At 40.7% G+C, this 230,686-nt stretch carries 191 protein-coding genes, 10 tRNA genes, 4 rRNA genes and 8 pseudogenes (2 of these 213 cut by a window edge); 98 read left to right on the top strand and 115 right to left on the bottom strand.

Annotated elements, in window-relative coordinates:
* Both A6B41_RS01155 and A6B41_RS01150 read right to left on the bottom strand, forming a co-directional pair.
* Positions 1 to 729, bottom strand: partial view of a sugar ABC transporter substrate-binding protein gene (locus A6B41_RS01155; protein WP_027073385.1) — the 5' portion only. It extends 210 nt beyond the left edge of the window; 729 of the gene's 939 nt are visible here — the first part of the coding sequence; the start codon lies at positions 727 to 729; its stop codon lies beyond the left edge, outside the window.
* Positions 730 to 1,103: 374 nt separating this feature from the next.
* Entirely contained in the window at positions 1,104 to 2,615 is a 1,512-nt protein-coding gene (locus A6B41_RS01150) for a CoA-acylating methylmalonate-semialdehyde dehydrogenase (protein WP_027073386.1), read from the bottom strand.
* 208 nt (positions 2,616 to 2,823) lie between these two features.
* Between A6B41_RS01150 and iolB the strand changes: the two genes are divergently transcribed.
* A complete protein-coding gene (iolB, locus tag A6B41_RS01145; protein ID WP_027073387.1) occupies positions 2,824 to 3,645 on the top strand; it encodes a 5-deoxy-glucuronate isomerase in 822 nt (273 codons plus the stop codon).
* Positions 3,646 to 3,709: 64 nt separating this feature from the next.
* On the opposite strand, the pseudogene A6B41_RS01140 reads toward iolB, so the two are convergent.
* Together A6B41_RS01140 and cuyB are read right to left on the bottom strand one after the other, a co-directional pair.
* Positions 3,710 to 4,618: pseudogene (locus tag A6B41_RS01140) on the bottom strand (aldehyde dehydrogenase family protein); the annotation flags it as partial.
* 101 nt (positions 4,619 to 4,719) lie between these two features.
* The gene (gene cuyB, locus A6B41_RS01135; protein ID WP_027073388.1) at positions 4,720 to 5,415 is read right to left on the bottom strand and encodes a cysteate racemase; all 696 of its coding nucleotides are present in this window, start codon (positions 5,413 to 5,415) and stop codon (positions 4,720 to 4,722) included.
* A gap of 212 nt (positions 5,416 to 5,627) precedes the next feature.
* Between cuyB and hypT the strand changes: the two genes are divergently transcribed.
* On the top strand, positions 5,628 to 6,524 hold the full coding sequence (hypT, locus tag A6B41_RS01130) for a hypochlorite stress DNA-binding transcriptional regulator HypT (RefSeq protein ID WP_027073389.1): 897 nt from the start codon (positions 5,628 to 5,630) through the stop codon (positions 6,522 to 6,524).
* Positions 6,525 to 6,611: 87 nt separating this feature from the next.
* On the opposite strand, the gene A6B41_RS01125 is transcribed toward hypT, so the two are convergent.
* A complete protein-coding gene (locus A6B41_RS01125; RefSeq protein WP_027073390.1) occupies positions 6,612 to 7,961 on the bottom strand; it encodes a GntP family permease in 1,350 nt (449 codons plus the stop codon).
* Between the two features lie 187 nt (positions 7,962 to 8,148).
* On the opposite strand from A6B41_RS01125, the gene A6B41_RS01120 reads away from it, so the two are divergent.
* Positions 8,149 to 8,664, top strand: a complete 516-nt coding sequence (locus A6B41_RS01120) for a gluconokinase (protein ID WP_027073391.1) — start codon at positions 8,149 to 8,151, stop codon at positions 8,662 to 8,664.
* Between the two features lie 116 nt (positions 8,665 to 8,780).
* Here A6B41_RS01120 and A6B41_RS01115 read toward each other — a convergent pair whose 3' ends face one another.
* The 8 genes and pseudogenes from A6B41_RS01115 to xylF all read right to left on the bottom strand — a co-directional run bounded on the left by A6B41_RS01115 (position 8,781) and on the right by xylF (position 20,822).
* Entirely contained in the window at positions 8,781 to 11,576 is a 2,796-nt protein-coding gene (locus A6B41_RS01115) for a lactoferrin/transferrin family TonB-dependent receptor (protein WP_027073392.1), read from the bottom strand.
* A 75-nt stretch (positions 11,577 to 11,651) separates the two neighbouring features.
* Entirely contained in the window at positions 11,652 to 13,460 is a 1,809-nt protein-coding gene (locus A6B41_RS01110; RefSeq protein WP_027073393.1) for a transferrin-binding protein-like solute binding protein, read from the bottom strand.
* A gap of 153 nt (positions 13,461 to 13,613) precedes the next feature.
* Positions 13,614 to 14,612, bottom strand: coding sequence for a gluconate operon transcriptional repressor GntR (gntR, locus tag A6B41_RS01105; RefSeq protein ID WP_027073394.1), 999 nt, complete (start codon positions 14,610 to 14,612; stop codon positions 13,614 to 13,616).
* A gap of 94 nt (positions 14,613 to 14,706) precedes the next feature.
* A complete protein-coding gene (locus A6B41_RS01100) occupies positions 14,707 to 15,867 on the bottom strand; it encodes a XylR family transcriptional regulator (RefSeq protein ID WP_027073395.1) in 1,161 nt (386 codons plus the stop codon).
* Positions 15,868 to 15,996: 129 nt separating this feature from the next.
* Positions 15,997 to 16,977, bottom strand: coding sequence for an aldo/keto reductase (locus A6B41_RS01095; RefSeq protein ID WP_027073396.1), 981 nt, complete (start codon positions 16,975 to 16,977; stop codon positions 15,997 to 15,999).
* A gap of 142 nt (positions 16,978 to 17,119) precedes the next feature.
* Positions 17,120 to 18,247, bottom strand: coding sequence for a sugar ABC transporter permease (locus A6B41_RS01090; RefSeq protein WP_027073397.1), 1,128 nt, complete (start codon positions 18,245 to 18,247; stop codon positions 17,120 to 17,122).
* Positions 18,248 to 18,250: 3 nt separating this feature from the next.
* Positions 18,251 to 19,765 carry a D-xylose ABC transporter ATP-binding protein gene (gene xylG / locus A6B41_RS01085; protein WP_027073398.1) on the bottom strand — a complete coding sequence of 505 codons (1,515 nt, stop codon included), beginning with the start codon at positions 19,763 to 19,765 and terminating at the stop codon, positions 18,251 to 18,253.
* Positions 19,766 to 19,827: 62 nt separating this feature from the next.
* Positions 19,828 to 20,822: pseudogene (gene xylF, locus A6B41_RS01080) on the bottom strand (D-xylose ABC transporter substrate-binding protein).
* 244 nt (positions 20,823 to 21,066) lie between these two features.
* On the opposite strand from xylF, the gene xylA reads away from it, so the two are divergent.
* From xylA to A6B41_RS01050, 6 genes and pseudogenes are all read left to right on the top strand, one after another.
* On the top strand, positions 21,067 to 22,386 hold the full coding sequence (gene xylA / locus A6B41_RS01075) for a xylose isomerase (protein ID WP_027073399.1): 1,320 nt from the start codon (positions 21,067 to 21,069) through the stop codon (positions 22,384 to 22,386).
* A 299-nt stretch (positions 22,387 to 22,685) separates the two neighbouring features.
* Positions 22,686 to 24,131, top strand: a pseudogene (gene xylB, locus A6B41_RS01070) (xylulokinase).
* 459 nt (positions 24,132 to 24,590) lie between these two features.
* Positions 24,591 to 25,079 carry a toxin-activating lysine-acyltransferase gene (locus A6B41_RS01065; protein WP_027073400.1) on the top strand — a complete coding sequence of 163 codons (489 nt, stop codon included), beginning with the start codon at positions 24,591 to 24,593 and terminating at the stop codon, positions 25,077 to 25,079.
* A 30-nt stretch (positions 25,080 to 25,109) separates the two neighbouring features.
* Positions 25,110 to 27,974 carry an RTX family hemolysin gene (locus A6B41_RS01060; protein ID WP_027073401.1) on the top strand — a complete coding sequence of 955 codons (2,865 nt, stop codon included), beginning with the start codon at positions 25,110 to 25,112 and terminating at the stop codon, positions 27,972 to 27,974.
* A 75-nt stretch (positions 27,975 to 28,049) separates the two neighbouring features.
* Positions 28,050 to 30,176, top strand: a complete 2,127-nt coding sequence (locus A6B41_RS01055; protein ID WP_027073402.1) for a type I secretion system permease/ATPase — start codon at positions 28,050 to 28,052, stop codon at positions 30,174 to 30,176.
* Between the two features lie 12 nt (positions 30,177 to 30,188).
* Positions 30,189 to 31,625 (top strand): HlyD family type I secretion periplasmic adaptor subunit, encoded by a 1,437-nt coding sequence (locus tag A6B41_RS01050; RefSeq protein ID WP_027073403.1) that lies wholly within the window; start codon positions 30,189 to 30,191, stop codon positions 31,623 to 31,625.
* 92 nt (positions 31,626 to 31,717) lie between these two features.
* On the opposite strand, the gene A6B41_RS01045 is transcribed toward A6B41_RS01050, so the two are convergent.
* Together A6B41_RS01045 and A6B41_RS01040 are read right to left on the bottom strand one after the other, a co-directional pair.
* A complete protein-coding gene (locus A6B41_RS01045; protein ID WP_027073404.1) occupies positions 31,718 to 32,041 on the bottom strand; it encodes a DMT family transporter in 324 nt (107 codons plus the stop codon).
* Positions 32,041 to 32,415 carry a winged helix-turn-helix transcriptional regulator gene (locus tag A6B41_RS01040; protein ID WP_027073405.1) on the bottom strand — a complete coding sequence of 125 codons (375 nt, stop codon included), beginning with the start codon at positions 32,413 to 32,415 and terminating at the stop codon, positions 32,041 to 32,043. The genes A6B41_RS01045 and A6B41_RS01040 overlap by 1 nt, the downstream gene beginning before the upstream one ends.
* A gap of 135 nt (positions 32,416 to 32,550) precedes the next feature.
* Between A6B41_RS01040 and A6B41_RS01035 the strand changes: the two genes are divergently transcribed.
* A complete protein-coding gene (locus tag A6B41_RS01035) occupies positions 32,551 to 33,390 on the top strand; it encodes an SDR family oxidoreductase (protein WP_032847095.1) in 840 nt (279 codons plus the stop codon).
* Positions 33,391 to 33,521: 131 nt separating this feature from the next.
* Positions 33,522 to 34,067 carry an RBBP9/YdeN family alpha/beta hydrolase gene (locus A6B41_RS01030; RefSeq protein ID WP_027073407.1) on the top strand — a complete coding sequence of 182 codons (546 nt, stop codon included), beginning with the start codon at positions 33,522 to 33,524 and terminating at the stop codon, positions 34,065 to 34,067.
* Between the two features lie 39 nt (positions 34,068 to 34,106).
* Here A6B41_RS01030 and dapF read toward each other — a convergent pair whose 3' ends face one another.
* The gene (dapF, locus tag A6B41_RS01025; RefSeq protein ID WP_027073408.1) at positions 34,107 to 34,931 is read right to left on the bottom strand and encodes a diaminopimelate epimerase; all 825 of its coding nucleotides are present in this window, start codon (positions 34,929 to 34,931) and stop codon (positions 34,107 to 34,109) included.
* A 147-nt stretch (positions 34,932 to 35,078) separates the two neighbouring features.
* On the opposite strand from dapF, the gene A6B41_RS01020 reads away from it, so the two are divergent.
* Positions 35,079 to 36,401 (top strand): anaerobic C4-dicarboxylate transporter, encoded by a 1,323-nt coding sequence (locus A6B41_RS01020; RefSeq protein WP_027073409.1) that lies wholly within the window; start codon positions 35,079 to 35,081, stop codon positions 36,399 to 36,401.
* 97 nt (positions 36,402 to 36,498) lie between these two features.
* On the opposite strand, the gene A6B41_RS01015 is transcribed toward A6B41_RS01020, so the two are convergent.
* The 10 genes and pseudogenes from A6B41_RS01015 to ltnD form a co-directional block, all read right to left on the bottom strand.
* Positions 36,499 to 37,338 (bottom strand): cysteine ABC transporter substrate-binding protein, encoded by an 840-nt coding sequence (locus tag A6B41_RS01015; RefSeq protein WP_027073410.1) that lies wholly within the window; start codon positions 37,336 to 37,338, stop codon positions 36,499 to 36,501.
* Between the two features lie 20 nt (positions 37,339 to 37,358).
* The gene (locus A6B41_RS01010) at positions 37,359 to 38,090 is read right to left on the bottom strand and encodes an amino acid ABC transporter ATP-binding protein (protein WP_027073411.1); all 732 of its coding nucleotides are present in this window, start codon (positions 38,088 to 38,090) and stop codon (positions 37,359 to 37,361) included.
* A gap of 249 nt (positions 38,091 to 38,339) precedes the next feature.
* Positions 38,340 to 39,025, bottom strand: a pseudogene (locus tag A6B41_RS01005) (cyclase family protein).
* Positions 39,026 to 39,036: 11 nt separating this feature from the next.
* Positions 39,037 to 40,383 (bottom strand): annotated as a pseudogene (locus tag A6B41_RS01000) (alpha/beta hydrolase-fold protein).
* Between the two features lie 66 nt (positions 40,384 to 40,449).
* Positions 40,450 to 41,922: a GntT/GntP/DsdX family permease gene (locus A6B41_RS00995; RefSeq protein ID WP_027073412.1), complete on the bottom strand. Its 1,473-nt coding sequence runs from the start codon at positions 41,920 to 41,922 to the stop codon at positions 40,450 to 40,452.
* A 15-nt stretch (positions 41,923 to 41,937) separates the two neighbouring features.
* A complete protein-coding gene (gene denD / locus A6B41_RS00990) occupies positions 41,938 to 42,885 on the bottom strand; it encodes a D-erythronate dehydrogenase (protein WP_027073413.1) in 948 nt (315 codons plus the stop codon).
* Positions 42,886 to 42,896: 11 nt separating this feature from the next.
* Positions 42,897 to 43,673, bottom strand: a complete 777-nt coding sequence (gene otnI, locus A6B41_RS00985) for a 2-oxo-tetronate isomerase (RefSeq protein WP_027073414.1) — start codon at positions 43,671 to 43,673, stop codon at positions 42,897 to 42,899.
* Between the two features lie 2 nt (positions 43,674 to 43,675).
* On the bottom strand, positions 43,676 to 44,308 hold the full coding sequence (gene otnC / locus A6B41_RS00980; RefSeq protein WP_027073415.1) for a 3-oxo-tetronate 4-phosphate decarboxylase: 633 nt from the start codon (positions 44,306 to 44,308) through the stop codon (positions 43,676 to 43,678).
* Positions 44,305 to 45,546, bottom strand: a complete 1,242-nt coding sequence (gene otnK / locus A6B41_RS00975; protein ID WP_027073416.1) for a 3-oxo-tetronate kinase — start codon at positions 45,544 to 45,546, stop codon at positions 44,305 to 44,307. The genes otnC and otnK overlap by 4 nt, the downstream gene beginning before the upstream one ends.
* Before the next feature lies 1 nt (position 45,547).
* The gene (gene ltnD / locus A6B41_RS00970; protein ID WP_027073417.1) at positions 45,548 to 46,453 is read right to left on the bottom strand and encodes an L-threonate dehydrogenase; all 906 of its coding nucleotides are present in this window, start codon (positions 46,451 to 46,453) and stop codon (positions 45,548 to 45,550) included.
* A gap of 172 nt (positions 46,454 to 46,625) precedes the next feature.
* On the opposite strand from ltnD, the gene A6B41_RS00965 reads away from it, so the two are divergent.
* A complete protein-coding gene (locus A6B41_RS00965; RefSeq protein ID WP_027073418.1) occupies positions 46,626 to 47,384 on the top strand; it encodes a DeoR/GlpR family DNA-binding transcription regulator in 759 nt (252 codons plus the stop codon).
* A gap of 72 nt (positions 47,385 to 47,456) precedes the next feature.
* On the opposite strand, the gene A6B41_RS00960 is transcribed toward A6B41_RS00965, so the two are convergent.
* From A6B41_RS00960 to ulaG, 6 genes are all read right to left on the bottom strand, one after another.
* Positions 47,457 to 48,125, bottom strand: a complete 669-nt coding sequence (locus A6B41_RS00960; protein WP_027073419.1) for an amino acid ABC transporter permease — start codon at positions 48,123 to 48,125, stop codon at positions 47,457 to 47,459.
* Positions 48,115 to 48,774, bottom strand: a complete 660-nt coding sequence (locus A6B41_RS00955; RefSeq protein ID WP_027073420.1) for an amino acid ABC transporter permease — start codon at positions 48,772 to 48,774, stop codon at positions 48,115 to 48,117. Before A6B41_RS00955 ends, A6B41_RS00960 begins: the two co-directional genes overlap by 11 nt.
* Before the next feature lie 141 nt (positions 48,775 to 48,915).
* Positions 48,916 to 49,635, bottom strand: coding sequence for an L-ribulose-5-phosphate 4-epimerase (gene araD, locus A6B41_RS00950; RefSeq protein WP_027073421.1), 720 nt, complete (start codon positions 49,633 to 49,635; stop codon positions 48,916 to 48,918).
* Positions 49,632 to 50,492, bottom strand: coding sequence for an L-ribulose-5-phosphate 3-epimerase (locus A6B41_RS00945; protein ID WP_027073422.1), 861 nt, complete (start codon positions 50,490 to 50,492; stop codon positions 49,632 to 49,634). Before A6B41_RS00945 ends, araD begins: the two co-directional genes overlap by 4 nt.
* Before the next feature lie 95 nt (positions 50,493 to 50,587).
* Entirely contained in the window at positions 50,588 to 51,334 is a 747-nt protein-coding gene (ulaR, locus tag A6B41_RS00940) for an HTH-type transcriptional regulator UlaR (RefSeq protein ID WP_027073423.1), read from the bottom strand.
* 90 nt (positions 51,335 to 51,424) lie between these two features.
* Positions 51,425 to 52,516 carry an L-ascorbate 6-phosphate lactonase gene (gene ulaG / locus A6B41_RS00935; RefSeq protein WP_027073424.1) on the bottom strand — a complete coding sequence of 364 codons (1,092 nt, stop codon included), beginning with the start codon at positions 52,514 to 52,516 and terminating at the stop codon, positions 51,425 to 51,427.
* 371 nt (positions 52,517 to 52,887) lie between these two features.
* Between ulaG and A6B41_RS00930 the strand changes: the two genes are divergently transcribed.
* From A6B41_RS00930 to A6B41_RS00915, 4 genes are all read left to right on the top strand, one after another.
* Entirely contained in the window at positions 52,888 to 54,675 is a 1,788-nt protein-coding gene (locus A6B41_RS00930) for a PTS ascorbate-specific subunit IIBC (RefSeq protein WP_027073425.1), read from the top strand.
* 59 nt (positions 54,676 to 54,734) lie between these two features.
* On the top strand, positions 54,735 to 55,454 hold the full coding sequence (aphA, locus tag A6B41_RS00925; protein ID WP_027073426.1) for an acid phosphatase AphA: 720 nt from the start codon (positions 54,735 to 54,737) through the stop codon (positions 55,452 to 55,454).
* A 66-nt stretch (positions 55,455 to 55,520) separates the two neighbouring features.
* A complete protein-coding gene (locus A6B41_RS00920) occupies positions 55,521 to 55,988 on the top strand; it encodes a PTS sugar transporter subunit IIA (RefSeq protein ID WP_027073427.1) in 468 nt (155 codons plus the stop codon).
* Positions 55,989 to 56,074: 86 nt separating this feature from the next.
* Entirely contained in the window at positions 56,075 to 56,755 is a 681-nt protein-coding gene (locus A6B41_RS00915; RefSeq protein ID WP_027073428.1) for a 3-keto-L-gulonate-6-phosphate decarboxylase UlaD, read from the top strand.
* Positions 56,756 to 56,825: 70 nt separating this feature from the next.
* Here the strand turns inward: A6B41_RS00915 and A6B41_RS00910 are convergent, their stop codons facing one another.
* The 6 genes from A6B41_RS00910 to fkpA all read right to left on the bottom strand — a co-directional run bounded on the left by A6B41_RS00910 (position 56,826) and on the right by fkpA (position 60,399).
* Positions 56,826 to 57,770 carry a hypothetical protein gene (locus A6B41_RS00910; RefSeq protein ID WP_027073429.1) on the bottom strand — a complete coding sequence of 315 codons (945 nt, stop codon included), beginning with the start codon at positions 57,768 to 57,770 and terminating at the stop codon, positions 56,826 to 56,828.
* Positions 57,771 to 57,841: 71 nt separating this feature from the next.
* Positions 57,842 to 58,117: a sulfurtransferase complex subunit TusB gene (gene tusB, locus A6B41_RS00905; RefSeq protein WP_027073430.1), complete on the bottom strand. Its 276-nt coding sequence runs from the start codon at positions 58,115 to 58,117 to the stop codon at positions 57,842 to 57,844.
* Between the two features lie 9 nt (positions 58,118 to 58,126).
* Positions 58,127 to 58,498 (bottom strand): sulfurtransferase complex subunit TusC, encoded by a 372-nt coding sequence (gene tusC, locus A6B41_RS00900; RefSeq protein WP_027073431.1) that lies wholly within the window; start codon positions 58,496 to 58,498, stop codon positions 58,127 to 58,129.
* Position 58,499: 1 nt separating this feature from the next.
* Positions 58,500 to 58,877 (bottom strand): sulfurtransferase complex subunit TusD, encoded by a 378-nt coding sequence (gene tusD, locus A6B41_RS00895; protein WP_027073432.1) that lies wholly within the window; start codon positions 58,875 to 58,877, stop codon positions 58,500 to 58,502.
* Positions 58,877 to 59,533, bottom strand: a complete 657-nt coding sequence (locus tag A6B41_RS00890) for a helix-turn-helix transcriptional regulator (RefSeq protein WP_027073433.1) — start codon at positions 59,531 to 59,533, stop codon at positions 58,877 to 58,879. The genes tusD and A6B41_RS00890 overlap by 1 nt, the downstream gene beginning before the upstream one ends.
* Before the next feature lie 140 nt (positions 59,534 to 59,673).
* Positions 59,674 to 60,399, bottom strand: a complete 726-nt coding sequence (fkpA, locus tag A6B41_RS00885; RefSeq protein ID WP_027073434.1) for an FKBP-type peptidyl-prolyl cis-trans isomerase — start codon at positions 60,397 to 60,399, stop codon at positions 59,674 to 59,676.
* An 86-nt stretch (positions 60,400 to 60,485) separates the two neighbouring features.
* On the opposite strand from fkpA, the gene A6B41_RS00880 reads away from it, so the two are divergent.
* The 4 genes from A6B41_RS00880 to A6B41_RS00865 all read left to right on the top strand — a co-directional run bounded on the left by A6B41_RS00880 (position 60,486) and on the right by A6B41_RS00865 (position 64,941).
* Entirely contained in the window at positions 60,486 to 60,707 is a 222-nt protein-coding gene (locus A6B41_RS00880; RefSeq protein ID WP_027073435.1) for a SlyX family protein, read from the top strand.
* Between the two features lie 45 nt (positions 60,708 to 60,752).
* Complete coding sequence (gene mtnN / locus A6B41_RS00875; RefSeq protein WP_027073436.1) at positions 60,753 to 61,445, top strand: 5'-methylthioadenosine/S-adenosylhomocysteine nucleosidase; 693 nt, start codon at positions 60,753 to 60,755, stop codon at positions 61,443 to 61,445.
* A 154-nt stretch (positions 61,446 to 61,599) separates the two neighbouring features.
* Positions 61,600 to 62,934: a 30S ribosomal protein S12 methylthiotransferase RimO gene (gene rimO / locus A6B41_RS00870; RefSeq protein WP_027073437.1), complete on the top strand. Its 1,335-nt coding sequence runs from the start codon at positions 61,600 to 61,602 to the stop codon at positions 62,932 to 62,934.
* Positions 62,935 to 62,943: 9 nt separating this feature from the next.
* On the top strand, positions 62,944 to 64,941 hold the full coding sequence (locus A6B41_RS00865; RefSeq protein WP_027073438.1) for a UDP-glucose:protein N-beta-glucosyltransferase: 1,998 nt from the start codon (positions 62,944 to 62,946) through the stop codon (positions 64,939 to 64,941).
* A 107-nt stretch (positions 64,942 to 65,048) separates the two neighbouring features.
* Here the strand turns inward: A6B41_RS00865 and A6B41_RS00860 are convergent, their stop codons facing one another.
* Positions 65,049 to 65,837, bottom strand: coding sequence for a 4Fe-4S cluster-binding domain-containing protein (locus tag A6B41_RS00860; protein ID WP_027073439.1), 789 nt, complete (start codon positions 65,835 to 65,837; stop codon positions 65,049 to 65,051).
* A gap of 2 nt (positions 65,838 to 65,839) precedes the next feature.
* Positions 65,840 to 67,381 carry a YjjI family glycine radical enzyme gene (locus tag A6B41_RS00855; protein WP_027073440.1) on the bottom strand — a complete coding sequence of 514 codons (1,542 nt, stop codon included), beginning with the start codon at positions 67,379 to 67,381 and terminating at the stop codon, positions 65,840 to 65,842.
* A gap of 248 nt (positions 67,382 to 67,629) precedes the next feature.
* Between A6B41_RS00855 and A6B41_RS00850 the strand changes: the two genes are divergently transcribed.
* The gene (locus A6B41_RS00850) at positions 67,630 to 68,463 is read left to right on the top strand and encodes an alpha/beta hydrolase (protein ID WP_027073441.1); all 834 of its coding nucleotides are present in this window, start codon (positions 67,630 to 67,632) and stop codon (positions 68,461 to 68,463) included.
* A gap of 46 nt (positions 68,464 to 68,509) precedes the next feature.
* On the opposite strand, the gene A6B41_RS11215 is transcribed toward A6B41_RS00850, so the two are convergent.
* Together A6B41_RS11215 and A6B41_RS11210 are read right to left on the bottom strand one after the other, a co-directional pair.
* The gene (locus A6B41_RS11215) at positions 68,510 to 71,551 is read right to left on the bottom strand and encodes an autotransporter domain-containing protein (RefSeq protein WP_245188785.1); all 3,042 of its coding nucleotides are present in this window, start codon (positions 71,549 to 71,551) and stop codon (positions 68,510 to 68,512) included.
* Positions 71,552 to 71,561: 10 nt separating this feature from the next.
* A complete protein-coding gene (locus tag A6B41_RS11210; RefSeq protein WP_245188786.1) occupies positions 71,562 to 73,025 on the bottom strand; it encodes a S6 family peptidase in 1,464 nt (487 codons plus the stop codon).
* A gap of 151 nt (positions 73,026 to 73,176) precedes the next feature.
* On the opposite strand from A6B41_RS11210, the gene A6B41_RS00840 reads away from it, so the two are divergent.
* From A6B41_RS00840 to A6B41_RS00830, 3 genes are all read left to right on the top strand, one after another.
* Entirely contained in the window at positions 73,177 to 74,280 is a 1,104-nt protein-coding gene (locus A6B41_RS00840) for a CdaR family transcriptional regulator (protein ID WP_027073442.1), read from the top strand.
* Positions 74,281 to 74,394: 114 nt separating this feature from the next.
* Positions 74,395 to 75,774, top strand: coding sequence for a GntP family permease (locus A6B41_RS00835; RefSeq protein WP_027073443.1), 1,380 nt, complete (start codon positions 74,395 to 74,397; stop codon positions 75,772 to 75,774).
* A gap of 10 nt (positions 75,775 to 75,784) precedes the next feature.
* Positions 75,785 to 76,924 (top strand): glycerate kinase, encoded by a 1,140-nt coding sequence (locus A6B41_RS00830; RefSeq protein ID WP_027073444.1) that lies wholly within the window; start codon positions 75,785 to 75,787, stop codon positions 76,922 to 76,924.
* Positions 76,925 to 77,090: 166 nt separating this feature from the next.
* Here A6B41_RS00830 and A6B41_RS00825 read toward each other — a convergent pair whose 3' ends face one another.
* The gene (locus A6B41_RS00825) at positions 77,091 to 77,843 is read right to left on the bottom strand and encodes an esterase family protein (RefSeq protein ID WP_027073445.1); all 753 of its coding nucleotides are present in this window, start codon (positions 77,841 to 77,843) and stop codon (positions 77,091 to 77,093) included.
* A gap of 10 nt (positions 77,844 to 77,853) precedes the next feature.
* Positions 77,854 to 79,035, bottom strand: coding sequence for an ATP-grasp domain-containing protein (locus A6B41_RS00820; protein ID WP_027073446.1), 1,182 nt, complete (start codon positions 79,033 to 79,035; stop codon positions 77,854 to 77,856).
* 278 nt (positions 79,036 to 79,313) lie between these two features.
* On the opposite strand from A6B41_RS00820, the gene A6B41_RS00815 reads away from it, so the two are divergent.
* On the top strand, positions 79,314 to 79,742 hold the full coding sequence (locus A6B41_RS00815; protein WP_027073447.1) for a PAS domain-containing protein: 429 nt from the start codon (positions 79,314 to 79,316) through the stop codon (positions 79,740 to 79,742).
* Between the two features lie 78 nt (positions 79,743 to 79,820).
* Entirely contained in the window at positions 79,821 to 81,377 is a 1,557-nt protein-coding gene (locus A6B41_RS00810) for a diflavin oxidoreductase (protein WP_027073448.1), read from the top strand.
* Between the two features lie 74 nt (positions 81,378 to 81,451).
* Here A6B41_RS00810 and ffh read toward each other — a convergent pair whose 3' ends face one another.
* From ffh to mutY, 8 genes are all read right to left on the bottom strand, one after another.
* Positions 81,452 to 82,843, bottom strand: a complete 1,392-nt coding sequence (gene ffh / locus A6B41_RS00805; RefSeq protein ID WP_027073449.1) for a signal recognition particle protein — start codon at positions 82,841 to 82,843, stop codon at positions 81,452 to 81,454.
* A 412-nt stretch (positions 82,844 to 83,255) separates the two neighbouring features.
* Positions 83,256 to 83,331: transfer RNA gene (locus tag A6B41_RS00800), tRNA-Asn, on the bottom strand.
* A gap of 5 nt (positions 83,332 to 83,336) precedes the next feature.
* Positions 83,337 to 83,412, bottom strand: a tRNA-Phe gene (locus A6B41_RS00795).
* 172 nt (positions 83,413 to 83,584) lie between these two features.
* A tRNA-Asn gene (locus tag A6B41_RS00790) sits at positions 83,585 to 83,660 on the bottom strand.
* Positions 83,661 to 83,665: 5 nt separating this feature from the next.
* Positions 83,666 to 83,741, bottom strand: a tRNA-Phe gene (locus A6B41_RS00785).
* 130 nt (positions 83,742 to 83,871) lie between these two features.
* Positions 83,872 to 84,966 (bottom strand): membrane-bound lytic murein transglycosylase MltC, encoded by a 1,095-nt coding sequence (mltC, locus tag A6B41_RS00780; RefSeq protein ID WP_027073450.1) that lies wholly within the window; start codon positions 84,964 to 84,966, stop codon positions 83,872 to 83,874.
* A gap of 15 nt (positions 84,967 to 84,981) precedes the next feature.
* Entirely contained in the window at positions 84,982 to 85,251 is a 270-nt protein-coding gene (locus tag A6B41_RS00775; protein ID WP_027073451.1) for an oxidative damage protection protein, read from the bottom strand.
* A gap of 11 nt (positions 85,252 to 85,262) precedes the next feature.
* Complete coding sequence (mutY, locus tag A6B41_RS00770) at positions 85,263 to 86,405, bottom strand: A/G-specific adenine glycosylase (RefSeq protein WP_027073452.1); 1,143 nt, start codon at positions 86,403 to 86,405, stop codon at positions 85,263 to 85,265.
* Positions 86,406 to 86,486: 81 nt separating this feature from the next.
* Between mutY and gloA2 the strand changes: the two genes are divergently transcribed.
* From gloA2 to fbpC, 11 genes are all read left to right on the top strand, one after another.
* The gene (gloA2, locus tag A6B41_RS00765; RefSeq protein WP_027073453.1) at positions 86,487 to 86,882 is read left to right on the top strand and encodes an SMU1112c/YaeR family gloxylase I-like metalloprotein; all 396 of its coding nucleotides are present in this window, start codon (positions 86,487 to 86,489) and stop codon (positions 86,880 to 86,882) included.
* On the top strand, positions 86,883 to 87,752 hold the full coding sequence (locus A6B41_RS00760) for a DMT family transporter (protein WP_027073454.1): 870 nt from the start codon (positions 86,883 to 86,885) through the stop codon (positions 87,750 to 87,752).
* A 15-nt stretch (positions 87,753 to 87,767) separates the two neighbouring features.
* Positions 87,768 to 88,481 carry a DNA/RNA nuclease SfsA gene (sfsA, locus tag A6B41_RS00755; RefSeq protein ID WP_027073455.1) on the top strand — a complete coding sequence of 238 codons (714 nt, stop codon included), beginning with the start codon at positions 87,768 to 87,770 and terminating at the stop codon, positions 88,479 to 88,481.
* Between the two features lie 73 nt (positions 88,482 to 88,554).
* On the top strand, positions 88,555 to 89,061 hold the full coding sequence (locus A6B41_RS00750) for a cytochrome b (RefSeq protein WP_027073456.1): 507 nt from the start codon (positions 88,555 to 88,557) through the stop codon (positions 89,059 to 89,061).
* Between the two features lie 134 nt (positions 89,062 to 89,195).
* Entirely contained in the window at positions 89,196 to 89,717 is a 522-nt protein-coding gene (gene hslV / locus A6B41_RS00745) for an ATP-dependent protease subunit HslV (RefSeq protein WP_027073457.1), read from the top strand.
* A 49-nt stretch (positions 89,718 to 89,766) separates the two neighbouring features.
* Positions 89,767 to 91,089: an HslU--HslV peptidase ATPase subunit gene (gene hslU / locus A6B41_RS00740; RefSeq protein ID WP_027073458.1), complete on the top strand. Its 1,323-nt coding sequence runs from the start codon at positions 89,767 to 89,769 to the stop codon at positions 91,087 to 91,089.
* Between the two features lie 162 nt (positions 91,090 to 91,251).
* Positions 91,252 to 92,115 carry a VirK/YbjX family protein gene (locus A6B41_RS00735; protein ID WP_027073459.1) on the top strand — a complete coding sequence of 288 codons (864 nt, stop codon included), beginning with the start codon at positions 91,252 to 91,254 and terminating at the stop codon, positions 92,113 to 92,115.
* A gap of 133 nt (positions 92,116 to 92,248) precedes the next feature.
* The gene (locus A6B41_RS00730; RefSeq protein ID WP_027073460.1) at positions 92,249 to 93,283 is read left to right on the top strand and encodes an ABC transporter substrate-binding protein; all 1,035 of its coding nucleotides are present in this window, start codon (positions 92,249 to 92,251) and stop codon (positions 93,281 to 93,283) included.
* Positions 93,284 to 93,315: 32 nt separating this feature from the next.
* Positions 93,316 to 94,350, top strand: coding sequence for an ABC transporter substrate-binding protein (locus tag A6B41_RS00725; protein WP_027073461.1), 1,035 nt, complete (start codon positions 93,316 to 93,318; stop codon positions 94,348 to 94,350).
* 21 nt (positions 94,351 to 94,371) lie between these two features.
* Positions 94,372 to 96,429, top strand: coding sequence for an ABC transporter permease (locus A6B41_RS00720; protein WP_027073462.1), 2,058 nt, complete (start codon positions 94,372 to 94,374; stop codon positions 96,427 to 96,429).
* A 61-nt stretch (positions 96,430 to 96,490) separates the two neighbouring features.
* The gene (gene fbpC, locus A6B41_RS00715; protein WP_027073463.1) at positions 96,491 to 97,537 is read left to right on the top strand and encodes a ferric ABC transporter ATP-binding protein; all 1,047 of its coding nucleotides are present in this window, start codon (positions 96,491 to 96,493) and stop codon (positions 97,535 to 97,537) included.
* Positions 97,538 to 97,634: 97 nt separating this feature from the next.
* Here the strand turns inward: fbpC and pgtP are convergent, their stop codons facing one another.
* The gene (gene pgtP / locus A6B41_RS00710; RefSeq protein ID WP_176673417.1) at positions 97,635 to 98,975 is read right to left on the bottom strand and encodes a phosphoglycerate transporter protein PgtP; all 1,341 of its coding nucleotides are present in this window, start codon (positions 98,973 to 98,975) and stop codon (positions 97,635 to 97,637) included.
* A gap of 743 nt (positions 98,976 to 99,718) precedes the next feature.
* Here pgtP and A6B41_RS11085 point away from each other — a divergent pair.
* On the top strand, positions 99,719 to 99,958 hold the full coding sequence (locus tag A6B41_RS11085; protein ID WP_237052482.1) for a hypothetical protein: 240 nt from the start codon (positions 99,719 to 99,721) through the stop codon (positions 99,956 to 99,958).
* A 233-nt stretch (positions 99,959 to 100,191) separates the two neighbouring features.
* On the opposite strand, the gene A6B41_RS00700 is transcribed toward A6B41_RS11085, so the two are convergent.
* Entirely contained in the window at positions 100,192 to 101,142 is a 951-nt protein-coding gene (locus A6B41_RS00700) for an NAD(P)H-dependent flavin oxidoreductase (protein WP_027073466.1), read from the bottom strand.
* A gap of 150 nt (positions 101,143 to 101,292) precedes the next feature.
* Here A6B41_RS00700 and A6B41_RS00695 point away from each other — a divergent pair, with 150 nt between their 5' ends.
* Positions 101,293 to 102,162 carry a LysR family transcriptional regulator gene (locus A6B41_RS00695; protein WP_027073467.1) on the top strand — a complete coding sequence of 290 codons (870 nt, stop codon included), beginning with the start codon at positions 101,293 to 101,295 and terminating at the stop codon, positions 102,160 to 102,162.
* 61 nt (positions 102,163 to 102,223) lie between these two features.
* Here the strand turns inward: A6B41_RS00695 and A6B41_RS00690 are convergent, their stop codons facing one another.
* The 3 genes from A6B41_RS00690 to A6B41_RS00680 form a co-directional block, all read right to left on the bottom strand.
* A complete protein-coding gene (locus A6B41_RS00690) occupies positions 102,224 to 103,540 on the bottom strand; it encodes an NtaA/DmoA family FMN-dependent monooxygenase (protein ID WP_027073468.1) in 1,317 nt (438 codons plus the stop codon).
* Positions 103,541 to 103,647: 107 nt separating this feature from the next.
* Positions 103,648 to 104,571 carry an alpha/beta hydrolase gene (locus A6B41_RS00685; RefSeq protein WP_027073469.1) on the bottom strand — a complete coding sequence of 308 codons (924 nt, stop codon included), beginning with the start codon at positions 104,569 to 104,571 and terminating at the stop codon, positions 103,648 to 103,650.
* Between the two features lie 164 nt (positions 104,572 to 104,735).
* Positions 104,736 to 105,578 carry an N-acyl homoserine lactonase family protein gene (locus A6B41_RS00680; RefSeq protein WP_027073470.1) on the bottom strand — a complete coding sequence of 281 codons (843 nt, stop codon included), beginning with the start codon at positions 105,576 to 105,578 and terminating at the stop codon, positions 104,736 to 104,738.
* Between the two features lie 131 nt (positions 105,579 to 105,709).
* Between A6B41_RS00680 and A6B41_RS00675 the strand changes: the two genes are divergently transcribed.
* Entirely contained in the window at positions 105,710 to 106,255 is a 546-nt protein-coding gene (locus tag A6B41_RS00675; protein ID WP_027073471.1) for a TetR/AcrR family transcriptional regulator, read from the top strand.
* Positions 106,256 to 106,328: 73 nt separating this feature from the next.
* Here A6B41_RS00675 and glpQ read toward each other — a convergent pair whose 3' ends face one another.
* Positions 106,329 to 107,402, bottom strand: coding sequence for a glycerophosphodiester phosphodiesterase (glpQ, locus tag A6B41_RS00670; RefSeq protein ID WP_027073472.1), 1,074 nt, complete (start codon positions 107,400 to 107,402; stop codon positions 106,329 to 106,331).
* Between the two features lie 68 nt (positions 107,403 to 107,470).
* Positions 107,471 to 108,916 carry a glycerol-3-phosphate transporter gene (gene glpT, locus A6B41_RS00665; protein ID WP_027073473.1) on the bottom strand — a complete coding sequence of 482 codons (1,446 nt, stop codon included), beginning with the start codon at positions 108,914 to 108,916 and terminating at the stop codon, positions 107,471 to 107,473.
* A 368-nt stretch (positions 108,917 to 109,284) separates the two neighbouring features.
* On the opposite strand from glpT, the gene A6B41_RS00660 reads away from it, so the two are divergent.
* Entirely contained in the window at positions 109,285 to 110,874 is a 1,590-nt protein-coding gene (locus A6B41_RS00660) for a glycerol-3-phosphate dehydrogenase/oxidase (protein ID WP_027073474.1), read from the top strand.
* Between the two features lie 72 nt (positions 110,875 to 110,946).
* Here the strand turns inward: A6B41_RS00660 and A6B41_RS00655 are convergent, their stop codons facing one another.
* From A6B41_RS00655 to selA, 22 genes and pseudogenes are all read right to left on the bottom strand, one after another.
* Positions 110,947 to 111,228, bottom strand: a complete 282-nt coding sequence (locus A6B41_RS00655) for a hypothetical protein (RefSeq protein WP_237052481.1) — start codon at positions 111,226 to 111,228, stop codon at positions 110,947 to 110,949.
* A 1-nt stretch (position 111,229) separates the two neighbouring features.
* Positions 111,230 to 111,625: a phage holin family protein gene (locus A6B41_RS00650; RefSeq protein ID WP_027073476.1), complete on the bottom strand. Its 396-nt coding sequence runs from the start codon at positions 111,623 to 111,625 to the stop codon at positions 111,230 to 111,232.
* Between the two features lie 81 nt (positions 111,626 to 111,706).
* Positions 111,707 to 112,018 (bottom strand): ElaB/YgaM/YqjD family protein, encoded by a 312-nt coding sequence (locus A6B41_RS00645; protein WP_027073477.1) that lies wholly within the window; start codon positions 112,016 to 112,018, stop codon positions 111,707 to 111,709.
* A gap of 217 nt (positions 112,019 to 112,235) precedes the next feature.
* Entirely contained in the window at positions 112,236 to 113,693 is a 1,458-nt protein-coding gene (locus A6B41_RS00640; protein WP_027073478.1) for an FGGY-family carbohydrate kinase, read from the bottom strand.
* Between the two features lie 14 nt (positions 113,694 to 113,707).
* Positions 113,708 to 113,773, bottom strand: a pseudogene (locus A6B41_RS11285) (SMP-30/gluconolactonase/LRE family protein); the annotation flags it as partial.
* Positions 113,774 to 113,796: 23 nt separating this feature from the next.
* Positions 113,797 to 114,690, bottom strand: coding sequence for an SMP-30/gluconolactonase/LRE family protein (locus A6B41_RS00635; protein WP_027073479.1), 894 nt, complete (start codon positions 114,688 to 114,690; stop codon positions 113,797 to 113,799).
* A 113-nt stretch (positions 114,691 to 114,803) separates the two neighbouring features.
* Positions 114,804 to 115,913, bottom strand: coding sequence for an ABC transporter substrate-binding protein (locus A6B41_RS00630; protein WP_027073480.1), 1,110 nt, complete (start codon positions 115,911 to 115,913; stop codon positions 114,804 to 114,806).
* A 17-nt stretch (positions 115,914 to 115,930) separates the two neighbouring features.
* A complete protein-coding gene (locus A6B41_RS00625; protein WP_027073481.1) occupies positions 115,931 to 116,977 on the bottom strand; it encodes an ABC transporter permease in 1,047 nt (348 codons plus the stop codon).
* Positions 116,978 to 117,170: 193 nt separating this feature from the next.
* Positions 117,171 to 118,655 carry a sugar ABC transporter ATP-binding protein gene (locus A6B41_RS00620; protein ID WP_209321705.1) on the bottom strand — a complete coding sequence of 495 codons (1,485 nt, stop codon included), beginning with the start codon at positions 118,653 to 118,655 and terminating at the stop codon, positions 117,171 to 117,173.
* A 183-nt stretch (positions 118,656 to 118,838) separates the two neighbouring features.
* Positions 118,839 to 119,822, bottom strand: a complete 984-nt coding sequence (locus A6B41_RS00615) for a TRAP transporter substrate-binding protein (protein ID WP_027073483.1) — start codon at positions 119,820 to 119,822, stop codon at positions 118,839 to 118,841.
* 80 nt (positions 119,823 to 119,902) lie between these two features.
* The gene (locus A6B41_RS00610) at positions 119,903 to 120,889 is read right to left on the bottom strand and encodes a TRAP transporter substrate-binding protein (protein WP_027073484.1); all 987 of its coding nucleotides are present in this window, start codon (positions 120,887 to 120,889) and stop codon (positions 119,903 to 119,905) included.
* 94 nt (positions 120,890 to 120,983) lie between these two features.
* Positions 120,984 to 122,261: a TRAP transporter large permease subunit gene (locus tag A6B41_RS00605; protein WP_027073485.1), complete on the bottom strand. Its 1,278-nt coding sequence runs from the start codon at positions 122,259 to 122,261 to the stop codon at positions 120,984 to 120,986.
* Positions 122,258 to 122,740: a TRAP transporter small permease gene (locus tag A6B41_RS00600; protein ID WP_027073486.1), complete on the bottom strand. Its 483-nt coding sequence runs from the start codon at positions 122,738 to 122,740 to the stop codon at positions 122,258 to 122,260. The genes A6B41_RS00605 and A6B41_RS00600 overlap by 4 nt, the downstream gene beginning before the upstream one ends.
* An 8-nt stretch (positions 122,741 to 122,748) precedes the next feature.
* Positions 122,749 to 123,210, bottom strand: a complete 462-nt coding sequence (locus tag A6B41_RS00595; protein WP_027073487.1) for a NanQ anomerase/TabA/YiaL family protein — start codon at positions 123,208 to 123,210, stop codon at positions 122,749 to 122,751.
* Between the two features lie 82 nt (positions 123,211 to 123,292).
* Positions 123,293 to 124,291: a 3-dehydro-L-gulonate 2-dehydrogenase gene (gene yiaK / locus A6B41_RS00590; RefSeq protein WP_027073488.1), complete on the bottom strand. Its 999-nt coding sequence runs from the start codon at positions 124,289 to 124,291 to the stop codon at positions 123,293 to 123,295.
* A gap of 276 nt (positions 124,292 to 124,567) precedes the next feature.
* Positions 124,568 to 125,944 (bottom strand): Trk system potassium transporter TrkA, encoded by a 1,377-nt coding sequence (gene trkA, locus A6B41_RS00585; protein WP_027073489.1) that lies wholly within the window; start codon positions 125,942 to 125,944, stop codon positions 124,568 to 124,570.
* Positions 125,945 to 127,273 (bottom strand): 16S rRNA (cytosine(967)-C(5))-methyltransferase RsmB, encoded by a 1,329-nt coding sequence (gene rsmB / locus A6B41_RS00580; RefSeq protein ID WP_032847116.1) that lies wholly within the window; start codon positions 127,271 to 127,273, stop codon positions 125,945 to 125,947.
* A 59-nt stretch (positions 127,274 to 127,332) separates the two neighbouring features.
* Entirely contained in the window at positions 127,333 to 127,758 is a 426-nt protein-coding gene (locus A6B41_RS00575) for a universal stress protein (RefSeq protein WP_027073491.1), read from the bottom strand.
* A gap of 47 nt (positions 127,759 to 127,805) precedes the next feature.
* On the bottom strand, positions 127,806 to 130,445 hold the full coding sequence (locus A6B41_RS00570; protein WP_027073492.1) for a TRAP transporter permease: 2,640 nt from the start codon (positions 130,443 to 130,445) through the stop codon (positions 127,806 to 127,808).
* A 206-nt stretch (positions 130,446 to 130,651) separates the two neighbouring features.
* Entirely contained in the window at positions 130,652 to 131,614 is a 963-nt protein-coding gene (locus A6B41_RS00565) for a TAXI family TRAP transporter solute-binding subunit (RefSeq protein ID WP_027073493.1), read from the bottom strand.
* 170 nt (positions 131,615 to 131,784) lie between these two features.
* Entirely contained in the window at positions 131,785 to 133,632 is a 1,848-nt protein-coding gene (gene selB, locus A6B41_RS00560) for a selenocysteine-specific translation elongation factor (protein ID WP_027073494.1), read from the bottom strand.
* The gene (gene selA, locus A6B41_RS00555) at positions 133,629 to 135,014 is read right to left on the bottom strand and encodes an L-seryl-tRNA(Sec) selenium transferase (protein WP_027073495.1); all 1,386 of its coding nucleotides are present in this window, start codon (positions 135,012 to 135,014) and stop codon (positions 133,629 to 133,631) included. The genes selB and selA overlap by 4 nt, the downstream gene beginning before the upstream one ends.
* A gap of 67 nt (positions 135,015 to 135,081) precedes the next feature.
* Here selA and A6B41_RS00550 point away from each other — a divergent pair.
* From A6B41_RS00550 to A6B41_RS00525, 6 genes are all read left to right on the top strand, one after another.
* Positions 135,082 to 135,176: transfer RNA gene (locus tag A6B41_RS00550), tRNA-Sec, on the top strand.
* A gap of 206 nt (positions 135,177 to 135,382) precedes the next feature.
* Complete coding sequence (locus A6B41_RS00545; protein WP_027073496.1) at positions 135,383 to 136,072, top strand: N-acetylmannosamine-6-phosphate 2-epimerase; 690 nt, start codon at positions 135,383 to 135,385, stop codon at positions 136,070 to 136,072.
* Positions 136,073 to 136,082: 10 nt separating this feature from the next.
* Positions 136,083 to 136,985, top strand: a complete 903-nt coding sequence (locus tag A6B41_RS00540) for an N-acetylmannosamine kinase (RefSeq protein ID WP_027073497.1) — start codon at positions 136,083 to 136,085, stop codon at positions 136,983 to 136,985.
* 25 nt (positions 136,986 to 137,010) lie between these two features.
* Entirely contained in the window at positions 137,011 to 137,889 is an 879-nt protein-coding gene (nanA, locus tag A6B41_RS00535) for an N-acetylneuraminate lyase (RefSeq protein WP_027073498.1), read from the top strand.
* A gap of 840 nt (positions 137,890 to 138,729) precedes the next feature.
* The gene (mioC, locus tag A6B41_RS00530; RefSeq protein ID WP_027073499.1) at positions 138,730 to 139,170 is read left to right on the top strand and encodes an FMN-binding protein MioC; all 441 of its coding nucleotides are present in this window, start codon (positions 138,730 to 138,732) and stop codon (positions 139,168 to 139,170) included.
* Between the two features lie 9 nt (positions 139,171 to 139,179).
* A complete protein-coding gene (locus tag A6B41_RS00525; RefSeq protein WP_080686571.1) occupies positions 139,180 to 139,347 on the top strand; it encodes a DUF1232 domain-containing protein in 168 nt (55 codons plus the stop codon).
* Between the two features lie 73 nt (positions 139,348 to 139,420).
* Here A6B41_RS00525 and proS read toward each other — a convergent pair whose 3' ends face one another.
* Positions 139,421 to 141,136 carry a proline--tRNA ligase gene (proS, locus tag A6B41_RS00520; protein WP_027073500.1) on the bottom strand — a complete coding sequence of 572 codons (1,716 nt, stop codon included), beginning with the start codon at positions 141,134 to 141,136 and terminating at the stop codon, positions 139,421 to 139,423.
* A gap of 305 nt (positions 141,137 to 141,441) precedes the next feature.
* On the opposite strand from proS, the gene A6B41_RS00515 reads away from it, so the two are divergent.
* Complete coding sequence (locus A6B41_RS00515) at positions 141,442 to 142,044, top strand: hypothetical protein (protein ID WP_027073501.1); 603 nt, start codon at positions 141,442 to 141,444, stop codon at positions 142,042 to 142,044.
* A 68-nt stretch (positions 142,045 to 142,112) separates the two neighbouring features.
* Here the strand turns inward: A6B41_RS00515 and htpG are convergent, their stop codons facing one another.
* On the bottom strand, positions 142,113 to 143,996 hold the full coding sequence (gene htpG, locus A6B41_RS00510) for a molecular chaperone HtpG (RefSeq protein ID WP_027073502.1): 1,884 nt from the start codon (positions 143,994 to 143,996) through the stop codon (positions 142,113 to 142,115).
* A gap of 147 nt (positions 143,997 to 144,143) precedes the next feature.
* Between htpG and recG the strand changes: the two genes are divergently transcribed.
* Positions 144,144 to 146,237, top strand: a complete 2,094-nt coding sequence (gene recG, locus A6B41_RS00505) for an ATP-dependent DNA helicase RecG (protein WP_027073503.1) — start codon at positions 144,144 to 144,146, stop codon at positions 146,235 to 146,237.
* 6 nt (positions 146,238 to 146,243) lie between these two features.
* Here recG and uriH read toward each other — a convergent pair whose 3' ends face one another.
* The 6 genes from uriH to A6B41_RS00475 all read right to left on the bottom strand — a co-directional run bounded on the left by uriH (position 146,244) and on the right by A6B41_RS00475 (position 152,451).
* Complete coding sequence (gene uriH, locus A6B41_RS00500) at positions 146,244 to 147,176, bottom strand: uridine-preferring nucleoside hydrolase UriH (protein ID WP_027073504.1); 933 nt, start codon at positions 147,174 to 147,176, stop codon at positions 146,244 to 146,246.
* Between the two features lie 46 nt (positions 147,177 to 147,222).
* Positions 147,223 to 148,140, bottom strand: a complete 918-nt coding sequence (locus A6B41_RS00495; RefSeq protein ID WP_027073505.1) for a pseudouridine-5'-phosphate glycosidase — start codon at positions 148,138 to 148,140, stop codon at positions 147,223 to 147,225.
* The gene (locus A6B41_RS00490; RefSeq protein ID WP_027073506.1) at positions 148,133 to 149,236 is read right to left on the bottom strand and encodes a carbohydrate kinase; all 1,104 of its coding nucleotides are present in this window, start codon (positions 149,234 to 149,236) and stop codon (positions 148,133 to 148,135) included. The genes A6B41_RS00495 and A6B41_RS00490 overlap by 8 nt, the downstream gene beginning before the upstream one ends.
* 149 nt (positions 149,237 to 149,385) lie before the next feature.
* On the bottom strand, positions 149,386 to 151,038 hold the full coding sequence (locus tag A6B41_RS00485; protein WP_027073507.1) for a phospho-sugar mutase: 1,653 nt from the start codon (positions 151,036 to 151,038) through the stop codon (positions 149,386 to 149,388).
* 236 nt (positions 151,039 to 151,274) lie between these two features.
* Positions 151,275 to 151,904, bottom strand: a complete 630-nt coding sequence (locus A6B41_RS00480) for a tellurite resistance TerB family protein (protein WP_027073508.1) — start codon at positions 151,902 to 151,904, stop codon at positions 151,275 to 151,277.
* 73 nt (positions 151,905 to 151,977) lie between these two features.
* Entirely contained in the window at positions 151,978 to 152,451 is a 474-nt protein-coding gene (locus A6B41_RS00475) for a YchJ family protein (RefSeq protein ID WP_027073509.1), read from the bottom strand.
* A gap of 450 nt (positions 152,452 to 152,901) precedes the next feature.
* Here A6B41_RS00475 and mnmG point away from each other — a divergent pair, with 450 nt between their 5' ends.
* The 4 genes from mnmG (at position 152,902) to A6B41_RS00455 (ending at position 157,810) form a co-directional block, all read left to right on the top strand.
* Positions 152,902 to 154,794 (top strand): tRNA uridine-5-carboxymethylaminomethyl(34) synthesis enzyme MnmG, encoded by a 1,893-nt coding sequence (gene mnmG, locus A6B41_RS00470; protein WP_027073510.1) that lies wholly within the window; start codon positions 152,902 to 152,904, stop codon positions 154,792 to 154,794.
* A gap of 195 nt (positions 154,795 to 154,989) precedes the next feature.
* On the top strand, positions 154,990 to 156,138 hold the full coding sequence (locus A6B41_RS00465; RefSeq protein ID WP_027073511.1) for a Fic family protein: 1,149 nt from the start codon (positions 154,990 to 154,992) through the stop codon (positions 156,136 to 156,138).
* A gap of 125 nt (positions 156,139 to 156,263) precedes the next feature.
* Positions 156,264 to 156,875, top strand: coding sequence for a 16S rRNA (guanine(527)-N(7))-methyltransferase RsmG (rsmG, locus tag A6B41_RS00460; protein ID WP_027073512.1), 612 nt, complete (start codon positions 156,264 to 156,266; stop codon positions 156,873 to 156,875).
* A 287-nt stretch (positions 156,876 to 157,162) separates the two neighbouring features.
* Positions 157,163 to 157,810, top strand: a complete 648-nt coding sequence (locus A6B41_RS00455) for a YagU family protein (RefSeq protein ID WP_027073513.1) — start codon at positions 157,163 to 157,165, stop codon at positions 157,808 to 157,810.
* Positions 157,811 to 157,951: 141 nt separating this feature from the next.
* Here A6B41_RS00455 and A6B41_RS00450 read toward each other — a convergent pair.
* A pseudogene (locus A6B41_RS00450) lies at positions 157,952 to 161,398 on the bottom strand (acyl-[ACP]--phospholipid O-acyltransferase).
* A gap of 141 nt (positions 161,399 to 161,539) precedes the next feature.
* Positions 161,540 to 162,178 carry a MerR family transcriptional regulator gene (locus A6B41_RS00445; RefSeq protein WP_027073514.1) on the bottom strand — a complete coding sequence of 213 codons (639 nt, stop codon included), beginning with the start codon at positions 162,176 to 162,178 and terminating at the stop codon, positions 161,540 to 161,542.
* A 296-nt stretch (positions 162,179 to 162,474) separates the two neighbouring features.
* Here A6B41_RS00445 and A6B41_RS00440 point away from each other — a divergent pair, with 296 nt between their 5' ends.
* The 9 genes from A6B41_RS00440 to A6B41_RS00400 all read left to right on the top strand — a co-directional run bounded on the left by A6B41_RS00440 (position 162,475) and on the right by A6B41_RS00400 (position 169,409).
* Complete coding sequence (locus tag A6B41_RS00440; protein WP_027073515.1) at positions 162,475 to 162,861, top strand: ATP synthase subunit I; 387 nt, start codon at positions 162,475 to 162,477, stop codon at positions 162,859 to 162,861.
* 23 nt (positions 162,862 to 162,884) lie between these two features.
* Entirely contained in the window at positions 162,885 to 163,673 is a 789-nt protein-coding gene (atpB, locus tag A6B41_RS00435; RefSeq protein WP_027073516.1) for a F0F1 ATP synthase subunit A, read from the top strand.
* Positions 163,674 to 163,791: 118 nt separating this feature from the next.
* The gene (gene atpE / locus A6B41_RS00430; RefSeq protein ID WP_005599073.1) at positions 163,792 to 164,046 is read left to right on the top strand and encodes a F0F1 ATP synthase subunit C; all 255 of its coding nucleotides are present in this window, start codon (positions 163,792 to 163,794) and stop codon (positions 164,044 to 164,046) included.
* Between the two features lie 60 nt (positions 164,047 to 164,106).
* Entirely contained in the window at positions 164,107 to 164,577 is a 471-nt protein-coding gene (atpF, locus tag A6B41_RS00425; RefSeq protein ID WP_027073517.1) for a F0F1 ATP synthase subunit B, read from the top strand.
* Positions 164,578 to 164,590: 13 nt separating this feature from the next.
* Positions 164,591 to 165,124, top strand: coding sequence for a F0F1 ATP synthase subunit delta (gene atpH, locus A6B41_RS00420; RefSeq protein WP_027073518.1), 534 nt, complete (start codon positions 164,591 to 164,593; stop codon positions 165,122 to 165,124).
* A 12-nt stretch (positions 165,125 to 165,136) separates the two neighbouring features.
* The gene (gene atpA, locus A6B41_RS00415) at positions 165,137 to 166,678 is read left to right on the top strand and encodes a F0F1 ATP synthase subunit alpha (protein ID WP_027073519.1); all 1,542 of its coding nucleotides are present in this window, start codon (positions 165,137 to 165,139) and stop codon (positions 166,676 to 166,678) included.
* A 25-nt stretch (positions 166,679 to 166,703) separates the two neighbouring features.
* Positions 166,704 to 167,570 (top strand): F0F1 ATP synthase subunit gamma, encoded by an 867-nt coding sequence (gene atpG, locus A6B41_RS00410; RefSeq protein WP_027073520.1) that lies wholly within the window; start codon positions 166,704 to 166,706, stop codon positions 167,568 to 167,570.
* Between the two features lie 20 nt (positions 167,571 to 167,590).
* The gene (gene atpD, locus A6B41_RS00405) at positions 167,591 to 168,964 is read left to right on the top strand and encodes a F0F1 ATP synthase subunit beta (RefSeq protein ID WP_027073521.1); all 1,374 of its coding nucleotides are present in this window, start codon (positions 167,591 to 167,593) and stop codon (positions 168,962 to 168,964) included.
* A 25-nt stretch (positions 168,965 to 168,989) separates the two neighbouring features.
* Complete coding sequence (locus A6B41_RS00400; protein WP_027073522.1) at positions 168,990 to 169,409, top strand: F0F1 ATP synthase subunit epsilon; 420 nt, start codon at positions 168,990 to 168,992, stop codon at positions 169,407 to 169,409.
* A 124-nt stretch (positions 169,410 to 169,533) separates the two neighbouring features.
* Here A6B41_RS00400 and asnA read toward each other — a convergent pair whose 3' ends face one another.
* Entirely contained in the window at positions 169,534 to 170,526 is a 993-nt protein-coding gene (asnA, locus tag A6B41_RS00395) for an aspartate--ammonia ligase (RefSeq protein WP_027073523.1), read from the bottom strand.
* Between the two features lie 192 nt (positions 170,527 to 170,718).
* Between asnA and asnC the strand changes: the two genes are divergently transcribed.
* From asnC to A6B41_RS00375, 4 genes are all read left to right on the top strand, one after another.
* Entirely contained in the window at positions 170,719 to 171,192 is a 474-nt protein-coding gene (gene asnC, locus A6B41_RS00390) for a transcriptional regulator AsnC (RefSeq protein ID WP_027073524.1), read from the top strand.
* Between the two features lie 81 nt (positions 171,193 to 171,273).
* Complete coding sequence (locus tag A6B41_RS00385) at positions 171,274 to 172,119, top strand: glycosyltransferase family 2 protein (protein ID WP_032847119.1); 846 nt, start codon at positions 171,274 to 171,276, stop codon at positions 172,117 to 172,119.
* 149 nt (positions 172,120 to 172,268) lie between these two features.
* Entirely contained in the window at positions 172,269 to 173,030 is a 762-nt protein-coding gene (gene udp, locus A6B41_RS00380; protein WP_027073526.1) for a uridine phosphorylase, read from the top strand.
* Between the two features lie 108 nt (positions 173,031 to 173,138).
* Positions 173,139 to 173,630, top strand: coding sequence for a chorismate--pyruvate lyase family protein (locus A6B41_RS00375; RefSeq protein WP_027073527.1), 492 nt, complete (start codon positions 173,139 to 173,141; stop codon positions 173,628 to 173,630).
* A 38-nt stretch (positions 173,631 to 173,668) separates the two neighbouring features.
* Here A6B41_RS00375 and A6B41_RS00370 read toward each other — a convergent pair whose 3' ends face one another.
* A complete protein-coding gene (locus A6B41_RS00370; protein ID WP_027073528.1) occupies positions 173,669 to 174,538 on the bottom strand; it encodes an NAD(P)-dependent oxidoreductase in 870 nt (289 codons plus the stop codon).
* 191 nt (positions 174,539 to 174,729) lie between these two features.
* Between A6B41_RS00370 and murI the strand changes: the two genes are divergently transcribed.
* From murI to xerD, 11 genes are all read left to right on the top strand, one after another.
* Positions 174,730 to 175,530, top strand: coding sequence for a glutamate racemase (gene murI, locus A6B41_RS00365; RefSeq protein WP_027073529.1), 801 nt, complete (start codon positions 174,730 to 174,732; stop codon positions 175,528 to 175,530).
* A gap of 344 nt (positions 175,531 to 175,874) precedes the next feature.
* Positions 175,875 to 177,414: ribosomal RNA gene (locus tag A6B41_RS00360) — 16S ribosomal RNA — on the top strand.
* Positions 177,415 to 177,528: 114 nt separating this feature from the next.
* Positions 177,529 to 177,605 (top strand) — tRNA-Ile (locus A6B41_RS00355).
* A 57-nt stretch (positions 177,606 to 177,662) separates the two neighbouring features.
* Positions 177,663 to 177,738, top strand: a tRNA-Ala gene (locus A6B41_RS00350).
* A gap of 254 nt (positions 177,739 to 177,992) precedes the next feature.
* A 23S ribosomal RNA gene (locus A6B41_RS00345) occupies positions 177,993 to 180,894 on the top strand.
* Positions 180,895 to 181,075: 181 nt separating this feature from the next.
* Positions 181,076 to 181,191 (top strand): 5S ribosomal RNA (rrf, locus tag A6B41_RS00340).
* A gap of 54 nt (positions 181,192 to 181,245) precedes the next feature.
* A 5S ribosomal RNA gene (gene rrf / locus A6B41_RS00335) occupies positions 181,246 to 181,361 on the top strand.
* Together the 16S, 23S and 5S rRNA genes with 5 tRNA genes alongside form the textbook arrangement of a ribosomal RNA operon.
* Before the next feature lie 10 nt (positions 181,362 to 181,371).
* A tRNA-Asp gene (locus tag A6B41_RS00330) sits at positions 181,372 to 181,448 on the top strand.
* Between the two features lie 57 nt (positions 181,449 to 181,505).
* A tRNA-Trp gene (locus tag A6B41_RS00325) sits at positions 181,506 to 181,581 on the top strand.
* Positions 181,582 to 181,608: 27 nt separating this feature from the next.
* Positions 181,609 to 181,685, top strand: a tRNA-Asp gene (locus A6B41_RS00320).
* Positions 181,686 to 181,793: 108 nt separating this feature from the next.
* Positions 181,794 to 182,687, top strand: coding sequence for a site-specific tyrosine recombinase XerD (gene xerD / locus A6B41_RS00315; protein WP_027073963.1), 894 nt, complete (start codon positions 181,794 to 181,796; stop codon positions 182,685 to 182,687).
* Here the strand turns inward: xerD and tilS are convergent.
* Positions 182,684 to 183,943 (bottom strand): tRNA lysidine(34) synthetase TilS, encoded by a 1,260-nt coding sequence (tilS, locus tag A6B41_RS00310; RefSeq protein WP_027073962.1) that lies wholly within the window; start codon positions 183,941 to 183,943, stop codon positions 182,684 to 182,686. The genes xerD and tilS overlap by 4 nt on opposite strands.
* Before the next feature lies 1 nt (position 183,944).
* Positions 183,945 to 185,303: a tRNA uridine-5-carboxymethylaminomethyl(34) synthesis GTPase MnmE gene (gene mnmE / locus A6B41_RS00305; protein ID WP_027073961.1), complete on the bottom strand. Its 1,359-nt coding sequence runs from the start codon at positions 185,301 to 185,303 to the stop codon at positions 183,945 to 183,947.
* 186 nt (positions 185,304 to 185,489) lie between these two features.
* On the opposite strand from mnmE, the gene A6B41_RS00300 reads away from it, so the two are divergent.
* Positions 185,490 to 186,554 (top strand): MFS transporter, encoded by a 1,065-nt coding sequence (locus A6B41_RS00300; RefSeq protein ID WP_027073960.1) that lies wholly within the window; start codon positions 185,490 to 185,492, stop codon positions 186,552 to 186,554.
* 74 nt (positions 186,555 to 186,628) lie between these two features.
* On the opposite strand, the gene A6B41_RS00295 is transcribed toward A6B41_RS00300, so the two are convergent.
* The 4 genes from A6B41_RS00295 to A6B41_RS00280 all read right to left on the bottom strand — a co-directional run bounded on the left by A6B41_RS00295 (position 186,629) and on the right by A6B41_RS00280 (position 189,480).
* A complete protein-coding gene (locus tag A6B41_RS00295) occupies positions 186,629 to 187,147 on the bottom strand; it encodes a protein disulfide oxidoreductase (RefSeq protein ID WP_027073959.1) in 519 nt (172 codons plus the stop codon).
* A gap of 73 nt (positions 187,148 to 187,220) precedes the next feature.
* On the bottom strand, positions 187,221 to 187,850 hold the full coding sequence (locus tag A6B41_RS00290; RefSeq protein WP_027073958.1) for an FKBP-type peptidyl-prolyl cis-trans isomerase: 630 nt from the start codon (positions 187,848 to 187,850) through the stop codon (positions 187,221 to 187,223).
* 238 nt (positions 187,851 to 188,088) lie between these two features.
* The gene (locus A6B41_RS00285; RefSeq protein ID WP_027073957.1) at positions 188,089 to 188,754 is read right to left on the bottom strand and encodes a helix-hairpin-helix domain-containing protein; all 666 of its coding nucleotides are present in this window, start codon (positions 188,752 to 188,754) and stop codon (positions 188,089 to 188,091) included.
* A 159-nt stretch (positions 188,755 to 188,913) separates the two neighbouring features.
* The gene (locus A6B41_RS00280) at positions 188,914 to 189,480 is read right to left on the bottom strand and encodes a DUF5358 domain-containing protein (protein ID WP_027073956.1); all 567 of its coding nucleotides are present in this window, start codon (positions 189,478 to 189,480) and stop codon (positions 188,914 to 188,916) included.
* Positions 189,481 to 189,640: 160 nt separating this feature from the next.
* Here A6B41_RS00280 and mutS point away from each other — a divergent pair, with 160 nt between their 5' ends.
* Positions 189,641 to 192,241, top strand: coding sequence for a DNA mismatch repair protein MutS (gene mutS, locus A6B41_RS00275; RefSeq protein WP_027073955.1), 2,601 nt, complete (start codon positions 189,641 to 189,643; stop codon positions 192,239 to 192,241).
* A gap of 44 nt (positions 192,242 to 192,285) precedes the next feature.
* On the opposite strand, the gene A6B41_RS00270 is transcribed toward mutS, so the two are convergent.
* The 6 genes from A6B41_RS00270 to A6B41_RS00245 form a co-directional block, all read right to left on the bottom strand.
* Positions 192,286 to 193,734 (bottom strand): surface lipoprotein assembly modifier, encoded by a 1,449-nt coding sequence (locus tag A6B41_RS00270; protein ID WP_027073954.1) that lies wholly within the window; start codon positions 193,732 to 193,734, stop codon positions 192,286 to 192,288.
* A gap of 75 nt (positions 193,735 to 193,809) precedes the next feature.
* Positions 193,810 to 194,601, bottom strand: a complete 792-nt coding sequence (locus tag A6B41_RS00265) for a Slam-dependent surface lipoprotein (protein ID WP_027073953.1) — start codon at positions 194,599 to 194,601, stop codon at positions 193,810 to 193,812.
* A gap of 163 nt (positions 194,602 to 194,764) precedes the next feature.
* Entirely contained in the window at positions 194,765 to 196,630 is a 1,866-nt protein-coding gene (locus tag A6B41_RS00260; RefSeq protein ID WP_027073952.1) for an SLC13 family permease, read from the bottom strand.
* A 95-nt stretch (positions 196,631 to 196,725) separates the two neighbouring features.
* Positions 196,726 to 197,241, bottom strand: coding sequence for an MltR family transcriptional regulator (locus A6B41_RS00255; protein WP_027073951.1), 516 nt, complete (start codon positions 197,239 to 197,241; stop codon positions 196,726 to 196,728).
* Positions 197,242 to 197,254: 13 nt separating this feature from the next.
* Positions 197,255 to 198,394, bottom strand: a complete 1,140-nt coding sequence (locus A6B41_RS00250) for a mannitol-1-phosphate 5-dehydrogenase (protein WP_027073950.1) — start codon at positions 198,392 to 198,394, stop codon at positions 197,255 to 197,257.
* Positions 198,395 to 198,634: 240 nt separating this feature from the next.
* Positions 198,635 to 200,509: a PTS mannitol transporter subunit IICBA gene (locus tag A6B41_RS00245; RefSeq protein WP_027073949.1), complete on the bottom strand. Its 1,875-nt coding sequence runs from the start codon at positions 200,507 to 200,509 to the stop codon at positions 198,635 to 198,637.
* Positions 200,510 to 200,794: 285 nt separating this feature from the next.
* On the opposite strand from A6B41_RS00245, the gene rsfS reads away from it, so the two are divergent.
* From rsfS to lipA, 9 genes and pseudogenes are all read left to right on the top strand, one after another.
* Positions 200,795 to 201,109, top strand: coding sequence for a ribosome silencing factor (gene rsfS / locus A6B41_RS00240; protein WP_027073948.1), 315 nt, complete (start codon positions 200,795 to 200,797; stop codon positions 201,107 to 201,109).
* Between the two features lie 153 nt (positions 201,110 to 201,262).
* Positions 201,263 to 201,730 carry a 23S rRNA (pseudouridine(1915)-N(3))-methyltransferase RlmH gene (gene rlmH / locus A6B41_RS00235; protein ID WP_027073947.1) on the top strand — a complete coding sequence of 156 codons (468 nt, stop codon included), beginning with the start codon at positions 201,263 to 201,265 and terminating at the stop codon, positions 201,728 to 201,730.
* A 26-nt stretch (positions 201,731 to 201,756) separates the two neighbouring features.
* Positions 201,757 to 203,705 (top strand): annotated as a pseudogene (gene mrdA / locus A6B41_RS00230) (penicillin-binding protein 2).
* Positions 203,698 to 204,825 carry a rod shape-determining protein RodA gene (rodA, locus tag A6B41_RS00225; protein WP_027073945.1) on the top strand — a complete coding sequence of 376 codons (1,128 nt, stop codon included), beginning with the start codon at positions 203,698 to 203,700 and terminating at the stop codon, positions 204,823 to 204,825. The pseudogene mrdA and the gene rodA overlap by 8 nt, the downstream one beginning before the upstream one ends.
* A gap of 121 nt (positions 204,826 to 204,946) precedes the next feature.
* Positions 204,947 to 205,528, top strand: a complete 582-nt coding sequence (locus A6B41_RS00220; protein ID WP_027073944.1) for a septal ring lytic transglycosylase RlpA family protein — start codon at positions 204,947 to 204,949, stop codon at positions 205,526 to 205,528.
* Between the two features lie 23 nt (positions 205,529 to 205,551).
* Positions 205,552 to 206,730, top strand: coding sequence for a serine hydrolase (locus tag A6B41_RS00215; RefSeq protein ID WP_027073943.1), 1,179 nt, complete (start codon positions 205,552 to 205,554; stop codon positions 206,728 to 206,730).
* Positions 206,731 to 206,842: 112 nt separating this feature from the next.
* Complete coding sequence (ybeD, locus tag A6B41_RS00210) at positions 206,843 to 207,139, top strand: DUF493 family protein YbeD (RefSeq protein ID WP_027073942.1); 297 nt, start codon at positions 206,843 to 206,845, stop codon at positions 207,137 to 207,139.
* Positions 207,140 to 207,193: 54 nt separating this feature from the next.
* Positions 207,194 to 207,847, top strand: a complete 654-nt coding sequence (lipB, locus tag A6B41_RS00205) for a lipoyl(octanoyl) transferase LipB (RefSeq protein WP_027073941.1) — start codon at positions 207,194 to 207,196, stop codon at positions 207,845 to 207,847.
* A 14-nt stretch (positions 207,848 to 207,861) separates the two neighbouring features.
* Positions 207,862 to 208,857: a lipoyl synthase gene (gene lipA / locus A6B41_RS00200; RefSeq protein ID WP_027073940.1), complete on the top strand. Its 996-nt coding sequence runs from the start codon at positions 207,862 to 207,864 to the stop codon at positions 208,855 to 208,857.
* Positions 208,858 to 208,927: 70 nt separating this feature from the next.
* Here lipA and A6B41_RS00195 read toward each other — a convergent pair whose 3' ends face one another.
* The 6 genes from A6B41_RS00195 to fmt form a co-directional block, all read right to left on the bottom strand.
* Entirely contained in the window at positions 208,928 to 210,577 is a 1,650-nt protein-coding gene (locus A6B41_RS00195; protein WP_050436774.1) for an HAL/PAL/TAL family ammonia-lyase, read from the bottom strand.
* A gap of 24 nt (positions 210,578 to 210,601) precedes the next feature.
* Positions 210,602 to 211,888 (bottom strand): MFS transporter, encoded by a 1,287-nt coding sequence (locus tag A6B41_RS00190; protein ID WP_027073938.1) that lies wholly within the window; start codon positions 211,886 to 211,888, stop codon positions 210,602 to 210,604.
* 77 nt (positions 211,889 to 211,965) lie between these two features.
* A complete protein-coding gene (locus A6B41_RS00185) occupies positions 211,966 to 213,615 on the bottom strand; it encodes a urocanate hydratase (RefSeq protein WP_050436773.1) in 1,650 nt (549 codons plus the stop codon).
* A 1-nt stretch (position 213,616) separates the two neighbouring features.
* Complete coding sequence (locus A6B41_RS00180; RefSeq protein ID WP_027073936.1) at positions 213,617 to 214,711, bottom strand: DUF917 domain-containing protein; 1,095 nt, start codon at positions 214,709 to 214,711, stop codon at positions 213,617 to 213,619.
* Between the two features lie 189 nt (positions 214,712 to 214,900).
* On the bottom strand, positions 214,901 to 216,379 hold the full coding sequence (gene modF, locus A6B41_RS00175) for a molybdate ABC transporter ATP-binding protein ModF (RefSeq protein ID WP_027073935.1): 1,479 nt from the start codon (positions 216,377 to 216,379) through the stop codon (positions 214,901 to 214,903).
* Positions 216,380 to 216,405: 26 nt separating this feature from the next.
* On the bottom strand, positions 216,406 to 217,356 hold the full coding sequence (fmt, locus tag A6B41_RS00170; RefSeq protein WP_027073934.1) for a methionyl-tRNA formyltransferase: 951 nt from the start codon (positions 217,354 to 217,356) through the stop codon (positions 216,406 to 216,408).
* A gap of 116 nt (positions 217,357 to 217,472) precedes the next feature.
* On the opposite strand from fmt, the gene A6B41_RS00165 reads away from it, so the two are divergent.
* The 4 genes from A6B41_RS00165 to mscL all read left to right on the top strand — a co-directional run bounded on the left by A6B41_RS00165 (position 217,473) and on the right by mscL (position 220,638).
* Positions 217,473 to 218,084, top strand: a complete 612-nt coding sequence (locus A6B41_RS00165; protein WP_027073933.1) for a YigZ family protein — start codon at positions 217,473 to 217,475, stop codon at positions 218,082 to 218,084.
* 8 nt (positions 218,085 to 218,092) lie between these two features.
* The gene (locus tag A6B41_RS00160) at positions 218,093 to 219,577 is read left to right on the top strand and encodes a TrkH family potassium uptake protein (RefSeq protein ID WP_027073932.1); all 1,485 of its coding nucleotides are present in this window, start codon (positions 218,093 to 218,095) and stop codon (positions 219,575 to 219,577) included.
* Position 219,578: 1 nt separating this feature from the next.
* On the top strand, positions 219,579 to 220,106 hold the full coding sequence (gene hemG / locus A6B41_RS00155) for a menaquinone-dependent protoporphyrinogen IX dehydrogenase (protein WP_027073931.1): 528 nt from the start codon (positions 219,579 to 219,581) through the stop codon (positions 220,104 to 220,106).
* 136 nt (positions 220,107 to 220,242) lie between these two features.
* Positions 220,243 to 220,638, top strand: coding sequence for a large-conductance mechanosensitive channel protein MscL (mscL, locus tag A6B41_RS00150; protein WP_027073930.1), 396 nt, complete (start codon positions 220,243 to 220,245; stop codon positions 220,636 to 220,638).
* Positions 220,639 to 220,748: 110 nt separating this feature from the next.
* Here mscL and rpsT read toward each other — a convergent pair whose 3' ends face one another.
* The gene (gene rpsT / locus A6B41_RS00145; protein WP_025216373.1) at positions 220,749 to 221,012 is read right to left on the bottom strand and encodes a 30S ribosomal protein S20; all 264 of its coding nucleotides are present in this window, start codon (positions 221,010 to 221,012) and stop codon (positions 220,749 to 220,751) included.
* A 391-nt stretch (positions 221,013 to 221,403) separates the two neighbouring features.
* Here rpsT and murJ point away from each other — a divergent pair, with 391 nt between their 5' ends.
* The gene (gene murJ, locus A6B41_RS00140; RefSeq protein ID WP_027073929.1) at positions 221,404 to 222,978 is read left to right on the top strand and encodes a murein biosynthesis integral membrane protein MurJ; all 1,575 of its coding nucleotides are present in this window, start codon (positions 221,404 to 221,406) and stop codon (positions 222,976 to 222,978) included.
* Between the two features lie 2 nt (positions 222,979 to 222,980).
* Positions 222,981 to 223,448, top strand: coding sequence for a methyltransferase family protein (locus tag A6B41_RS00135; RefSeq protein WP_027073928.1), 468 nt, complete (start codon positions 222,981 to 222,983; stop codon positions 223,446 to 223,448).
* 84 nt (positions 223,449 to 223,532) lie between these two features.
* On the opposite strand, the gene A6B41_RS00130 is transcribed toward A6B41_RS00135, so the two are convergent.
* From A6B41_RS00130 to epmA, 3 genes are all read right to left on the bottom strand, one after another.
* Entirely contained in the window at positions 223,533 to 225,542 is a 2,010-nt protein-coding gene (locus A6B41_RS00130) for a BCCT family transporter (RefSeq protein WP_027073927.1), read from the bottom strand.
* 119 nt (positions 225,543 to 225,661) lie between these two features.
* Positions 225,662 to 226,546 (bottom strand): EamA family transporter RarD, encoded by an 885-nt coding sequence (gene rarD / locus A6B41_RS00125; protein WP_027073926.1) that lies wholly within the window; start codon positions 226,544 to 226,546, stop codon positions 225,662 to 225,664.
* Between the two features lie 51 nt (positions 226,547 to 226,597).
* On the bottom strand, positions 226,598 to 227,581 hold the full coding sequence (epmA, locus tag A6B41_RS00120) for an elongation factor P--(R)-beta-lysine ligase (protein WP_027073925.1): 984 nt from the start codon (positions 227,579 to 227,581) through the stop codon (positions 226,598 to 226,600).
* Between the two features lie 325 nt (positions 227,582 to 227,906).
* Here epmA and frdA point away from each other — a divergent pair, with 325 nt between their 5' ends.
* The 3 genes in view from frdA to frdC are tightly spaced (at most 15 nt apart) and all read left to right on the top strand, a layout consistent with a single transcriptional unit that may run on beyond the window.
* The gene (gene frdA / locus A6B41_RS00115; protein ID WP_027073924.1) at positions 227,907 to 229,709 is read left to right on the top strand and encodes a fumarate reductase (quinol) flavoprotein subunit; all 1,803 of its coding nucleotides are present in this window, start codon (positions 227,907 to 227,909) and stop codon (positions 229,707 to 229,709) included.
* 15 nt (positions 229,710 to 229,724) lie between these two features.
* The gene (locus A6B41_RS00110; RefSeq protein ID WP_027073923.1) at positions 229,725 to 230,456 is read left to right on the top strand and encodes a succinate dehydrogenase/fumarate reductase iron-sulfur subunit; all 732 of its coding nucleotides are present in this window, start codon (positions 229,725 to 229,727) and stop codon (positions 230,454 to 230,456) included.
* A 9-nt stretch (positions 230,457 to 230,465) separates the two neighbouring features.
* A protein-coding gene (gene frdC, locus A6B41_RS00105; protein WP_027073922.1) for a fumarate reductase subunit FrdC crosses the window boundary here: on the top strand, positions 230,466 to 230,686 show its 5' portion. The gene runs 172 nt beyond the window's last position; the window shows 221 of its 393 coding nt (coding positions 1-221); its start codon is at positions 230,466 to 230,468; its stop codon lies off the right edge, out of view.

Raw genomic sequence — 230,686 nt, 5'->3', positions numbered from 1 at the left:
GTCAAAGCCTGTCACTAAAATGTCGCCCGCTTTTAAACCTTGGCTACGTAGTGCTTCGATTGCACCGAGTGCCATATCGTCGTTTGCAGAGATGATCACTTCCGGTTTCTCTTTTAACGTTGGCAACACGCTTTCAATAATACGTAAGCCTTCGGAACGTAACCAGTTACCGGTTTGATCCACGATAATTTTATATTTATCGCCACCTGCGACTAACTCATCACGAATCCCTTTGGTACGCTCAATGTTAGAGGTTGAGCCCGGCTGACCGGTTAAGAGAATCACTTTCGCACCGTTTGGGTATTTCGCTTTTACTGCTTTTGCTACTTCTTGACCACCTGTGTAGTTGTTTGCCCCAAAGTGTGGAACCGGTTTGCTGCTCTCGACTTTACGGTCAAGCGTTGCAGCGGGGATTTTTTCTTGAATAATTTCTTCCACTGCACCTGAAATCGCATTGACATCATTCGGTGAAATGATAATGCCTTTTGCACCACGCGTAATCGCATTCTCTAGATCAGAAGCTTGCTTAGTAGAAGAGCTTTGTCCGTCTAACACCTGTAATTTCACTTCCAATTTTTTGCTGGTTTCTACCGCAACCTTTTGAAGTTGTACTTCAAACGGGCTAGACAAGTTTGGAAGGCTAAATACTACTAGCTCATCTTTCGCAAAACTGTTTATAGCTAAACCTAGGGTTAATGCACTTAACGCAAATTTAAAACGCATTTTCATAAGAAATCCTCTTGATAGATGGAAATTGACGGCAATAAATTGCCAATGTTACTTCAAACTGCGAAGAAAAAATTAAGTTTTATTTCATTTAGAAAATTTTATGAAATAAATTTTTCAAAAAGGAATATAACATTCTAAATTTCACCGACCAACAGCTTTGTTTCAAATTTGTTAAACAGATCACATTTTTTCGGAAAAAAGTGTAAGAGGGGAGAAAGTAAGCGGTATGCTTTGCTCTGTTTTTTGCAAAAAATGAGGGAAACGAGTCCGCTTGTTAGACGTATATAGGCAACAGTTACTTCCGTCATATAAAAACAAAAAAGCGGCGATGGCTCGCCGCTAAACACTCAAAAAAGGAAATGTACTCAGTGTTATTATAATGTTGGGAAATTAAACGCCGCTTGGCTACGAACAGAGCTGTCCGGCCAACGGGTTGTGATGGTTTTCATACGGGTGTAGAAACGCACACCATCTGTTCCATACACATTTAGTGGCCCGAAGATAGAGGCTTTCCAACCACCGAAACAGTGGAACGCCATTGGTACTGGAATTGGAATATTCACCCCCACCATACCCGCTTGAACATCTTGGGTAAATTGACGAGCTGAGTCACCGTCTGCGGTGAAAATCGCACTACCGTTGCCGTATTGGTGGCTGTTGATCAGCGCAATACCTTCAGCGTAATCTTTCACTCGCACGACAGAGAGTACCGGCCCGAAGATCTCATCTTGCCAGATCGTCATATCAGGCATCACTTTATCAAACAAGGTGCCACCGACGAAATAGCCGTTCTCATTGCCTGCCACTTTGTAACCACGACCATCCACGCAGAGTTTCGCACCTTGCGCTACGCCTTGGTCGATATAGTTTTCAATTTTCGCTTTATGCTCTTTCGAAATCACCGGCCCCATATCGTTTTCAGGTGTGCCTTCCGGCAGTATACCGGCACCGATTTTCAGTGCTTTCACCTTTGGAATCAGCTCTTCGACGATTTTATCGGCAAACTCATCGCCGACCACGACCGCGACAGACAGAGCCATACAGCGCTCGCCTGCCGCACCAAATGCCGCACCGAGTAAAGCATTCACCGTGCCTTGAACATCGGCATCCGGCATAATCAATGCGTGGTTTTTCGCACCACCTAAGGCTTGAACGCGTTTGCCGTTTGCTGAGCCTTTCTCATAAATATATTGAGCGATTGGTGTTGAACCAACAAAACTCACGGCTTGAATACGTGGATCGGTTAAAAGAATATCCACAGCTTCTTTATCGCCTTGGACTACGTTGAACACACCGTCCGGTAAGCCCGCTTCTTTTAATAATTGGGCTAAGCGGATAGATACACTTGGGTCTTTTTCAGACGGTTTCAACACGAAAGTGTTACCGCAAACAATCGCCACTGGGAACATCCACATCGGCACCATTGCTGGGAAGTTGAATGGCGTAATACCGGCTACCACGCCTAATGGCTGTTGGATGGAGTGAATATCGATACCACGACCGGCATTTGCTGAAAATTCCCCTTTTTGTAAGTGTGGAATGCCAGTGGCAAATTCCACCACTTCTAAACCACGGGTTAATTCCCCAATCGCATCGGAGTAAATTTTACCGTGCTCAGAGCTGATAAGACGTGCCAACTCATCAAAGTTTGCTTCCAATAACTCTTTGAATTTAAATAATACTCTCGCACGGCGTAATGGAGATTGTTGCGACCAGCTTTTGAATGCTGCATCGGCAGCTGCAATCGCAGAATCCACTTCAGCAGCTGTGCTGAGTTTAACTTTTTTAGTCTCTTCACCTGTAGCAGGGTTAAATACTGAACTTACACGTTGGCTTTGACTTTCAACCACTGCACCGTTAATAAAATTTTTCACAAATTGGCTCATTTAAAGCTCCTTATTGAGGTTCATAGAGAAAAAGGACAAGTAATAAACTACCGCTAAAAATGAAAAACTTCAATAAAAACAGAATAAAAATGAAAAATTTATTTCATTTTTGTGATCTTGGTAACAAGTTTGAAGATTGCTGATACCCAAAAAAAGATCATTTCGGTATAGTAAGCTTATCATTTCACCACTATGGAGAAGAAATACGATGAGCTTTTTACTTTCAAAACCCAATAGAGTCCCTGAAAACGGGCAAATTCAAGACATTACCCCACAAAACGCCAACTGGGAATACGTTGGCTTTTCTGCCTATGAGCTAAACAATCAATCCCTTACCTTAGAGAGTGGTGAAAACGAACTCTGCTTAGTATTCGTAGCCGGCAAAGGCTCGGTGTTTGTCGATGAACATGCGTTTGAAAACATAGGCAACCGATCCAGCCCATTTGAAAAAATTCCACCGTATGCGGTCTATATTCCGCCACACAAGCAGGTAAAAGTGATTACAAGCGGTCAATTAGAGCTTGCGGTTTGCAAAGCACCGGGCGCAGGTAACCACCCTGTGCGTTTGATTACGCCAAACGATATCGGTGTAGAAAAACGTGGTTCTGGTAATAACCAACGCTTAGTCCACAACATTCTGCCAGAAACCGAACCGGCAGACAGTTTATTAGTGGTCGAGGTGTTCACAGATGAAGGTAACACCAGCTCCTACCCAAGCCATAAACATGATGAGAAAGATTCGCCAAACGAAACTTATCTGGAAGAGAGCTACTACCACCGCTTCGACCCACCACAGGGCTTTGCGATGCAACGGGTTTACACCGATGACTGCAGCCTTGATGAGTGTATGGCGGTGTATGACAAAGATGTAGTGAAAGTACCACGTGGCTACCATCCGGTGGCAACTATTGCCGGCTACAACAACTATTACCTAAATGTGATGGCAGGGCCGGTACGCCAGTGGAAATTCACTTGGGAGAAAGACCATTTATGGGTCAATAATGAGGAATACAAGACAAAATTTGAGTAAGACAAGCGGTTATTTTTCTTCTATTTTTTGCAAAAAATCGGGACGCTACCAGCGTCCCGAACAGTTAAATTTTCATACAGAGATATTTCATCTCTAAAAACTCTTCAATCCCATATTTCGAGCCCTCTCGCCCAATACCGGATTCTTTCATCCCTCCGAAAGGCGCAATTTCGTTGCTGATAATGCCTTCATTAATACCAACAATACCATATTCCAGCTGTTCAGAAACCCGCCAGATACGAGAGTTATTCTCACTAAACAAATAAGCTGCCAACCCAAATTCCGTGTCATTTGCCCACTCGATAACCTGTTCCTCTGTTTCAAATTTGAAAATAGGTGCAAGGGGTGCAAAGGTTTCCTCTTTAGCAACCTGCATTGCTTGAGTCACATTTTTTAAGATGGTAGGCTGGAAGAAAGTGCCGCCGAGAGCGTGACGTTTTCCGCCTACCACAACTTCTGCACCAAGTGAGATGGCATTTTGAATATGGCTTTCTACTTTTTCTACTGCTTTTTCGCTGATGAGCGCCCCCATCGTTACGCCTTCTTCAAATGGTGAGCCAAGTTTGATGGTTTTGATTTTCTGTTGAAATTTTGCAAGAAATTGCTCATAAATACCCGCTTGTACATAAATGCGGTTAGCACACACGCAGGTTTGCCCTGCATTGCGGAATTTGGAGGCAAACACGCCTTCGACTGCGGTGTCAAGATCAGCATCGTCAAACACAATCGCCGGCGCATTACCGCCCAGCTCCAATGCTAATTTTTTCACTGTGCCGGCTGCTTGTTGCATCAAAATTTTGCCGACACGGGTCGAGCCTGTAAAAGTGAGTTTACGCACGATAGGATTGGTACTCAGCTCTCGTCCAACTGCCTCGGTATCACTACTGGTAACCACATTAAACACACCTTTTGGAATACCTGCTTGCTCTGCCAACTTAGCCAATGCCAATGCAGAAAGTGGTGTTTCAGCCGCCGTATAAACCAATGCCTAATCCGCCGGAGCGTAGCCCTAAAAAAATAGCGGCAAGCACCACAAAAATTTCTGCATAAATCATAATTCACTTCCTTTATAGATTAATGTGTTTGATACCAATGAATAGCGGCACGCACGAGAGCCAAGGTGGAATCCACATATAAATGCGGTGCTTTTTCGATCTCTTTTGCCAAAATAATCGGCACTTCGGTGCAACCCAAAATAATGCTCTCCGCGCCCAGACGGATTAACTCATCACGCTGCTTCAGCATTAATGCAACAGATTTCTCCACCTCGCCGGATTTCAATAAATAGATGCTCTCCATCACTGCTTTCTGCCCCTCCTCAGTCGGGCGAATGAAGGTCAGACCTTGTGCCTCAAGCCGATTTTTATAGAGTTCGGTGGCGAGAGTGGCATCAGTTGCCAATAACCCAATCCGCTGCTTGCCGCTTTGAACCACTTCATTCACCGTTGCCTCAATCATACTGAGCATCTCTACCTTGCTTTTGGTTTTCAAATCTTCAAACCAATAGTGTGCGGTATTACACGCAATCACAATGCAGCTTGCCCCAGCCTCTTCGAGCTGCTTAACATACTGCTCCATCACCGGTGCAGGGCTTTCTCCGCCGCCAAGAATGCAACGGGTTCTATCCGGAATATCGGGAATGGAAGAAATTAACAGGGGGATATGCTCTTGATCGCAATGTGCCGGTGTCAGTTGGATAAATTTTCTAAACATATCCGCCGTTGCCGCAGGCCCCATTCCGCCTAAGATGCCGATAACATTTTTTGCCATATCTTTCTCTCTAAAATGTTGTTGAATGGAAATGACTTATACAAACAAGTTATGCAAAAAAGAAATGCAATAAATCGAAAGGTTATGCAAATAATGCAACAGGCATACTTAGCAATAGAACAAATGCTTTAAAATCAATAAAATAGAATGAGTAGGAAGATAAACTTAATGCACATCACAAGAAGTGAATGCAAAAATTGCATAGGTACAAGATGAAAAATATCGAAACAAAATGGTTAGAAGATTTTTTAATATTAGAAGAATGCCGTCATTTCTCCCAAGCGGCAGAAAAACGGAATTTATCGCAATCGGCATTTAGCCGCAGAATTTTGGCGTTAGAAGAGGTGCTCGGCGTAAAATTATTTGATCGCTCCGCCATACCGTTGCAATTAACCGAACAAGGCAAACTATTTCACTCTCAAACCCGCAATCTATTACAACAATTAAGCAATAATCTGGACGAATTATTAGGGCATAACTGCAACTCCCCCAATATTAAGTTTGCTGCTGCTCATTCACTTTCGCTCTCGATTATGCCTAAGCTCATTCGGCAATTATCGCAAACTGCGGAAAATTTTATTTATTCGGTTGAGTCTATCGATGTGGATCAAACCGTCAAAACACTTATTGAGGGGAAGAGCGATTTTATTTTCTCTTTTTACGATGAAAAATTAATGCAGCCGCCCTTTATCGCTTTGGAAATATTACAATCCAAGCTTTACCCGATTTCGCCGACCGATATAACAGGCGAACCGTTATTTCACTTGGCGGATAAAAATATCCCCTTATTAAATTACACGCCCAATTCCTATATGGGGCGGTTAGTTAATCGGAAATTAGTCCAATACGATCAATTAAATACCAAAACCAAATTTATTTCATCGATGTCGGAATTACTGAAAAATATGGTATTAAATCAACAAGGGATTGCTTGGCTGCCTGAATATTCGATTATTGATGAATTACAGACCAGAAAAGTAGTGATATTAGATCACGATGATTTAGTCATTCCGATTAAAGGCTATATTTATCGAATGGATACCCGATTAAATAATGCAGCAGAGAGATTTTGGGAACATCTAAAACAGATTCAATCTTTAATGTTTTAAGGTGGGAGAAATACAACAAGCGGTCGGTTTTCTGCGAAATTTTGCAAAATCGCAGCAAAATTTGACCGCTTGTCGAGGCTTATCATATTACAGCAGAATACTGCCAATCAACGCAACCACAAAGCCGGTAACGCCGATGGAAGTTTCCAGCATCGTCCAGGTTTTCAGCGTGGTTTTCTCGTCCATTTCAAGGAAGCGGCTCATGAGCCAAAAGCCGGAGTCATTGACGTGGGAAAGCACAGTTGCACCAGAAGCAATCGAGATCACGATAAAGCAGAGATCGAACTGGCTTAAATCGGTTGCCGCAGCCACTGTTGGAGCAATTAACGCTGCGGTGGTGGTCAATGCAACGGTTGCAGAACCTTGGGCGACACGGAAAACAGTCGCAATAATAAATGCCGCAACCACAATCGGCATACCTGTGTCTGCCATCATTCCCGATAAGACATCGCCGATACCGCTGGCACGCAACACACCACCGAACATACCGCCAGCACCGGTCACTAATACGATTGAGCAGATCGGGCCTAGTGCGTTGTTACAGATTTTTTCGATTTGGTCGAGGCTGCGGGTGTCTCTCAACAATACAATCGCCACAATCAAGGTAATCAATAAGGCAATCGGGGTTTTACCGATTAAACGCAGGCTTTGCACCCAAAGGGCGTTGCCGTCAATCACTTTGGCAACCGCAAGGGTATTCAAACCAGTATCAAATAAAATTAAGATGATAGGCAGTAATAATACGGTTAAAACTTTACCGAAACTTGGTGGGTGTTGTACCGCCATTTCGTTTGCCGATAAGCCGTTTAAGAACGCTTTTGGCAGATCAACGTGAATGCGTTTGCTGATAAATTGGCTGAACATATAGGTGCCGACATACCAGGTTGGAATGGCACACACCAAGCCGACCAACACCAGTAAGCCCATATTCACACCGAGTAAATCGCCCGAAGCCACCGGGCCGGGGTGCGGCGGCAGGAAAGCGTGCATCACCGCAAACGCACCGGCAGACGGGAACGCATAACGCAGCACCGAGCCGCCAAACTGTTTCGCCACGCTGAAAATAATCGGCAGCATTACCACTAAGCCCGCATCAAAGAAAATCGGGAAACCGAACAGCAGCGAAGCCACGCCCAATGCAAACGGCGCTTTCTCTTTGCCGAATTTGTTGATGAGCGTATCCGCCAATACTTTTGCCCCGCCAGTGATTTCCAGCAAGCGACCGATCATCACCCCTAAACCGACTAATAACGCCACCGATGCCAGCGTGCTACCAAAACCACCAAGTAGCGTTGGCAGAATTTTATCGACAGGAATACCTGCCGCCAACGCTGTGAGCAAACTCACAATAATCAACGCCACAAACGCGTGAATTTTGAACTTCATAATCAGCACCAACAGTAAAATGATGGCGGCAAACATAATGAACAGTAACATAGGATCTCCTAAGGTTAAATTGTTATCGGTAACATAATAATAAAACGCACTCTTGTAAATAATCAGTTAATTTTTATTTCAATTTTGTGATCTTCTTCAAATTTTTTGGCTTTTTGTGATGCTTTTTTTGTATAAGATTGGTAAATTTCATCATCACAAACAGTTACCGATAACAAAAGGAGCAAATATGTCTCAAGGAAAGGCTTTTATTTTAATGGGCGTATCCAGTACGGGAAAAACAACTATTGGCACAGCTGTTGCACAAAAATTAGGTATGAAATTAATTGATGGCGATGATCTTCATCCTCGTGCCAATATTATTAAAATGGGAAGTGGTATCCCCTTAAATGATGATGATCGTAAACCGTGGTTAGAAAGAATTAACGATGCCGCATTCAGCCTTGAACAGAAAAGTGAAAAAGGCATTATTGTGTGTTCGGCCTTAAAGAAAAAATACCGTGATCAAATCCGTCAAGGCAACGCTAATGTCTCCTTTATTTTTTTACACGGCTCATTTGAGCTGGTGTTAGAACGAATGAAACAACGACAAGGGCATTTTATGAAAGCCGAAATGCTGCAAAGCCAATTTAATACGTTAGAAATCCCCGAAGCAGGCGAGCCTGATGTGATTTTTATTGATATTGACGGCAGTTTTGACGAAGTTGTAGAACGCTGTATACAGGCAGTAGAGCTATTTATTTAAGGCAGCAGACGACTCGAATTCTTGCAAAGTTTCACAAAAAGTCTATTATTCTGTGTGCTCAAGTTGGAAAATAGCAGGCTAAATTTAGCCTGCTATTTTCCAACTTATTTTTTAGATTAGAATTTCATTTCAAATGCTAAACTGAAATTCCGCCCAGGGGCTGCAAAACGAGTGTAATTGCTACCATGGTCTTGGTTGACGGCATTCACACCAGATTGACGCACCGATTCCCAAGCGGAATATTTGCGATTAGTCACATTATAAATACCGCCACGTAAGGTGTAGTGTTTATAATTCAAATAACCAGTAATATCGTGCGTATACCAAGAGTTGGTGAGTTTGCCACCTAAATCAACTCGATAGATACCATGATGACGGGTGCCTGCTACCTCACTAGCTTTTTTCGCTTTGGAATAGGTGGTAGTAATGCCAATTCCCCATTTTTCTTCTGGATGTTCGTAGCCCAATGCGAGGACATAACGAGCCGGTTGAATCGCATCTAATATCGGATCATTTACGCTGGTCAATCTTGGCTCGGTCAGTCTCTGATCTTTAACTTTGACACGGTTATACGCCACAGAGGAATAAAACCCATCAGGAATTAGTGATAGGATACCATGTAGATCGAATTTAGCGATTAAATTCACCCCATTTAAAACTACATCTTGAATATTATGGTAGTTATAGAAACATTCAGATTTCTTATGCATGAGCTTTTTACAAGCCGTTGCGATCATATTGCGATAATTATTGCGGAAATAGCTTACATCAATATAACCAAATTGCCCTTTAAAACTTACCCCCATTTCATGATTCATGGATTTTTCCGGCTCTAAGCTATGACTGCGTTGCTCACGTCGTACATATTCATTATCAATCAAGCCAACATGAGTTCGTTTACCATAAAGTTCATAGAACGCTGGTACTCTAAATCCATTGGAGATACGGTATGAAAGTGAGATAAAGTCACTTGGTTTGAGCGTGATGCCGCCATTCCAAGACCAATTTCGATAGGTTCTACTTAAGGTCCAAGGATCATCTGATTTGAATCTATGCTGATCAAAACGAATACCGAGTCCAAGATCAAGATATTCACTGGTTATCAGATCACGGAAGCTGAGAAAGCGGTTATCACCTTTAATACTACGTGGTTCACAATTTAAAATACCACCATGAGCATTATTACAGAATGGGACGGTTTCTATACTTCGCGGAAGGCGTCGATAGATATAAGGATCGTCTAATCTTCCTCTACCGCGAATGTTGATATACCCCCCTTTGGTATATTGAGCATACATATCACCGTGGTTCATAAGAGAATTAAAACGATCAAAGCCAAGCCCCAAATTCAGTTTATGGGTCTGCTTAAATATCCCTTGCCCGGCAGTGAGCGCTTTATCAAATTCTAAGCGAACTAAGCGGTGCTTTTCTTGATAATTATTGCGTTCAGTTTGATACATAGACCAAGATTTATCCAAGGTCGGACGGCAGTTTTTGTCGACGACTGGGTAATCACTGCAATGCAAACGGTGCATACGGCTATATAATTCAATATCTTGTTTATCGGCACTGAACTTAATACTATCCAACCAACGATTATTTTCCGGTTGATATTTATAGTTAAAGCCTAAACGATGTTTGTGGTGACGCTCATCAAAGAATTTCACATGGCTATAGCGAAGACCATAGGGAATGGTTCGATTAAAAACCAAACCATCTAAAATATTATTGCCTTCATAAACGGGGTTTTTACTTTCCAGATTGTCGATCCTAATATCAATATCGTCTTTAGTATAATAAGCAGGTGTTTGCATATCGCGTATATCATAGCGTTGCTTAGTTTCCTCTAACACCATGCCAAGATAATGAGAGGAGGTAAAGTGGTAGCCTAATTTTACAAAAACAGAATTGCTTTTGTAATCTAACGGATTTGGAGCGATACGCTCTTTACCGGTATACTCCTTGGCAGAGAGTCGCGTGGTGCGATAAGGAATTTGTTCGAGTTGTTTACGTTCTTCGGGAGTATATTCCGGCGATTTTCTAAGGGGGAAATTATCACGATTCAGTTTAACGCTTGCTCGTGGAGTACAATCTAGTGTTGGGCAAGCATCTTCTACGATAAAAAATAATCCTCCGGGGGCATTTTGAACGGAACCGGGATAAAGATCATAGCGATTTTCAAAACCGGTGATGCGTTTAATATTATGATGTAGTTTGTTGGCTTCGGAGTGAATTTTAGTCTCTTTACCGTGACGATGGGTGGCTATCACAACAGCTTCGAAGCCGTTAGCTTCCCCGGCGACGGCGATAGATTGTAAAAAATGACTATTTTTGCTAGTATAGGCTGTTTTAGTGTCTAATCCCCACTGTTGTCCATCTTTAATTACATCCTGTGCATCTTTGCTGCGAAAACCAATTGCACCACCGAGGGCACCGGAGCCATATTCGGCAGAGCTTGCCCCTTTACTTAATTCAATTGAGCGAATATTCTCATATTCGATTTCATTTATCGCCCCACCATTAGCACTTGAGCCGAGAGTATTATAATGCTGTGCTTGCGGGATACCATCTACCAGCATTCCAATACGGTTTTTATCCACCCCTCGAATGGCATAACCACTACTGGCGCCACGACCTTGTTCCACCACTGAAATACCGGGATCGTAGCGAGTCAAATCACGGATGCCCAAAATTTGATTTTTATTCATCTCACTATAGTTTTTTACTACTTTGCCCAAACCAGTTACTTCGTTTTGGCGTTCATGAGTGTAACGGCTTTCGGTAACGACTACTTCATCCAACACAGTAATATCGTTATTTTCTGCCTTCTCTGCTGCAATGCTATATTGGTCGGTAAGTGTAAACAGAATCGCTAATGCAACAGGTGAATAGCGAAAATGATGCTCTTTCATTAGGTATGATCTCCTTCATTTGCTTTTGTAAATTTTTATTAAAAATGCACCGCTTGTAAGCAAACGGGCTCCTTATTATTGTTCTACTTGGCGTTTGCCTCCAAAGGTAATGCTGACTTTATCCTGATTAGCTTCAGCACTATGTACCACCCCGCCCAGTTCTGCCGCATTTTTACCGTAAAAACCGCCAGAGAATGGCGCATTTAAGTGAACAACTGTCCCTCCTGCTGTGCTGCCCGGGTCAATATTAAAGCCCTCTGTGCCGGTTTTTGCCGTACCTGTAAAGCCGTTACCTTGAATTTTGCCGTCTAAACTAAGCATCGGGCGATCATCTACGCCATTGTTAGCAATCAGTTTACCTTTGATCGATTTATCACCGAAATCGACATCAAACAAAGCACGGGTGCCACCATCTTTATTACTTGGTGATTCAGCACTACGTTTACCGTTTTTACTGTCAATGACACCATTCCAAGTACCACGATAGTGTGCTTTGCCGGAAGGAAGATCTTTTACTGCAGTACGTTCTCCAACCAAGTATTGATAACCATCACTGCTTCCTTCTTCTTCGTAAGTTCCGAATTTCACATAGTCTAAGTTGTTACAGCAGACAGAAATTTTGTATGTTTTATCGCCAATTTTGCGGGTAATTGCATCATCAAAAGCCATTTCAGAGAATGAACTTTTACCGTCAGCCAATAACGGAACCTGTCTACCACCAATCACCAAATGAGTAGCCCGCCCGAAGGTATCTAAATCGGTTTTGCTTAAATCGGATAAACGGACTTTCACTGCATCAAAGGCTTGCTCAGCATCACCCTCTTTACTATCACGTTTACCGGCAAAAACCACAAAAATAGATTTATCATCAGCTAAGAATTTTCCGGCCAGTTCTTGTGCATTAGGACCAAAAAAACCGCCTTCGAGAGTGTTGGAATCTGCACCGAAATAGGCACTGTTTTTATCTGACGATATCGCTTTTCCCGTAAAACGGTTACCATTAAGTTTGGCTTCAATAGTATAACGCTCTTTAATTTCCTGAGGTTGATTTTTAACCACAACCCCATTACTGCTTAATTTGCCAGTGAGCGTTTTATCACTAAAATTCACGTTAATTTCAGTACTGTGTCCAATTTTTCCATTTGGATCTTCATTATTGATATTTTCCAGTGATAAATTAGTAGCACCATAATGACTACCTGCATTGCCTTTATCTTGTTTAATGAGTGGATCAGTATCATTACTCTTACCAGCGAAACGTTCGGTATTATGCTGCGCATTAGTAACATAAGCCCAATGTCCACGATAAGTTGCTGTTCTTTCTGGTAATGCTGTAGCAGGTTTTTCACCTAGATAATAGAGATAACCATGGTGATACTCATAATGGATTTTTTCTGAATGGTTAAGCCGTGTGCTGATAGGTTCTTGATGAGCAACAAAACCAGCACGCACAAAATTATAGTTACTTTGGCGATCAAGCTTTTCTTTGTCTGCAGAATGAACAATACGGTTATCTTCATTCAGCTTATCTCGTAATTCAGCTTCATGTGGTAACGTTGAGAGTGAGCCATTAATCTGTACAATGTCTTTCTCATTAATATAAACAGCTGGTGCAGGAGTTGGATTTAATCGATTGACGGGATAACCATTACGATACGGAATTTTTGTTTCAAAACCTAAACCCGGTTGAGTCAAGGCATTAGCTTCAGCGTCAGTAACTTTACGACGAGGTGCGGAGTCATCATCAGCATATTTAGGTTTGTATTCAGCTTTTTTTTCTGTATTTTGCTTAACTGAATCAACATCAAAGCTTCCACCATTGCTGGAGCAGGCGGCAAGAAAAGCAAGATTAATTAGAATAAAACTTTGCTTTAATTTAAACATTTTCAAAATCTCCTTTAAAAAAATGAAAATCATTCTCATGATAATGCAAATTTAATTTAAAGAAAATTAAATAATGTAAATTATTATAATTTTTTTATGGCTATTAGGGGTGATTGGCAATACAAGTGAGTAAATTGCGCAAAAAGCTGTTTATTACACACTCTCGCCTAAATATATTTGATATCCCAAATTGATAATTGTGCTCTGCTGTGGCACGCCATTTAAACGTTTCAATAATTCGGTTGCTGCTACTCGACCAATTTCTAAACGAGGGGTGATGACACTCGCCAGCTGCGGTGTGAGCGATTGCCCGACATCGTGCCCATGAAAACCGGCAATTTTAATCTGCTTCGGTACGGAAATATCTAACCGCTGGCACTCAAACAAGGCACCAATGGCTAAGTCGTCATTAGTGCAGAAAATTCCATCGATTCCCGGAAACTGTACCAATGCTTGCTGTAACTGCTTCGCCCCCAATGTAAACGAGGAATGTTCTTCTGTTGTAATGCTATTTGGCACTAAACCATTCTTTTGCATCGCATAAGCATATCCCTGCATTTTAAGCTGAGAGCGTTTATCCATTCTCGCCCCAAAATAGACAATATGCCTGCTACCGCGAGCAATCATAGCCTCCACCATTGCCTGTGCTGCAGAAAAATTATCAAAACCGACCGCTTGCTGAATACCTATTTCGCTACTATCCATAATTTCTATCACCGGAATATGCGCCACTTCCAACATTTTTAATGTACGAGGGGAATGATGATTTTCCGATAAAATAATGCCATCGATATGATAAGAAAGCAGAGATTCGATCCGCTGTTCTTCTTTTTTCTCACTATAGCCATAGTGAGCCAACATAGTTTGATAGCCAGCCTCATCGGTGATTTGTTCAATTCCTTTAATCACATCTGCAAAAACTTGATTGGTTAAAGACGGCACTAACACACCAATTGCCCGGCTCTTTGCATTTGAAAGGATATCCGGTGTACGATTAGGAATATAACCAAACTGTTCGATAGCTTCGGCAATTTTTGCACCGGTATCTCTGGCAACTGTATTAGGATCACGTAAATAACGGCTCACTGTCATTTTAGTAATGCCGAGATGAATCGCGATATCTTGTAGTGTCGGACGTTTAGGTTTGGTCATTTGCTTGGATAAGTTTACAAAATTGAAGTTAACCGATTATAACTGAAGTTTAAAAAGCAAACGTAAATTTTTCCAAAAAAATGACCGCTTGTTGTTATTCATCCCTAAATTCTTTTGGTGTTTTACCGAACTCTTTTTTGAACACCGCATAAAAATATTGTAATGACGGATAACCACAAACATGAGCTATTTCTTGGGTTGGAATATCAGTAAATTTCAACATATATTTTGCTCTGGATAGTTTTTCTTCGTGAATAACTTGATGAACTGTTTTATTCATTTCATCTTTAAAACGCTGTTCTAGATTTGAACGAGACATTCTTAAATGATCCAAAACCTGCTCTACTTTAATTCCCTGACAAGCTCGATGGCGAATAAAATGCATAGCTTGAATCACAGCTGGGTCTTGTAAAGATCGGTAATCTGTTGAACGGCGTTCTTCTACTTTAAGTGGTGGGATCAGAATTGGTTTTTGTGAAACAGGGAAATTATTTAATTGACGATGTAGCAGCTTAGCAGCATGATAGCCGATTTGTGAAGTACCTTGTGTGACGGAAGAAAGCGACACTCGGGAAAGATATTGAATTAGCTCTTCGTTATCAATGCCAATCACACAAAGCTGCTCCGGCACCGTAATTTTTAGGTGCTCACAAGTTTGAAGCAAATGTCTGGCACGCGCATCGGTTACTGCAATAATGCCTGTGTGGGATGGTAAAGTTTGTAACCATTCTCCTAATTTGGTTTGTAATTCAGTCCAATTATCTGAATGTGCCTGTTCGCCAATATAAAAATTTATCTGATGCTCATATTTTTCCATTAACTGAATAAAAGCATTTTGGCGTTCAATTGCCCAGTGTTTTTCTGTTTCGGCAGGGTAACCATAAAAAGCAAATTGATTAATACCTTTTTGCTTAAGGTGCAAAAAGGCCATCTCGACCAAAGCGTAATTATCTGTCGCAACATAAGGGAAATTAGGATAATAATCCGGATTGTGGTATGAGCCACCAACAGCAACTATCGGAACATCTATGTCTTTTAACAGCTCAACGGTTTCCGGATCGTCAAAGTCAGCAATAATTCCATCAATAGAGAGGCTTTCAATCGTGTTTTTATGATAGACAAAATCATCTTCTACGAAAATATCCCAAGAACATTGCGAGGCTTGAATAAATTGCCCTATTCCTTGCATAACACCGCGGTCATAAATTTTATTCGCATTAAAAAGCAGGGCGATTTTATAACGTTGCTCTATCATTTAGCCTCCCAACTATTGCTTTAGTGGTTAACTATAAAAGAAAATGATTGCTTAATCAAAGAGGATAAAAAAAGAAAAGCAGATTAGACAATTTATCTCGTCCGCTTTTCATACTTTAGTTATTAAAATTTACCACAAATGATATACACTTGGGCGAATTAATCGGTTATAAATCTCTTCCACTTTTTGCATTTCGCTTTCACTTAATGATGAGAAGTTATCCGCCTCTGCATTAGTAATCACTTGTGAAACTTTACTTGCCCCAGGAATCACTGTACTTACCGCATTATTCATCAATACCCAACGTAATGCATAAGGAATTAAATCTTCCGTGCCGAATAAGGCTTTCAGTTCTTCCACGGCTTGTAAGCCAAGTTGATAGTCCACGCCGGAGAAAGTTTCACCTTTATCAAAGGCTTCACCTTGTCGGTTAAATGTGCGGTGATCGTCTTTTCCAAATTTCGTATTGGCATTATATCTACCGGTTAATAAACCACTTGCTAAAGGCACTCGGGCAATAATGCCAACATCTTTTTGTTGTGCTGTCGGGAATAGCTGTTCGAGCGGTTTTAGACGGAACATATTGAAGATCACTTCCATTGCCGCAATATCGTAATCCATTGCCAACAAACCTTTTTCGACAGTTTCGATACTCACACCGTAGTCGATTAATTTTCCGCTAGTTTTAAGCTGTTCTAATTTAGAAAAGATCTCATCATTGCAATACACAGAAGTTGGTGGGCAATGAAGCAAAATCATATCCAACTTTTCTGTACCTAAACGGCTTAAACTACCATCAACAAATTTTTCGATTGCCTGTGGCGTGTACATTTCAGCGGTATGTGGATTTAACGCCCGCCCACACTTGGTAACCACATAGAAAAAGTCAGGGTATTTTTTTAAAATCTCACCAATGGCTTTCTCACTTTGCCCGTTGTTATACACATCAGCGGTATCAATAAAATTGATGCCTTGCTCATAAGCAGTTTCTAAAATTGCCATTGCCTCTCGGTGATTAAACGGATCACCCCATTTCGTCCCAAGCTGCCAAGTACCTAAACCAATTTCTGACACCATTTTGTTGGTTTTACCAAATCTGCGTTGTTTCATAAGTATCTCCGTTGAGTGAAAGTGATGTTTCTGTTTCAAAACAATTTAGGGCTATTAAAGATTTACATTTATATCATTCTAGACAAGCGGTCGTTTTTTGCAATTTTTTTACAAAAAACGACCGCTTGTATCAGGAGATCAATTAGGCTTTTTTCTTGCTTATTGTATCCACCCAAACCGCAAGCAGTAAAATCGCCCCTTTTACGATATATTGCCAGAAGGTTGGCACATCAAGCATACTCATTCCGTTATCCAGTAAAGCAATGATAAATGCTCCGATAACAACACCGTAAATTGTACCGATACCACCCGCTAAACTTGCCCCACCAATGACACAGGCAGCAATGGCATCAAGCTCAGCATTTTGCCCTGCTGATGGTGCACCTGCACCAAGTCGAGAGCTTAAAATCAAACCGGCAACGGCCACTAATAAACCGTTAAGAGCAAAAATGGTTAACTTAACTTTTTCCACTGCAATGCCCGATAAACGAGCCGCCTCAATATTGCCACCAATCGCGTAAATATGACGACCAAATGCCGTTTTTCTCGCAATAAATGTACCAGCAACCGCTAATAAGCAGAGAATTAATACAGGAATTGGCATACCACGATAATCGTTAAGTAGATAGATTGCACCTAGCACGAGAATTGCTACAAGACCGTATTTCACGGTTTCTTTTGGCATTGGAGAAACGGTCAAATTCAGATTCTGTCTAGCTTTACGTTGATAACTCCCCCAAGCGATAAAGCAAAAGACCGCAACAGTGCCTAAAATCATCCCTACCATATCAGGCAAGTAGCCTTGACCGATAGTGGTCATCTCTTCGCTGATAGGCGAAACCGTTGTACCATTAGTAATACCTACTAAGATTCCACGAAACGCCAGCATACCCGCAAGGGTTACAATAAAAGATGGGACTTTTTGATAGGCAACCCACCAGCCGTTCCACGATCCAATCACTAAGCCTAAGAGAAGCGTAACAAGGATAGTTAAAGGTAACGGCCAGCCCCACCAAACATTACTGATTGCCGCAAAACCACCGAGTAGCCCCATTAGTGAGCCAACCGATAAGTCAATTTCTGCCGAGATAATCACAAACACCATACCAATGGCAAGGATACCGGTGATGGAAGTTTGGCGTAACAGGTTAGAGATATTTCTTGCACTTAAATAGGCGCCATCTGTTGCGATTGAGAAAAAACTCATAATCACTACAATGGCAATCAGCATAATATAGACTTGTAAATTAATGGATTTTAACTTATTCATAGATTACTCCTTAAGTGCCGCTTCCATCACTTTTTCTTGGGTTAAATTCTGGTTGATGAGATTTGCTTTGATTTTGCCCTCGTGCATTACTAACACACGGTCGCTAATGCCTAATACTTCTGGTAATTCGGAAGAGATCACAATAATCGCCATTCCTTCTTGGGCTAATTGATTGATAAGTTTATAAATTTCATATTTTGCCCCTACATCAATACCGCGTGTCGGCTCGTCTAAAATTAAGATTTTCGGATTGAGCAGCAAACATTTTGCTAAAATCGCTTTTTGTTGATTACCGCCACTTAACCGCCCAATGGCTAATTCAGGCGAGGAAGTTTTTACTTTTAGTTTGGCAATAGATTGGTTGATAATGGTTTCTTCAAGCGGTTCATTTATCACTTTTTTTCCAAAACAAAATTGTGGCAGTGCAGAGAGAGTAATATTTTTGCCTACCCCCATAATCGGCACAATGCCGTGTTTTTTGCGATCTTCCGGCACCATTACAATGTGATTTTCAATGGCTTGAGCACAATTTTTAATTTTTATTTTTTGATTGTTGAGATAAATATCTGCCTGATATTTTCCTTGATAAGAGCCGAAAATACATTGTGCCATTTCAGTTCGCCCTGAACCGACCAAACCTGCCACACCTAAAATTTCACCTTTGTGTAGCACAAAATTGGCATTATCTACCCGCTTGATATGCGTATTAGTTGGGTGCCAAGCGGTAATGTTTTCAACACGCAAAATTTCTTCGCCAATCTCGTGCGGTTCGTGTGGGTAAAGCGAGGTAATTTCACGCCCGACCATCATCGTGATAATATCATCTTCACTCATCCCCATTGCCGAACGCGTACCGATATGCTCACCATCACGAATTACACAGATTTTGTCGGAAATGGCTTTGACTTCGTTCAATTTGTGAGAAATATAAACGCAAGCAATGTTATGAGCTTTTAAGTCTTTAATTAAATTAAGCAGAATATCGGTTTCTTTTTCAGTAAGAGAGGCTGTTGGTTCGTCCAAAATTAATAAACGCACCTGTTTGTTCAATGCTTTGGCAATTTCAACCAATTGTTGCTGCCCTAAGCCTAACTCCCCAACTTTGGTGTTTGGGTCAATATCCAGTTGCACTTGCTCTAGCAAGGTTTTACAACGCAGATACATTTCGTTATCACAGGTCAATCCAGATTGGGTAATTTCATTCCCTAAAAACATATTCTCCAAAATCGACATATTTTTTACTAAGGTCAATTCTTGGTGAATAATGGAAATGCCTTTTTCTTCGGTATCTTTAATATTTTTGGCAATCAGTTTCTCGCCGGAAAAATAGATTTCCCCTTCATACTCACCGGCAGGATAAATGCCACACAATACTTTCATTAAGGTTGATTTGCCTGAACCATTTTCACCACACAAAGAAAGTATTTCACCGGTTTCAAGGGAAATTGAAATATTATTTAATGCTACAACTTCACCAAATTTTTTAGTGATGTTATTCATTTCTAATAATTTCGCCATACTTAGCCCCTTATTTTCAAAAATGGCGAGGAAGCCTCGCCATATAGAAAAATTAAAGTGATTTATTTATATACTGCATCTTTGGTGTGGAAGCCGTCTTTAATCACGGTGTCATCAATATTGTCTTTGGTTACTACCACAGGCTCTAATAAGTAAGATTCAACCTCTTTGTTGCCGTTATTTAATTTCGCATTGCTTTCAACTTTTTCTTCTTTACCCAGTGCTACTGCAATTTCAGCTGCTTTATCTGCAAGATTCGTAATTGGCTTATAAACAGTCATTGTTTGTGTACCCGCAATAATGCGTTTGATTGCCGCTAAGTCTGCATCTTGACCAGAAATCGCCACTTTGCTAAGCCCTGAGCACTTAACGCTTGGATTGCACCGCCTGCGGTGGCATCGTTTGAAGCCACTACCGCATCAATATTGTTTTTATTGGCGGTTAAAGCATTTTCCATAATTTGTAAGGCTTTTTCCGCTAACCAAGAATCAACCCATTGATCGCCTACTACTTTGATTTTTCCGCTGTTAATATGTGGTTGTAACACTTTCATTTGACCTTTACGGAATAATTTCGCATTGTTATCAACAGGTGATCCCCCCATTAAGAAATAATTCCCTTCCGGTTTTTGCTCGATAATGCTTTGTGCTTGTAACTCACCCACTTTTTCATTATCGAACGAAACATAGAAATCAATATCGGCATTATTGATTAAGCGGTCATAAGCTAAAACTTTAACACCTTCTTTTTTCGCTTCCGCAATCACGTTTGATAACACTTCACCGTTAAACGGAATAATCACTAATACATCAATATCTTTATTTAGCATATTCTCAATTTGGGAAATTTGAGCGGTTGCATCGCCGTTTGCAGATTGAACAAACACCTTTGCCCCTAAGGCTTCCGCTTTATTTACAAAAATATCTCGGTCTTTTTGCCATCTTTCCAAACGTAGATCATCAATCGACATACCGATTTTAAGATCCTTGGCAATTGCCGAGTGGCTAAATGCCATTAAGGTGGCAGCAACAGCTAATAATTTGGACTTGAGTTTCATAGTTCACCTCATTAGTTATAAAAATAATGTTCGAGCCTGTTCTCGCTCGCTCAAAGTCTGGGCTGATTTCAAATCAAGTTCAATTATCATATTTCTTAATACGATTACGTTTTTTTACTTTTGTGATCTACGCCACATTAACCAATAATCGAAATAAAAAAACGAAATATCGTAATTGAATGGTTTTGATAATTCTCCGATGATGTTGCCGAAAGATTATTTTCCAATTCAGAGGAGCATTAGTATGTCTAACTATTTTGACAAAATCTCGAAAGTCCAATTTGAAGGAGCAAACTCAACCAATCCTTTTGCGTTTAAACACTATAATCCAAATGAAGTGATTTTAGGAAAAACAATGGCTGAGCATCTGCGTTTAGCGGTCTGTTATTGGCACACATTCTGCTGGACAGGTAATGATATGTTTGGTGTCGGTTCATTGGATCGTAGCTGGCAAAAAACTGGCGATTTATTGCAAGGTGCGAAACAAAAAGCGGAAATTGCCTTTGAGTTTTTCCAAAAATTAGGTGTGCCTTACTACTGTTTCCACGATGTAGATATCGCCCCTGAAGGCAATAATTTCAAAGAATATCTCCATAACTTCAACACCATTGTAGATATTTTAGAGAAAAAACAAGCAGAAACCGGCGTAAAATTATTGTGGGGGACGGCAAACTGCTTTACTAATCCTCGCTATATGTCAGGTGCTTCGACCAACCCAAATCCGGAAGTCTTTGCTTGGGCGGCGGCACAAGTCTTTACCGCAATGAACGCTACCCAACGCTTAGGCGGTGAAAACTATGTGTTATGGGGCGGACGTGAAGGTTATAAAACCTTACTCAATACCGATCTCAAACGTGAGCGTGAACAAATCGGTCGCTTTATGCAATTAGTGGTAGAACATAAACATAAAATCGTCTTTAAAGGCATACTATTAATTGAGCCAAAACCACAAGAGCCAACCAAACACCAATACGATTACGATGTAGCAACCGTTTACGGTTTCTTAAAACAGTTCGGTTTAGAAAATGAAATCAAAATGAACATTGAAGCCAACCACGCGACGCTTGCAGGACATACCTTCCAACACGAAATTGCGACTGCAACGGCATTAGGCATCTTTGGTTCTATCGACGCTAACCGTGGCGACCCACAATTAGGCTGGGATACCGACCAATTCCCAAACAGCGTGGAAGAAAACACCCTTGTAATGTACGAAATCTTAAAAGCAGGCGGTTTCACTACAGGCGGTTTCAACTTTGATGCGAAAATCCGCCGCCAAAGCACCGACCCGTATGATTTATTCCATGCTCATATCGGTGCAATGGATGTGTTAGCATTATCACTAAAACAAGCGGCGAAAATGTTTGAAGACCAAACGTTACAAAAAGTGGTCGATAACCGCTACGCAGGCTGGAATCAAGATCTTGGTCAGCAAATCTTAACAGGCAAAGCCAGCCTTGAAGCTCTCGCTAAAATCGTAGAAACCCAAGGCTTAGATCCAAAACCAGTTTCCGGTCAGCAAGAATATTTAGAAAATTTAGTGAATAGCTATATTTATCGTTAATTGTGATAAGCGGTTGTTTTTTATCAATTATTTGCAAATTTATATTCGATCTGATCCCCCTCTTTAGCAAAGAGGGGCTAGGGGAGATTTGGCAGGAGTGATTAGCGAAGTGAGAGAAAGATAACTCCTCTAATTTTTAAATTTAGTTTGATACTTTTTATCTTATTTTCTCCGTTTATTTCTTCTGCCAAATCTCCCCCTCCCCTCTTTGCTAAAGAGGGGAGATAGATCTCCAAAATTTAAAATTGCAAATTTCCTGAATAAAATGACCGCTTGTTTTTTTATATTAAGGAGTATTTATGTATATTGGAATTGATCTTGGTACTTCTGGGGTTAAAGTTGTTCTACTTGATGAAACCCAACACATTGTTGCGATCACCCAAAAGTATCTCCCTATTTCCCGCCCACAACCGTTATGGTCTGAGCAAAATCCTCAAGATTGGTGGAATGCCACCAATGAGGCAATGCTTGAATTAGCTAACCAACAAGACTTAAGCAAGGTAAAAGCTATCGGGCTAACCGGGCAAATGCACGGTGCGACTTTATTAGACAAATCAGATAATATCCTTTCCCCGGCCATTTTATGGAATGATGGACGCAGTGTTGCCGAATGTGAGGAACTGGAAAATTTAGTGCCAAACAGCCGTGATATTACCGGCAACTTAATGATGCCTGGATTTACGGCACCTAAATTAAAATGGGTCAATAAACATTTACCAAATATCGCTGAACAAGTCAGTAAAGTACTGCTACCAAAAGATTATTTAAGACTATTAATGACAGGCGAATATGCTTCAGATATGTCTGATGCTTCAGGCACAATGTGGCTGGATGTAGGCAAACGGGATTGGAACCAAACACTACTAAATGCCTGTGGGCTCGATCTAGACAATATGCCAAAACTGTTTGAAGGCAACCAAATCACAGGTTATTTACGCAAAGAGATTGCTCAACAATGGAAAATCAAAGAAGTACCGGTAGTAGCCGGTGGTGGCGATAACGCAGCAGGAGCGATCGGTATCGGTCTTCACCAAGCAGGGCAGGCAATGTTGTCGTTGGGTACTTCGGGGGTTTATTTTGTGGTGGGTGATAAATTCTATGCTAATCCCAAAAAAAGCGGTACATAGTTTCTGTCACGCCTTACCTGATCGATGGCACTTGATGTCAGTGATTTTAAGTGCGGCTTCCGCGGTGGATTGGGCTGCGAAATCTTTGGGCTTTAAAGATGTACCGACCTTATTTCAACAGGTTGAAGAAAATCAAACGGAAACAGAAGTTATATTCCTACCTTATTTATCAGGTGAACGCACACCACATAATGATCCCTACGCCAAAGGCATATTTTGGGGATTAAGCCATAACGAGGACCGAGTCACAATGGCAAAAGCGGTGATTGAAGGAGTCAGTTTTGCAATGGCGGAAAGTATTGATGTATTGCACGAAACAGGGGTAACCGCAAATAATATCACCCTTATTGGTGGTGGTGCGAAAAGTGCCTACTGGCGACAATTACTCGCCGATATTAGTGGTAAAACTGTTGAATACCGTACGGGGGGGATGTCGGCCCGGCTTTAGGGGCAGCAAAATTGGCTCAAATTGCATTAAATCCAAATCGGGATATTGCTGAATTCTGCCAACCGTTACCATTAGAACAGGTTTATCAACCAAACCCGGCTCGCCATGCGGAATATCAAACTAAACGCCAGAAATTTGCTGAGCTTTATCAGCGATTAAAAGGCTTATAACTATTTAAACAAGCGGTTGTTTTTTACTCGCTACGCTCGCTCCTTTGGAGCCGTTGGCAAAGCCAACGTTCAAACGCAAGCGTTTGTCGCAAAATTTTGCAGAAAAATGACCACTTGTATCACTCCGTTGAAAATCAATCGCCACCAAAATAGTGAAAAAACAATCAAATTACATCCTCTCTCTATCAAATTAATCTCTGATCGAATTTCTCTCCCCACTATAACCACATAAATTTTAATGATAAATATATGTTACATTAATTTTAGTATGTTACCATTTTGTTTATTACTAAAACACTTTGTACAAAAAGAAAACATTTTATTTTCCAAATAGTTCATTTAAAAATCGAAAATCCAAAAATATGCCAAACAGCAGCAAAAAAACTGGATCTTTACATAAAAAAGATTATATTATTCTGTGCTTTCAACTCAATTCAGAATGATTATCAAGTAAAAACTATGAACGAAACTAACTTTAATCTATTAGGAAAAATCACTTGGCTATGGATGAACTCTCCTTTACATAAAGAATGGAGCAATTCTTTGCTAGCCAGAAATGTCATCCCTGCCATTGAAAATGAACAATATATGCTACTTGTTGATAATGGAATACCCATTGCTTATTGTAGCTGGGCTGATTTAAACCTTGAAACAGAGGTGAAATATATTAGGGATATTGCTTCACTCTCACCTGATGAGTGGCAGTCGGGGGATAGACGTTGGATCATTGATTGGGTAGCACCATTTGGGCATTCGCAATTACTTTATGAAAAAATGTGTAATAAATTTCCCGATACTATCGTCAGATCTATACGTTTTTATCCAAAACAGAAAGAACTGGGCAAAATAGCCTACTTCAAAGGAGGTAAATTAGATAGAAAAATAGCGAAAAAACGCTTTGATTCATATCAAAATGAACTCGCAGAAGCATTAAAAAATAAATTTTGATTTTACTAAATATAAAAGGAGACATCCCTTATGGGTACTAGACTTAATACGATTAAGACTAATCTTAAAAGCACACTAGGTGCGACCAAAAACGGATTCAACAGAACACTTGCAGCAACTAAAAGTGGATTGAATAAAACCGGTCAATCGTTAAAAACAGGAGCAAAAAAACTGATTTTAGCTGTGCCTAAAGATTACGATTCAAATCAAGGTAATGGTCTTCAAGACTTAGTGAAGGCTGCTGAAGAATTAGGTATTGAGGTACAAAGAGAAGAACGTAATGACATTGCTACGGCCCAAACAAGCTTAGGTACAATTCAAAATGTGCTTGGCTTTAGCGAACGCGGTATTGTTCTTTCTGCAGAACAACTCAATAAGCAACTACAAAAAACCAAATTGGGACAGTCCTTAGGCTCAGCTCAAGCAATCGCTCAAAATGTCGGTAGAGCAAAAACAGTATTATCCGGTATTCAATCCATTTTAGGCTCTGTAATGGCCGGTATGGATTTAGACGAAATTCTGAAAAAAAACGGGAGTGAACTTGATTTAGCAAAAGCCGGTTTAGAGTTAACTAACTCTTTAATTGAAAACATTGCGAATTCTGTTCAAACAATTGATAGTTTTGCAGATCAAATTAGCCAATTAGGCACCAAATTACAAAATGTAAAAGGTTTAGGTGCTTTAAGTGAAAAACTGAAAAATCTTGAAGGCTTAGGTAAAGCAAGTCTTGGTTTAGAAGTGATTTCTGGTTTACTTTCCGGTGCAACTGCAGCACTTGTTTTGGCAGATAAAAATGCATCTACAGGTAGAAAAGTCGGTGCAGGTGTTGAGCTTGTTAATCAAGTCGTCGGTAATATCACCAAAGCAGTTTCTTCTTATATTTTAGCACAACGTGTTGCAGCAGGTTTATCTACTACAGGTCCAGTGGCAGCATTAATTGCCTCTACAGTAGCACTCGCTATCAGTCCACTTGCCTTTGCGGGAATCGCAGATAAATTTAAGCATGCTAAAGCATTAGAAAGTTATGCAGAAAGATTTAAAAAACTAGGTTATGACGGAGATAGTTTACTCGCTGAATACCAACGAGGAACAGGTACTATAGATGCTTCCGTAACCGCAATTAATACTGCATTAGCTGCAATTTCAGGTGGTGTTTCAGCCGCTGCAGCCGGTTCTTTAGTCGGTGCACCAATTGCCTTACTTGTTTCTGGTATCACCGGAATTATCTCAACCATTCTACAATATTCTAAACAAGCTATGTTTGAGCATGTGGCGAATAAAATTCACGATAAGATTGTGGATTGGGAGAAAAAACATAACGGCAAAAATTACTTCGAAAATGGCTACGACTCTCGCCATTTAGCCGATCTGCAAGACAATATGCGTAAATTACTCAATCTTAATAAAGAGTTGCAAGCAGAGCGCGTTATCGCAATTACGCAACGACAATGGGATAGTAATATTGGTGATCTCGCCGGTATCAGCCGTTTAGGTGAAAAAGTAATGAGTGGAAAAGCCTATGTGGATGCATTTGAAGAAGGCAAACACTTAAAAGCAGATAAATTCGTGCAATTAAATTCTGCTACAGGCGTCATTGATGTCAGCAATTCAGGCAATGCGAAAACTCAGCATATTTTATTTAGAACACCGCTTCTCACTCCAGGTGTAGAAAATCGTCAGCGTGTACAAACCGGTAAATATGAATATATTACTAAGTTAAATATTAACCGTGTAGATAGCTGGAAAATTACTGATGGTGCGGCAAGTTCTACTTTTGATCTAACTAATGTCGTTCAACGTATTGGCGTTGAATTAGATCATGCAGATAATGTAATCAAGACGAAAGAAACCAAAATTGTCGCAAATCTTGGTGATGGTGATGACAACGTATTTGTTGGTTCAGGTACCACAGAAATTGATGGTGGTAACGGTCATGACCGCGTGCATTATAGCCGAGGCGATTACGGTGCATTAACCATTGATGCAACAAATGAAACAGTTAAAGGTAGCTATACAGTTAAACGTTTTGTTGAAACAGGTAAAGCTCTACACGAAGTCACTGCAACTCACTCTACTCTGGTTGGTAGCCGTGAAGAGAAAATTGAATATCGTCACGGTAACAATAGACAGCATGCCGGTTACTATACAACAGATACCTTAAAATCGATCGAAGAGATTATCGGTACTTCACACAACGATACCTTTAAAGGTAGTAAATTTGATGATGCCTTCCACGGTGGTGATGGCGTTGATACGATTGACGGTAATGCCGGCAATGACCGTTTATTCGGTGGTAAAGGCGCTGATGCTATCGATGGTGGTGACGGTGATGACTTTATCGATGGTGGTAAAGGTGATGATACCTTACTCGGCGGTAAAGGCAATGATATTTTCGTACACCGTCAAGGAGATGGCAATGATTTAATTAGCGACTCCGGCGGTAATGATAAATTATCTTTCGCGGACTCAAATCTTAAAGATTTAACCTTCGAAAAAGTGAACCATCACCTTGTAATTACAAATAAAAGACAAGAGAAAGTGACAATTCAAAACTGGTTCCGTGAAGCAGATTTCGCTAAAACTGTGCCCAATTATAAAGCAACAGCAGACGAAAAAATTGAAGAAATCATTGGCCGACAAGGTGAGCGTATTACCTCTAAGCAAATTGATGAACTGATCGAAAAAGGTAACGGTAAAATTGCCCAAGATGAATTGGCGAAAATTGCTGAAAGCAGTGCTTTACTCAAAGAAAGTAGATTTGCTTCAAATAGCTTAAATAAACTTGTTTCATCTGCAGGCGCATTTGCCTCTTCAAACGATAGTAGAATGGGGCTTGGCGTTCCTACATCATTGTATGAACATACCCAATCTGTACAATTTGTAAGAGCAGCTTAATATTTTAAATGTTTAGCAACTCTATATTGTTTACGCATTATGGAGTTGCTATTTTATTTTTTAAAAGGAGATTTCATGGAAGTTAATCATCAAAGCAATGATCTTGGATTAGTTGCTCTGAAAATGCTTGCCCAATATCATAATATTCCCCTCAATCCAGAAGAAATAAAACATAAATTTGATATCGAAGGAAAAGGTCTCACCTTAACTTCTTGGCTATTGGCTGCAAAATCATTAGAACTTAAAGCCAAACATATTAAAAAAGAAATTTCCCGCTTGCACTTAGTTAATTTGCCTGCACTGGTATGGCAAGACAACGGTAAGCACTTTTTATTGGTAAAAATCGATACCGATAAAAAACGTTACTTAACTTATGATTTAGAGCAAGATGCCCCCAAGATTCTCTCTCAGGAAGAGTTTGAAAGTTGTTACCAAGGGAAAATTATCCTAGTCACTTCAAGGGCTTCTATTGTCGGTCAGTTGGCTAAATTTGACTTTACATGGTTTATTCCTGCTGTTATTAAATACAGGAAAATCTTTTTAGAAACCTTGCTTGTTTCCATCTTTTTGCAAATTTTTGCCTTAATTACACCGCTATTCTTCCAAGTTGTGATGGATAAAGTATTGGTACATCGAGGCTTCTCAACCTTAAATATCATCACCGTAGCATTGGCAATTGTCATTATATTTGAAATTGTCTTAAGCGGTTTGCGAACTTACGTATTCTCCCATAGTACCAGTCGCATTGATGTGGAATTAGGGGCAAGATTATTTCGCCATTTATTGGCATTGCCGATTTCCTACTTTGAAAATCGGCGGGTTGGCGATACCGTTGCCAGAGTCAGAGAATTAGATCAAATTCGTAATTTTCTCACCGGCCAAGCGCTCACTTCAGTGTTGGATTTACTTTTCTCATTTATCTTTTTTGCAGTGATGTGGTACTACAGCCCTAAGCTCACGCTGGTTATTCTTGGCTCTTTACCATGCTATATCTTATGGTCAATATTTATCAGCCCGATTTTAAGGCGCCGCCTAGACGATAAATTTGCCAGAGGTGCGGATAACCAAGCATTTTTGGTGGAATCGGTTACAGCTATTAATATGATCAAAGCAATGGCTGTATCACCACAAATGACCGACACTTGGGATAAACAATTAGCAAGCTATGTTTCATCCAGTTTTCGTGTAACTGTGCTGGCTACAATTGGGCAGCAAGGCGTACAACTTATCCAAAAAACCGTTATGGTGATTAACTTATGGTTAGGTGCACATCTTGTGATTTCCGGTGATTTAAGTATCGGACAATTAATCGCCTTTAATATGCTTTCAGGACAAGTTATTGCTCCTGTTATTCGCTTGGCACAATTATGGCAAGATTTCCAACAAGTCGGTATTTCTGTTACGCGTTTAGGCGACGTACTAAACTCACCGACCGAGCAATATCAAGGGAAATTATCTCTTCCTGAAATACAGGGGAATGTGGCATTTAGAAATATCCGCTTCAGATATAAACCCGATGCACCAACAATTCTAAATAATGTCAATTTAGACATTAAACAAGGTGAAGTAATTGGGATTGTTGGGCGTTCCGGCTCAGGCAAAAGCACCCTTACGAAGCTGCTACAACGCTTTTACATCCCTGAAAACGGGCAAGTTCTCATTGATGGACATGACTTAGCTTTAGCTGATCCAAACTGGCTTCGCCGCCAAATTGGTGTCGTGTTGCAAGATAACGTGCTATTAAATCGTAGCATCCGAGACAACATTGCATTATCGGATCCAAGTATGCCGATGGAACGCATTATCTATGCAGCCAAATTAGCCGGTGCCCATGACTTTATTTCCGAGTTACGCGAAGGTTATAACACCGTAGTAGGTGAACAAGGTGCGGGTCTTTCTGGTGGACAAAGACAGCGAATTGCCATTGCCAGAGCATTGGTCAACAATCCTAAAATTCTGATTTTTGATGAAGCTACCAGTGCGCTCGATTACGAGTCTGAGCATATTATTATGCGAAATATGCAAAAAATATGCCAAGGTCGAACTGTGATTATAATTGCTCACCGTTTATCTACAGTTAAAAATGCCGACCGAATTATCGTGATGGAAAAAGGTGAAATTGTAGAGCAAGGTAAGCACCAAGAGTTACTTCAAAACAGTAACGGCCTTTATTCCTATTTGCACCAATTACAAGTGAATTAAGAAGGTACTACAATGAAAATATGGATAAGTGGTATTTATGAATTTTTCCTACGCTATAAAAATGTCTGGAAAGAAGTGTGGAAAATTCGTAAAGAATTAGACCACCCCGACAGAAAAAAAGACGAAAGCGAATTTTTACCTGCGCATTTAGAGCTTATTGAAACACCTGTTTCAAAAAAACCTCGCTTGATAGCCTATTTAATTATGCTATTTCTCGCCTTAGCTATTATTATCGCAAGCGTGGGCAAGGTAGAAATTGTTGCAACCGCCACCGGTAAACTAGCCTTTAGTGGAAGAAGCAAAGAAATCAAACCGATTGAAAATGCGATAGTAAAAGAAATTTTTGTGAAAGACGGGCAATTTGTAGAAAAAGGTCAGCTGTTAGTCAGCCTAACAGCACTCGGTTCCGATGCTGATATGCAGAAAACAAGGAGTTCGCTTGCTTTAGCAAAACTGGAAAATTATCGTTATCAAACATTACTAAAAGCTATTGAAAAAGAGTGTTTACCCACCATTGATTTATCTAAAACAGAGTTTAAAGATACTTCTGAAGAAGATAGATTACGGATTAAACATTTAATTGAGGAGCAATACTCAACTTGGCAAAAACAAAAAGCACAAAAAGTCTTAGCCTACAAACGTAAAGATGCTGAAAAGCAAACAGCTTACGCTTATGTTCGCAAATACGAAGGAGCAAGTCGTATTGAAAATGAAAAATTAAAGGACTTTAAAGCACTTTATCAACAAAAATCGTTATCTAAGCATGAATTGCTTTCGCAGGAAAATAAAACTATTGAAGCCCAAAATGAGCTTGCTGTTTATCGTTCCAAACTAAATGAATTAGAGCATGACTTACTTAATGTAAAAGAAGAGCTTGACCTCATTACGAAATTTTTCAAAAGTGACGTGTTAGAAAAAATAAAACAGCACATGGAAAATGAACGCCAACTCCGCCTAGAGCTGGAAAAAAATAATCAACGGCAACAAGCCTCAATGATTCGAGCACCGGTTTCCGGCACAATCCAGCAACTGAAAATTTATACGATAGGCGGTGTGGTGACAACAGCGGAAACATTAATGGTCATCGTGCCGGAAGATGATGTATTGGAAGCAACAGCACTCGTTCAAAATAAAGATATCGGTTTTGTCACAGCAGGACAAGATGTTATTATCAAAGTTGAAACTTTCCCATATACTCGCTATGGCTATTTGAACGGGAAAATTAAACACATCAGCCCAGATGCCATTGAACACCCAAATCTCGGCTTAGTGTTTAATGCAACGATAAGCATAGACAGAAAAAATCTTGTCTCTCCCGATGGAAAAACTATTGCACTTGGCTCCGGTATGGGCATAACTGCCGAAATCAAAACCGGTATGCGTAGCGTCATGAGTTATTTACTCAGCCCACTGGAAGAATCAGTAACCGAAGGGTTAAGAGAACGATAACATTAGAAAGAGACGAATTTATGTTCGTCTCTTTTTTCATCCTAAATCTTCATGACAAATTGCAAAATTCTATAGAAAAATGACCGCTTGTATCACATCTTTGAAAATAAATTAATTACCAAAACACCAGCAATAATCAGGATAATTCCAATCATTCCAGCCAAATCAATTTTCTGCCCGAAAGCAAAATAAGCAACCAATGCGGTTAATACAATACCGACACCTGACCAAACCGCATACACAATACCTACCGGCAAAGTCCGAAAAATAATTGAGAGAAAATAAAACGATAAACCATAAAGAGCCAACGAACTAACCTTTGGTACAACTTTAGTAAAGCCATTACTTAATTTTAATAAATTAGTCGCGACAATTTCTAAGCAAATCGAAATAGCGAGTAAAATCCAAACGTTCATCACACTTTCTCTTTTTGATATTGTAAAATAGCAGGCAAATTACCCTCAAGCCAATCTACCAACGCAAACATTCGACTGGAAGCCTCCTCACCAAATGAAGTTAAACTGTATTCTACATGGGGTGGCACAGTATTATAGGACTTACGGGTGAGCATTCCGTCTTCCTCAAGCCGATGCAACGTTTCGGTTAACATTCGCTCGCTTACACCGTCAATGGTTTTACGCAACTCACTAAACCGCTTGGTGCCCGAACGCAATGCAATAATCACCAATGCTCCCCAACGGCTGGTTAGATGCTGCAAAATCTGGCGTGACGGACACGCTGCCGCCATTACATTCCCCTTTAAAGCATCACTATCGAAATTTTTCTGCATTTTTATTTCCTTAAAAATCAATCAGTTAAAAATTATTTTCAAACTTACATTTTTGTAAGTACTTCTAAAAAGTAAGTTAACAAGTATTATAGCAACCAAATTGATTAATTCACATTTATTTTTAAGGAGTTTATTATGAAAACTATCGCAATCACAGGAGTAACAGGCCAATTTGGCGCTATTGTACTTGCAAAATTGTTGGAAAAATCAACCGCTAACATCATTGCATTAGCACGAGATCCAAGCAAAATCCGCAATGTGGAAGCCCGTAAATTTGATTATTCAAAATCAGAAGGGCAAGTGGAAGCATTACACGGTGTGGATACTTTATTATTGGTTTCAGGTAATGAAATTGGGCAACGTGCTATACAACATAAAAACGTCATTGAATCTGCCCAAAAAGCCGGCGTAAAACATATTATCTACACTAGCCTACTCTATGCAGACACCTCTATTCTCAATTTAGCAGGCGAGCACGTGGAAACCGAGCAAGCTCTAAAAGCTTCAGGCATTGATTACACTATTTTACGCAATGGTTGGTATACCGAAAACTACACCGCCTCAATTCAACCCGCCTTGGCATTAAATGCGTTTTATGGCTCAGCAAAAGAGGGAGAAATTGCTTCTGCAACCCGGGCAGACTTAGCGGAAGCAGCGGTAAAGGTCTTAATTTCCGGTGGTCACGAAGGCAAAACCTACGAATTAGCCGGTGATAATGCTTATACGCTAAGCGAATTAGCAGCAGAAATTTCCAAACAAACAGGCAAAGATATTCCTTACGTAGATATCCCGGAAGCAGAATATGCAAATGCATTAAAACAAGCAGGCTTGCCGGAAGAATTAGCAGAATGTCTGGCTTCTTGGGATGTTGTGGCTTCTCAAGGTGCGTTATTTAGTGAAGACAAAACACTTTCAACATTATTAGGGCGCCCAACAACATCGCTCGCGGATGCAGTTAACGCTGCGTTAAGCTAATTCAGGACACAAGCGGTCACTTTTCTATTGAATTTTGCAAAATTTTAATGAAAAACAACCGCTTGTTTTTCTCAGAATTTTCCAATAAAGCTGTGCTACAATCTTTCAAGTTAAACAAATAGGAGTGAAAAATGGCACAGGTTTATATCGTACACGGCTATACGGCAAATGCCGATAAACATTGGTTTCCTTGGTTGGAGGAGCAATTAACCACAATTGGCATAAGTTGTCAGCGGTTAAATATGCCTGATTCGGAAAATCCTTCGCTTGATCGTTGGCTGGCTCATCTGGCAGAAAATTTGGAAGTTAACGAAAATACGATTTTCGTTGGGCATAGTTTAGGCTGTATCGCTATTTTGAATTTTTTAGCGAAGCAACAAGAGCAAATTAAAGGGGCTGTATTTGTATCAGGGTTTTATCAACCGTTGCCTAATTTGCCAGAGCTATCTGCCTTTACCAACTACTATGCAATTTTGCCAAGCCCGCCTGCTTTTCCTGCTTATATTTTGAGTGCATTAGACGATAGCATCGTTGCACATAAACATAGTGATGCTTTAGCGATACATTTGCAGGCAGATTATGTTCGTTTGAATAAAGGCGGGCATTTTCTCGATCGAGAAGGGGCAACAGAATTACCTATAGTGTTGGAATTAGTGAAAAAATTAATGAAACAATAAGTAAATCGGGAGGGCTAGAACCCTCCCCTATACCTCTCATTACAGTTTAATAAAACCATCATAAATATGGGTGGCATCACCGGTCATATACAATGGATTGCCAACACCGTTCCACTCAATAATGAGCGTGCCACCCGGCAAATCAACCTGTACTTTGTTATCTAACAAACCTTGCATAATACCTACCGCTACTGTACCACACGCACCACTGCCACAGGCTTGTGTTTCACCGGCTCCACGCTCATAAACGCGTAATTTCACATGATTGCGACTTACTACTTGCATAAAGCTGATATTGGCTCGCTCCGGAAAACGTTCATGGCTTTCCAATAAAGGCCCCAGCTCATTTACCGGTGCAGTTTTCACATCTTCTACTTGTAACACGCAATGTGGGTTGCCCATTGATACCACACCACATAGCACAGTTTGTAAATCAGTACGCAAAATATAGTTTTTCTCAAATTTATTCGCCACAAACGGCACTTGAGCCGGTTCCCAAATTGGCTCTCCCATATTCACACGTACTTTACTATCATCTTGTATCGTCAATACCATTTTACCTTTAGCGGTACTGACATAGATATCTTTTTTATTCGTTAAACCTTTTAGCGTAACAAAACGGGCGAAACATCTTGCTCCGTTTCCGCATTGCGATACTTCGCTGCCATCCGCATTAAAAATGCGATAGTGGAAATCTAACTCAGGATCGTAAGGTGGCTCAACCAACAAAAGTTGATCAAAACCAACTCCACGATGGCGATCTGATAAGGTGCGAATCATCTCTTCCGTGAGGTATATATTTTGAGTAACACCATCAATCACCATAAAATCATTACCTAGTCCGTGCATTTTTGAGAATTGCATATTTTTCCTCAATCAAATTAAAGTTTTTATTGATTTAGATTATAGAGATTAGTTTTATTTATTGATATAGTACGCCCCGACTAATTTGATGAAAAATAAAAATTTCTTCAAATACCGATTTTTAATTAATTATCAGGAGCAAAAATTATGTCTGCTATGTTTCTTATCCAATTTGCCATAGTGTTACTATGCATTTTGGTCGGTGCTCGCGTAGGCGGTATCGGACTTGGAGTATTTGGTGGTTTAGGTTTAGTCATATTGTCATTCGGCTTCGGGTTAAAACCGGCAGGATTACCGATTGACGTGATGTTTATGATTATGGCAGTAGTTTCAGCGGCAGCAGCAATGCAAGCTGCCGGCGGTTTAGACTATATGATCAAAATCGCAACCCGCATCTTACGTAAAAACCCAAAATATATTACCTTTATTGCACCATTAGTGACTTGGACATTTACTGTACTGGCCGGAACAGGACACGTTGCCTATTCAGTATTACCTGTGATTGCTGAAGTCAGTCGCCATAACGGTATTCGTCCGGAACGCCCACTTTCCATGGCAGTAATTGCTTCTCAATTTGCGATTGTAGCAAGCCCAATTGCCGCCGCGGTTGTGGCTGTAGTTGCTTTTCTTGAGCCTCAAGGCATTACCTTAGGTGATGTGTTGATGGTAACCATTCCATCTACTTTATTAGGCTTAGGGCTTGCTTGTGTATTTGTTAATAAAATGGGCAAAGAGTTAAAAGATGACCCGAATTATCAAAGATTATTGCAAGATCCTGAATATGTAAAAGCAAATCATATCACCGCAAACCCAACCGAATTACCATTAAAACCAACAGCGAAATTATCCGTAGGCTTATTCTTATTTGGTGCTTTACTGGTCGTATTAATGGGTGCAATGCCTTCACTTCGCCCTGTGTTTGACGGCAAACCGATGGGTATGGCTCACACAATTGAAATTGTCATGTTAAGTATTGGTGCATTAATTATCCTAACTTGTAAACCAGATGGCAACGAAATCACTAAAGGCTCGGTATTCCATGCCGGTATGCGTGCAGTCATTGCGATTTTCGGTATTGCTTGGTTAGGTGATACCTTAATGCAAGGTCATATGGATGAAGTGAAATCGATGGTTTCCGGTTTAGTAGAAACCGCACCTTGGGCATTTGCTTTCGCGCTATTCGTACTGTCTGTTTTAGTGAACAGCCAAGGTGCAACAGTTGCTACCTTATTCCCATTAGCTGTTGCAATCGGTATTCCGGCTCCGGTTCTCATCGGGGTATTTGTGGCGGTAAACGGCTACTTCTTTATTCCGAACTACGGTCCAATCATTGCCTCAATCGACTTTGATACCACAGGCACAACCCGTATCGGTAAGTATATTTTCAACCACAGCTTTATGCTACCGGGCTTACTCAGCATGATTTTTAGCATCTGCTTTGGTCTATTACTGTCAAATATGCTACTTTAAGCTAAGTAGAATAACTCACAGCTTCCTACAAGCGGTCGAGTTTTAACAAAAATTTGCAAATATGGCAGCACCTTTTAGTAAAAGGCGCTGCTTTTTATTATTTAGCTAATAACGCTTCTTTTTCACCATAAACCGGTACGAGAGTTTTTTCATAAGCCGCTTTTAATTTACCGTTTGTTTTAAACTGTCCTATCTCTTTGTTTACAAAATCCAACAATGCTTTATTTCCTTTTTGAACCGCAGGAGCAATTTGCTCAGCGGGACCGATACTGCCTATTGCAACCTCAAAGTCAGCATTCTCTTTTGCCCATGCCCATACTAAAGCGTTATCATGTGCTAGTGCTACACCGCGCCCATCTTTTAACGCATCAAAAGTTTCGGTATTTTGGTCAAATTTTAATAGTTGGATTTCAGGGTGATTTTTACTGAAATAAGCATCGGCTGTTGTGCCTTTATTAACTAATAACGTTTTACCCTCAAGTTGTTTTACATCCGTAACTAAAGCATTTTTTGGCGAAACTATGCCTAAAGCAACATTCATATAAGGCTCAGCAAAATCTACTACCTCCGCTCGCTCAGGTGTTTTCGTAAAGTTAGCTAAAATTAAATCTACTTTGTTTGATTTTAAATATTCCACACGATTTGCCGCTTCAGTCAATACAAATTCAACTTTGTCCGGGCTGCCGAATAAATTATTTGAAATCTCTTTGGCTATTTCCACATCAAAACCTTGGTTTTTGCCATTTGCATCCACATAACCAAACGGAGGTTTATCACCAAATACACCAATGCGAATAACACCTTTCTCTTTAATTTGTGCTACTGCATCTTTTTCTGCTGTATTATTGTTAGCAGAACCTACGTTATCACAAGCAGTAAGCGTAAATACAGCTAATGTGGTAGCTAATAAAGTTTTTAAAAAAGTTGAACGTTTCATAATGATTCCTCGAGTAATAATTAATAATCTAGTCCGTGTAAAAACTGTTTTGCTCGTTCGGTTTTTGGGGCATTAAAAAAGTCCTTAGGCGCTGCTTGCTCAATAATCTCCCCTTTATCAATAAATACTATGCGGTCTGCCACTTTTTCTGCAAAGCCTATTTCATGGGTCACAATTAACATAGACATCCCCTCATTTGCCAGTTCTAGCACAACATCTAGCACTTCTCTTACCATTTCAGGATCAAGAGCCGCAGTAATTTCATCTAATAAAATCACCTCAGGGTTCATACAAAGTGCTCTAACAATCGCAATACGCTGTTTCTGCCCGCCGGATAACTCACGAGGAAAAGCCGTTTTTCGCTCCAGTAATCCCACACGTTTAAGTAATTGATCAGCCTGATCTTCTACTTCTTGCCGCTTACGATTTTGTGCTTTTAACGGCCCTAGTAGGATGTTGTCGATAACATTTAAATGAGCAAATAATTCATAGCTTTGAAATACCATACCGACTTTCTGGCGAGAAAGTTCCCAGCTTAAGTCTTTACCAAACTCACCGACACCCTGTATTTTAATTGTGCCACCTTGCTTCTCTTCCAATCCGTTAATGCAACGTAGCAAAGTGCTTTTTCCACAGCCAGAAGGTCCAAGCAAGACAACAACTTCCCCTTTGTGTAGCTCTAAACTGAGATTCCTAATGGCAATAGTTTCACCATATTTTTTATGTAAATTTTGAATAGAGAGTAAAGGCATTTCAGTATTGGTTTATTCTTCAATGAGGACATTGTGCAAGAAATTAAACAGAAATGAAAATTATAAGAAGGAATTTTGTATATTTTTTTGTTATAAAAAATATATTACAATGAATTAAATAGTATTATCGGTAATTAGAAAAATTGCTAATTATGTAGTAGTTATATATTTATTTTTTACCCTATACGATAAGATATTTGTATAACTACTACATAAATCCCATAAGATTACTTATGCTTACATCCTGCACTATTCTATTTCTACAATACAAGTTACTTGGCTAGAATCTACTCCAACAATACGCCAAGGCGCATTAAAAAATTACTTAAATTTGACATTCTTAGGTAGTTCAGCTAAATGCATATCTTCAATAACTGTTGTAAATCTCCCCGTATAATAACCTAGAATAGCTCGATGACAGTTCTTTGGGTTCTCTTCTTCAGGCACTCTAGATGATGGAGAGCCTAGAGCTAAGAAGTCAATGCCTACGCCTTTTAAGTTAGGAAAATTATCTGATAAATACTCCCCCGCACTTGTTGCAATATACGGACATTCATTTTGGTATATTGTAGGATTCTCAGCTCTATATTTCTCAAAGCCTGTTCTAAAGAACGCAAACGAGACTTTTGATAAAATATCCGCATAAGGTAGTAAATCTTCTTTTGTAATTCCTTCGGCTTCACCTTTTGGAATTTCAAGTAAAGCGACTTGTTTATGACAAAAATATTCTATAGGTAGCTCGTTAATACTTAAGCCATCTTTAACAAAGTGTCGTGGAGCATCCATATGAGTGCCGCAATGATTAGGCAGTTTGGTAATAAAACTACTAAATGGCGTTTTTCACATATATCTGTACAACGATTAACCTCAACAACAGGCTCTCCCGGCCAAGCCAGATCTTTTGGATCTAATGGATGAGATAAGTACATAAACATAATATGCCTCCTTAGTGGCGTTTTTGTTGAAGTAAACACTCAATAATCTCTGGACTATTATATACAGCATCCCAAGTGTTATGAGGGTTATTATGAACAATACCGTTATCTCCCGCTTGGGTGAAGCTGAATTCGGTATACTTCACATTCGGTGCGTTTAACTGTTCTTTGAGAATTTGATAGTTAATCCGGGAACCTTGGACCGGTGAAACTTTGTCTTCCTTGCTGTGGAAGAACCAAATCGGCACATTTTTAATCGCAGCGAGGTTGTCTTTGTTGGCGTTGCCGTCCACTCATTCGTTTGTATAGGCTTCACGACCGCTCATTAGCAATGCGCCGGCAAAGAAATTCGGGTGAGCCAATAACAGATTCAATCCGCCTTCTGCACCACGAGATAAGCCGTTGATATAAATACGATTGGTATCAATTTGTGGATTGGCTTTGATGGTTTCATCAATCATTTTAAGTGCCAAGTTGATACGGTTTTCGGTCTGCCAGTGAATACCGCCTTTCTGACCTTTTTCTTCACTGTCGAATGGGTCAAAAACTTGATCATATTGTGGTGCTAGCACAAAGCTCGGTTCATAAGGCAAGGTGGCAATCGCTCCTTTGCTGGATAATAAGTGAGCTAAATTATCCGAACCAACCTGCCCTGAGCCGTGCAAGAAGATCACAAGCGGGTATTTTTCGCCGTTTTTTTGCAAAGGGGCATAGAAACGGTAGTTCAGTTTATTTTCAGGGTCATCGAAGGTAACTTGTTTCGCAACAAATTCATCAATATAAGTCGTTTTGATTTTTTCTGGCTCTGCGGTTTGCGACCAAGCACCTGTACCAAGCGTTATGCCGTTGGTTAATTTTAGTAAGCCCTTTTGTTCTACCGAGTAAGCGAGTCTTTTTGCAAAAAATTCTGGAATTTTGACCGCTTGCACACGCTCAGTTTCTACAATCTTGCTTTCCGCATCTTTCGATTTGAATTTCATCGGTGCCGTGTTGCCGTCTTTTATACTGTAAGTCGCCGCATTTTTATCCGCAGTATCTAGTTCAATGATCACAAATTTACCTGCCTTAGGCTGCTTACTGATTTTAGGCTCACTATTCACATAGGCTTTTAACACACTACGCGCTTCTTGGGGAGCATTATCCAGCGAGGTTTGGATTTGATAGAGTTGTCTTAAATCACTCCCAGATAACACATTACTTGGGTATTCTACCGCCACACCGTTAATCTTCTGCCCTTGAGCAGTGACTTCAGCAAGTAGAGTGATATTCAGATTGGCATTCGGTTTAATTTCATCCGGTGTCGCATTCACTAAAGAAGAAAAAAACAATCCGCTTGCAAGTATGAGAGATTTTTTCATATCCCACTCCTAGGTTTTAGGTAAAAAAATAGACTATGAACTTGGTTCATAGTCTATTTAGGTTGATTACTTGGTTAAGGTTTTATTTTGTGCTTTGATGTAGATAGCGATGATCGCCATTACAGCAACAGGGAAGACAAGGTCAAATACTGAGCCGTCGTTACCCCAAATCAGGTTACATAAAATTACACTGATACCGCCGATACCCCACGCAATCGTAGTTGGCACAGACCAAACAATCATCTGTTTTTTCACATCATTGATGCCCATCATACGGTTCACAACCCAGAACAAGCTATCGTTGAAGTAACCGAAGAAGAGGGAACCCATTGTCGCAGCTTGTGCAGCTAGAATCATATTTACACCCGGAATTTGAGCCAAAATCGGCGCTGAAATTGACGCAGCAGTGACCATTGCCACCGTACCTGAACCTTGAATAAAACGTACAAGAGTAGAAACAATGAACGGAATTAAAATTGGCGAAATCGGTAATTGGGCAATTTGTTCCGCTAACTGTTTGCCTGCACCACTGTCACGTAATACCGCACCTAATGCACCACCGGCACCGGTTACCAATAAGATGATACCTGCTGTTTTTACGCCTTCTTCAAGATGAAGTACTGTTCTGTCTTTGTCTACTTTTGGTAATAAAGTATAAACAGACACTAATACACTCAGGGCTAAGGCAATCATTGGGTGGCCAACAAAGGCGAAGAATTGGTAAACCGTTGTTTGTGCAAATTCTGTATTACCTTTCGCTACGATATCTAAAATTGCTTTAATAAAGATCAAACCGATTGGTAAGACGATAGGCAATAAAGATAAACCTAAACTTGGCAAATTCTTTTTCTCACGGCTTTCGATATAGTCATCGTATTTTTGTTTTAACTCTTCTTGAGTGAAAACTTGTTGGTTAAATTCAGGGTATTTTTTGTCTAACCATTTTGCATAAAGTACGATACCGATTACAGGTAATACCGCAAGAGCCATACCGACTAATAACATGACACCAAGATCGACATTAAATAAGCCGGCAACACCTAACGGGCCCGGTGTCGGTGGAACGGTATGGTGAGTTACTACTAAGCCACCTGCAAGTGCCACACCTAAGGTTAAGAGTGATCGTTTGCCGTTTTTTGCTAAAGCTTTTGCAACCGGATATAGGATAACAAACGCAGAATCTACAAAGATTGGAATACTCACAATGTAGCCTGTAATCGCCAATGCCCACTCTTCTTTTTTCTTGCCCAGCATTTTGATAAAGCTATAAGCCATTTTTTCTGCGGCACCGGAAACTTCCAGCACGCTTCCCATCATTACCCCTAAACCGATAACAATATCAATACCGCCTAGAGTTCCACCGAAGCCTTTACTGATTGCACCGAGTGTATCATTGACGGACATGCCACCAACAAGACCTGCAATAGCGGAGGCAATTAACATAGCAATAAATGCATGAACACGTGTTTTTAAAACTAAATAGACCAAGACAAATACTGCAATCAATAGTCCTATAATCGGAATTGGTAAGCCAAACATACTGTTGCTCCTAATTTACATGTCGTGTTTAATAAATTGTTGGATAACTTCCTTAAAATCAACATCTACGCTAAAACCATGTTTGAGAGCAGTATTATTGTTAATCTCAGCAGGCCAACTGGCGACAATGTTGTTAATATTTTCATCAAATTCAAATCGTACTTTCTCTAAGGTGCTTTCTCCTTTTATTGAAGCCAAATCAGATAGCATTTGTTTTATGCTGACAGTAAAGCCCGGTAAGTTAATGACATGCCAACTGCGTTGTGGTAAAGAAGGCAAAGTTAAAGCATGAATAAAGTTATTAATCACTGTATTTGGGCTTGAAATCCATAAACGTAAATCCTGTGACACCGGGCAAATCGCTTCTTTGCCATATAACGGCTCGCGAATAATGCTGCTTACAAATGAAGAGGCTGCTTTGTTTGGTTTCCCCGGACGAATACAGATAGTTGGTAAGCGAACCACAATCCCATCAACAAAGCCCTTACGGGAATAATCGTTGATGAGCAATTCACACATTGCTTTCTGTGTACCATAGGTGGATTGTGGTGTCACTGCCGTACCATCGTTGATTACCGCAGGTAATTCTCCGCCAAATACTGCCAATGAGCTTGAAAAGATAAAGCGGATGTTTGGGTTATTTTTACGGCAAACTTCCAGCAAATTACGGGTAGCTAGGAAATTAATTTCATAACCCAAATCCGGATCTTGCTCCGCATGACTACTCACTATCGCTGCTAAATGAAAAAGTGCGGTCGTTTTTTCGGTAATAATTGCATCTAAACCTTCAGGATGTCTTAAATCCATTTCCATACAACGAACACGGGGATCATTATTTGGAGCGGTTGGCTTAATCATATCAACCAGCACTAATTCTTGAATTTTCTCTAAATGCTGAGCTAATAAGGTTTTCGCTAAGCGTTGCCCCAAGAAACCTGCTCCGCCTGTAATCACAATATTCATAAAACCTCCCTCTATTTGTATCTTTCAAACCAGGCTAAACCTGCTGTGGTCTCCGCTCTTGGCTTATATTCACAGCCTACGTAACCTTCATAACCGATTTCATCGAGCTTGTTGAAAATGTACTCGTAGTTAATTTCGCCTTCGTCCGGCTCATGACGTTCCGGTACCGATGCAATTTGGATATGGGCAAATTTGCCGTTGAGTTTGTCTGTTAAGCGGGATAAATTGCCATTCACATTTTGGGCGTGGAAGTAATCCAACTGTACAAACACATTGGCTCGATTGACTGCTTCAACAATTTCTAAGGTATCAAATTGGCTTTTCAGCAGATAGTTTGGTTTGACTTCCGGGCTGAGTGCTTCCAGCAGAACCTTAATGCCGTGCGGTTTGAATTTATCCGCCGCATATTGCACGTTTTTGATAAAGGTCTGTTTATAGGCTTCGCGATCTTCGCCTTCCGGTACAACCGCTGCCATAACATGAATATGCGGACAACCTAAAGCAAGTGCATATTCCAAGGCGAGATCAATATCACGATGACTGTCTGCTTCACGCCCCGGAATAGCAGAAACACCCCATTCCCCTTTGGCAACATCGCCAGCTGCCGTATTAAACAGCACTTGTTTTAAACCGTACTGGTCGAGTTTGGCTTTGATTTCCTCTGCCGAATACTCATAAGGCCAGAGATATTCCACATATTTAAAACCCGCATTAGCGGCTGCTTCAAAGCGGTCTAAAAATGGCACTTCGTTAAACATCATCGTAAGATTTGCTGCGAATTTAGGCATATTTATTTTCCCCTATTTTTTAGGTCATTCACTTCGTCTTCGGTTAAATATCGCACTTTTTGACCTTGTAGAATAAAATGAAGCTTGGCGGTTTCTTCCAGTTCTTCAGTATTATCAACCGCATCGATCAAATTAGAACCTGTGACGACAACACCGTGGTTTGCCAGTAGAAATGCTTTTGCATCTAAGGCACGTTCACCCAGCTCACGAGCAATGTTAATGTCACCCGGGCGATAGTAAGGAATAACAGGTAACCTACCGACCCGCATAACATAGTAAGGTGTGAAAGCTGTAATTGCGTTATCAATATCTAAATCCTGTAAGCAAGACAGTGCAGTTAGGTAGGTAGAGTGTAAATGTACAATTGCCTGACATTCCGGATTTTTCTGATACAGTGCCAAGTGAAAAACCGACTCTTTGGATGGTTTATCTCCTGACAGTACATTGCCTTGCATATCTAATACGGAAAGTCGTTCCGCTTCTAAACGCCCCAACGATGAACCTGTTGGTGTCACCAAAATGCGATTTTCATCTAATCGTACCGAGAGATTACCTGCCCCCCCTACGGTATACCCACGTTTAAAGAGTGAACGAGCGAGTTCAACCATCTGTAGTTTTTGTTCCTGTTCTGTCATAAATACATTCCTTGTGCAAAGCTAAAAAAGTCCTCTTTGCCGAAATTACCGGATTTCAATGCAAGAAAAATCGGTTTTTCGACCGCTTGTAACCACGGTACACCCGGTGTAATTTGCTTACCGATGTGGAAACCGCTAAATCCAAGCTGCTGAACGACAATACTTGAAGTTTCACCACCTGCAGTAATGAAGTTAGTTATACCTGCAGCTTGTAGTTTCTCGGCCAATTTGGCGAAAGTAGCTTCAATTGCGTGGCTTGCTTTATCTCCACCAAATTGCGTTTGAATTTCTTTCAATTTTTCAGGTGGTACAGTGGCATAAACCATTGGGGCAAGCTCTCCGTCTAAATTAGCCATAACCCAAGCATAGAGCTCTTCTACGTAATTTGGGTTGTTAATGGCTTGTTCTGCTTCTAAGAAATAGCTTGGTGCTTTTGCTTTGTAAGCATTCACTTGGCTATTGGTCATCACAGAGCAAGAGCCTGAAAGTACAACGGTTTTACCTTTGTTCGGCACAAAAGCATTAGTGCCTTTCTGACCACCCGAACGGTACGCCGCCATATAAGCCCCTAAACCTGAGCCACCAGTTACTAATTTAAAGTCCGCCACGGCTTCGGCAAGTACGGCAAGCTGTGAGTTATCTGTCGCATCCACCACCGCATATTTGTAGCCTTGCTGTTTCAGTTCCGCAAAACGGTTTTTCACACGTTCTGCACCTTGAATAACATCTGCATAAGCGACTAAACCTGTTTTACCTTGTGATTGTGCATCCATTAAACGTACTAAGCTCGCGTCTTGCATTGGAGTAATTGGATGGTTACGCATACCGGATTCATTCAGTAGCATATCGCCCACAAACAGATAGCCATTGAAAATAGTGCGACCATTCACAGGGAGTGCGGGTGTTACTACCGTGAAATCAGTATCTAATGCCTCCATCAACGCATCAGTAACCGGTCCGATATTGCCTTTTTCTGTGCTGTCGAAAGTTGAGCAGTATTTGAAATAAAACTGCGTACAGCCGCTCTGTTTTAGCCAATCTAAGGCTTGTAATGATTGCTGGATTGCTTCTTCAACAGGGTTAGAGCGGGATTTTAGGCTGATGACAATCGCATCAACTTTGCTGTTGAGTGCTGTTTTTGGCACACCATTCATCTGTACTGTTTTCAGCCCGTTTTCTGTTAAAAAACTGGCTATGTCACTAGCCCCAGTAAAATCATCTGCAATGACACCTAACATCTTAGTTTCCCCCTTTTTTCGGTAACTCAATGCCACTGAAAATTTTGATTACCGCACTGTCATCTTCTTTACCATAGCCTGCGTTGCTGGCTTCGGTAAACATTGAATAAGCAGTGCTTGCTAAATGGAGTGGGAAACGTAGTGATTTTGCGGTGTCATTTACTAAACCAAGATCTTTCACGAAAATATCAACCATTGATAGTGGTGTGTAGTCACCATCGACTACGTGTTTCATACGGTTTTCAAACATCCACGAATTACCTGCGGCATTAGTCACAACGTCATACATCAGATCCAAAGGAATACCGGCACGAGCTGCTAACGCCATCGCTTCTGCCCCTGCGGCAATATGTACACCGGCAAGTAATTGGTGAATAATTTTCACGGTCGCACCTAAACCGATCTCTTCTCCAATGTTATAAACCTTACCTGCCACTGCATCTAAAACAGGTTTTAATTTTTCAAAGGCTTCTGCTGATCCGGATGCCATCACTGTCATTTCGCCCTGCGCTGCTTTTGCCGCACCACCAGAGACCGGTGCATCTAACATCACCAACCCAAAATCTGTTAATTTTTGTGAAATATCTTTGGCGTCTTGTGCAGAAATGGTGGAAGAAACCATCACTACTGAACCTTTTTTCAAATGCTGTGCTACACCATCCTCGCCAAATAACACTGAGTTAACTTGATTAGCATTGACCACTAACAATAGAATGGCATCCAATTCAGCCGCAAAATCTATCGCACTTGTGCTAACACCTTTTGCGCCTACATTCTTCAGAGCTTCCAGATAGGTTGGATTTAAATCAACACCATAAGTCTCTAACCCTTCTGCTATACACGATTTCGCAGCTCCCATTCCCATTGCACCTAAGCCGACTACGGCAATTTTATATTTCTGAGTCATGGTTAATCTCCTCAATAGTAAATAATATGATGGATGTATCTTAACCAATACGAAATGTGAAATCTGTGATCATCATCACAAAAATTAACATTTATTGTTAAAATTTGTGATTTTAATTTAAGAGGGGAAATCTGATATAATTTTTGTTAACAACTATAAATTAGGCAAAAAAATGATTCCTGTAGAGAGACAACGCAAAATACTGCAATTTATCAATAGTAATGGAATTGCCAGTATTAATTTTTTAGCAAAACAGCTTAAAGTATCACATATGACTATTCGTCGTGATATTCAAAAACTAGAAGAGGAAGGAAAAATATCCTCAGTATCAGGTGGTGTACAATCACTTGAAAGATTGACGGTAGAATTGCCTCATAATGATAAATCGATGCTTTTTCAAAATGAAAAATTTGCTATTGGTACTTTAGCTTCTCAGTTAATTCCACCTCATACAACAGTATATTTAGATGCTGGTACTACTACATTGGAAATTGCCCATCAGATCATAGATAGAACAGACTTACTAATTGTAACGAACGACTTTGTGATCGCTCACTATCTTAGTAATTCAGGAAAATGTGACTTAATCCATATAGGGGGAAGTGTTTGTAAAGAAAACTTATCAACAACCGGTTCTCTGGCAGCTGAATTTCTCAAAAATATATCGATTGATATGGCGTTTATATCCACCTCTTCATGGAATTTAAAAGGTTTAACAACGCCAAATGAAAATAAAATTCCAGTTAAAAAAGCAATCTTAGAAGCATCAAAACAGAATATTTTAGTTACCGACTCCTCAAAGTATGGGAAAGTCGCTACTTTTTTTGTTTGCCCACTCACTGCATTCGATCAAATTATTTGTGACAAAGGGTTATTTGAGAATGTGCAAGATGCTCTTAAAGGATTAAGCGTTCAATTAAATTTAGCATAGTCATATATCCGTTTTGAGGCTAATTTGAGTTAGTTTTAAAATTTATTGTGAATATTAAAAATAGTATTTTAACTAACTCTCCCATTTACGTTCTAATCTACCTGCCCATAACGAGAGTGGATAACAAATAAGAAAATACAATATAAAAATCACCCCATATACAAAAAATGAGGCACTTGGATTAGTGAGAAGTGAGTTTTCAATAATTTGCTGACCTACTTTCACAACTTCAATAACACCAATCAAGGCTGCCAGAGAACTGGTTTTTATCATACGGGTAAACAAATTGACTGTGCCCGGTAACACTCGGCGAAGTCCTTGTGGAAGTTCGATATAGCGGAAAATTTGACTTCGAGTTAAGCCAATAGCTTTAGCTGATTCAACCTGATGCTTTTCTATAGAAGTTAATGCACCTCGTACTAAATCGCTCATTTCAGCTGTCCCCCAAAGAGTAAAGACCCAAATACAAACCCAAATACCACTAATGTGAATAGCAAACCAAGTCGATAAGCCGAAATAAAACATAAACAGCCATACCAAAATTGGCACAATACGGATAGTTTCTAAATAGAAACGAGCAAATGCACGCACAATTAAGTTATTTGATCGCATGATTAAACCAAATAGTGTGCCAAATATGAGTGAAAGCCCAACAGAAATAAATGAGATCTTTGTTGTTAACCAAAACCCCTCGGCCAAACGGACTACATTTTGCCCTTCCCATAACCAGTCAAATCCCATATTTTGCTTTCCTTATGCTGTTTTCAAAATAGCGAGTGAGAATGGATATAGGTAATAAAATCATGAGATACGCCACAAAGAGCATAAATAATGCTTCATTGGTTTTGTAATCCATACCGATAATATCTTTAGTGACGAATAATAATTCTGCTACCGCCACAGCGCTAATGACAGAGGTTTCTTTGATAAGAAAGATAGTATTTGCTGCAATTGAGGGAAGAGATACTGCCCAAGCTTGCGGGAATAAAACATAACGGAAAATCTGTATTGGCGTTAAACCAATAGATTTGGCGGCCTCAATTTGTCCTTTAGATATAGCCTGTAATCCGGCACGCAAACTTTCTGCCATATAGCTAGAGCCTAAAAAAACAAGTGCAATCACACCGCAGGTAAAACCATCCCATTTAATACCGATTTTGGGCAGTCCATAATAGAGAAAGAACAGCTGAATTAAAAGAGGTGTATTGCGTGAAAGCTCAATATAACCTTGAGCCAGTTGACACAAAGGTCTTATTTTATAGCTGGTGATAATTGCAATGATTAATCCAAAACATAACGATAGCAAAATACCCCATAATGAGAGTTGTAAAGTAATACAAGCAGCATCTACAAATTTCGGAATACTGTCAACAATATAGGTCCAATTCATATCAAAATAAACAATTTGGCAAAAATGACTATTATTGTGCAAAAATTCAAAACAAAAAGGAAAGAATTGGAAGTGCTCTTTTATAAAGATTAGATATAAAGAAGTCAGCACATATTATGCTGACTTCTTTATTGGTTATAATTACTGCCCGTAATAGGCATTCTTGCCATGCTTACGTAGATAGTGTTTATCCAACAACTCTTGTTGCATAGAGTTAATTTGTGGACGAATTTGGTGGCTGATAAAGTTCATGTATGCAACTTCTTCCAACACAACGGAGTTGTGTACCGCATCGTGACCGTTTTTTCCCCAAGTGAATGGACCGTGGGAGTGAACGAGTACCCCTGGTACCATATTCGGATCAATTCCACGTTTACGGAAGGTTTCTACAATCACTTTACCTGTTTCAAGTTCATACTCACCGCCGATCTCTTCTGGAGTCATACGGCGTGTGCAAGGCACTGAACCATAGAAATAATCGCCTTGGGTGGTGCCGAGAGCAAGAATGTCTTCGCCTGCTTGTGCCCAGCCTACCGCATGACGTGAGTGAGTATGTACTACACCACCGATTTCAGGAAATTGGCGATATAACTCTAAGTGCGTCGGCGTGTCGGAAGAAGGTTTTTTATCACCATAAACACGGTTGCCTTGTAAGTCCATAAGCACGATATCTTCTACCGTCATTACATCGTATTCTACACCTGACGGTTTAATTGCCACTAAGCCGGTTTCACGGTCGATTTCACTTACATTTCCCCAAGTAAAAGTGACTAAACCGTACTTTGGTAGCTCTAAATTGGCTTTTAAAACACGCTCTCTAAGTGCTTGTAAAGCTGGCGTTAATTCCGTTAATTGGCTCATAGGATAAAACCTCCTTCTTTCATTTTTTGTTCAATCCAGCGACGAGCATTAATAATTTCAGCAATTGGCTCATCCGCTTTTTCTGTCCACATTTCAATTAAGAATGCACCACGATAATTGAGTTCGGCAAGGGTTTTGAAGCATGCCACAAAGTCCACACAGCCTTCGCCAAATGGTACGTCACGGAACTGGCCTTTGCAAGTTTCGGTCACTTTGTAAGTGTCTTTTAAGTGAATGGCAGAGATTTTATCAATACCAAGTTTTAGCTCTTCTGCAACATTGTCGTTCCATGCAGAGAGATTACCTAAATCAGGATAAACGGTAAACCACGGTGAGTTGATGATCTCGTCCCATTTTTTCCAGCGAGAAATCGAACTCATAAATTTGGTGTCCATAATTTCAACGGCAATCGTCACTTGGTTGCTGGCGGCAAGTTCCACTGCCCATTCTAAGCCTTCTTGGAAGCGTTGGATCGTACCTTCATCTTGTTCTTCATAATAAACATCATAGCCCGCCAGCTGAATGGTGCGAATGCCGAGATCAACCGCTAACTGAATCGCTTTTTCCATGATCTCGTAGGCTTTTTGGCGGGTGGCTTCGTCACGGCTACCAAACGGGAAACGGCGATGACCGGATAAACACATTGACGGAATAGTCACGCCGGTATTGATAATAGCTTTAACTAATTTAGCACGCTCTTTTTTGCTCCAATCAAGACGAGCAAGGCGTTCATCCGTCTCATCAATTGACATTTCCACAAAATCAAAACCACAGGCTTTGGCGATGGAGAGTCTGTCTTGCCAAGAAATATTCTTTGGCAAAGCTTTTTCATAAATACCGAGTTTGTGTTTTCTCATTAAAATACTCCTGTAATACTCAATTGAGTAGGAGCGAGTTTTAACTCGCCCATGTGTCTATCCAAGGACGGGTTAAAACCCGCCCCTACGAAAATTTATGCCAAAATAATCTCTAAACCGTTGGCTCGTAATTCTTGAATAATGTCAGGATCAGCTTCTTTGCCGGTAATTAATAAATCAATTTTAGCAAATTCCCTAAATAACATACCAATCTTCTTGCCAAGCTTTGTACTGTCTAACAAGACAACATAGCGCTCAGCGTGTTTTGCCATTTGTTGTTCAGCATTGGCAATTATCATATCGGTTTTAAATAGCCCTTCTGAAGTCAACCCTTTACCGCTGGTAAACATAGTCGTTGCTGCATAGCTCATTTCATTTTGGGTATTAAGGGAAAGCATCACACGTTTATTTTTATTATATTGCCCGCCCATAATCACCACATCATCATGTGCACTCTCAATAAGCTGGTTTGCAAGCGGTAGATAATTGGTAATAATTTGCAATTTTCGTCCACATAATGCAGCTCCTAGCATTTCCATAGTTGAGCCGCAGGTAAGAATAAGGCTCTCCCCTTCTTTACATAAAAGACTTGCTGCCTCAGCAATTCGTTTTTTTTCATCTGCATTATTGGTTTTTTTAGATGAGTAGTTTTTTTGTGGCGGTGTAACCACCTCTGCTCCATTTCTGACTTTTTTGAGCTTCCCCTGCTCATCGAGTTTGCTGATATCACGGCGTGCCGTCGCCGGGGATATATTCAATAATTGCATAATATCCGCGGTAGAAAGTGCTTTTCGCTCTTCCAGTAAGTGCAGGAGTTCTTTGTGTCGATAACTTTCGTTCATGCTTATATTCCATAGATTATCGTTATTTTTGCCAGAATGAACTCAATTAAAAAAGCCACTCTCAAGTGAGAGTGGCTTGTTACTGCTCACTTATAGCATTGATTTAAATTGAATATTTGGTTCTTGCTCAAAGCAATCATCAAAACCACGAGGGTGGTGGTATTCAATTAAGTCCTTATCACGTGGATAAACATATTTGCCGCCTACTTCCCAAATAAATGGATGGAACTGATACTGTAAGCGGTCTTTACGCATACGCCATAAATCAATAATTTCTTGCGTACTTGCCATAAAGTTTGTCCAAATATCATGATGAACAGGAATAATTACTTTTGTACGCAAGCATTCTGCCATACGTAACAAATCAATGGAAGTCATTTTATCGGCAATACCTACCGGATTCTCACCATAGTTATTTAATGCAACATCAATATCAAACTCTTTACCGTGTTTGGCAAATTGAATAGAGTAGTGAGAGTCCGCACCATGATAGATATTACCACCCGGGGTTTTAAATACATAGTTTACCGCCTTACGTCCCATTTCTTCATCAGATGGGCAAAGTCCGGCTAATTCACCACCTTGCTCTTCCGCGCCTTCTACCGGTAAGGTAACTAAACAGGTGCGGTCAAAAGAGTCTAATGCGTGAATTTCCACATCTTTTAATTTCACCACATCGCCCGGTTTTACGATAATAATACGATCTTCCGGCACACCCCATTTTTTCCATAACTCAGCACAGTGCCACGGGCCGACAAATTTCACATGATCTAATTTTGGGTTGTTACACACGGCTGCCGCGACATTGACATCAATATGATCTGAGTGATAGTGAGAGGCAAGAATAAAGTCTACTTCATTGATTGCAAATGGATCTAATACCATTGGTTGTGCACGCAGGTTAGGTTGTAATTTACGCACCCCGGCCATATTTGCCATTTGGTGTCCGCGTACCATATCTTTCACTTTTTTAGTGGATTTACCACGACTGCACCATAAATCCATACAAATATTTGCACCGGCCGGAGTTTTAATCCAAATTCCGACACAACCTAGCCACCACATCGCAAAGTTACCTTCCGGCACAACTTCTTCTTCAATTTCTTCGTTTAACCAAGTACCCCATTCCGGAAATGTGGAAAGGATCCAACTTTCACGTGTGATTTCTTGAATTTTGCTCATATAATAGACTCCTGATTTATATTAAAGATGATTTTTTTAATCAAAACAAATCATAAACAATCAAAAAAATTTGTACACTATTTTTATTCAAAAATGTGATCTACTTCTAATTTTTTCTATTTTTAATATCTTGATATTAAATAATTCTAATCTCATTAATTCGCGCTATATCTCTATATAATATTCAATATAATTTTGATCAAATAATCATATTTAAAATATAAATTGGAAAATAAAATGTGATCTTGCTCACAAATAATAAAAAATAATCTTTTTTAATCTTTATTGAATGTTTATTATCTCCTCCGATAACTTCATTGAAGTTTTTTAATTTCTTTATTTTTTATTTCTCTCAATCAAAGAGGCTCCCTATGGAATTTTTAACCGAAATTCTCCTTTTCTTAAAGGATCAGGTGTTAAATAAAGCACCATTCTTATTAGGTATTGTTGCCTGTTTAGGTTACATTCTTCTAAAAAAAGATACATCAACTGTACTAAAAGGCACGATTAAAACCATCGTAGGTTTTATGATTGTACAAGCCGGCTCGGGCTTCCTCGTGACTAATTTCAAGCCTGTGATTGATGGTTTGGCAAAATATCACCAGCTCACCGGTGCGGTTATCGACCCGTACACCAGTATGCAATCGACCATTCAAACTATGGGTGAAAACTACTCTTGGGTAGGTTATGCGGTAATCGGAGCATTATTCTTAAATATCTTACTCGTAGTATTCCGCCGCTTAACCGGTATTCGTACTATTATGCTTACCGGCCACATTATGTTCCAACAAGCGGGCTTGGTTGCGGTGTTCTATATGATCATCGGTGCAAGCATGTGGGAAACTATTATCTACACCTCTGTATTAATGGCACTATATTGGGGTATTTCTTCTAATATTATGTATAAACCAACCCAAGCGGTAACAGGTGGTGCAGGCTTCTCTATCGGTCACCAACAACAAATTGCTTCTTGGATTGCAGTAAAACTTGCACCAAAACTCGGTGATAAAAATGACACTGTGGATAAAATGAAATTACCGAACTGGTTAAATATTTTCCACGATAGCATCTCAGCAACCGCATTAGTGATGACCGTATTCTTCGGCATTATCTTACTCTCTTTCGGCTTAGATAACTTAAAAGAGCTTGCCGGCAAGACCAACTGGTTTATGTATATCCTAGAGATGGGGCTAAAATTTGCAGTAGCGATTCAAATCATCGTAACCGGTGTGCGTATGTTCGTGGCTGAACTTTCAGAAGCGTTCAAAGGTATCGCAGAACGTTTGATTCCAAACTCGGTATTAGCAATTGACTGTGCGGCAATCTACGCCTTCTCACCAAATGCGATGGTATTTGGTTTTATGTGGGGTGCAATCGGTCAGTTCGTCGCAGTTGCAGGCTTATTAGCAGTAGGCTCTCCGGTATTAATTATCCCGGGCTTTATTCCAATGTTCTTCTCTAACGCAACTATCGGTGTATTTGCAAACCAATTCGGTGGTTGGAAAGCAGTAATGAAAATCTGTTTTGTGATGGGGATCATCGAAGTATTAGGTTCTGCATGGGTTATTCAAATGTTGGCAAGCCAAGGTACAACCTTCAACGGCTGGATGGGTATGGCAGACTGGGCATTATTCTTCCCACCAATTCTGCAAGGTATTATTAGTATTCCGGGCTTCTTCTTCGTAATTGTGGCAACCGCTATGGTGTATATGTTCTTCGCATCTAAACAACTTCGTGCAGAAGAAGCGGAAGCTGCTGCAAAAGGCTTAACCCTTGAACAGTTAGACGGCTACGGCTTAGACGAAGTAAAAACTGAAGAAAAAGCTGAAGTACAAGCGGTCGTTTCTAGCGAAAATTCTGCAAATCCTGTGCGAATCCTCGCGGTATGCGGTTCAGGCCAAGGCTCATCAATGATGATGAAAATGAAAATTAAAGGTTACTTAGACAAACGCGGCATTCCAAATATTATGGACTCCTGTGCAGTAACTGATTACAAAGGAAAATTAAATGAGGTGGATATTATTGTATCCAGCAAGCATTTAGCCAATGAAATCGAAGTACCGGAAGGTAAAGCGGTACTAGGCGTACAAAATATGCTGAATCCAAACTCATTTGGTGATGAATTGATTGCGTTGATTAACAAACATCAGGCACAATAATTATTAATTGACGGGGCATTTTTGCCCCGATTTCCCTACAAAAACAGAAGGAACCATATATGAAACTTTCTCGAACCTTACTTATTACTCTATTATCTGCGACCGTTGCTTGTGCAGTCCAAGCTGCCCCCAAAGAACCATACACACAAGCCGGCTTCGATACACGCAGCGTAGAAAAACAACAAGCCCCAATTCACTGGGTTTCAGTAGAGCAAATCAAAGCAAGCCTTGAAGGAAAACCACCAATGAATGTCAGCTTTGATATTGATGATACTGTACTTGCTAGCAGTGGCTGCTTTTACTACGGCAAACAAAAATACTCACCGGAAGATCACAGTTATCTGAAAAAACAAGAGTTCTGGGATGAAATCAACGCAGGTTGCGATAAATACTCAATTCCAAAAGAAGCAGCTCGTGCACTGATTGATATGCACCAAGCCCGTGGTGACCAAATTTTCTTTATCACCGGTCGTACTGCCGGTAAAGATGACCAAGTTACGCCATTACTGGAAAAAACCTTGAATATCAAACAAATGCACCCGGTCAATTTTATGGGTGGACATGGCGTAGATCAACTCAAAACTACATATAACAAAACTGCCGGTATCTTGAAAAACAAAGTTCAGCTCCACTATGGTGACAGCGATGACGATATTCTTGCAGCCAAAGAAGCCGGCATTCGTGGCATCCGCTTACTGCGTGCTACCAACTCTACCTACTTACCGTTCCCACAAGCAGGTGGATATGGTGAAGAAGTGCTGATTAACTCTAGCTACTAAGATATATTTCTCCTCGCACGGGTGGAACCCGTGCGACGTCCTCCTTAAGCAGCACAAGGTAATGTTATGAACTTAAAACAATCTCTTATTGAAAATAACTCAATTTTATTAAACCAATCGGCTTCAAACTGGGAAGAAGCTATTAAAATCGGAACAGACTTACTCGAAAAAGCCGGCACAATTGAACCACGTTACTATGACAATATTGTCAGTAAAATTAAAGAAATGGGGCCTTATATCATTCTTGCACCGGGCCTGGCAATGCCACATGCTCGCCCGGAAGAAGGGGTGATTAAAACATCATTTGCCTTAGTTACTTTTGATACCCCAATCTATTTTGATGGTGAAGACGAGCCGGTTCACGTAATGCTCACTCTTGCCGGTAGCGATTCTGACCAACATATGCAAGGTTTAATGGAGATCACCCAAGTCCTAGACGATCCTGATAGCGACACCGGTGTAGATTTAGACAAAATCCGCCGTTGTAAAACCGCCGAAGAGGTATATGCGGTAATTGATGCGGCATTAAACTAAGCTTATCTAGGGCGCAATAATTGCGCTCTACAAGCGGGCAAAAAACACCAAAATTTTACAAATCTCCAGATATAGAGGAATAAATTATGTCAAAACCAATGCTCCAAATTGCACTTGATTCCCTTAGTCTTGAAAAAGGCGTGGCAGATGCCAAAAAGGCTGAAGGGGTGGTCGAAATCATTGAGGTAGGTACTATTCTTGCATTTGCAGAAGGCATGAAAGCTGTCTCAACCCTGCGTGCTTTACATCCAAATCACATCATTGTGTGCGATTTAAAAACTACCGATGGCGGTGCAATTTTAGCCAAAATGGCATTTGAGGCCGGTGCAGATTGGTTAACAGTTTCAGCAGCTGCTCATCCTGCAACTAAAGCCGCCTGTAAAAAAGTGGCAGATGAGTTCAATGCAGCACACCCTGAACTTAAAGTGAAAAAAGAGATTCAAATTGAAATCTACGGCAACTGGACAGTTGAAAAAGACGCAAAAGAATGGGTGGAATTAGGGGTTACTCAAGCCATTTACCATCGCTCACGTGATGCAGAACTTGCAGGCAAGGGCTGGACGGCTGAAGATGTTGAATTAATGAAACAGCTTTCTGCGTTAGGTTTAGAGTTATCGATCACAGGCGGTATCGTGCCGGAAGATATTCATCTATTTAAAGAAATCAAAAATGCGAAAGCCTTTATCGCAGGTCGTGCTTTAGTGGGTGAAAAAGGTAAACAAACTGCCGAAGCAATTCGAGCAGAAATTGACAAATATTGGGCATAATCTCTCATAAAAAATAGCGGTCAAAATTTGTTATTTTTTTGCAAATTCTGACCGCTTTTATTTTCGCCTACTAGAAAATCGCTTCTAAGCGAACAAAGGTATTGATAAAGTGTTTACGGTTATTGTCTTTGTCGTTATAGAAACTGATTTCCGGTTGCACGAATAGCCAATTACGCCAAATCGGTTGACGATAGCTAACAAAAGGTCCCCAATGATTAAATCTTGATAAATCTTTGTCTAAACGTCCACCAAATGAGATACCGTAGCTGATATGACTTAACGGTTTAAAATTATGCTGGCGATATAAACTGTTTCCCCAACTGCGTTCTTCATCCACATCATGACGATATTCAAAATGGGTATGGTTCATAATAAACGTAGTGTCCGTTTCTTGATATTTATTTTCAAAATTAGTACGTAAATAATGTTTACTCTCGGTACCGTAACGGTAGATTTGCTCTAAACGGGTGCTGAATTGGTCAGTAATTTGCCATTCTTTGCTGATACGTAAACGTCCGAAAATATCGCTACCGGAACGAATACCGCCATCGAGGTCGGTTTCAATACCAAGTGCTTTAATATTATCTGACCAACGTAAACCGATAGATGAGTTTGAATCTCGAGCCTCTCGGGAATTATAACGTTTATTTTGAGGAAGATTTTTGTACATTTTGCCAACATGGGTTTTATCGGTAATTTCGTTATCTAACTCATCATCACCAAATACCACATTAAGATGCTTTTTCAAAACCGGCAACTTAATTTTTCCTCGAACACGAGGCTTATAAGTAAATTTATCATGCTTATTCCATTGGCTATCCAACATAACACGTAAGCTTGCAGTACCTGGTTTGTTCGGGTCTGTTTCACCTAACCAAGTATTAATATTATCTGCCCAACTATCTAACTTATTACTGACTGTTGAGTGCTGTTTATCAACCCAGGTCGTATTTTCTTCTGCCGTTGCTAATAGTGGCACCATTGCGACTAACGAAACAAGATATTTTGCTTTCATTGGATTTTCCCTCATTTAAGAATTGATTACATCATAATCTAAAATACTGTTACTGACAAAACTATTATTCGCTAAAGTGCAATTTGTGGAAAATTTTTTTCAGTTAAACCGATGAATTCAGATAATGAAAGAGTTTTAAATATTCGAAGCGATTCATTTAGCCCTCTGGCAACCACATCTTGTTCTAAAAGATAACAGCGAGGCAATTTCGCAAAAAAATCTTGATTTTTGACCGCTTGCAGTACCCCATCTTGCCATAATACGACTACATCGTTCTCATTAAGATGCGTTAAAAAAGTGTCTAGCGTTTCAGCATCATATTGCGCTTTCGAAAATGTATAAAGCATTGATATTCCTTAAAAAGTCAGCACTTTTTCTGCTTGTTGGAGAATAGTAAAAATCTCCACCTGTGTTTTAAATTGGATATTCGCCAGCATCCACTGCGCTTGCTCTAATTGACGTACCCTCACAGAATCTTGGCAGACAAAGCACTCATTTAAATCATAAAGCGACAATAATTTAAAAGTAGAAATGTGATCTTTTTGCAGCAATATCTCCGGTTGCTGACCGGCAAGCAAATTAAATATACCATCATTCAAAAAGCAAATCGCGATATCTTGTTCATCACAAAATGCACTGGCAGCCAATAAAGCATCTAGCCCTTCACGGCTAACAGCAGAGCCGAAAGGTGGCTGTGTAAATAAAAAGGCGAGCTTGTATTTTTTCATTTTAAAATGTCAGTAATCTATCGGCTTTTAGCACTGCTTGGCTAAATTCACCTAAGCCGGCAAGGGTAAAACATTCGGCTAAATTGTTTGCTTGGTTATGAGAACTTTGCTCATCAACAATGCCCCTGCGTTGTGCTGCTGCAATACATAAATGTAGTGGCAAGCGGTGAGATTTTGCCAAGTTTTTCCACATCTCGACTAAATTAATCTCATCTGTTGCGACATTGACAAAAGCATTAGCATTGCTGACTCCGTCTTGAAAGAAGAAGACTTGACGGATAGTGTGATTTGCTTTGATAAGCTCTTCTGCCACTTGGTATGCCAAAAATGCCGCTTGAGAACCATAAACCGGCGATTTTACCGCTAATACATAATCCATTAATCATTATCCTGTTTAATTTGCCGAATATAGAGATAAACCGTATGACGCGAAATATCCAACTTTTCCGCCACTTGGTTAATGGAATCTTTAATATCAAAAATGCCTTTCTCAAATAATGAAAGGACAATTTGTCGATTTTTATTATTGTTGGAAATTTGACGATCTGCCATCACATCATCAATCGTTGTTTGAATGGTTTGTGAAACCAAATCTTCTACCGAGCTGGCAAAAGTCACTTCTGCTTCAGTATCTAACGGGGCAATAAATGAACTTAAGAATTGCGAGGTCGGTACTTCCAAATTGATATTCACACACAATAAACCAATTACATGCTGTTTTCCGTTACGAATAGCGATAGTAATAGATTTCATCAATACACCACCTTTTGCTTTCGTAAAATAAGGCTTAGACACGCTATCGGTTGCCATGTGATGTAAAGATTTCAATGCACGATCGGTAATCGGTGAACCAATTTTGCGATTAGTATTATGCCCGTTGGCAATATAAATTGCAGAATGCTCCAGAAACTCTAATGAGTGAAGCACAATTTCGCAATGCTCACCAATTAAGGCAGCAATACCGTCAACGATAGGAAAGTAAGAGGCGAGGATAGCATGATCTTCGTCTGAAAAAGGCGTGAATTTTTTTGTCATAATACAAGCGGTCAGATTTTATAAAAATTTTGCAAAACGCCTACGCTTGAATATCAACTTAATCAATATTCAAACGCAAGCCTGCAAATCTTATAACAAATCCGACCGCTTGTGTAGATTCAATTACTTAGGGCTTTGGCTTATTTTTTCTCTTCAGCCGCTTTGAAATCTAATAATTCAATTTCAAATTTTAAGGTTGAATTCGCTGGAATTTTACCCGCAGCACGCTCACCATAACCTAATTTCGGCGGTAGAACAATTTCCATTTTTCCGCCTTTTTTCAGCATTGGAATCGCCTCAATCCATCCCGGGATTAATTGACTCAATTGAAACTCAATTGGCTCACCGCGCTCGTATGAGCTATCAAAAACCGTGCCGTCTGTTAATGTACCTTTATAATGTACTTTTACAGTATCTTCCGGTTTTGGTGAGCTACCTGCACCTTCCTTTTCAATTTTATAAAGCAGACCCGAAGAGGTTTCTTTCACACCGGATTGTTTTTTATAATCCGCACGAAATTTATCACCTGAAGCCAGGGTTACTTTATTCTTTTCTTCGGTAATTTTCGCTTCTTTAGCCGATAAATAAGCATCTAATGATTTCAAATGCTTTTGTAAATCTTCATCGGTTAACTTACCGGTTTTCTTAATCGTATCTTGCACACCGGCAATAATTTTATCTTGATTATAAGTAAAAATGTGTTTTTGTGATTCCATCACACCTTCAATATTTTTACCCAACAATACACCAACCGCATAAGATGAATCATCAACAAATTTCGGATCAGCTTTTTCTTCAGCCATTACCTGAGTTGCAAAAAAAGCAGAGGTGATAATAGCAAGAGTGGATAATTTCGCTTTTAACATAATTTTTCCTTATAAAAATAACTGTTAAGAATTATTTGGATAGGGTAAAGTGTAATTCCGTTTCACACAACCTTTTTTTACTCAAAATGGATGATAATTATACAGTTTCAATGAGAATTACCGAATTAGAAACAAAAGTTGCGTTTCAAGAGCTGATTATTGAGGAATTAAACCAATCTCTAATCGAGCAGCAATTTGCTGTAGATAAGCTACAAACCCAAATCCGTCACTTAGCAGAAAAGTTTAAGGGCATCCAAGGAAGTCAAATTGCCTCTCAAGCAGAAGAAACGCCTCCACCACACTATTAATGCTATAATAGTGTTTTCACACATAAAAACAGAAGAAGAGAAAAGATGAAAATTGGTATTATTGGTGCAATGGCACAAGAAATTGAAATTCTACGTAATTTAATGGTAGAACCTAAAGTAACCGAATTAGCCGGCTGTAAAATTTTTGAAGGAAAAATCAATCACACCCGTGTGGCATTATTACAATCGGGAATCGGTAAAGTATCGGCAGCTGTAGGTACAACACTGCTTATACAACTCGTGCAGCCGGATTTAATCATTAATACAGGCTCTGCCGGTGGCTTAGACTCAAATTTAAATGTCGGTGATATTCTTATCTCTACGGAAGTACGCCATCATGATGTTGATGTTACTGCTTTCGGTTATGAAATCGGGCAGCTTCCGTCAAATCCGGCGGCATTCTCCCCTAATGAAGAATTAGTGGAATTTGCTAAAAAAGAGGCACAAAAAGCCGGTTTTAACGTGGTTTCCGGCTTAATCTGTAGTGGTGATGCTTTTATTAACGGGGCTGAAAAAATCGCAGAGATCCGCCGAAACTTCCCAAATGTGGTTGCGGTTGAAATGGAAGCTGCAGCGATTGCTCAAGTCTGCCACGCTTTTGATGTGCCTTTCGTAGTAGTGCGTGCAGTTTCAGATGTAGCGGATAAAGAATCTCATCTTTCCTTTGAAGAATTTTTACCGCTAGCGGCAGAAAAGTCTTCTGCGATTGTCATTGCTATGCTCACTGATTTAGATTAGAACTTAAATTAAGCTAGTTTCAAGTTTGTAAATGTTTATTAAAATTTGACCGCTTGTTATCGCTATTTAGGGCAAGATTTTGTAAAATCTTGCCCAACTTTTTTTACCTACAAGACAAATTGTAGGGTTTTTTATTTTTTATATTGAGAGTTATATGAGTGCTTCACCAAATATCGGATTTATCAGCCTAGGCTGTCCTAAAAACCTTGTGGATTCAGAACGTATTTTAACGGAGTTACGTTCTGACGGTTACAATATTATTCCAAGCTACGAAGGTGCAGATTTAGTCATTGTAAACACCTGTGGTTTTATCGACAGTGCGGTGCAAGAATCACTCGAAAGTATCGGTGAAGCATTACAAAACAACGGTAAAGTAATCGTCACCGGCTGCTTGGGTGCTAAAGAAAATCAAATTCGCGAGGTCCACCCGCAAGTGTTGGAAATTACCGGTCCGCATAGTTATGAGGCGGTGATGCAGCACGTACATAAATATGTGCCACGCCCGGAATATAACCCCTATGTAAACCTCGTACCGAAACAAGGGGTAAAACTGACGCCGAAACATTACGCCTACCTAAAAATTTCTGAGGGCTGCGACCACCGTTGTACCTTCTGTATTATTCCATCGATGCGTGGCGATTTAGACAGCCGCTCGATTGTGCAGGTATTGGACGAAGCAAAACGCTTAGTTGATGCAGGCGTGAAAGAGATTTTAGTCGTCTCACAAGACACATCAGCATATGCAATGGATAAAAAGCGCGAAAACGGCTCAAAAACAGTGTTCTGGAACGGTATGCCAATCAAAAACGATTTAACCACACTATGCGAGCAGCTCGGCACGCTCGGTGCATGGGTGCGCTTGCACTATGTTTATCCTTACCCAAGCGTGGACGATCTCATTCCTCTTATGGCAAGCGGTAAAATCCTGCCGTATTTGGATATACCATTACAACACGCAAGCCCGAAAATCCTGAAAGCAATGAAACGCCCCGGCTCGATTGACCGCACATTGGAACGCATTAAAAAATGGCGTGAAATCTGCCCGGATTTAACCATTCGCTCGACCTTTATCGTCGGCTTCCCAGGCGAAACCGAAGAAGATTTCCAAATGCTGCTTGATTTCTTACAGGAGGCTCAATTAGATCGTGTAGGCTGTTTCAAATTCAGCCCGGTTGAAGGAGCTGTCGCAACTGAGATGGAAGATCAAGTGCCGGAAGAAATTAAAGAGGAACGTTTCCACCGCTTTATGGCACTACAACAACAGATTTCTACCGAGCGTCTGCAACGTAAAATCGGCAAAACTTTGCAAGTCATCGTTGATGAAATTGATGAAGAAGGCATTATCGGTCGCTCCCAAGCAGATGCACCGGAAATTGACGGTTTGGTTTATGTCGATAAACCTGAAAACCGAGATATTACGGTGGGCCAAATTATTTCAGTCACAATTACAAACGCAGATGAATATGATCTGTGGGGAACATTAAATTAAGGACAAATCATGTCAGAAGAAAAACTGCCTAGCGTTATTCGCTTTGAAAAAGCCGTCGCCGCTAAAGATTATGAAGGTGCTTGTAATGAGTTATTAGCTATCCTTTCGAAATTAGATAGCAACTTCGGTGGAACTTCCGGGATCGAATTTGACACGCCGAGCCAACTTGACAATTTAGAAAAGGAGCAAGCGATCTACTTTTGTACTCGAATGGCAGTCGCAATTACCCGTTTATTTGAAGATCCTGCAATGGAAATTTCAGAGCACGGTGCTTTGCGCTTTTTAACTCTGCAACGTTGGATCGCCTTGATTTTCGCAAGTTCTCCATATGTAAACGCCGACCATATTTTGCGTTCATACAATAAAAATAAAAACACCACCGATATCAACTCCGTAGATTTAGAAGCAACTTTATCCGCGTTGATTAAGTTTTGCATTTTATATTTGCCGGAATCAAATATCTCATTAAATCTAGATACTGCTTGGGGAGCATCGCCAGATTTAACTGCATCGCTTTGTTTTGCTCTGCAGTCTCCCCGCTTTATTGGTACAGCAACAGCATTTTCAAAACGTGCGGCAATTTTGCAGTGGTTCCCATCTAAATTAGCGCAAATTGAAAATCTGAATAAATTGCCTAATTCGATTTCTCACGATGTCTATATGCATTGCAGCTATGATACAGCAGCAAACAAACATGACGTAAAACGGGCATTAAACGAGGTCATTCGCCGCCATCTACTATTCGCAGGCTGGGAAGACAGACAAATCACGCAATTAGGCGAGCGTAACGGCAAACCTGTTATGGTGGTATTATTAGAGCATTTCCATTCTGCACACTCTATTTATCGAACCCATTCAACCTCAATGGTTGCTGCTCGTGAGCATTTTTATTTGATTGGCTTAGGTAGTGAAGCAGTTGATGAAGCAGGACGTGCTGTTTTTGATGAATTCCATGAAACACCAAAAGAGGGAACGTTATTTGATCGCCTTTGGTTTATTAGAGAACTTTGTGAGCAAAACGGTCCTGCAGTATTCTATATGCCAAGTATCGGTATGGATTTAACCACTATTTTTGCCAGCAATGCCCGTTTTGCTCCGATTCAAGCCGTGGCACTCGGTCATCCGGCAACAACTCATTCTGATTTTATTGAATATGTTGTGGTAGAAGATGATTATGTAGGGACTGAGGAGTGTTTTAGCGAAAAATTATTACGCTTACCAAAAGATGCCCTGCCTTATGTACCATCTGCATTAGCACCGAATTCCGTCGTTTATAACCTACGTGAAAAACCGGAAGTGGTGAATATCGGTATTGCATCAACAACCATGAAGCTAAACCCTTATTTCCTTGAAGCCTTAAAAGCGATCCGTGATAGAGCAAAAGTGAAAGTGCATTTTCATTTTGCCTTAGGCCAATCAAGTGGTATTACACACCCTTATGTAGAACGCTTTATTAAAAGTTACTTAGGTTCTGATGCAACTGCTCATGCTCATTTACCTTACGAGGAATATCTGAATGTGTTACATCGCTGTGATATGATGGTCAACCCGTTCCCGTTTGGTAATACAAATGGCATCATTGATATGGTAACACTCGGCTTAGTAGGCGTTTGCAAAACCGGGCCTGAAGTGCATGAACATATTGATGAAGGTTTATTTAAACGCTTAGGTTTACCGGAATGGTTAATTACCCAAACCGCAGATGAATACGTTAACTGCGCAATTCGCTTAGCAGAAAACCATGAGGAACGTTTAGCAATTCGCCGTTATATTATTGAAAATAATAGATTGCAAACCTTATTCTCCGGTGACCCTCGCCCAATGGGACAAATCTTCTTAGCCAAGGTGAATGAGTGGATTGCAACGACACACTCACAGACAGAAACCACTAAACCCAAGAAAACGAGAAAAGTGGCAACTACCGATAAACCACCTGTGAAAAAAGAGGCAAAAAAAGCAGAAAAAACGCCAAGTAAAAAAGCAAAAACATCTGCTAAAACAGCTTAATTAAAACAGAAAAACCGAGCAACAGAAATGCTCGGTTCTTTTTTGCAAAAAATCAGGCTTTTTTAACCGCTTGTATCAGCCAACTCTCACTCAAAATGCTCTATCCATTAATAAATCGTGATAATTTTTTGAATTCCGCATTGTTTGGCAAATTCAGCCAGTTTATCTGTTTGCTCTATTGTAGGCACAAAAGGAGCCAGCCCTTCTTCATCCCTTGCCCCTTTAGTATGTACACGAATAATTTTGAGTAATACCTCAGGATAAGGGCGAAGCAATTCCGCTACTTTTTCAATCAAATGCTGTGCATCATAAAACGCGGTCACATAAACCAAACGTACCTCTTCCACCTTATCAAGCGGTAATAATTGCGATAAATTTTGCAAATTACGGGCAAGATTTTCAGGTTTGATATGATTTACCGAGAGAATAATCTGCTTGGGTACTTTTCCGCTTTGATTTTTGCGATCAAAACATAAACTTTGCAGCCCTATCCCATCACCTTTTAAATCAAATAAAAATTTATCGGTTACCTCAATAAGCGGCTTAGTTGCTTCATATTCAAAAAAGCCACTACTGTCGAGATAACACGTCAACCCTTGCTTATGCAACGCTTCAAACAACGGAATCAACTTTTTATGATGAATGGTCGGTTCCCCGCCGGATATCGTCACACCTCGAATAAACGGCACAGCATCCATCACCTGATCGTATAGATATTGCAAGCTCACCTGTTTTGCCTCCTCGGTATAACGCGGGATGGTTTCCGGGTTGTGGCAGTAGAGACAATTCAGTTTGCAGCCTTGCAAAAAAATGCTGGTACGGTTACCTTGTCCCTCAACATTGGAGAACGGGATAATCCGATGTAAAGGGACGAAAATGTCTGAAAGTGCGGTCATCGCTATCCCGCATTTACATTTTCTTGGTCACGTAATTGACGGTCGAATACTTTCGCACAATCATCGGTGCCTGCACCATACCATGTGGTATCACGTAATACTGCCTCGCCCTTGCGGTAACGCTCTACCTCACTTTTCTTCACTAAATAGCCTGTTACACGAATCAAATCGGTATTTTTCAGATAGGTGGTGATGTAGCGATAGCCGTTAGCAAATGAGCCATCAATAATATCTACCACCGCATCTAAATGATCGGTATAGGTTTGGTCAAAGGCGAACAAATCCCCCGTACCGGACGGGAAATATTTATGGAACGGTGCCGACTGTTTTAAATGCGCCAATAAAGTTGGCTCTTCACCCACGCGAATCCGGTGGGCAGGCGTGTTCATTTTATCTTCTGCGTGATTGCTTGCACCCACTTGGGCATGCAGTAAATACTGGTTATTAGTACGCTCAACATATAAACCTTGATGAGCATTATTCACTGCTTGTAGTTTGTCCAGAATTAAAGTTGCAATCTCATCACCACGTTTGCTTTGACCAAAGGTTTCATTTAAACCTTCTTGTTTGAGTAGGTGGTTAACCGCATCTGCCAAGCCTACAATGGCAATCATTCCGGTGAAGTTAGTGCGCTTAATAAACCCTTCTTCTACCAAGAAACTGCTTTCGAAGAAGTTGCTTTCTTCTACTAAGAATTTATGGCGTTTATCCATGGTAGAAAGGGCTAATTTTGCCACTTTTGGCAGAAGTTCATTGACCATTTCATCTACACTTACACAAGCTCGTCCAATGGTACCTAAACGTAAACGAGTTAAGGTATAAGCACCACCACATTCAGGTAACGCGTTATAGCAACTTGCAATACCGTATTCATCTCCTAAATCTTGGCGATAGTAGGCATCGTTAGCAAAAGAAGGTTTTGAAACCAACAAGCAAGCTTTTGCCGCAAGTTCGGCAAACTCTCGCGAGGTCTTCTGTTTGTCATAACGAATTGTCATATTAGGCGTCGTGTTTTCAAGCTCAATCACTGCTTTTAAAATCAAACGACCGGCTTTGGTATCATAAGGTCCAATATTGGCATGGCAGAAAGAGTCTGCGATGGTTTTATCAATATGATTAAGGAAGCGTTTAATTTTGATGTAATCTTGCTCTTCATCAGTTATAAACGGATCAAGCAACGCATCCAAACGCCCGATATAAACAGGGTAAGTGGTAATGGACGGAACATGTGAATAGATCATTAATAAGCCGTCTAAAGCTTCATCTAAATTGGTTGGTGGCGGTAAATCCAAGAACTTACAGCCTTTTTGCATATATACATTATAATCCGGCAAAATATAACGAGGACGGTAAATAGCATAGCCCTCACACAGATCACAAATCATCTGATTGTTAATATAAGACCACTCTTCCTCTGTATAGCCTAATAACTCAACCGGGCTAAACAACCGTTCGGCGATATTACCCAAACTCATTAATTTTTGGTGATAAGTTAGATTTTTGGCTTTTACAACCTCAAGAATGTCCTGTAATGAAGCTTGCATCTTTTTTCTCCTTGCCTAGATTTTGCATAAGTAAGGATTGTAGCGAAGCTAAATTAAAATTACTGTGATCTAGATCACGATTTCTTTGTTCGACTTCTAAGAATAAAATAAATATAACTAACTTACTTTTGCTATAACAGCACCATAAATTTGCAAAAATTTGGCTTTTTATGACCGCTTGTTTCACCCGCTTAGATTACTGTGTAAAATAGCTACCTCACTTAATGGAAACAGGAACGAAATACCAAATGGCACACTCACCTTTCAACCATCACTACTTAGAAATGCAAGAACACTTTCTTTATGTGCCATACTTACAACAGCACCGACGTATTCGAGTGTTGCTACCGAAAGACTATCATCATGAGACGTGGCAAACCTATCCGGTGCTATACATGCACGACGGACAAAATGTGTTTTATAGCAAAGAGTCTTACTCCGGACACTCTTGGAAAATTATTCCCACGCTGAAATCTCATCAAGAATTACCTAAGTTAATTATTGTGGGTATTGATAATGCAGGAAAAGAGCGTTTAAATGAATATGGTCCTTGGAAAACAACAACAGGCTCTACGCCGGAAACCCAAAATGCAGGCGGGCTTGGTGCAGAATATGCCAAATGGCTGGTAGAAACGGTCAAACCTTTCATTGATATTCACTATCGAACCAAATTTCAGCGAGAGCATACTTTGCTTGCCGGCAGTTCAATGGGAGGAATTATTACTGCGTATATAGGCGGTGCTTATCCACATATTTTCGGACATCTCGGCGTATTTTCACTTGCCTCTTGGTTTAGCGAATCTGATTTTTTAAGATTCTGTCACCAATCTCCCCTTTATTCAAATACCAAAGTCTTTATTCAAGTAGGTACAAATGAAGGTGATGAAATAGACTCGCACTTTATTTCCAATATGAATCAAGCCTACATTGATTGTACGCTTAACTATTATCAAGCCTTGATTCGCACCGGATTGCCTTTAGATAACATCCGCTTACGGATAATGGCAAATGAAATCCACCATGAAATGCATTGGGCAGATCATCTTGTGGATTTTTTAAGATTCTCGCTTATTCAATATTAATGACTTCCAGATAAAAAGAAAGGCACCTTAAAGGTGCCTTTCAACATTACCATTGATAACCGATTTTCACGCCTGCAAAGCGTTGTTTCTGAATTTCGTTACCTTTTAGGAAACCTGCATTGACTGCCACTTGCCATTGGTTACGTGCCAATGTAACACCTGCTTCGGTTTTCACATAGCGACCAAAACGTTGCTCAAAATTGTTGCCGTTTACTGCAACATTTAAGTGCTTGCTGTTTGCATCAACATAGTGTGCCGCTAAGCTTGGCTCAACTCTCCAGTCTGCAAGGGCAAATGCTTTGCTCACTTTAACGCCTGCTTGGTAAGTCATAAAGTTTGCAGTCGGGCTGTTCACTTCCACTTCACCTAAGTTGTATTGCTTGCCACTTAAACGATAGTAGCGTGCACCTACAGACGGTTGTAATTTCACACCGGCAAGGTCAAATTCATGACCAATATTTGCACCAACTGCACTAATATGGCGGTTAAAGCGGTTTTCACCAAATAAATCAATACGGTTTTTCGCTTTACCATAGCTGCCGTCAAGGCTCACAAATGTTCCCTTCTCTGACTGCCATTTACCGTATAAGGTTGCCATCAGTAAGTTAGATTTACCGTTTACCCCTTCATCAAACTCTGCGTTTGCGTGGTTCTTCGACAATACCGCACCTGCAGTGAAACCATTTGCCAATGGCATTTCTACGCCTACTTGAGTTAAGTTGGTTTGTTGCTCATACGGGCGGTATAAATTCGATTTATGCTCAGTTTTTTGGTGCTCTAAGCTACTCCAAACATGTAATTTATCGCTATGGGTAAATAGTTGGCGATCTAAACCGTTACCGATTTGTAACGCACTATTTGCTTGAGCTGATAACTCAGATAATGCCGTATTCGCATATTGGCTTACCCAGTCACCTTGGTTAATTGCAGTACCTGCTACATTGTCTGCAATTTGGATTAAGTCACAGGCTGCACCGTTGTCTTGGCAAAGTTGTAACATTTCACCTTTTAAGCCGGCTTTTGCCGTTTCTACATTAGCACGCAACTCACTTAGACTTGCTTCAGTACGATTTGCAACATTTTGTGCAGAAGCGACCGCTTGTTCAGCTTGTTTTAAGCGTTCTGCTGCAGATTTTGCACTACCATTAGCACTATTCAATGCAGCAGTAGCTTGCTCTACTTTTTGTTTTGCCGTCGTGATCTGACCTTGAAGCTGACGTGCATAAGACGGATAGTAATATGCATAATAATTAGCGTATTGTTGTAACTGAGTGAGTTCAGCATTCGCTTCTTTCAACTTTGTTTGTGCTGTGGTAGCTGCTTGTTTTGCAGCCTGCTCAGCTTGGCGTTGTTTGGTGATTTCTGTCGCTAAACGTGCAGCCTCTTGACGCTGTTGCTGTGCAGTACGAATCGCTGTCTCAAGCTGGTTTGTCGCCACCGCAATGCTAGTATTGCGGTTCTGTGCATCCTTCAGCGGGTTATACAAACGGTAGTCGTAGTTGCGGTTCGCTAAAATATAACGGTACGCACCTAAATCCACATAACCGTTTTCCAACGTGACATTCACATTATGTTGATTTTGCGCCGCGTTCGCTAAAGTTAATAAACTTACCGGACTCACTGAAGCCACTTCGTTACCTGAATTACGTAACGCCAGGGTGAATTGCCCTTCAGCCACACCGTTTACTAAAACATGGTCGCCTTGCTCTGAGCCCATATCGGTCACATAGTTGATTTTACCTGTACCGGTTAAGTTACCATTAACGATCAATTTGTTAAAACGTGCCGGCACGCCATTCGCAAATTGTTCATTTAACGTGATGCTTGAACCTTGTTCAAAACGTAAATTGCCCACAGTACTGTTGCCGTTATTCGTCCAACTTGCCGCATTTGATAACGTCATTTGCGTGCCGTTATCTGCTTGAACTGTTCCTTGCAGATGTGCTTTACCTAAATTTAACTGACTGTTGCTACGCAATACCGTGTTGCCGATAATTTGCGTAGTTGGCAGATTTGCAAAATTTTGTTCGGAAATCACCGCTTGTTGCGTGCAATTTGTCACACCACTGTACTCTGAGTAGTAGCAACTTGGGCTTTGGCCGTTAATAAAACCAAGGTTAAGCTGAGCATTATCGGTTGCACTTAAGTTTGCCGTGACGCTTGATACATTACGCCCTACATAAAGTTGTGACCAACCGTTCGCTGCAATTTGGCTTGCACTGAATTGGCGGTTTTGCCAGTCATTTTCATAGACCACATCTTGCTTATTGTTTACATCATAAGCGTGTGGTGTCGGGCGACCGGAAAGTAAGAATTTCCCACCTTTTAAGGTGACATTGCCGTTTAAGTTTAACCCACCTGAAATCACATAGAAGTTATTAAGTTTTTCTTGCTCTAATGGTGTATTTTTACGTGCAATGACTTTGTTGATCGCATCCTGTCTGTTGCTTGACAAATATTCCCAATCATCATTGCTTTGATGGTTAGTTGGCGTTGGGTTCTTTGGATTACCTTTGAGCATAAAGTAATCACGGATTCCATCTTGTTTATTCGTGAATTGATAAATATCCGCACCTGCCACTAATCCTTTGCCCCAAGTGATCGATGAAGCTGTCGCTAACGGGCTAGACGCTTGTGGATCATAGACGATATTCAACGGGCCATTATGTTTGCTGCTGTCTGTTTCTCCAATAAAACCGTTAAAGGTACGATGGATAGGGCGACTATTTTTCTCAGCTAACACTTGTCTTACTGCATCAGCTTTATTGTGAGATAAAAATTCCCAATCCGCACTGCTACTTGCATTGGTTGGAAAATAAGCTGACGCTTTACCGGTTAAACGGAAATAGTCAGTACGTTTATTTCTATGCGTATTAATATACTCATAAATATCGCTGGCTTCTTGATTCCATTCTCCCCACTTGAGATCTTCCGCCGTCAATTTTGTCGGTGCAATCGTTAATGTTGCTGCATTATTAACAATTCTCGCTCCTTCATCGGTATTTTGCAGACGATTGAACGTTAAGCTATTGCCATTAAGATCTAAGCGTCCACCACGGAAACCAAAATAAATTTTGTTCGGGTTCACTTGATCTGCACTAACTATTTAACACAACAGTCGGACGACCACTAACAATCCCTACTTTATTAAACGCTTGTTTTTTGCCGTTTTGTGCTTGTTGGTCGAGTACAACGGTACCGTCACCTACGCTAATGTCACCACGATTTTCACCACGACCATTTACATACAGCGTACCCTCGCCTAATTTAGATAAGCGATCACCTTGTGGGTTTTTGACCTGCCAAGTCACTCGTTTGTTTGGAGCGACAATGACACCCGCACCTAACCAAGTTTGATCATTTTCCGGGCGAACGGTCACATTTGCATCAAAGTTCAATGCGCCCGCACCTTGATCAATATTACTTTTCAGTACGATGGTCGCATCTTTACCGCTAAAGTTTAGCGTTTTACCGTTTTGCTCTTGCGGTAACTCAACTTCGATGACGCCTGCACTGCCTTTTGGATAGGATTTATTATCTCTAATTGTGCGATCAGCCAATGATACCGCTAATTGTTGCGTATTGTTTTGTGTACGGATAAGGCTGTTATTGCCATTTGCCTGCCACTCAAATGTAGCACCTGCTTGCTGATTATCCAGTTGCCCTGCAATATCTTCAGCAAATTTACGCTCGTGGTAGTCTGTACGAATCGTACTTGTGCGGTTGAACTTACCTTCCATTCCGCCGTAGGAGTTAGTTACCGCGACCACTACCCAGCGTTTTTCTTGGCTATCATAACCGTAAATTGCCGAGCCACTATCACCCGGAGTAGAGTAAGTGACTAACGGACCATATTTGTTGTCATAAACACTACCTGTAAAATCAAGCCAAGGCTTATCTTTACGATCTTCCATAGCCGCAAGTGGTGTACCACCGATTAAATAATTATAAGCACCGGCAAGTTGGGTATTTTTATTGTTGGTATCACGAATATTCTGACGACCTGAACCGGCACGTGCAAACATCGTAAAGCGTGTATTATCCAAATAAACCGTACTGCTATTACCAAGATCACTGACTTTTGCCGGTGCGACTTCGGTCACTAATTTATTCAATCGCGGCGTGTGATAATCCCAGTTTGCCCCACCCTCTATTTTTTCGTGGTCGTTTCTGTCTACAATTTTATAGGCGTAGTGGTTTGCATCGCGGTTATAGCCCGGCGCACCAAATTCGATTTTACTGTAAACGTGAGGGGTATTATGCGCAACACTCACTAGGTATTGTGGGGAAATTAAAGTAGAGTAACCCGCATTTCGAATACCGGCACTTAAATCAGGCATAGGGATATTTGGTAACATTGTACCAACGTGGTTGCCTTGTAGATCTTGAATATCCACATTGCTGGCTCCCACAGTGAATTTGCCTTTATTTTCAGCAAAATCACGGAAGTATTGATAATCCACATCGCTACGTACAACAGAGGCATAAGCCGGTAAGACAAATGTTATTGCCAAAGCTGAAGCAATATGGGAAAGATTAAATTTTTTTGTTAGTTTGTTCATTTTATTATGGTATGGTTTGGAAAAGGCGTGGATTCTAATTGAACGACTTAACTTAATCAAGTGGATGGACCAGTATATTTACATTTTATTACAATCATAGGTAATACCTTATATACCTATGCATTTCTTTATCTCATTTTGCAGGTAAATTATGAAACTTAACCGAGCAATTGCCGACTGTATCGTTCAACGTACTATGCAGATTATCCCAAACTCCGTAAATGTGATGGATGAAAACGGAATTATTATTGCCTCAGGAGACCAGAGCCGTATCGGGCAGCGGCATACGGGGGCGGTGATTGCGTTGCGTAACGATCAAGCGGTCGAAATTGACGAAAATCTTGCAAAGCAGTGGCATTATGAGGCGAAGGCAGGGATTAATCTACCGTTGAATTACCTTGGCTCAAATGTCGGTGTAGTGGGGATTTCAGGTAAGCCAAATGAGGTGCGGCAGTATGCCCAGTTAGTGAAAATGGCAGCAGAGTTGATTATGCAACAAGCATTTGAGTTAGAACAAGAACGTTGGCAACGCCGGTATCGTGAAGAGTTTGCCCGAGCTTTGCTCAAAGGCACGTTAAGTCAAGAGAAAATTCGTGAACAAGCGGTCTTTTTCGGGCAAGATTTTGCCAAACCGTTGTCGGTCACTTTAATTAAAATGAACGAGCCTACCGCAGACAAATTACAAGGCTTAATTGATTATCTGGAGCACCATTTTCCGCACTTACTCACCGCAGTGGTGAGCTTGGATAAAATCGCGTTAATTAATAATTTAGCAGCCGATAAATCGTTGATCCATTATGTCTTGACCAAGCTTTCTGAGTGGAATATTTCCTTTAAAATTGTGGTAGGGTTGTCGGTAGATAATCTTTCTCAAACTGCCACCTCTTACCAAACCGCCCGCCACACTCTAAATTATGCCGAACAAATGCAGCTACGTCGGCAAACGATCTATTTTGATGATTTTAAACTACCGGCGTTAATGTACAATTTCAGCTATTCAAAAGAAGGAAAAACGCTGCTTGCCCCCTTCCAACCGTTACTCAATTCCGATAAAAAACAGATGTTGCTGAAAACATTACGGCAATATTTTTTCTCAAATTGTGATCTGAATCACACAGCACAAAAATTGTTTATTCACCCAAATACCTTGCGTTATCGTTTAGAGAAGATTGAGCAAATAACAGGCTTATCTTTCAATAACATAGAGCAAAAATTTACCCTTTATTTAGGAGCTGTTTTAGCAAATAAATTGTAGAAAACTACAAAACAAGCGGTCGTTTTTAACAAATTTTTTGCAAATTCAGACAAAGCTTTTTCAGTAAAAATACCGAATAATGAGCATAATTATTTTATAAATAAGGAGCTTGCTATGACAGGTATGACACTCATTTTGACGTTTTTGGTGGCAATCATAATTATGATTTATATGATTGCCAAACTTAAAGTCCATCCATTTTTAGCTTTAATGTCGATTTCGCTGGGTTTAGCCCTAGTGGCAGGTTTGCCATTGGCAAAAATTCCGGCGATTATAGGTGAAGGTTTTAGTGGTACTTTCAAAAGTATTGGTATTGTGATTATTTTCGGGGCAATTATCGGCACCGTACTGGAAAAAACCGGTGCAGCGTTGAAGCTTGCCGATATGGTCGTGCGTGTGGTCGGGCAAAAACGCCCGGAGCTTGCCATGCTGATTATGGGCTGGGTTGTCGGTATTCCGGTTTTCTGCGATAGTGGCTTTGTAGTGCTAAACCCGATTCGTGAAGCAATTCGCAAAAAAATCTTAGCCAATCCGGTCAGCATGGCAGTAGCACTGAGTGCCGGCTTATATGCTTCCCACGTATTTATTCCACCTACACCGGGACCAATTGCGGCAGCCGGTGCTGTGGGTTTAGGCTCCAACTTGCTATTGGTAATTGGCATGGGCGTTGTGGTGTCAATTCCTGTGCTGATTGCAAGTTACGCCTTTGCGAAATATGTCGGCAGACGAGTAACAGTAGCGGAAGAAGCTGAAGCAGATCAAATGATCGGTCAAAGCTATGAAGAATTGTTGAAACAATACGGCAAATTACCAAGCGGCTTTTTAAGCCTTGCACCAATTTTCATGCCAATTGTATTAATGGCGATCGGCTCTATAGCAAAAATTATGGGCATAACAGGTGATTTCGGCAGCTTATTACAATTCTTAGGTAATCCGATTATTGCCTTGGCGGTCGGTGTGATTTTCTCAATCATTTTGCTTGCCTCAACCAACAAAATAGGAGAATTTGACAGCTTAACGAACGATACCTTAAAACTGGTTGGCCCGATTCTCTTTATTACCGCAGCCGGTGGCGTGTTAGGTAATGTGATTACTCAAGCAGGCTTTGTGGAGTACATCAAACAAAATGCTCACATTATCAGTGCGGCAGGCATTTTCTTCCCATTCTTGATTTCTGCTATTCTCAAAACCGCACAAGGCAGCTCAACGGTGGCAATCATCACCACCGCCTCAATTATGGGGATGTATAACGCCTCAGATTCACTGATGAATGCGTTAGGCTTAACCAGCGAATTGGCGGCAGCTTTAACCGTGATGGCGATTGCAGCAGGCTCAATGTGTGTTTCTCACGCAAACGATAGCTACTATTGGGTGGTGACGAATTTCAGTAAACTTACTCCGCAACAGGGCTATCGTACTCAAACCACATTAACCTTTATTATGGGGGTAGTCGGTATGATGACGGTGTATGTGCTTTCTTTAATCTTGCTGTAAGGAGAAAATGATGAAAATTGTTATCGCCCCCGACTCTTTCAAAGAAAGCTTGACCGCATTGGAGGTGGCTCAGGCAATCCAAATCGGCTTTGCCCGTGTGTTCCCGAATGCGGATTATCAGCTTGTGCCAATGGCAGATGGCGGCGAAGGCTCGGTGCAATCTCTGATTGATGCCACAAAAGGCAGTTTGCAAAAAATCAGCGTAAAAGCACCGCTTGCAAACCAAGTGGAGGCGACTTTCGGGCTCTCGGGCGATAAACAGACCGCCTTTATTGAAATGGCGGCAGCAAGTGGCTTGCATCTCGTACCGTTTGCACAGCGTAATCCACTCATTACCACCAGTTTTGGCACAGGCGAGTTAATCAAAGCGGCATTAGATTTAGGCGTGAAGAAAATCTTGCTCGGCATTGGCGGCAGTGCCACCAATGATGGCGGGGTGGGAATGTTACAAGCCCTTGGTTTGAAATTTTTAGACAGCCAAGGAAATGAAATTCCTGCCGGTGGGGCGGCACTTAGCCAAATTGCACGGATTGATCTGAGCGAAATGGATGCTCGCCTAAACAGCGTGGAATTTGAGGTAGCGTGCGATGTGAATAATCCACTTTGTGGCAAACGAGGAGCTTCCGCTGTTTTCGGTCCACAAAAAGGGGCAACGTCAGAAATGGTCAAAACCTTAGACCAAGCCCTTGCTCACTTTGCCGATAAAGTGAAAACTCAGCTCGGCATTGAGATTGTCGATAAAGCCGGAGCCGGTGCCGCAGGCGGAATGGGGGGTGGATTATTATTGCTACCTAATGTACAACTACGTTCAGGAGTAGAAATTATTATTGAGGCAACCCGCCTAACAGAAAAAGTGCGTGATGCAGATTTGGTAATCACCGGTGAAGGGCGAATGGACGCACAATCTATTGCCGGCAAAACCCCAATTGGTGTAGCTCGTACAGCCAAATCCTTTGATAAGCCTGTAATTGCGATTGTCGGTTCACTACGAGATGACTACCCTGTGGTCTATCAACACGGCATTGATGCGGTCTTCCCGATTATTCGCCAACTACACAGCCTTGAGGAAATCTTAAAGCTCGGTCGTGAAAATTTAATTTCAACCGCAGAAAATGTGGCAAGATTGTGGAAAATGGCTCAATTTGCGTAAACTTGAAGATAAACAAGCGGTCACAAAAGCATCGCTTTTTGAATGTTGGCTTTGCCAACAGCAGCAAAGCTGTGAACAATCCTTATAAGGATTGTAAATAATTTTTCTGAAAATTTTGCAAAAAATCAGAAAAAACGACCGCTTGTATTTTCTTGTTTTGAGCTATTTAGAGAAGCCCTTGTTCTTCTAATTGCCCCAAGAAATACGGCATTTGTTTACGCCATGTTGGCCAGTCATGGTCAATATCAAAACCCCAATAATCAAACCATGCTTCAATACCTTTTGCTTTGAAAGCTTCTTCTAAACGATGGGTATCTTCCACGTGTTGCTCTTCCCACGCGCCTTGTCCAACCGCAATAATATAGTGGTTTTGGCGGTAACGATTTAAGAACCAATCATCATTTTGCCCCCACATATAATCAATCGGTGAGTTAAAATAAACCGCTTTATCGCCATAGAATTCACCGGTGAAGAAACGGGCATCATACACACCACTTAGGGCAATGGCTATATCAAATAAATCCGGGTGGCGTAGGGCAAAGTTTACGGTATGAAATGCCCCCATGCTACAACCGGTTGCGATCATGGTGCCATTCCATTGTGATTCGTGGCGGATAAGCGGCACTAATTCGTGAATAATGTAACGATCATAAGCATTGTGTGCTAACGCCATATCGTGTCCGGATTTGTGCTTGGACAACCAAGATTCCGCATCATAGGAATCCGGAGTATAAAATTTGATTAAGCCTCTTTCAATAAATGAGCGGCAGGCTTCAATCATACCGAAGTTGCCATATTCGTTTTCATTGCCGCCTGATGATGGGAAAACAATCACAGGTTTACCGGCGTGACCGTACACATTAAATGCCATTTCACGACCTAATTCACCACTCCAATGGCTTCTTTTTTCAAAGTGCATAACTCACCTCTTACTGTTTTGCTTGAGCGAATTGAACAATTTCACGCATTTGCTCCATCGTTTCAGTTCGGGCTAGAATACCGTGTTCACCCATAATTTTGGCGAACACACCCGGGACGCTTTGAACGCTAATGATGTTGCTTGCAAATTTTTCACATACCGCATCAATAGAATTAACATAATTCTGGTTAGCCTTACGTGAAATATAAACCACATTCCAAGGATGCTGAATATTTGAGTAGAATTTGTTTTCTTTCACAATATTAGCGAACTCTTTAAATACATCAAAATCGTTGGCGTAGTTCCACATATCAATGGTTAAACCACCCGGTGGACGACAATTGATTTCAAGTGGCAGAAGTTCTTGTTTTTTGCCTTTGGTGCGGAAGAATTCAAAGTGGAAGAAACGCTCTTTCACATTAAAGGCTTTCACGCATAATTTGCCCATTTCCACCAATTTTTCGGAAATCTCACGTGGCACATAGTAATACATATCGCCGTCTTTAGAAACGGTATCTAGCACCGCTTCTGAATATTCAAGGCTGGAATAGAACACAATATTGCCTTCATGATCGGCTAAGCCATCAAAGGTTACAATATCACCGTCAATAAATTCTTCCATAATATATTCAACGGCTGGATTTTTATAACTGAAGAAGCTTTCAAGTTCCTCAGCGGTTTTGATTTTATAAGTATCGCTTGCACCCACGCCGGAATTTGGTTTGATGATAACCGGGAATTTTAATTCTCTCGCTAATTTACGGGCATCGTCATCATCTTTGAACACACGACCTTTTGCCACTTTCAAGCCGGTTTGGCGGAAAACTTCTTTCATTTGTGCTTTAGTTTTAATGGCAAGCATATCGTCATTTTTATAACCAAAGACATTGAAATCGGTACGCAATTTTGCATCTAATTCCAACCAATATTCATTGTGAGACTCAATACGGTCAATACGCCCGTATTTATGGGCAAAATACGCCACTGCACGGTAAACCTGATCATAATCTTCCATATTATCTACACGGTAATATTCAGTGAGCGAGTTGCGTAAGATCGGGCTTAATAGTTCATAAGGAGTATCTGCAATTCCAAGAGTATTGAAACCTGTTTCACGTAAACGAACGGCAAAGGTTTCAAAATTGGTTGGGAAATGCGGGGAAATCATAACGAAATTTAATGGTTGAGACATAATCTTCCTTTGTATAGTTTGCATATTGTTAAAATAATTAAATTGATTGTAGGCGAAATTTATTAAATTGCAAAATCTATTCAATTAACTCAATTTTTTTACAAAATATTTACCATTTATTAAATGAGATCTTACAATAAATTAAAGGTGACTAATTTTATCAAGTATTTTTTTGTAAAACGATTTACATTTAAATTTTCATCTACTATTCTGAGAGTGATTATTAGAACTTACTCTAATAAATCTATGAAAATATTAATCTAAATGGAGATTTTCAGATGACAGAACAAATTGTCCCTTCAAATGATGTTATTTTAAAAGCTGTACAAGATACTCTAGTAATCTCAACAACAGATTTACAAGGTGTGATCACTTACGCAAACGATCTTTTCTGTAAATTAACCGGATTTTCTCGTGAAGAATTAATTGGCCAGCCACATAATATCGTTCGTCATCCCGCAGTACCGAAAGCAGTATACAAAGATATGTGGGATACCATTCAAGCAGGTAAAATTTGGACAGGTATCGTCCCAAACTGTGGTAAAGGTGGCGTGGTTTATGTCGTTGATACAACCGTTCAGCCAATGTTTGATGCAGCAGGTAACATTACAGGCTATATTAGTGTTCGTCGTGTTATCAACGACTTAATGGCTAATTTTGATGCAGTAGAATTCTCAAAAGAAATCTTTGACGAATTCCATGGCTAACCAATTCTTTTATTGCGTGTAAATATCCTGTTTGCACGCAATTATTTTTTTACTATTTCTTTGTTTTTTGAGGAAAGTATGTCCACGATCACTCATCTTCATATTGCCTACGGTTCAGAATCGGGCAACGCAGAAAAAATTGCCCAACAACTGATTCAACAAAATTTTCTCAAATGCTATTCACCCACGATTTCTACCCTAAATGAAACAGATTTAAGCCAATTCACCGCACACACGGCGTTGTTGATTATCACCAGCTCGTTTGGAGATGGTGAACCGCCGGAAAATGCCGATGAATTTACAGAAAAATTAGAAAATTTGACCGCTTGTCATATGCGATACGCAATTTTTGGTTTGGGCGATATTACTTACGATAAATTTTGTGGCTACAGCAAGCAGTTAGACACGCTGTTACAAGCCAAGCAGGCAGAGCCTTTGATTGAGCGGGTCGATGCGGATCTCAATTACCAAGCAATTTTCAAACAATGGTTACCATTGGTGGAGCAAACATTAAAAGTGCCAGCGGATAAACCACTCACTCATCCACTTTCGGTGCAAGTTTACGGTGAGGATTCTGCCTATCAAGCGGAAGTGTTGGAAATCAAACATTTAGCCGATTCTAGCCCTGAGGTGTATCACATTCGCTTATCACTTAAAGAGAGTGGCATTTTTTACCAAGCGGGTGATTTAATTTATATCAAAGCCCAACAGCCTGAGTCGCTATTGGCAGAATATGCTGCGTGGTTTAATGACTCAAAGGCGGCTGAAAAACTTCGCAACAAAGAGCTACGTTTGTTGAGCAAAAACGTGCTGCGAGATATTCAAAAAATCTGCGGCAGCGATGAGCTAAAAGATCTGACCAAAATTTCTAATAAAAAAGCGTTGGAGCAATATTTATACGGTCACGACTTGCTTGATCTATTACGCGATTTCGACCATGAAAAAACAGTGAGCCTTGATGATTTAGAGGCGATTTTATCGAATCTCTCGGCTAGGGCTTATTCGATTAGCTCGTGCGGTAAAACGCACCCTGATTACGTGGATTTATGCGTTCGCCATGTTTATTATGATTTAAACGGCAGAGCCTACCAAGGCACTGCGAGTAACTATCTAGCCCACTTACAAGCGGGTGAATTTGTCTCAATTTTTGCAAAAGCAAACCCTAATTTCCGACTGCCTGAGACGCCCCACGCCCCTGTGGTGATGATTGGTTCCGGCACGGGCATTGCACCACATATCGCCTTTTTACAGGCGTTAGAAAGCCAATATCAAAGTGTGGGAAGCTACTTATTCTTTGGCGAACGCCATCGAGCCAAAGATTTTCTCTATCAAGCGGAGCTTGAAAATTACCTTGCCAACGGCACCTTAACCCAACTGTTTACCGCTTTCTCACGCGACCAAGCTGAGAAGTTTTATGTGCAAAATGCTTTAGCAGCTCAAGCAGAATTGGTTTGGAAGCTGATTCAACAAGGGGCTTATTTCTATATTTGTGGCAGTAAAGCTATGAGTAAAGCGATTGATGCGGAAATTATCAAAATTGCCGAAGAAATCGGGGGCCAGCCTTACGTGGATGATTTCAATAACATCATTGCACAGCTAATAGCCGAAGGTAGGTTAATGCGAGATGTGTATTAATTTTTAAGTACGATAAAAAAGGCACAAAACTGAATTTTGTGCCTTTTAGTTATTTGCAAAATAATGTGAAAATTTTACCGCTTGCCGAACATACTACCCAAGCCGCCTAAGCCGCCCATTCCTCCGCCCATTAAGCCTTTCATGCCTCTCATCATTTTCGCCATTCCACCTTTACGCATTTTTTTCATCATACGCTGCATTTCATCAAACTGTTTAAGCAGTTTGTTAACATCTTGCACCTGTGTACCTGAGCCGAGAGCAATACGGCGACGGCGAGAGCCTTTGATAATATCCGGGTTGGCACGCTCTTTAAGAGTCATGGAATTAATGATCGCTTCCATTTTCACGAACATTTTGTCATCCACTTGGTTTTTGACGTGATCAGGCAAATTTTTCGCACCGGGAAGTTTGTCTAGCATTGACATCATTCCGCCCATCTTTTTCATTTCGATCAGCTGTTCACGGAAATCTTCAAGGGTAAAATCGTCCCCTTTCTTGAATTTTGCCGCCATTTTTTCGGCTTTTTCTTGATCAACAGAACGCTGTAAGTCTTCAATTAACGACATTACATCGCCCATACCAAGAATGCGGGAAGCAACACGATCCGGGTGGAACGGCTCAAGAGCATCCGTTTTCTCGCCCACACCTAAGAATTTAATCGGCTTGCCGGTAATTTGGCGGATAGAAAGTGCCGCACCACCACGGGCATCGCCATCAACTTTGGTTAAAATTACTCCGGTGAGAGGCAAAGCTTCATTAAAGGCTTTCGCTGTATTAGCTGCATCTTGACCGGTCATCGCATCGACGGTAAACAAAGTTTCAATCGGGTTGAGAGCGGCGTGGACTTGTTGAATCTCCTCCATCATCTCGCCATCAACGTGCAAACGACCTGCTGTATCGACAATCAACACATCAAAAAAATTAAGCTTGGCGTGCTTAAGTGCAGCTTCAGCAATAGCAACAGGCTTTTGGCTGGTTTCGGTAGGGAAAAAGTCCACTTTTAATGCTTCAGCAAGCGTTTGGAGCTGTTTAATCGCCGCCGGGCGGTAAACGTCAGCAGAGACCACTAATACTTTTTTCTTGTGGCGTTCTTTTAAGAATTTCGCCAATTTGCCGACCGAGGTGGTTTTACCCGCACCTTGTAAACCCGCCATTAAAATGACCGCAGGCGGTTGAGCCGCAAGATTGAGCTCCTCATTGGCATCTCCCATCGCACTTTCTAATTCACCTTGCACGATTTTTAAAAATTCTTGCCCCGGCGTTAGGCTTTTATTGACTTCAACGCCCAACGCACGCTCTTTAACTTTATTGATAAAATCACGCACTACAGGCAAAGCAACATCCGCCTCAAGTAATGCCATACGCACTTCACGCAGAGTATCTTTAATATTATCTTCAGTTAAACGACCTTTACCTGTGATATTACGCAGGGTCTTCGAAAGTCTATCGGATAGGTTTTCAAACATATTGGGTTCTCAATTTGCAAAATTTTAAAAGAAAGTATTCACAATCCTTATAAGGATTGTTCACAGCTTCGCTGCCGTTGGCAAAGCCAACGTTCAAAAAGCAATACTTTTTGTGACCGCTTACAAGCGCCAAATTGCAGACATTATACAAAAAAAAGCGGGGAGATTATAGGAAAATAAAAAAACGACATAGGGGTTTAGGCTATGTCGTAAAATTTGACGATATTCGAGGAATCATTATTATTTGTTGTAATTTATGATCATAATACTCCGAATTCTTGGCAAAAGTGAAGTAGTATTTTCAAGTTTATTTGAGAAATGAGAAGTAGTTCACAAAATTCAATAAAAAAAGTAAGGATAGATTGCTAAAAGGTAAAAGCCCCGATGATTTCTCATCAGGGCTTTCTGAATATGGCTCCTCCTGCGGGACTCGAACCTGCGACATATGGATTAACAGTCCACCGTTCTACCGACTGAACTAAGGAGGAATTGATGGTGCCTCGAGGCGGAATCGAACCACCGACACGGGGATTTTCAATCCCCTGCTCTACCGACTGAGCTATCGAGGCGACTCGTCGTTTGTAGTGTGCATTATGCTGATTTTTTTTGGCTTCGTCAAATAGAATTCGAGGAAATTTAACATTTTAGGGCACATCATACTAAAAATTGAGCAATCATCTGTTTTTTACAAATTATAAAAAACGAAAACCCCGATGATTTCTCATCAGGGCTTCTTGAATATGGCTCCTCCTGCGGGACTCGAACCTGCGACATATGGATTAACAGTCCACCGTTCTACCGACTGAACTAAGGAGGAATTGATGGTGCCTCGAGGCGGAATCGAACCACCGACACGGGGATTTTCAATCCCCTGCTCTACCGACTGAGCTATCGAGGCAACGTCGTTGCGGGGTGCATTATGCTAATTTCAGCCCGCAACGTCAAACATTTTTTTATGAATTCGAAAAAACCGCTGCTTGAATGTGCTTTTTTTATACGTTTCGTCTAAAAACAGCTCAAATCATAAATTATCGAATATTGCGATACTTTTCTCTCGCCGTCGTTACTTTACGTAAGTAATTACGAGCTTGAGAAGATGGATGTGCGGTTGTTAAAATACGATAAACCGCATCCGCCGAGAGATCGTTAATTCTGTCAATCGCAGCATACTTATCTGAATCAAATACACGTAATACCGCACCCGCTCCACTGTTATAAGCAGAAATCATTGCATAACGTTTTGCTGTTGTGTCGATAATGCCGTCTAAATATTCATCGCGTAGGATGGTTAAATAGAGCGTACCGGCATCAATATTATTAGACGGATTATACAGGTATTCACGACTTGGCTGTCCACCCATACCTTTGCGGGCAAAAATATCCCGACCTGCGGTACGGGGCACTACCTGCATTAAGCCAATTGCATTGGCATAGCTTACCGCATAAGGGTTGAATGCAGATTCAACTTCCATAATCCCTAAGATCAAGCTTGGCTCAATGCCATATTGTTTAGCCATTTTGCGTACCAGCGGTAAATATTGTCTTGCACGTACTTCAACGTGCCCTTCTACCATTTTAATCGCTACATACATCGCATTTCGACCATTCTTTAAGCGGCGAGTTTGAAGTTTATTTTGAATAAGATAGGTAGCAAAATCATTTGCAAGGGCGATATTGGTAATATCACGACCAAACTGATCCCTTACCTGCCCTTTTAAGAAAGGATTTGTACTAATTGGCACATCTCCTGATGAAAACAAGTCTATCCCTCTAGGATCTCGACCCATTAATAAAGTATGGACAATTGAGTTACGAAGATGATTTTGGTCACCTAAGGTTTCAATTGTAATAACCCCTTCTTCAAAGGAAATATGGCTACGGGTATAGAACTTATCGGTATATTTTACGTAATCTTTTTTACTGGCAACCAACAGTTCATTACTTCCCCAAATATCATCAATATTATGGGAAAATTGACCTGTTAGAATGTCTAAACCGTTGGTATCTTTTGAGTAATCCACACGAGTAGATTTAGGTTTTTTACCGCTAGAGGATTTACTGCCGCAAGATGCAAGAAAGGGAATAATTGCCAAAAGCGGCAAATACTTAGCATATTTTTTCATTGATTTTACCTTCAATTATTCAATCGGCTTATAGCCCTCAATCACGACTTCTTTACCTTCAAATAAGAAACTCACCATTTCTTGCTCCAGTAATTTTCGGTGTTCGGGATTCATCATATTCAATTTTTTTTCGTTTACCAACATAGTCTGCTTTTTAATCCATTCCGACCATGCTTGTTTGCTGATTGAATCAAAAATACGTTTACCGAGATCGCCCGGATAAAGTTGAAAATCTAAGCCTTCGGCATCTTGTTTTAAATACTCGCAAAATATGGTTCGTGCCATAATTTTAATCCTTAAATATCATGTTTTACTGTAAACGCCAGTTCATCCAAAATACGCTTAACCGGCGTAGCTAAACCTACTTCATTATTTTGGTACAAATCATACCAATAATCTGTTGCTGAAGATACAGCCGAAAGATAATTTCCTCCGTTTTCTCTCGCAACAAGCGGTAAAATTTCAGTATTTTTTTGCAAATCCACCTCAACCAGAATAGGGGTAATATCCAGATGAAAATGGCTAAATGTATGCCTAAATGTACCTAATTGCTGTGAAATTTGTAAATTTTTCATCAAATTTGACCGCTTGAGCGTATCCAAACTATCAAATTGCGGAAACACAAACAATCCGCCCCAAATACCTTTAGCCTCTCGTTTTTGTAAAAGCACCTTTGAGCCGACTTTTAACACCAGAAAATAAGTTTGGCGTTCGGGTAAAGATTTCTTCGGTTTTTTCGCAGGGAATGCCTGCCACGCCTGCATTGCATTGGCTTTACATTGATTTTGCAATGGACAAATCAAGCATTTGGGTTTGGTACGAGTGCAAATCATTGCACCTAAATCCATCATTGCTTGGTTAAAATCCGCCACTTGTGTACTTGGAGTAACACGTTCACTCAAGTTCCAAAGCTGATTTTCAACCGCTTTCTCACCCGGCCAACCTTCCACCGCAAAATAACGACTCAGCACACGTTTTACATTTCCATCCAAAATCGGGTGTGGGGCATCCAAAACGGAGGATAAAATTGCCCCAGCGGTACTTCTGCCTACACCGGATAAACTCAGTACATCATCAAAGCGGGTAGGGAATTCGCCCTGAAAGCGATCCCTAATTTGAATAGCGGCATTGTGCAAATTTCTCGCACGAGCGTAATAGCCCAATCCTGTCCATAAATGTAATACTTCATCAATGGAAGCATTAGCTAAGTCAGTTACCGTCGGAAATCGTTCAATAAAACGTTCAAAATAAGGAATAACCGTTGCAACTTGAGTTTGTTGCAGCATTACTTCCGATAGCCAAACCTTATATAAAGTTTTTTTCTGCTGCCAAGGCAAATGTTTTCTTCCGTATTGCTCAAACCAATCCAGTGCCGATTTCGCAAAAAAGTCAGAAACCGAGGCTTGGGCGAGAGGATATTGTGAAAAGTTGCTAGTCATTAAAAATCTTGAAATCGAAAAAAGAAACAATCATACTGCAAGCGGTCCGTTTTACCAAAAATTTTACAAATTGAGAAAAAAATGAAATCACCCATTTTAGGCTTTCACCATATTGCCTTAATCGTATCTGATTACGAAAAATCCAAATATTTCTATACTCAAATTTTGGGAGCGGAAATTATTGAGGAAACCTACCGAGCTTCACGCAAGAGTTATAAATTGGATTTACGCTTTCAAGATGGCTCACAAATTGAGCTTTTTAGTTTTCCGCTAACACCACCTCGCTTTAGTTCTCCTGAAACATGCGGACTTCGCCATTTGGCATTTAAAGTAGAAAGCATTGAACAGGCGATTGCTTTTTTAGAACAGCATAATTTACCTCATGAAGGAATCAGAATTGATGAGATTACCGGCAAGCGTTTTACTTTTTTCCGCGATCCTGATGATCTCCCACTAGAATTTTATGAGGATAGTTAAATGATTTATTTATTACTTGCCGTACTGATTTGGGCAAGTTCTTTTATCGTAGGTAAGTTTGCAGTAATGGAATTTGACCCCATCCAGATCATGCAAATTCGACTTACCTTTGCAGCATTAATCGCATTCCCGTTTGCAAGCCGGGTTTATCGCCAAATTCCGCAAAATCAAAGTATAAAGGTGTGGCTTGTTAGCTTTTTAACTTTACCACTGTGCGTCATCCTACAATTTGCAGGGTTAAAATTAACCTCTGCCTCAAGCGCCGTTGCCCTGCTGGGTTTGAACCCGCTTTTAACTGTTCTGGTCGGTTACTTCTGTTTTAAAAAACGGGCCACAAGATTAGATTTTATATTAAGTTTATTGGCTTGTATCGGAATTCTGATCATGGTCTTAGGTGGTGATGATAGTGGCGTGATTAATGCTTTCGGTTTACTACTGGTTGTGTTAGGCAGCCTTAGCTTTATTATCGGAATGTATATCAGCAAAGATATTATGCAATCTGTTAAAGTAACCGATCTAACCTACATTATGCTAGTTCAAGGCGCAATTACCGCATTGCCTTTAACACTGCTTTTATCACCAACTTGGCAATTATCAAGTAACCTATTTGCTTGGGCGAGTGTCGCCTATTTAGGTCTTATATGTAGCTTTTTAGCAATGCTACTTTGGAACAAAGGTATAAATCAATCTTCGCCCATTCTAGCAGGTATTCTACTTGCCCTTGAACCTGTTTTCGGTATTTTAATGGCAATGCTGTTTTTATCTGAAACGTTAAGTTTAATTACTTGGATAGGCATTATTATCGTCATTTGTACCGCATTACTTTCTGTATTATTGCCGATTCTCAAGCACAACAAGCGGTTAAAATAGGAGAGTTTTTTACTCATGCAATTTCCCAATCTCTCTAAAGGAATCTTACTTCGCCGTTATAAGCGTTTTCTTGCCGATATTCAATTACCCGATGGCAAACAAATCACCCTTCATTGCCCAAATACAGGCGCGATGACAGGTTGTGCCAATGTGGGCGATACCGTTTGGTTTTCAACCTCTGATAACCCAAAACGCAAATATGCTCACACTTGGGAATTAACCCAAACCCAAGCCGGGCATTTTATTTGCGTAAACACTCTACGTGCTAATCAGCTTGTACAAGAAGCCCTTGAACATCAATGGATAAAAGAGCTTTCTACTTACGCAGAAATTTTACCGGAACAGAAATATGGCACAGAAAACAGCCGTATTGATTTTCTACTAAAATCTGAGCCTTTGCCAAATTGCTTTGTAGAAGTAAAATCTACCACACTTTTAACGGAAAATGGCATCGGAATGTTCCCGGATGCCAAAACAGCTCGAGGGCAAAAGCACTTACGAGAATTGACTTTGATTGCACAGCAAGGCTCACAAGCGGTCATTTTTTTCGCTATTTTACACACAGGTATAACAAGCTTTGCAGTCGCACAACAGATTGACCCCCAATATGCCGCATTATTTGAAACGGCAAAATTGCAAAATGTGAAAGCCTTAGCGTATAAAATCGAGATGTTGATGGAAAATGATAAACCGACAGGCATGCTACTTAATCAGCAGATAAGATTATAGTCATTGCTATAATTTACACTTTTACATCGCCTTTTCCGTTATACTGTCGAAAAATTTACTTAAGGAGTGGAATATGCGTTCAGATAATTCACAAGTTTACGGCACAGTTAGCCGTATTCTACATTGGTCAATGGCAATCTGTTTTGGCTTTATGCTTTATACAGGCTTAGCAGGCGAAGAAACTTTCCGTTCACTATTACCCTATCATAAATCGGTCGGTGCAATTTTGATGGTGTTAATCATTGTTCGTACCTTGTGGGCGATGGCCAATTGCAAAAATCGCCCTGCCGCGGCCAATATTTTTGTTACTCTGGGTCATTTAGCACTCTATATTTTAATGCTGACAGTACCCACTATCGCTTTAATCCGCCAATACGGCGCAGCACGTGGCCCGCTGGAGGTGTTTGGTGTTAAAGTAATGGAAGGAGCGACAGAAAAAATTGATTGGATGGTCTCCCTAGGCAATTCATTACACGGTGAATTAGCTTGGGCATTATTTGCCTTAACCGCCGGTCACATTATCATGGCAATTTATCACCAAATTAAGGGTGAAAAGATTTTAAATCGCATGGCACATTAAGTTGCTTAAAATGGTTTGAAGTTATTCAAACCATTTTTTTGCAAAAAATTCCCAGAATATTACCGCTTGTGCTTGAAAAAACGGTAATACCTCCCCACATAAGCGAAAGTTTTCTGAAAAAAGAAGGATTTAAAATGACAACAATTGTATGCGTGCGTAAAGACGGCAAAGTGGCTATTGGTGGTGACGGTCAAGCCACACTCGGAAATTGTATTGAAAAAGGCACAGTACGGAAAGTTCGTCGCTTATATAAAGACAAAGTGGTTACAGGTTTTGCAGGCTCAACAGCTGATGCCTTTATTTTGCGCGACCTGTTTGAGAAAAAGCTGGAATTACACCAAGGGCATTTAGTGAAATCGGCGGTGGAACTTGCCAAAGAATGGCGTACCGAACGAGCTTTACGTCGCTTGGAAGCAATGATGATTGTGGCAAATGAAAGCGAATTTTTGCTGGTATCAGGCTCAGGCGATGTGATCGAGCCGGAACAAGATGTGTTAGCAATCGGTTCAGGTGGAAATTATGCTAAAGCCGCCTCCCTCGCATTACTGCGAACTGAGAATAATTTATCTGCTAAAGAAATCGTGGCAGAAGCCTTAAAAATTGCCGGCGATATTGATATTTACAGCAACCATAATCACGTTATAGAAGAAGTTTAAAATAACTTTCCCCGCTTTAGCAAAAAGGGAACTGTTTAAGGAAAAATATATGTCAATGACCCCTTGTGAAATTGTATCTGAATTAGATGCTCACATTATCGGACAAAATGAAGCTAAGCGTGCGGTGGCAATCGCACTTAGAAATCGCTGGCGTAGAATGCAGCTACCGGAAGATCTTCGCCAAGAGGTGACTCCAAAAAATATTTTAATGATTGGTCCAACAGGTGTGGGTAAAACAGAAATTGCCCGCCGTTTGGCAAAATTAGCAAATGCCCCATTCATTAAAGTAGAAGCAACTAAATTTACCGAAGTCGGTTATGTAGGAAAAGAGGTAGATTCAATCATTCGTGATTTGGCGGATGTATCGATGAAGCTGGTTCGCCAACAAGCGGTAGAAAAAAATAAAATGCGCGCCCAAGATGCTGCAGAAGATCGCATTTTAGATGTATTGTTACCACCGGCAAAAGACCAGTGGGGTAAAGTCCAAGAATCGGATAACGCCTCAACCCGTCAAGTTTTTCGCAAAAAATTGCGTGAAGGGCAGTTAGACGATAAAGAGATTGAAATTGATGTTGCTGCCCAGGTAAGCGTTGAAATTATGACACCTCCGGGCATGGAAGAGATGACCTCGCAACTACAATCTCTGTTTGAAGGGATGTCGCCAAGCAAAACCAAAAAACGCAAAATGAAAATTAAAGATGCGTTAAAAGTGATGCTAGATGAAGAAGCAGCAAAATTAGTCAATCCGGAAGAGCTAAAACAACAAGCTATTGAAGCAGTTGAACAGCACGGTATCGTTTTTATTGATGAAATCGATAAGATTTGCAAAAAAAGCGAACATTCAGGTGGTGATGTTTCTCGTGAAGGAGTTCAACGTGATTTACTACCAATTATTGAAGGTTCGACAGTAAACACTAAACACGGCATGGTTAAAACAGACCATATTTTGTTTATTTGTTCCGGTGCATTCCAAGTAGCCCGACCGTCTGATTTACTGCCTGAGTTACAAGGTCGTTTACCGATCCGCGTGGAATTGAAATCGCTTACCAAAGACGATTTCGAGCGTATTTTAACTGAACCTAACGCTTCACTTACATTACAATATCGTGAATTAATGAAAACCGAAGGGGTGGAAATTGAATTTACCCAAGAGGGGATCAGCAAAATTGCGGAATCGGCATTCCGTGTTAACGAAAAAACCGAAAATATCGGTGCAAGGCGTTTACACACCGTGCTTGAACGTTTAATGGACGGCATTTCATTTGATGCCAGCGAACGTTCCGGCGAGAAAGTCATTATTGATGAAAAATATGTTTCTGAAGCGTTAAACGACGTGGTAGAAAACGAAGATTTAAGTCGATTTATTTTATAGTTTAAGTAGTTATTTAAGTAGTACAAGCGGTCTGATTCTTACAAAAATTTGAAACAAAAAGCATCGTTTTTTTGAACCTTGGCTTTACCAATAGCTCCAAACGAGCGAAAAAATTTCTTGCAATTTTTGAGTAAAATCAGACCGCTTGAATAATGTTTTAAAATGAAAAATCAGTACCAATGGCCGAATGCCAATGCTCTCTATCCGAATCGAGGGAAAAAATCGTATGCCGGTAAGCGTTTACGCTTTAATCTGCGTTCTTGGCTGCACCGAGATAAAATCAAAAAATTTAAACTTTTTATTGAGCAAAATCCTCAGTTAATCCCTCTGCTAAATGCCAGACCGAATTATAACTATCCATTAGCCCATCGCTTCTTGGATAAGCGTTTTTCCTCAACAGAACGCTTACAGAAAATGTGCGATAATTTGCTGTTTCTACCACAAAAACTGAGTCATCTTCCCCCTTTATGGGAACAAAAAGTGAATTTTGGTGAAGTAATTCCAGATTTTGAGCTGTTATTAGATATCAATGAGTATCAGCCAATGGAGGGCTTTTGGGCGTTAGAGCTTTGCCACAAGCCGACTCAAGAACTCGTCTATTTATTAACTTTCGGCAAACTTGAGGAAGCTCTTCTAATCGCTGTCATTCAAGGTCCGAATTTTGAAGGTTCAAAAGAATTAGTTAAACAGTTAACCAAAAACTGCCATGGTTTACGCCCTGCTTATTTAATGGTGGAGGCGATGAAAGCGCTTACTTCAGTTTTAGGCTACGAAAGCTTGTTAGGTATTCCGCAAAAATATCAGAATAAATCCCGTTTCGTGCAAAGTAAACGATATGTAGTTGATTACGATGCTATTTTTGCTGAATCAAACGGCAAAGCCGGAAAATATTGGCAGTTACCGTTGGAATTAGAAAGTAAAAAAATGGACGAAATTCCAAGCAAAAAACGTTCAATGTATCGTAAACGCTATGAAATGCTAGCCAATCTAAAACAGTCCATGCAAGCCTTATTAAATAAGACCTAGCTCTCTCCCATTCCCGGAATAGCTTCAAAATGAGTGTTTATTTATTTGAACTGTGAGTTTGTTCACAGAATTTCATTAAATTTCTTGTTATATTGCAAGTCCGTCACTCAATCACTATTCTGGGGAAATTATGATGAAATTAAAAAAACTCTCTTTAGCACTTTCAACATTATTACTTGGCTCCATGTTCTCTCAGGCTGCATTAGCAGAAGGAAGATTAACCGTTTACTGTAGTGCAACCAATGAACTTTGCGAGCAAGAAATTCAGGCATTCGGGCAAAAATATGATGTGAAAGTTGCTTTCGTACGTAACGGCTCAGGCAGTACTTTAGCTAAAATTGAAGCCGAAAAAAATAATCCACAGGCCGATGTTTGGTATGGCGGTACGCTAGACCCACACTCTCAAGCTGCAGAAATGGGATTATTACAACAATATCAATCTCCAAATCTAGCACAAATTATCGAGCAATTCCGTGATCCGGCAAAGCTTAAAGGTAACTATTCATCTGCAGTTTATATGGGAATTTTGGGCTATGGCGTAAACCTCGATCGCTTGAAAAAGCTCGGTATTGAAAAAGTACCAAGCACATGGGAAGACTTACTTGACCCACGTTTAGCCGGTGAGATCCAAATTGCTGACCCACAAAGCTCAGGCACTGCCTACACTGCGATAGCCACTTTCGTTCAGCTTTGGGGTGAAGAAAAAGCCTTTGAATATTTTAATAAGTTACATAAAAATATCTCGCAATATACTAAATCAGGTATTACCCCGGCACGTAATACCGCTCGTGGTGAAACGACTATCGGTATCGGCTTCCTACACGACTATGCGGTAGAAAAGAAAAACGGTGCAAATATTGAAATGACGGCACCCACTGATGGTACTGGTTATGAATTAGGTGGTGTCAGTATCTTAAAAGGGGCAAGAAACCTAGAAAACGCAAAATTATTTATCGATTGGTCACTTTCAAAAGAAGCTCAAGAGCTTTCTTGGCAAAAAGGTAATGCGTTTCAAGTGCTAACAAATACTACTGCAGAGGCTTCTCCTTATGCTCTAAATCCAAAAGACTTAAACTTAATCAATTATGATTTTGAGAAGTATGGCTCAAGCGAAGAGCGTAAACGTTTGATTGATAAATGGGTTAATGAAGTCAAACTCGCTAAATAAATTCAGTCAGAATTGCTATCTGGAGAATAATTATGAAATTATCAAAAATCGCTTTATCTCTTTCCAGCCTGCTAGTTGCAAGTTTATTCGTTAGTCCTCAAACCTTTGCAAACCAATCTGGGAGAGTAGTTGTTTATTGCAGTGCTCAAAATATTGTATGCGAAAAGGCCGTTCAAGGTTTTTCCGAAAAATATAATATTAAAGCTTCATTTATTCGAAACAGCTCCGGTAGCACCTTAGCTAAAATGGAAGCAGAGAAAAACAACCCACAAGCGGATGTATGGTATGGTGGACCTTTTGATACTCACTTACAAGCGGTAGAACTCGGTTTGGTAGAACCTTATTCTTCACCTAAATTAACTGAGGTGCTTCCACAATTTCAAAAATTAGGTAACGGAAGCAGTTCTGTTGTTTATATGGGCGTTTTAGGCTTTGGCGTAAATACCGAAAGATTGAAAAAATTAGGTATTCATGAAACACCACAATGTTGGAAAGATCTTCTAGACCCTAAATTTAAAAACGAAATTCAGTTAGCCGACCCGCAAAGTTCAGGCACTGCCTATACAGCAATATCTACCTTCATCCAATTGTGGGGAGAAAAGGATGCTTTTGATTATCTGAAAAAACTGCATCAAAATATTTCTCAGTATCCGAAAGCAGGGACAGCACCATCGAGAAATACTGCCAGAGGTGAAACTGCAATTGGAGTAGGTTTTTTACAAAATTATTCCTTTGAAAAAGAAAATGGTGCACCTATTGAATTAGTGGTGCCATGTGAAGGAACCGGGTATGAACTAGGCGGTATCAGCGTTATTAAAAATGCACGTAATTTAGAAAACGCAAAATTATTTGCTGATTGGGTAATGTCTAAAGAGGCTCAAGAGTTATCTTGGCAAAAAGCACAATCCCATCATATTCCAACCAATATTAACGCTGAACCATCTCCTTATTCGCTTAAACCGGAGAATCTAAAACTTATCAATTATGATTTTGATAAATTTGGTTCAAATGAAATGCGTAGTAAGCTAATTGATAAATGGGTTACAGACGTAAAATTAGCACAGTAATTCTTGTTTCACGGAGGTTTTATGAGGAAACAGAAACAAATATTAAAAGGTAACCTAGTTTGGATCTTATTGTCATTTATAGGATTTATGGTATTACCTACAATGACGCTACACTATGGTATAACAGAAGCGACAGCCGATGAAATTTACGCGGCAATAGGTTGGACCAAACCCAATTTAAGCTGGATTTGGTTCGGCTCTCTTCTGTTTTTGCCCATAGTCTCCTATTGGTTTGAAAATAAAGGTGAACAAAAACAAGGTAAGATTGAATTTATTACCCTAGCTGCTATTTTCCTATTCATATTTGTCTCTGCTATTCTTCAAAAATTTAGTCTAGGATATTCAATTTTTGTCTTAGTTGTTGCGCTGGTTGCACTTGCAACGAATGCATTAGCTAAAATGAAGTTTATGCAAGGGGACAAATTCATCATCTTTTCCTTGCTAAGTATCATATTACTCATTTTTTTCTTTATTGTTTATCCGACTTTTGCGATCTTCCTCTCCATGTTCTATGACGGCTCGGAATTTGTTCCAAGCCAAGTATTAGATATTGTGAGTAAACCTTATGTGCTACGGATCATTACCAACTCATTAAGTGTTGCATTTACTATTGGTATTCTATCAACTCTATTTGGATTAATTTTTGCGCTTTATACCACCAGAATAGCAAAACGCACTGCTGTTATCGGTAAAATCTTCTCTATTTTACCTATTGTAACCCCACCTTTCGTTGTAGGCTTAGGTGTAACCTTAATGCTTGGGCGTTCAGGTTATGTCACCTCTTTTTTAGTCGAACATTTTGGCTTCAGCAGCAACTGGCTATACGGCTTTACCGGCATAGTGATCGCACACACATTAGCATTAACGCCAATGTCATTTATGATTTTAGAAGGAGCATTAAAATCTATTCATCCATCCATCGAAGAAGCCTCTTATACACTAAGAGCTAATCGCTATCAAACATTCTTCAATATTATTTTTCCGCTATTGAAACCGGCATTAGCCAACTCATTCTTAGTAGTGGCGATTCAATCATTGGCTGATTTTAGTACTCCATTAGTGCTTGGTGGTAGTTTCGATGTAATTTCATCACAAATTTACTTCTATATCGCCGGCTCACAATTAGATTATGCTTCTGCTAGTACATTAGGAACTATACTACTTCTCTTCTCTCTTGCTATCTTTGTTATTCAGTATTGGTGGATAGGTAATCGCTCCTATGTAACTGTTTCAGGAAAATCATACCGTGGAGACGTACAAGAACTACCAACAACCCTAAAATACATCATTATCTTTACATTAGGTTTTTGGGTTATTTTCAATGCCGTATTATACGGAAGTATATTTTATGGTAGCTTCACCAAAAACTGGGGGGTAGATTACACATTAACATTGCAGCATTACATTACCTTATTTGGTCAAGGTTTTAGTGATGGTGCTTGGCCATCTTTAATTCAAACGGTTATTTTTGCTGCAAGTGCTGCCCCTATTACTGCAATCTTTGGCTTACTCATCGCATACATTACAGTTAGACGCGATTTTAAGGGCAAAAAAACATTAGAATTCCTCACGCTACTTTGCTTTGCCGTACCGGGTACTGTGGCTGGGGTTTCTTATATCATCGCGTTTAATGATGCACCTATTTATATTACGGGAACAGGACTAATTATTATCCTTTCAATGGTCATGCGTAATATGCCTGTAGGAATGCGGGCGGCTGTTGCCGGGTTAGGACAATTAGATAAATCCCTTGATGAAGCCTCTCTATCCCTAAAAGGAAGCTCATTTAAAACCATCGTTTATATCGTCTTCCCACTATTAAAACCGGCATTATTATCTGCCCTGGTTACAAGTTTTGTCCGAGCAATGACAACAGTGAGCGCCATCGTATTTTTAGTAACCGCAGATACGCGCGTAGCAACATCCTACATACTTAACCGAGTAGAAGATGGGGAATATGGCGTTGCGATTGCTTATGGCTCAATACTCATTGTGGTTATGATGGCGATTATTCTCTTCTTTGACTGGATTGTGGGTGATACGCGGATTTCTCGCTCTAAAGCAAAAACCACTCATTAACATGACTAAACCTTGTCATACGAAACATCCTGTGTATTAAAAATTCAATAAGGCAATAAATATGAATAATGATTTCTTAGTATTAAAAAATATTACAAAGTCTTTCGGTAAATCTGTCGTAATTAATAATCTAAATTTAACTATCAAACGCGGCACAATGGTCACACTTCTTGGGCCTTCCGGCTGTGGCAAAACAACGGTTCTTCGCTTAGTGGCAGGCCTGGAAAACCCAACTTCAGGTCAGATTTTTATTGATGGCGAAGATGTGACGAAATCTTCCATTCAAAATCGTGATATCTGCATCGTATTCCAGTCGTATGCCTTATTCCCACATATGTCTATTGGTGATAACGTAGGTTATGGTTTACGTATGCAAGGCGTGAGTACTGAAGAACGTAAACAGCGTGTCAAAGAAGCCTTAGAGTTGGTGGATTTGGCCGGTTTTGAAGACCGCTTTGTTGATCAAATTTCAGGTGGTCAGCAGCAACGTGTGGCACTTGCACGAGCATTAGTCTTAAAACCTAAGGTACTATTATTCGATGAACCTTTAAGTAATTTAGACGCTAATCTTCGTCGCTCTATGCGTGAGAAAATTCGCGAACTACAACAACGTTTAGGAATAACCTCCCTTTATGTTACTCATGACCAATCAGAAGCTTTTGCAGTTTCAGATCAAGTAATTGTGATGGATAAAGGTGTGATAAAACAAAAAGATACTGCTAAGAATCTCTATTTACAACCAAATTCCCTGTTTTTAGCTAACTTTATGGGCGAATCTACCATCTTAGCAGGCAAAAAATTAGGTAACACTATTCATATTGGCGATTTCAATTTCACTTTAGAAAATGCAGAACGTTTCAATGTTGCTAACGGTGATTGCTTAGTTGGGATACGTCCGGAAGCAATTCAGCTTAAAGCAACTGGGGAAGAAAACCAACGCTGTGAGATAAGACATGCGGTATATATGGGCGCCCATTGGGAAATTACGGTTGAATGGCTAGGCAAAGAGATAATGGTAAATCTCAACCCGGATCAATACAATGAAACCCAACAAGCCTACTATCTTCACCTTAGTCAAACGGGCATTTTCTTATTAAATTGTGAATAACCACTGCCAAAAAACAAGCGGTCGAATTTCTCAGAATTTTTGCAAAATTCTATAGAAAATCAACCGCTTGCGATAGACTTACAAAATCAATTACACCTTAGTTTTCCAACTGTTTTGAGGTTTTTCTAAAGAGTGTCAGTGCAATGAAACCAAAGGCTAAGAAACAGGAGAGAATCAACGCATAGAAACCGCCGTCCCAACCGAACATATCCACTAACTTACCCATCACATAACCTGCACTTGCAGAACCGAGTAAGTAACCGAACAAGCCGGTTAAACCTGTTGCTGTACCGGTTGCAACACGTGGCACTAAATCCGCCGCTTGTAAACCGATCATCATTACCGGACCATAAATCAAGAAACCAATCGCCACTAAGCAGATGTTATCAATTAACGGATTGCCTGCCGGGTTTTTCCAGTAAACCACGATTGCAATCAATACACCCACAAGGAACAGCAACATTGGCGGCGCTCGGTGACCTTTGAAAACTTTGTCGCTTAAATAACCGCTTGCCAGCATTCCGAAGATACCCGCATATTCATACAAGAAGTACGCCCAGCTCTGTTTATCCACCGAGAAGTGTTTCACTTCTTTTAAGTAAGTCGGTGCCCAGTCGATAATGCCATAGCGAATGAAGTAAACAAATACGTTCGCCATCGCAATCGCCCAAAGGAATTTGTTGTTTAAGATATATTTGTAGAAAATATCTTTGGAAGAAAGCGTGTGAGCAGACTCCACTTTCTCCATAATTTTCTCGCCTTTATATTCATCAATCGGCGGTAAACCTTGTGATTCCGGCGTATCACGCATCAAGTAGAACATCACAAATGCCAGCACAATCGCAATCAACGCAGGCAGATAGAACAGCGATTGCCATACCCCGAAAAGGGATAAACCAAGAATTGCCAACGGCCCAATCAAACCGCCACCAAGGTTATGTGGCACGTTCCACCAGCTCCACCATACACCACGCTCAGAGGTTGAGAACCAGTTAGTCATCGTTTTCGCACCCGGTGGATAACCCATTCCTTGGAACCAACCGTTTAACGCAGCTAGCACAATCATAATAGGAATAGAGGAAAGCACGCCTGGTACCAAACCGAACACGAGGCTCACAATCGCCGAGCCGAGCAAGCCGATAGTAATAAAGTATTTCGGGTTAGAACGGTCAGAAACGTTACCCATAATGAATTTACTAAACCCGTAAGCGAGCGATAACGCTACACCGACTGTCCCTAAATCCGCTTTAGTAAAACCATATTCATCAATCAAATACGGCATCGCCAACGAGAAGTTTTTACGAATTAAATAATACGCCGCATAACCGATAAACACCCCGGCAAACACCTGCCAACGCAATTTACGATATTCAGCATCTACTTTACTGGCTTCCACCTTTTTCTCAGCCGGTGGAGAGGCTTTTAGAAAGGAAAACATACAACACTCCTCTAAAAATAAACTGTTGCTACACTATACGGATTTGAACTTATTAGAAAAGCAAATTATTCAATAATTATGAGCGAGATCAAAAAAATATTGAGCGAAAACGCAAGCGGTCGAATTTACCGAAAATTTTGTAAAATCTTTTTAGGCGGCCTGGAAAATCCTTTTGCAAATTCTCAAAAGAAAAACACCGCTTGTATTTACAAACGGTGTTTCATTTCCTAACTTCTCACCGTACTCAATACCGCTTTCCCATTCGACACAATCGTATGCCACAACACTTTCCACGCAGACTGGGGAGTGCGCGGTCGTCCGACACCACGACATCATTGATTGATCCTTTGCCATATTTTGATACTATCACATTGCCTATCACCCACATTCCCGCAACGCCCAAGTGCTGTACAAATTAGCGAGCGTGGTGGTAAGCCGGCTGCCTTGGGCGTGCTGTTCTTCCATCGCGGAGTTGAAAAAGCGATTTTTGGCTATTGTGCCGTTTGGGAAAGTAAAGGGTGCAGCAACTTACACGTTACCATAAAAAGCTCAATCCTGATGGCTGGGACAATATTTCTTCATCAAAGCCACCAATTCCCCCTGCTTTTCAATTTCATCTTTCATTGCAATCGCATAAAAACGTTCTTTGCCGATTTGCTCCACGCTCACGGCATGGGCTTGCAACATAATTTTTAAATGATAACTGCACCACCTTTTACCGCTACTACTCCGGTAAAAGCGATTTGGCAAGCAAGTTGATTCAAGAAGTGAAAGCGGAATATCAAGAGATGTTAAAACAACGCTTTGAAAGCCATAACCTCGTCCGATTTATGCAGCTCATCGGCAATCGCTTGCTGGAAAAAAGACGGCTGATTTTAACCCTTTGGAAAATCAAAACGCCACGCTATCATCTGTATAATGATATGCATGTTTTGTTTAAAAATGCCTTTATCGCTCACGCACAAAAGGTCAAATCCACCTAGAAAAATTGGGCGTATCAAGCAACCGTCTTCGCTACCCTTGCACTAGAAAGCCACCGATAGGCCTTTGAGAAAGGGGAAATTCTACCCATGCTTCAAGTGTTTGATGAATGGGTGGCGATGATTGATGTTGTGAAAAGCTAGCCTACCTGGAAATTTGCAGATTTTTAGTAAAAATCGACCGCTTGTATTTCCACAAGCGGCCGGATTCATATGTTTTTTTACAAGATTAGCTTTTAGTTCATCAACTCATCAATCAATTCTTTGACAGTTTTAATTCTATCAATTTGTGAAATGCCATTACCGACCGACACATAACCATTGTCAAAATCGCCTTCCAGCATACCCAAACGCATGCCTGTGCCAGCGTTCATCACTCTGGCGATGTCGGCACGGCTTGCCCCATTTTCGCTCATTTCAAAGCATTTTTTCGCCAATTCGGTGGGCAAAGAGCGGTAATAATACGGCTCGGTACGGAACAGCAATAAATCATTAGCCGTTGAGTTCACAATCCATTCTTTCACCTTTTGATGACTGCGACACTCGGCTGTGGCGATAAATGCCGTGCCAATCCATACGCCTTCTGCCCCCAGTGCCAAACTGGCTTGCACCGATTTTTTATCGGCGATCCCGCCCGCCAGCATAATCGGCAAATCCACCTTACCGACAAATTCCGCCAAAACGCTAAAACTGCCGACTTCTTTCATCGGCAAAGTGCCACCTTCGTCAAAGCCCGTCAGCACCAAAATATCCGCACCCAAACTTTGAGCTTTTAATGCGTCCGCCAAATTGGGATTGGGCAAACGGCAGATGATTTTAATGCCCGCCTGTTTGAATTTGGCGTAAATGTCAGGGTCAAGCCAGCCATTGTCCAGCACCACAGGCACGCCTTCTTCAATCAGCAAATCCACCATTAGGGGAATCAGCGAAAAATCGTAAGACAAAATAAACGGCACGCCAAAAGGCTTGTCGGTCAATGCCTTGACTTTGCGGATTTCGGCACGCATACGATCTAAAACTTCTTCGTTGGAAGTGGGATTGGTTGTTTGTCCTGCGTGTGGGGCTAAAAAGCCCAATCCGCCAGCCTCCGCCGCGCTTGCCACCAGATGTGCGTCCGTCAGCCACGACATTGGGGCTTGGACAATGGGGTGTTTGATGTTCAAAATTTGGGTAATACGGTTTTGCATGTTTTTTTACTCTGTTTGGTTTGAATAGGTGGCATTTTAATGTTTTTTAAATTCAGAAAGAATGGCGAAAAATGGAAATATCATTTTCATTTTTGGAAAACAAAACTACATCTGTTAAAATAGTCTAATCCATTTTTTAAATTAAAAAACATGAACTTAAATACCCTCCGCCTATTTGTCGCCATTATCCAGAACGGCAGTTTATCCAAAGCCGCCGAACGCACGGGCGTGCCGATTGCCACCATCAGCCGTCAGATTAGTGAGCTGGAAAAAGAGCTGAATATCCAACTGTTTGACCGCCAAAAATCAGGCGTCAAACCCACAATGGCAGGGCAAAAACTTTATGACGAAGTGCATTTGTCCATTGATAATTTGTTGAATGCCAAACAAGTTTTGTTTGATGATGAACACAATTTAAAGGGCATTTTACGCATTTCGGCACCACCTGCTTTTTTACCTGTATTGCAATGGATTGGCGAATTTGGGCAAACATTCCCCAACATTCAAATTCATTGCACGCTGACCGAACGCCCTTTGGATTTGACAGCGGACAGCATTGACATTGCGTTTCGCATTGGCGAGTTGCACGGCGAGCATTTTATCGCCAAAAAAGTGCTTTCTATCGGCACAAAATGGGTTGCCCACCCTGATTTAATCGCATGGCTTGGCACGCCCAACACTTTGCAAGATTTGAAAAATTTTCCGCTTGCCACTTGGGCAAAAAATGGCGAAAGCGAGATTGTCATTCAAATGGGTAAAGAAAAAATCACTTTGCCGTTTTTATTTGCCAGCAATGACAGTTATGCAGTGGAATATATGATTTTAGAGGGGCTGGCGATCGGGCAAGTTTCTGATTTTACTGCCGAAAAATGGATACATGAAGGGCGTTTGGTTGAGATTTTGCCAGAATGGGATAAGCCTGATTTTGATGTATTGATGATTTATGCCGCACACCGTTATCCATCTGCGATTGTGCGAAAATTTGTGGAGTTCGTATTACAAAAAAATCAGACTGCCTGAAAATGTTGCAACATTTCAATAAAAAAACACCGCTTGAAAATTCATTCAAACGGTGTTTTTCCTATTTTCTCAACCCATACTGATAAGCCACGCCCAAATGCTCCCGTAAAGTCTCGCCTTCATAATCGGTATGATAAATCCCCCGTTCTTGCAAAATCGGCACGACTTCTTCAACAAAGCGTTTTAAATCCACCTCATATACATCAGGCAACACCCAAAAGCCGTCGCACGCCCCTTGTTCAAACCACTCGGTCATAAAATCAGCCGTATCGTATGCTGTGCCAACGGCAGCAGGGTGATAATCAATCACCGAATGATGAATCACATCTTTGAGCGACCAGCCTTCACGGGCGATTTTTAGCACAATTTCAGCTCTGGGGTCAGAATAAGGCGTGATTTGCACCCTATCCAGTAGGGCAGGGTCAATCGGTTTATCCAAATCATCAAAGCCAAAGTGCGTCCCCAATACCGCTCCGATATGGCGAATACGCTGATACAGCGTGCGTTCGTCCATAAAAAAGGCGTGGCGGTCTAGGGCATCTCGTTTGCTGTCGGCAATCAAGGGCATTATCCCTGCGATAAATTTGACTTCATCGGGGTTTCGCCCATTGTCAATGGCAGCCTGACGCAAGGCGTTACGAATCGCTTGCCCTTGCTCTATCGTCCACACTTCGCCAATCATCACGCTGGCATAACGACCTGCGTAAGCGATGTTATTGGGCGAACCGCCAGAGTGAAAAATCACAGGCTGTCCTTGCTTGGACGGCGGAATCGGCAATGCTCCTACCGACTGCAAATATTTGCCTTGTTGGGCAATGGTTTGAACTTGACTGTAATCGGCAAAAACTTGGGTGGATTTGTCGTTTTTTAGGGCAGTTTCGCCCCACGATGCCCACAGATTTTGCACCATTTCGGTGAATTCATACGCCTTTTCATAACGGCTATGGCTGTCGCCAAGCGTTACGCCAAAGGCTTGGGCGATATGGGGATTTGCCCCTGTTACCGCATTCCACGCCATTCGTCCGCCACTCATCACATCAAGCGTTTTGAACTGGCGAGCAAGGGTATAAGGAATGCTCCACGAAGTCGCAACCGTTGCGGCAATGCCAATGCGACTGGTTGCCTGTGCAATCAAGGACGATGCCACAATCGGCTCCAACGCCATACCGCCCACAAAGGAGTTGTCCTGTGGCACGGTGGCAGGAAAATCGCCCAAAAACAAAAACTGAAATTTGCCCTGTTCGGCAAGCTGAGCTGCACGAATGTCGGTATTAAAATCGGGGTGGACTTTGACATCAAGACTTCGGTCTAGCCACGCTCTTTGGTTTGCCCCAAATGAGCCTGTCATACCCAGTCCGATAAGCATTTGTTTGTTCATATTTATATTTTCTCTGTATTAAAAATGGTGTTTTAGTCAGCTTAAAAGTTTGCAAAATTTTATGGGAAAAATACCGCTTGCATTCGCCCAAAACGGTATCTTAAAACTCACTTCACCCGCTCGTTAATCCACTCCGCCACATCGTCATTGATTTTTTGTCCGCCATTTTCCAGCATTAACAAATGCCCAAAGTTCGGATACAAAATCAAACTTTTATCCACCGAGTTGGTTTCATTATAAAAATCAATGGCATCTTTTGGCACGACAAACAGATCTTTATTACCGCTAATGAGCATCACAGGGGCGACAAATTTATCGTCATTGTCTTTTAAATATTTGATGCCTTCTTGAAAACTGTTGGGGAACGATACCGAAAATTTTTCCAGCATTAACGGGTCGCCACCCAGCGACAAGCCTTCGCCATTAAACGGCAAATTCAGCATGGTCATCGCAACCGCCCCACTGACAAAGCTGTCTTTGGGCTCGGGGCGTGGCAAATGTCCAAAATTCATCTGGTTATAACGCAAAACGCCCGCCGCCAAAATAAAGCCGTTCACCTCGTGCGGATATTTGGTGCCATAAAGTGCCGAAATGTGTCCGCCCATACTGTGTCCAAGCACAAACACAGGCGTATTTGGGTGTTCAGATTTGGCTTTTTGTACCACCAAACGCAAATCTTCCACCATTTCAAAATAGCTGTTGATGTGAATTGAGTCTCGTCCGTCCGATTTGCCGTGCCCACGATGGTCAAAACGATACACGGCAATGTCGCTCTCGTTCATCGTTTTGGCAAACTCGCCAAACACCCCAGAATGGCTTGCCAAACCGTGCGAAATCACAACAATGGCTTTGGGGCGGACAGTTGGCATATCTTTTTGTAAATGCAGGTTTAAGCCGTCAAAGGTTTTGATTGTTTGAATAGCCGGCTGTTCAATTGCTGTTTTTGTCGGTTGTGCCGTAGTTTCGGCATTTGATGCATTACCAAAAGATAACGCTAACACAAGTGCGGTTGATTTTAGAATTGTTTTCATAAGGTTACTCTCATTGAATGGATTGGAATAAGCGTATTATAAAATTTTAAAATTGACAAAAGAATGGCAGTTTTTTGAAAGTTTATTTTTGAAAATGGAAAGATAAGTTTGTAAAATTTAGAAACAAAAACACCGCTTGTCTTTCAACAAGCGGTCATTTTTCACTAATGATTTACCACCGTAAAAATCTTATTATTCAACCGATATTCACTCTTTTCATCGTGAGCCAGTTGCACAATGGTGGGCTTTGCCTTGCAGAGTTCACGCATTTTGGCGGTGCTTGCTTGATGCAATTTGCCGTCCATACACACACCGTCAATGTTACCGCTAAGCATATCTTGTTCACAATAAGACGCATCGCCGCCAATCAAAATGTAGTGGTCGCCCATATCCACAATCACGGCTTGGTGTCCTAGCGTATGTCCTGCGGTTGGCACAAGGCGGATTTTGCCGTCTTTGGTCAATTTATGACTTTGCTCAAAACTTTCAAACGCACCGTCATTAAACTGCACCGTGTCAGGGGCAAACCAATCAGGATAATGCTGGGTCAAATAGCCATTAAACACCGCATTGGGGGCTTCAATCGCCTGTTTTTCAATCTCGGTCAAGACAAATCGGCTGTTCGGGAAATTGGGCAATCCGCCTGCGTGGTCGCCGTGCATATGGGTCATTACCACCGTGTCAATCTTTAAGGGGTCAAAGCCTTTTGCTTTTAGCACTTCGCCTACTTCTTCGCTGGGCTTTACGCCACGGCGTTCGCAAAACTGCATAAAGGGGTGCCACCACGGCTGATAACCCTTGTCGTTGGCACGAGAGCTTTCGCCTGTATCCACCAAAATCAAGCCCTCTGGGTGCTCAATCAGCCAGCAACCAATCGGCAATTTTGGCGACCATTTGGCATCGGTCAGCACATCAAGCACACGCAAAGGGCGAGCAAAAAAGCGTGCCAGTTGATGATGAATTTTAATTTGTACCCAACCTGTAGTTAGGCAGTGGACTTTAATCATTGTCTGCTCCTCATAAAAATATCTGCGGCTATTCTAAAAAGGGTGTAGCGTTTTCTCAAACATTGAAAAACTCGAATTTAGCAGGATAAACATATAAAATAGAAAATATGTATGTATAAAATCAAAAAAGTATGGACTTACGCACTGTCAAAACGCATCTGATGATCCAAAATGCCTTAATAGATTTGTTGGATGAAAAACCGTTTGAAAAAATCCAAGCTCAAGAAATCATTGAAAAAGCCTTAATTAACCGCACCACTTTTTATCGTTATTATTCAGGCAAAAGCGATTTGGCGGGCAAATTGATTAGACAAATCAAAGATGAATATCAAGAGATGTTAAAACAAAGATTTGAAAGCGATAATTTGGTGCGATTTATGCAAATCATTGGAAATCGTTTATTGGAAAAAAGACGGCTGATTTTGGTACTTTGGAAAATCAAAACGCCACGCCATCATTTGTATGACGATATGCACGCTTTATTAAAAAATGCCTTTATCGCTCACGCCCAAAAGGTCAAATCTGCCGAGAAAAATTGGGCGTATCAGGCAACCGTCTTCGCCACCCTTGCACTGAAAAGCCACCGATACGCTTTTGAAAAAGGGGAAATTCTCCCCATTCCTCAGGTGTTTGATGAGTGGGCGGAGATGGTCGAGATTTTAAAGAAAAGCGAATAAACAAGCGGTCGAATTCCCTCTATTTTTTGCAACATTTTCAGAAAAATCGACCGCTTGTCAGCTTAGAAAAGTGCTACTTCTGTTTTTTCAAGAACTCAACGCCAGTATCTGGGAAGTCGGTAAACACGCCATTTGCACCGGCTTTGTTAAGCAGAGCATCGTACATTTCGTCCACATTAGAAAAGAATGGCGGCAGGGCATCTTTACGCACGGTGTACGGGTGCAAGTCCATTTTGTACTTCGCTAGCTCTTTTACCAGCGGGGTGTAAACGATATTGCCGGCTTTTGATTTCTCTTTATCAATCAGCATATACCAGCCCGGGCCAACGCCGTCGGCATATTTTGCCACTTCCGCCATGGCACCGTCTTTGAACATCCAGTCGTAGTCGTAGTTCACCCAGTTGCCGTTTTTATCTTTCTCTTCAGTTTCGTGCCAGTCGGTGTAAGCCACGAGCTGCACCAGTTTCACATCCATACCAAGTTTTGGCAGCAATTCGGTTTTGATCCGTTTTAGCTCGTTAAAGTCGAAGGTTTGCAGGTAAATCGGCGAATTTTTGCTGTCGTAACCGTATTTTTTCAACACTTTTAGAGTTTCGAGTGCAATGTCTTTGCCCTCTTTGTGGTGTAACCAAGGGGCTTTGATTTCGGGGTAGATACCAACTTTCTTACCAGTCGATTTTTCTAAGCCTTGGATAAATTCCAGCTCTTCTTCAAGGGTGTGAATGGTGAAGTGCGATTGCCACAGCGGGAAGCGGTTCGGGTAAACCTGTGCTTGTTTGCCGTCTTTCACTTCAAAATTTTCGGTCATTTCGAGGGTTTTGATCTCATCAAGGGTGAAATCGACCACATAGTAGCGGCCGTCTGCACGTTTACGCTCAGGGAATTTTTTCGCCACGTCAGTTAAGCCGTCTAAGAAATGGTCGTGGATCACGATGATGCGGTTGTCTTTGGTCATGGCAAGATCTTGCTCTAAATAGTCCGCTTGTTGCCCGAATGCTAAGGCTTTGGATTCCAGCGTATGCTCCGGCAAATAACCGCTTGCACCACGGTGAGCGATAATCAACTTATCCGATTGCTGTGCATAAGCACTCATTGCAACTGCTGAAAGCGTTAATGCTTTAGCAAGTGTTGTTAATTTAAATTTCATAATAACCACCTTATTTATTTGAAAATAAAAGGAAGAACAATAGTCCTTCCTTCTAACAATTTAAGCAATTACTTACCGTAATGATCGCCTAATTTCGCTTTGTGTTTGCCTTCTTCAATCATCACAATAAAGGTTAAAAGAACTGCTAACACACCGCCGCCAATCATCACATAGAAACCGCCGTCCCAGCCGAATTTATCTGCTGCCCAGCCCACAACTGCTTCAGCTGCAACAGTACCACCTAGGTAACCAAATAAACCGGTAAAACCTGCTGCCGTACCTGCCGCTTTTTTCGGTGCAAGCTCAAGAGCGTGTAAGCCGATAAGCATTACCGGACCGTAGATTAAGAAGCCAATAGTGGTCATCCAAACGAAGTCCATTAACTGATATGGGTTTTCATACCACGCTTTACCTGCATAGTTCGCAATTTCTGCTTCCGGTGTAGCCGGGTTGAGCCAGAATGCAACGACCGCTGCGGTGGTTAAAATCATAAAGATGAAGCCGGTTAAACCACGTTTACCTTTTAGCAATTTATCAGAGACCCAACCACAGAGTAGTGTACCTGGAATAGCTGCTAATTCATAAATAGTATATGCCCATGCAGCCCCCTTAATATTAAAATGTTTCACTTCATTCAAATATGTAGGCGACCATTTCAATACACCATAGCGAATTAAGTAAACGAACACATTTGCAATCGCGATATACCATAACAATTTGTTTTTCAACACATAAGTTACAAAAATATCTTTTGTACTTAACTCATGCTCGTAGGTTTTTTCGTTATAGTCATCCGGATAGTCGTTACGCCATTTTTCAACCGGCGGTAAACCGCAAGATTGTGGAGTATCTTTCATTACCATATAAACAAAGATCGAGCAGATCATTGCTAATATACCAGGGTAATAGAGTGCTTGTTGCCAAACATCTTTTGCTTTTGCCTCAACACCAAATTGAGTGAAATATAAAGTAGCAGCAAGTACAACGAGTAAGCCAGGTACAACGCCCCCGACATTATGAGCAGTATTCCAAACAGATACTATTGTCCCACGCTCAGACTTAGACCACCAGTGAACCATAGTACGGCCACACGGCGGCCACCCCATACCTTGGAACCAGCCATTCAAGAAGATCATTACCCACATAACTAAAACACTTGATGTTGCCCAAGGCATTAAGCCCATTAGAGTCATACACAAGCCTGATAGCAATAATCCAAATGATAAAAATACTTTAGGATTTGAGCGATCAGAAATAGCGCCCATAAAGAATTTAGATAATCCATAAGCCAAACCAAAAGCAGCACCAGCTGCTCCAAGCTGGCTCTTAGTATATAACCCAGCCTCAACCAAGCCTGGCTTCGCAAGGTCGAAGTTAGCACGCACAAAATAGTAAGCGGCATAGCCGAAAAAAATCCCTGCGAATACTTGCCAACGCAAGAATTTATATCTTGCATCAACTTTATCCGCCGGTAGTTCCGCTATATGCGGAGCCGGTTTAAATGGACCAAACATAATATTCTCCAATATATAGATAACTTAGTTAAAACCTCGGAATAATTCCTCCTTAGGGAAAGTCATAATAAATGAAAATTGAAAATGGCAAAGTTATTTTTTACAAAAATGTGATTCATTTCACAAAAAATTCACTTTAAACCTCATAAAATATTCGAAAAAGAAAATTCCACAATCAAAAACCATACCTTAAATCAATAAGGTTAACCACTTTTACGCCTAGCTGTAGCCTCCTAAAAATTAGAGTAATAATATTTTTTTGTGACATAGATCTAATTTTCAAACAAATGTCTTTGAAGTCATTTTATTTTCGTTTATGCTAATAAAGTAAAACTTAAATGTTCTTATTCGAACAAAAGGAGTAAAAAATGCAGAGACATGAACAACTAGCGCAATTGCAACAAACTCAAAAATGGGATTTCATTATTATTGGTGGTGGAGCAAGTGGCTTAGGTATTGCTGTAGATACAGCATCTCGTGGCTATAAAACCTTACTGTTGGAAAGCCATGACTTCGCGAAAGGAACTTCAAGCCGTAGTACTAAATTAGTACACGGTGGCGTTCGTTATTTGGCAAATGGTGATGTTGCTTTAGTAAGAGAAGCCTTACGTGAGCGTGGTCGTCTAGCTAAAAATGCGGCTCACTTATTTAAAAACCAAAGTTTTATTATTCCAAACTACAATTTAAAAGACTGCGTGATGTATCGTGTTGGCTTAGGTTTATACGATATGCTCTCAGGCAATTTAAGCTTAGGTAAAACCGAAAACATTAGCAAAACCGAAGCGAAAAGACGTTTACCTACATTGAACGATTCCGGCTTACGTACCGGTACTGTTTACCAAGACGGTCAATTTGACGATGCGCGACTTGCTATTAATATGGCACAAACCGTGGTTGAACATGGGGGTACAGTACTTAACCATGCTAAAGTGACCTCTTTACACAAAACACCGGCAGGTAAAATTGATGGTGTAACCTTCTATGATGAACTAAATCAACAAGAGCACCTTGTATTCGGTACAGCTGTTATTAATGCAACCGGTGTCTTTATGAATGATATTTTAAGTATGGATCACGGTAGCCAGAAAAAATTCGTCGTACCAAGCCAAGGTATTCATTTAGTTTTAGATAAATCATTCTTACCAAGCAATGATGCTTTAATGATTCCAAAAACCTCAGATGGCCGAGTATTATTCGCTGTACCATGGCATGAAGTGCTGGTTGTCGGTACAACTGACACACTTATTGAACATCCATCTTACGAGCCGATTCCGTTAGAGCAAGAAGTTAACTTTATTTTAGAAACAGCCGGTCAATATCTCACTAAAAAACCAACGCGTGCTGATGTAAAAGCAGTCTTCGCCGGACAACGCCCATTAGCAGCACCGGAAAAAGAGGGACAAAGCACGAAAGAAGTTTCTCGCAGCCATAAAGTATTAACCGATGCAACCAGTGGTTTAATCACTATTACCGGTGGTAAATGGACAACCTACCGCCAAATGGCAGAAGATACGGTGGAAGAAGCCCTAAAAATTCATTCGGAACTAGGCAATAAACCTTGCGTGACAGTGAATTTACCAATTCATGGTAATATTCCGGCTTCACTGGTGAATCTGCAAGATCATCTTTATGTATATGGTTCGGATATTCCACAGATTCGAGCTTTAATACAAAGTAACACTGAATATGCAGAAAACATCCATCCAAGAATGCCACATACTGTTGCCGAAGTAGTGTGGGCAGTTCGTGAAGAAATGGCTCAAACCGTAGAAGATGTGTTAGCTCGCCGTGTTCGTTTGCTATTTACCGATGCAAGAGCAGCAATCGACAGTGCAGCTAAAGTAGCAGCAATTATGGCAAAAGAATTAGGTAAAGATGAGCTATGGCAACAAGAGCAAGTCACTCAATTCCTTAGTGTCGCTAAAAACTATTTATTAGTGGATTATCAACCACAATAATTGTGCTAATAACCTAAAGCAAGCGGTTAAAATCTGCAAAATTTTTGCAAATTTTAACCGCTTGTATATTATTTATCGTCTGTTACCGTTTCTCTGCTGCAATAAAAATAGTACAGCCAGTCCCAATGCTGAATAACCCAAACCTTTAACATTAAATAATCTTTTTATTAAGAAATCCAATGCGACAGTTTTAACTGCAGGCGAGCTTACCAAAGCAAAACCTGTTTCTCTAACTTGTTTAAAAGGTTGGATAATTTCGCTTTTCGTTTTATTGGTTTCTGCTTTAAATCGCATTCTAAGTGCATTACCTTTTAGAATCAAAAGCTCTTTTTCTGTCAATTTCATCTCTTCCATTTTAATGCTCTCCATTCTGTTTCAATGTTAAAGCATTCTTGAATGCGGCAATATCTAATTTTAGCTCTGTTAATGTACTTTGCATAAAATTCCTTTGCTTTTTCAAAGAAGATAAAATCATTACACCACAAATCACTACAGCAATGAATGTAACAATTGAAATTGCAAAAAACACTTTAATTTTCTGATCAGGCAATAAATAATTATCTAAGCCAAATAATAAACTAATAAATGAAACCAGTAAAAATATAAACCCTAATAATACAAATATTAAAACTGAAACCAGTTGATTTTTTTGCTCACTAATTTCCAGCCTTGCCATTTCACCGCGAACTTGGGCTATTTCCAATAGGGTAATGATGCTATTTCTAAATCCTAACTTAATATTATCTAACATTGTTAATATTCCTTATATTAAACAATAAGCCACACCAAATATGGCGTGGCTTAATTATTTAACTCAATAAACTAAAGATAATTATCTTCTAGAAATTAAAACACCTAATAATAAGCCAACCACACCGGCAACAGTAATTGCTTTATATGGATTATCTTGAACTAGAGTGTCAGTATTTCTAACTACAGTTTTTGCACTATCAACTGTGTCATCTTTTAATGTAGCAAAACGACCTTTTACATCATCGAATTGTTTTGATAATTTATCTTTTAATTTTTTATATTCTTCAGTAGACGAATCTGATGTCTCATTAAATAATTCTTCCGCATTTTTTAAAATATCACGGATTTCATTTGTTAATTCTTCACGCTTCGCATCTAAACTTTTACTCATAACTCTACTCCTTGTGTTTGTGTTGGATTAAATAATAAGTACAGCTAAAACATAATTATTATTTATGTTTCATTTTTAAAATACCTGTCATATAAACTACTGTCAAGCTTTAATTTAAATATTATTAAATTTAATTAATAAATTAAATGCCACAAAACATCAATAATATTCGCTGATTTTTGCAAAAAAACCTATTTTAAATAGGATACTTCACCTTTTAAATCATTGCCTTTAAAGCTTCTGTCAGCTTTTGATAACGCAGATATTTTGTTTGATAAGCATCGTAATTTTCGCTATTTGGCTCAAACACCTGCATATCAGTATTTAGTGCTTGAACTTGGCTAATATCTTGCCCTGTTGCCTGCATTACCATTAATGCTGCACCTAAACAGCCTGTCTCTTCTACTTGCGGTACTTCTAAACGCATACCCGTTAGATCGGCTAACATTTGCATCCATACTTTTGATTTCACCGGCCCACCGGTTACGCGTAATACTTTAGTATTCGGAAAGCGAATAAACATACGGTTGAGGTGGTGCATTAGGCTGAATAACACCCCCTCATAAATCGCTTGCAGTAAGTGGGCTTGGGTGTGGTGGGCTTGCATGCCGTAAAACCCGGCTTGCATTCCCAAACCTGCGTTTGAGCCGTAAAGAAACGGTAAAAACAGCACAGAACTCGCCGCCGGTGGCAGTTCGGCAACCGCTTGGTTAATTTCGGCATAATCTAAATTCCACTGTTTCACAAACCATTCTAAATTACCTGCGGAAGTCGGGCTGGCTTCATGGACGATAAATTTACCTACTTCGGCGTATTTGCCGTAAACGAACGGCAGCGTTTGATTCGGGTCGAGGTAGTCGGTAATGCCACTCACCACCGACCACGTCCCTAGCACCGCATTGAGCTTGGTTTCATCATCTAAATCGGCACAGAGTGCAGTGGAAACCACATCAAATAAACCACCGACTACCGGCGTACCGACCTCTAAGCCACACTGTTCGGCAGCTTGTTCGGTCACATAACCTGCAATCTCATTCGGCTTAATCACAAGCGGTAATTTTTCGAGAATTTCTTGCAAACCGAGCAGCTCCGCCAACGTAGGATCGTACTCGCCCTTCACCATATTGTAGAGATTGCTTTCGGAGATGTTGGTTTCTTCACAATGTAATTCGCCTGTCAGACAAAAACGCAGATAATCGTGGGACATCAGCACAGAACCGATGTTTGCATAACGTTCAGGTTCATTCTCTTTAATCCAACGCAAAATCGAAACCGGGTGGCCTGTCCAGAGGGTTTGGCGGGTAATCGGGTAGAGTTTCTCAGGAATACCCTCTGCTTGCCACTGCTTTACAATTTCAAGCGAACGTTGGTCGGAAGAGAGAATGGCACGCCCGAGCGGTTGCTTGTTTTTATCCAGCAAAAATGCCCCTTTGCCTTGGGCGGAAATACCAACACCTTTAATATTACTTGGGTTTACGCCACTTTTTTCGATAGTTGAACGCACAACTTCCGCACATACAGCCCAAAGCTGTTGCATATCACGCTCCGCATAGCCTGCGGTTTCGCTGATTACCGATACATTTTCTCGATGTAACGCCTTAATATTGCCTTGATTATCAAAAAGTGCGGCTTTAATAAAAGTGCCGCCGCAGTCAATGCCGAGTGTGTAGTTCATTTTATTTCCCATCATTATGAGGACGAAGTTCGTCCGTTTTTGTAAAAAATTTCGAAAAAATAACCGCTTGTAGAGCGAAAATAGTTTGCCTTGCTATTCATTATTACGGCTGTATTGTTAAACGATAAACACTATTTGAACAAGTGATAAACAATGTTTGTTCATCATCACCGAAACTGCAATTTGAGGTCGGTTTACCAAGTACAAATCGCCCGAGTTCTGTACCGTCCGGCAGCAGGGCGATAATGCCCTCTTCGCACGAGCAGAAAATCACGCCGTTGCGTTTAATGCGGAAGCCGTCCGGAATGCCGGGGTTGATTTCTGCCACATCACGGCGGTTTTTCAATTTGTTGCCGTCCACATCGAACACCACTAAATGGTGCAAGCCGTCGCCGTCAAATTCCACGCTCGACATATCTGCCACATAGAGCTGTTTTTCGTCTGGCGAGAACGCCAAGCCGTTTGGTCGCATCGTGTTGAAGGTGGCGATGTTCAGTTTATCGGTTTTCGGGTCGTAACAATAGACGTAGCAGCCGATAATTTCGCTTGGCGATTGTTTGCCTTCGTTGTCAGACAAAATGCCGTACGGCGGATCGGTAAACCAAATTGTGCCCTCCGATTTAACCACCACATCATTCGGCGAGTTAAGGCGTTTGCCGTCTAATTTGCCGACTAAAAAACGGTACTCACCGCTTGGGGTGGTTAGGCTAATGCCACGGTTGCCATGTTCGCAAGTAATCAGGTTGTCGTTCGCATCAAAGGCATTACCGTTGGAAAAGTGCGACGGCTGGCGGAAAATTTGCGTGCCATCTTTTTCTGTCCAACGGTACATGGTGCAGCCTTTTACATCGCTGAAATAGAGTGCCTGTTGAGCCTTGCTCCACGCCGGGCCTTCAGCCCAGATGGCTTTATCAAAAAGTTCTTCGATTTCAAAAGTGTTGCCGACTAACTCTGCAAAACGAGGGTCGGAGATTTGGGGGATAAATTTATTGCTCATTTTTTATATTGAACTCCGTTTTTGATTCTGCCAAATCGAAGAAATGATTTCATTGTTCATTACAAGCGGTCAGATCTTACAAAAAATTGGCAAAATCCGACCGCTTGTTGGGGTTACTTCACACCCCAAATCGCTTTGTAAGCGTCTTTATACCCGTTTTGTGGGTCATAAAGGTTGTTTTCGCCGCCGTCAAACGCCACGTTCTCTTTGGTCACTAAGTGAGCCGGGGTCACATAGCCGGACGGTTTTTCTTTGGCAAACGCACGGTTTAATTCGTCCACTAACTGCCAGCCGTGTAGGTTCAACGGCTCCGGCACGGTCGCGAACTGTTTGTCGCCTGCACGGATACGTTGGTAAGCCGTGACCGAGCCGTCACCTGCCGAAATGCTGAGCGGTTTGTCTTTGTTGGCTGAGCGGAGAGACGGCGTCATAAAGTCGAAGTAGAGATCGTTAATCGCTAAGGCGTACTCTAAATCGTCACCGTATTTTTGCAATAAGCTGAAGGTTAAGTTCGGCATACGGCTTGAAGTGTCGGCAAGTGGGGTGTCGATAAACTCTAACACCTTACACTCTTTACATTTTTCGATCACATCTTTCATCACGTTCGCTTTGCGTAAGGCGATTTCATAGAGCGAGTCGGTTAAGATAATCGCTTTCGCTTTACCGTTAGACTCTGCCACCGCAAGCATTGCAGAAAGGCGAGCGATTTCATCAGAGTCAGACGTCACGTTGTAGAAAATGCCATATTTATCAATCGCACCCGGCTCAGGAGTCGCGTGCCACGCGGCTAAAATGATGCCATTTTTGGTTGCTTTTTGGAGTGGAATTTTCGCCACGTTCGGGTTCCAACCGCCAATCACAATCGCATCCGGTTTACGGGCAATCGCTTGGTTTAACGCAGCAAGTTGGTTATTTACTGTACCTGCACCGTCTAACACATCGAGTTTCCAGCCGGTTGCACCGACCGCTTCTTTCATTCCATCAATCACGCCGAGTACGCCGCCGTTTTTCATATCGGAAGCGATGAAAATCACGGTTTTGTCTTTTTGTAATTGTGGACCGGTGGTTGGGCCGTCCCATTTTTCTTGTTTAGCGGTGGCAGCGGCGACTAGCTGTTTTGCTTCTTGCACAAATGGATCTTCGTTTGCGAATGCGTGGCTTCCGAAAGCTACGGCGGTTAGCGTTGCGAGTGCGGTTAAGGTTGTACGAAATGTCTTTTTCATAATCAAATCCTCAAAGGTTAGTTGGTTGATTTTTTCTGTACAGCTTTTTGGTTTAACAAGCGTTTGCGTTGGGCATAGCCTGCGATAGTGATAGAGAGTAACAATGTCGCCCCGTTAAATAGCGGTTCAACCCAGAACGCTCCACCGAATTGTTGAATACCTGAAATCCCGATTGCCAGAATGGCGATACCGACCACCGTTCCCCATACGTTAATCCGCCCCGGGCGAATCGTAGTACTGCCTAAGAATGCCCCCACCAGAGCAGGCAGTAAGTAGTCCATCCCCACGCTTGCTTGACCCACACCTTGTTGTGCGGAGATCAGCACGCCGGTGAACGCAGTGATAACGCTCGAGACAATAAACGGCACGATGGTGTATTTTTTAATGTTAATCCCGTTTAAACGAGCGGCGGTTGGGTTACCACCAACGGCGTACATACAACGGCCGGTTGGGGTGTGTTCGGTCACTAACCACATCACGATAGCCACCGCCAACACATAGAATGCGGAAATCGGAATACCGAAAATCTCCTTGCTGTTTAAGGCGATAAATTCATCGGGTAAATCGCCCACAATTTGACGACCACCCGAGTGCCATAATGCCACCGCATACAGCACTGTGCCTGAACCGAGGGTTGCCACGAAGCTGTCGATGTCTGCCAAGGCAACTAAAATACCGTTTAGCAAGCCGTAAAGGGCAGCGATCACTAATACGATTAAAATCGCCATATACCAAGAGAAACCGTATTGCACTTGCAGGGTAATCACTAAAATGTGCCATAACACGATACCGAAACCAACGTTCAGGTCGATTTTACCGACGATCATTGTGGTAGTCGCAGCTAACGCAAGTAGGGCGATTTTCGATTTACTTTCCAAAATCGCATTTAAAGTCAGCATTGAGGCAAAAGATTCGGTGGTGAGTGAGAAGATAATCACCAATAATACGCACAGCCATAATAAGCCGTAGCGGGTGGACATTTGCGAGAACCACGCCATAAAGCCGTCACGAGCGAGAGAGACCGGTTGTTCTAACGCGGTGGATTTGATGTTTGTTTGAGCCATAGATTACTCCGTTGAAATTCTGTATTTTCCCCTCGCCCGCTTGCGGGAGAGGGAGGAGAAAGCCGTGAGGCTTTCGGAGGGAGAGGGGTTGCAATATTTTTAAGAAAAATGACCGCTTGTTTGCCCTCTCTCTGCTCAAAATAGCCTTACGCTATTTTGAGCTGTCTCTCTCCCGCAAGCGGGCGAGAGTAAGTTATTGTTGTTCCGACTGACTATCCGATGCCAACGCCAGTAAGTTTGCAAAGCTAACTTCTTCATTCAGCAGTTCGCCGGCAATTTCCCCCCGGTTGAACACCAATGCACGGTTACATAAGTGGGCGATCTCTTCAAAGTCGGTAGAAATCACGATAATTGCCACGCCTTCAGCAAGGGCTTTATTCAGCAAGTCGTAGATTTCTGCCCTTGCACCCACGTCCACGCCAGCTGTTGGGTCTTCCAAAATCAGGATTGGGGTGTTGAGGTGCATCCAACGGGCTAACACGATTTTCTGCTGGTTGCCACCGGATAAAGCACTGGCGTCAATAAACAGGTTTTTCGGGCGGATATCGAACAGTTGGAATTTGTACCAGCTTTCGCCCCACTCTTCACGCTTCGAGTAGCGTTTTAATGCCGAGCGACCGCTAAGAACAGGGTTGATGAATAAGTTTTCACTGGTGGTCATTGACATAAACACGCTTTCACGAGTACGGTCGCCCGCCACTAATGCCATGCCGTTGGCAATCGCCTCTTGCGGGTTTTTGGCGGAATATAACCGCTTGTCTAACTGAATTTCGCCTTTATCCAGTGTGCGTTCGCCAAACAGTAAGCGACCGATCTCTTCTTGGCCTGCACCACGAAGCCCTGCAAGTGCGATCATCTCACCTTTATGTAGGCGGAAATTCACCGGGCCAGTATCGCCGACTACCACGTTTTCGAGGCTTAAAATTTCAGGGGTGTCAGTAGGTAGATCAACACGCTGCTTGCCACGGCTCTCTTCGCCGACAATCGCTTTTACCAAGCCTTTCACATCGTACAGTTTGGTTTGCCCTTCGGCGACCGGGAAGCCGTCCCGCATCACCAAAATGCGGTCGGAAATGGCGATTACTTCGTCTAAACGGTGGGTCACGTAAATCATACCTACGCCCTGATCTCGCAAGCAGTTTAGCACCGTGAAAAGGTGTTCTACGTCGGAAGCAGGGAGGGAAGCCGTCGGTTCATCCAGCACCAAAATTTCCGCATTGACCGCTATTGCACGGGCAATCGCCAGTAGGGCTTTTTCGGTACGGCTTAAATCAAACACACGGGTGTCGGCAGAGAGTTTGATGCCGACAAAATCGAGGGCTTTTTGTGACTGCTCACGCACTTTCGCCCAGTCGATGAGACCGAAGCGACGAGGAAAACCCATCACAAATGCCATATTTTCGGCAATCGTCATCCACTCGATTAAGCCGAGATCTTGGTGGATAAAGGCAATCGGTTTTTTGTTGCCTTTTTCAAGGGCGTGTGCCGATTGGATTTTTTGGTTGTGGAAAAGAATGTCGCCCTCGTCGCGGTCGTAAATACCGGCGAGGATTTTAATCAATGTGGATTTACCCGCCCCGTTTTCACCGAGCAGGGCAACAATTTCACCCGAATGAATATTGAGGCTAACATCATTCACCGCGGTATGGCTGCCGAAGCGTTTGATGATGTGTTGCATACTTAAAATGGGTTGTGCCATTGTTCCTCCTGTGAGGAAGTTGTTTGTAAAAATTTTTACTTTTTTGACCGCTTGTACCCCACACGAGCCGTGTGAGGTTAGCTTAACCGAGCCACTTTGTGGCTCTAGCCCCATAGGAGCTTGGATTATAGGGCCTAGCAAGGCTCATGCTAGGTTATTTGATTACTTCGCCAACGCATCAATCGCTTTGACTAAATCATCTCCGTTTTTCTCGATAAATGCCTTTCGGGTTTCGTTAGAAACGGCATTTTTAAACGGTGTGGTATCGAGGTTATCGACAAATTCAATGCCGGCTTTTTTCAGCGAATCAATGATTTTTTGTTCATTCTCTAAATTAAGCTGGCGTTGATAGTTACCCGCTTCTTGAGCGGTTTCCACCAATACTTTTTGCTGCTCTGGCGATAACGCATCAAATTTCGCTTTATTCATCACCACAATTAACGGAGTGTAGCCGTGGTTGGTGAAGCTGAAATATTTTTGCACCTCGTATAGTTTGGCTGACCAGAAAATGCCGATTGGGTGTTCTTGTGCATCGACCGCTTTGGTTTCAAGGGCTGTGTAAAGCTCCGATAACGGCATTGGCACCGGGTTTGCCCCTAAGATGGAAAAGGCTTGAATGTACATTGGGTTTTGGTTGGTACGGATTTTTAAGCCTTTGATGTCTTCGGGTTTGGTGATCGGGTGTTTGGAGTTGGAAAACGCTCGGAAGCCGACCTCCCAAAAGGCTAAGCCTTTTAAGCCTTGTTCTTCAAGGGATTTTAATAAGCCTTGCCCGATTTCACCATCTAACGCTTTATAAGCGTGTTCACGATCTTTAAAAATAAACGGAATGTCGATCACATTTAATTTTGGCACCAAGCCGGTAAAATTAGATGAGCTGGACATCACCAAATCAATGGTGCCACCACGTACGCCGCTGATTGCGGTTTGGGCATTACCCAAGGTGCTGTCAGGGAAGAGGCTTAATTTAATGGATTTATTCGATTTTTCTTGTAATAAATCATTAAATTTTTTCGCCGCAATGTGTTGGGTGTCTGAACGAGGGGCTTCATAGGCAAAGCGGAAATTGCTTTCTGCTTGTGCGGTTGAGAATAGGGAAAAGCCGGCAACTAATGCTGCAAGGGTTTTGAGATTAAATACTTTCATAGGTTCTCCTACAATGACGTAGAGTCTATACAACAACTCCCCCCAAACCGGAGGGAGTTTTATGCTTAAATAAAGTCAAATTATTGAGCTAAAGCATCCACTTTTTTCAATAACTCATCGCCGTGTTTTTCAACGAACGCTTTACGCACTTCGGTTTCAATTGCTGCTTTAAACGGTGCGTTATCCACTTTTTCGATCACTTCGATGCCCGCTTTGCGTAATTTCTCGATGATCTCTTGCTCGTTTTTCACGTTCAGATCACGTTGGAATTGACCTGCTTCTTTCGCAGCTTCTAATAAAGCCGTTTGTAGTTCAGGTGCTAAGCCGTCGAATTTCGCTTTGTTCATCACTACGATTAACGGGGTGTAGCCGTGGTTGGTTAAGCTTAAGTGTTTTTGTACTTCGTATAATTTTGCCGACCAGAAAATGCCGATTGGGTGCTCTTGGGCATCAACCGCACGGGTTTCTAACGCAGTGTAAAGCTCAGAGAGTGGCATTGGCACCGGGTTGCCGCCTAACAAGTTGAACGCTTGAATGTACATTGGGTTTTGGTTGGTGCGGACTTTTAAGCCTTTAATGTCTTCCGGTTTGTTTACCGCGTGTTTAGAATTTGAGAAGGCACGGAAACCGACATCCCAGAACGCTAAACCTTTTAAGCCTTGAGCTTCTAAATCTTTTAATAAACCTTGACCGATTTCACCGTCTAACACTTTGTAAACATGTTCACGATCCTTGAAGATAAACGGAATGTCGATCACGTTTAATTTTGGCTCTAAGCCGGTGAAGTTTGGTGAGCCTGACATTTCGATATCAATCGTCCCGCCACGCACGCCGCTGATCATCGTTTGTGCGTTACCCAACGTGCTGTCCGGGAACAGTTTTAATTTGATTTCACCTTTGGTTTTTTCAGCTAATAACTCATCGAATTTTTTCGCTGCGATGTGTTGGCTGTCTGAGCGTGGTGCTTCATAACCGAAACGTAGTGAAGTTTCAGCCATAGCTGAAGAACTCATTACGGCAACGCCTGCGACTAATGCGGCTAAAGCTTTTAAGTTAAAAAGTTTCATAGGATTCTCCTGTGATAAACAAATTGTGGGGTGCAAGCGGTTTGTTTTTACAGATTTTTTGCAAATTTCAACCGCTTGCAGGGTTAAATCAAATTTACTGCATCCATTCCAACGGCACGAGTACGAGCGATGGGAAGAACACAAATAGCAACAGTAAGAAAATCATCATCATTAAGTAAGGGAATACCCCCTTAGCAGCCTGATCAAACGGCAGTTTTGATACCCCTGTAATCACGTTTAACACGTTGCCCACCGGCGGGGTAATTAAGCCGATTGAGGTATTTAAGATGAATAACACACCGAAGTACACCGGGTCGATACCTGCTTCTTCTACTAACGGCATCAATACCGGAGTAAGAATTAAGACCGTTGGGGTTAAGTCCATCACCATACCGATAATAAATACCGCCAGCATAATCACCAATAGTAAGGTGGTTGGGCTTTCAATTAACGGTTCTAATAATTCGGTGAGCATTGTTGGTAACTCTGCCACGGTGATTAACCAACCGGTTACATTCGCAGCTGCCACTAAGAACATTACCACTGCTGTCGTTTTCGCTGCAGCTAATACCACTTTGTATAAGTCTTTGAATTTCATTTCACGGTAAACGAACAGTGAAACAATCAAGGCATAGAATGTGGCCACTGCACCCGCTTCGGTTGGGGTAAACATACCTGAACGGAAACCACCGATGATGATTACAGGGAGTAACAACGCCCAAATACTGTTTTTAAACGAGATACATAACTCTTCTTTGGTTGCTTTGGAGAAGGTCATTAAATCTAAACGCTTCGCTTGCCACCACCATAACAGGGCTAAGAATATACCCATCATAATGCCCGGGAAAATACCGGCTAAGAACAGCTTGGTGATGGAAACACCGCTTGCCACACCAAATACGATAAACGGAATGCTTGGTGGAATAATCGGGGCGATGATCCCTGCTGTGCCGATTAAGCCGGCAGATTTATCAATCGGGTAACCTGTGGTTTTCATCATTGGTAACAACATTGCCGCTACCGCAGCCGTATCCGCCACCGCAGAACCGGAAAGGCTTGCCATAATCATCGCGGCAAGAATGGCCACGAAGCCTAAGCCACCCCGTTTGTGGCCCACTAATTTCATCGGTAAGTCGATAATCCGTTTAGACAAACCACCTTCGTTCATAATTTCACCGGCAAGAATGAAGAACGGAATCGCCATTAACGAGAAACTGTCTGCACCGCTGACGATTTGTTGGGCAAGAATTTGAGCATCAAACAGATCTAAGTGCAGCATTAATGCGACACCACAGACTAAAAGTGCAAATGCAACCGGAATGCCCAATAAAATCGAGCCAAGTAATACGGAAAGAAAAATTACAACAGTCATTTACTTTCTCCTTTCGCAATTACGCCAATGGTTGCAACAATGCGTACAATAATTAAGATACCGATTAATACACCTGCAACCGTGCTTGCAAGGAAAGTAATGCCTTGCGGTAAGCCCGAAATTGGGGCAAAGTTATTCAAGTTAAGATTAAATTGAATCCAGCTACCATCTACAATTAAGTAGCAGCAGAACAGCATCGCTAAATCAGTAAACACACTTAAAATGTTTCTACCAACCGGCGATAATTTGTCTGTCAGCATTGTTACTCTAACGTGCTGGTTTTCACTAAACGCCAATACCGCACCTAAGAAAGCAAGCCATACAAACATATAACGTGAAACTTCTTCTGTAACGTTAATACTGCTATTAAAGCCGTAACGTAACACAACATTGAGGAAAACCAAGATAGACATAGCGGATAAAATAATTACCACTAATGCTTCTAATGCTTTTCCAACTAATTGAGCAAAGGCTTTCATAAACTACCTCAAATTTCACTCATTTTAATTTTTACCACCACTTTGCGGATTTTTGCTTCTCCTGCAAAAATAGCTGTTCGGTGCGTATCTTCAGGGAAGAACACCGCAAAGTTGCCAGCCTCACAGCGGAATTCATTTTCATTTTGCACCGAAACATAAAATTGAATATCACGCTCAGAGTTATATTCCACCGCAATAGGGTTATTGCCTAAATCAATGGATGCCGCCATTAATTCCACACCTTTGTGTAAATATTGCACGTCTAAATAATTTCGATGCACTTCCGGCTGATAAGCGGATTTTTCTTTCGTTTCAAGATCTAACACTTGAACGTAAATATCACGCCCTTTGAGTTCGTAAACACCTGCTTCCATCGCATCAAAATCGGTATTTTTTAAATAATCCAATGCGAATTGAATCGCTTTTGGATATTGAGCAGGGTTGTAATTTGAAATATGACCGAAAAACATTTGTTGCTCCGTTCTGTTTTACCCCCACACGAGCCGTGTGGGGTTACTCATTACCCAGAGGCTCCGCCTCTGCTCTAAAATATTACAGCGATTGCAATTTCGCCCACACGGTATCATCTACCGGAATGCCGTTGGCTTTGTTGTCGGCAAGAATTTGCGTGAACTCGTGCCCCGGTAAACGCACCGCTACATCAGGGTCTGCACGCTCAGCGGTGCGAACGTAATCCATAATACGGTTAAGTTTTTCATCTTTAGTTTTGCCGTCAATCAGTCTATCGACTTCAATGGCAATAAACACCTGGGAAACGCAGTATTCATCATCTTTATCTTCGGTTACCGCAGCGGTGGATTCACCGTTAGAAAGCAGGGTTGCGATCATATCTAACACAATCGATAAGCCCGAACCTTTCCAGAAGCCCATTGGCATTAAGCGGCGGTTTTTCTCCACAGTTGCCGGATCACGAGTCGGGTTGCCCTCATCATCAAAACCGGCATCGACGAAGGTTTGGCGACCCGCTAAGCGGTGAACTTCAAGCATTCCGTAGGAGTACATTGAGCAAGACATATCGACCATGGTAATTGGTGTAGTTGGCACCGCAACAATTAACGGGTTAGTCCCAATACGGCACTCTTTCGCCCCCCAAGGTGGCATAACCGCTAAAGCGTTCGTCCAACAGATACCGATATAGCCTTTTTCTGCTGCTTGCCAACCGTAAGAACCGCCACGCATCCAGTGGTTTGCGTTACGCAATGCCACCACACCGATGCCGTTTTGCGAAGCCAGCTCCATCGCTCTGTCCATCATTTTTTTCGCAGTTAAGTTACCGATCGCTTGGTGTGCGTCCCACTGCTCAATTGCACCTAATGAAAGCACTTTGGTTGGTACTGCTTCAGGCACAATGTCGCCATTTTCTAACTGCTGAATAAAACGCGGGAAACGGTTTACCCCGTGAGAATAAGCACCGGCTTGGGTGGTGTCGGCAAAGACGGTTGCACACTCTTCAGCAATTTCTTCACGCACATTACGGGAAAGTAAAACGCGTTTAAACTGTGCTTTTAAATCTTCATAAGATACTCGAATAGTCATTTTGGATACCTCTAACACTTTGGATTTCAAATAGTAAAATTACGTTTCACAAGTTACTCCCTAGGCACTTCAAAGTCAATGAAAGTAAAAATATAAACTTCTTTTGAAATCAAATACTTATAAAATTTTTTGTAAATTTGAGAGGTAGATCACACTTTTGTAATTAATAAGATAGGCTGTTAGAAAAGCAAAAGAGGAGAAAATAAATAGCGGGATGTAGTCTAACAAGCGGTAAGTTTTTGATAAAAACTTACCAACTTTATTTGAGATTTATAAGAAGAACACACCTATCTGGAACAGTTTTTCAATTTCATCAATTTGTTTTTTATCATTTACAAAAATAATGACACGGTCATGTTCTTTAATAATAGTAGATTTATGGGCTATAATCACCTCCTCACCACGCACAATCGCACCAACAATTGCACCCTGTGGTAGTTTTAAATCTTTAATTTGACGGCCAACCACTTTAGAGGTTGTTTCATCACCGTGTGCGATGATCTCCACTCCACCGGCAACCCCTAATTTTAAAGAAGAAACTTGTAAAATATCCCCTTTTCGCACATAGCTTGCTAACGCAGAAATGGTAGCCTGTTGAGGAGAAATCGCAATATCAATTGTTCCGCCTTGAATAAGATGCAAATAGGCTAAACGTTGCACAAGGATAATCACTTTTTTCGCACCTAAACGCTTTGCCAATAATGCTGCCATAATATTAGATTCATCATCGCTGGTTACAGCAAGGAATAAATCAATATTCTCAATATGCTCTTCAAACAGCAATTCTTCATCGGAGGCATCACCGGTTAACACTAAAGTATTGGAGAGTTTTTCCGCTAATTTTTCCGCGAGTTTCGGGTTTCGCTCTATAATTTTTACCCTATATTGCTCTTCTAAATCTTGAGCTAAAGAAGAACCAATACTTCCTCCCCCTACAATCATAATACGCTTATGAGGTCGGTCTAAACGCTGTAACTCACTCATTACAGCCCGAATATGTTGGGTGGCACAGATAAAAAAGACCTCATCTCCAGCTTCAATAATAGTTGAGCCTTGCGGAAAAATCGGTTTATCTTGACGGAAAATAGAGACTATTCTTGCCTCAATATGAGGCAGGTGATCTTTTAATGCCGAAATCGGGTAGCCGACTAAAGGACCACCATAATAAGCTTTCACATTCACCAAGCTCACTAACTCATCGGCAAAATGTGCAATTTGTAACGCACCCGGGTAGTGGATTAAACGCAAAATATCTTTTTTCACCAAAATTTCAGGAGCAATAATATGGTCTATAGGCAAGACATCATCATTAAAAAGTTGATCTTTTTCCCGCACATAGTCTGCACTGCGAATACGGGCAATTTTGGTTGGCACATTAAATAAAGTGTAAGCCACTTGGCAGGCAATCATATTTACTTCATCACTATCGGTAACTGCTACTAAAAGATCAGCATCATTCGCCCCAGCCTCACGCAATACACGAGGCGATGCATATTCACCACGAATAACCTGTAAATCATGTTTATCTTTTAGCTTATCCAATCGTGCGGGGTCGTTATCAACCAAAACAATATCATTGTCCTCGCTCACTAAATTTTCTGCCAGCGTTGAGCCTACTTGCCCCGCCCCTAAAATGATAATTTTCATTTAATTTGCCACTTTTTGTAATTTTGCATAGAAGAAACCGTCTCCACCGTTTTCATGCGGAAAAAACTGTTTTTCTACTACTTTTTCACCGTTAAAGTCCATCTCTACCTGTTTAGCATCAGGATGAGATTGCATAAACCGCTTGATTTGCTCGCTGTTTTCATCAGGAAGTACAGAGCAAGTTGCATAAACTAAGATGCCCGTTGGTTTCAATCTTGCCCATAACGCCTCAAGAATATTTCGCTGTAATAGGGCTAATTCCGCAATATCATCTTCTTTACGCAGCCATTTAATATCAGGATGGCGGCGAATTACTCCGGTTGCCGAACAAGGTGCATCAAGTAAAATGCGATCAAACATCACATCATCTGCCAGCCATTCTTGTGGTTTTGAAGCATCTCCACAGATGACTTGTGCAGACTGCCCAAGTCGAGCTAAATTCTCACGCACGCGCTTTAAACGACTTTCTTCAATATCCAAAGCAATCACGTTTGCTTGCGGGGCTTTTTCTAAAATATGGGTAGTTTTACCACCCGGTGCAGCACAAGCATCTAAAATCGTTTCGCCGTTTTGAGCATCAAGTAGTTCTGCCGCCCATTGCGCATGAACATCTTGCACCGTTGCCCAGCCTTGTTCAAAATTCATAAGCTGATTTACTGCCACAGGTTTATCCAACAGTAACGCGCAATCAGGCGTACAAGCGGTAGAATTTTGCAAATTTTTTGCAACCACTTCCCCCAACAACACCGAATAATCTTTCGCTTTAATATGTTGTTGGTTTACTCGAATCCACATAGGAGGGCGTTGATTATTAGCTTCGATAATATCACGCCAATGAGGATAAGCTTTTTTTAGTTTATTCACCAACCATTCAGAATGCTGTGTCTGCCAATGCTTATCGACTTTCGCCAAAATTTCATCCTGCTCACGCAAAAAACGACGTAGCACACCATTGGTTAATGCTCGAAAACTATCCAGTTTTAATGCTTTGGTAGCATTCACCACTTCATCCACAGCAGCATGAGCCGGCACTCGCATATAAAGTAATTGATACAAGCCCACTAACAACAAACAATGCACCAAACGCGTTTTGCCTTTAAGCGGTTTTTCTAGCAATAATTTGATGATCGATTCCAAGCGGGGCAGCATTCGACATACCCCAAAAGTGATTTCTTGCACCAAGGGGAAATCTTTAGGGTCTAGCTTTTTTTGTGCTTCAGGGATTAAGGTAGAAAGCGATTTACCTTGGTCCAGCACTTGTAAAATAATGTTCGCACTAATAGCTCTAGGAGAAAGTGCACGAGAAGAAAGTTTTTTCGTTTTTGTCATAAATAAAAAATGCCATTCGAGCAGAATGGCACTATTGTAACTGAATAACGCAAGATTTGTTATCTTAACACTAAAATTGGCTTGCTTGTGTTACGAGCCACTTTAACGGTATTGGAACTTAATCCTTTTGCTTTAGGCTTGCTGCTTGCCAGCATTAAGATTAAATCCACCGATTTTTCATCAGCAATACGGCAAATTTCTTCGTAAATAGTACCGTAAGCCACTATATGTTGCACTTTTGAACCTTCCGGAAAGTGCGTTTTTGTAAAATCATGCAATTTTTGATTAGCTTCTTGCACCACCTCTTTATCGAAGTTTTTAGGTAAGAAAGCCGAAATTAAGCTGTTATCCACAGGCTCAATGATTGAAACGACACGGTAAACCGCATTTGGATTTTTCGCCGTAATTTGTAATGCGGTATCCACCACATATTTTGCACTTTTTAGATCTGTTAAATCAATTGCAATAAGTAATTTATTATACATAGTTAATCCTTAGAGAACGTCCTAAAAGACGTTCTCTTATTAAGCTACTACTGCTGTTTTTTGACTCTGCGACGTTGATTTGCCACAACACCAAATACAGCTAACAATGCCGGGATAAAAATCCACTCTTTGCTTGGTGCAGGCTGAGGAATAGCTGCATAAAGTAAGGTTTGATCCCAGTTCAAGCCTGCTTTTGCCGCCGGTGAATCAATCTCTACCATATCAATCACCACTTTTGGCGTTTCCGCACCATCTACTTCAATTTTTTCTTCCGTTTGAAGTAAGGTTAAACCGAGATTTTTCAAACGTTCCTCACCCGTACTACCTTCCGGTACAGGCATTTGAGCGTAGAACTCAATCTCTTTACCGTAAGGGTTTAACCCTGCAACTTTTAAGGTGATATTTTGCCCTACTTTTGTTTCTTGTAACTCTTGTGCCAAATGAACAGGTTCAATATAACGCTCGGATGGATAAATACGCTCCATAAAGAAGCCCGGACGGAATAAAGCAAACGCAGCAATAACCAGTAATGCCGTTTCCCACCATTTATTTTTAGTTAGGATGTAATTCATTGTCGCTGAGGTAAAGGCCAATACACCAACCGTGGCGGTAATAAATACAATCCACCCCTGTCCTGGGTAACGAAGATCTAGTAATAGTAAATCCGTATTAAAAATAAATAGGAAAGGTAAAATTGCCGTTCTTAAGCTATATAAGAATGCCACCATACCGGTTTTAATCGGACTACCGCCGGAAATTGCCGCAGCTGCAAAAGAGGCTAAACCAACAGGTGGAGTTACATCAGCCATAATCCCAAAATAGAATACAAATAAATGCACTGCAATCAACGGTACAATTAAACCGTTTTGACGGCCAACTTCTACGATTACGGTTGCCATTAATGATGAAACCACAATGTAGTTTGCAGTAGTAGGTAACCCCATACCTAAAATCAAGCTGAATATTGCCACGAGAATTAACATTAATATAATATTTCCCATCGACAAGAATTCAATCACGCTTGAAAGCTGAACACCAAAGCCGGTTAAGGCAACAACCCCAACAATCACCCCTGCGGTTGCAGTTGCCAAAGCGATACCGGTCATATTGCGACCACCCGCTTCTAAACTATCCACCACATCTTTCACGCCTTGTTTAATAATTTCTTTTGTGATGCTCTCCTTACGGAAGAAATTTAACAATGGGCGTTGAGTTAATTGGATGAAAATCAACGTTACCGTTCCCCAGAAAGCAGATAGCCCCGGAGAAAGCATTTCAACCATTAAACACCAAAGTAACACAACCACCGGAATTAAATAATGTAAGCCTGCATTTACGGTTGGTTTTCTTGATGGCAGTTTAACAATATCTGAATTTGGATCATCAGCCTCTAAATCAGGGAAGCTCGCCACACGGCGAATCGCTAATACATACCAAGCCGCCAAAAACAGACAAACAATGATAAACGCATAGTCAGGTGTAACTACACGAATCCAACCTAATCCGTAATTGACCGCCAATACTAACCCCACTACAACTAAAATAGAGGTTACTGCTCTAAGTAAGAATACTAAAATAGGGTTTGGCGGATCAGTTCTTGGCAATCCTTGTAAGTTCATTTTACACGCTTCTAAATGCACGATATAAACTAGTGCAATATAAGAAATCAATGCCGGTAAGAAAGCGTGAGTAATCAACTGACTATACGGCATATTGACATATTCAATCATTAAAAATGCCGCAGCACCCATCACAGGTGGCATAATTTGACCGTTTACCGATGAAGCAACTTCTACCGCACCGGCTTTTTCTTTTGTAAAGCCCACACGCTTCATCATAGGAATGGTAAACGTCCCTGTAGTTACAACATTCGCAATAGATGAACCTGAAATCAAGCCTGTTAATGCGGAAGAAACCACAGCCGCTTTTGCCGGGCCACCACGTAAGTGACCTAAATAGGCAAAGGCTGTTTTAATAAAATAGTTACCTGCACCCGCTTTATCTAACAATGCCCCAAATAATACGAATAAGAACACGTATTTAGTCGATACCCCAAGGGCAACACCAAACACCCCTTCGGTAGTGATCCATTGTTGGTTAATGATTTGCGATAAGGAACCTGAACGGTGACTCACAATCCAATCCGCCGGTAAATATTGTCCAAAATAGTTATAAATGAGGAATACAATCGCAATCACCACCAAAGGCAAACCAAGGCTACGGCGGGTAGCTTCAAGCACCAACAAAACACCTACACAGCCGGCAATAATATCTTGTAGATTTGGGGCACCAAAGCGTTTAACCAATCCTTCATAGAAGAAAATATAGTACAAACCCAAAAACGCCCCCACAAATGCAAATACCCAGTCAATATAAGGAATTTTATGTTTCGGAGAGGTCGCAAAAGCCGGATAAGACAAAAATGCTAAGAACATAGCAAATGCCAGATGGATAGAACGAGCTTTAGTATCGTCCACCACCACATTTAAATTAATGCCCGCATAAGTTAGCCATTCCTGCAATATGAACGGAATTGGCGAGGCGTAGTAAATTTGAAATAAAGACCAAAGAATAGCAACATAAACAATAGCTTTCTTCGCAATGCCCGATGGTGTTCGCCCACCGGAATCGTTGGAAGCAACCATATCTTGTAGGTCATCATAATCAACTTTAGATTCAACTGACATAAAAGATCCCTCAAAAAATACAAGCGGTCATTATTTTATAAAATTTTGCAAATTTTTCTCAAAAAAGAACCGCTTGATGTCCAAGACACTGTTGATAAGTTATCAATCAGAGGTGAAAAATCGATAAATTATCAACAGTTCCAAAAAAGCAAAAAACCAGCACGCTGAAAAACGTGCTGATTAAATAAAATCAAGAGAACAAAAGATTATTTAATCCAACCTTTCTCTTTGTAGTAACGCACTGCACCATCGTGTAGCGGAGCAGAAAGTGCGCTTTTAATCATATCTTCTTGTTTTAGATGTTCAAATGCAGGATGTAAACGTTTAAAACGGTCGAAGTTATCAAATACTGCTTTAGTTACAGTATAAACTTTATCCGCATCCACATCCGCAGAAGTGACTAATGTGGCATATACACCAAAGGTTTCTGTTGGTTCATCAGAACCTTTATATAAACCGCCAGGAATCGTTGCTTTCGCATAATATGTGTGATCTGCCACTAATTTATCAATTTCAGGACCGGTTACAGGCACCAATTTAGCATCACAAGATGCCGCAGCTTCTTTTAATGCGCCATTCGGGTGACCAACGTTATAAGTAATTGCATCTAAGTTGTTATCACACATTACAGAAGCCATTTCTGCCGGTTTTAATTCAGAAGCTACTTTAAAATCTTTATCCGTCCAGCCTTTTGCCGCTAAAATTACGTTCATTGTTGCACGCGTACCAGAACCCGGATCACCCACGTTCACACGTTTTGCTTTTAAATCATCAAATGACTTGATATTAGCATCGGTACGAGCCATTACTGTAAACGGTTCTGCATGAAGTGAGAAAATCGCACGAAGTTTATCGTTTTTCTTACCTTCAAATGAGCTTGAGCCATTGTATGCGTGATATTGCCAGTCTGATTGTGCGATCCCCATATCCATCTCTTTTGCAGCAATCGCATTTAAGTTCGCCACAGAAGCACCGGTTGAAGGTGCATTACATTTCACACCTGTTTTTGCGGTATCACGGTTTACTAATTGGCAAATTGATTGACCCACCACATAATAAACCCCCGTTTGACCACCGGTACCGATAGTCACAAATGTTTCCGTTGCCTGAACTGAAGCACTTCCCATTACAAGGCCGGCAAGGAAAGAAAGTTTGACTAATTTTTTCATTTTTAGCTCCTAAAAATTAAGGATAAGAAAGAATTTATTATTTTGAGCCATCGCCCAAACATCACAAGAGATACGAAACTTCTTTGAGTTGCATTTGCCTCTTAGCTCCAAGTTTTTAGCATAGATTTTCTAATTAGTAAAATTATTTTTTATAATCAAAATAAGTATGGCTAAAAAGTTTCACTATCACGCAACAAATGCACATCACCTTTCCGTCTTAAAAAACCGGAACGGTCGAAATACTCAATCAACTGAACCGTAAGCTTTCGTCCATAATTTAATTGATCTCGCAACTGATTAACCGAAATAGCGCCATTCTCTTGAATAAACGATTTTATTAATTGAGCAAAAGCTTCTATCTGCTCAATTAATAAAAATCTATCTTTTACGATAGGAATCAAATAACCCAGCTTCCCGGCTTTATAGAGTAAATTTCGCATTTTTGTCTCATCAACAGATAATGAACTTGCAATATCTCGCACCCAAAGAGCTTGGTTTGTCGCTTCAAAAAGCGGCCGAATTCTCTGCCAAAGTTGCAATTCTTCCTCATCAAATTCAATGCGATGAGCCGGCAAATGCAACCAGCCACGGCTGTTGGTAAGTTGTTTTTGCTCGACTAAATCATCAATAAATTGATTTGCCAGATTTTCGGGTAAATCCAGTAACGCAATACGATATAAACGGGCTTTGGTTACCCCTATTTGATCTTGGTGGTGCCCGTGATATTCCGCCATTTTTTCTAACACTTTTTGCTGAGCTTGCATTTTAAATTCAGAATTAAACACCCATTTTGAGGAAGTATTAAAACCCAGTACCGCAATATCCTCAGCAAAGCATTGTTCAAACCATTGAAGTGCCGACAATTCTTTCGCACGGTTTTGTAAGCACAAGTTCACTCGTGCTGTAAAATCATGGCAAGCGGTTGTTTTTGCTAAATTTTTTACAAATGCCAAACGCTCATCACTACGTTTATGCCGTTTCGGGGAATCGATTTCCAGCACTTCAGCCCCAGCAAAAGTTTGGCTGTCATCACCACTGCGTAAAATAAGTTTATCACCCACAGCAATATGCAAAGCTTCATCCAAAATCACTTCTGCAAAATATTGCCGATTTTTGACCGCTTGTTTTACCTCAAGCAAATTCAATTTGCCGGTAATATGAGATGCAAAGTGGTAAATATGCACAATACTGTTTTCTTTTAACGTCTGATTTGCGGTAAGCAAAACGGTAATGCGGTCGGTGGCAAATTTCGGCTCAAGCTCGGTAATCCAATCGCCTCGCTGAATATCCTCTTTTTCCACATTAGCAATATTTAACGCCAAACGCTGCCCGGCATAGCCTGTGTTTGAAGGGCTGTTTTGTGCATGAATGGCTTTTACTCTCAGTTTTTTACCACTCGATAAAAACAGTTCATCCCCCTCACTGACTTGCCCCGAAACTGTTGTGCCGGTTACCACCAAACCTGCACCTTTAACATTAAATACACGGTCAATTGCATAGCGGAACGGTTTTTGAATGGCATGACTTTGTTGATTTAGCTCGATTAAATAAGCCTTTAATTCCTCAATACCTTGAGCTGTTTTCGCTGAAGTAATAAAAGTTTTCGAGTCTGCCAGAAATGGATATTGGCTTTTGATGCTTTCAATTAATTGTGAAATTTGAGCTTCTTCCACCCGATCGGCTTTAGTAATCACCACCATAATATGTTGGAAATTCAGCAAGCGTAAAATATCCAAATGCTCCTCAGTTTGAGGTTTAATGCCTTCCTCAGCAGAAATCACCAACAAAGCGTGATTAATCCCACCAAGCCCCGCAAGCATATTCGATAAAAAAAGCTGATGCCCCGGCACATCAATAAATCCTAAAATATCATTTTCAACAGGCAAATAAGCATACCCCAAATCAATAGTTAACCCACGTTTTTGTTCTTCGGGTAAGTGAGTAGTATCTTTGCCTGTTAAGGCTTTTAAAAGAGAGGTTTTGCCGTGATCGACATGGCCTGCGGTTACAAAAATCATTTTATCTCCAACATTTCTATTAACTTTTCAAACTCCGCCACCGATCTTAAATCCAGCCAGAATTTTTGAGCGGAGAATCGTCCGATAATCGGGCTTGGGAAGGTTTTAAATTGCTTCTCTAAAGCAATCAAATCACTCTGTTTTTCCGCGGAAATAATGACAGCTACCGAAGGCAGAGTTTCTTTCGGTAAGGCTCCACTGCCGATTTGGGCGAGGCTGGATTCAATTTGCAAAATATAGTGGGAATTTAACCGCTTGCTTAACACATCTTTTAACCGTTCAGCTTTAGTTTGTAGCACTTCCACCGATTGGGTGAGTAAATTGAAAGTTGGCAGCTCAGTTGCAATTTTTTCAGGGAATAAATAGTGGCGAAGCGTGGCTTCAAGGGCAGATAAAATCACTTTATCGCAACGTAGCACTCGTTTTAATGGGTGTTGTTGCAATTGTTGGATCATCTCTCGACTACCAACAATAATCCCTGCCTGTGGGCCACCAAGAAGTTTATCACCCGAAAATGAAACCAAGCTCACGCCGGCAGAAATTTTTTGTTGCACCATCGGTTCTGTCGGTAAATTTAAGGCCTGCATATCGGTAAGTGAGCCGCTGCCTAAATCGCTCACCACAGGCAAATTGAACTCTTTACCTAATGCCACCAATTCTTCTTCAGATACGGAACTGGTAAAGCCCTCAATATGGTAATTACTGGTATGAACTTTCATTAAAAAGGCGGTATTTTCGGTGATCGCGTTACGATAATCTTTTAAATGCGTGCGATTGGTGGTACCAACTTCTACTAACTTACAGCCTGCTTGAGCCATAATATCAGGAATACGGAAAGCACCTCCAATTTCCACCAATTCACCACGGGAAACAATTACTTCTTTGCCTTGAGCAAAAGTTGCCAACATTAACAACACCGCTGCTGCATTATTATTCACCACACAAGCTGCTTCTGCTCCCGTGAGTTGTTGCATTAGCTCAGAGATATAATTATCTCGATGCGAGCGTTTGCCCTCAGCAATATCAAATTCCAATGCCACATTATTTCTCATTGCATTAGTGGCAGCCTCAACCGCTTTTTCCGACCATAAACCTCGCCCTAAATTAGTATGCAGCACCGTGCCGGTTAAGTTAAATACCGTTTTAATATCAACCGAACTTAAAGATTTAAGCTTCTGCTCCAATTTGCGGAAAAATTCATTTTCATCGCGAATAAAAGAGGGGACAACCTGCTGTTCAGCAATAAGTTGACGAGCTTGGTTAATCAATAATCGAGCTTGATCTACTACCGTAGAATATGCAAAATTTTGGCATAATTCGACCGCTTGCGGCTTTTTCAATAGTAAGTCGAGAGAAGGAATTTGTCGGAATAATGGCTGCATAAAATTTATTATTAAGAGAATATTTTGGACAATTCTAATAAATAAAGTACAATATTGCCAGACATTCGGAAGTGCGTCATCTCCGGTGAGGTGGCAGGATTTCAAATCCTGTTGAGGACGCCAGCGTTCTCGGGTGGGTTCGACTCCCATGCACTTCCGCCAAATACTAAAAGCAGTTGGAAACAACTGCTTTTTTCATTTTCACTCGCACAAACATCTCATTTTTTATAAAAAATGAGACCTATCTCACATTTTTCCATTTTTCTGTTTGTAGTAAATATTTATTAAAGTATAATTATTTGGAGTATTTCTTCACACCAAAATCTAGTCCATTGACTACCTTTTGAAATCTAAAAAAAGGAACTGTTATGTCAAAACTATCTCGTGATACTATTTTAAACAAAATTCAAAACGGACTTATTGCCTCTTGTCAACCTGTAGATGATGGTCCGATGGATAAACCTGAAATTGTTGCCGCAATGGCCAAAGCTTCAGTGATTGGTGGAGCTAAAGGTATTCGCATTGAGGGAATAGATAATTTAAAAGCTACCCGTGCGGCGGTTGAAGTGCCGATTATCGGTATTGTAAAGCGTGATTTACCTGACTCTCCTGTCCGTATTACCCCTTTCTTAGAAGATATTGATGCCTTAGCCGAAGCCGGTGCGGATATTATTGCCGTAGATGGCACATTCCGCGCTCGTCCTGTTAGCATTGAAGATGCGGTAAAACGTATTCATGAAAAAGGTTGCTTAGCGATGGCTGATTGCTCAAATCTGGAAGAAGGCTTGCATTGCCAACAGTTAGGATTTGATATTGTCGGCAGTACAATGTCTGGCTATACAGGCGGCCCAGTTCCCGATGAGCCGGATTATCAATTAGTAAAAGATTTAAAAGCGGCAGGCTGTAATGTAATGGCAGAAGGTCGTTATAACACTCCTGAATTAGCCAAAGTGGCAATCGAAATCGGCGCGGATTACGTAACGGTTGGTTCAGCTTTAACGCGCTTAGAGCATATCGTGAGCTGGTTTGCCGATTCGGTAAAATCAGTACAAAAATAGAGGTAAGCGTATGCGTTGTTTAGCCATAGATATTGGTGGCACCAAAATTGCGACCGCTATTGTTTACAACAACCAAGTGGAGCAACGTAAGCAAATTCAAACACCAACCGACAGACCGCAAGAAGATCAGGTAGAAAGTTTACACCAAGCCATAAAAGAGATTATACAAGGTTACCAAGGGCAGTTTGATTTTATTGCTGTTGCCTCAACAGGCATTATTAATCAAGGTGTGCTCACCGCATTGAATCCTAAAAACTTGGGCGGATTAGCGGAGTTCCCACTTAAAGAGAGCATTGCACGCCATACCGATAAACCGATTGGTTTATTAAATGATGTACAAGCTGCTGTCTGTGCAGAATATTTATTTGAACCTCCGCAAGCGGTTAAAAATTTTGTTTTTATTACCGTTTCTACCGGTGTCGGTGGTGGCATTATTTTAAACGGTGAATTACAAACCGGCCCAAATGGTATTGCCGGACATATAGGTCATACGTTGTCTGATCCCAACGGCCCTGTTTGTGGTTGTGGCCGTATCGGTTGTGTAGAAGCCGTTGCTGCCGGCCGTGCGATTGAAGCAGTTTCAAGCAAATGGGAAAACCCTTGTTCACCAAAAGAAGTGTTTGAACGCTTTAGACAAGGTAACCCACAAGCGGTCGAATTAGTCGAAAAATCTGCAAAAGCAATTGCAAACTTAATTGCTGATTTAAAAATCAGTTTAGATATACAAAAAGTGGTTTTAGGCGGTAGCGTAGGTTTAGCGGAAGGGTATTTACCACTTGTTCAACGTTACTTATCAGAAATGCCTACTGTTTATCAGTGTGCATTAGAAAAGGCAAAATCCGGACAAGATGCCGGCTTAATCGGTGCAGCATATTGGGCGGAAAATCGCATTAAACAAGGATTAACTCTTTAACCAAACTCTTATTTTGGAGATTCAAATGAAAAATTTAAAAGGTATTTTTAGTGCGTTACTCGTTTCTTTCAACGAAGACGGCACCATCAATGAAAAAGGTTTACGCCAAATTATCCGCCACAACATCGATAAGATGAAAGTGGATGGTTTATACGTAGGTGGTTCAACCGGCGAAAACTTTATGCTTTCAACCGAAGAGAAAAAAGAAATTTTCCGCATTGCAAAAGATGAAGCGAAAGATGAAATCGCGTTAATCGCACAAGTAGGAAGTGTAAACCTAAAAGAAGCGGTGGAGTTAGGTAAATATGCAACTTCATTAGGTTATGACGCATTATCAGCGGTCACGCCGTTCTACTACAAATTCAGCTTCCCGGAAATCAAAAATTTCTACGAAACCATCATTCGTGAAACCGGAAGCCCGATGATCGTTTACTCTATCCCGTTCTTAACCGGCGTAAACATCGGTGTGGCTCAATTTGCTGAATTATTCCAAAACGAAAAAATCATCGGTGTGAAATTCACCGCGGGCGATTTCTACCTATTAGAGCGTTTACGTAAAGCATTCCCGAACCACTTAATCTATGCAGGTTTCGATGAAATGATGTTACCGGCAGCAGTATTGGGCATTGATGGTGCAATCGGTTCAACCTTCAACGTAAACGGCGTTCGTGCACGTCAAATCTTTGAATTGGCGCAACAAGGTAAAATCAAAGAAGCGTTTGAAATTCAAAATGTGACTAATGATTTAATCGAAGGTATTTTAGGCAACGGTTTATATCAAACCATCAAAGGATTATTGGAAGAAGAAGGCGTACAAGCAGGCTACTGCCGTGAGCCAATGACCAAAGAACTCAACGCACAACAAAAAGCGGTTGTGAAAGAGTTAAAAGCGAAATTTCTTTAATTTCCTGAACAATAAATAAAACCTTTGCACCTTGATGTGATTTCTCACTCAAGGTGCTTTTTTGTAAAAAATTTCAATCCAAATTTGTGAATTATATTACCAGTATAAAACTAATTTTTCTGAAAGATTTGAAAAAATATTAAATGCTCTTTATCTATTTAATCATTTCTCCTTACTTTTTAAAGTAGGTTGTGATTTTCTCTAACAGCCATACTACAAGCCATATTATTGGAATAGCTATGATAAATCTATATACGGTATCAATGCCAAGAGATGTTAAATAACCATTCATGACAATTGCTGTGATGGTCATAAGAACAATTTTTAAATATTGCGGCAATTATTCCTCCTTTTTTATGTTGTTAAACTGATACTTATAATACTCTTGTTTTTAAGTAAAAAATGTGTTCTAGTTCACAGATTTACATTTCTATCTATACTTTCTACTGTGGATTTTCGATGAGCCACTAACCCCCTTGTAATCGCTAATTTTGATATCGCCTCATTAATTTTTCTCTTATTTTTCTCATCTAAAAGCTTGTAGCCTCGTCCATAAATAATATTTTTGGCTTTTTGTACAGGGAGTAATAAAGAACCGTTGGAGTTGTCCACCAGATAAATTATTCCCCAATTTTCCTAGTAGTGTTTCATCGTGAAATTGTGCCAGATTTACACTTTTATTCGCAAATTCCCGATCATTTTTTCTCAAATAATTTTACAGGTATACTATATTGAAAAACTATATTTCCTATATCTATATAAGTAAGGGGAAAAGAATAATTTGCAAACCGCCCCATCTTCGCTAGAATATTCTCAACTATTTCTAACAAGAGATTTTCTATGACATCTATTTGCATTATTACCGGCAGTACCTTAGGCGGGGCAGAATATGTTGCCGATCATATTAATGAGGTATTAAGCAGCCAAGGTTTTAAAGTGGAATTATTTAACCAAGCAACCCTCTCAGATATTGAAGGGAAAGCTCATTTAATTGTGGTAACCTCTACCCACGGTGCGGGAGAGTTGCCGGATAATATCCAACCACTTTTTAATGATTTAGCCATCAGTTCAGCAGATTTCAGCTCAATGAAATTTGGCGTAATCGGCTTAGGTAGTTCGGATTATGATACGTTCTGCAATGCAGTAAATATTGTGGAAGAGTCTCTTAAGGCAAAAAGCGCAAACCAAGTGTGTGAATCGTTACGCATTGATGTAACAAATAATTTCGATCATGATGCAACTGCAGAGGAATGGTTACCCTCTTTTATCGAAAAGTTATAGGTTGGCAAAATGAATAAAGCTAAAACGGATAAAATAAAGTGGATTAAAATTGCTATTATCTTAGTTTATATGTTTAGTCCGGTTGATATTTTACCTGAAGCCATATTAGGTCCACTAGGGCTTGTTGATGACGCGGCTGCATTGGCGTTATTAATAAAAACTATTTTGCAAAAATAAGTTTTAGCCTATTTTTAGTAAAAAACCGCTTGTAGCGAATACAAGCGGTCATTTTTGTGTACAAATTTTCAAATTACGCTTTTACGTTCTCTTTTAAGAAATCTAACAAGCGGTCTTTAGCGATCATTTGTTTTTCACCATTACGGCGGTTTTTGTATTCAATTTCACCGTTTTCAAGGTTTTTCTCACCGATTACCACCATATGTGGCACACCGATTAATTCCATATCCGCAAACATCACGCCCGGGCGTTCTTTACGATCATCAAAAATAACATCCACGCCTTGAGCTTTTAATGTTGAATAAAGCTCTTCTGCAAACGCCTGAACGCTTTCAGATTTGTGCATATTCATCGGCACAATCGCCACCGTAAATGGCGCAATTTCATCACTTGGCCAGATAATGCCACGCTCATCGTGATGCTGTTCAATTGCAGCCGCCACCACACGAGTTACACCAATACCATAACAACCCATTGTCATCACAAGCGGTTTACCGTCTTCGCCTTGCACGGTCGCTTTCATTGCTTCAGAATATTTTTTACCTAATTGGAAAATATGCCCCACTTCGATACCGCGTTTGATTTGAAGTGTACCTTTACCGTCCGGGCTCGGGTCACCTTCTACCACATTACGCAAGTCAAATACTTCCGGCATTGCCACATCACGTTCCCAGTTCACATTAAAATAGTGTTTGCCGTCAATGTTCGCCCCACAACCAAAATCAGACATTAACGCCACTGAGCGGTCAATAACAACAGGAATTGGCATATTGATAACACCAAGTGAACCCACGCTTGCCCCAATTTTGGCTTTAATATCCGCTTCATCAGCAAATTCAAGCGGGTCTGCCACTAACGGATGTTTTTGGGCTTTGATTTCGTTTAAATCGTGATCACCACGAATCACTAAAGCGATAAGCGGTTGTTCTTCAGTTGAGCCTTTTACAATCAAGGTTTTCACCGTTTTTTCAATCGCTAAACCGTGATTTTCCACTAATTCAGCAATGGTTTTAGCATTTGGCGTATCTACTAATTGCATTTCAGCGGTTGGAGCTTGACGTTCACCGACTGCAATCGCTTCAGCTAATTCGATATTTGCAGCGAAATCTGATTCGGTTGAGAAAACCACATCATCTTCACCACTTGAGGCTAGCACTTGGAACTCGTGCGAAGCCGAACCACCAATTGAACCGGTATCCGCCTGTACAGCACGGAAATCTAAGCCAAGACGAGTAAAGATGTTGCTGTAAACTTGATACATCACATCATAAGTTTCTTGTAGGCTCTCTTTATCAGTGTGGAAAGAGTACGCATCTTTCATCACAAATTCACGCGAACGCATTACGCCGAAACGTGGACGAACTTCATCACGGAATTTAGTTTGGATTTGGTAAAGATTCAACGGAAGTTGTTTGTATGAAGAGACTTCACGGCGAACCAAATCAGTAATCACTTCTTCGTGTGTTGGGCCAAGCACGAAATCACGCTCACCACGATCTTTAAAACGTAGCAATTCTGGACCATAATCGTTCCAACGACCGGATTCCACCCATAATTCCGCAGGTTGAACCACCGGCATTAATACCTCAATCGCCCCGCCTTTGTTCATCTCTTCACGAATGATATTTTCCACTTTTTTCAACACACGAATCCCGGTTGGCAACCAGTTGTATAAACCTGATGCCATCGGGCGAATCATCCCAGCACGCAACATTAATTGATGGCTTACCACCTGAGCATCGTTCGGAGTTTCTTTCAGGGTCGAAAATAAATACTGACTTGTACGCATTGCTATTCCTATCTCTTGTAATTTTAAAAGCTTGAAAAATTTGTCTATTTTAAAACAAAGCGGTTAGATTTTCAGAAAATTTTGCAAAATCCTATAAAAAAATAACCGCTTGTAAGCCGTTATTTGTATTTTAACAAGGAGAATCTGTTTGATTTTACGCCACACGCTGGATAACACTCAAACACCCATTGCTTCATAAATAGTCAATTTTATTTTTTGCAAATTTTTACTTAAAACAGATCGCTTGTTGTATAGTGAGTTCAAAAAATGTTAGGATAAGAAAAATTCAATTGAGGAGAGAGACAATGGCTAGAGTATTTTTATTAATTGCACTGGTTCTGGTAGCATTGATTGGTGGCACTTATCTTGTCGGCAATAATGAGAAAAAAGAAGAAAAAGCAGGGTCTGTTGAACCGGTAAAAACAGAGTCTCAGCAATCTCAACAAATAGCAGAACAACATAAAGAACTGCAACTGAAACAAGCAGAACCCCTACCACCTGTAACTAAAGAGGAATCTGTTCAGCAAGCAAAAGAAACACAACAAACTCCGCAACCAAGCGAGCAGCAAGCCTTGCCTGAAGAACAATCACTAGAAGGCCAGCAACAGCAGCAACCATCCGATCTTCCTCAAACAAATCAAGTACCATCTACCGAAAAACAGGAAGGTTCAAAAACACTAGCGAATGAACAAAAACCGGAGACTCAAGCGATTCCAAAAAGTACTACAGAATCAACAAAACCTGAACCAAAACCATTGGTTCAACAAACAACACCTGAAGAATTATCGAAAGCTGTAGGTCAAAAAGAACCAAAACCACATAAAGAACAAGCAACTCCGGAGGAGCAATCTTTAGAAGGTCAAAGAGAGCAAAAAGCGGAAAAAAATCCGGAAACAAATAAGAAATAATAAAAAATTTTATTTATTAACGAAAAAATCCACCTTTATTGAAGGTGGATTTTTTTAATTGCACTTTTTTAATTTAAAAGTTTGTTAATTCGCTTAATAAACGCCGTTGGGTTTTCCAGCGTGCCACGTTCGGCAAGTAAGGCTTGTTCAAACAGCAGTTCGATCCAGTCGTTGAACTCAGCTTCATCGGCAATATCCGCGACTTTTTTCACCATAGTGTGATCCGGGTTTAGCTCGAAAGTATATTTCACTTCCGGTGCTTGTTGCCCCATTGCGGCAAAGAGTTTTGCCATTTGGGTAGTCATTTCATCGCTATCGGTTGAAACTACTGCCGGTGTATCGGTTAAGCGATGAGTCAGCACCACGTTTTTGACACGCTCGCCAAAGTAGCCTTTCGCTCGCTCTAAGAATGAGCCAAATTCTGCCTCTTGGGCTTTTTGGGTTTCTTCTTCCGCTTTGTCGGCAAGGTCGCCTAAGTCTAAATCCGACTTGGTAATGCTTTGCAACGGTTTACCGTCAAATTCGGTAAGATGACTGATTAACCACTCATCAATGCGGTCGGAAAGCAGTAATACTTCAATGCCTTTTTTGTTAAATAGCTCTAAATGTGGACTGTTTTTGGCAGCACTATAGCTGTCGGCAGTTAAGAAGTAGATCGCTTTCTGCCCCTCTTTCATTCTTGCAATATAATCGGCAAAACTGACCGCTTGTTCGCTACTGTCTGAGTGCGTTGAAGCAAAACGGAGCAAGCCTGCCACCTGTTGCTTGTTCGCAAAATCTTCACCCACGCCCTCTTTCAGCACCAAGCCGAACGCTTGCCAGAATTGGGCGTATTTTTCCGCATCGTCTTTTGCCAGTTTTTCCAAAAGCTGTAAAGCACGTTTGGTGAGTGCAGAACGCAGCGATTGGGTCACTTTATTCTCTTGCAGAATTTCACGGCTGACGTTAAGCGGCAGGTCGTTGGTGTCGAGCAAGCCTCGCATAAAACGCAGGTAGTTCGGCATAAAGACTTCGGCGTCGTCCATAATAAACACACGCTGAACGTAGAGTTTCAAACCGTGTTTTTGCTCACGTTGGAACAGATCCCATGGGGCTTTGCTCGGCACATACAGCAGGCTGGTGTACTCCTGTTTGCCTTCCACTTTGTTATGCGACCAAAGCAACGGGTCGGCAAAATCGTGGCTGATGTGCTTGTAGAACTCTTTATATTCCTCGTCTGAAATCTCATTTTTCGATCTCGTCCAAAGGGCTTGAGCTTTGTTAATTTTTTCCCATTTTTGACCGCTTGTTTTACCTTCGTCATCGTATTCGTTGGTTTGAATTTCCACCGCCAGCCCGATATGGTCGGAGTATTTGCCGATGATTTCACGCAAACGCCACTCGCTCAGGAATTCTTTTTCGTCCTCACGCAGGTGTAAAATCACTTCGGTTCCTCGATCAGCTTTTTCAATATCGGCAACGGAATACTCTCCCTCGCCTGCTGATTCCCAAATCACGCCTTGATTGGCTGGTAGACCAGCAGCACGGGTTTTGACTGTGACTTTGTCCGCCACGATAAATGAAGAGTAGAAGCCTACGCCGAACTGCCCGATAAGCTGGCTGTCTTTGGCTTGATCGGAGCCGAGTTCATTTAAAAATTCTTTGGTGCCGGATTTAGCAATCGTCCCTAAGTGGTCGATCACCTGCTCACGAGTCATACCGATACCGTTATCGGCAATAGTAATAGTGCCAAGCGTTTCATCAATCGACACACGTACACGCAACTCACCATCGCCTTCATATAAAGACGGTTCAGACAGAGCTTTAAAACGCAGTTTGTCCGCTGCATCGGAGGCGTTAGAAATCAGCTCGCGTAGGAAAATTTCCTTGTTGGAGTAGAGCGAGTGGATCATCAGTTGTAAAAGCTGTTTGACTTCGGATTGGAAGCCATGGGTTTCTTGATTTTGGCTCATTTTATCATCTATTCCTTTTGAATTAAAAACGTAAAATAGATGGGGCAAGCGGTCAAATTTTCAAGTTTTTTTGCAAAATTCTTCATTCATAATTTCCCGATTGGTGGTAAATTATCATTAAATTGATGAAGCTAACCCTATAAAATAATGAGTGAACAATTATTAGATGGCATACCTTTAACCGCCCTTTCGGGTGTTGGTGCGGCAATCGCCGAAAAATTAAGCCGTATAGGTATTAATAACGTGCAAGATTTGTTATTTCATCTGCCGATGAGATATGAAGATCGTACTCGCATTACACCGATTGCCGATGTTCGCCCTGAAAGTTACTGCACCATTGAAGGTTATGTGCAATTAACAGAAGTGCAGTTTGGTAAACGCCCTATTTTGTCTGTAACGTTATCGGACGGTACAAGCAAAATTATGCTCAAATTCTTTAACTTCAATGCAGGAATGAAAAACAGCCTTGCTACAGGCGTTCGGGTAAAAGCCTTTGGCGAGGTAAAACGTGGGCGTTTTATGGCGGAAATTCATCACCCTGAATATCAAATTATCCGCAATAATCAACCGCTTGAATTGGCGGAAACACTCACGCCGATTTATTCTACTACCGAAGGCTTGAAACAGGCATCATTACGCAAAATGACTGAGCAGGCCTTGGCGGTATTAAATAATGTTAAAGTGGCAGAACTGTTGCCAGATGAATACAATCCACATAAATATAGTCTTAAAGAAGCCTTGCAATTATTGCACCGCCCACCACCAACTATTTCAGCAGAGATCTTAGAAAAAGGTGGCCATCCCGCTCAAAAACGGCTGATTTTTGAAGAACTGCTTGCTCATAATTTAGCGATGCAACAGCTTCGTTTAGGCGTGAAACAACAATTTGCCGAGCCACTGACCTACAAAACAGATTTGAAAGATCGCTTTTTAACAAGCCTACCATTCAAGCCAACCAATGCCCAAAGCCGAGTAACAGCGGATATTGAGCGTGATTTAGCTCGGCCTTCACCAATGATGCGATTAGTGCAAGGCGATGTGGGTTCAGGAAAAACGCTGGTTGCGGCTTTGGCTGCTCTGTTAGCGATTGATAACGGCAAACAGGTTGCCCTGATGGCTCCAACTGAAATTCTTGCTGAACAGCACGCTAATAACTTTGCCAACTGGCTTAAACCATTTGGGATAGAAGTCGGCTGGCTTGCCGGTAAAGTGAAAGGCAAAGCAAGAACCGTTCAACTTGAAGCCATTAAAAACGGCGAGGTGCAGATGATCATCGGCACACACGCACTGTTCCAAGAGGCAGTGGAATTTCACCATTTAGCCTTAGTGATTATTGATGAGCAACACCGTTTCGGCGTGCATCAACGTTTAACACTGCGTGAAAAAGGGGCGAAAAATGCTAACGGGCAGGACATTTATCCACACCAGCTTATTATGACAGCAACCCCGATTCCAAGAACATTAGCAATGACGGTTTATGCCGATTTGGATACTTCGATTATTGATGAACTCCCCCCGGGGCGAACACCTATTACCACCGTGGTGATTTCTGAAGATAGACGAGCAGAAATTGTGCAACGGGTTTATCAAGCCTGTAAAAAAGAAAATCGCCAAGCCTATTGGGTGTGTACTTTAATTGATGAATCGGAAGTATTAGAGGCTCAAGCCGCAGCAGCGATTGCTGAAGATTTGCAACGAGCCTTGCCGGATTTACGCATTGGATTAGTACACGGGCGAATGAAGCCACAGGAAAAACAAGAAATTATGGCTTCGTTTAAAGCAGCAGAATTAGATTTGTTAGTTGCTACCACGGTTATTGAAGTGGGAGTTGATGTGCCGAATGCCAGCCTGATGATTATTGAAAATTCCGAGCGTTTAGGGCTTGCTCAACTTCATCAGTTGCGCGGGCGGGTTGGACGGGGGGCTACCGCTTCCCATTGTGTGCTAATGTATAAACCGCCACTGGGTAAAATTTCAGGCAAGCGTTTACAAGTAATGCGAGATAGCCAAGATGGTTTTTATATAGCAGAAAAAGATTTAGAAATTCGTGGCACAGGGGAAATTTTAGGTACAAAACAGACCGGGATGGCAGAATTTAAGGTGGCTGATTTAATGCGAGATCGCAAAATGATTCCGCTTGTTCAGCACTACGCTAAGCAAATTCTTGTCGAAAATCCACCGCTTGCACAGGCATTAGTTAAGCGTTGGTTAGATGATAAAGCGGAATATACCAACGCTTAACTGTTTTTAGCCGAGATTTTTCACCGAGTCGATTACCAAATTCCAGAAACGCGCTTTATCCAATTTTTTTGCTACCCAAGTATTGCAAGGTTTTAGCGGATAACGGAAATCAGCAACGGTCATTCCTAAGGTGTGAGTTCCTGTTAATTCAATATTAACCGGCACTTGTTGTACTTCAATTAAACTTGGGTCAATCACATAGGCGACAGCACAGGCATCGTGTACCGGAGGGGCATCAAAATCTTGGGCTTGTTTATACATTTTGCCGAAAAATTCGAGCAACTCCACCACAAATTGCCCCGGTTTAGTGTTGAGTGCAGCAAAGCGTTCAACAACATCAGGCGTAGCTAATGCTTGGTGGGTAAGATCTAATCCTACCATTGTAACCTTCCAACCGGCATTAAAAACAATATGAGCAGCTTCCGGGTCAATTTTAATGTTAAATTCTGCAACCGCACTCCAGTTACCGGTGTGATAACCGCCTCCCATCAACACAACCTCTTTTACTCGCTCAATAATACGAGGCTCTAACCGTGCAGCTAACGCTATATTAGTTAATCCACCTGTTGGCACTAAAGTAATGCTTTTTTCTGGGTGCGACATTACTAAATCAATAATTAAATTGGCTGCATGCTGGTCTGAAAATTGTTGAGTAGGTTCGGGTAATTTGGGTCCATCCATTCCCGAATCACCATGAATATCAGGGGCATTTTCCACTTCTCTCACAAGTGGGTGAGGGCAGCCTTTCGCAAAGGGAATATTTCGAATATTGGCAATTTCTGCAACTGCAAGTGCGTTACGAGACACTTTTTCTAACGTTTGATTTCCAACAACAGTGGTTACCGCTAATAAATCAATATTTGGATTTCCCCATGCTAACATCATCGCAATCGCATCATCATGCCCGGGATCACAATCTAAAATAATTTTTTGAGCCATTATTTTCTCCTTAATTATATAAAAAAGAGAATTAGTCATTCTCTCTTTAATGTTTTAAATTGAAATAACTCACTGCAAGTTGAGCGCCAACTTTAGCGTTATTTTTGACTAAATGAATATTAGCCTCTAAGCTTTTACCACCTGTCATTTCAACAATCTTACCTAATAAGAATGGTGTAATCTCCTTGCCGACAACGCCTTTCTCCTCGGCTTCTTTAACCGCCTTTGCAATAATGCCATCAATGTATTCAGGCGCTAACGCGTATTCTTCAGGAATAGGATTTGCAACAACCACACCTCCTTTTAACCCTAATTCCCATTTAGTTTTAATCGTATTGGCAATGTGTTGTAAGTCATCTGATGAAAGTGGTAGTGGTAAGCCGCTGTCTCGACAAAAGAAGGCTGGTAGGTTTTTCGTTTTATAACCAATAACAGGCACACCTTTAGTTTCTAAATATTCTAATGTTGCAGGAAGATCTAAAATCGATTTTGCCCCAGCACAAATAACGGTAACATTTGTTTGAGCAAACTCATCTAAATCAGCTGAAATATCTAAATTATGTTCCCAGCCACGGTGAACTCCACCTAAGCCACCGGTTACAAAAAATTTAATCCCTGCAAGCTCTGCTGCGATCATAGTGGTGGCAACTGTTGTTGCACCTAAACGTTTTGAGGCGACAATTTCAGCTAAATCCCGACGTGATACCTTTGCAATTCCTTTACTACTACCAAACATTTCCAATTCATCGTCAGATAAACCAATTTTAATTTTGCCATCAACAATCGCTATAGTTGCAGGCACAGCGCCGTTATCACGTATAATTTGCTCAACTTCTCGAGCCATTTTTACATTTTGCGGATAAGGCATACCGTGAGAGATAATCGTTGATTCTAATGCAACAATTGGTAAACCTTTTGCCATACCTTCTTTAACTTCTTGTGATAAAACTAAGTACTTATTCATAAAAGTTCTCCATTTCAGTTTGTAATTGTGCTTTGGTTAAATTTGTTCGAACCGTAAATTCAGATTGAATGGTGTAATAAGCATTCGTCATACCGGCTAGAACACATTTTTGTTCGTTTTCACCTTGCAACCATGCATCAATAAATGCCGCACTAAAAGAATCTCCGGCACCTGTTACATCAATCACTTTCGAAGGTTCCAACGGTTTTACCGGATACCATCTATAACTATTTTTAGTCGCCAATAACACACCTTTTGAACCTAATGTGAGAATAACCTGTTTTACCCCACAATCTAAAACGTCGTTTACAGCCTCTTTTAGCTTATCTTCCGAATCCAGCACTCGCCCAACAAATGAGCCAAGTTCTCCTTTATTAAGAAACAAACAATCCACACCCAAAAGCTGTTTAGGTAAGTTTTTCATTTTAGGTTCTGATACCGCAATAATGACTAATTTAACCTGTTGTTTTTGTGCATAAGCACATAAAAATTCAACGGTTTCTTTAGGGCAATTTAAATCAACAACTAAACATTTTGCGTTGCGTAAATACTGTTGTTGCTTTATGAGAAGTTCTGGTTTGAAATGATCATAAATAGACATATCTGCTAAGCCTAAATACATTTCACCATCAATATCAAGAAGTGCGGTATAATAACCTGTTGATTGCCCCTCGATCATAATTACTGATTCCGTATTCATAAAAGGCGAGGATAGTGTTTTTATACGAGACCATTCAGGATCATTTCCAACCGCTGAAATTAAAATCACATTTTGTTCTAAACGACCTAAGTTCTCAGCGATATTGCGAACTACGCCCCCAATAGAAACTTTGGATGTAATAGGATTAGAGGTATAACCTTGTAATTCATGATTTGTTTTAATTTTTTTATCAAGGTTTGCAGCCCCAATACAGACCACAGAATTTCGCTCGTTAAACACATAAGCTTTACCAAGCAAATATTCTTTTTTTACCAGACTTGAAATAATATTTGCCACAGCAGGACGAGAAAGCGCCACTTTATCGGCAATATCTTGTTGAGAAATAAAAGGATTTTGACGAATAAGTTCAAAAATAACACGCTCATTATCAGTCATATCATAGCCTCCAATAAACATAAGTTTATATTTCTAAACTTATGTTTAATATTTTTAGCTAAAAAATGAGCAGTTGCAATTGTTTATTTTTAGAACTGTGAGAGAGATCACAAAATAAATGGGCGAACTATGTTCGCCCAAAACTTAAATTAACAATCTTGTTTTCCGTATTGCTCTTGACGAAGAAGCGAACGTACACTTTCATCAAACTGAGCTAATACAAGTTCCGCATTTTCGGCATCAGTTCCTTTAGCATCCAAATAGAATTTAATTTTTGGCTCTGTACCGGAAGGGCGAACAATTAAACGACTGCCGTTTTCTAAAATGAAAACTAAAATATCATTTTTGCGTTCTGTTTTCGTATGATCGATAAATTCAGTTACTTTAAAACCACCAATTTCAGCTGGAGGAGTACTGCGTAATGCAGCCATCAATTTACCGATTTCGGCTAAATCGCAAACTCTTATTGAAATTTGACCGCTTACATAAGCACCAAATTCTTTCACAAACTCAGCCGTATAATCTGCTATTGTTTTACCTTCTTGTTTTAAGCTACATACCAAATCTAAGAAAGTAATTGCTGCTGAAATACCATCTTTATCGCGTACTTTATCCGGGTCAACTAAATAACCTAAGGCTTCTTCAAAGCCAAATAAGAGATTTTCAACTTTACCGATATATTTAAAGCCAGTTAAAGTTTCTTCTGAGTTCAAACCATATTTTTTCGCAATTTCGGCTAAAGCTGGAGAAGACACTAATGAACAAGCCAATACACCTTTTTTACCCTGCGCTTGGAATTGTTTTGCTAAATACCAACCTAAGAAACAGCCAATCACATTACCATGAAGAGGCTTCCAATTACCTTCACTATCCGGAACAGCAACTGCTAAACGGTCAGCATCAGGGTCATTAGCAATGATAAATTCTGCATTTTTCTCTTTTGCTAATTTAATCGCTAAATCAAGAGCACCTTTTTCTTCCGGGTTAGGGAAGTTTACGGTCGGGAATGAACCGTCCGGTTGAATTTGCTCTGTCACCAAATGCGGTTGAGGTAAGCCGGCTTTCTCTAATGTTTTACTTAATACTTCATAGCCTACACCATGCATTGCGGTATACACATAATTAATCTCTGCTTTTGGCTGTTTTGCTAGAGAAGCTGTTTTTTCAATGTAAGCATTAACCACCTCATCATCTAACACAGTAAACTCTTGGCTACGAGGTAAATCTCTAATATCACCGCTTGCCACTTTATCAATTAAAGCAGCAATTTCTTTATCAGCAGGGGAAACAATCTGCCCCCCACCATTTGCTTTACCTAAATAGACTTTATAGCCATTATCTTCCGGTGGGTTATGACTTGCGGTTACCATTACACCTGCTGTGGTATCAAAATATTGAATTGCAAAAGCAAGCACCGGGGTAGGTAATTTGCGAGGTAATAAATAAGTTTTAATGCCGGCCGCTGCCATAATTTCTGCGGTATCACGAGCAAACACATCTGAATTTTTACGCCCATCATAACCAATTACAATCGAAGGCTCTTTATCATAACCTTTTACAAATTCAGCTAAACCGCCGGCAGCTTGAGCGACCAATACACGGTTCATTCCCTGAGAGCCGGCCTGCAATCTACCACGTAGCCCTGCTGTACCAAACTGTAGGCGACCATCAAAACGAGAAGTTAATTCTGCTTTCGCTTGTTCATCAGATTGTGCAGCTGTGATTAGCTTCTCTAACTCTGCACGGGTTTCCGCATCCGGGTCTTGCGCTAACCAATTTTGGGCAACTTGAAAAATAGTCATCTTTTTACTCCTAATGTAATTAAATATATCCCTTCTAGATTAGCCCAAAGAGCCTTTATTTAAAAGGCTTTATTTACTTTTTTGTGATCTAGTTATCAAATAAAAAACGGGCAAACGGTTGCTAGAAAGTAATATTTTATTTCGTTTTTATATAAAAAGAACAAGCGGTCATATTTCACAAGTTTTTTGCAAAAAACTCTCAAAATATAACCGCTTGCATCTAAAATAGTTCTAGATTAGAAACCGGCATCTTTCTCTAATTGTTCAACTAAAGCATCCGGTAAACCTAATGCATTTGCTAAATTAGCTAAAAATACAATTTCTTTACGTTCTAAGTTTGTACATACCGCACGAGCTGCCAAGTAAACTTGAGTGGCTAAAGCTTGATTATTTCCAACTTGGCGGGCAATTTCTTCCACACTAGCCGGATTATTCATCTCTTGGCTAATCCACTCCAATATTTCAGCATCTTGTGATACTTGTGAAATAATCGTAGCCTTTTCATCTTCCGTAATAGCACCATCGGCCGCTGCTGCTGCAATCATCGCTTGTAAAATAACTTTACTTGCCGCATTAGCATCAACATTTTCAAAACTGTTTTGACTTAACTCAGATGCTGATGCATTTTGAGCTTGGTATTTTTGATAGGCTTGGTAAGCAAGGCTACCAAGTGCTGCTAGAGAGCCTAATTTAGCTAAACTTGATCCGCCATTACGACCAAAAAGCATTGAAATTAATCCAAGAGCTGCGGCTCCTCCGCCAATTTTAGCGATTTGATCGTTTTTAGTATTACCTTTAATTAAGCCATTTGTTGCAGCATCTTTTGCTGTATCTAACACTTGGTTTAAAATCTTGCTGAAATCCATTTTTTTGTCCCTCTTGGTAAGTGATTAAATTCCTTTATTTAGTCAAGCCAATCAAAAAAGAGTTCCATATAAATTAAAGATAATAACCACAACAATGTTTAAATTTTTTATCTGAACCACATAAGCAATTTTGCTTTTTTGAAGGTAAAGGAACGGTTGGATCAACAAAAAACCATCTATCATTAATTTGGACAAACAACGAGTTTTCGTGATGCTCTTGTTTACCTTCCTGCGTTGCAAAAAACGCTTTAAACTCAACTTTACTGTGAATTTTAGAAATATAAGGTAGATGATTCACAATTTCTAATCCCATCCAACAAGTCGTCTCTCCCCACTCTTTCATAGCAGCTTGATCAAGCAAAGCCTGCTGGCTAGGGACCGTCGTTTCTACAATATAAGGAATATTCACTAACGTATAAGCACTATAACGTGAACGCATAAGTTGCTCGGCACTTTCCGGAAAGAGCTTTTTCAAATGAAAAGGTTGGCAACACTCTGAGTAATTTTTACCTGATTGGCAAGGACAAGCGGTGGTTTTTTCTAACATTTTTGCACATTGACTAAATAACAATTTAAGCGAAATTTTACTCTAGAAACCGAAAAAAATAAATTTCCCTTAAAAAGCGTGACACACCTCATGTGGATAAGTTATGGGAAAAGTCTGAATTATTTGGTATTTATTCTATAAAAACTTAACAAAAAATATACTCTGTGGATAACTTAACTTTTTATCCACAAGTTAGATCTCTAAATTAATTGCGCTATACACCTATAAAAAGAGATCTAACTTATTGTTTTGTAAAAGGAAGATCCTTTATACACAAAAATAAGAGGATCTAATAAGAATAGCAATAAAGATCTTTATATAGATCTCTTTTATATTTAGTTCACTTAAGTTTGATCTTTTCCTCTTTAAAATCTATTTCCCAGCTCCTCCTTTTTTAAGGTAAAATAGCCGATTATTTTTAGAAATTAGATTCAGATAAATAGGCTATATATGATTTATAACCAGATTTACGATGTTATTGTCGTAGGTGGCGGACACGCGGGTACTGAAGCAGCACTTGCGCCGGCTAGAATGGGGTTAAAAACCTTACTTTTAACACATAATGTTGATACTCTAGGTCAAATGTCGTGTAATCCTGCTATTGGTGGTATCGGCAAAGGGCATTTAGTGAAAGAGATTGACGCAATGGGTGGTTTAATGGCGATTGCTACCGACTTTGCAGGGATCCAATTTCGCACATTAAACAGTTCTAAAGGCCCGGCTGTGCGAGCTACCCGTGCGCAAGCCGACCGTGTGCTTTACCGCAATGCAGTGCGTACAGCGTTAGAAAACCAAGAAAATTTAGATATTTTCCAACAAGAAGTGGTCGATATTTTAGTTGAAAATAATCGTGCTGTGGGTGCTGTAACTAAAATGGGATTAGTTTTTAAATCTCGCTCGGTAGTACTAACAGCAGGCACTTTTTTGGCGGGTAAGATCCATATTGGTTTAGATAACTATGCCGGTGGTCGAGCAGGTGATCCGGCAGCGACTATGTTGGCGGATCGTTTGCGTGATCTTAATTTGCGTGTTGATCGCTTAAAAACAGGTACACCGCCACGATTAGACGCTCGTACCATTAATTTTGATGTATTAGCAAAACAACACGGCGATGATGTATTACCCGTAATGTCTTTTATGGGATCGGTTGAAAATCATCCTCGTCAAATTCCTTGCTACATTACGCATACTAATGAGCAAACACATGATGTGATTCGTTCAAATTTAGATCGTAGTCCGATGTATACCGGAATTATTGAGGGGATTGGCCCACGTTATTGCCCGTCTATTGAAGATAAAGTAATGCGTTTTGCCGATCGCAATAGTCACCAAATTTATCTTGAACCGGAAGGCTTAAATACCATCGAAGTTTATCCTAACGGTATTTCAACCAGCTTGCCGTTTGATGTACAAATGGGGATTGTAAATTCAATGAAAGGGTTAGAAAACACCCGCATTATCAAGCCGGGCTATGCTATTGAATATGACTATTTTGACCCACGTGATTTAAAACCAACACTTGAAACCAAAGCAATTGACGGCTTGTTCTTTGCCGGGCAAATTAATGGAACAACCGGCTATGAAGAAGCGGCAGCTCAAGGTTTGTTAGCCGGGATTAACGCGGCATTACAAGTGCAAGGCAAAGAGGCTTGGTTCCCAACCCGTGATTTAGCTTATACAGGCGTATTGGTAGATGATCTTTGCACACTTGGCACTAAAGAGCCTTATCGTGTATTTACTTCTCGTGCGGAATACCGTTTATTACTGCGTGAAGACAATGCAGATATCCGCTTAACGCCGATTGCTCACAAGCTTGGATTAATTGATGAAGCTCGTTGGGTTCGTTTTAATCAAAAGATGGAAAATATTGAAAAAGAGCGCGAGCGTTTAAAACAGATTTGGATTCATCCACAATCAGAGCATTTAGCTGCCGTTAATGCGTTAGTTAGTTCTCCACTCACCCGTGAAGCCAGCGGTGAGGATTTATTACGCCGTCCGGAAATGAGCTATGAAAAACTCACCCAAGTGCCACTCTTTGCTCCGGCGTTAGAAGATAAACAAGCGGCAGAGCAAGTGGAAATTGCGATTAAATATCAAGGTTACATTGAGCATCAATATAACGAAATTGAACGCCACCGCCGCCACGAAAATACGCAAATTCCACCGGAGTTTGATTACGACAAAGTAGATAGCTTATCTAATGAGGTCCGAGCAAAATTAATGCAACATCGCCCAGTTTCAATCGGACAAGCAAGCCGCATTTCAGGTATTACCCCGGCTGCGATTTCAATTTTACTTGTGAATTTGAAAAAGCAGGGAATGTTGAAGAGAGGCGAGCTGTAGAAGGTCTGTTAAACCTTTCACTTTTTAAAGTGAAAGGTTTTTTTATCATTGTTTTAAAGATAATACTAAAATATAATTCAAGATAATTTTCTATATAGTCGGAATCTTTTTAAATCTGATTATTTATCTATCTATTTGATTTATATCGTTTTTATTTTATGATTCACAATGCTGTAAACGGAGATATTCAAGATAATGAAGCCAACATTTCAAGATTTTCCATTACAATTACTAAATCCTCGTTTTGACTCAGATTTGATTGATGTACTCACTGAATTAGAGAAATTACGCACACTTCGTTTAATTGGTGATGTGCATCCTGTCATTTTTATGCAGCTAAAAAGCATTTTCCATATGCTGGAAAGTTTGGGGTCTGCTAGGATTGAAGGGAATCACACTACATTAGCAGACTATGTGGAAAACCATTTGGATAATCAATCAAGTCCTTCTGAGCAATTAGAAGAGATTCGTAATATTGAAAACGCAATGCGATTCATTGATGAACATTTACAAGCTGGAGAGCCTATCAGTGAGTATTTTATTCGTGAATTACACGCGTTAACCGTAATGAGCTTGACAAGGGAAGGAGATAAAACCCCGGGAGAGTATCGTAAACATAAAGTTGCTATTGCACAATCCAACCATATACCGCCTGATTTTCTTCAAGTGCCTAATTATATGCAGGAGTTAGTCGAATTTATCAATAATAATGACAAGCCAAAATATGATTTAATGAAAATAGCCTTGGCACATCATCGTTTCGGTTGGATTCATCCGTTTGGTAATGGCAATGGCCGCACAGTACGCTTGTTGACTTATGCTTTATTGGTTAAATATGGTTTTAATGTGCAGGCCGGAGGGCGGGTATTGAATCCGACAGCTGTCTTTTGTAGCGACAGAAATCGCTATTATGAGATGTTATCTGTTGCAGATAACGGTACGCCTGAAGATTTAGAAAAATGGTGTACCTATGTTCTGTCGGGCATCTCAAGGGAGTTGCAGAAAGTCGATAAGTTAACCAGCCAAAAATTCTTAAATGAAAGAATCTTGCTACCAGCGATCCAATATTCTCAAAAAAGACAATTTATTAATGAGGATGAAGCGAAAATTTTGCGTTTTTCAGTTGTGAATAGTGAATTTAAGGCAGGAGATATAGGCATAATTTTTCCACACTTGACGGCTAATCAACGTACTTATCAGATAAAAAAGATGGTTGAGAGAGGATTTATTTTGCCACTGGAAGAAAGGGCAAGAATCTATATTCCAAATTTTTCTCAATCTTATTTGATTCGAGGAATGATAGATGCCCTAAGGGAAAATGGTTTTATCGGAGGGTTAGATTAATCGCAGAATACTAGATATAGGGGAAAGTGAAAGAAATGTAACAGCGGACAAGCGGTCGTTTTTTCGGTAAAATTTACAAACTATCTTGGGGATTTTCTATCACAAATAAAGAAGGAATTTGTAAAATGTTAGCTAAATTAGACCGCTTGTTAGCCCAAGCGAATATTCAGTTACCCGATCAACAAAAAGCACAGTTAGTCGGCTTTGTGCAGTTACTGGATAAATGGAATAAGGCTTATAATCTGACTTCTGTTCGCAACCCGGATGAAATGCTGGTAAAACACATTTTAGATAGTTTGGTAGTAAGCCAACATTTACAAGGTGATAAGTTTATTGATGTCGGTACCGGCCCGGGCTTACCAGGTATTCCGCTTGCGATAATTAATCCGGATAAGCAATTCGTCTTATTAGATAGCTTAGGTAAGCGTATCACATTTATTAAAAATGCTCTGCGTGAGTTAGAGATTCGAAATGTTACCCCTATACTTAGCCGTGTGGAAGAATATGACGAACAACGATTCGATGGTGTACTTAGTCGAGCTTTTGCCTCTCTTGACGATATGGTGAATTGGTGTTACCACTTACCGAGTGAAAACGGCAAGTTTTATGCGTTAAAAGGCATTTATGATGAGCTAGAGGTTCAGTCAGTTAAAAAACCGGTAAAGTTGGTGAATGTAATTCAACTTGAAGTCCCTGAATTAATTGGAGAAAGACATTTAGTCGTACTTCAAAAATAGTATTTATAGCTTATATATTAAACCTTAATAGAATAGTCAAACACCTTGATATAATTAACTTTCAAGGTGTTTTTTTGTTGTAAAAATGTTTATTTGTTAAATAAATAAAAAGTAAAAAGATTAAATATAAATAAAATGTTATCTATTTCTTTGAAGTTAACTCTTTTTAATTATTTAATTTGCAATTTAAATTAATTGTCTTCAAAATAGTATTTGCCTTTTGAAATGTCATTTCAAAAATGGCGTATTAACACAACACTATTATTCACTCAAATTAGGATTTTATTATGAGTATTTTTCAACAAACTAATCCAAATCGCCGTCGTTATGGTTTAGCTGCCTTTATCGGTATTATTGCTGGTACTATTTCTGCATTCGTAAAATGGGGAGCAGAACATCCGTTTCCTCCACGTAGCCCACTTGATTTATTTACAGCAGCTTGTCCACAACCTGTTTTAGATGCAATGAATGCAGCAGCAGATCAAGTGGCGGCGAAAACAATTGCATTACAAGAATGTTCGCGTGCCTTTTTAAATCCGCCACACGTATTTTTACGTGATTATATTGGCATTGACCCAACAGAAGCTGCATTTACATTTGCTGATCATGCATTCAACTGGATTGGTGTTACTCACATGATTTTCTCATTAGTTTTTGCGATCGGATATTGTATTGTTGCGGAAATATTCCCTAAAATTAAGTTCTGGCAAGGTATTGGTGCGGGTCTTATCGCTAATATTTTTGTTCACTATATTACATTCCCGGCATTGGGATTAACTCCACCTGTGGCTGAATGGCCGTTATATGAGCATATTTCTGAATTAGTCGGTCATATTTTCTGGTTCTGGACAATTGAGGTTATTCGCCGCGATTTACGTAACCGTATTACTCATGAACCTGATGCAGAAGTGCCTTTAGATCAACCATATCGTTAATTGATAAAAGTTATTTTATTTACTAGGAAGTCGCGACAATGTTGCGACTTTTTTATTATAGCAAGCGGTCATTTTTCCTGAAAATTTTGCAAATTTTTCACAGAAAATGACCGCTTGTATATTAGGGCTATCTATTAAAAATTATATAGATAACTGCTGAGCCAATATTTTCGCCCCTTTAAAATCCACTTTACCTGATCCAAGTAACGGGATTTCTTTAACGATAAATATTTCGCTTGGTTGCATAATTGGCGGTAAGCCTGAAAATTTAATCTTTTCTTTGATTTCCTCTAACTCTAATTCCGTTTTTATCAATAAAACAACGCGTTCGCCTTTTTTATCATCGCTAATTGTTGTAGTAACCAAAGTTGTTTCATCGTTGAAAAGTGGAGTCAGTTTTTCTTCTACCGAGCCAAGGCTAATCATTTCCCCGCCAATTTTAGCGAAACGGGAATATCTATCGACAATTGTGATAAACCCTTGTTCATCAATATGACCTTTATCGCCTGTTTTGTAGTATCTTTCTCCATCAATTTCTGCTATTACCTCAGCTGTTTTTTCATCATCATTAAGATAGCCTTTCATGACTTGTCCGCCTCCGATAAGAATTAATCCATCTTCGCCTGCTGCAAGCTCTTCTAATGTTTCAGGATCGACTATTTTGATAATAGTGCCGGGTAGCGGCATTCCGACTGAGCCTACTTTACTAAAGGTAAACTCTTTGAGCGTGTCAGGATCGAGTATATTCGGCATATTCACACTTGAAACAGGAGCGGTTTCAGTTGTGCCGTAACCTTCTAATATATCCAGACCAAATTTCATTTTGAATGATTCTTTTACGTCTGTTTTCAATTTTTCCGCACCGGCTATCACCATTCGCACATTTTGGAACATTAATGGGTGAAGTTTTTTATTGCGTACATATAAGCGGAAGAAAGTGGATGTGCCAAATAAAATAGATACTCTGTGCTTAGCACTTAATTTACCGATAGTCGCACCATCTGTTGGGTCTGCAATACTGACCATTTTTATTCCCTCACAGAGTGGTAATAATGTCGTTACCGTTAAGCCGAAAGAGTGAAAAATAGGCAATGAATTTAAGATGACATCCTCTTTTTGAAAGTTGAGTAATTCACTTACCTGTTTGATGTTAGTGAGTAAATTTTTATGACTTAATTCAATGCCTTTTGGAGCACCTTCACTGCCGCTACTAAATAGAATTGTTGCCGTATCGTTTAGTTCAACCGATTTGAAATAACGGGCTTTTATCCACCATTGAGGGGTGATACAAGCGGTCAAAAATATACGGCTTTTTGCAAACTTGGTGGTATGCTTGGCAATATTTTCGGCATAAAGTAATTTATCTGCTAACAAGGTTGAAAAATCAAACCCCTTTTCTGCCAATTTTTGGATGAATTTGTCAGAGCTAATTATGGTTTTTATATTTGCTTTAGCTAGCGCTTTTTCCATCACTTCTTGGCTTAGCGTGTAATTTAGATTAACAGGGACTTTTCCCAAAACCATTAATGCCATATTGACTATTGAGCCTGCTGCTGAACTTGGAAGCAACACTCCAATATGTTTTTCATTTTTCAGCTGTTTCTCTAATGATTTCACAAAGAGTAAAACTGCGGTAATAAATTGAGCGTTATTCAGTTTTGTACCTTGAGCGTCAACAATAGTGGTTTTAAATAGATTCGCTTTGGCTGAACCGAGCCAGTGATGTGTTAGTGGCTTTTGGCGGTTCATAAAGTTATTCCATGCAGAATAGGAAAGCTCAATCACTTTTTGTTTCATTTTTGTTGAGTTGATAAAGCCTTTAATGGGTTTACCGAATGCAACCAATACATCACGTTTCCCTTTTTTACTGAGATTTTTGTAATGATTATTTGCTCATGAGAAGCTTGAACCCCATAGCCCACGTAAATAAAAAGGCACGGTAGTCACGTTTTCTAAGCCTTCTAAAATATGCTCAAAACCTTTTTTGAATTCATTTATTTGTCCGTTATAGCTAATATGACCTTCAGGGAATAGGGCTACTACTTCTCCTTTCTCAAGGTAATGGCGAATAGTTTGAATACTTTCTCTGCTTGCTCCTGCTCCAATAGGAATAACTTTGAAAATACGGAATATCCAGTTTAGATACCATTTGTTATAAATAGGGCGGAACATCACAAACTTAATAGCACGAGGGCTGGCAGCTTGTAGTACCAGCCAATCAATCCAGCTAATGTGGTTACCCAACATTAATACCCCGCCGCTTTGTGGTAGATTTTTTAATCCCTCCACATGGAAACGGTAGCCGGTTTTTAAGATCGGTAATAACAATAAACGGGTGAATAAATGGGGTAATTGTAAAATGGCATAGAAACTGCCGATTAAACAAACTATAGAGGCAAAAAAGAATAATCCTGTAGTTGAAATACTAAGTTCTACAAAGATGATGCTTAATATTAAAAAGCAGACCATTGCGATATTCTGCACAAAGTTATTGCCAGCCATAATTTTGCCGCTGATTTTTTCCGGTGCAAAATATTGAATAGTAGCATTGAGTGGCACAATAAATAATCCACCAAAAATACCGAAACTAAATGAACAAAGAGTTATCAACCATTGATTTTGGGAAAAAGAGAGGTAAAGGAGTGAGAGGAAAATCCCTAAAGCACCTATTGGTACAATACCGTGCTCAATGTGTAATTTAGAAGAGCGCCCGGCGATATAAGAGCCAATAATTAATCCTATCCCACTGGTTGCTAAAATAGCTTGAATAATCAAAGCGTTATCTGTGTTAAAGGTGGTTTTATAATGTGCCGGAAATGCAGATATCAAGACTTGAGATACACCCCAAAACAGGCTTAGTCCAATAATACTTAGCCAAATATTTTTGTTTTTACGTAGCTCTTTGATGTTGTCTTGCAAATAACCAAGCGAAAGGTATTTTTGAATTGCAAATTTTTCCTCTTTTTCTACCGCTTGCGGATAGTGAGGGAGGCGGAAAGCACACAACATTTCAAGAATACTTAATATAACAAGTGCAATCCCGATAGGTGAAACGCTTTCTATGATGGTGTTTGGAGAGTTTGATACAGTGTAATTAAATTCAAAGAAAAATGAGAAAGCAAATGAGCTGAATAAAATTGCTACAATAGTTAAGGCTTGAATAATACCGTTTGCCATACCTAAGTGTTCGGTGCCGACAATCGATTTAATGATACTGTATTTTGCCGGTGAGTAAATGGTACTTTGAATAGCAAGTAAAAGTGTAAGCCCAAAAGCAAAATAAAATTGACCGAAAAGATAACATAAGCAGATAAAGCTACTTAAAATCACCGCAGCTACCGTGCTGATGCGAATGACTTTAGTTCGGGAAAATTTATCACTTAGCCATGCAGAAGGTGAAAATAACAAGATAAATGGCAATAAAATCATCGCATTAATAATGGCAGTTAAAATTACTAGTGTGTTGCCTTCAAAACTTTTTAATAAAATATTTTGGATGGTGATTTTATGCGCCAGATCTACACTAGCATTAAGGAATGCTATAGCTAAGTAAGGAATAAAACCTGTAATTTTCAGTAGTTTTAACATAGAAAGTCCCTTTTAAGAGTTATTTTTATGGATATTTTACTTATCTTTGTAAAACTGTAAAGTGTTGCTTCATAAAATTAATAAATTTTGCGAAATTTAGTTAAAAAATAACCGCTTACTATCAAAGTGAGCGGTGGTTTATTATTTAGTCATTTTTTGGTAAGTTTTCAATGTTTCCATATTGAAAACATAAGGCTTAAGTACAAGTAAAATATCAAAAAGATGTTTTAGTTTGTTATCTTTTTGCTCACTATTAGATAAGCCTTCTAAGGTAATATTGACTTCAAATTGTGCCAGTTGTTTGGCTACATCAATATAGGCTTGTAGTAGGTTTAATTCTGTTGCATTACAATGGCTGATAATACTTAAAATTTCACGCTCTTTACTGGTGAAAATTCCATCACGAGGATTTAATAATCCTTGTGCTACGTAATTATTAAGTGTTTGCTCACTTATCTTAAATTCGTAGCAAAGCTGCTCTGGCTCAAAAATTTCATTTTCTGCCCCCATAATTAATGATAAGGAGTGAATCAAGCTTTCGTAAGGGTTGTTTTTATCAAAATTAGGATGAGAAAATAGCGACTTGATTTGCGAAATACTAACATTAAAGTTTGATTGTAGGTATTTGATAAACTCCAATAGCTTTATATTACTTTCATCATAAAGATGAAAATTAGGCTTATCTTTGTATGGTTCGGGTAATAAACCTTCTTTTATGTAGTAGAGTATGGTTGATTTTGGAGTATTTGTTTTATTTACTAAGTCATTCATTTTAATCATAATATTTTCCTTATATCTATTCTTTTGGTCAGTAATTCATTTATGTTTAAGTATAAAGTGCAGCTTTTTAGTTTTGGTTATAAATATAAACTATTTTGGCTATTTTTTTAAATAATTTATCGTAATTCTTACAAAAAATTGGAGTTTTTTTCAAAAATGTGAAGAATGCCTCGTTTTATCTGGTTTTTGGGTTGCAACTATTGATTTGTAAGGTATAATTTCTGTTGGATTTTCATTGATCAACAGTGGCTAATGGTTAGCCTGATTGTCGAATTTAACTTCAAAAAGGATAAAAAGTGTCTGCTGTAATCAATAAAGCAAAATCACAATATCTCAAAGCATTAAGAATTGAAGCTGGAATTATGTTAGTTTTGGCTTTCACTCTTTTTTTATGGAAAGGAGATTATAACAGTATCTCTTTTCTTGTAGGTGGTATCTCTAGCTTTGTGCCACATATTGTTTTTGTGTATTGGGTTTTCTTTAGAAATTCTGCAAAAGATCGGACAAAAATGAGTTCTTTCTATCGTGGTGAAGGACTAAAATGGTTGGTCACTATTATTTTCATAATAGTCTGTTTTAAGCTCATTCCAAATTTAGATTTTGTTTTGTTTTTTGCAGGTTATTTTATCGCATTATTTTTAAATAATATAATCCCGTTTGTATTAAGCAAACGTCACCATTAATTTTGTTTTTTAAAGGATAGGTTATGGCTGGAACTACAGCAGAATACATTAGCCATCACTTGAGTTTTTTAACTACAGGCGATAGCTTTTGGGCAGTACATTTAGATACTCTCTTCTTCTCTTTAGTGGCAGGTGTGATTTTCTTATGGGTTTTCTCTCGAGTAGCAAAAAATGCTACTACAGGTGTGCCTGGTAAATTACAGTGTTTTGTTGAGATTGTCATTGAATGGGTAGATGGCTTAGTTAAGGATAATTTCCACGGTCCTCGTAATATGATTGCACCTCTTGCATTAACTATTTTCTGCTGGGTGTTTATTATGAATGCGATTGACTTAGTACCGGTCGATTTCTTACCTCAGTTAGCAAATCTGTTCGGTATTCACTACTTACGTGCTGTTCCAACCGCAGATATTAGTGCAACATTGGGGATGTCAATCTGTGTATTTGCGTTAATTTTATTCTATACCGTTAAATCAAAAGGTTTTGGTGGTTTAGTAAAAGAATACACATTACACCCGTTTAATCACTGGGCTTTTATTCCGGTAAACTTTATTCTTGAAACAGTAACTTTGCTTGCAAAACCTATTTCATTGGCTTTCCGTTTGTTCGGTAATATGTATGCAGGTGAGTTAATTTTCATCCTTATTGCAGTAATGTATATGGCTGATAACTTTGCGTTACAAGCGCTAGGTATTCCATTGCACTTGGTTTGGGCTATTTTCCATATTTTAGTTATTACGCTTCAAGCCTTTATTTTTATGATGCTAACGATTGTTTATTTGAGTATTGCTTATAACAAAGCGGATCATTAAACTAACCTTACAAGCGGTAGGATTTTTGTATTTTTTACATAGATTTGACTGCTTGAATTTATATTTTTATTAACAACCTCAGCCTTCGGGCTAATTCCTCAATTTAATGGAGAACATTATGGAATCAGTAATCACAGCAACAATTATTGGTGCTTCAATTTTATTAGCTTTTGCTGCACTTGGTACAGCTATTGGCTTTGCAATCTTAGGTGGTAAATTCTTAGAGTCATCAGCTCGCCAACCTGAATTAGCATCAAGCTTACAAACTAAAATGTTTATCGTTGCTGGTCTTTTAGATGCTATCGCGATGATCGCTGTAGGTATTTCTTTACTATTCATTTTCGCAAACCCGTTCATTGATTTATTGAAATAAGTCGGGATTTGATTACCCGTTATTCAATAGAATAACTTAACCGACTTTTAGGAGGGCGTTGTGAATTTAAATGCAACACTAATTGGCCAACTGATTGCATTCGCACTTTTTGTAGCGTTCTGTATGAAGTTTGTATGGCCACCGCTAATTAGAGCGATTGAGGAGCGTCAAGCAAACATTGCTAACGCACTTGCATCTGCTGAAAAAGCGAAACAAGAACAAGCAGATTCTAAAGCTGCGGCGGATCAAGAAATCCTCAAAGCAAAAGAAGAAGCACAAAATATTATTGATTTAGCAACAAAACGTCGTAATGAAATTTTAGAGTCTGTACAAGCAGAAGCTGAAGTGGAACGTCAACGTATTATTGAACAAGGTTATGCAGAAGTTGAAAGTGAGCGTAAACGTGTTCAAGAAGAGCTTCGTCAAAAAGTCGCGGCATTGGCTGTTGCCGGTGCAGAAAAAATTGTCGGTCGTTCAGTGGATGCTGCAGCGAACAACGATATTATTGATAAGCTAGTTGCAGAACTATAAAAAGGTGGGGCAGATGTCAGAACTAAGCACAGTAGCTCGCCCCTATGCTAAAGCAGCTTTCGATTTTGCTTTAGAACAAGGTCAGTTGAATAAATGGCAGGATATGCTGGAGTTTTCTGCTGTTGTTGCCGAGAATCCGCAGGTTGCTGATTTTATCGGTTCATCACTTGCAAGCGGTCAGATTTCTGATACATTTATCAATATTTGTGGTGAGCAACTGGATCAATATGGGCAAAATTTCATTCGCGTTATGGCAGAGAATAAACGTTTAGCGGTATTACCTGCTGTATTAAGTGCGTTTTTACAGTTACGTGCAGAGTACGAAGCTGTGAAAGATGTTGAAGTGATTTCTGCAAATCATTTAACAGATGCACAACAGACTAAAATTGCTAACGCGATGGAAAAGCGACTCGGAACAAAAGTACGTATTACTTCATCGGTAGATAGTTCGTTAATTGCGGGTGTCATTATTCGTTATGATGATGTTGTTATTGATGGTAGTAGTCGTGGACAGCTAAACCGCTTGAGTCAAGAGTTGAGCTTGTAAGAGGAATAAAAAATGCAACTAAATTCAACTGAAATTAGTGAATTGATTAAAAAGCGTATTGCCCAATTTAATGTGGTGAGTAAAGCTCAAAGCACAGGGACAATCGTTTCAGTAAGTGACGGGGTTATTCGTATCCACGGCTTATCTGATGTAATGCAAGGTGAAATGATTGCATTACCAGGCAATCGTTATGCGATTGCATTAAACTTAGAAAGAGATTCTATTGGTGCAGTTGTAATGGGTCCTTATGCTGATTTAGCAGAAGGTATGCAAGTACAATGCACAGGTCGTATTTTAGAAGTGCCAGTTGGTCGTGGCTTATTAGGTCGTGTGGTGAATACCCTTGGTCAACCAATCGACGGTAAAGGTGAAATCCAAAATGACGGTTTCTCACCAATCGAAGTAATTGCACCAGGTGTTATTGACCGTCAATCGGTTGATCAACCGGTTCAAACCGGTTACAAAGCGGTAGACTCAATGGTACCAATCGGTCGTGGTCAGCGTGAGCTTATCATCGGCGACCGTCAAACCGGTAAAACCGCATTAGCGATTGATGCGATCATCAACCAACGTGATTCAGGTATTAAATGTATCTACGTGGCGATTGGGCAAAAAGCCTCAACGATTGCAAACGTGGTGCGTAAATTAGAAGAACACGGTGCGTTAGAAAATACCATCGTAGTTGTGGCTTCCGCGTCTGAATCTGCCGCGTTGCAATATCTTGCACCATACGCAGGTTGTGCGATGGGTGAATACTTCCGTGACCGTGGTGAAGATGCGCTAATCGTTTACGATGATTTATCGAAACAAGCGGTAGCTTACCGTCAAATTTCACTTCTTTTACGCCGTCCACCGGGTCGTGAAGCATTCCCGGGTGACGTATTCTACCTCCACTCTCGTCTATTAGAGCGTGCATCTCGTGTAAATGCAGATTATGTAGAACGTTTCACTAATGGTGCTGTAAAAGGTCAAACAGGTTCTTTAACCGCATTACCGATCATCGAAACTCAAGCGGGTGACGTATCGGCATTCGTTCCAACCAACGTAATTTCGATTACCGATGGTCAGATCTTCTTAGAATCCGGTTTATTCAATGCGGGTATCCGCCCTGCGGTAAACCCGGGTATCTCGGTTTCTCGTGTAGGTGGTTCTGCACAAACTAAACTCGTTAAGAAATTAGCCGGTGGTATTCGTACTGCACTTGCTCAATACCGCGAATTAGCGGCATTCGCACAGTTCGCATCAGATCTTGATGAAGCAACACGCAAACAGCTTTCACACGGTCAAAAAGTAACTGAGTTACTTAAACAGAAACAGTTTGAGCCAATGTCTGTAGCACAACTAGGTTTATCTCTAGCTGCGGCAGAATATGGTTACCTTGATGATGTGCCTGTTGAACGTGTAGGTTCGTTTGAAGCTAACTTATTAGCTTATGCACAAAGCAATTATGGCGAATTTATGCAGGAATTATCAAAATCGGGTAATTTCAATGATGAAATCAAAGATAAATTAAATGAAATTTTATCTGGTTTCAAAAAGAACAGTGCTTGGTAATCTAACTTTTTAGCGGAGAAAAAATATGGCAGGTGCTAAAGAGATAAGAACCAAAATTGCAAGTGTTCGTAATACGCAAAAAATTACCAAAGCGATGGAAATGGTTGCCGCATCTAAAATGCGTAAAACCCAAGAGCGTATGACGGCTTCTCGCCCATATGCAGAAAACATTCGTAAGGTGATCAGCCATATTGCCAAAGGAAACATTGATTATAAACACCCATTCCTGACAGCTCGGACGGTAAAAAAAGTTGGCTATTTAGTCGTTTCAACCGACCGTGGTTTATGTGGTGGCTTAAATATCAACTTATTTAAAACGGTCTTAAATGAGTTAAAAACACAAGACGATAAAGGCATAAAAGCTGAACTTGGTTTAGTTGGAAATAAAGCTGCTGCTTTCTTTAATCCGATGGGATTGGAGATTAAAGGTTATATTAATGGGCTGGGTGATGCGCCGGCAATGGAAGATTTGGTTGGTATCATTAATACAATGGTACAAGCCTATCGTGATGGAGAGATTGACGAATTGCACGTGGTTTTCAACCGCTTTGTCAATACGATGTCACAAAAACCGACTGTTCAGCAGTTACTTCCATTGCCAGCACTTGAAGATGATTCACTTGCGACAACAGGTTCTTGGGATTATATCTACGAACCAAGTCCGCAAGCATTATTAGATAGCTTACTTGTTCGCTATTTAGAATCACAAGTGTATCAAGCGATTGTAGATAATCTTGCCTCCGAACAGGCAGCTCGAATGGTTGCGATGAAAGCAGCGACTGATAATGCGGGTAACCTCATTAATGAATTACAGTTGGTGTATAACAAAGCTCGTCAAGCAAGTATTACGAATGAATTAAATGAAATTGTTGCGGGTGCCGCTGCAATTTAACACAGAATAGAGGAACGGTAATGGCAACGGGAAAAATTGTACAAATCATCGGTGCGGTAATCGATGTTGAGTTTCCGCAAGATGCAGTACCAAAAGTTTATGATGCATTAAAAGTTGAAACAGGCTTAACGCTTGAAGTTCAACAACAATTAGGTGGCGGTGTGGTTCGTTGTATCGCACTCGGTTCATCTGATGGTTTAAAACGTGGCTTGATCGTCACAAATACCCACAAAGCGATTGAAGTACCGGTTGGTACTAAAACCCTTGGTCGTATTATGAACGTATTAGGTGAGCCTATTGATGAAGCTGGTCCAATCGGTGAAGAAGAGCGTTGGACGATTCACCGTGCAGCACCAAGCTACGAAGAGCAAGCAAACAGTACCGAATTATTAGAAACCGGTATCAAAGTTATCGACCTTGTCGCGCCATTTGCGAAAGGGGGTAAAGTTGGCTTGTTCGGTGGTGCGGGTGTAGGTAAAACCGTAAATATGATGGAGTTAATCCGTAACATCGCTATCGAACACAGCGGTTACTCTGTATTTGCAGGCGTAGGTGAGCGTACTCGTGAAGGTAACGACTTCTACCACGAAATGAAAGACTCTAACGTATTAGACAAAGTATCGTTAGTGTATGGTCAGATGAATGAACCACCGGGCAACCGTCTGCGTGTGGCATTAACCGGCTTAACCATGGCGGAAAAATTCCGTGATGAAGGTCGTGATGTTCTGTTCTTCGTGGATAACATCTACCGTTATACCCTAGCAGGTACAGAAGTATCGGCTCTTCTTGGCCGTATGCCATCAGCAGTAGGTTATCAGCCGACATTGGCAGAAGAGATGGGTGTATTACAAGAGCGTATTACCTCAACCAAAACCGGCTCTATCACCTCGGTGCAAGCGGTTTACGTTCCGGCGGACGACTTAACTGACCCGTCTCCGGCAACAACTTTCGCCCACTTAGACTCAACAGTAGTATTAAGCCGTAACATCGCATCACTCGGTATTTACCCTGCGGTAGATCCACTTGACTCAACCTCTCGCCAGTTAGACCCTCTCGTGGTTGGTGAAGAGCACTATAACGTAGCACGTGGTGTACAAGGTACATTACAACGTTATAAAGAGTTAAAAGACATCATTGCGATCTTAGGTATGGACGAGCTTTCAGAAAACGACAAACGTCTTGTAGCACGTGCGCGTAAAATTGAACGTTTCCTTTCACAACCATTCCACGTTGCGGAAGTATTTAACGGCGTGCCGGGCAAATTCGTTCCATTAAAAGAAACCATCCGTGGCTTTAAAGGCATTTTAGAAGGCGAATACGACCATATCCCGGAACAAGCGTTCTATATGGCGGGTTCAATCGATGAAGTGATCGAAAGAGCAAAACAGATGTAATTGTTCTTAAAAAAAGGAGAACAAAATGGCATCTCAATTTGAACTCACAGTAGTGAGTGCAGAACGTAAAATCTTTGAAGGTCTCGTTAAAAGTGTACGGGTTTCAGGGGTTGCCGGTGAATTAGGGGTGTATGCAGGTCATACACCACTTTTAACCGCAATCAAACCGGGTATGGTAAAATTTACTTTTGAAGATGGTAAAGAAGATTTTATCTATGTTTCAGGTGGATTCCTTGAAGTGCAACCTACCGTTGTTACCGTATTGGCTGATGTTGCTATTCGTGGTGATGAGCTTGATGAACAACGTATTCTGGCGGCGAAACGTAAGGTCGAAGAAACTCTTGATAAAGCTAATACAGCTGATATGACGGCTAAGTTAGCTCGAGAAATTGCCAAATTGCGAGTTTACGAACTCACCAAAACCAAATTGGCTAATAAACGTTAACTAATGAAAAACCCCACACTAGTGGGGTTTTGTTTTTTGCAAGCGGTCGAAATTTGCAAATTTTTTGCAAAATATAACCGCTTGTATCAAAAACAAAAGGCGAACATTTGTTCGCCTTGTTACATTAAAGAATATTCTCAAACTCTTCAAATACTGATTTTGGCCATACGCTTGATTGTACTTCACCAATATGTTTTTTACGTAATAAGAACATAGTTAAGCGTGATTGACCAATACCGCCACCGATTGAAAGAGGTAATTTACCTGCTAATAAATCTTTGTGCCAATCCATTTCTAGGCGATCCTCATCACCAGTGATTGATACCTGTAATCTTAAGGCTGTTTCATCTACACGAATACCCATTGAAGATAATTCAAATGCAGTACCTAATTCTTCGTTCCAAACAAGAATGTCGCCGTTTAATCCTTTATAGCCTTGCTCTGATTCGGTTGTCCAGTCATCGTAATCCGGCGCACGTCCATCATGAGCTTTACCGTCAGATAGTTTTCCGCCAATACCAATTAAGAATACCGCACCGCATTCTTTACAAATTGCATTTTCACGCTCTTTGCTTGTCATATTTGGGTAGCGTTGTACTAAGTCTTCGCTATGCACAAAAGTAATTTGTTTTGGTAACACTGATGGAATATCAAAACGGGCCTCTACCGCTAATTCAGTTAAACGAATTGCTTTATAGATTTCATTTACTGTTTCTTTTAAGAAGGCAAAATCACGGCGACCTTCAGGGATTACTTTTTCCCAGTCCCACTGATCTACATATACAGAGTGGGTACGATCTAATGAATCTTCATCAGGACGTAGTGCTTTCATATGCACAAATAAACCTTCTCCTTCTTTGAACCCAAAACGAGCTAAAGTATGACGTTTCCATTTTGCCAGAGAGTGAACAACTTCATAGGTTGAGTTTGGAATACATTTCACATTAACTTTTACGGCTTTTTCGATACCGGAAAGGTTATCCTGCATACCGTTACCGACTTCGCTTAAGATTGGGCCTTGCACCTCAATAATACCTAGTTTATCGATCAAATATTGTGTAAAGGTGTTTTTAACAAAACTGATTTCTTGTTGTTGTAAGATAAATGATTTTTTCATTTTGCTTTCCTAAAATAAAGAGTGTTGATTTTTATCTCTCGTGTTTAATGCAATCACGATAGGTGCTAATTTAAAGAAATCTCGAAAAAATGCAATATTCATTAAATAAAAAAGCTGTTGTGTTAAATATTATTTAAAAAAATAAAGATTTTATTATAAAATATTTAATTAATTAGAGTTTGGGAAGAAAAAATGCACACTAAAAATAGTATTAGAGCGGAAATTGACAAGCTGGATCAGCAAATTTTACGTTGGTTGATTAAAGATGCACGGGTACCTTACGCGGAAATGGCAAAAAATTTTGGTGTAAGTGCTGCGACTATTCATGTTCGTGTAGAAAAAATGCGACAAGCCGGAGTAATTAAATCAACTAAAATTGTTGTAGATGAACGTAAGCTTGGATATGATGTTTGCTGCTTTATTGGGGTTATTCTAAAATCGGCAAAAGATTATGATAAGGTCATCGCAAAGCTGAGTGAATTTGATGAAGTGGTTGAGGCTTACTATACTACAGGCAACTATTCCATTTTTATTAAAGTGATGACTCATACCATTGAGGAATTACACAGCGTGTTGGCTGGTAAAATTCAATCAATTGATGAAATTCAATCGACAGAAACGTTGATTTCTCTACAAAATCCGATCTTACGCGAGATTATCCCTTAATATTCCAATACAAGCGGTTGAATTTAGATAAAAATTTACAAATAAATAAAAATAATTTTTTAATGGTCTTAAGGAAATAGTATGAGTGTCACTCAATCAACTAAACCTACAGTTGCAGTAATTACTTCAACTGTTGGTCGAATTGAATTAGAGCGCGCTATTTTTAGTGTGCAAAACCAAACATACCCTTGTAAACACTATATATTTGTTGATGGCGAGAAATACCACCAACAAGCGGCCGATATTTTAAATAAATTTGACAATTTGACGGTTACTTATCTGCCTATGAATACGGGAGCAAACGGTTGGACGAATAGTAGTATCAATGCGATTGCTCCATTTTTAATAAAAGAAGATATTGTTTGCTTTCTTGATGATGATAATTGGTTTGAACCTAATCATGTCGAAACTGGTGTAAATGCATTGATTGAGCATCAATCCGGTTATGCTTATGCGTTACGTAAATTTTATGATTCTGATGGTAATTTTATATGTGTTGATACCATGGAGTCTATTGGTGACTATTCTCGTGGTTATGGAGAGCCACTTGAGTTTCCGTTTCAAATAAATGAAACAGAATGTGTGATGAATATTAGCGGAGTTGCAGATAATCATATTGATACAAATTGCTATTTTATGACGGCTGAGCTGGCAAGGTTTATAAGCAGTGCTTGGTATTCTGGTATTCACAACGATAGAAATGTTTACGCTAAACTAAAAGAATTTGGCGTTAAAGGCGTTTGTACAAAGGCAATTAGTGTAAATTATATTTTAGATCCGGCTAAATACATCGGTGGTCTTAATGTTTTCTTTGAAGCACCTTTTTTCTTTAATAAAGAGCAAGCGTATCAGTTTGTAAAAGAAATGGTGAAATTTAGTTCAGAGAAGAGTGTTGAAGGTTGGGGAGGAAGATTAATTTGGGAATAAAGAAGAATTTATTGAAAGCAAAAGAAATCGTTTGCCTTTGATCTGCTTCACAAAAACCAACATTGATTGCAAAAAATCTTCGTAAATCAACCGCTTGCTGGGGTAGAATGAGGTTACTTTCATTTGGAAAAGATTAAGGAGATAATAATATGTCTGAAGTATTTCACTTAGGTTTAACCAAAGCGATGTTAAAAGGGGCAAAAATTGCAATTGTTCCCGGTGACCCTGCACGAAGCGAGCGTATTGCGAAAAAAATGGAGAATCCGGAGTTTTTAGCATCTACTCGCGAGTTTACCTCATGGTTAGGATATTTAGATGGTGAGCCGGTCGTGGTTTGCTCAACCGGAATTGGCGGTCCTTCAGTTTCTATCTGTGTGGAAGAGTTAGCTCAATTAGGTGTTCGCACATTCTTACGTATCGGCACAACAGGAGCTATCCAAGAACATATTAATGTCGGGGATATTTTAATTACTACAGGGGCGGTGCGTTTAGATGGTGCAAGCCAGCATTTTGCACCGATGGAATATCCTGCAGTGGCAAATTTTGAGTGCACTAATGCACTTTATGCGGCTGCGGTAGAATCGGGTGTTAAACCTTATGTCGGGATCACGGCATCATCGGATACATTCTATCCCGGCCAAGAACGCTATGACACTTTCACCGGTAAAATTTACCGTCATTTCCAAGGTTCATTAAAGCAATGGCAAGATCTTAATGTGATGAATTTTGAAATGGAGTCAGCTACTTTATTTACCATGTGTTCTGCACTGGGTTTACGTGCCGGAATGGTTGCCGGGGTAATTGTAAACCGCACACAACAAGAGATTCCAAACGAAGCAACGATTCACGATACCGAACATAAAGCTGTTTCAGTAGTGGTTGAAGCTGCGAGAAAATTAATTCAACAATAATCTTTTAAAATAAAAGACAAAAAGGTAAATTGTAAGCATACAATTTACCTTTTTTATTCGCTCAATTTTCGCAAGCGGTCGAAAATGGCAAAAAATTTACAAATCACAATGGATCATTATCTTGAATATCGCCAAGTTTTTTCAGAATCAGCGTGGCAAACAAACCCGGAGGTACTTTCTCCTTCCCAACAACAATGGTTACTACATCGTGGCTCTTTAACGCAAAAACTGTGTGAAGTGGCTATTGATTTTAATGTGGAAGTGGTGCAAGAACAGTGGATTGCAAAAAATTCACAAAATATGACCGCTTGTAATGAGAAATATTGGTTGCGTGAAGTGTTATTAAAAGATGGCACCACAAACTGGATCTTCGCCCAAACCCTTGTGCCGAAATCAACCATTGAAAATATTGCCCAAAATGTACCGAAACTCGGCAATGAACCGATTGGGTTATGGCTGTTTTCCCAAAATCCTCTCAGAAAGACATTAGAATGGACACAAGCCGAAAACGGTTTGTTTGCTCGCCGAGGAGTGTATGAAATCAATGGGTTTTCCCTTGAAATTAAAGAGTTGTTTTTAGAAAGTTTCCCTTATTTATAGAAATAATCGGTTGGCTCTACACCAACCGATTTTTTATTTTATTTTGCCAGATATTGATAAATTGCAGCCATATCAACTTCGCTTAAACCTGAATCGTTGGCTTGATTGTAAGTTTTGGTTGCTTGCTCAATTAGCGGGAATGATTTACCTAATTTTGCGATTTCTTCGCTTGCTAGATTAAAATCTTTAGTCATGTGTTTCATCATAAATGCTGGCGGGAATTCATTTGCCAAATACATTGGTACTTTAGCTTGGAAAATAGGGCTATTCATAAATGAACCGGAAATCATTTCAATCACTTGTTCTTTTGGTAAGCCATATTGATCGGCAAAATTTAACGCCTCGCCATACGCCTGAATAAAAATACCCAATAACGAGTTGATCATCAATTTGATACCGCCTGCTTTACCTACTTCACCATAGTAGAAAGTAGTAGTGCTAAAGGCAGCAAATAAAGGTTTTAATTGCTCAACGATCTCTTCTTTACCCGCAGAAAGTACCAATAATTTACCTGCCTCAGCTACTTTGCTTGAGCCGGAAACCGGTGCTTCCACAAATTCTGCACCATGTTGGGCTAAAAGTGCTTGAACGGCTTGGTTTTGAGTTGGTGAAATGGTACTCATATTCACCACTAATTTACCTTTTAACTCAGCTAACACTTCAGGGCTTAAGACTTGCTGAACTGCGGCATAATCTGCAATCATTAAAAAAATCACATCGTGAGCTTTCACTAATTCCAACACAGAAGGATAAGCGATTGCACCAGTGGCAACAACTTGCTCTGCTTTTGCCGAGTTGCGATTATAAACACCCACTCTTACGCCATGGTTTAATAGGTGCTTTACCATAGGTTCGCCCATTTGACCTAAGCCAATCCAACCGATTTCTTGTGTATTAAATTGTTGCATCCTGTTTCTCCTAAGTGAATGATAACAGGCTGATTATTGCGACTTTGTAAAGTGATGTCTAGTAAAAATTAGTAAGAGATTGACCGCTTGATTATTTAAGTTGGTGAGAGGTTAAATTAAATGAATAGATGACTTGAATGTAGAATCAGAAAAGGGTAGCATTTTGCCAACTTTTTATTCGCTAGATCACCATGAAACCAACAATTCTTCTTTATGATTCGGGCATGGGTGGCTTAACGGTTTATGATGAAATCCGTAAAGTATTACCTCATGCACATTATTTATATTGTTTTGATAATGCTTTTTTTCCCTATTCAGAAAAAACTGAATCAGTTCTTATTCAAAGAGCGGTTAAAATTGTGCAAAAAATTTCAGAAAAACAACCGCTTGATATGGTAGTAGTGGCTTGCAATACTGCAAGTACAGTAGTGCTTCCTGCATTGCGTGAAAAATTTCATTTACCGATTGTCGGAACAGTTCCCGCTATCAAGCCGGCTGCAGAAATATCAAAAACCAAAACAATAGGTTTGCTGGCGACTAAAGGTACGGTTACTCGCCCTTATGTATCTGAGTTAATAGAAACTTACGCGAAAGATTGTGTGGTTGAGAAAATAGGTTCTACCGATTTGGTGGAGATTGTAGAAGAAAAACAGAGAACGGGAAAGGTTAATTTGCAACGTTTGCAAGCTGTTGTACGGGAATGGCAAAATCATCCTAAGTTGGATACCGTTATTTTAGGCTGCACACATTTTCCATTAGTTAAAGAAGAATTACGGCAGTTATTACCTAATATTCGTCACTTTGTTGATCCAGGAATAGGCATTGCAAAGCGAGTAGTAAGTTTGTTGGAAAGAGAAAGTAAGGCTGAAAATAACGGTTTTTCAAATCTAAAAAATACAGCGTTTTGTACTATTGAAGCGGATGATTTAGATATTAAACGAAAAATTATGCAGCAATGGGGGTTTAATGAGCTTTCTGTGCTGAATATTTAGACTTAAAGTTTGTTTTTGATGAAAAATAACACATTCGAGAAAAACTTTTAAAAAACCACTTGCAACGTTTGCAAAAAGCTCTATAATGCACATCACACAACGACGCGCTGTTGTGAACGGTTTGTTTAGATTGCAGTGCGTCGTTTTATTTTGTTCTTTAAAAATTTATCAGACAATCTGTGTGGGCACTTGTTGATTGACTTGATTTTAGAAATATTTTTTAATTTTGAAGTCTTAATAGGTGCTTAACTAGAAATTCATTTAAACTTTTTTAAGTTTACTTATAAGTTGACTTATTAAAGTGTGATTTTTATGTCAGTACATATTGAGCGATTAAACTTTTTGAATTGAAGAGTTTGATCATGGCTCAGATTGAACGCTGGCGGCAGGCTTAACACATGCAAGTCGAACGGTAACAGATTAGTACTTGTACTAATGCTGACGAGTGGCGGACGGGTGAGTAATGCTTGGGAATCTGGCTTATGGAGGGGGATAACTACTGGAAACGGTAGCTAATACCGCGTAATGTCTGTGGACTAAAGGGTGGGACCTATTGGCCACCTGCCATAAGATGAGCCCAAGTGGGATTAGGTAGTTGGTGAGGTAAAGGCTCACCAAGCCCACGATCTCTAGCTGGTCTGAGAGGATGACCAGCCACACTGGAACTGAGACACGGTCCAGACTCCTACGGGAGGCAGCAGTGGGGAATATTGCACAATGGGGGGAACCCTGATGCAGCCATGCCGCGTGAATGAAGAAGGCCTTCGGGTTGTAAAGTTCTTTCGGTAGCGAGGAAGGTGATTGTTTTAATAGAACAATCAATTGACGTTAACTACAGAAGAAGCACCGGCTAACTCCGTGCCAGCAGCCGCGGTAATACGGGGGGTGCGAGCGTTAATCGGAATAACTGGGCGTAAAGGGCACGCAGGCGGACTTTTAAGTGAGGTGTGAAATCCCCGGGCTTAACCTGGGAATTGCATTTCAGACTGGGAGTCTAGAGTACTTTAGGGAGGGGTAGAATTCCACGTGTAGCGGTGAAATGCGTAGAGATGTGGAGGAATACCGAAGGCGAAGGCAGCCCCTTGGGAATGTACTGACGCTCATGTGCGAAAGCGTGGGGAGCAAACAGGATTAGATACCCTGGTAGTCCACGCCGTAAACGCTGTCGATTTGGGGATTGGGCTTTGAGCTTGGTGCCCGTAGCTAACGTGATAAATCGACCGCCTGGGGAGTACGGCCGCAAGGTTAAAACTCAAATGAATTGACGGGGGCCCGCACAAGCGGTGGAGCATGTGGTTTAATTCGATGCAACGCGAAGAACCTTACCTACTCTTGACATCCAGAGAAGCTTGCAGAGATGCGAGTGTGCCTTCGGGAGCTCTGAGACAGGTGCTGCATGGCTGTCGTCAGCTCGTGTTGTGAAATGTTGGGTTAAGTCCCGCAACGAGCGCAACCCTTATCCTTTGTTGCCAGCGATTCGGTCGGGAACTCAAAGGAGACTGCCGGTGATAAACCGGAGGAAGGTGGGGATGACGTCAAGTCATCATGGCCCTTACGAGTAGGGCTACACACGTGCTACAATGGCGTATACAGAGGGCGGCGACCCAGCGATGGTGAGCGAATCTCAGAAAGTACGTCTAAGTCCGGATTGGAGTCTGCAACTCGACTCCATGAAGTCGGAATCGCTAGTAATCGCAAATCAGAATGTTGCGGTGAATACGTTCCCGGGCCTTGTACACACCGCCCGTCACACCATGGGAGTGGGTTGTACCAGAAGTAGATAGCTTAACCGAAAGGAGGGCGTTTACCACGGTATGATTCATGACTGGGGTGAAGTCGTAACAAGGTAACCGTAGGGGAACCTGCGGTTGGATCACCTCCTTACCAAAAATCAAGGGTGAAGCTAAGCGAGAGCGAGGTGGAGCTAGAGCGACAGCAAGTGTTCACACAGATTGTTTGATAGATGAAATTAGAAGACAAAACCGAAGGTCATCCGTTGGGTCTGTAGCTCAGGTGGTTAGAGCGCACCCCTGATAAGGGTGAGGTCGGTGGTTCAAGTCCACTCAGACCCACCACTCAGAAGGCAAGCGAAAGCGAAGCGACTATGAGTGAAGAAAACGGAAGATGAAATTGGGGATATAGCTCAGCTGGGAGAGCGCCTGCCTTGCACGCAGGAGGTCAGCGGTTCGATCCCGCTTATCTCCACCAATCATCATACCTAAGGTTGCAAGCGGTTAAAAATACCGAGGAATTTGCAATTTTAGGTATGATGATAGGCGAAAGCCATTGTCTTATGTTCTTTAAAAATTGAGAAACAAGCTGAAAAACTGAGAGATTTTCGAAAGAAAGTCTGAGTAGTTAAAAAATCTTGAGTGAACAAAAGCACTCAAGTGTTTAGTTGAATAATATCGCTTCAAATCAATTCATTTGATTTGTTTAAATGAAAACATTTGAGGTTGTATAGTTAAGTGACTAAGCGTACACGGTGGATGCCTTGGCAATCAGAGGCGAAGAAGGACGTGCTAATCTGCGAAAAGCTTGGATGAGTTGATAAGAAGCGTTTAATCCAAGATATCCGAATGGGGAAACCCAGTAGATGAAGAATCTACTATCACCCAGTGAATACATAGCTGTGTGAAGCAAACCGGGAGAACTGAAACATCTAAGTACCCCGAGGAAAAGAAATCAACCGAGATTTCGTTAGTAGCGGCGAGCGAACGCGAAGGAGCCTGTCAGTGATAGCAGAGTTGTTAGAGGAATTGGCTGGGAAGCCAAATCATAGAGGGTGATAGTCCCGTACTCGAAAATGACATTGTGGTACTAAGCTGACGATAAGTAGGGCGGGACACGAGAAATCCTGTTTGAAGAAGGGGGGACCATCCTCCAAGGCTAAATACTCCTGATTGACCGATAGTGAACCAGTACTGTGAAGGAAAGGCGAAAAGAACCCCGGTGAGGGGAGTGAAATAGAACCTGAAACCGTGTACGTACAAGCAGTGGGAGCAAGCGTAAGTTTGTGACTGCGTACCTTTTGTATAATGGGTCAGCGACTTATATTTTGTAGCGAGGTTAACCGAATAGGGGAGCCGAAGGGAAACCGAGTCTTAACTGGGCGTTTGAGTTGCAAGGTATAGACCCGAAACCCGGTGATCTAGCCATGGGCAGGTTGAAGATTGGGTAACACTAATTGGAGGACCGAACCGACTAATGTTGAAAAATTAGCGGATGACTTGTGGCTGGGGGTGAAAGGCCAATCAAACCGGGAGATAGCTGGTTCTCCCCGAAATCTATTTAGGTAGAGCCTTGAGCGGACACCTTCGGGGGTAGAGCACTGTTTCGGCTAGGGGTCCATCCCGGATTACCAACCCGATGCAAACTGCGAATACCGAAGAGTGATACTCAGGAGACACACGGTGGGTGCTAACGTCCATCGTGGAGAGGGAAACAACCCAGACCGCCAGCTAAGGTCCCAAAGTCTATATTAAGTGGGAAACGAAGTGGGAAGGCTTAGACAGCTAGGATGTTGGCTTAGAAGCAGCCATCATTTAAAGAAAGCGTAATAGCTCACTAGTCGAGTCGGCCTGCGCGGAAGATGTAACGGGGCTAAAATATAGCACCGAAGCTGCGGCATCAGTCGAAAGACTGTTGGGTAGGGGAGCGTTCTGTAAGCGGAAGAAGGTGAATCGAGAGGTTTGCTGGACGTATCAGAAGTGCGAATGCTGACATAAGTAACGATAAAACGAGTGAAAAACTCGTTCGCCGGAAGACCAAGGGTTCCTGTCCAACGTTAATCGGGGCAGGGTGAGTCGGCCCCTAAGGCGAGGCTGAAAAGCGTAGTCGATGGGAAACGGGTTAATATTCCCGTACTTGGTGTAATTGCGATGTGGGGACGGAGAAGGTTAGGTTATCAGGGTGTTGGAAATCCCTGTTTAAGCCGGTAGGTGTGAAGACTAGGCAAATCCGGTCTTCTTTAACGCCGAGAAGTGATGACGAGGCTCTACGGAGCTGAAGTAACCGATACCACGCTTCCAGGAAAAGCCACTAAGCTTCAGGTTACACTAAACCGTACTATAAACCGACACAGGTGGTCAGGTAGAGAATACTCAGGCGCTTGAGAGAACTCGGGTGAAGGAACTAGGCAAAATAGCACCGTAACTTCGGGAGAAGGTGCGCCGGCGTAGATTGTAGTGTCTTGCACACGAAGGTTGAACCGGTCGAAGATACCAGCTGGCTGCAACTGTTTATTAAAAACACAGCACTCTGCAAACACGAAAGTGGACGTATAGGGTGTGATGCCTGCCCGGTGCTGGAAGGTTAATTGATGGTGTTATCGAAAGAGAAGCTCCTGATCGAAGCCCCAGTAAACGGCGGCCGTAACTATAACGGTCCTAAGGTAGCGAAATTCCTTGTCGGGTAAGTTCCGACCTGCACGAATGGCATAATGATGGCCAGGCTGTCTCCACCCGAGACTCAGTGAAATTGAAATCGCCGTGAAGATGCGGTGTACCCGCGGCTAGACGGAAAGACCCCGTGAACCTTTACTATAGCTTGACACTGAACATTGAATTTTGATGTGTAGGATAGGTGGGAGCCTTTGAAGCATGAACGCTAGTTTGTGTGGAGGCGTCCTTGAAATACCACCCTTTAACGTTTGATGTTCTAACGAGGCGCCCTAATCGGGTGTTCGGACAGTGTCTGGTGGGTAGTTTGACTGGGGCGGTCTCCTCCCAAAGAGTAACGGAGGAGCACGAAGGTTTGCTAATCACGGTCGGACATCGTGAGGTTAGTGCAATGGTATAAGCAAGCTTAACTGCGAGACAGACAAGTCGAGCAGGTGCGAAAGCAGGTCATAGTGATCCGGTGGTTCTGAATGGAAGGGCCATCGCTCAACGGATAAAAGGTACTCCGGGGATAACAGGCTGATACCGCCCAAGAGTTCATATCGACGGCGGTGTTTGGCACCTCGATGTCGGCTCATCACATCCTGGGGCTGAAGTAGGTCCCAAGGGTATGGCTGTTCGCCATTTAAAGTGGTACGCGAGCTGGGTTTAGAACGTCGTGAGACAGTTCGGTCCCTATCTGCCGTGGGCGTTGGAGAATTGAGAGGGGCTGCTCCTAGTACGAGAGGACCGGAGTGGACGCACCCCTGGTGTTCCGGTTGTGTCGCCAGACGCATTGCCGGGTAGCTAAGTGCGGAAGAGATAAGTGCTGAAAGCATCTAAGCACGAAACTTGCCTTGAGATGAGTTCTCCCCGACTATAAGTTGGTAAGGGTTGTTTAAGACTAAGACGTAGATAGGTAGGGTGTGTAAGCGGTGTGAGCCGTTGAGCTAACCTATACTAATTGCCCGAGAGGCTTAACTATACAACGCTCAAGTGTTTTTGACAGAAAGCGAAGAAACTAAACAAAAGAAACTAAACAAATCAACTCAGAATAAACAGCTTGTTTCGAATTAAAGGCAAAAGCCGAAGAAAGTAAAGAACAAACAAAACAATTTAGAAAGACAAAAGTAAAGACGAAGAAAGTCTGAATCATCGAAGATTTTCCTGATGTCGATAGTGCTGTGGTGCCACCTGAATCCATACCGAACTCAGAAGTGAAACGCAGTGACGCCGATGGTAGTGTGTGGATTCCGCATGTGAGAGTAGGGCAACATCAGGCTTTATTTACTTAGCCTATTTGATGAGTAGGCTAACTAAATAATAAAAGAATTTTCTTAGCAACAATAGTGCTGTGGCTCCACCTGACTCCATTCCGAACTCAGAAGTGAAACGCAGTAACGCCGATGGTAGTGTGGGGCTTCCCCATGTGAGAGTAGGGCATTGCTAAGTCCTTATTCGCGGAGCGGTAGTTCAGCTGGTTAGAATACCTGCCTGTCACGCAGGGGGTCGCGGGTTCGAGTCCCGTCCGTTCCGCCACTTATTAATAAGCGAGTTTTCACTCGCTTTAGTGCTAGATAAATATAGAAAAATTTTAGGGGCGTAGTTCAATTGGTAGAGCACCGGTCTCCAAAACCGGGTGTTGGGAGTTCGAGCCTCTCCGCCCCTGCCATTATTTTAGATAATCTCCATATATTGCGGAGCGGTAGTTCAGCTGGTTAGAATACCTGCCTGTCACGCAGGGGGTCGCGGGTTCGAGTCCCGTCCGTTCCGCCACTTATATTTCTTATGAGAACCGATTAGTACAAACTAATCGGTTTTTTTGTTTTTATAGCCCAAAGTTTGCTAAAATTTGCAAAATTTCTTTTAAATTTAACCGCTTGTATGGCTGAACTTGATCCTATTATTGAACAATTCCTTGATTCTCTATGGCAAGAGCATGGTTTGTCTGAAAATACCGTTGCTTCATATCGTTCGGATTTGGAACGTTTTTCTGACTATTTTACCCAACCTAAGGCTTTTCTGTCGGTAGATCATATTGATTTACAAGGCTTTCTTGGAGAGCGTTTAGAGCAAGGTTATAAAGCAACCAGTTCTGCTAGAATGTTGAGTTGTTTGAGAAAATTTTTCCGTTTTTTATATCTTGAAAGTTATCGTACAGATGATCCCACGCTTACCTTAATATCACCGAAAAAAGCTGCGCATTTGCCGAAATCATTGAGTGAGGAGCAGGTGATGGATTTATTGGATTGTCCGAATACTTTAGACCCTATTGAGTTGCGTGATAAAGCGATGTTAGAGCTACTCTATGCGACAGGTTTGCGTGTAACGGAATTAGTTTCGCTTTCAACAGATAATCTTAGTTTAAAGCAAGGTGTGGTTCGGATCATCGGTAAAGGGGATAAAGAACGTCTTGTTCCACTGGGTGAAGAGGCTAATTATTGGATACAGGAGTTTTTCCAATATGCTCGCCCTATATTACTGAACAATCAGCAGTCGGATGTTGTGTTTCCAAGCAGACGAGGGCAGCAGATGACAAGACAAACCTTTTGGCACCGTATTAAATATTACGCCAGCCTGGCAGGTATTGATGGTGATAAACTTTCGCCGCATATTCTACGTCATGCTTTTGCTACGCATTTAGTGAATCACGGAGCGGATTTGCGTGTGGTGCAAATGTTATTAGGACATAGTGATTTATCAACCACCCAAATTTACACTCAGGTAGCAAAAGCCCGTTTGAAATCGATCCACAAAGCCTTTCATCCGAGAGGTTAGGAAAGGCAGGTGATCAATTCATCTTGCCAGAAAATAAGCGGTGTGCGATCTCGCTCCCAAGCAGGTACACCGTAAGCTTGCCAAATTTTCTTCATCTCTTCCCGATGGGGGTTGCCGTAGCATTTTACTTTACCTTGTTGTCCGATAATGAGAGAAAGGGAGGAATCGGCAAGCTCAATCGGTAATAACAAGCGGTTGTTTTTTCCGTTTTTTTTGCAGATTATCTCTTGATTATGGCGAATAATTTTGCCGAGCTGATAGGGCAATTCCACCTCTGTTTCTGTACTCAATACCATTTCAAAAGGTGGGATAGCTTTTAATTCTTCGGTAATAAAAATCGCCTGTTGATAACGTCTAAGCACTTTGTCACCCATTTTAAATTGCGGGTTTTTATCGGCTTTTGCAAAAATTAGCTCAAAAATAACCGCTTGTAATTGGGCTTTGCTCGGCATTGGCACACCGCATTTTTCTAACCATAAACGCACAAGTTGCTGCTGTTTAGCGAGTGAAAAATCGGCAAAACCAACGATGGATAACTGCTGTTTTTCTCCCATTCTTTGCTGGAGTTCATCGCTTAACAGTTCTTCAATCAAGGCTTGTTGTTCACTGCAATGTTGAGCTGAACGAACCACCATTTCGTTAAAATGTTGCCAACGTTGATTGAGCTTAGGCAGAATTTCATTTCGCAAAAAATTGCGGTCGAAACGGCTATCGGCATTGCTTTCATCTTCAATCCACCTAAGTTTATGTTGGGCGGCATATTCGGCTAATTCTGCTTTGCTGAAGTTTAATAGCGGTCGAAAAACGGTAAAATTTTGCAAAAAACTGACCGCCTGCATTGCAGATAAGCCTTTAATGCCGCTGCCTCGTTTAAGGGCAAGCAGAAAGGTTTCCGCTTGGTCATCTAAGTGGTGAGCGGTAGCAATCACTTCATTTTCGTTTAAATGTTGCTTAAAGGCTTGATAGCGTGCGGTTCTTGCACCGTTTTCAATGCCATTTGATTTATCCACGTCGACTTTTTGCAAAATAAAAGGAATATTTAACCGCTTGCAGTATTGTGCACAAAACTCTGCCCAATGATCAGCGTTCGGGCTTAATCCGTGGTGGATATAAATTGCTCGAACTTTAAAGCTGGTACGAGAGAAAAGGTGAAGAAGTGCTACGGAATCCATTCCACCACTTAGGCCTACCAGAAAACAGTTTGTATTCGGCAGGTACGTTTGGCATTGTGTTTGGAAGTGGTGGAATAGACTCATCTTATTTACCAATGCAGAAAGAACTGAAGATGTTACCTAATAAATCATCTGAGGTGAATTGCCCTGTGATTTCACTTAACGCATTTTGCACCATTCGCAGCTCCTCTGCCAGCAATTCGCCGGCGAAGAATTGGGTAAGCTGAACGTGACCTCGCTCTAAGTGGGTCGCAGCAGTTTCTAATGCTTGTAGATGGCGTCGGCGAGCTAAGAATCCACCTTCCGTTGAGCTTTGGTAGCCCATCGATTTTTTAAGATGATCACGCAATAAATCAATGCCGACTTTGGTTTGAGCAGAAAGACGAATCATGGTGAAATCGTCCACCTGAATTAAGCCCTCCGACTCGCCGGATAAATCCACTTTATTGCGAATCACAGTTACGGGGATATTTTTCGGCAGTTTTTCTAAGAAATCCGCCCATTCGCTACGGAATTGATCCGCTTGTTGTTCGGTGCTATCAATCATTAGCAACACATGGTCTGCTTGGGCGATTTCATCCCATGCTCGTTTAATACCGATGCGTTCGACTTCATCGCCGGTATCACGCAGCCCAGCAGTATCAATAATATGCAACGGCATTCCGTCAATATGAATATGCTCACGCAGTACATCACGGGTGGTGCCGGCAATGTTGGTGACGATTGCCGCTTCCCGTCCGGCTAAGGCGTTGAGAAGGCTGGATTTTCCGGCATTTGGGCGACCGGCAATCACTACTTTCATTCCTTCACGCAGAATTGAGCCTTGCTTTGCTTCACGGCGAACGCCGTCTAATTGGTTGATAATTTCATTTAATTTACTCTCAATTTTACCGTCTGCTAAAAAGTCGATTTCCTCATCAGGGAAATCAATAGCAGCTTCCACATAGGTACGGAGGTAAATAACTGAATCTACAAGCTGATTGATCTTATTGGAAAACTCGCCTTGTAGTGATTTTAATGCTGAGCGTGCCGCTTGTTCGCTGGTGGCATCAATTAAATCGGCAATTGCTTCTGCTTGAGCGAGATCGAGCTTATCATTTAAAAAAGCTTGTTCGGAAAATTCACCTGCACGGGCAATGCGAATGCCATTAACTTGTAAAATTCGCTTTATCAGCAAATCTAAAATGACTTGACCACCGTGGCCTTGTAGCTCCAATACATCTTCGCCTGTAAAAGAGTTTGGTGCTTTAAAAAATAATGCAATGCCTTGGTCTAGCACGGTGCCGTCTTCATCTTTAAACGGTAAGTAATTTGCTAAGCGAGGCTGTAGTTTTTTACCTAATACTGCCTCGGCAACGGTTTCCGCTAATGGGCCGGAAACCCTTAAAATGCCAACGCCTCCGCGACCAATCGGTGTTGCTTGTGCAACAATGGTATCTTTCATTTTTTGTCCTTAAATTTAGTTTACAAGCGGTCATATTTTCAAAAAATTTTGCAAAAACTATGCCACTTTTGATAGCCGCTATGATACCGAAACCAAGCGAAAAGGTAAAACAAAAGGCGATTGCTCCTTTTTCGCTGAAAGAGTAGAATAGCCGCTCTTTATTTAAACAATTCAATCCTCAATTTCATGTCTTTAGAAAAACTGTTACTTCTTCGCCGCTTTATTTCCACCACCGCATTTTTTTCAATGCAGAGTGTTTTTTTCTTTTATTTGAAAGGAAAAGGGTTAGATAACGCTCAAATTGCTTTTTCGCTTTCGTTATTGCTGTTTTGTAATCAAGCATTGGCGATTCTTGCGGGTATTTGGGGTGATCGTTATGGTTTGGCGAAAATGATGTTGTTGGGTTGTTTGTTAGATGTTATCGCCTATATGCTGTTTTTGGCTGCCGATAATTACCTGATCTTGCTGATGGCAACCACCTGTTTTGGTTTGGGGAGTTGTTTATTCGGCACCAACGCCAGAGCTTGTTTGTTAGCTATTGCCGGCGATGAATATGCTGCCAAAACGCGATTACAGGGAAAATATCTGAAAGTGACAAGTATGTCTTCCATGCTTGCTCCGCTTATCATTATTCCGTTTATAAAATTTGAGATGATTGAAACGTTAATTTGGATCTGCTTTATTTTAGAAGCCGTTTTATTTGCTTTTATGATAAAGCCTTTCTCTTCGGTAGAGGGGGTAAGTGGCGGTGTGAAATTTCGTTTGGCTCAAATTAAGGAAATCATTACTAAAGATTTTTTGTTTGCTCATTTAATGCTATTCGTGCCGCTGAGTGTGGCATCGTCTTATTTTATTATTTTCCCTTATTTGTTTGATAAGGTACTAAATGCCCCTGAGCATTCGCCGATTGCTTTGTTTATCAACGGTGTTTTAACTGTGAGTTTGCAATCTTCTTTTTCTCGTAAGATTAATTTAACGAAAAAACAGTTAATTTGGGTTTCACCTTTGCTCGCTCTGGCCATTATTTTACCTTGGTTTATTGCGGTAGAAGCAGCAACCTTAACTGCTGCTTATATTTACACTGTTATTTTTACCGTGGTAGAAGTCTTTGCTTTAACCGCAATGGCGAATTTATTGGTGAAATTTGACAACGGCAAAAACCGCGGTTTTATTTTTGGTTCATCCCGTTTGATTCTATCCATTACCACGGTAATTACAATGAATTTAGTGCCGGTGATTTTCTTGGTATGATGATACAAGCGGTTGTTTTTTAGCGATTTTTTGCATTTATACTACCGAAGCAATTGATTTTTAAGACGGTTTTTTTATGGTAGTAGTCCTGAAATCCAAAGCCTCATTTTCAAACTTAAGTAGCTGGTATAGCCTGTAGTATAGTGGCGAATTTTACCGTCTTGGATAATTAAAATTGTCGGTGTGGCTTGAATACCCCAGCCTTGAGAAAATTCACTGTTCGGATCGTTAATAGTAGCAAATGTATAACTGTTTTCGTTTAGATAAGTTCTCACTGCGGTATCATCACCGGATTTAAGTGCTACTCCTAACACTTCAGTACCGTTTTCGGATAGCTTTTGGATATTGGGCGATACAAATTTGCAATAGCTGCACCAACTTCCCCAAAAATAGAGCAGCATTGGTTTGCCGCGACTTAATTGGGCAATAATGTTCGGCTGTTTGTGAATATCGTATAGTACTTTTTGCTCAAATTGTGGTGGTGCTGAGGGTGATCTGTACCAATCCGCCATAAAGCTGAGAATGATAAATAAACTGCCGTATAAAAAAATATTTTTGAGAAATCGGGTAATGAGTGATTTTTTCTGATTCATTAATAGTTTCGTTGTATTAAATGTCCAAAAGCCCTGTGAGTTGAATTCACAGGGCTTTATGATTTTTAGCCGATTATAGAATATCTAATAATTCTACTTCAAAAATTAAGGTTGCGAATGGTGGAATTGAAGCACCCGCACCACGCTCACCGTAAGCAAGCTCTTGTGGAATGGTTAAACGCCATTTTGAACCAACCGGCATTAATTGTAACGCTTCTGTCCAACCACGGATTACACCATTTACCGGGAATTCTGCCGGCTGACCACGTTTTGCTGAGCTGTCAAATACAGTACCGTCAATTAATGAACCTGTGTAGTGTACGCGCACGGTTGAAGTTGCAGTTGGTTTTTCACCGGTGCCTTCGGTTAAAATTTCATATTGTAAGCCGCTTTCGGTTACCACAACGCCTTTTGCTTTTTTGTTTTCTTCTAAGAATGCTTTGTTTTCCGCATCAATTGCTTTGAATGCTTCCGCTTGAGCGGCTTCTGCACGCTGACCCAATTCTTGTAATGCTGCGGTGACTTCGTTTAGGTCGATAGCAGGTTGGTTGTTGTTTAATACATCATAAATACCGCGTGCAACAGCTTCTGCGTTTACATCCATACCGCTGCCTAAAAGTTGCTGCCCGATTTGTAAGCCGATACCGTAACCGCCTTTTGCTTCTACTGAGTCTAATGCAACTGAATTGAAATCTAATGCCATTGTTTGTTCCTTTTTTGTGTAAATACGTTGAGTATTGAATGAATACTTTCCAGTTATGGGGGCAGATTTGTGAAATACAAGGTGGGGAATGATCAAGCGGTCATTTTTTTGCATAATTTTGCGAAACTATGGCATGAACCGGAAGAATTATGTGTAGGGGAGTGTTAACTCGCCCGATAACCAAAAGGCAAATTACCAAATAAATCAAAGGGCGGGTTTTAACCCGCCCCTACCATTTTTAGAATGTTAAATAAGGTGCAATTTTCTCAATAGTTGCATCGCCAACACCCGGAATATTGGCAAGTTCTGCCGCATTTTTAATTTTTCCGGCTTTTTTACGATATTCCACGATCGCTTTTGCTTTCACTTCGCCAATACCGGCTAATGACTGCAGTTGTTCTTCGCTTGCCGTATTGATATTTACTTTTTGTGATTTTTTTACTGTACCGGTTTTTTCTGCAACGGTTGCTTTTACCGAATTTGTTTTTTCAGTTACTGTTGTTTTGGCAGAATTTAAGGTTTCACGTGCGGTCGCTGCTTTTTCAGTAGTAGCCATTTTCGCTGAGTCCATTTTGGCTTTTACCGTTTCTTTTGCCGAGTCGGTTTTTGCTTTCATACTCTCTTTCGCTGCTTCTGTTTTTTCAGCGGCAGAATCTTTCATTGACTCAGCTTTGTTTTTTAGGCTCTCTTTTGTAGCAACGGCGTTCGCTTTAGCCTCATTAGCTTTTTCAGCTACAGTCGCTTTTACTGCAGCAGCCTTTTCAGAAGTGGCTGCTTTGGTTGCATTCATTTGTTCAGTTGCATTTGCTTTAAGTGTTGATAATGAGTTATTACTTTCTGCCAATGAAGTTGCTGAAACTGTCATTGCTACACCTAATGCTAATAATGTTTTTAATGCTTTCATTTAAAATCCTTAAAATAAAAAAGAGGGTAAATTATTGAAAAAAACTATATTTTAAGACTTTACCAATTTAATAAAGTTCATTGAATTTACAATTAACTGCGGACAAAAAAGCAAGCGGTTATTTTTACTAAAAAAATAACCGCTTGTATTGTTGATAGATTAGAGTAATAGTGCACTGCCCCATTTGATGATGTCGAAGAAGAATTTGTTATCATCGGTGGCTACTTTCTGGCCTGATGCTTTGCCTTCTTGAGCTTTTTCATCTTCAATCATTCCGCTTTGATATTGTCCTTTCACCACCGCTAAATCATTTTTTGCGTTAGCACGCAAGGTTGCACATTGTTTTTTCGGTAGTGCTTCAACCGTTTCATTGGTTTTCAGTTTTTTAAATAAATATTGAGCATAACCCATTGATTTTTCATCATTTTGGATAATTTTTACATACTGCTCACCAATGATCTCTTCAAGCGGATAGAAAAACACATATTGCGAGAAAATGTAAGAATCTTCTTTTGAAAAATGCTCTTGCTGAATTCGGGTTAAATTGGGGTAAATACATTGTTTCGCTTGTTCGCTTGCGATTACCCATTTTTTTGCATCGGCGTCTGCAAGCACATAATCGGCATTGGCAAATTCGCCCGGAAATGCGGTTTCTATTTTTGTTTCTTGGGTGGTGCAAGCCACCGTTAAAAAGCCGGTAGAAAGTAATAATAGTTTTCTTAACATGATTAAACCTTATTAGAAATAGTTTGCGTATTCTAGCAAAAAATTTAGGCATTACTAGTTTACCCGGTGGTAAATTTTCTGTGAAAAAACACCGCTTGTTTGTTCCATCTTATGAATCTGTTACACTAGCGGCAATGATTTCTAGCGGATTAACTGACTGATGACACAAGATTTTTCGACTCATACGCCAATGATGCAACAATATTTGCAACTTAAAGCTCAAAATGCGGACATTCTTCTTTTTTATCGAATGGGCGATTTTTACGAGCTTTTTTACGATGATGCAAAAAAAGCAGCTGCGTTGTTGGATATTTCTTTAACCAAGCGTGGGCAGTCGGCGGGTGAGCCGATTCCAATGGCAGGTGTGCCGTACCATGCGGTTGAGGGATATTTAGCGAAATTGGTTGCATTGGGGGAATCGGTAGCAATTTGTGAGCAAGTTGGCGACCCTGCCACCTCCAAAGGTCCGGTTGAGCGGAAAGTCGTGAGAATTGTAACCCCCGGCACGGTCAGCGATGAGGCTCTTTTACCTGAACGTCAAGACAATTTAGTGGCGGCAATTTATGAAGAAAAAGGCGTGTTTGCGATTGCCACCCTTGATATGACTTCGGGCAGATTTTTAATTAGTGAATTAGCAACGAAAGAGGCGTTATCGGCGGAACTGCAACGTGTGCAGCCTGCGGAAATTTTGTACCCTGAAGATTTCTCGGCAGCCTCAATTTTGAACAATTACAAAGGCTTACGCCGCCGTCCGGTGTGGGAATTTGAGCTCGTGACTGCTATTCAGCTGTTAAACCGCCAATTCGGTACACAAAGCCTTGCCGGATTCGGAGTGGAAAAAGCCCTTGTTGCCCTTTGTGCTGCGGGCTGTGTGCTACATTACGCACAAGAAACACAACGCACCGCCTTGCCACATATTAATGCAATTCACCTTTCCCAACACAGCGATACGGTGCTGTTAGATGTTGCCACCCGTCGCAATTTAGAACTTACCCAAAATCTTGCCGGTGGTACGGAAAACACGCTTTCTGATGTGTTGGATAAATGCGTGACCCCAATGGGAAGTCGTTTATTGAAACGTTGGATTCATCAACCGATTCGCGATTGTGCCAAATTGCAAGAAAGGCAGCAAACTATTGCTTCGCTCATTAAAAATCAGCGAATTGAGCTATTGCAGCCGTTATTACAACAAGTCGGCGATATGGAGCGAATCTTAGCTCGTGTCGCATTGCGTTCGGCACGTCCGCGAGATCTCACTCGTTTACGCACAGCGTTAGCTCAATTACCTGAAATTGCAAAAAATTCACAAAATTTAACCGCTAGTCTCGATAAATTATTGGCTCAAATTGCGGATTTTGGTGATCTACACGCTTTACTTGAGCGAGCAATTATTGACACGCCACCACAGTTGATTCGAGATGGTGGGGTGATTGCGGAAGGGTATAACGCTGAGTTGGACGAATGGCGACAGCTTTCAGACGGCGCCACGCAATATTTAGAGAATTTGGAAATTCGCGAGCGTGAAACCACCGGCATTGATACGCTGAAAATCGGTTTTAATGCGGTGCACGGCTACTATATTCAGATTTCCCAAGGGCAGGCTCACAAAGCCCCGATTCACTATGTTCGCCGTCAAACGCTTAAAAATGCCGAGCGGTATATTATTCCTGAGCTGAAAACCTATGAAGATAAGGTGCTGAAAGCCAAAGGGGCTTCGCTCGCACTTGAAAAACAGCTTTATGATGAGTTGTTTGATTTAATGATGCCGCGTTTGGGAGAATTACAGCTTGCCGCATTGGTGCTGTCAGAATTGGACGTACTGACTAATCTTGCTGAGCGAGCAGATAGCCTCAATTATGTTTGCCCGACTTTCAGCCCAACGCGTGGGGTGAATATTAAAGGCGGCAGACACCCAGTAGTTGAGCAGGTATTAAAAGATCCCTTTATTGCCAACCCGGTTTTCCTCAATGCTCAACGCCATTTGCTGATTGTTACCGGCCCGAATATGGGAGGTAAAAGTACCTATATGCGACAAATTGCCTTGATTACTTTAATGGCGTATATCGGCAGTTTTGTGCCGGCAGAGAGTGCGGAAATCGGCCCGATTGACCGTATTTTCACCCGGATTGGTGCAAGTGATGATCTTGCATCAGGGCGTTCGACTTTTATGGTGGAGATGACAGAAATGGCGAATATTCTTCACCAAGCAACCGACTATAGTCTCGTGCTAATTGATGAAATCGGGCGAGGGACTTCTACTTACGATGGCTTATCGCTTGCATGGGCGTGTGCGGAATGGTTAGCGAAGAAAACCCAATCTCTCACGCTTTTTGCCACTCACTATTTTGAATTAACCAGTCTTCCGAATCAGCTTAAAGGTGTGGCAAATGTGCATTTAGATGCAATGGAGCATAACGATACCATCGCCTTTATGCACACGGTGCAAGAGGGGGCGGCAAGCAAAAGTTATGGCTTGGCGGTAGCAGCGTTGGCGGGCGTGCCAAAACAGGTCATTCAACTTGCTAAGCAGCGCTTGGCTCATTTAGAGGAAATTTCTCAGCAAACCAGGCAAGCAAATGAACACCCACAGGCGGATTTACTTTTTACGCCTGATTTGCAAGAAATTGATGAAATTCCCCCGCTTGTAACGGCTGAAAGTGAGGTGGAAAAAGCCTTGAAATCCATTCAACCCGATGAGCTTACCCCAAAACAAGCATTGGATGAGCTGTATCGATTGAAGAAGTTGTTGGCAAATACATAAAAAACGCCCCATTTATAGGGGCGACTTTATTTGCAAGTAATAATTTAGAATGTATGAGAAAAATCAAGGTATATGCGATTTTTATCATAATTATTGAATGGGTGGTTGCTTTTCACTTTTGTGTAACTCCATGTTAAACGTGGTGTAATTCCCCAAAAATGCACTGCTCTATGCCACAGACTTGCTTGAATACCGTACTCTTTGTTTTTTTGTATGATATTGAAAAAGTTTGGACCTCTATATTGTTTTAGAGCATAACTCACGCTTAATTGGCTGGACAATCCATTTTTCCATTCTTGGCCCCAACCTAAGGTAAGACCTCGGCGAATAAAGCTGTCGTCTAAATCTCTAGTGCTGGTACGGTTAAAGTTTGCACCAACAAACCAATATTGCTGGCTGTTAGGATAGTAATAAAGCGATGGTGCAACAAAGTGATAGTTACCATTTAGATGTTTGCGGCGTGTATAACGCTGCTCAGCGTATTCGTAATTCAGCACCGATTGCCATTGAGGTGTTAGCCAATAATGCCAGCGGGCATTTATTCCACCTGCTTTAGAATAACGTTTGGTGCTTGTGCTTTGGCTTGAACCACCGCTATACCACATTTGCTCTAAAAAAGGCAGAAATATGATTCTGTGCTTCGCATTTTGATAACCTAAACCTAGACTTTCCCGCAAAGAATATTCATTGTATTTTTTGTTATTCCAATAATATTTTCCGTTGCCATTTAGGCGGAATTGATGGAAGAAACCATTACCCCAAGACCATTTTTTATCAGCATCAAAATTAAAGCCAATTCCTTGTGCGGATTCTTTTTTGGGAGGTGTCCAACCCTTATATGTTATGCCTGAATCCGGAGCATTGTTAATATTCGGATCATTTAAATAGGTTAGACCGCCTTGAAAATTCCATTTATCCTGTTTATTGATTGCGTTTAAATACTGCTCAATAATATGAGCAATTTCTGCCGGTAATTGCTCTGTTTGGAGTTTGCGGAATTGTTCTTCTGCAGCTTCGGTTTCTCTATTCTCAAACAAGGCAGTAGCTAATTGAAACCTAATAGGCTGGCTTTGTGGGTTTTGTGCAATGAGCGTACGATATAGGCGAATTGAGTCTGAATAGTTACGTTCAGATTTTTGTTGTATTGCTTCAGCCCATAATAAGATCTGTTCATTTTGCTCATTTTCAGGCAGTTGCTGATAAATAGGTCGTAAAAATATCACATTATGTGTGTGATTCATGACTAATGCCGTGAGCATTGCTGAATTAAGCAGTTGAGGCTGTCTTGATAACTCCTGAGGAGTAATGGAAACTCTCTTACCCTGGTTTTTAGCCTTTATGTTTAATGGCTTAACGCGATGTTCAGCGGGCTCCATATACCGGTTTTGTTGCATTCTTTGGTTATCTAATTGCTCTTGAATTTGCTGCGTTTTATCATCTGCCAATACAAAAGGTGTCGAAAGAGCCAAAAAAGTAAAAAGTGTTTTTTTCATAATGAGTAATTTTTGATATATGAGATATAAAAAAGGCTATTTTTCAATAGCCTTCAAAAAATATCAATAAAAAATTTATTGTTTTTTACCGCCAAATGCACCTGAGAAGTTCGATGAGCTATAAGTTCCACCAATTTCAGCAGCATTTGAGCCATAGAAATGCCCTTCTAGTTCTGCTGATTTACCATTATGGACGGCTTTACCTTCAAATTCATTGCCACTGATTTTAGCGTTTGTTACTGTTACATCAGTTGCGATAGTACCATTTAAAGTTTTATTCGCAAAATCAACGTTTAGGCTATGACCTTGGGAAGTTGAGGTTTTACCGTTTGCAACAAAAACACCATCCACAAGATAAGTTGCGTTGCCGCTGGTTGGAATACTAGCTTTTGGTGTTACATCTCCTTGTGTAAATACGTAGCCATCAATATGACCAAATTTTACAGAAGAATATCTTGCACCACTAACGGTAAAGTCTTTATAAGTTACCCCATTGATTGTTGCATTGCTTAGTTTTGTGAATCCACCCGATACAATGCCATTCCAAGCTACAGGTAATGTTTTACTGTCAACTACTAATTCTGTTTTATATGTTGAGGCTTTTTTAATATCGAACTCTTTACTATCGTTAACGCGGAAAGCTGTTCCCATTTTGTCGCTAGAGCTAGTTGATGTTGTTGGTTTCGTTGTGGTAGGTTTTGTTGTTGGATTGGTGGTTGTCTGCTTCGTCGGAGCTGTAGTGGTTACAGTCGGTTTTGATGGAGTTGCTTGTGAATTAGAATTGTCGCTACTACCGCCAGAACTACCACATGCCGAAATTACGGTGACTGCTAATAATGTAAGGCTGAGTTTTGCTAATTTTTTCATAATACCGTTTCCTTAAAGTAGATTAATGAATAGTAATTAGATAGTAGATAATGACTATATGCAATTAGTATGGATCACCAAACTGATTTTGTAAAATAAATTTTCATTTGGAGTGCGGTCATTTTCAGTAAACTCTTTACTAAAAATGACCGCTTGTAATGGGTTATAGTGGAAATAAAATAGGAATAATAAACACAGAAACCAACATAACCAATACGGTAAAAGGGACACCGATTTTGACGAAATCAATAAACTTATAACCCGCAGGTGCCATGACCATCGTATTAACCGGTGAAGAGACCGGAGTCATAAATGCAGCAGAAGCGGAAACTGCAACAATCATTGCAAATGGAGCAGGAGAGTAGCCAAGCTGTTTAGCTATCGCAAGTGCAATCGGCATGACTAAGATCGCAGTCGCGGTATTTGAAATGAAAGCACTAATGACAGCGGTAAAGACAAAGAGGGTGATTAATACAAAATGGACATCTAAATCTTGCATCACTTCAAGTAGGAATTGTACGATTAAATCAACCCCGCCTGTTTTTTGTAATGCAATTGAAAAAGGCATCATTCCTACAATTAATACAATACTTGGCATATGAATAGATTCATAAGCACTTTTTATATCGACACATCGGAATTTTCCTAATAACAAACAGGCAATTAGTGCTGCCATTACATTTGGCACAATGCCGGTAATCATTAATACCACCATTGTAAAAACAGCAAATAAAGCATGAGGGGCTTGGCTCAATGCCGGTGGGGCTTTTTTGCTTTCTTCCGGTGATCTAAGTAAGAAGAAATCTCGGTTATCGTTATCCATTTTTCGGATTTGTTGCCAAACACCCATCACTAATAAAATATCGCCAAACTTAAGAGGAGTTTCGATAAGTTCGTCTTGAATAATTTCGCCATTGCGTTTTAAGCCTACAATGCTTAAATGGTATTTTGAACGAAATTTCAGTTCGCGAATCGTTTTACCGATGCATTCTGCTTCCGGCATCACGGAAATTTCTGCCATACCGACAGATTTAGCATAGGAGGAAAAATACTCGCCTTTCAATGCAATCGGTTTTAATTTTAAGTGTTCATAGCAGCGTTGATAAGTTTCTGCATCTAATGCAGTATCAAGCAATAAAATATCTTTTGGTTGGAAAACCTCGTTAACAGAGGCATTGATAGTGATAGTTCTAAAATGTTTGTTACGTTGAATAGCAATAATATTTAATCCATATTCAATACGCAGATTGAGTTGCCCGATAGTTTTACCCACACACTCGGAATCCGGTTCAACCAATAACATTTTTGCTCGACCTTGCAGCTGATATTCTTCAATAAGATGCGACATTGAGAAATCTTGGATGCTAGATTGGTTTTCATTTTGTTCTCCGTTATCCAACCATCGACGGGCAATCAGCATATAGCCGATTCCCAGCACTAAAATGATTAGACCTATTGGTGTGAAGCTAAAGAAGTTAAAGCCTTCAAAACCACTTTTTACTAATTCGGAATGGGCTACTAAGTTGGGCGGTGTGGCAATTAACGTCATCATTCCGCTGATTAAGCCGGCAATACTTAGAGGCATCATTAGGCGGCGAGGTGAAATTTCCATACCTGAACAAATGGCTAATACTACCGGAATAAAAATCGCCACAATGCTGGTAGAACTCATAAATGAGCCAAGTCCTGCGATAGAAAGCATTAATAAAATCAATACTTTCGTTTCATTTGCGCCCGATACTCTCATTAACCAATCACTGACTTGATTTGCTACACCTGTTCGCACTAAACCTTCCCCTACAATAAAGAGTAGAGCAATCAGTACTACATTTGGATCGCTAAGCCCGGCAAGCACTTCGTTAACTGATAAAATATCGGTTAGACTGAAAAAGAGCATGACAATTAATGCCACAATATCCATCCGCAATTTGTTTTGGATAAATTGCCAAATAGCAAAAACGAGCAACGTCATTACCCAAAAGAGTGGTTGTTGTAAGAAATCGGGAAGAAAAGAGAGAAGCGATTGCATAGCCATATCCTCAAAAAGACTTTAAGCTAGATTACACCTCTTTGAAGAAAGAAAAAAGCCGAGATAATCAAAAAAATAGTTGAAAGTTCCACCTATTACAGCGGACTTTCAACATTAAGTTGCTCGTCAATTTCAGTAATAGCAAGAATCAAGCTTGAACGGATCATTTTTTCTAAACGCATTTGCTGCATTTGAAATAACATGGAGTCTTTATTACCCTGCGAGGATTTACCTTTTAGCAATTCATTGATGGGGAAAAAATCAATATGATGTAAATCTTTTACAAATTGCACTACAGCAGGGTGCGAAAAAGAGAATTCTTCCTCTTCTTCATATAAATGCTGTTTGACTTCAAGAAAGAGTGAAATGTCTTCAAACACTTTAGGAGAAATCACGCCCAACCCAAGTAATACTTTTAAGCGAACCGACAGTTCAGCTAAAGGACCTTGGTGCTCAAATAAAGAGTCCACCACCGATTTTAAGGCAAAATCAGTTTTGCGAAATACCCGCTCAATTAGCTGTTCGACTTGGCTGGAAAATAGCTGATTCGCAAGCGTGAGGAACCCTCTTAATGTGGGTTCCTCGTTTAGTTTGTCTATATAATCCACAATAGTTTAATAACCACTATTTGTATAAAGCAACAATATGATCGATAACGGTTTGGTCATTTAAGCCGGTGTATTTTTTTACCGCCGCTTCCACACCGTTTTTTGCAAGAAAATCGGCTAATTCGACCGCTTGTGGGTCGTCTTCGTTGCGGTAATTTAACGCCATGACTACGCCTTTAACCAGATTGGCGTGCGGTAAGCCGTATTCGAGCGTACCACGCAGAGGCTTGATTAAGCGGTCGTTTTCGCTCAGTTTGCGGATTGGCTCACGCCCTACACGGTTTACGTCGTCGTTTAAGTACGGGTTGGCGAAACGTTTGAGGATTTTTTCGATATAGGCAGCGTGGGCTTGTGTATCAAAGCCGTAACGTTTAATCAGCACCGCACCGCTCTCTTCCATCGTTGCTTTCACTTGGGCTTTGATCGGCTCAATCGCAATCGCCTCTTTAATCCACTGCACGCCCGCTTGTTTACCGAGGTAAGCACAGATCAAATGCCCTGTGTTGAGGGTAAAGAGTTTACGCTCCACGAACGCCATTAAGTTGTCGGTCAGCTCCATACCTTTGATTTGTGGAATCTCGCCCTTGAACTGGGTTTGATCGACAATCCACTCACTGAACTCTTCTACCGTCACTTCTAATGGATCGGCAGGGTTGGCTTCGGCAGGTGGGACAATTCTGTCCACAGCACTGTCCACAAAACCTACAAATTGTTCGACTTTTTCCTGCTCGCAAGCGGTTAGATTTTCGAAAATTTTTGCTTTAAAGAAACTCGTGCCACGCACCATATTTTCACAAGCGATAATGTTTAACGGTTGAGTGTTGCCGCTTTCCACACGCGCCACTAACGCTTTGGCGAACAGCGGAGCGATAAAGCCCAGCACGTTCGGGCCGACGGCGGTGGTGATTAAATCGGTAGTTTTGACTTGCTCGATCACCGCATTTTCATCTTGGGAGTTAATCGCGGCGATGTTTTTCACGATTTCCACACGGCTGTCATCGCCGACGATTTTCACTCCGTATTGCTTGTTTTGGTTGATTTGGTCGATTTGGGTTTGGTTAATGTCGGCAAAGGTCACGAAAACGCCGGCATCGGCAAGAAGTTTCCCGATAAAGCCACGCCCGATATTGCCGGCACCGAAATGGAGTGCGTTCATAATTTGTTTTCCTTTATTTGATAAATTCAATGCTTTGAGAATGAATTGCGTGAAATAAAAATTCCCCTCTTTAGCAAAGAGGGGTTAGGGGAGATTTGGCACTCGTTATTTGCGAAGTGAGAGATTGAATAAGGTAACAAATTCAAAAGTCATAATACGAAAAATTAATTATTTTCTCCGTTTATTTCTTCTGCCAAATCTCCCCCTGCCCCCTCTTTGCTAAAGAGGGGGTAGCTTGGATTATTTAGATAAAAGAGCCAACACTTTCTCAACATCATTGGTTGATGTCAATGTCTTCATCGCATCTTCATCATCAAGTGAATTGGTTAAGCTACTCAAAATCTGAATGTGGTCGTTGCCTTTGGCCGCGATACCAACAACCAGTTTCGCCACGCCGTCTTCTTCATCGGTAAAGCGAACGCCGTTTGGATATTGGCACACCACGATACCGGTTTTGATCACGCTGTCTTTGGCATCAGATGTACCGTGCGGTACGGCTAAGCCTTCGCCTAAGTAGGTGGAAACCATCTCTTCACGGGCGAACATCGCATCCACATAGCTTGGCTCTACAAAGCCTGCTTTGACTAACTGCTCACCGGCAAAACGGATGGCGTCTGCTTTGTTTTCAGCCTGTAAACCTAAGAACACTTGGGCGGCTTGTAATTTTAAGCCTTCAGCTTGTGCTTTTTCAACAATCGGATTTGCAAAATTTTGGCTATTTTTAACCGCTTGTTGTAGTTGGTTGTTACCTAATTTTGCCACTAAACTGTCATAGAACGCACTGTCTAAGAAGTTAGTTAAAGATAAATGTTGAGCCGAGGCCACACGTTGTTGTGCGCGAGCGGTTAAGTCTTTGTGGGTGATAACCAGCTGTGCATCTTGCGGTAAGTCGTTGATTGCTAAGTTTTGCACTTCAATGTTTAAGCCGGCTGCTTGTACTTTCTTGCGTAACATACTCGCACCCATCGCACTTGAACCCATACCTGCGTCACAGGCTACATAGATTTTGCTTACATTGCCGTTTACTGCTGTAGCCACTACACCTTTGCTTTCCGCTTTCATCGCTTGGGTTTGAGCTTGGGCATCTTCTAATGAGGCTTCACCTTTTTGGGTTTTGAGTAAGATAGACGCAATCGCAAAGGTCACGGCACAAGAGAGAACTACAGAAGCAATCACGGCAAAGTGTGCGCCTGGTGCAGTCATCGCAAGGATGGCGAAGATAGAACCCGGAGAAGCCGGTGCGATTAAGCCACCACCTAATAATGAGTTAGTTAAAACGCCGGTTGCACCCCCTGCGATTACCGCAAGGATCAAACGTGGACTCATCAACACATACGGGAAATAAATTTCGTGAATACCACCTAAGAAGTGAATGATTGACGCACTCCCTGCGGTCTGTTTTGCTGTGCCACGACCGAAGAACATATAAGCCAGTAAGATACCAAAGCCCGGGCCTGGGTTCGCTTCAATTAAGAACAGGATCGATTTACCCACTTCCTGCGCTTGGGCTGTGCCAAGCGGGGTGAATACACCGTGGTTGATCGCGTTGTTTAAGAACAGGATTTTCGCTGGCTCAACGATGATCGAGGTTAATGGCAGAAGACCCGCTTCAACCAACGCACCCACGCCAGCACCTAACGCCGCAGAAATTTGGGTTACGATACCGCCGATAAACGCGAACGATAACATCGCTAAAATCATACCGATGATACCAACCGAGAAGTTGTTCACCAACATCTCAAAACCGCTTTTCACTTTGCCGTCAATTGCTTTATCGAAGGTTTTGATCGCCCAGCCGCCAAGAGGACCCACGATCATCGCACCTAAGAACATCGGGATCTCAGACCCTACGATGATACCCATTGTGGTGATCGCACCGACCACCGCACCACGCTCGCCGCCGACTAATTTACCGCCGCTATAACCGATTAACAGCGGCAGCAAGTAAGTAATCATCGGGCCAACTAGTTTCGCAAAGGTCTCGTTCGGCAACCAACCGGTTGGAATAAATAAAGCGGTGATGAAACCCCACGCAATAAACGCACCGATGTTCGGCATCACCATATTAGACAAGAAACGCCCAAAACCTTGGACTTTCACTTTAACATTAGACATAAAGACCTCGAAAAGGAGAGAAATTAGGGTTGAATAAATTATTGTGTAAATTAGCACCACTTTTAAAAGTTACAAAAATGTTTCTATTAGAAATGTGAAGTAGATCACATAATATTTTTTAAATGATTTTTTGTAAATGTGATCTAGTTCACATTTTTGGGTTTTTTCTCTAATTTTAATTTGATGAAATGTGTAAATTTTTCTCTAAAAATAACCGCTTTCTTTCTTCTCTCCTTTGAATCTATGTTAAAATTCCACGTTTTTATGATATGAGAGAGAATTAACGTGGAACAAAATTTAGTCGAATTTTTAACAAAAACCTTAGATGATTTAAAAGCACAAGATATTTTAGCCATTGATGTAAAAGGCAAATCCAGCATTACTGATACGATGATTGTTGCAACAGGAACGTCCAGCCGTCATGTGGCTTCAACCGCTGATCGTTTAATTACAGAGGCAAAACAAGCCGGATTTGAAGTATTTGGTGACGAAGGTAAGGCGGTGGCAGACTGGATAGTGGTAGATTTTGGGCAAGCAATCGTGCATTTATTGCAATCAGATAGCCGTGATATGTATCAATTAGAAAAACTTTGGGCATAATTTTAATTTAGTAAAAGACAAGCGGTTATTTTTTGTGATTATTTTGCAAAAACACTTGCGTTTAAACATCGGCTTTACTGGTGGTGCGGAGTGCGAGCTTAATAAGTAAATTTTTATAAAAAAGTAACCGCTTGTAGTTGAGTTAAACATAAGATGAAAATTCAATTAATTGCGGTAGGTACTAAAATGCCGGTGTGGGTTACTACTGGTTTTGAGGAGTATCAACGTCGCTTTCCAAAAGATATGCCGTTTGAGTTAATTGAAATTCCGGCAGGAAAACGCGGTAAAAATGCCGATACCAAACGCATTTTAGAGCTGGAAGGTAAAGCAATGTTGGCCGCTGCCGGTAAAGCTAAAGTGGTGACCTTGGATATTCCCGGTAAGCCTTGGACAACCGAGCAATTAGCTTCACAATTAGAGGCATGGAAAAATGATGGGCGTGATGTCGCCTTATTAATTGGTGGACCTGAAGGATTATCGCCTGAATGTAAAGCAACGGCTGAGCAGAGTTGGTCGCTTTCTCCTTTAACTTTACCTCACCCGCTTGTTCGGGTTGTTGTGGCGGAGAGTTTATATCGGGCATGGTCATTAACTATTAATCATCCCTATCACCGAGAATAGTTAGCAGAGAGTATCAGATAAATATTATGTTTGGTAAATTAGGAAAACTCACCTCATCCCATTCGCGAGAGAAGGTGCGGGACGGGCAAGCAGAAAGTAATTTGTTTGCACGTCGTGCCTTAGTTGCGTTTATGGGGGTGCTTGCGTTAACAGGTGTGCTGTTAACCAACCTCTATCATTTGCAAGTGGTGAATTATGAGGATTACCAAACTCGTTCAAACGGTAACCGTATCAAGCTTTTGCCTGTGCCGCCGGCTCGGGGCTTAATTTATGATCGTAACGGTAAGGTGTTGGCGGAGAATTTGACTTATTTTGGTCTGTTTATTGTGCCGGAGAAAACAGAAAATATTGAGCAGACTTTGTTGGAGTTAAAAGAGATTGTCGGTTTAACAGACGAAGATATTGAGAACTACAATAAAGAGAAAAAGCGGACTTCTCGTTATACGCCTATTATGCTTAAAGGTAATCTAAATGAAACTCAGATGGCTCGCTTTGCGGTGAATCAGTTCCGTTTCCCAAGTTTAGATGTGCAGGCTTACTATAAACGTAATTATCCTTATGGGGAGCTTTTAACTCATATTATCGGTTATGTAGCGAAAATTAATGAAAATGATAAGAAAAAGCTGCAAGAAGAGGGTAAGTTCGGTAATTATGCGGGTTCTCATGATATGGGGAAATTGGGTATTGAGAAATTCTATGAAGATCAGCTTCACGGCAAAACAGGTTTTGAGGAAGTTGAAATCAATAACCGCGGTAAAGTGATTCGCAAGTTACGTGACCAAGAAGGGGTTGCCGGTAGTAGTGTTCGTTTAAGTATTGATGTGGAATTACAGCAATATGTGATGTCGTTACTTTCCAATCACAAAGGAGCGGTTGTTGTGCTTGACCCAAGGGATAGCAGCATTTTAGCTATGGTGTCAAGCCCAAGTTATGATAACAATCTATTTGTGGGGGGATTTCAGGTAAGGATTACAAAGCATTATTAGAAGACCCAACCCGTCCACTTTACAGCCGTACTACTCAAGGAACTTATCCACCGGCTTCAACGATCAAGCCGTTTATGGCAGTTGCCGGCTTGGAAGAGGGGATGATTACGCCAAGTACCACGATTTCCGATCCCGGTTATTGGATTTTGCCCGGTACGACTCAGCGTTATCGAGATTGGAAACGTAGCGGACACGGCTTAACCAATGTGAATAAAGCCATTACAGAATCATCAGATACTTTCTTTTATCAATTAGCCTACAAAATGGGGATTGATAAAATGTCGGAATGGATGAAGAAATTTGGTTTTGGGGTCAAAACCGGTATTGATATTTTTGAGGAATCTGCCGGTGTGATGCCTACTCGTGAATGGAAGCAAAAACGTTATAAAAAATCTTGGGTACAGGGAGATACCATTCCTGTTGGCATCGGGCAAGGCTATTGGATTTCAACCCCGTTACAACTAGCCAAAGCAACCGCGGTATTAATTAATAACGGACGGGTAAACACACCTCACCTAATGCTTGAAATACAAGGTAGTAACACGGTAACACCTTATCAAGATCCATTATTATATGAAGATATTAAAGGCGTGCCGGATGCTTATTGGAATCTGGCAAAGCAGGGAATGTATAATGTCAATCATGCCGCCAACGGTACTGCTCGTAAAGTGTTTGCCGGTGCTTTTTATCATTCGGCGGGTAAAACCGGGACAGCACAGGTGTTTAACTTAAACGGCAAAAACTATGATAAAAATGCCATTAAAAAAGAGTTGCATGACCACGCGTGGTTTATTGGTTATGCCCCGTATGAACAACCTCAAGTGGTGGTTGCCTTAATTTTGGAAAATGCCGGCGGTGGTGGTAGTGCCGCGGCACCTGTAGCTCGGCAAATTATGGATTATGCCTTGCGTAAAGGAATTGGTATTCCGCCTAATTTGCAAAATTCTGAACAAAATCGATCGCTTGCAGTAGAGGACAATAATGAGTAGTGGAATTAGGAAATTTTTCTGGAAAATTTTTTCGCTGGATATTCTGTTGTTAGTAGGTTTATTTTCTATTACAGGATATGGCTTGTTGGTCTTATATAGTGCAAGTGGTGCTAATGAGCGGATGTTTACTAACCGCCTTATTCAAGTAGCTCTTGGAATGGGGCTAATGTTTATGATGGCGATGGTTCCTCCTCGTTTCTATCAAAAAGTATCGCCTTATTTATATGTATTTTGTTTAGTATTACTGATTTTGGTGGATTTAGTCGGGGAAACCAGTAAAGGCGCTCAACGCTGGTTAAATTTAGGTTTTGTCCGTTTTCAACCATCAGAAATCGCCAAACTTGCAGTTCCTCTAATGGTAGCTACGTATTTAGGTAAAAGACCGCTTCCTCCAAGCTTTAAAGATACTTTTATTGCTCTTGCCATTATTTTAGTCCCAACCTTGTTGGTTGCTATACAGCCTGATTTAGGTACTTCAATTCTGGTTTGTTCTGCCGGTATTTTTGTTTTGTTTTTAGCCGGTCTTAGCTGGAAATTAATTGGGGCAGGTGCGGTATTTTTGGCAGGATTTATCCCAATTATGTGGTTTTTCCTGATGCATGATTACCAAAAAACGAGGGTGATGACTTTAATTGACCCGAATAAAGATCCGCTTGGGGCGGGCTATCATATTATTCAATCGAAAATTGCAATTGGTTCGGGGGGAATTAACGGTAAAGGCTGGATGGAGGGGACTCAATCCCAATTAGAGTTTCTACCTGAGCCACATACAGATTTTATTTTTGCCGTGTTAAGCGAAGAACATGGTATGATAGGTATCTTGATTTTATTGGCAATCTATTTATTTATCATTGCCAGAGGATTGGTTATCGGAACAAAAGCAGATTCTGCCTTTGGACGGATATTATCCGGCGGGACAGCTCTCCTGTTTTTTGTTTATGTTTTTGTAAATATTGGCATGGTGAGTGGTATTTTACCTGTAGTAGGTGTACCATTACCGCTTTTCAGTTATGGTGGTACTTCTTATGTAACACTGATGGCGGCATTTGGATTAATGATGTCTACCTATGTTCATCGTAAACGTGTGGGTAGTAATAATCCCTATGACAAGCTGAAATAATATTTAGGTGCATTGATTGAAGCAATGCACTTTTGAACTTTTTGCTTTTTTGCGGTATCAAAAAGCAGTGAAACTATCATCGTTACAAACAATAACGACATCCACATAGAGGAAAACTTATATGAGGTTAGGTAAAATTGTAACCCTGTTATTAGCTGGATTTCTGACTTTTGGTTCATTAAATTCTTTGGCTTCAACAAAGAGTACAAAAGCTAAGTCAAGTATCTCAACAAAGAAGCAGGTAGCTTCTAAAGTAACTAAAAAAGTAGTTAAAACGTCTAAAAAAGTAATTTATAACGTTGCTAAAAAGAGATCGACGATTAAGAAAAAGTCGGTAAAAACACTACAAGAAAATTCTACTCGCAAACATTTCCAAACCGGTGTTGCGAGTTATTATGCTAATAAATTTAACGGGCGTCTAACTGCAAATGGTGAAATTTTTAGTAATACGAAGATGACGGCAGCCCATAAAACTTTACCCTTTGGCACGTTAATTGAAGTCACTAATTTACGAAACGGGCGTTCTGTTATCGTGAGGGTAAATGACCGAGGGCCATATAGCCATGCTCGCGTAGTGGATTTATCATCTGCTGCAGCGAAGAAAATTGGTATGCATAATTCAGGTACGGCAAAGGTCAGAATTGCCATTTTGAATAGGAATATAAAATCAAGCTCAGATAATGAGCTTTATGCTTTGAAGTAACTAAGAGGAATCAGAAATAGTTTATGAAAAAAACATTAGTGAAAGCAATGAGTTTTATGAGTATCGCAGCATCAAGCCTAGCTTATGCTGATTTAAATGCGAATTTTAATTTACAAGCTCCGCAATTAAATGCTCAGACTTATATTTTAATGGATTATAACTCCGGTGAAGTGTTGGCTAGTTTGAACGCCGATCAACGCCAGTATCCGGCATCATTAACTAAAATGATGACCAGCTATGTAGTAGGTGAGGCGTTAAAAGAAGGGCGTGTTAAAAACAGCGATATGGTTACCGTTACCGAGAATTCTTGGGCACAGAAATTCCCGGGGTCTTCATTAATGTTTTTGGATTTAAACACCAAAGTGTCTGTTGCTGATTTGATGAAAGGCTTAATTATCGTATCAGGAAATGACGCATCAGTTGCACTTGCAGAACACGTATCAGGCTCCCAAGTGGCATTTATTAATGAAATGAATAAATACGCACAACAGTTTGGTCTGAAAAATACCCATTTTACGACTGTTCATGGTTTAGATGATCCGGAGCAATATTCCTCAGCTCGCGATATGGCGATTATCGGTTCACACATTATTCGTGATCAGCCGGAAGAATATAAAATTTACGCGGAAAAAGAGTTTCATTACAACATTAAAAAACCGCAACCTAACCGAAACGGTTTGTTATGGGATAAAACGCTTAACGTAGATGGCATGAAGACCGGGCACACAGATAAAGCAGGTTATAACTTGGTGGCATCTGCAACCAATAGTAATACTCGTTTGATTTCTGTAGTAATGGGGGTACCGACTTATAAAGGACGTGAAGTAGAAAGTAAAAAGCTGCTTCAATGGGGTTTTGCTAACTTTGAAACGGTAAAATCTATTCAGGCGTCTCAAGCGGTTGCGGAGCAGGCTGTTTATTATGGTGAAGCAAATAAAGTACAATTAGGTTCTATCCAAGATAGCTTTGTTACTGTACCAAAAGGCAGATCAACAGATTTGAAAGCCCGTTATGAACTTGAGAAGAAAAATCTGGAAGCTCCTTTAGTCAAAGGACAGGTTGTGGGCAAAATGATTTACCAATTAGATGGTAAAGATGTTGCGAGTACCAACTTACAAGTATTACAAGATGTACCGGAAGCCGGTATTTTCGGTAAGGCTTGGGACTGGATTGCTTTGACGGTTAAGAGCTTATTTGATTAATCTTGTAATTAAAAATTTCATCCCCATTTAGTGTGAAACAAGATCAAGCGGTGTGATTTTGCAAAAAATTTGCAAAATTTCACCGCTTACCGTTTAAAAATAAGGATAAAAAATGCAATCAAAAGCTATTAATTTACAAGATTTACCACAAGCCAAATTAAAAGATTTATTAGAATTTCCGTGCAGCTTTACTTTCAAAGTAGTAGGTGCGAATCGTGAAAATTTAGTGGATGATGTGGTAGCTGTTACTCAGCTTTACGCCAAAGGTGACTACAATCCCCGTCAACAACAAAGCTCAAAAGGCACTTATAATTCTGTGTCGATTGACATCTTGGCAGAAAATATTGAGCAAGTGGAAACACTCTATACCGAATTAGCCAAAATTGCCGGCGTAAGAATGGTATTATAATTTCGAACACAAGCTGCCCCTTTAGGGGCAACTTTATTTTAACAGGTGTGGAATATGAAATTGATTATTCGTCAACTCGGCATTCAGCCCTATGAAGAAATTTGGCATAAAATGCAATCTTTCACCGATAGTCGTGATGAAAATAGCGATGATGAGATCTGGCTGGTGCAGCATCCTTCTGTCTTTACTCAAGGCTCGGCAGGCAAGCCGGAGCATCTGCTCAATCCGAGCAATATCCCAGTGGTGCAAAGCGACCGAGGTGGGCAAATTACCTATCATGGGCCAGGACAGCAAATCATGTATGTGCTGTTGGATATTAAACGCTTAAAAGCTAACGGTAAAGAGATGTCGGTGCGTGAATTGGTGACGGCATTGGAACAATCTGTGGTGAAAACTTTAGCTGATTACGGTGTTGAAGGATATCCTAAAGCGGATGCTCCCGGAGTTTATGTGGATGAACAAAAAATTTGCTCGCTTGGTTTACGTATTCGCAAAGGGCGTTCTTTTCACGGTTTAGCCTTGAATATCAATATGGATTTAACGCCTTTCAGAAATATTAACCCCTGCGGTTACGCGGGGCTGGAAATGTGTCAGCTCAGTGAATTAATTGCTCGAAATGATTTAACTTGTGATGAAGTATCGCCAAAATTAGTGAATCATTTTATCTCAATTTTAGGCTATAATACCTCCCAAATTATTAACAATTAGGATACAAAATTTTAATGACTACGGTTACAGCTCAGTCCAATCCGAATAAAATGGCTCCTTTTAAAATGGAAAAGGGAGTGAAATATCGTGATGCGGCTAAGACCTCAATTATTCAAGTAAGAAATATCGATCCAGACCAAGAATTACTGAAAAAACCGGACTGGATGAAAATTAAATTACCGGCAAATTCGGCGAAAATTGACAGTATCAAAAATGGTATGCGTCGCCATGGTTTGCATTCTGTGTGTGAAGAAGCCTCTTGCCCGAACTTGCATGAATGTTTCAACCACGGCACGGCGACTTTTATGATTATGGGAGCAATCTGCACCCGCCGTTGTCCGTTCTGTGATGTAGCACACGGCAAACCGCTTCCACTCGACCCGGACGAGCCACGTAAAGTGGCAGAAACCGTGCAGGATATGAAATTAAAGTATGTAGTAATTACCTCGGTGGATCGTGATGACTTGCCTGATCGTGGTGCTGCACACTTTTCAGCAACGGTGCGTGAAATTAAAGCGTTAAACCCAAACTGTAAAGTAGAGATTTTGGTGCCGGATTTCCGTGGACGTGTTGAACAAGCGGTCGCAATTCTGAAAGAAAATCCACCGGATGTATTCAATCACAACTTAGAAAATGTGCCACGCTTATACCGCGAAGTTCGCCCGGGAGCGGATTATAAATGGTCGTTAGAGTTACTTAAAATCTTCAAGCGAGAGTTTCCGAATATTCCGACTAAATCCGGTTTAATGGTCGGGCTTGGCGAAACTAATGAAGAAATTTTAGAAGTGATGCAAGACTTGCGTGACCATGGTGTGACGATGCTAACCATCGGTCAATATTTACAGCCAAGCCGCCATCACCTAAAAGTGGAACGCTATGTACCACCGGCAGAGTTTGATATGTTCCGAGCTGAGGCAGAAAAAATGGGCTTCGAACATGCGGCTTGTGGTCCATTCGTCCGATCTTCCTACCACGCGGATTTACAAGCGAAGGGTGAGTTGGTGAAATGATTCAATAAGAATGAATATTTGATTCCAGAATGCGGATAACTATATAGTTATCCGCGTTTTTTATTAATACCTATTTCTTATAATTTTTCCAAAACTCAATTCCTTCTATAATGATTGGTGTGTAAGGTTTGTCTTGTTCTATAAAAGGGACAACTTTACGGTATTCTTGCCAAATAGCTTTTGTACTATCACCAGCTGTAAAATTACTACGTAAATCTAAAGCTTGTGTTCCATGCAGAAGTTGGAATGAGGCAATTTCATATAATCCGTTTACAATTTGGCGATTATTGGCAAGTGCAATGCTAGACATTGTAATAGTATCTTCTATATTTCCGGCTAATGTACTTGAGCTGAATGAAGCCGGTTGAGCAAGCTGTTTAATTCTGATATTCGTTTCTGCAAATGGTTTTTGAATAGCGCCGAATGCATGCCCTTCATTTTGTGGTGCAGATAAAAAGCGACTTAACTTAGTAAATTCCGGATTTTCGAATCGAATAATTTGCTGTGTCATCACTTCTGCTAATTTTACTAATGATTGGTTTAAATATTCTACCTTGTTTGTGATAGGTAAGAAGTTAAAGTTTGATGTAGGGTAAATTGCACCTAATTCACCTTCTTTAATTTCATAGCGTTTGAGTTGTGTCTGGTCTGCTGATATCACAGGAGATTTAGTCAATACTAAAGGATTATCATCGGTTGAATTGATCTGAATTTCTACCGCTTGTTTGAGTGCGTCAATATTTTCCGAAATGGCACCTAGTGTATATGCCATAGAACGGAATGAGAGAGGATCTTGCAATGAGCGAGTATCCGATGGTTTCCACAAATCGCTTCCGTTAAGTGTTTTGCGTATTTTTTCGGCGACTTTCCTCATTCCTGCATAAGGACGGGCATTAACAGCTATTTCGCTAAATGGTGCCACATTACCATTGAATCCTTCTAATACCAATCCGAATAATGTAATTTGTTTATCTAAGAAACGTTGGTTATCTAATGTGAGAAGTACGGCTTCGCCTGCCATTAAGCTATTAGTACTTAAGATAGATAAAAAATCTTTACCGACAGGGTCAAGTGGTTGAATACCTAATCTTTCCATTACTGTTTTAGCCGCTTGGCGTTTACCTTGATAAAATACATCCCATTCGCCTATCATAGCTAAACCAATATGTGAGGCTAGGGTAATATCTGATTCTCCTACAGTTCCTCGACTTGGTACAACAGGTGTAATCCCATGGTTGAGGAACTCAAGATATTTTTCGGCTACTTCTCGTTGTACACCGGTTTCTCCATTTAGCATCGTATTTAAGCGAATCAACATACCTGCTCGTACAGTTTCAATAGGCAGTGGATCACCTAGGCCGGCTGAATGAGCTCTTAATGAGGATTTATTAAACTTTTTTGATACTGCTAATAATTCATCTGATACCACCTTAGTACCGTTTTTTTCTATGAAGATAGGTTTATCTTTATTCCAGCCAACACCCACGGTTAAACCATAAACGGGTACATTATTCAGAGCAGCTTCTAGAATGACATTATGACCCTGCTCAATATTTTTCCAAGCTTGATCATTGATATTAACTGTCTCGTTTTTACGGGCAACTTGTTCAACCTGTTCAAGTGTAAGATTGAGGTCAGGTGTAAGTTGTAATGCGAAGCTGCTTACATTAGTAAAAGATAAGGCTAGTAATATCGAGAAGTTTATAAGTTTTTTTTGCATGTTAGTTCTCCAATTTCTATGTTTTTAATAAATAGTAGTCGGGCTTAATTTTCTCATCCAGACTAATCCTATTAATGCGATTACACCCGTTATAGCCAAGTAAAAAGATAGAGCAAATTTATTGAGATTTGTTGCCCATGCCATTAAAGCCGGTGTAAAGCCTGCAAAGAAAATAGCGGCAATGTTATATGTTATTGACATACCTGTTGAGCGTATTCTTACAGGAAAGAAATTTGCCAAAACAGAAGGTGCAACACCCGCAAAAATAGAAACCATGATGCAGAACAGACTTTGTGCAATGATTAGATTATTCACTGTAGGGTTTGCATGTAGCCAAGCCAGAATAGGATAGCTGCCTACCATTAGAACAATAATTGCAAAAATTAAGATCTTATAAGGGCCAACTTTATCTGCTAAACGCCCGGACAATAGACATCCAATAACCATAAAGATATTGCCCAGTAATGCACCTAAGAAACTATCACTGCGTTGGAAACCTAATCCTACGTTAGGTGAAGCATAATAGGTTGGCATATAAATGATTAACGTATACACGCAGACAGTCCAAAGGATAGAGAATAAGATTCCCGCAATCAGATGAGATGGATATTTACTTACAATATCTAATAAAGGCGTTTTTTCGGTTTTTTGTTGTTGTAAGGTTGTGAATTCCTCTGTTTCATGTAATGTTTTGCGAATATAGAATCCTACAGGTACAATGAGCAAACCGAAAATAAAGGGTAAACGCCATGCCCATTGGTTAATTTCTTGCGGAGAAAAAAGGGAACTGACACTCCAGCCTGCAAGTGCGGCAAGGATATTGGATATACCCATACTTGCTTGTAACCATGCGGCATAGGTTGCTTTTTTATGAGTCGGTGCTGATTCTACGAGAAATGCCGTTGCTCCTCCAATTTCCCCACCGGCTGAAAAGCCTTGTAATAAGCGCCCAACTAATAAAAGTATTGGGGCCCCAGCACCAATCACCCAAACTGGAGGCGCGATAGCAATAATAAAGGTACCCAATGCCATTAATCCGATGGTTAAAGTAAGTGCTGCCTTACGGCCAACTTTATCGCCATAGGCTCCGAGAAATATTGCACCTAATGGCCGAGCAATAAATCCTACACCAAATACCAGAAAGGTTTTCACTAAGGCGGAGGTTTCGTTTCCATCTTCAAAAAAACTATGTCCGATATAGGCTGCAAAGAAAGCGAAAATACTAAAGTCATACCATTCCAAAGCATTACCTATAGAGGTTGCAGCTACTGCTTTTCCGGAACTGTTTTTAGTTTGAGTGTTGTGTTGCATATATATTTTTCCTTTAATTTCTTATGAATTTACAAGCGGTCTTTTTTATGTATTTTTTTGCTAAATAAAGATTAGGGTTAACTTAACTGAATATAATTTAGACCTTTTTGTATCGCTTCATCCAGTGCTTCCGGATAACCGGCATCGGCATAACGCATAATGCCAAGGCTGGTATCATTGGTCATGGAAAGCCGTAAACGTTCAGCAGCTTCTGGTGAGCCATCTGCAATGACAGTGACTCCGGCTGAGGTCATATAACCGCTATACCCACCTCCGCCTGAGTGAATTGCGACCAAATCAGCTTGTGAGGCACAATTCACCATGGCATTGATAAGCGGCCAGTCTGCAATGGCATCAGAGCCATCAATGAGGTTTTCGGTCATAATGTTGGGGTGAGCCATTGCTCCGGCATCTAAGTGGTCTCTGGTAAAGGCAATGGGGGCAGAAAGCTTACCTTCAGCAACCATTTGGTTGACGGCAAGAGCTAAGTCAGTACGTTCTTGGTGGCCTAACCAAGCAATACGAGCAGGTAATCCTTCAAAGGGAACGTATTGACGAGCAAGATTTATCCAATTTGTGATAATTTTGTTTTGTGAAAAATGTTCCAGTACATAATTATCTATCGTAGCAATATCTTGAGGGGTATTTGAGAGAGCAATCCAGCGAAAAGGGCCTATTGCACGGCTAAATAATGGGCGTAAAAAGGCTTCGGTAAAAATAGGAATATCGAAGGCATTTTCAATACCTGCATTTTTGGCGTGTGTGCGAATTAAATTTCCATTATCGAATACAATAGAACCCGCTTTTTGGAAATCAAGCATAGCTTTTAGGTGGCGTTTAATTGCACTTAAGTTTGCATTAATTAATGTTTGATGATCTGTTTCTCGTAATTTTCTGACAGTTTCTAAATCAAATTCCGGTGGCAGATAGCCATAGACTAAATCATGAGCCGAAGTTTGGTCTGTGACAATATCTGGTATTAGGCCTCGTGCGTAAATTTGAGGGTAAATCTTAGCGGCATTACCTAATAAACCAACCGATATAGCTTCTTTTTTGTCTGTGGCTGCTTTGATCCAAGTTAATGCTTCATCCAGATTATCCGTATGTTTTTTGAGATAGCCAATCCGTAAACGTTTTTTAATACTTTCGGGATTTGCATCAACAACGAGAATTGCGGCTCCTGCCATGTAACCGGCTAATGGTTGAGCTCCTCCCATGCCTCCAAGACCTGCAGAAAGAATAAAGCGACCGGCTAGATTACCTTTAAAGTAACGTTCTGCGATACGACTAAATATTTCATAAGTGCCTTGGATGACCCCTTGAGATCCGATATATTGCCAATCCCCTGCGGTAAGACCTCCCCAACATATTAAGCCTCGGCGTTCTAATTCATAGAAAATGTCAGCTTTAGCCCACTGACCTACGATATTGCAATTTGCCATAATTACAATAGGAGCTTTAGCATGCGTTTTTAGTAAGCCAATAGGTTTACCTGATTGTACGATGAGTGTGTAATCTTCAGTCATTGTTTTCAATGATGTGACAATCGACTCATAACTGGCTTGATTACGTGCTGCTTTACCAAGAGCGGCGTAAACAATTAATTTTTCGGGAGCCTCCCCTACAATTAATACATTCTCCAGCAAACGCAGTAATGCCTCTGTACGCCAATTTTTGCAACGAAGTCCATTTTTCCAGTTTGCTGTGGTTGGAATTTGAAAAGCCATTTTATTTTTCTCCTAATGCGTAGCTATATAAGTCAATGCCTAAAATAGCCTCTACAGGCGGATAAACACTGGGATCGATTACACTTGATGAAAGAGGGATCTTGTTTTTATCAATGTGAAAGACCACTATTTCCATACCTTCTTTAACTTGTCCGGCACTAATTGGCTGGCCATTTGTATCAAGAGTAGTAATAACATCCGGGTAAGTGGCAATACGGGTTCCATCTGCAAGATCTACCGCCATGTGTTCATTCATTACGTGAATTTTTACTGCATTTTTCCCTATACCTATTTGGATGATACCGACATCAAAAGCCTGATCGGTATATTGAAGGGTATTTTTCTTTACTTTACCGGATGCAATAATAGAACCTCCCGTATGTGCACAAATCGCCTCAATAATTTTTGAGCCTCCTTTACGCTCGGCTTGAACGATCGCTTCACCTAAAGAGAGTGCCTGTGATATACCGCCAAGCGCTGCGTGTTGGCGAACATAACTGGCGCGTATTGGATTGCGGCAGCTTGCAATAAAGCCACCAGACATATCGGATGCTTTGCGTAATATCGGAGAAATTTTGGAGGTAGCACCTTTAGTCACTAATTCAATGTATTGATTATTTTTGCGATTACCACCGGCAGCGGTTTGAATCATATGTTCAGGGGAGTTAGCAAGTCCAATAGAACCCATATCGCCTGTAGGATGAGCACGTAAATCGCCTACGGCATCAATTACTTTTGTGCCTAGAATTGCAGAAGGTAGCCAGCCATTTACGGTTGAAGACATGCCATTTTGCCCTATCATTAAGCCATATAGTTTTTCACCTAGTGCTTCTTGTAGTAATTGAACTGCTTTAACATAATCCACGCCAAGCATCTCCCAGTCAGTTAAACCACCGGGTGCGCCAATAGCTGCGGCAGTTGCAATCCACGCATTATCATCAACCTCCTCCATGCTAACTAATTCCGGCTTGCCGATAGTAACAGCTGCACGGCCTAGAGTGTAACCATGTTCCATCCAGCCACCGCCGCCACATGCAAATATAGATCCTCCTTTTACAGCGAAATCAACATCTTGAAGGGTTAGAATTCTGCTCATAAATGCTCCTATTATGAAATGCGATATAATTACAAACATAATTTATGTTGCAGTAAAGCTAATAGAATTCCCAATAATAAAAAAAGATTATTTATATCAAAGTAGAATATATAGGTGAGTAATAAAATAAAAGGAAATATGATGCACATATTTCCTTAATGATAAGCTGATTATAAGAGAGAGGGATTATTATTGAATGATCGCTGTCTGCCTATACTCATATCCCGACTCATTTGTTTCCCCTTTTGCCACAAATTCAAACAAATGCGTGATGCAATTTGGGGCGTCGCTGTCTTGGTGGGAAACAAATAAGAGCTGGGTTTGGCTGTTATTGACCAGTTGGTCGATAAACTGTTTCACTAATTTACGGTTAATGCCGTCTAAGCCTTGTAGCGGTTCGTCTAAAATCAGAATAGGCGGGTGTTTTACCATCGCTCGGGTGATGAGCAACAGGCGTTGTTGCCCCCACGAGAGTGAGCGGAACGGTTTTCTGGCAACATCAGCTAAGTTAAGGCGTTCCAGCCACTCCATTGCTTTGAGTTGTAAACTGTTGGGGATTTGTTGATATACACCAATACTGTCGAAAAAGCCGGAAATAATCACCTCAATTGCCGCACAATTTACGCGGTAATCCATATGTAATTGGCTGCTGACATAGCCGATGTTTTTCTTAATATCCCAAATGGTTTCGCCTGTGCCACGTTGGCGACCGAATAAGCGGACTTTGTTGGCATAAGATTGCGGGTGATCTCCTGTGATAATTGAAAGTAGTGTGGATTTGCCCGCACCATTTGGGCCTTTAATCCACCAATTCTGTTTCGGGGCAACAGTCCAGGTTAGGTTGTCGAGAATTTTTTTCTCACCATATTGAATATTCACCTTTTCCAGCTCAAACGGATTAATGGTACTATCCAATACCATCAGCGGGGTAGCTCCGTCAGGCAAAGGTACATTGATATTCTCTTCTGCAAATTTTAGTTGAGAATAGACCGCTTGTTGTTCCACTTCCACCCGTTTTCCTTGCAAAATGAGCTGTAAATGGTCGAGCAGGGCAATATGGCTGGCAGCTTCAGGAATATCGTTAAAGCGGTTTACAATCAGCACTAATGCCATTTTGCTTTGCAGCTCACCGACAAGCTGCATCCAATATTGCGCCGATTGTTGATCTAAGCCTTCAAACGGTTCGTCTAAAATCAGTAAGTCTGGTTCACTCACCAACAGTTGGCAGAACAACACTTTGCGGCTTTCGCCGGTGGAAAGCTGAATAAACGGGCGTTCAAGCAGGTGTGTGATGCGAAGCTTTTCCGCATATTCCTCACAGAGAACATTTTTGTCGCTACCGTTTAGAATAATTTGGCGGGCGGTTAAACCGAAATCATCGGGAGAAACGCTGTCGTTGTTGCGGTCGTTAAAAATTTTCTCAATGATTTTTTGTTGTTGCTCGAAAGAGAGGAGCTGAATATTCTGAAAATGGTTGTCGTAACTGCCAGAATAAATAGGAAGTTTGCCTTGCAACGCAAGGGAAAAGGCGGTTTTGCCCGAGCCATTACCGCCAACCACCACCCAGAAATCATTGGATTGAATAGTGAGTTTTTTTATGGTTAATTTTTGCTGTTTATGTAGTGAAAAAGCAGCATTTTCAATGTGAAGAGAGCGTTGTGTTTGCATATTTTTCTATATTTATTGTTTGATTTTTATAACTGTTTCCCAACGCTAAACCAATCAGTTCGCCCGTTTAGGAAATCTTGTACCGACATCGGCTTTTTACCTGCCGGCTGAAGTTGGGTAATGTTTAACACGCCCTCTTGAGTAGCAATTTGAATACCGTTTTTATTCACATTCACCACAGAGCCTGCTGCTTTGTTTTGATGCGGTAATACAGTCGCTTGATGGATTTTAATGCTTTGCTCAACACCTTCAACCTCTAGAGTTAAAAAGCTCATCGGCCACGGATTAAAAGCACGTATATTGCGTTCGAGTTGTGCAGCTGAGAGATTCCAGTCCAATTTTGCCTCTTCTTTGGATAATTTTTCTGCATAATTAGATTGGATTTCATCTTGCTTTTCTGCTTTGAAGGTTTGATTTTCTAAACCGTTTAATACCTCCAACAATGCAGGTGGGGCAAGTTCTGCCAGTTTAGTGTAAAGAGAGGCTGAGGTTTCATTTGGCTCAATTGGTGTTGTGACTTTATGCAGCATATCACCGGTGTCTAAGCCGATATCCATTTGCATAATTGTTACGCCGGTTTCGTTGTCGCCCGCCCAAATTGAACGCTGAATCGGAGCTGCTCCACGCCAGCGGGGTAGCAGCGAGCCATGTACATTCAAGCAACCGTATTTCGGAGCGTTCAGTACGGCTTCTGGCAGAATTAAGCCATAAGCAACTACGACCATCACATCGGCATTTAAGGCTTTGAGTTCTGCTTGTGCTTCTGCGTTGCGTAGTGATTTCGGTTGAAAAACAGGAATGTTATGTGTTTCAGCCAGTTGCTTCACCGGACTGGCTTGCAGTTTTTTACCGCGACCGGCAGGTTTGTCCGGTTGGGTGTAAACGGCAATTACATTATGCTCTGAATCTAATAATGCTTGTAAATGTTGAGCGGCAAAATCAGGTGTGCCGGCAAAAATAATATTGAGTTTTGACATAATCGTTATTGTATAAAAGTGGATAAAGTAAAGCCTTATTAAACCATTAAATAGCCTAAATAAAAAGTGGATGGATGTGGTATGATTGCACCAAAAAGCGCAAGAAGTAATAGATTATGGAATTTTTTATCCCAAAAGCAGAAACAGTATTTGAAGAAGAGATTAAAAAAAGCCGTTTTATTACCTATATTCGTCATACTGAGGGCATGGAACAAGCCAAAGCCTTTTGGCAAGAGATGAAAATACTGCATCCGCATGCTCGCCATTGGTGTTGGGCAACGGTTGCAGGCACACCGAATGACTCCCAACAATACGGTTTTTCTGACGATGGTGAGCCTTCCGGCACGGCAGGTAAACCGATGCTAAATTACTTGCTTGGCTCTGGTTTGGGCGAGGTAACTGCGGTGGTGGTGCGATATTACGGTGGTATCCAGCTCGGTACAGGCGGGTTGGTTAAGGCTTACGGTAGCGGTGTGCAGCAAGCCTTATTGCAGTTGGAAAAAAGTCGCAAAGTTTTGCGAAAAAACTACCGCTTGCAATGTGAATATGAGCAATTTAATACCATTTCACACCTTATCAGTGAAAAAGATATTGTGATATTAGAGCAGGAATTTAGCGATAAAGTAAACTTATTATTAGCCTTTAACCCCAGCGATTTTGAGACGTTTTCCAATGAGCTAACTCAATGTTTTTCGGGGAAGTTGGCATTAATTAAACAAGAGAATTAAGAGTAAAAATGCAGTTTTTTTCAATTATTCGCATAGTTGGCATTTTAGTGATGTGCTTTTCTTTCACAATGCTTGTGCCGGCAACGGTTGCCTTAATTTATGGTGATGGTGGCGGACGGGCTTTTTTAGAGGCTTTTGCTTTGAATTTTGTGGTCGGAACGATGCTGTGGTGGTTTTGTCGCAGTAACAAAAACGAGCTACGAGCCCGAGAAGGTTTTTTAATTGTTGTGCTGTTTTGGGTTGTGTTGGGCTTGTTAGGAGCAGTGCCGTTTATTATTTTAGAAAAACCTGATCTGAATGTGGTGGAGTCGATTTTTGAGTCCTTTTCCGGTTTGACGACTACCGGAGCAACTGTAATTACCGGCTTAGATAGTTTACCGAAAGCAATTTTATTCTATCGTCAATTTCTGCAATGGCTAGGGGGAATGGGGATCATTGTATTAGCAGTGGCTATCATTCCGTTATTGGGAATTGGTGGAATGCAACTTTATCGGGCCGAAATGCCGGGGCCATTAAAAGAGCAGAAAATGCGTCCTCGTATTGCAGAAACAGCAAAGGCATTGTGGATGATTTATCTGAGTCTCACTGTACTTTGTGCCTTTGCATTCTGGCTGGCAGGTATGACTCCGTTTGATGCGATTTCACATAGTTTTTCGACGATTTCTATCGGTGGATTTTCAACTCATGATGACAGTATGGGTTATTTTAATAATGCGGCGATCAGCTACATTACAGTTTTTTTCTTGTTACTTTCTGCTTGTAATTTTGCTTTGCATTTTGCGGTTATCGATAGGCTACGTGATACTCAGTCCAGAAAGAGAGGGCATATTTTTAGCCGACTTTATTGGGGAGATTATGAGTTCCGGTTTTTCTTTATGATCCAGTTGGGGTTATTCTTAGTTTGTACGCTTATTTTAATGGTATATGGATATTTTGATGACGCGGCAATTACAATAGAAAAGGCGTTATTTCAATCGGTTTCTATTTCTACAACGGCCGGATTTACCACACACGATTTTAGCCAATGGTCTTCTTTTTTGCCGACATTATTGGTGTTATCCTCTTTTATCGGTGGATGTGCCGGTTCAACAGGTGGGGGCTTGAAAGTGATTCGTGTACTCTTGCTTTATTTGCAAAGTAGGCGGGAGATTCACCGCTATATTCACCCGAATGTGATTCAGCCGATTAAATTAGGTCAGCATGTGCTTTCAGAGCGAGTAGTAGATGGTATTTGGGCGTTTTTTTCTGCTTACTTCTTTGTTTTTGTGGTCTGCTGGCTTGCCTCTATTGCTTGTGGAATGGAGACTTTTGATGCTTTAAATGCGGTTATTGCCGCACTCAATAACTTAGGACCGGCATTAGGAAGCGTTAGCAGTAATTTTACCCAAGTGCCGGATAGTGCCAAATTAGTGCTGACCTTTGCAATGGTTTGCGGACGTTTGGAAGTATTTACTCTACTTGTAATTTTAAGTCCGGTATTTTGGAAAGATTAATATGAAAACCTTAATTCTCTATTTTACGACTGATGGCCAAACTCTAAAAATCGCCGAGCGATTGGCAAGTGTGATTACTCATGAAGTTGAGCTGATTTCTCTTAAAGATCAAGCGGTCGATTTTGCTGAAAAAATTGCAAATGCCGATCAGATTGTAATTGGGGCCTCGATTCGCTACGGGCATTTTAATCCGTTGGTGTATCAATTTGTTGAACAATATTACGACATATTCAACCGGAAAAAAACGGCGTTTTATGGGGTGAATTTAACTGCTCGTAAAGCAAACCGTAATACACCGCAAACAAATACTTATATCCGAAAATTTTTAGCCAAAATTCAATGGCAGCCAACCTATGTTGAAGTTTTTGCCGGAGCGTTGTTTTATCCTCGTTACACAACCTTTGATCGCATAATGATTCGTTTTATTATGAAGATAACCAAAGGAGATACCGACACCAGCAAAGAATATGAATATACTGATTGGCAACAAGTCGAGAATTTTGGCAAATTATTGAGCAATGGATTATAATAAAAATGATCTAAATCAAATAAACGTAAATTTAGTTAAATTTGCTATAATTTTTACCTATTTTGATTATAATCGCCAACCCATGATCTAAAGCAGATCATATTTAAACAATCCAGTTGAATTGAAGGAAAGCCCTATGAGTATTTTAAAAGAGTTTCGTGAATTTGCAGTAAAAGGCAATGTAGTTGATATGGCTGTCGGTGTGATCATCGGCGGTGCATTCGGTAAAATTGTTTCTTCATTAGTTAATGACATCGTGATGCCACCAATCGGTTGGTTAATCGGCGGTGTGGATTTTAAAGATTTGGCTATCGAAATTGCTCCGGCTAAAGAAGGTGCTGAAGCAGTAATGCTTAAATACGGTGCATTTATTCAAAACGTATTTGATTTCTTAATTATTGCGATTGCGGTATTCGGTATGGTGAAAGTGATTAATTCACTGAAGAAAGCCCCGGTTGAAGAAGCTGCTCCAGCTGAGCCAACAGCAGAAGAGAAATTATTGACAGAAATTCGTGATTTATTGAAAAAATAATCATTATTTAAAGATTGAAGGGCTGTAACTACAGCCCTTTTCTTTTATCTAAACGCTAAAAATGAAAAAAACCGACTAGTTATAGTCGGCTTTTTCATATCTGTTCGATATTACGCTAATTTTTTGATTTGAGCTGCTAATTTAGATTTGTGGTTAGCTGCTTTGTTAGCGTGGATTAAGTTTTTAGACGCCATACGGTCTACAACTTTTTGCATTTCAACGAAAGCGGCTTGAGCTGCTGCTTTATCGCCTGTTGCTACTGCTGCGTATACTTTTTTGATGAATGTACGCATCATTGAGCGTTGGCTTGCGTTGTGTTGGCGGCGTTTTTCAGATTGAACCGCACGTTTTTTTGCTGACTTGATATTAGCCAAGGTCAAACTCCTAAAATATCTGTGTAAAAATTAGATATAAACAAAATTTTTGCTTATATTGCCTATCGGTAGTTTTTTTAATTCATTTTCAACGAGACACGTGCTTGAAAATAACACCGTTTTTCTAAAAGAAAACGATAGGGCGAGATTTTAACAGTTTTTTTCTGATTTTCCTATAACAAACTGCTAAAATTGTGATCGATTTTTAGGATCGAGTGACAAGCGGTCTGCTTCTTTGTATTTTTTGCAAAAATTTCCAGAAATTTAACCGCTTGTTGATATCTCCTTCTTTCCTCTTACGGAAGAGAGAAAAAAGCTAAGGGTTTGTTTAGAATCCGCAGGCAGAGATCGGGGTAAAATTCAGAGATTAAATATTTAAACAGATAAATTTATGAGTAAAAAACTTTTAAGATCAGGCATGATCGTCAGCGGCATGACGTTAATTTCAAGGGTGCTTGGATTAATTCGTGACATTGTAGTCGCAACTATTCTTGGTACTGGGGTGAGTGCGGATATTTTCTTATTTGCCAACCGTATTCCCAATTTTTTACGGCGTTTATTTGCCGAAGGGGCATTTTCCAAAGCCTTTGTGCCGGTGTTGGCCGAATATAATGCTGATAATGACCTTAACAAAACCCAAGAGTTTATTGCTAAAGTCTCAGGCACATTGGGTGGATTGGTGACGATTGTCACTTTGTTTGCGATGATTGGCTCACCGATTGTGGCTGCCTTATTTGGTACAGGTTGGTTTTTAGATTGGCTCAATGATGGTCCGAATGCCGAGAAATTTACTCAAGCTTCCTTTTTACTCAAAATTACTTTCCCTTATTTGTGGTTTATCACCTTTGTTGCCCTTTCCGGAGCAGTGCTTAATACCATCGGAAAATTTGGTGTAATGGCGTTTTCGCCGGTGTTGCTTAATGTGGCAATTATTGCAGTAGCATTACTTGGTCGAGATTATTTTGACTCCCCTGATGTGGCGTTGGCGTGGGGGGTATTCCTCGGTGGTTTGTTACAATTCTTATTCCAAATTCCTTTTATGAAAAAAGAAGGATTGTTGGTGAAGCCAAAATGGGCTTGGAAAGATGAAGGGGTCGCTAAAGTTCGGAAATTAATGATTCCTGCCTTATTTGGTGTGTCGGTTACCCAGCTTAATTTATTGTTAAACCAAGTAATTGCCTCATTTTTAATTACCGGCTCAATCAGTTGGATGTATTATGCCGACCGTTTAGTTGAATTCCCGCTCGGTTTATTTGGTATTGCAATTTCAACGGTGGTACTACCAAGTCTTTCCCGCATCGCTAAAAATAAAGAGCTTACTGAAATGCAGCGTGCTGCCGATTTCCAAAACACAATGGATTGGGGAGTGAGAATGGTACTGCTACTGGGAATTCCTGCCATGATTGGAATGGCTGTATTGGCACAACCGATTATTATGACAATGTTCATGCGAGGGCAATTCAGCTTTGAAGATGTATTAGCCACTTCTTATCCGCTATGGGTAATGTGTTTGGGGTTAAATAGCTATATGCTGATTAGTGTATTGGCAAACGGTTTTTATGCTAACCAAAATACAAAAATGCCGGTTAAGGTGGGGATTATCGCGGCAATCAGCAATATCTGCTTCGGCTTGGCTTTCGCCCCGTTTTTCGGTTATATTGGCTTGGCTCTGGCTTCAGCTTGTTCCGCTTTAGTGAATGTGAGCTTACTTTATTTGCAACTATCAAAAAACGGCTATTATAAAGTGAGCCGGAAAACCTTCGTCTTTGTGTTAAAGCTATTAGTTGCTGTTTGTATTATGGGTGCATTACTGGCCTATTTTACGCCGAGTATTGAGCTATGGGTTGTAATGACAATATGGCAGAAAATTTATTGGTTGGTTTGGTTGATGATGTTAGCGGCGGGAAGTTATTTTGCGATGGTTTTTGTATTAGGCATTCGTAAAAAGGATCTTAGGGCAGCATAGATGTGAACTCGCTAAAACTTAAAATTCCTCCTCCGCTTTGGTTTTTGTTCTGTGCAGCAGTCATGTGGCTATTGGCTTACTGTTTCCCAAGCCAATTGCCTAATTATCAACATATTATGATATTGATATTAGCGGCATTGCTGGCTTTAAGTGCGGGTATTATTGCTACATTGGCAATCAGTGCCTTACATCAAGCAAAGACGACTTACAGTCCTTTTAAGCCTGAAAATACCAATCGGCTTGTAAATCGGGGGATTTACCGCAAAAGTCGAAATCCAATGTATCTTGCGTTATTGTTGGGATTAATCAGTTGGGCATTATTATTGGGATCGTTACCGGCATGGTTTATTGTGCCGCTCTTTATGTGGTTGGTAACCTATTTTCAGATTAAACCGGAAGAACAGATTTTGTTGAAAAAATTTGGGAAAGGTTATTCAGATTATTTAATGCAAGTAAGACGTTGGTTTTAAAATACAAGCGGTTAGATTTAGCAGAAATTTTGCAAATTTCCATTAAAATCTAACCGCTTGTTTATAGTGGAGGATTAACTTAACCTAGAGTTGGACATCTGCTGTCATTAAGTTATGTGAGTTATCCATTGCCAAATTGATAAAGCGTTCGTACTGTTGTAGCACATCGGCAATAAGCTCTTCTTTAGTCATATATTGTATGTCATAACCTTCTCTACCATCTAAGAAGTAAGTAATAGGCTCATAAATAGTATTTGCCTCAATATTTGGCAGGTTATCATCCTCTACAACTAAATCAGATAATTGGCGTGGTACGCTTTCAATACCATAGATGAAATTGCGTAAATTTTCTTTCACTACTTCAAATTCTAATTTTGGATTTTGCTCGTTTGTGAAATTCATTTTTGCTGTTAAACCATAGCTTTCAAATTCATCTATTAATTCTAAAAAAGCAGGTCTGGCAACTTGAATAAAGAAGCGACGAACATCTTGTTTATTGCTTGGGTTAATGATTTTTTCCAAGCGTTGTTTCCAATCTTTTCCTGCCCAATGTTGGCTGCCTTGAGAGAATTTTTTATTGAAGTATTGGTTATCTACCATTAAGCCTTTCCATAAACCGATACAAAGTATCAGCATAATGAAAGTAAATGGGAGAGCGATAATCAGAGTCATTGTTTGGAGGGATGCCAATCCACCTGAATAGAGTAATGATAAGGCTAATAAGGCTAATAGCCCTCCCCAAAGGACTGTCTGCCATTTTGGTGCATTTTCTTCCCCTTGTGAGGCAATATTGTTGAGTACAAAAATACCGGAGTCTGCCGATGTAATGAAGAAAATTGAAATTACCAAAATGGCAATAAAGGAGATTATCGAGCCAAAAGGTAAGTAGCTAAAAAAGGTAAATAGTAGCTGCTCGGTGTTGCTACTTACTGCAGCTAATGCACCCGCAGTTTGTTGATCTAACCAAATTGCAGAGCCACCAAAGCTAGTCATCCATAAAATATTAAAGAGTGATGGTACAAATAACACCCCTAAAATAAATTCACGGATAGTTCTGCCTTTGGATATTTTTGCGATAAATAGACCGACAAAAGGTGCCCAAGAAGCCCACCAAGCCCAGTAGAGTACTGTCCAACCACTTAGCCAACCTTGATGTTCCGGTTCGTAAGCAAAAGTACGGAAGCTGACTTCCAGTAGAGAACTGAAGTAGTACCCTAAATTTTCAGTAAGGCTTGAAAAAAGCAGTAGTGTTGGTCCTGTAATAATAACAAAAACAAGCAGCAGACCTGCAAGAGTTAAATTGATCTCACTTAAGATTTTAACCCCTTTACCGACTCCGGAAATAGCGGATAAAACAGCGAGTGTCATGGCGATGACTACAATGGTAGCGAGAATGCCAAAACTACTATTTTCAATTAAACCCAGATTATTAAATCCTGCATTTACTTGCATTACGCCAAAGCCTAGTGTAGTAGTTAAACCAAAAATAGTGCTGCAAAGAGCAATAATATCAATTACATGCCCCCAAAAACCTGAAATACGGTTTTTTAATAACGGGTAAAATCCGGAACGAATCGTTAAAGATAATTTATATCTAAAACCAAAGTAGGCAAGAGCTAAAGCAATGACACCATAAATTGCCCAGGCGTGAATCCCCCAGTGATAAAAGGTTGTCATCATCGCTTCTTTCATTCGTTCTGATTCAGTTAAATTTTCTTGGACAGGTTTCAGATAATGTAATATTGGTTCTGCTACGCCAAAGTACATTAATCCAATCCCCATACCGGCAGCAAATAGCATAGCAATCCAAGAACCAAAACCAAATTCAGGCTCATCGGTGTCAGCCCCTAATTTAATATCGCCTAGCCGGCTAAAAGAAAGAAAAATAAGGAACAAAAAAAAGACTGAGCCTGCAAAAATATAGAACCAGCTAAAGTTCTGGAAAAGAATATTTTTGATATTATCCAGTGAAGTTTGTGCTTGTCTTGGAAAAGCAATACAGAAAATAGCAACAAAGCTAACAAAGAGGACACTAGGAAGAAATACCGGCATTCTAAAAGTAGTCCCTGTTTGTAATTTTTTGAAAAAACTCAATATAAAACTCCCTAATTTTTGAAAGACGATTTTTTCAATATATCAAAAAGTTATGGTGTTAGCAATTTTAAGGTAAAATGGTAATGGCATAGATAGAGGCTTGCTGGTGGCCCATTGAGTTATTTCGCTTTTGCTTTCATACCCAGTAGAAAAACGAGAACACCAATCCACACCAAAAAGTAACCAACTAGGCGCTCGGCAGAGAGTGTTTCATTGAAAATCAATACGCCACATAAAAATTGCAAGGTAGGGGAAATGTATTGCAGTATGCCCAGTAATGACATTGGTATTTGTCTTGCTCCTATTGCAAACCAGACCAGAGGAATAGTGGTTGCTGCGCCTGAACAAAGTAATATTGTCATTTGCAGGGTATTTAGTTCACTAAAAACCAACATACCTTGAGTGTTGCAGAAAAAGAGGTAAGCCGCTGCAAAAGGTGACATTAATAAAGTTTCCAAGGTCAAACCGGATAAAGGTTCCATCGGGGCAAATTTTCGGATAAATCCATAGCAGCAAAAACTACCTGCTAAAATCAATGCGACCCAAGGCACCTGTCCGGCCGGGATGGCAAGCCATAGGATCCCTGAAATGGCAAAAATAAGCGAGAGTAATTGAGCTTTATTGAGCTGTTCTTTTAGCAACAGCCAACCAAGAAAGACATTGAAGATTGGGTTGATGAAATAACCAAGACTGGCATCTAAAATATGTTCATTGACAATTGCCCAGAGATACACGAGCCAATTAACGCCAATCATAAAGGCAGATAAACAAAAAACACCTAAAATTTTGGGCTGTTTGAATGCATTCACCAAGGCTCTACCTTGTTGGAAGAACAGCAGTAAGCAGATGGCAAATAAGGCTGACCATAACACGCGCTGGGCTAGAATCTGCTCAGCAGGCATGCCTGAATGATTGATAGGGTGCCAGTAAATAGGAAACATTCCCCAACTGAGATAGCACAACAGAGCATAGTGCCAGCCTTTTAATTTATCTGCAATTTTCATTTGGTATTCCTGTTATGAAGGTAAAGCAAGCGGTTATAAAATGTGATTTTTTTACGCATTCTCTATGCCAAATGCCATCACATCTTCAATTTTGTTTACACCTATTGCGATCATCATTAACCTATCAATGCCCAATGCTACTCCGGAGCAATTAGGAATACCGGCTTTTAATGCAGCAAGAAATCTTGTATCAAGTTGTTGAGGCTCAAGCCCGATTTTTTCGCGTTGAATATTATCTTGCTCAAAACGACGAATTTGTTCGTCTGCATCATCTAGCTCATGGAAACCGTTACACAGTTCTAAGCCTTGATAATAAAACTCGAACCGCTCAGCAACACGGTGATCTTCCGAACTGATTTGTGCTAAGGCAGCTTGATTAGAAGGGAAGTGGTAAATGGCTGTTGGGCGCTCTTTGCCAATGTTAGCTTCAACAACTTCGCTAAATAAAAATTGCAATAGGGTATCGCGGTTTTCATCGTCTTCACATTGCAAGCCGTGCTTACGGGCTTTCTCGACTAATTGCGCTTTTGATGCTGAGAGCGGATCCAGCCCGACATAGGTTTGGAAGACGAATTGGTAGCTGAAAGATTCCGCCGGTTCGCAATCTAAAATTTGTTGCAATAAATCATCGACTTCGTTGATTAATCGGTACATATCAAAATGCGGACGATACCATTCTAACATGGTAAATTCCGGGTTATGTTTTTTTCCGGCTTCTTCGTTACGAAACACCTTACCAATCTGAAAGATTGGTCCACTGCCGGCAGCTAATAAACGCTTCATGTGATATTCAGGACTTGTCATTAAATGGAGCGTTTTGGTATTACTTGCAAAAGGCGACATAAATTGCGTGTTAAAGGTGGAAAGATGAATATCCGTTACCGAAAATTCGCTCAAAATGGGCGTTTCTACCTCTAAAATTCCTCGATCAGTAAAGAACTTGCGTAGTTCTCCCATAATTTTAGCGCGTTGTATAAGATGAGAAATAGAGGCTGTAGGTTTCCAATCAATAGTATCGAGTTGTAAATTATTCATTAAATTTGACCGCTTGAAAAAATTATCGCTATTTTAGCGTAAAAAAGAGAGTAACCCTAGCAGCTCAAAAAATAAAAAACAGTGTATTTTTCTTAACATTTTTGAAACAAATTAATTTTTCTAATTATATTGATTAAAAAATTACTATTTTAATTAAGAGCGATTCTCAATAGCTGGTAAGACTGCATTACCTTTTTTGAGGTAGATCACAAAATCACATTTTTTATGTTACAAATTTGTAAAAACAGGTTATCTCATGACCTAAATAGTGGCACAATATGGCTACTTTTTAATGAATTAAGTTATTTAACTTTCGGAGTGCATTATGCAAAGTGTTAATTTTGATGTTGCAATTATTGGTGCAGGTGGTGGTGGCCTACGTGCTGCTATTGCTGCGGCAGAGGCTAATCCAAATCTTAAAATTGCTTTAATTTCAAAGGTTTATCCAATGCGTAGCCATACAGTGGCAGCAGAAGGTGGCTCAGCGGCAGTAATTAAAGATACAGATTCTTATGACAATCACTTTAACGACACGGTAGGCGGTGGCGACTGGTTATGTGAGCAAGATATTGTGGAATATTTTGTTCAGCATTCTCCAATTGAAATGACTCAGTTGGAGCGTTGGGGGTGTCCTTGGAGCCGCCGTGAAGACGGTGAGGTTAACGTTCGTCGTTTCGGGGGAATGAAAATCGAGCGTACTTGGTTTGCAGCAGATAAAACAGGCTTCCACATTTTGCATACGCTTTTCCAAACTTCGATTAAATATCCAAATATTGTGCGTTTTGATGAACATTTTGTATTAGATATTCTAACCGACAACGGTGAAGCTCGCGGTTGTGTGGCAATGAATATGATGGAAGGAACATTAGTTCAAATCAACGCTAATGCGGTAGTGATTGCAACTGGTGGTGGTTGCCGTACTTATCGTTTTAATACCAATGGTGGTATTGTAACCGGTGATGGCTTATCTATGGCATATCGCCACGGTGTGGCTTTGCGTGATATGGAGTTCGTACAATATCACCCAACAGGCTTACCAAATACCGGTATTTTAATGACTGAAGGTTGTCGTGGTGAGGGTGGTATCCTTGTGAATAAAGATGGCTATCGCTACTTACAAGATTACGGTCTAGGCCCTGAAACACCAATTGGTAAACCTGAAAATAAATATATGGAATTAGGCCCGCGTGATAAGGTTTCTCAAGCGTTCTGGCAAGAATGGCGTAAAGGGAATACGTTAAAAACCGCAAAAGGTGTTGATGTGGTGAACTTAGATTTACGTCACTTGGGCGAAAAATATTTGCTTGAGCGTTTACCGTTCATCTGTGAATTAGCAAAAGCTTATGAAGGCGTTGATCCGGCGAAATCACCAATTCCTGTTCGTCCTGTAGTTCACTACACTATGGGTGGTATTGAAGTGAATATGGATGCAGAAACTTCAATCAAAGGTTTATTTGCGGTGGGTGAATGTGCATCTTCCGGCTTACATGGTGCTAACCGTTTAGGTTCTAACTCATTGGCAGAATTAGTCGTATTCGGTAAAGTTGCCGGTGAAAATGCGGCTCGTCGTGCTCTAGAAGTGACTTCCCGCAATCAAGCTCAAATTGATGCACAAGCGAAAGATGTTGTGGCTCGTTTACATACATTAGCTCGCCAAGAGGGGAATGAATCTTGGTCTGATATTCGTAACCAAATGGGTGATGCAATGGAAGAGGGTTGTGGTATCTACCGTACCCAAGAGAGTATGGAAGGTGCGGTCAATAAAATTCAAGAATTAAAAGAACGTTATAAAAATATTAGTGTAAAAGATAAATCCAGCGTGTTTAACACCGATTTACTCTACAAAATTGAATTAGGCTTTATCTTAGATGTAGCACAATCTATTGCGTGTTCTGCAGTGGAACGTAAAGAATCCCGTGGTGCACACCAACGTTTAGACTATGTTGAACGTGATGATGTGAACTACTTGAAACATACCCAAGCTTACTACAATGCAGACGGCACACCAACCATTAAATATAGTGATGTGAAGATCACGAAATCGCAACCGGCTAAACGTGTATACGGTGCAGAAGCAGAAGCACAAGAAAAAGCAAAAAAAGAAGCCGAAGCTCAGGCAAAACAGTAGAGAAGGAGCAAGAAAATGGCAAATTTAGAAAAAATGACCATCGAAGTGCTACGCTATAACCCGGAATCAGATAGCGAGCCACATTTAGATAGATATGAAGTCCCTTACGATAGCCAAACTTCACTATTGGATGCTCTTGGTTTTATTAAAGATGAACTAGAACCTGAGCTTTCATACCGCTGGTCTTGCCGTATGGCGATTTGCGGCTCCTGTGGAATGATGGTAAACGGCAAGCCTAAATTGGCGTGTAAAACTTTCTTACGCGATTATAGTGGTTTTATGCGAATTGAGCCGCTAGCTAACTTCCCTATCGAACGTGACTTAGTGGTTGATTTAAGCCACTTTATTGATAGCCTTGAAGCAATCAAACCTTATGTGATCGATAATAAAGCACCTGAAGGTCAGCGTACGAAGCAAACACCTGCACAATTAGAGAAATATCGTCAATTCTCAATGTGTATCAACTGTGGTTTATGCTATGCAGCTTGCCCACAATTTGGTTTAAATCCGGAATTTATCGGACCAGCAGCGATTACGCTTGCTCACCGTTATAATCTTGATAACCGTGATAATGGTCGTGAAGAACGAATGAAATTACTAAGCAGTAAAAACGGCGTGTGGAGCTGCACATTCGTAGGATATTGCTCAGAAGTTTGCCCGAAACACGTTGGTCCGGCATCAGCAGTGAACCAAGGTAAACTTGAAAGTGCAAAAGATTATGTTATCTCAATGATCAAACCGAGATAGGAGGAAGAAATGTCAGCGACAAAACGTAAACCCTATGTGCGCGAGATGAAAGCCACTTGGTGGAAAAAACTCGACTTCTATAAAATGTATATGTTACGTGAAGCAACTTGCCTTCCAACAGTATGGTTCTGTATTGTTCTTTTTTATGGAGCTGTTGCATTAAGTAAAGGTACATTTGCCACCGATTTTATCGGTTTCTTACAAAATCCATTTGTTATAATTTTAAATGT

The sequence above is a fragment of the Mannheimia granulomatis genome, assembly GCF_013377255.1.
Classification (GTDB): Bacteria; Pseudomonadota; Gammaproteobacteria; order Enterobacterales; family Pasteurellaceae; genus Mannheimia; species Mannheimia granulomatis.
The sequence above is the reverse complement of the archived record's forward strand: the minus strand, read 5'-3'. Positions and strand labels throughout refer to the sequence as shown.

Coding starts and splice junctions, on each gene's coding strand:
- A6B41_RS00180 (WP_027073936.1), bottom strand. CDS start 214,711: ATGAGCAGAATTCTAACCCTTCAAGATGTTGATTTCGCTGTAAAAGGA.
- A6B41_RS01095 (WP_027073396.1), bottom strand. CDS start 16,977: ATGAAACAACGCAGATTTGGTAAAACCAACAAAATGGTGTCAGAAATT.
- A6B41_RS01045 (WP_027073404.1), bottom strand. CDS start 32,041: ATGAACGTTTGGATTTTACTCGCTATTTCGATTTGCTTAGAAATTGTC.
- A6B41_RS01030 (WP_027073407.1), top strand. CDS start 33,522: ATGGCACAGGTTTATATCGTACACGGCTATACGGCAAATGCCGATAAA.
- A6B41_RS00610 (WP_027073484.1), bottom strand. CDS start 120,889: ATGAAACTTTTTAACTTAAAAGCTTTAGCCGCATTAGTCGCAGGCGTT.
- rsmB (WP_032847116.1), bottom strand. CDS start 127,273: ATGACAAAAACGAAAAAACTTTCTTCTCGTGCACTTTCTCCTAGAGCT.
- tilS (WP_027073962.1), bottom strand. CDS start 183,943: ATGAGTCTATTCCACCACTTCCAAACACAATGCCAAACGTACCTGCCG.
- A6B41_RS00615 (WP_027073483.1), bottom strand. CDS start 119,822: ATGAAAGTATTTAATCTCAAAACCCTTGCAGCATTAGTTGCCGGCTTT.
- A6B41_RS00680 (WP_027073470.1), bottom strand. CDS start 105,578: ATGATTAAAGTCCACTGCCTAACTACAGGTTGGGTACAAATTAAAATT.
- xerD (WP_027073963.1), top strand. CDS start 181,794: ATGGCTGAACTTGATCCTATTATTGAACAATTCCTTGATTCTCTATGG.
- A6B41_RS00645 (WP_027073477.1), bottom strand. CDS start 112,018: ATGAGTAAAAGTTTAGATGCGAAGCGTGAAGAATTAACAAATGAAATC.
- tusD (WP_027073432.1), bottom strand. CDS start 58,877: ATGGATTATGTATTAGCGGTAAAATCGCCGGTTTATGGTTCTCAAGCG.
- A6B41_RS00455 (WP_027073513.1), top strand. CDS start 157,163: ATGAGTATTTTTCAACAAACTAATCCAAATCGCCGTCGTTATGGTTTA.
- otnC (WP_027073415.1), bottom strand. CDS start 44,308: ATGACAGAACAGGAACAAAAACTACAGATGGTTGAACTCGCTCGTTCA.
- asnA (WP_027073523.1), bottom strand. CDS start 170,526: ATGAAAAAATCATTTATCTTACAACAACAAGAAATCAGTTTTGTTAAA.
- sfsA (WP_027073455.1), top strand. CDS start 87,768: ATGCAATTTCCCAATCTCTCTAAAGGAATCTTACTTCGCCGTTATAAG.
- A6B41_RS00575 (WP_027073491.1), bottom strand. CDS start 127,758: ATGTATAATAAATTACTTATTGCAATTGATTTAACAGATCTAAAAAGT.
- proS (WP_027073500.1), bottom strand. CDS start 141,136: ATGCGTACAAGTCAGTATTTATTTTCGACCCTGAAAGAAACTCCGAAC.
- A6B41_RS01125 (WP_027073390.1), bottom strand. CDS start 7,961: ATGTTACTGTTCATTATGTTTGCCGCCATCATTTTACTGTTGGTGCTG.
- A6B41_RS00545 (WP_027073496.1), top strand. CDS start 135,383: ATGTCAAAACTATCTCGTGATACTATTTTAAACAAAATTCAAAACGGA.
- modF (WP_027073935.1), bottom strand. CDS start 216,379: ATGCAAACACAACGCTCTCTTCACATTGAAAATGCTGCTTTTTCACTA.
- A6B41_RS00400 (WP_027073522.1), top strand. CDS start 168,990: ATGGCATCTCAATTTGAACTCACAGTAGTGAGTGCAGAACGTAAAATC.
- atpH (WP_027073518.1), top strand. CDS start 164,591: ATGTCAGAACTAAGCACAGTAGCTCGCCCCTATGCTAAAGCAGCTTTC.
- rodA (WP_027073945.1), top strand. CDS start 203,698: ATGAGTAGTGGAATTAGGAAATTTTTCTGGAAAATTTTTTCGCTGGAT.
- A6B41_RS00190 (WP_027073938.1), bottom strand. CDS start 211,888: ATGCAACACAACACTCAAACTAAAAACAGTTCCGGAAAAGCAGTAGCT.
- A6B41_RS01120 (WP_027073391.1), top strand. CDS start 8,149: ATGTCTCAAGGAAAGGCTTTTATTTTAATGGGCGTATCCAGTACGGGA.
- mutS (WP_027073955.1), top strand. CDS start 189,641: ATGACACAAGATTTTTCGACTCATACGCCAATGATGCAACAATATTTG.
- A6B41_RS00810 (WP_027073448.1), top strand. CDS start 79,821: ATGTCCACGATCACTCATCTTCATATTGCCTACGGTTCAGAATCGGGC.
- ybeD (WP_027073942.1), top strand. CDS start 206,843: ATGCAATCAAAAGCTATTAATTTACAAGATTTACCACAAGCCAAATTA.
- A6B41_RS00385 (WP_032847119.1), top strand. CDS start 171,274: ATGAGTGTCACTCAATCAACTAAACCTACAGTTGCAGTAATTACTTCA.
- A6B41_RS01115 (WP_027073392.1), bottom strand. CDS start 11,576: ATGAAAGAGCATCATTTTCGCTATTCACCTGTTGCATTAGCGATTCTG.
- A6B41_RS00650 (WP_027073476.1), bottom strand. CDS start 111,625: ATGTTAGATAATATTAAGTTAGGATTTAGAAATAGCATCATTACCCTA.
- A6B41_RS00855 (WP_027073440.1), bottom strand. CDS start 67,381: ATGCAAGCTTCATTACAGGACATTCTTGAGGTTGTAAAAGCCAAAAAT.
- atpG (WP_027073520.1), top strand. CDS start 166,704: ATGGCAGGTGCTAAAGAGATAAGAACCAAAATTGCAAGTGTTCGTAAT.
- A6B41_RS00475 (WP_027073509.1), bottom strand. CDS start 152,451: ATGTTAGAAAAAACCACCGCTTGTCCTTGCCAATCAGGTAAAAATTAC.
- A6B41_RS00565 (WP_027073493.1), bottom strand. CDS start 131,614: ATGAAAAAATTAGTCAAACTTTCTTTCCTTGCCGGCCTTGTAATGGGA.
- A6B41_RS00215 (WP_027073943.1), top strand. CDS start 205,552: ATGAAAAAAACATTAGTGAAAGCAATGAGTTTTATGAGTATCGCAGCA.
- hypT (WP_027073389.1), top strand. CDS start 5,628: ATGAAAAATATCGAAACAAAATGGTTAGAAGATTTTTTAATATTAGAA.
- A6B41_RS00525 (WP_080686571.1), top strand. CDS start 139,180: ATGAATAAAGCTAAAACGGATAAAATAAAGTGGATTAAAATTGCTATT.
- A6B41_RS01110 (WP_027073393.1), bottom strand. CDS start 13,460: ATGTTTAAATTAAAGCAAAGTTTTATTCTAATTAATCTTGCTTTTCTT.
- A6B41_RS00220 (WP_027073944.1), top strand. CDS start 204,947: ATGAGGTTAGGTAAAATTGTAACCCTGTTATTAGCTGGATTTCTGACT.
- atpD (WP_027073521.1), top strand. CDS start 167,591: ATGGCAACGGGAAAAATTGTACAAATCATCGGTGCGGTAATCGATGTT.
- A6B41_RS00465 (WP_027073511.1), top strand. CDS start 154,990: ATGAAGCCAACATTTCAAGATTTTCCATTACAATTACTAAATCCTCGT.
- A6B41_RS00270 (WP_027073954.1), bottom strand. CDS start 193,734: ATGAAAAAAACACTTTTTACTTTTTTGGCTCTTTCGACACCTTTTGTA.
- A6B41_RS00995 (WP_027073412.1), bottom strand. CDS start 41,922: ATGTTTGGCTTACCAATTCCGATTATAGGACTATTGATTGCAGTATTT.
- A6B41_RS00290 (WP_027073958.1), bottom strand. CDS start 187,850: ATGGCATTAGATTTCAATTCAGTTGCATTAGACTCAGTAGAAGCAAAA.
- A6B41_RS00640 (WP_027073478.1), bottom strand. CDS start 113,693: ATGAACTACACACTCGGCATTGACTGCGGCGGCACTTTTATTAAAGCC.
- A6B41_RS00595 (WP_027073487.1), bottom strand. CDS start 123,210: ATGTTTTTCGGTCATATTTCAAATTACAACCCTGCTCAATATCCAAAA.
- murI (WP_027073529.1), top strand. CDS start 174,730: ATGAAACCAACAATTCTTCTTTATGATTCGGGCATGGGTGGCTTAACG.
- A6B41_RS00165 (WP_027073933.1), top strand. CDS start 217,473: ATGGAATTTTTTATCCCAAAAGCAGAAACAGTATTTGAAGAAGAGATT.
- rimO (WP_027073437.1), top strand. CDS start 61,600: ATGAGTGCTTCACCAAATATCGGATTTATCAGCCTAGGCTGTCCTAAA.
- A6B41_RS00485 (WP_027073507.1), bottom strand. CDS start 151,038: ATGACTATTTTTCAAGTTGCCCAAAATTGGTTAGCGCAAGACCCGGAT.
- A6B41_RS01090 (WP_027073397.1), bottom strand. CDS start 18,247: ATGAATAAGTTAAAATCCATTAATTTACAAGTCTATATTATGCTGATT.
- A6B41_RS00445 (WP_027073514.1), bottom strand. CDS start 162,178: ATGATTAAAATGAATGACTTAGTAAATAAAACAAATACTCCAAAATCA.
- A6B41_RS00685 (WP_027073469.1), bottom strand. CDS start 104,571: ATGAAAACAATTCTAAAATCAACCGCACTTGTGTTAGCGTTATCTTTT.
- A6B41_RS00515 (WP_027073501.1), top strand. CDS start 141,442: ATGGCTAGAGTATTTTTATTAATTGCACTGGTTCTGGTAGCATTGATT.
- A6B41_RS00540 (WP_027073497.1), top strand. CDS start 136,083: ATGCGTTGTTTAGCCATAGATATTGGTGGCACCAAAATTGCGACCGCT.
- A6B41_RS00735 (WP_027073459.1), top strand. CDS start 91,252: ATGAAAAATCAGTACCAATGGCCGAATGCCAATGCTCTCTATCCGAAT.
- fmt (WP_027073934.1), bottom strand. CDS start 217,356: ATGTCAAAACTCAATATTATTTTTGCCGGCACACCTGATTTTGCCGCT.
- gntR (WP_027073394.1), bottom strand. CDS start 14,612: ATGACCAAACCTAAACGTCCGACACTACAAGATATCGCGATTCATCTC.
- trkA (WP_027073489.1), bottom strand. CDS start 125,944: ATGAAAATTATCATTTTAGGGGCGGGGCAAGTAGGCTCAACGCTGGCA.
- iolB (WP_027073387.1), top strand. CDS start 2,824: ATGAGCTTTTTACTTTCAAAACCCAATAGAGTCCCTGAAAACGGGCAA.
- A6B41_RS01020 (WP_027073409.1), top strand. CDS start 35,079: ATGTCTGCTATGTTTCTTATCCAATTTGCCATAGTGTTACTATGCATT.
- xylA (WP_027073399.1), top strand. CDS start 21,067: ATGTCTAACTATTTTGACAAAATCTCGAAAGTCCAATTTGAAGGAGCA.
- atpE (WP_005599073.1), top strand. CDS start 163,792: ATGGAATCAGTAATCACAGCAACAATTATTGGTGCTTCAATTTTATTA.
- A6B41_RS00480 (WP_027073508.1), bottom strand. CDS start 151,904: ATGGATTTCAGCAAGATTTTAAACCAAGTGTTAGATACAGCAAAAGAT.
- selB (WP_027073494.1), bottom strand. CDS start 133,632: ATGATTTTTGTAACCGCAGGCCATGTCGATCACGGCAAAACCTCTCTT.
- lipA (WP_027073940.1), top strand. CDS start 207,862: ATGACTACGGTTACAGCTCAGTCCAATCCGAATAAAATGGCTCCTTTT.
- A6B41_RS00490 (WP_027073506.1), bottom strand. CDS start 149,236: ATGACTGATAATGAGCGTGTTATTTTTGAACTTATTCGTCAAAATCCT.
- A6B41_RS00260 (WP_027073952.1), bottom strand. CDS start 196,630: ATGCAATCGCTTCTCTCTTTTCTTCCCGATTTCTTACAACAACCACTC.
- A6B41_RS00265 (WP_027073953.1), bottom strand. CDS start 194,601: ATGAAAAAATTAGCAAAACTCAGCCTTACATTATTAGCAGTCACCGTA.
- mutY (WP_027073452.1), bottom strand. CDS start 86,405: ATGACTAGCAACTTTTCACAATATCCTCTCGCCCAAGCCTCGGTTTCT.
- A6B41_RS00960 (WP_027073419.1), bottom strand. CDS start 48,125: ATGGGATTTGACTGGTTATGGGAAGGGCAAAATGTAGTCCGTTTGGCC.
- xylG (WP_027073398.1), bottom strand. CDS start 19,765: ATGGCGAAATTATTAGAAATGAATAACATCACTAAAAAATTTGGTGAA.
- A6B41_RS00600 (WP_027073486.1), bottom strand. CDS start 122,740: ATGAAAGCCTTTGCTCAATTAGTTGGAAAAGCATTAGAAGCATTAGTG.
- A6B41_RS01150 (WP_027073386.1), bottom strand. CDS start 2,615: ATGAGCCAATTTGTGAAAAATTTTATTAACGGTGCAGTGGTTGAAAGT.
- A6B41_RS01010 (WP_027073411.1), bottom strand. CDS start 38,090: ATGCCTTTACTCTCTATTCAAAATTTACATAAAAAATATGGTGAAACT.
- A6B41_RS00955 (WP_027073420.1), bottom strand. CDS start 48,774: ATGAATTGGACCTATATTGTTGACAGTATTCCGAAATTTGTAGATGCT.
- A6B41_RS00850 (WP_027073441.1), top strand. CDS start 67,630: ATGGCACACTCACCTTTCAACCATCACTACTTAGAAATGCAAGAACAC.
- A6B41_RS00620 (WP_209321705.1), bottom strand. CDS start 118,655: ATGCAACACATCATCAAACGCTTCGGCAGCCATACCGCGGTGAATGAT.
- A6B41_RS11210 (WP_245188786.1), bottom strand. CDS start 73,025: ATGAACAAACTAACAAAAAAATTTAATCTTTCCCATATTGCTTCAGCT.
- A6B41_RS01100 (WP_027073395.1), bottom strand. CDS start 15,867: ATGATAGAGCAACGTTATAAAATCGCCCTGCTTTTTAATGCGAATAAA.
- htpG (WP_027073502.1), bottom strand. CDS start 143,996: ATGAGCCAAAATCAAGAAACCCATGGCTTCCAATCCGAAGTCAAACAG.
- tusC (WP_027073431.1), bottom strand. CDS start 58,498: ATGAAAAAATACAAGCTCGCCTTTTTATTTACACAGCCACCTTTCGGC.
- A6B41_RS00815 (WP_027073447.1), top strand. CDS start 79,314: ATGACAGAACAAATTGTCCCTTCAAATGATGTTATTTTAAAAGCTGTA.
- rarD (WP_027073926.1), bottom strand. CDS start 226,546: ATGAAAATTGCAGATAAATTAAAAGGCTGGCACTATGCTCTGTTGTGC.
- tusB (WP_027073430.1), bottom strand. CDS start 58,117: ATGCTTTATACATTTTCGAAAGCGCAATATGATGCTGAAACGCTAGAC.
- A6B41_RS00730 (WP_027073460.1), top strand. CDS start 92,249: ATGAAATTAAAAAAACTCTCTTTAGCACTTTCAACATTATTACTTGGC.
- A6B41_RS00245 (WP_027073949.1), bottom strand. CDS start 200,509: ATGTCTAATGTTAAAGTGAAAGTCCAAGGTTTTGGGCGTTTCTTGTCT.
- otnI (WP_027073414.1), bottom strand. CDS start 43,673: ATGCCTAAATTCGCAGCAAATCTTACGATGATGTTTAACGAAGTGCCA.
- A6B41_RS00720 (WP_027073462.1), top strand. CDS start 94,372: ATGAGGAAACAGAAACAAATATTAAAAGGTAACCTAGTTTGGATCTTA.
- araD (WP_027073421.1), bottom strand. CDS start 49,635: ATGAGCCAATTAACGGAATTAACGCCAGCTTTACAAGCACTTAGAGAG.
- A6B41_RS01055 (WP_027073402.1), top strand. CDS start 28,050: ATGGAAGTTAATCATCAAAGCAATGATCTTGGATTAGTTGCTCTGAAA.
- mtnN (WP_027073436.1), top strand. CDS start 60,753: ATGAAAATTGGTATTATTGGTGCAATGGCACAAGAAATTGAAATTCTA.
- A6B41_RS01040 (WP_027073405.1), bottom strand. CDS start 32,415: ATGCAGAAAAATTTCGATAGTGATGCTTTAAAGGGGAATGTAATGGCG.
- A6B41_RS00160 (WP_027073932.1), top strand. CDS start 218,093: ATGCAGTTTTTTTCAATTATTCGCATAGTTGGCATTTTAGTGATGTGC.
- mnmG (WP_027073510.1), top strand. CDS start 152,902: ATGATTTATAACCAGATTTACGATGTTATTGTCGTAGGTGGCGGACAC.
- A6B41_RS00700 (WP_027073466.1), bottom strand. CDS start 101,142: ATGCAAAACCGTATTACCCAAATTTTGAACATCAAACACCCCATTGTC.
- pgtP (WP_176673417.1), bottom strand. CDS start 98,975: ATGTTTTCCTTTCTAAAAGCCTCTCCACCGGCTGAGAAAAAGGTGGAA.
- gloA2 (WP_027073453.1), top strand. CDS start 86,487: ATGAAATCACCCATTTTAGGCTTTCACCATATTGCCTTAATCGTATCT.
- A6B41_RS00915 (WP_027073428.1), top strand. CDS start 56,075: ATGTCAAAACCAATGCTCCAAATTGCACTTGATTCCCTTAGTCTTGAA.
- A6B41_RS00495 (WP_027073505.1), bottom strand. CDS start 148,140: ATGAATAAGTACTTAGTTTTATCACAAGAAGTTAAAGAAGGTATGGCA.
- aphA (WP_027073426.1), top strand. CDS start 54,735: ATGAAACTTTCTCGAACCTTACTTATTACTCTATTATCTGCGACCGTT.
- A6B41_RS00655 (WP_237052481.1), bottom strand. CDS start 111,228: ATGGAAGAGATGAAATTGACAGAAAAAGAGCTTTTGATTCTAAAAGGT.
- A6B41_RS00195 (WP_050436774.1), bottom strand. CDS start 210,577: ATGCAAAAAAAACTTATAAACTTCTCGATATTACTAGCCTTATCTTTT.
- glpT (WP_027073473.1), bottom strand. CDS start 108,916: ATGTTTGGTCCATTTAAACCGGCTCCGCATATAGCGGAACTACCGGCG.
- A6B41_RS00820 (WP_027073446.1), bottom strand. CDS start 79,035: ATGTCTCAACCATTAAATTTCGTTATGATTTCCCCGCATTTCCCAACC.
- rsmG (WP_027073512.1), top strand. CDS start 156,264: ATGTTAGCTAAATTAGACCGCTTGTTAGCCCAAGCGAATATTCAGTTA.
- A6B41_RS01050 (WP_027073403.1), top strand. CDS start 30,189: ATGAAAATATGGATAAGTGGTATTTATGAATTTTTCCTACGCTATAAA.
- A6B41_RS00110 (WP_027073923.1), top strand. CDS start 229,725: ATGGCAAATTTAGAAAAAATGACCATCGAAGTGCTACGCTATAACCCG.
- A6B41_RS00250 (WP_027073950.1), bottom strand. CDS start 198,394: ATGAACGCACTCCATTTCGGTGCCGGCAATATCGGGCGTGGCTTTATC.
- A6B41_RS00690 (WP_027073468.1), bottom strand. CDS start 103,540: ATGAACAAACAAATGCTTATCGGACTGGGTATGACAGGCTCATTTGGG.
- mioC (WP_027073499.1), top strand. CDS start 138,730: ATGACATCTATTTGCATTATTACCGGCAGTACCTTAGGCGGGGCAGAA.
- A6B41_RS01065 (WP_027073400.1), top strand. CDS start 24,591: ATGAACGAAACTAACTTTAATCTATTAGGAAAAATCACTTGGCTATGG.
- lipB (WP_027073941.1), top strand. CDS start 207,194: ATGAAATTGATTATTCGTCAACTCGGCATTCAGCCCTATGAAGAAATT.
- ltnD (WP_027073417.1), bottom strand. CDS start 46,453: ATGACTCAGAAATATAAAATTGCCGTAGTCGGCTTAGGTGCAATGGGA.
- glpQ (WP_027073472.1), bottom strand. CDS start 107,402: ATGAAATTTAAATTAACAACACTTGCTAAAGCATTAACGCTTTCAGCA.
- A6B41_RS00675 (WP_027073471.1), top strand. CDS start 105,710: ATGGACTTACGCACTGTCAAAACGCATCTGATGATCCAAAATGCCTTA.
- ulaG (WP_027073424.1), bottom strand. CDS start 52,516: ATGAGCAAAATTCAAGAAATCACACGTGAAAGTTGGATCCTTTCCACA.
- A6B41_RS00920 (WP_027073427.1), top strand. CDS start 55,521: ATGAACTTAAAACAATCTCTTATTGAAAATAACTCAATTTTATTAAAC.
- udp (WP_027073526.1), top strand. CDS start 172,269: ATGTCTGAAGTATTTCACTTAGGTTTAACCAAAGCGATGTTAAAAGGG.
- fkpA (WP_027073434.1), bottom strand. CDS start 60,399: ATGTTAAAAGCGAAATTATCCACTCTTGCTATTATCACCTCTGCTTTT.
- A6B41_RS00605 (WP_027073485.1), bottom strand. CDS start 122,261: ATGACTGTTGTAATTTTTCTTTCCGTATTACTTGGCTCGATTTTATTG.
- A6B41_RS00375 (WP_027073527.1), top strand. CDS start 173,139: ATGGATCATTATCTTGAATATCGCCAAGTTTTTTCAGAATCAGCGTGG.
- fbpC (WP_027073463.1), top strand. CDS start 96,491: ATGAATAATGATTTCTTAGTATTAAAAAATATTACAAAGTCTTTCGGT.
- A6B41_RS00300 (WP_027073960.1), top strand. CDS start 185,490: ATGTCTTTAGAAAAACTGTTACTTCTTCGCCGCTTTATTTCCACCACC.
- A6B41_RS00625 (WP_027073481.1), bottom strand. CDS start 116,977: ATGGCTCAAACAAACATCAAATCCACCGCGTTAGAACAACCGGTCTCT.
- A6B41_RS00830 (WP_027073444.1), top strand. CDS start 75,785: ATGAAAATTGTTATCGCCCCCGACTCTTTCAAAGAAAGCTTGACCGCA.
- A6B41_RS00865 (WP_027073438.1), top strand. CDS start 62,944: ATGTCAGAAGAAAAACTGCCTAGCGTTATTCGCTTTGAAAAAGCCGTC.
- rlmH (WP_027073947.1), top strand. CDS start 201,263: ATGAAAATTCAATTAATTGCGGTAGGTACTAAAATGCCGGTGTGGGTT.
- dapF (WP_027073408.1), bottom strand. CDS start 34,931: ATGCAATTCTCAAAAATGCACGGACTAGGTAATGATTTTATGGTGATT.
- A6B41_RS00840 (WP_027073442.1), top strand. CDS start 73,177: ATGAAACTTAACCGAGCAATTGCCGACTGTATCGTTCAACGTACTATG.
- recG (WP_027073503.1), top strand. CDS start 144,144: ATGAGTGAACAATTATTAGATGGCATACCTTTAACCGCCCTTTCGGGT.
- A6B41_RS00280 (WP_027073956.1), bottom strand. CDS start 189,480: ATGTTAAGAAAACTATTATTACTTTCTACCGGCTTTTTAACGGTGGCT.
- asnC (WP_027073524.1), top strand. CDS start 170,719: ATGCACACTAAAAATAGTATTAGAGCGGAAATTGACAAGCTGGATCAG.
- A6B41_RS01035 (WP_032847095.1), top strand. CDS start 32,551: ATGAAAACTATCGCAATCACAGGAGTAACAGGCCAATTTGGCGCTATT.
- frdA (WP_027073924.1), top strand. CDS start 227,907: ATGCAAAGTGTTAATTTTGATGTTGCAATTATTGGTGCAGGTGGTGGT.
- cuyB (WP_027073388.1), bottom strand. CDS start 5,415: ATGGCAAAAAATGTTATCGGCATCTTAGGCGGAATGGGGCCTGCGGCA.
- nanA (WP_027073498.1), top strand. CDS start 137,011: ATGAAAAATTTAAAAGGTATTTTTAGTGCGTTACTCGTTTCTTTCAAC.
- selA (WP_027073495.1), bottom strand. CDS start 135,014: ATGCAGCCATTATTCCGACAAATTCCTTCTCTCGACTTACTATTGAAA.
- denD (WP_027073413.1), bottom strand. CDS start 42,885: ATGAATATTGTGATTACAGGCGGAGCAGGTTTCTTGGGGCAACGCTTA.
- hslV (WP_027073457.1), top strand. CDS start 89,196: ATGACAACAATTGTATGCGTGCGTAAAGACGGCAAAGTGGCTATTGGT.
- A6B41_RS00370 (WP_027073528.1), bottom strand. CDS start 174,538: ATGCAACAATTTAATACACAAGAAATCGGTTGGATTGGCTTAGGTCAA.
- A6B41_RS00860 (WP_027073439.1), bottom strand. CDS start 65,837: ATGACCGCACTTTCAGACATTTTCGTCCCTTTACATCGGATTATCCCG.
- A6B41_RS00635 (WP_027073479.1), bottom strand. CDS start 114,690: ATGAGCAATAAATTTATCCCCCAAATCTCCGACCCTCGTTTTGCAGAG.
- ffh (WP_027073449.1), bottom strand. CDS start 82,843: ATGTTTGAAAACCTATCCGATAGACTTTCGAAGACCCTGCGTAATATC.
- A6B41_RS00185 (WP_050436773.1), bottom strand. CDS start 213,615: ATGGCTTTTCAAATTCCAACCACAGCAAACTGGAAAAATGGACTTCGT.
- A6B41_RS01060 (WP_027073401.1), top strand. CDS start 25,110: ATGGGTACTAGACTTAATACGATTAAGACTAATCTTAAAAGCACACTA.
- A6B41_RS00965 (WP_027073418.1), top strand. CDS start 46,626: ATGATTCCTGTAGAGAGACAACGCAAAATACTGCAATTTATCAATAGT.
- A6B41_RS00750 (WP_027073456.1), top strand. CDS start 88,555: ATGCGTTCAGATAATTCACAAGTTTACGGCACAGTTAGCCGTATTCTA.
- A6B41_RS00695 (WP_027073467.1), top strand. CDS start 101,293: ATGAACTTAAATACCCTCCGCCTATTTGTCGCCATTATCCAGAACGGC.
- epmA (WP_027073925.1), bottom strand. CDS start 227,581: ATGAATAATTTACAACTCGATACTATTGATTGGAAACCTACAGCCTCT.
- A6B41_RS00880 (WP_027073435.1), top strand. CDS start 60,486: ATGGATGATAATTATACAGTTTCAATGAGAATTACCGAATTAGAAACA.
- hslU (WP_027073458.1), top strand. CDS start 89,767: ATGTCAATGACCCCTTGTGAAATTGTATCTGAATTAGATGCTCACATT.
- murJ (WP_027073929.1), top strand. CDS start 221,404: ATGAGTAAAAAACTTTTAAGATCAGGCATGATCGTCAGCGGCATGACG.
- uriH (WP_027073504.1), bottom strand. CDS start 147,176: ATGGCTCAAAAAATTATTTTAGATTGTGATCCCGGGCATGATGATGCG.
- A6B41_RS00285 (WP_027073957.1), bottom strand. CDS start 188,754: ATGAAAGCATTAAAAACATTATTAGCATTAGGTGTAGCAATGACAGTT.
- A6B41_RS00930 (WP_027073425.1), top strand. CDS start 52,888: ATGGAATTTTTAACCGAAATTCTCCTTTTCTTAAAGGATCAGGTGTTA.
- A6B41_RS00890 (WP_027073433.1), bottom strand. CDS start 59,533: ATGACAAAAAAATTCACGCCTTTTTCAGACGAAGATCATGCTATCCTC.
- A6B41_RS00835 (WP_027073443.1), top strand. CDS start 74,395: ATGACAGGTATGACACTCATTTTGACGTTTTTGGTGGCAATCATAATT.
- A6B41_RS00910 (WP_027073429.1), bottom strand. CDS start 57,770: ATGAAAGCAAAATATCTTGTTTCGTTAGTCGCAATGGTGCCACTATTA.
- A6B41_RS00295 (WP_027073959.1), bottom strand. CDS start 187,147: ATGAATCAGAAAAAATCACTCATTACCCGATTTCTCAAAAATATTTTT.
- A6B41_RS00660 (WP_027073474.1), top strand. CDS start 109,285: ATGCAGAGACATGAACAACTAGCGCAATTGCAACAAACTCAAAAATGG.
- A6B41_RS00725 (WP_027073461.1), top strand. CDS start 93,316: ATGAAATTATCAAAAATCGCTTTATCTCTTTCCAGCCTGCTAGTTGCA.
- mltC (WP_027073450.1), bottom strand. CDS start 84,966: ATGAAAAAATATGCTAAGTATTTGCCGCTTTTGGCAATTATTCCCTTT.
- atpA (WP_027073519.1), top strand. CDS start 165,137: ATGCAACTAAATTCAACTGAAATTAGTGAATTGATTAAAAAGCGTATT.
- A6B41_RS00630 (WP_027073480.1), bottom strand. CDS start 115,913: ATGAAAAAGACATTTCGTACAACCTTAACCGCACTCGCAACGCTAACC.
- mscL (WP_027073930.1), top strand. CDS start 220,243: ATGAGTATTTTAAAAGAGTTTCGTGAATTTGCAGTAAAAGGCAATGTA.
- A6B41_RS00825 (WP_027073445.1), bottom strand. CDS start 77,843: ATGCACTTTGAAAAAAGAAGCCATTGGAGTGGTGAATTAGGTCGTGAA.
- atpB (WP_027073516.1), top strand. CDS start 162,885: ATGGCTGGAACTACAGCAGAATACATTAGCCATCACTTGAGTTTTTTA.
- A6B41_RS01015 (WP_027073410.1), bottom strand. CDS start 37,338: ATGAAACGTTCAACTTTTTTAAAAACTTTATTAGCTACCACATTAGCT.
- A6B41_RS00570 (WP_027073492.1), bottom strand. CDS start 130,445: ATGTCAGTTGAATCTAAAGTTGATTATGATGACCTACAAGATATGGTT.
- hemG (WP_027073931.1), top strand. CDS start 219,579: ATGAAAACCTTAATTCTCTATTTTACGACTGATGGCCAAACTCTAAAA.
- A6B41_RS00760 (WP_027073454.1), top strand. CDS start 86,883: ATGATTTATTTATTACTTGCCGTACTGATTTGGGCAAGTTCTTTTATC.
- A6B41_RS00775 (WP_027073451.1), bottom strand. CDS start 85,251: ATGGCACGAACCATATTTTGCGAGTATTTAAAACAAGATGCCGAAGGC.
- ulaR (WP_027073423.1), bottom strand. CDS start 51,334: ATGAACGAAAGTTATCGACACAAAGAACTCCTGCACTTACTGGAAGAG.
- A6B41_RS00945 (WP_027073422.1), bottom strand. CDS start 50,492: ATGAGAAAACACAAACTCGGTATTTATGAAAAAGCTTTGCCAAAGAAT.
- otnK (WP_027073416.1), bottom strand. CDS start 45,546: ATGTTAGGTGTCATTGCAGATGATTTTACTGGGGCTAGTGACATAGCC.
- mnmE (WP_027073961.1), bottom strand. CDS start 185,303: ATGAAAGATACCATTGTTGCACAAGCAACACCGATTGGTCGCGGAGGC.